This window comes from Flavobacterium sp. WC2509 (assembly GCF_052683105.1).
The window spans coordinates 3,921,657-4,152,342 of record NZ_JBQZFG010000001.1 but is presented as its reverse complement, the minus strand read 5'-3'; the positions used below and the strand labels follow the sequence as shown (position 1 = coordinate 4,152,342).

Below are 230,686 nucleotides of genomic sequence, written 5' to 3'. Positions count from 1 at the left end.
TTATCAGATGTAAGACAAGCTGGAGCAACAGGAATTGTATCAGCATTACACCATATTCCTAACGGTGAAATATGGACAATCGATGAAATCAATCAAAGAAAGCAAACTATTGAGAGCGCTGGATTGACTTGGAGTGTAGTGGAAAGTATTCCTGTACATGAAAATATAAAAACACGCTCAGGAAATTACCTTATTTACATTGAAAATTACAAAAAAAGTATCGAGAATTTAGCTAAATGTGGAATCGGTATTGTATGTTACAACTTTATGCCTGTTTTAGATTGGACAAGAACCGATTTAGAATTTGAAGTAGAGGATGGATCTAAAGCCCTACGTTTTGATGTGATTGCTTTTGCTGCTTTCGAACTATATCTATTAAAACGCCCAGGAGCTGTAGACACTTATCCAGCAGCTATACAATCAGAGGCAAAAATCTATTTAGAAAAACTTTCTGAGTCAGAACAAAAAACTTTGGTAAAAAATATTATCGCAGGATTACCTGGTGCAGAGGAAGGATATACATTGGAGCAATTCCAAACCATTTTAAATACATATGCTGCTATTGATGCTCCAAAATTAAGAGAAAATTTAGTTTCTTTTCTAAAAGAAATTATTCCAGTTGCCGCTCAAAATAATGTTATGATGTGTATTCATCCTGACGATCCACCTTACCCTATTTTAGGATTACCAAGAGTTGTAAGTACTGAAGATGATTATGCTCATTTATTTTCTGAAGTTCCACATATTTCAAACGGAATTACTTTTTGTACAGGTTCATTAGGTGTGAGAGCTGATAATGATTTAGTACAAATATTTAAGCGTTTTGCCGATAGAGTACATTTTTTACACCTAAGAAGTACAAAACGTGACGAAATAGGAAACTTTTACGAAGCTAATCACTTAGAAGGAGACGTAGATATGTTTGGAGTTATCAAAGAAGTTATAGCCGAGGAAAACAGACGTAAAGCTGAAGGAAGAAAAGATGCTTTAATTCCGATGCGCCCAGATCACGGTCATCAAATGCTGGATGATTTGAAGAAAAAAACAAACCCTGGATATTCTGGAATTGGCCGTTTAAGAGGTCTAGCCGAATTACGCGGATTGGAAATGGGAATTGCAAAAAGTTTATAATAAACTATAATCCACCTTCACATTTTTGCAAAACAGAATTGTGCAAGGTGGATTTTTTTTTCAATAGTCTATCAATTGATAAGAAATATAAATTTTCTAATCACAATTACTATCTTTTACTATTTAGCTGCATTATAACGACAGCAAACTTCATTAATACTTCAAGCTGACTCACAATTAAGCTTTTCGATTCTAATATTTTTCATTTTTATACAACTCAGGCTTTTCAATAATTATTGGAATGAACGATGCAATACTTTTTCTTTAAATTGCATACCCTGTTTCTGAATTCCCATTTTAATTATTACATAATCGATTTTACTTAAAGATACAAACCAATCAGGTCATAGAATAGCGTAATCTAACTTTGAGTCTTACAATCAAGCCTAATGCTCTCTATAAGGAACTAAAACACTTTTAAGGACATTTCATTACCTTATTCAACTCATGGCAACAAATAAAGACACATCCTGTTAATCTGCTTTAAATTAAGCTATTTTTTGTTTTGTGGAAATGGTTTTTTATTGTGGACAAAATGGTTGCATTTGCAAAAGAAATCGTTTTTTACTTTCGTTTATTTTAGTGTAAAATTCACCTAACTAGCTTCAATAGTTTTTCGAATGCATAGCAATAAGCTCGATTTCAATTTTCATGTTCGTAGTTTGCTCATTTTATGGTCAAGGATTTGATAAATTTGTGCAAACTATGTGCAAACTTTTATACTAAAAGGACACTTTTAAAGAAAGTGTATAAAACAGAAAAGCCCCAATTAAGGGGCTTTTTGTGAACGCAGAAGGATTCGAACCTTCGACCGCCTGCTTAGAAGGCAGGTGCTCTATCCAGCTGAGCTATGCGTCCATTTGTTTTAAAACTTATAGAAAAGTTTCAGTCGGGGTGGCAGGATTCGAACCTGCGGCCTCCTGCTCCCAAAGCAGGCGCGATAACCGAGCTACGCTACACCCCGAAAAACAGTACAAATATTATTTTATGAATACCTTAATTAAGATTTAAATCTTGCTAAGATTCTTAAAATAAAAAATGCGGAGGGACAGGGACTCGAACCCTGGCACCGATCACTCGATGACAGTTTAGCAAACTGCTCCATTACCACTCTGGCACCCCTCCAAAACCTTAGGAAACGTGTCCTGTTTTGCGGTTGCAAACTTAAGACATGTTTACGTTTCTCACAACTATTTCAACACTTTTTTTTTATTTTTTTTAGCATTTAACCAAAAAGAGTTCACAATCAAAGATATAGCAACCAACAAAAAAACAGCATAACGAAGCTATTTTACTTCTCTAACAATATAACTAAAGATTATCTCTGTTTTTTAGAATATACATTTTACAAATTAATATAAGATAGCATAAAAACAAACTTAAAAACAGCTTCATTAAATATGTTTTAATTTATTAATATTATAAAAAAGGCTAAATTTGCTATACAAATCAACATAATAATAAAGATGAATAAAAGAGTTGTTATCGTTTCTGCTGTTAGAACACCAATTGGTAGTTTTATGGGAGGATTATCTACAGTAACTGCACCACAATTAGGAGCAACAGCCATAAAAGGAGCTTTAAACAAAATACAATTAGACCCAAACTTAGTTGACGAAGTTTTTATAGGCAACGTAATTCAAGCCGGGGTAGGTCAAGCTCCAGCTCGCCAAGCTGCGATTTACGCAGGATTATCGACAGAAGTAGCATGTACCACCGTAAACAAAGTTTGCGCCTCAGGAATGAAAGCTATCATGCTAGGAGCTCAAGCTATACAATGTGGAGATGCAGAGATTGTCGTTGCTGGCGGAATGGAAAACATGAGTTTAATTCCTCATTATATGCATTTGAGAAGCGGTACTAAATTTGGACCAAGCACTATGCAAGACGGATTACAAAAAGACGGACTAACAGACGCTTATGACAACAATGCGATGGGAGTTTCTGCCGATCTTTGTGCTACAGAATACAAAATTAGCAGAGAAGACCAAGATCAATTCGCTATTCAATCATACGAACGCTCAACAAAAGCATGGAGCGAAGGCAAATTCGACAATGAGATAGTCCCTGTTACAATTCCACAAAGAAGAGGAGAACCAATTCTTTTTTCTAAAGATGAAGAGTACACTAATGTTTCCTTAGAAAAAATACCAACCTTAAATCCTGTATTCACAAAAGATGGAACTGTAACTGCCGCAAATGCATCTACAATTAATGATGGTGCAGCAGCTATTGTATTAATGAGTGAAGAAAAAGCCATTTTATTAGGTCTAAAACCATTGGCTTACATAAAAGGATATGCTGATGCCGCCCAAGAACCTAAATGGTTTACAACGAGTCCTGCAAAAGCACTCCCAAAAGCATTAGCAAAAGCCAATTTAACATTAGACGAAATTGACTTTTTTGAATTCAATGAAGCATTTTCAGTGGTTGGATTAGCCAATTCGAAAATACTTGGACTAGATAATTCAAAAGTAAATATCAATGGAGGAGCGGTCTCGTTAGGCCATCCACTAGGTTGTTCAGGAACACGCATAATTGTTACTTTATTAAATGTTCTCGAACAAAATAATGCCAGATATGGAGCAGCTGCCATTTGTAACGGAGGCGGTGGAGCATCTGCTTTAGTTATTGAAAGAAACATTTAATAAATATTCCTTTTTAAATAAAAATAAAATAATTAAATAAATACGAATCGAAAATCACTATTTTTACGTACTTTTTGATTCGTATTTATTTTTAATCTAATTTATATAAATGTTCGGAATTTGTAATTTAGCCATGATTCCACTTCGTGCTGAAGCCAGTGATAGAAGCGAAATTGTTTCTCAAGTCTTATTTGGAGAACATTTTGAAGTTTTAGAACAACAAAAGCAATGGTCTCATATCAAAACGCAATACGACCAATACGAAGGCTGGATAGACACCAAACAATTTCAAATAATCACAGAATCAAACTACACACAACTTTCATCAGATGCTATAATTCTGAATGCAGATTTGATTGAATATATCTTAGCACCATCTAATTTATTAATTCCAATTCCACTTGGAGCATCTTTATCATTCTTGAACCATCCAGAGATGAATCCACTTCCTTTTGATTTTGAAGGAACAAAAATAAGCGGTATAAAGCCAAAGAATAATCTTCTTAATTCAGCCTTTATGTATTTGAATGCTCCATATTTATGGGGAGGAAAAACACCTTTTGGAATAGATTGTTCCGGTTTTACACAAATGGTATACAAACTTAACGGTTACAAATTACTAAGAGATGCATCCCAACAAGCAACACAAGGAGAGGCTTTAAGTTTTATTGAAGAAAGCGAACCAGGTGATTTGGCGTTTTTTGACAATGACGAAGGCAACATCACTCACGTAGGAATCATAATGGAAAACAACTATATCATTCACGCCAGTGGCAAAGTTCGAATTGATCGTTTAGACCACTTAGGAATCTACAATGCCGAAAGCAACAAACATACCCATAAACTTAGAGTGATTAAAAAAATAATCTAAAAAAAGAGAGAGAATCATTCTTATATCATTTTGATATTTTTCGTTTAAATAAGGCAACTTTTAAAACCAACAATATCAAAATTATAAAGCTCAAAATTTTATGCAAAAAAAATCCTGCTCTGATTAATTCAGGCAGGATTTTTTACATTTTAAAAGAACTATTTCATTTTCGCTTTCAAAGCTTTATATTGTGGCATCATTTCAAGAGCACTATAAACATTCAATAATGTCTTTGACACATCTTTATTAGCAGGATCTAACTCAACTGCTTTTTCTAAATAAGGAATAGTACTTTTAAACAAATCTTCTCTTTTCTTTTTTAAAGCATTATATTTCTTAGTGTCTTCAGCAGAAGTGCCTAATTTATTCATTTTATCAATGATAGCTTTTTCATCTTCCAACTTCATGGCCGCCAAATTAATATAAGCATTGACATATTTTGGATCTATCTCAATAGCTCTCTTGTAATACTTTTCAGCATCAACATAATTTTTAGCATTTGCATTTATAACCCCTAAATTAAAAACCAAAGATACATCATTTGGATTTTTCTCTAATACTTGAGTAATCAATTTTTGATAAGTAACCATATCTTTAGTTTCAAGATACAAATTAGCCTCTGTTAATATCAAAGAAGCATCATCAGGATTAGCGATCCTAGCCTCAGAAACAGCTTTTTTAGCTTCATCAATCTGACCTTTGCTAACATAAATCAAAGTGATATTTTTATAAATCTCACCTCTTTTAGAAGGAACACTTTCAGATCTTGGTTTTTCATGCGTCCCTAACTTAATCATCTTATCTCTTTCAGCAGCTGTATTATAAACGTCTTCTTTACCATTCACTTTACTTACTGCATAATAATAAGTTGCTTTTCCTGAAAAATTTAATTTCTTTAATTCTTCATATAATTTAAGAGCCTTATCATATTCTTTTGCTCCCACATAAGTTGATGCCGCATAGTATAAATTTATAGTGTCTTTTTTCTCTAATAAATAAGCTTCATAAAGCTTTTGAGCACCTTCGGCATTCTTATTAACTTTGGTATCCTCTATTGCTGAGTTAATCAACCTTCCTTTAACCCCAAAAATTGAATTTGCAGCTTGTGTTGAATATTTTATTTTCCCAGAAGCCTTCTCAACCTCAATCAGGTCTTGATAAGTCTTTGCCGCTATCTGCAAATTTTTCTCTGTATCTACATTTTTTTTGATTAAGTCAAAATACGCATTCCCTTTTAGAAACAAAAACTGCGCTTTATCAGCATCATTAGCTATTAAACTTTCAGCTCCTGTTAAAATTGTTATCGCTTCATTAGACTTCCCTTCTTTTAATGCTTTTTCAGCAGCTGTAAGTTCTTTCTTTTGAGCAAAACCAGCTACTGATAAAAATAATGCTGACGCAATTATTACATATCTATTTTTCATATTAATCTATTTTATATTTAATTATTTACTATTTAATTAAGCTTCATCATCATTATCCTCTTCATCCGCATCGTCTTCCTCAATTTCTTCTTCAGAATCATCTTCGTCATCATCTTCAACTACACCATCATCTTCTAGAATTTCAAGTACCGGTTTCACCCTTTCAATACCTTCTACTTCAATAACATTTCCATCTTCATCAACAACAACTTCTTCAACGTCATCTTTCATTACTTTCGTAACAGCTGCAATCGAATCTTTTCCTTTCAGATTAATCAATTTAACTCCCTGAGTAGCACGTCCCATAACACGTAAATCTTCAATAGCCATTCTGATTGTTAATCCTGATTTATTAATAATCATCAAATCATCAGCATCGGTTACAGCACTAATAGAAATCAACTTTCCAGTTTTCTCGGTAATATTCAAAGTTTTAACTCCTTTACCTCCACGATTTGTAATTCTATACACATCTTCGCCATCTTCATCAACTAATTTGGTACGTTTACCATATCCGTTTTCTGTAACAACTAAAATTTGCGAATCATTGATATCATTTTTATCTACAGTAACCATACCAATTACTTCATCAGTATCATCTTTCAAAGTAATTCCACGAACTCCAGAAGCTGTTCTTCCCATTGGACGTGTTTTAGTTTCTTCAAAGCGAACTAATTTTCCAGATTTCACCGCCAAAATAATTTGACTTTCACCATTAGTTAATTTTGCTTCTAATAATTCATCACCTTCTTTAATAGTAATAGCAGCAACACCATTTACTCTAGGTTTAGAATATTTCTCTAGAGACGTTTTCTTAACCTGACCTTGTTTAGTCACCATTACAAGGTTATGACTGTTGATATAGTCTTTATCTTTCAAGTCCTGAGTACAAATGAATGCTTTTACCTTATCATCACTTTCAATGTTGACTAAGTTTTGGATCGCTCTACCTTTAGCGGTTTTACTTCCTTCTGGAATTTCATAAACACGCATCCAGAAACATTTTCCTTTTTGAGTAAAGAACATCATATATTGATGATTAGTCGCTACAAACATGTGCTCTAAGAAATCCTGATCTCTTGTTCCTGCACTTTTTTGACCAACCCCTCCTCTATTCTGTGTTTTGTACTCCGTTAGATTTGTACGTTTGATATAACCCGCGTGTGAAATTGTAATAACTACATTCTCATCGGCAATTAAATCTTCGATACTTACATCTCCACCAGAATACTCAATTTGTGAACGACGTTCATCACCATATTTCTCACGAATCTCTTCAAGCTCTTCTTTGATTAAAGCAGTTCTTAAATCTACATCCGCTAATAAAGCTTTCAAATGTTCGATTAACTTCATCAATTCCTCGTACTCAGCTCTTAACTTGTCTTGCTCCAGACCAGTTAACTGACGTAAACGCATTTCTACAATAGCACGCGCTTGAATATCAGATAATTTAAATCTTTCGATTAATTTTTCACGAGCTTCTTCGGTATTTTTAGAACCTCTAATTAACGCAATTACTTCATCGATATTATCAGAAGCAATAATTAAACCTTCTAAAATATGCGCTCTTTCTTCAGCTTTACGTAATTCAAATTGAGTTCTACGAACCACAACATCATGACGGTGCTCAATAAAATAATGAATCATATCTTTTAGATTCAACATTTGTGGGCGACCTTTTACTAATGCAATATTGTTTACACTAAAAGAAGATTGTAATTGAGTATATTTATATAAGGTATTCAAAACCACATTTGGTGTTGCATCACGTTTTAAGATATAAACGATACGCATACCATTTCTATCCGATTCATCACGAATATTAGCAATACCATCAATTTTTTTCTCGTTTACCAAATCCGCCGTACGTTTGATCATATCGGCTTTATTCACTTGGTACGGAATTTCAGTAACGATGATAGATTCTCTTCCATCCACTTCTTCAAAACCAACTTTCGCACGCATTACAATACGCCCTCTACCAGTTTTAAAAGCTTCTCGAACCCCTTCATAACCATATATTATACCTCCAGTAGGAAAATCTGGAGCTTTGATATGAGTCATCAATTCATCTATTTCAATATCATTATTATCAAGATACGCTAACGTACCATTGATAACTTCAGTTAAATTATGAGGAGGCATATTAGTAGCCATACCTACTGCAATTCCGGTAGCTCCATTAATTAACAAAGTAGGAACTCTAGTTGGCATTACTTTTGGCTCATACAAAGTATCATCAAAGTTCAATTGAAAATCAACTGTTTCTTTTTCGATATCAGCCATGATTTCTTCCGAAATCTTTCTCATTCTAGCCTCAGTATAACGCATTGCTGCTGGACTATCACCATCTACAGATCCAAAGTTACCTTGTCCATCAACTAATAAATAACGCATACTCCATTCTTGAGCCATACGCACCATTGCATCATATACCGAAGTATCTCCGTGAGGGTGATATTTTCCTAAAACTTCCCCGACTATTCTAGCGGATTTTTTGTGGGCAGATCTTGAAGTTACTCCTAAATCATACATTCCATAAAGTACTCTTCGATGTACTGGTTTCAATCCATCTCTTACATCAGGAAGTGCTCTTGAGACAATTACCGACATCGAATAATCGATGTAAGCTGATTTCATTTCATCTTCAATGTTAATTGGAATTAACTTTTCTCCGTCAGACATAAATATATACTTAAATTAAAATTATTTTGTATTAAAAAATCCCGCTAATATAACCTTTCTCAATGTTTTTCAAACCATAAATAAACATAAATTTACTAGATTTATTAACAAATTATTATTGCCATTTAGTTAATAAATTAAGTTGTTTTTAGCGCTTTATTCTTCATTTTTTTTGTCAATTAGCAGTAATAGATTTATTAAGGAATGATTTTTGCTTTTAATCATCATGTTTACTAAATTTACATTAACAATATTTAATATTATGGATGATAATTTTTCACCTAGAGTAAAAGACGTTATTACTTATAGCAAAGAAGAGGCTTTGCGCCTTGGGCATGACTTTATAGGTACTGAACATTTGATGCTTGGCATTCTGAGGGATGGTAATGGTAAAGCTATACACATCCTGAACAACCTCTCTATAGATCTTCAGCATTTACGGAGAAAGGTTGAGATCCTAAGCCCAGCTAGCCCTAGCATTGATGTCAATGTAGAAAAGAAAAATTTACATCTGACCCGTCAAGCTGAACGAGCGTTGAAAACGACTTTTTTAGAAGCAAAAGTCTTTCAAAGCTCCTCTATTAGCACAGCACATTTACTGTTGTGTATCTTAAGAAATGAGAACGATCCAACAACCAAGCTATTGAATAAACTCAAAATTGATTATGACGTAGCTAAAGAACAATACATCAATATGACTCCAAACGAAGAAGAATTTTTAGAAAACTTGCCAAAAAACGAATCATATAATGATGATTCAGGACAAGATGACAGTCTCAAAGAAGGTGGTTTTAATAATCCAGCCAATAAATCTAATAAAAAATCTAAAACCCCAGTTCTTGATAACTTTGGGAGAGATTTAACAGAAATGGCAGAGGACGGAAAACTGGATCCTGTAGTTGGACGTGAAAAAGAAATAGAACGTGTTTCTCAAATTTTGAGTCGACGCAAAAAAAACAACCCACTATTAATAGGAGAACCTGGTGTGGGTAAATCAGCTATTGCTGAAGGTCTTGCTTTGCGTATTATTCAAAAGAAAGTTTCTCGTATATTATTCAACAAACGTGTAGTAACTCTTGATTTAGCCAGTTTAGTTGCTGGCACTAAATATAGAGGTCAGTTTGAAGAACGCATGAAAGCAGTAATGAATGAGTTAGAAAAAAACGACGACATTATTCTTTTTATTGATGAAATTCACACTATTGTTGGTGCAGGCGGAGCTACTGGCTCGCTTGATGCTTCAAATATGTTCAAACCTGCTCTATCAAGAGGAGAAATTCAATGTATTGGCGCCACCACTTTGGATGAATACAGACAATATATTGAGAAAGACGGAGCACTCGAAAGACGTTTCCAAAAAGTAATTGTTGAACCAACTTCTGTTGAGGAAACGATTGCAATTTTGAACAATATTAAAAACAAATATGAAGACCATCATAATGTAATTTACACAGATGAAGCTATTGAGGCTTGTGTTAAATTAACGAATCGATACATGTCTGAACGTTTCTTACCAGACAAAGCTATTGACGCATTGGATGAAGCTGGATCTCGAGTTCACATCACCAATATTGACGTTCCTAAACAAATATTAGATTTAGAACGCCAACTGGAAGAAGTTCGCGAATTAAAAAACTTGGTTGTTAAAAAACAAAAATATGAAGAAGCAGCCAAACTTCGTGATGATGAGAAAAAGATAGAAAAAGATTTAGCCATAGCACAAGAGCAATGGGAAGAAGATTCTAAAAGCAATAGAATTGTTGTTACCGAAGATAATGTAGCTGATGTTGTTTCGATGATGACTGGTATTCCAGTGAATAGAATTGCACAAACAGAAAGTAATAAATTAGCCAAATTACCTCAATTAATACAGGACAAAGTAATTGGACAAAATGAAGCTGTATTAAAAATTGCAAGATCCATCCAAAGAAATCGTGCCGGATTGAAAGATCCTAACAAACCAATTGGTTCCTTTATTTTCTTAGGTCAAACTGGGGTTGGAAAAACACAATTAGCCAAAGTTCTTGCAAAAGAATTATTTGATTCTGAAGATGCATTGGTACGAATTGACATGAGTGAATACATGGAGAAATTTGCGATCTCTAGATTAGTTGGAGCGCCTCCGGGATATGTAGGATACGAAGAAGGTGGACAATTAACTGAAAAAGTACGTAGAAAACCTTATTGTGTTGTATTGCTTGATGAGATAGAAAAAGCACATCCAGATGTTTTCAATATGATGTTGCAAGTACTTGACGATGGCTTTTTGACAGATAGTCTAGGTCGCAAAATCGACTTTAAGAACACCATTATCATTATGACTTCTAATGTAGGAGCTCGTCAGTTGAAAGATTTTGGGCAAGGTGTTGGATTTGGTACTGCTGCCAAAGTTGCTCAAGCAGATGATAATTCGAAAAGCATTATCGAAAATGCTTTAAAGAAAACTTTTGCTCCTGAATTTTTAAATAGAATTGACGATGTAATTGTATTTAACACTTTAGAAAAAGAAGATATCAATTTGATTATCGAAATTGAGTTGAAAAAACTATACAGTCGTGTTAATGAATTGGGATATCAACTAAAATTGTCAGACGAAGCCAAAGCATTTATTGCTGATAAAGGATTCGACAAACAGTTTGGAGCAAGACCTTTAAAAAGAGCCATTCAGAAATACGTTGAAGATGCTTTAGCAGAGGAAATTATCACTTCTAAAATCACATCTGGTGACGAAATATTTATGGATATTGAAGAAGGTTCTCAAGAGTTAACTATAAAAGTTCACAAAGCAGAAGAACCTACAAATCAATAATTTAAAACAAAAACACACCTAACAAACCCGTTACGTTTTAATAACATAACGGGTTTATTCTTTATAGGATATTATCGTATTTTTTAAAAACAAATATTTACATTTGATATAAACAAAAAAGAACAACCAAAATTAATTTATGGTACAAAATAAAGTCATACTGGGTAGCGAAGAATGGTGCTCATTTCCAGAATTAGGAATTCCTACAATTAAAGCTCGTGTCGATTCTGGAGCCAAAACATCTGCTTTGCATGCTATTAATATTGCTCCATTTATAAAAAACGATGCTAATTGGGTAAAGTTTGACATTAATCCAATTCAAAATAACATTAAAACAGTTATTCATTGTGAAGCTCCTTTGGTTGGGAAACGTATTGTAAAAAGCTCCAGTGGATTTAGAGAACATCGCTATGTAATCCAAACCAGTATTTCTATTGGAGAGACCAAATGGCCTATAGAAATGACGCTTACCAATAGAGATTCAATGGGTTTCAGAATGCTTTTAGGAAGAGAAGCCATGAGCGGAAGAATCCTTGTTGATCCTGAACAAAAATACCTTTTAGGACAGCCAACTGCTGAAAGCCTAAAAGAATTATATGTAAACTCAGAAAAAGCAAGCTCTGGTTTACGAATTGGCCTTTTGGCCAGTAATCCTGAATTATACAGCAATAAAAGAATTATGGAGGCTGGCGAAATGAGAGGTCATGAAATGCATTTTTTAAACATCAAAGAATGCTACATGAAACTGGACGCAAAAACTCCCGAAATTCATTATCGTGGCGGAAAAATATTAAATCAATTTGACGCCATCATTCCTAGAATCCGCCCAAGTATTACCTTTTATGGTTGTGCTTTAACCCGCCAATTTGAAGCTTTAAAAGTATTTTCTTTAAATTCGTCCACCGCTATTACGCAATCTAGAGATAAATTATACTCTTTGCAATTATTACTTAATCATGGTGTTGATATTCCAACTACAGGATTTGCCAATTCCCCATTGGATACTGATAATTTAATTAAAATGGTAGGAGGTTCACCTCTTATTGTCAAATTATTAGAAGGAACTCAAGGAAAAGGAGTTGTATTGGCAGAAACTAAGAAAGCAGCTGAGAGCGTAATTAATGCTTTCAAAAGCTTAAATGCTAATATACTGGTTCAGGAATTCATTAAAGAAGCCAATGGAAAAGACATTAGATGTTTTGTAATTGATGGTAAAGTGGTTGCTGCGATTCAAAGAGAAGCTATGCCAGGAGAGTTCAGAGCAAACATACATTTGGGAGGAACCGCTTCAGTTATTAAAGTTACCGCTGAAGAGAAAAGAATTGCCATAAAAGCAGCAAAAGCCATGGATCTAAAAGTAGCTGGCGTTGATATTATTCGTTCTTCAAAAGGACCTTTATTACTCGAAGTAAACTCTTCGCCAGGACTTGAAGGAATCGAAGGCGCCACCAATAAAGATATCGCTGGAGAAATGATCAAAGCAATTGAGAAGAACTTTAAGATTAAATAGATTTTTTAGGAAGTAGAATAAAGAGCAAAGAATATAGAAATTTGATTGAATAATTTTCAATACTAAAAAATGAATCCTTACCTAGATATCATCGTTCGTAGTACTGCCGTGTATTTATTTATGATTATTGCACTACGCATTTTTGGCAAAAAAGAGTTATCTCAACTCAATACTGCCGATGTGATTTTAATTTTACTAATTAGCAATTCGGTGCAAAATGCAATGGTAGGAAACAACACAACATTACTGGGAGGTTTGGCCGCCGCAACGATTCTTTTTATAATTAATTTCATCCTGAAAAAATTATTATTTAAATATAAAAAGTTCAATGCTTTTATGCTTGAAAAACCTGAAATTCTGATTCATAACGGAACTTTAGATTTCAAAGCCTTAAGCAAAGTAAACATCACTTCGGAGGAATTAAAAGAAGCAATGAGAGAACACGGTGTAGAATATTTTAAAGACGTAAAAATGGCCATGCTTGAAATCGATGGAAATATTAGCATTATTACCGGTGACCAGACTCTAAAACAAACCCATTACAAGCGCAGAAAAAATCATAAAAACTTAATACAAGGAAGCTAGAGAAATAGATTACAGTATTCAGATAGCAGAATTAGAATTCAGTAATAGTGTATCATAAGGTTAAATAAGAGTTTATCAACTCACTTAAATCTTACCCTAGTAAATTAGCCCTTCTTTGAAAGATTTATAAAAACCTTACATTATTCACCTAGCCCCGATTGCTTCGCCAGTTCACTTCGCTCGTGTGAAGTGAAAATCCTTTTGTGCTGGGGTTCAGCACAAAAGATTGCAACGGAAAGCGGGAGAACTGTTGATGATCACCAAAAATCTCTGCTCCTAAAAAAATCAAACATTCATTTTAAGGCATAAAAAAACCATTCGGATTGCGAATGGTTTTTTCATATAATTTGGAATTATTTTATAAAAATAAAGCTAAAAAATAATATACTAATGAAGCCAGGATTGCTGTGATAGGAATGGTTAATATCCAAGCCCAAATAAGACTTACGGTAACTCCCCAACGTACAGCTGAAATCCTTTTTGTTAAACCTACTCCAATAATAGAACCTGTTATCGTGTGAGTTGTACTTACTGGTATTTTTAAATGTTCAGTAAAATATAAGGTTAATGCTCCAGCAGTTTCGGCAGCAACTCCTTCAAACGAAGTTACCTTGGTAATTTTAGAACCCATTGTTTTTACAATTTTCCAACCACCACTTAACGTTCCAGCTGCAATAGCAGAATAACACGCTAAAGGTATCCAAGCAGGCATTGCTCCTTTTATTCCTTTGTCATCGTCTGGAAGAACTACTTGTAACCAATCTGGCAAGCTAAGTTGTGCAGCACCTGTAGTATGAATATAAACCGTAACAGCCGCAGCAATAATCCCCATTACTTTTTGAGAATCGTTACCCCCGTGACCTAAACTAAAAGCAGCTGAAGATACTAATTGCATCTTTTTAAGTGCAGCATCTGCTTGATTTAAATTTAAACTACTAAATATCAAACAAAAAAGACTTACAGTTAATACGATAAATGCAACTAAAAACCATTTAATATTATGAGAATCAAAAGCTACACTCCAAAAATGAGAATCAAAACGTGGTTTTTCTATATCTTCAAAAAATACCATTTGATTTTTAACGAACCAAATTGTAAGGATCATTAATGCTACTGTAAAAATCTTAGGATAAATGCTTTTACGAGATGCGTTTAATAACCAAATCGAGATCAAATATGACATGAATGCACCAACAACAGGAGCCAGAACAATAAATGCAATAATAATAAGAACTCCCGAAGGCATTCCTCCATCTTTCCCTGCTTTGTACCAACTTACGATATCATACCAATATTGTATTTTACCATCTTCGGCCACATAACCTGAAAAACCGTGTACTGCAATGGCATGAGCTAAAGCTGCACCTGCAAAACCCCCGATTAATGTATGTGAAGAACTGGAAGGAATTCCAAGCCACCATGTCAATAAATTCCATACAATTGCAGCAAGAACCCCTGCAAGTATAACAACAAGATTGATGTCCATGGTATGAGCAGTTTTGGCAACCGTATCGGCTACTCCAAAACCAAAAACCCAATAGGCCAGAAAGTTAAAAAAGGCTGCCCAAAGAACCGCTTGAAAAGGCGACAAAACCTTGGTTGCCACAACTGTAGCTATAGCATTGGCGGCATCATGGAAACCATTGATGTAATCAAAAATTAATGCTAGAACTATAATAACTAATAGTAAAGTCATATCAATATCTTCAGAATGAATAGGTTAAATTAAGAATGTTTTACAGTAATAGATTCTAAAACACTAGCTACACTCTTACATTTATCAGTTGCTGATTCCAATACTGACAATACTTCTTTATATTTAATGATATTTTTGGCGTCTGTTTCGTTTTCGAAAATTTCAAAAACTGCTTTGTTATAAACCATGTCTGATTTATTTTCCAACTTATTGATTTTAGCACAAGCGTTGGTAATCGTTTTCATATTATTCAAGTTTCTCAACTCTTTTACCGCTTCGTCTATATGCTGACAGGCTTCTAAATTGATTTCTGTCATTTTACGAATTGATTTTGTGATTTTATCCACTTGATACAAACGCATTCTTGAAGCCGCACCATGAAGATAATCGGCTACATAATCAATTGAGGTAATCAAAGAATGAATATCTTCTCTGTCAAAAGGAGTAATAAAATTTCTACTCAATTCTAAATTAGTTTGACGAGTAATATCCTCTCCTTTTTGTTCTAGCTCATCTATTTTGATAAAAATATTTTCTCTTTCTTTCACAGGAAGATTTACAGCTTCGTGCAAATTTGAAGCTAATTCAATTAAATTACTAGATGCTTCTTCGAAAAGCGGAAAGAACTTTTTGTCTTTAGGAACTAAAAATTGAAAAACACTATTTAATGTCATTTTGTTTGAGTTTAATGTAGTGCAAAATTACTTCATTATTCAAGCCTAATGTTAAGCCATTGTTAATAAATCGTTCTCAATTTGGAAACTATTTAGAAACATTACCGTTTTTTCAATATCATAATGTAAAATTCTATCTTCTTTTACCAAAGAAACTTCCTCCCTGTAAGATTTTAAAAACATTTCTATAAAATCACTTGACTGCAAAGGTCTGCGATACTCAATCGCCTGTGAAGCATTCATCAATTCGACAGCTAAAATACGTTCTAAATTATCCATTACACGTAAACATTTTGTAGCACCATTAGCCCCCATACTCACATGATCTTCCTGTCCGTTACTAGAAACAATACTATCTACGCTTGATGGAGTTGCCAACTGTTTGTTTTGACTAGCAATACTAGCAGCTGTATATTGAGGAATCATAAAACCAGAATTCAATCCTGGATTATCAACCAAAAATGCAGGCAGATTACGCAATCCCGAAATCAACTGATAGGTTCTGCGTTCAGAAATACTACCCAATTCTGCCAAAGCAATAGCCATAAAATCTAAAGCTAAAGCCAAAGGCTGACCATGAAAATTACCTCCAGAGATAATCTGATCGCTTTCTACAAATATATTAGGGTTATCTGTCACCGAATTAATTTCGGTTTTGAATACTTTTTTCACATAATCAAAAGCATCTTTTGAAGCTCCATGTACTTGCGGAATACAACGGAAAGAATACGGATCTTGAACATGAGTTTTAGGCTGTTCGATGATCTCACTTCCTTCTAAAAACTCTTTTACTCTTTTTGCGGTCGCAATTTGACCGTTATGAGGTCGTATATAATGTATCAACTCATCAAAAGGTTCTATCCTACCATCAAAGCCTTCTAAAGAAATAGTTCCAATTAAATCTGCCAAAAAAGAAAACTTAGTCGCTTTCATTAAAATATGAGCTCCGTAAGCATTCATAAACTGAGTTCCATTTAACAATGCCAAGCCTTCTTTCGATTGCAAAATTATTGGTTCCCACCCAAAATGAGTTAAAACTTCACTCGATTTTACTTTTCTTCCTTCAAACCAAACTTCTCCTTCACCTAATAAAGGTAATGCCAAATGTGCTAAAGGAGCCAAATCCCCAGACGCACCTAAAGATCCTTGCGTATAGATTATTGGCAAAATATCATTATTATAGAAATCAACCAATCGCTCCACTGTTTGCAATTGAATTCCAGAATGACCGTAACTCAACGATTGAATCTTGAGTAGTAACATTAATTTTACAATCTCGTTTGGCACTTCTTCACCAGTACCACAAGAGTGCGATTTCACTAAATTTTCTTGAAGTTTTGAAAGGTTTTCATTTGAAATTTTCACATTGCAAAGTGAACCGAAACCTGTATTAATACCATAAATAGGCTCAGAATGAGAAGCCATTTTGGCATCCAAAAAATCTCTGCATTTTTGAATATTATTTTTAGCCGCGTCCGAAAGAGCTATCAATTTATTATTAGAAATAATCTCCTGCAAGACTTCGAAAGAAAGTAAATCAGTACTTATATAATGCGTATTCTCCATTTCATTTTAATTTAAAGCATCAAAATTCAACAAATCAATATTAAAAAGCAATTTTTTATAACAATGATTTAAAAATTATTATAAACACCTCAAATCAAATGACCTTACCAAAACGTTAAAAAGTCAACAAGCCTGAAATACTGGAACCATATTTAACTCAATGGCCTAACCTGAAGATTAATTCCTGCCTCAGCTAAAACTGTTTTAACATCAATCATCGCTTCTGTACGGACTTGACCTGCAAGAGATAAATCTGCCACCCATAACAAAGTTTTTATGTTAATGGTGTATTCTCCAAAATCTTGTATAATGATTGCAGGTTTGGGCAATTCTAAAATCTTTTCGTTCGTCGCTAATTTTTCTCCAATAAGTTTACGTACTATTTCTACATCAGTAGAGTATGGTACTCCAATGATGAACTCTATTCGTTTGCTTCTATCCTGCATTGTCCAATTAATTAAATGTTGCGACAATAGATCACCGTTGGGCACAATAATATCAGAACCCTCTGCGCTGTGTATTTTACTAGAACGCACACCAATTTCTTTAACCACACCAGATTTATTGCCAATTTCAATTTGATCACCAATTTGAATAGGGCGCTCAAAGGCTATAATTACACCTGAAACCAAATTGTTGACAATATTTTGCAAACCAAAACCAATACCAACACCCAAAGCACCAAGCATAATCGAAAGCTTATCAATTGGAATACCAGCTGCAGCAACAGCAATAAAAAAACCAATCGTCCAGATTGCTAAACGAATCAGTAACATCATCGAATTTAGCCCACTCCTTTTTCCTGTAAGTGCAGCTTCTTCACTAAAGAAAAAACTAATAAAACTTGAAATTACAGATGAAAGCCAAAGGATAAATATAAATATCGCAATGCTTAAAAAAGTAAATTTATAACTACCAATGCTTCTTTCTGCATTAAAAAAATCAGCACAAAAATTAGTCAACAAATCATATAGAGTAATATTTCTAGCTAAAGAAATTAAAAACACAACTGAAGCCAATAACCATAAATACTTAACAACACGATGTTGACGCTCTTTAAAATTAATAAAATTTGAAAATCGACTGGACTGATAAGCTTCTGTTTGCAAATAGATAGCTTCAATAATTATAGTACAAAATACCTTTAAACTGATCCCTAAAACCAAACATTGCACGGCACTAACACCAAATATTTTAGCAAGTGATAATCGTCCTGTTAAATTAAATAGTAATGACAAAATGACTTGTACAATGGTAAAAACAACCAAAACCTTAGTTGCTGGAGAAGATTCTACCTCAATCAGCAAGTGGGTTCTATTTCGAATAATTTTAATACATAAAGTTAATAATAAGATCCCTGCAACAAACAAAGCCCAACGTTCACCAAATGCCGAATCTAGTAAAACATCATCTATTGCATAAAAAAACCAGATTACAAATAAAGAAAACCATATAACCTTAGCTTGCTCAGTCAAAAAAGGCAAAAGTAAAAAGCAAAGTAAAACAAGTCTAAAAATTTCAAAAGTATGCAAAAGTGACATCGGAGGATTACCAAAAAGAAAAGTCACATAACTAAAGAAACCGAATGCAGAACCAATGATTACACTTTTCTTCAAAAATTTTAATTGACCCAAAATTGATTCCGAATCTTCTAGTTTTTTAATTCTGCGCTTATTTGAAAGCATCCATGCTGTTATACCTGTAAATAATAAAAGGCTTAAAAAAATAATATTTATTTTATTACTCAAATAAATCATCAAAATCTTTCCAGAACGCTCTAAAGATTTTATAACAATATCAAAATAGGAACTTTCATATTGCTTTATATTTGCTTCCAAAAGAGGAGATTCTTCTTGCGTCCACATATTTATCTTTTTTGAAATGGATAAATAAACCATATCCGAAGATAAATCTTGGGTTTCAAATAAATTAATCGAAACACGGCTACGTAATAAATTTAGCTTAGCCAGCACTTTTTTCTGCGATTTATTTAGTTCATTAGCCTCCGTTAGCACATCCGTCAATTGTGATTGCAGTGCCGAATCTTGTACCTGCACCTTCAACTCCTGATCTGCTAAAATTTTCTTTAGTTTCTCATTACTTTTAGCTAGTTGATCACAATAACCAGAAACAAGCGTCTTATAAGAATTCAAATTATCTGATATTTCACCCAATAAGATAACTGTACTATTAAGGCTGCGCAAATTCTTTTTTTGCCCATTCTTTTCAAATCGTTTCTTAAATCCCTTTATCTTTTTTTCAATATCTGGCAAAGCTTTTTCAATAACAGAAACATCGTAACCTCTTTCAAGCAAAAAATGGCTTCTATCTATGGTAAAATTATAAGTTTCAATTTTACCAATTAATTCTGGCACTTGACTCTCATCTAACGCTGTCATCTCAACAGTTTTAGACTCGTGCTTAAGCTGCGCAACTACTTTTGGAGAAACCATAAATACGATTGTGCAAAGAAAAATTTTGATGCTATTCTTTAAAAGATCTCTTAAAAACATATAATTGAAGTATATAAATTTGATTAATTTTAAAACTATTGAATAAATAAAACTATAGAAAATACAAACTTAATAATTTAAAAATTGATATTCTTTTTTACATTTCATTAAGAAGAATAGAATAATTCAACATATAACCATGAAAGCTTTTTATTACTTATTTAATACTTCTAAATAAATTATAAAGTCCCAAAAAAATCAATTGAGACATAACCTTTATTTGCAAATTCTTATTAATATAAACTTATAAAACTTAAATATAAAAAAAATGCTCATTTAGTAATATTGGCACTTTACAGGTAAAATATCTCTCTATTTTAACGTCGATCAACTTCAAAAAACCTCTGATTTAAAATTCAAAACAAACATAATCTCAATAAATAAACAGATAAATTACATAATATTAAATACAGACATCAATTTAAAATAAATTATTAAACTATTCACAAAAACGAACCTGAAAGCTTTGTTTTTTCATAAAAAACAGTACTTTTGAAAAATCAAAATGAAGAAATTTAACAGCACATATCATCCTTCGATAACAACTCAAATTTGGGTTTCACTTGCTGTTACAACTACATCTACTACAACTACTACCCCTTAGGGGTATCATTTTACATATAATCCAGTTGCTATACTTTTTTCTTTAAAGAAAGAGAGTCATGGGTGTATAGAAACCATTTTGCAATCAAAATAAAAAATACAAAAATCGCTGATTTTCAAATAGTAATCATTAAAAATCACGATTAAAATTTACATAAAACAAATACAAACTTCTTATGAGAGTATTAAAATTTGGCGGTACTTCGGTAGCCAATGCAGTAAACATAAAACTAGTATTAGACATCGTCCTTAATAAAGCACAAGAAGAAAAACTTGTTGTTGTGGTATCCGCTTTAAGTAAAGTAACCGATTTATTACATGCTGCCGCTTCCAAAGCCGCTTCGAATGATGAAAGCTTTAAAGAAATTGTAAATGAAATCGAGAAAAAACATTTAGAAACACTTAAACAACTTATTCCTGTTAGCGAACAAAGCGGTTTATTAAGTCATATTAAAAGAATCATCAATCATCTGGAAACATTGCTAGATGGCTGTTTTCTTTTGGGAGAATTATCGCCAAGAACTTTAGATACCATCCTAAGTTTTGGAGAATTATTATCTTCTTATATCATTGCTGAAGCTTTAAAACAAAAATTAAAAAACAGCAGTTATAAAGACAGTCGTGAATTGATTAAAACTAACAATCAATTCGGAAAAGCTGCCGTAAATTTTGAAACTAGCAACCAACTTATTACTGATTACTTTAAGTCAGATGCAGCACAGGTAACTGTTATGCCTGGATTTATTGCTATGTCAATAGATGGAATCAACACTACTTTAGGTCGTGGAGGTTCGGATTATACTGCTGCTATTATTGCAGGAGCTATGAATGCAAGTGAATTGGAAATTTGGACAGATGTTAACGGAATGTTTACTGCCAATCCAAAAATTGTAAAACAAGCGCAGCCAATTGCCACAATATCATATCAAGAAGCGATGGAATTGTCTCATTTTGGTGCCAAAGTATTGTATCCACCAACAATCCAGCCAGTTTTAAGAAAAAGCATTCCAATTATAATCAAAAACACTTTTGAGCCACAAGCCGAAGGAACTTTGATTTCAAATTCAATTACCCAACAAACAAACCCTGTAAAAGGAATCACTCATATCGATAACATTACTTTAATCACTCTGGAAGGTTCTGGAATGGTTGGTGTTGCTGGTACTTCGAAAAGATTATTTGAAGTATTATCGAATGAAGGAATCAGTGTAATTTTTATTACTCAAGCTTCATCAGAACATTCAATTTGCATAGGTATTTCAAATTCAGATGCAGAAACTGCTGAAAACGCTATCAATAAAGCATTCCAAATAGAAATCGCACAAAACAAAATCGATCCTTGTATTGTTGAACAAAACCTTTGTATTATTGCTTTGGTGGGTGAAAACATGAAAAATCACCAAGGATTAAGTGGTAGAATGTTTAGTACTTTAGGAAAAAACAACGTTAATATTCGTGCCATTGCTCAAGGAGCTTCTGAAAGAAACATTTCGGTAGTTATTAACGAAAGAGACGTTAAAAAAGCACTGAATACTTTACACGAAAACTTCTTTGAAGAAAACACTAAACAATTAAACTTATTTGTAATGGGTGTTGGAAATGTGGGTGAAAAATTCATCGAGCAAATCCACCAACAAAAGAAATTCCTAAAAGAAAATCTAAAAATAAACCTAAGAGTTATTGCGGTTTCTAATTCCAGAAAAATGCATTTTGACGAAGATGGAATTTCTTTGAAAGAATGGCAATCACTTCTAGAAAAAGGAGAATCTGCTAACAAAGAAGAATTTATTTCAAAAGTAAAAGCACTTAATTTACGTAACAGTATTTTTGTTGATATTACTGCCAATGAAGAAGTTTCTAAAACATACGAGCAATATTTAAAACAAAACGTTGCCGTAGTGACTTGTAACAAAATTGCTTGTTCATCAGCTTATGACAATTATAAAAAACTAAAAGGTTTATCGCGTCAATTCAATGCGCCTTTCCTTTTTGAAACAAATGTTGGAGCCGGTTTGCCAATTATTGATACAGTAAAAAACCTTATCGCTTCTGGTGATAAAGTACACAAAATACAAGCTGTTTTGTCAGGAAGTCTAAACTTTATTTTCAATAATTTTGATGAAAATAATACTTTTCATGACGTTGTAAAAGAAGCTGGAGTTCAAGGTTTTACAGAACCAGACCCAAAAATAGATTTAAGTGGAATTGACGTAGCCAGAAAGATCCTTATTTTGATTCGTGAAAGCGGTTACCAAATGGAAATTGAAGACATTGAAAACAAATCTTTCCTTCCTGCAGCATGTATGGGTACAACAAATAATGATGCTTTTTTCGCTTCATTAAAAGAACACGCAAGACATTTCGAAGCCATTTTAGCCGAAGCCAATCAAAAAGAAAGCCGACTAAAATTTGTTGCTCAATTTGAAAATGGAAAAGCAAGCGTAGGTTTACAATTCATTCCAAAAGATCACCCATTCTACAATCTGGAAGGAAAAGACAATATTGTTTTATTCTACACTGATCGTTATGTTGATCAGCCATTATTGATAAAAGGCGCTGGTGCAGGAGCTGCAGTTACAGCATCTGGAATTTTTGCTGATGTAATTAGAATAGGAAATGTGTAGAGACGTTGCACTGCAACGTCTCTATTGTATCAACATATCTGTAAAGACGTTGCAGTGCAACGTCTCTACGTAATAAAATAAAAAATGACTGAAATAAAACTATTTTGTCCTGCTACCATCGCGAATCTTTCGTGTGGTTTTGATGTACTCGGACTTTGTTTAGCAACTGCGGGCGATGAAATGATTGTTCGAAAATCGGATGTAAAAGGAGTTCGTATTACTAAAATTGTGGGTGCTAATTTGCCATTAGAAACCGAAAACAATGTTGCTGGTGTTGCCGCTTTAGCGATGTTGGAAGAAGTAGAAACCGAATTTGGTTTTGAAATCGAAATCTACAAACACATCAAAGCAGGAAGTGGAATTGGTAGTAGTGCCGCAAGCTCTGCTGGTGCAGTTTTTGGTATCAACGAATTATTAGGACGACCTTTCACAAGAAAAGAATTGGTAAAATTTGCTATGCAAGGCGAGAAATTAGCCAGCGGGAACGCTCATGCCGATAATGTTGCCCCTGCCCTTTTGGGTGGTTTTACATTGGTAAGAAGCTCCAATCCTTTAGATATTATCAAAATTGACAGTCCATCAGAATTATACGCAACTGTAGTTCATCCTCAAATTGAGTTGAAAACATCAGATGCCCGTTCGGTATTGAAACAAACCGTTTCTCTAAAAAGCGCGATTACCCAATGGGGAAATGTTGGCGGATTAGTAGCGGGGCTTTACACTCAGGACTACGAATTAATTGGTCGTTCTCTGCACGATGAAATCATCGAACCTATTCGTTCTATGCTGATTCCTGGTTTTGATTTAATCAAGCAAACAGCTTATGAAAATGGAGCTTTAGGCTCAGGTATTTCGGGTTCAGGACCTTCTATTTTTGCTTTAAGCAAAGGAAAAGAAAATGCCGAAAAAATCGCCAAAGCCATGAGTGCTGTTTACGAAGAAATGAATTTACCTTATGAAATTCACGTTTCCAAAGTGAATGACGAAGGAATGAAAATAATTTAAGAATTATGATTAACGATTTTTGATTTCTGATATAACTTCTGTTTCGGAAATCTTAAATCAAAAATCGTTAATCTACAATCAAAAATCACAATGAAATATTACAGCTTAAACCATAATGCCCCAAACGTTTCTTTTCAAGAAGCGGTAATACAAGGGCTTGCAACCGATAAAGGTTTGTATTTCCCAGAAACTATCACGCCATTAGCTCCAAGTTTTTTTGAGGCTATCGAAAATTTATCTCATGAAGAAATCGCTTTTGAAGCTATCAAACAATTTGTGGGAGACGAAATCCCAGCCGAAACTTTAAAACAAATCATCGCCGAAACTTTATGCTTTGATTTCCCTTTAGTTGAAGTTGAAAACGGAATCTACTCTCTTGAGTTATTCCATGGCCCAACTATGGCTTTCAAAGATGTGGGAGCTAGATTTATGTCGCGTTGTTTGGCGTATTTTAACAGAGACAGCAAAAACAGTAAAAATACCGTTCTTGTAGCAACTTCTGGAGATACGGGAGGAGCCGTTGCCAGCGGTTTTCTTGGTGTAAACGGTGTCGATGTTGTTATTCTTTATCCTTCGGGAAAAGTGAGTGACATTCAGGAAAAACAGTTAACTACTCTAGGACAAAACATAAGAGCCCTTGAAGTTGACGGTGTTTTTGATGATTGCCAGGACATGGTTAAAAAAGCGTTTCTAGATAAAGATTTAGAGCACATACACCTGACTTCTGCCAATTCTATTAATATTGCGCGCTGGTTACCGCAAATGTTTTACTTTTTCTTTGCTTACAAAGCATTAAAAAGTCAAAACAAACCATTAGTTTTCTCTTGTCCAAGTGGAAACTTCGGAAATATTTGTGCTGGTATCATAGCCAAAAAACTAGGATTGCCAATTGAGCATTTCGTAGCTTCAACTAACGTAAATGATACTGTTCCTAGATTCCTTGCTAACGGAATTTACGATCCAAAACCATCTATCGCAACGATTTCGAATGCTATGGATGTAGGAAATCCAAGTAACTTCGTTCGTATTCAGGAGATGTACCAAAATGATTTGGAGCAGTTCAAAAAAGATTTCACGTCATACACTTTTACTGATGCTGAAACTTTGGTAGCATTAAAAGCCATCTATAACGACAGAGGCTATATCGCCGAACCTCACGGAGCTGTTGGGTATTTAGGATTGAAAAAAGAATTACTAAACATACCAAACGCGATTGGTGTTTTCTTGGAAACTGCTCATCCTATCAAGTTTTTGGACGTAGTAGAACCAGCTTTAGGCGTTACTTTACCTCTACCAACACAAATTGAAAGTGTGATGAACAAAGAGAAAGTAAGCACCAAAATCAAGACATACGAAGAATTAAAAGCTTTCTTAGGATAGCCCATTCATACCAATACACACAAAAACGGCTGAGATTTATTTCAGTCGTTTTTTTTTGGAGCTAATCCTGCTGTCCGCTGTATCTGTGTGCCTGAACCCTAGGCACACAGGATGACGCTCCCATCAGGGCTATGACAGCATCAGGGTTTCAAGAAATAAGGTTAAAAATTATAGTATTTCTTGTTCAAATTTTAAAAGGTTGTTATTCAAGATGAAAATTTTAAAATTGGTTAGATAAAAACTTATATTTGAAATAAAAAAACGACATAAACTTTCGTTAATCAACTCTAATTAGATCTATGAACGAAAATTTATTGGGTACAGACCAGTTCTGAGCAAATAAAATTGACCAAAGTAAAAAAAACGAATGAGAAAAGATTCAGAAAAGAAGTTATTAGCTCTGGGATTTGACACAGAATTAATTGATAAAATTAATAGTAAATCTTTAGGTATTACTGGATTAAAAGGACAAAGCAAATCTGCTTTAATCAAAAATGATTTTACTGAGAAAGAGGCTGAATTAATTATTTCAAAAACCAATCGTAAAAATATTGATATTGAAACTATAAATTTAATTCTTGAAAAAAGCGGTGAAGTTTGTTGTTTCTGCAAGGATGGCAACAATTCAAGACCATTTCAAATTCATCATATTGAAGAGTACCATATTAACCAAAATAATGATGAGCAAAATTTAGTTCTAGTTTGTCCAAATCATCATGTAAATATTCATAAAACAAATATTGATACTGAAAACCAAAAACTAAAAAAACGATCTTGGGAAAATCTTTGGCAGATAGCTACAAAATATAATGAAAAAGGAATATCATTTCCATTCGCATATATAAATTATATAGATTACAAAAGAAAAGGAAGCATTTCTGATATTTTTAAATTTGGATCACCTATTCCTTCTGTGTGTGTAATTTTATGCAAAAATCCAGTTGCATATGAAGCAAGTGATTTATTGAAGTCCGAAAACAAGCTGATTATTGCTGGTTCATCGGGTAGCGGAAAAACAACTCTGGCATATGGTATTGCTGGAATTAACACATCTCACAAAACATATACATATACAGTTGGTTCTACAACTACAACAGAAGATTGTTTTCATATACTACTCTTTTTATCTGAAGCTATTTCCAAAATAATATTAATAATTGATGATGCAAATACAAAACTTAATTCTGAACAAATTGAAAATATACTCAATGCTAGTGATAAAGACAAGTTAATAATTATTGTTAATACTAGAAATGATTTCAAAGGAAATGGCAACATAGAACAGCATTTTCAAAAATCTGTCCAGTATATCAACTGGAATAAATATCAACAATTTGTTAAAACATCAATTTTACTGCATGAAAATGAGGTAATAGCTTATTTAAGAGAAAACAATTTAGATGAGTTCAATGAAAACCCAATAGGTTTTACCGAATTTGCAACACCTCTCAACCGCGTACTAGAATCGTACTCAAAAACATCTGATAGCGTTTGGCAATTTATTTATTTATTAGGTGGAGGTCTTAAGCTAGTAAAATCACTAAAGGAAGAATTACAAAATACAGGCAGATTTGATATTATATTCCTTTATATATGTATTAAGCAAATATCGGAGGTTGAAAAAGGAGTTTCTATTACGGATATTTTCTCTCTCTATAATGAAAATGAGATATTAAAAAAAGGAGGACCTCCAGAAAACGATTGGCTCAAAGAACAACTGGAATTTCTTTGTGCTAAACGAATTTTAAAAAATGAAAGAGGTAGGTATAAGTCAATTCATAGGCAATATGCAATTAAATATATTGAAAAATTCTTTTTAGATTCACCAGAAGAATGCTATAAATTATTTGATTCGATCTTTAATGACTATACAAAGGTTAAAGAAATTGCAATATTATGGTCGTGGTTTAGAAATACGAAATTAAATATTTATCTCAAAGAATGGTATAAGTCAAAAAACACAAACTGGGATAAACTTATTGAAGCAGCTTGTAAACATGATCTCGAAACAGTGGGAATATTAGCTTATCAAATGCATTCGAAAGCACTTGGCTCTAATAATAATTTTGTTAAAAATGCTTTTATTTATAGAGCGGACGAAATTGCTAAATTAATTAATAGATTTGAAGACAATACATTATATAATTTCTATAATTTATCAACAACTCTACGGTATCATTGCAGTGAAATCATTAAACCAATATTAGATCTTATAGATAAAGGCGCATTTGTATCTCATCTAAAACAAGCAAAAATTTATAATTTTAGATCTATAGATTCACTTTTTTATAATATCTCTGAGTTTTATCCAAATTGGATTATTGATTTGTCTAATAATTTTGTTTTTGATGATTTTAAACCAATACTTGAAGAAGCAAAAAGTGGTGATATTGATAGTATATCAGAAACTATTTCTTTTTTACGCAGATATATACTTGATTTTAAAAGAAGTGATTTTAAATACTGTGTTAAGTTAATTCGGAGTTCTTTATTGAATTGTAGTTTGGAGACCTTAAATTATCCAATTATGCCTCATAATGGTTTATTTGAAATAACTTTATTCAACGAAGATTTAAAAGACATTTTATCAGCATTAAACATTTCTCAATTTGCAAATGATTTTACAACTCTTTCACCTAGGCATTGGAAAAAACTCCTTTCACTTTCAATGCTATCGGTTAATACCGATTCAACAGTTATAAGGGATATCATTGAAAATATAGATGAAAACTCATTATGTAACAATATAGAGAAATACTATTTTGAAAGCATGTACGAATTTAGGGTTTTGATACATCAATTATGCTATGGAAGTGAAGAAAAGAAAAGAGTTTTTGCATTAAAATTAATGCCTTTTATTGAAAAATTATATAATCAATTAGATGCATCAGCTAGTGATCAAGATATCTTACAAGCATATAACAGATTAGATAAAAGTTTAGCTGAAGAAATAGCTATAAAATATAAACGAACTTTACCTGATAGAATTTATGAAATATCTGAAAGAGATGAAAAACTTTTAAAAGAAATTGAAAATCTAGAAAAAGAAGGAGAAGATTATGATTTATGGTCAAATAGATTAACAATTGAGAACAATACCTGTGAATAGGAAAGCTCACGAGCGTGACGCTCGCGCTAGCAACTGAGAAAAAATTTTTTTTTTGCCAAACAAAAAAATTTAATCTAAAAAATATTAAATTTAACTCTCTAAAAAAGAACATCATGGCAAATAATAAAGTGACACTTCACAGAGTTTTTACGGCAGCTCCTGAAAAAATTTACAAAGCTTTCACAGATGCGGATGCAATGGCGTCTTGGTTACCGCCTTATGGTTTTGTTTGCAAAGTGCATAGTATGGATTTCCAAATTGGAGGAAAACACAAAATGTCGTTTACCAATTTTACAACGGGTAATAGTCACTCCTTTGGTGGCGAATATTTAGAAATTATACCTAATGAACGATTAAAATACTCAGACGTATTCGACGATCCAAACTTACCGGGACAAATGATTACAACAATCGAACTGCGGAAAGTACTGTGCGGTACAGAACTTTTTGCTACACAGGAAGGAATACCAGATGCAATTCCGACTGAGATGTGTTATTTAGGCTGGCAGGAATCGCTAGACAAATTAAAACGTTTGGTAGAACCGAATATTCCGGATGCTTAACTTAGTAAAACAAAATAGTAAAAAACCTATTGTGTGTAATTATTTTTAACACATAGAAACATAGAATTTTTAGTGTTTGAAAAGAGATTGATAAACGTTTTACTTTTCACAGAGACAAGCTATGTGAAAATACTCCTATTTCTATTCATTCTTTAAACATTTGTTTTAAATCTATGTACCTATGTGATTAATTTTTTTGCTTAAGCAGAATTACACTCAACCGAAATTAAAAATTAAAAAAATGGCAAAACAAATTTTCATCAATTTAGCAGTAACTGATCTTCAAAAATCTATGGACTTTTATACTGCATTAGGTTTTACAAACAATCCTCAATTTTCGGATGACAGTGGAAAATGTATGGTTTGGTGTGAAAACATTTTTGTAATGCTTTTGACGCACGAAAAGTTTTCAAACTTTGCAACCAAACCTATAGCAGACACCAAATCAAGCGTGGCAGGACTTTTTTCATTATCGACTGACAGTCTTGATGAAGTGAATAGCATTGTGACAAATGGACTAAACGCTGGTGGAACAGAGCCAAGCGAAATGAAAGATTATGGTTTTATGCAACAGCGTACAATCGAAGATTTTGACGGACACACTTGGGAAATTTTCTATATGGATATTTCAAAATTTCCAACAGCATAGCAAAAGCAATAATAACAAATTACATTTCGCTAACTACAAAATAACAAGCCGTTATCTTGTAGTTAGCGAAAGTGTAAAAAAATAAGATTCAAAAGAATAAATCATGATAAACGTAATTGTAAGTTATCAGGTAAAACCTGAATTTGTAGAAGAAAACAAATTGAATATCGAAATTTTTTTGAAAAGTTTTGAAACTCTAAATAATGAAAAATTTAACTATAGTGTTTTCCTAAATAATGATGGAGTTACGTTTACACATATTTCAAACTATATAGACGAAGATATCCAGAAAGAAGTTCTAAGTAATTTGTCTTTTTTGGAGTTTCAAAAAAAACGAGACGAAAGTGGATTAAATAATTCACATAAAGTTCAAATTTTAGAATATATAGGATCAACAAATAAAATTCTATAAACACGACACTTTCTGATAAAACATTCAAAAATTATTTCAAAATCAGATAAAATATACGCGTTTTCATTACTAAATTTCTTCATCAACGTATAGACCGCGTAAGGGATTGCGGCGATATCCTTTATTTTTTTTCTTTAAAAAAATAAAGATAAAGCCAAAAGCCCGACCTCAAAGCAACCAATAATATCTCGAAAAACTGAATAGTGTGCTTTGAGGTTACGCCCAAATTATACAAACTTTCTTCATTACACCTATTTCTTCTCCAAAATACATCACATAATTTTACAACACTTATTGGTAATTATATAATTATTAAGGGATGCCATGACACTAATTTTATATCCAAATATAAAAACTTAAAATCATGGGAAAGCAAATGTATCATTATGCTACAGTTTCGAAAGCATTAAACGAATTAAAAGAAAAGGGCTTTACAGTAGATTTTAATATTCAAGAGTCAAAAATTATAAATAATCCGAATGATTTTGAAATTGTACATATTTACCGCTATGAAGGAGAAACTGACCCTGGAGATGAAGCCACTGTGTTTGGAATAAAATCAATCACGGGCGAAAAAGGGGTTTATGTTGCAGGGTTATCAGCTTTTGCAGACAAGAGTGCTGCAATGGTTTTAAATGATTTGGCCATCAAAGGAAAAAATAACCCTAATCAAATTTAATTTATTTGCAATGGAACGCTTGCAATCCAAACTTGAAAAAATAGGGCGAGATTCAAAAATCACCGCAAAATCTATAGGGTTACGTTATGCAATAAATACTAATGCAGGATATTATCGTCAAAGAAAAAATGATGATTTTATTTTTATAGACCAAAGTAAAAAAGTAATTCGCAATAAACAGATACTCGAGAGAATAAAAAAATTAGCAATTCCTCCAGCATGGGAAAGTGTCTGGATTTCTCCCTATGAAAATGGGCATTTACAAGCTACAGGCGTTGATACCAAAGGAAGAAAACAATATCGGTATCATTCGCAATGGAATAAAATAAGAAATCAATCAAAATTTTATAAACTGCGCAGCTTTGCCGATGCTTTACCTGTGATACGAAAACAAGTTGATAAAGATTTAAATCGAAATGGGCTTCCTTATGAAAAAGTAGTAGCATTGGTCATCAAATTAATAGAATTAACGAACATCCGAATTGGTAACGAAGCTTATAAAAAGCTATACGGATCTTTCGGTATCACTACGTTACAAGACAAACATGTTCGTTTTCAGAATGCTAAAATCTATTTTAATTTTATTGGGAAGAAAGGCATATCACATAAAATTAGCCTTGAAAGTAAAAAACTAGCTAATCTCGTAAAAAAATGCAAAGATATTCCCGGTCAGGATTTATTTCAATATTATGATGATGGAAGTCACCACACTATTGGTTCTGCAGATATTAATAATTATCTCAAAGAAATAAGTCAAGAAAATTTTACTGCCAAAGATTATCGCGCTTGGGCGGGAACCGTAAATGCGTTAACTGCTTTTCAAAAATTAGAGCCAGCTGAAAATCAGACGGATTGCAAACATAAAATTATTGAAGTATTGGATGAAGTCGCTTCTAAATTAGGAAATACACGAACCGTTTGTAAAAAATATTATGTGCATCCAACTGTAATTGCGTCATTTGAGAAAGGAACTATTTGGAAATATAAAACCAATTCAAATAATAGCCACTTGCGTCCTGAGGAAAATGCACTGACTGAATTGTTACAAAACGAAACTATAGCAGAAGTTTTTTGTTAGTATGAATTTTGAAAAAAATATTCTAATGGTGACTGGTATTGCCTTAATCTGAACAACCGGACTTCATTTTTCGTCATTTGTGAAATTTTCTCTCAATCTCATTTCCTACCTTTGCAAAAAAATAAAAGAAATGAATTGGATTATTTTAATTATAGCTGGATTATTTGAGGTAGCCTTTGCCTTCTGTTTAGGAAAAGCAAAAGAAACTACTGGAAACGAAATGTATTTATGGTATGTCGGTTTTCTGGTTGCCCTCAGTGTCAGTATGATTCTTTTAGTCAAAGCTACTCAAACTTTACCTATCGGAACGGCTTATGCTGTTTGGACAGGAATTGGAGCTGTAGGTACCGTTCTAGTGGGAATTCTTGTGTTTAAAGAGCCTGCAACATTTCTGCGAATACTTTTCATCATCACTTTAATAGGTTCTATTATTGGATTAAAAGCAGTGTCCCATTAATAATTTAATAGACAATAAATAATCGGTATGATTGAAGCTTTATGCCATTGAATACTTATAGATTTCTTTAGTTTTGAAAATTCTAATGTAAATTAAATATGTACTCGCATATCAAATTTACGTCTAATAATAGTCTTTTGATAATACACAATTCACTTTAAGTTTAAGTATTCCCCATTCCTTTGCAGGGAACTTAAAACTAACTAGAATGAAAAAAATTATCTTACCAATGTTGTTTTTGGCAACATTGATTTCTTGTGACAATAATGACAAATCAGAAACAGAGCAAGCAGCTGCTTCAACAGTTGTATTAAGCAACCAATCCGTAACACCGGTATTACTAAAAAAACAAGCTGGATTTGAAAATCTGGAATTGTATTCTCTTTTAACTTCAGATGATGTTTTACCAGAAAGTCCTAGCTATGTTTTTGGTGGTTCTGCAGACGGTTCTGGTTTATTAAAAAACAGCGATGGTACTTTTACTTTTTTGGTTAACAATGAAGACAACTTTGCAGTTTCAAGAATTACTTTAGATAAAACATTTAAACCTGTAAAAGGAGAATATTTATTAAATTCAAATGGTGGAACTTGGAGATTATGTGGTGCTACTATGGCAACAGTTGCTGAACACGGTTTTGGTCCTTTGTATTTAACTTGTGGTGAATCTGGTGAAGAATCTCGTACTCACGGAGTAAATCCTTATGCCAATATTGGTGGTGCATCGGTAACCAAAGAATTATCAGGATTGGGTAGATTAAGTGCTGAAAATGCGTTGCCTTTACGTAAAGATGCTTATGCTGGAAAAACTGTTATTGTTATTGGTGATGATGATTCTGGAACCTATGGCGGGCAAGTTTTTATGTACGTTTCAAATACAGTAGGTGATTTAGAAAATGGTTCGTTGTATATGATGAAAAGAAATGACGACAACCAAAAAGAAAAAGATATGGTTACAGGAAAAACGTACCCTGTTACGTTTGTAAAAATTGACAATCATACTACTTTGACAGGTGCACAAATTAATGCTGCGGTAAATACATTAAAAGCTATTAAATTTGGAAGAGTTGAAGATTTAGATTACCGTAAAGGTGGAAATGATGCCGATCGTGAGCTTTATTTCAACGTAACTGGACAAGCAGTTTCTGGAACAAATGCTGATGCTTCAAGAACTAAATACGGTAGAGTTTACAAATTGAATTTAGACAAAGCAAATCCATTAATTGGTAATCTTGAAGTTATTCTTGACGGTGATGATCGTACAGGAATTGCTGGAAAATTTCAAGATCCAGATAATATCTGTGTAACCAAAAACTATGTTTACGTACAAGAAGATGCGAATGGATATGGTGATGAAACACACGATGCTTATATTTATCAATACAATATTGCTACAAAACAACTAAAAGTAGTAGTTGAATTGGATCACCGTCGTACTGCAACTGATGCAGCCAAATATAACGTAGGTGGAACATCTGCTTTTGGTGCTTGGGAATATGGTGCATTAATCGATGTTTCTGAGCAATTAGGAATCGAAGATACTTTTATGTTAAGTGTTCAGCCTCATACTTGGACTGGAACTAAATACAAAGGTGTTGATGGCGGTACACTTCGTACTTCTGAGCAACAAGCAAGTCAAATTGTAGTTATCAAAGGATTAGCTAGATAATTTACAGCATTAACACACAAAATCCACGGTTCTATTACAGAATCGTGGTTTTGTTTTTTACAATCAAGTCTCATTAAAATGAAAAAATTTTTCTTTATCCCAATATTTTTATTCTTGCTATCTTGTTCTAATTTAGATACTACTGTAGAACAGGCAAACAATTTATTCAAAAGCGATATTGCTACTCTAAAAGAAGAAGTTGACCAACTAGAACTTGTTGTTCAGAACGACGCTTCTGCGAAACAAATTCAACAGCAGTTTTTAAAATCACACGAAGCTTACAAAAAAGTGGAGATTTTAAGTGAATACTATTTCCCAACAGTTTCCAAAGCCATCAATGGTCCCGCATTAGATGAATATGAAATCGATGAAGGTTTAACGGTTCCACCCGAAGGATTTCAAGTCATAGAAGAATTTATTTTCCCAACATTTAATAAAAAAAGTAAAGCAGAACTTTTAAGACAATTAGGCATTCTTAAAGCCAATTTGAATCGATTAGAACTCGTTTCGCAAACAAATACTTTAACTGATTCTCATATTTTTGATGCAATTCGATTGGAAGTTTTTAGAATTGTTACTTTGGGAATTACAGGTTTTGATTCACCTATTGCACAAAATTCACTTCCCGAAACTTCTGCTTCTCTCGAAAGCATTGCTTCCTATTGCAAAAATTATGCGTCTAAATATGAAACTAAGGAGTTACAAACTTCATTAACAATAATAGAAAAAGGAAAAAAATACCTACAACAACATTCTGATTTTAATGCTTTTGACAGAGCTTATTTCATTAAAGAAATTACCAATCCATTGAGCAAAAACTTATATCAGGCTCAGATAAAATTACATATTCCATTTCTGAAAGAAGTAAGAGGTCTTAAAGCAACAGCCCAAACACTTTTTGAAAAAGATGTTTTTGATGCAGAAGCATTCTCTGGATTTCCAGATTATAAAACCACTCCCGAAAAAATAAAATTAGGGAAAGAACTATTTAATGATCCAATTTTATCTGGAAATAATACCCGCTCTTGCGCTTCCTGTCATCATAAAGACAAATCCTTTACAGATGGTTTAGAAAAAGCTAAAACTCTAGACGGAAAATCTTTACTCAAAAGAAATACACCTACGTTGTCTAATATTGCTTTTCAGCGTGCTTTCTTTTATGACTCACGAGTAAGTTATATTGAAGATCAAGCGGTAGCAGTTATTTCTAATGAAAATGAAATGCACGGTTCTTTAGAAAAGTCAGCTAAAGATTTAAAGAAAAATAAAGAATATACAGCCAAATTCAAAACCGCATTTCCTAACAATGAAATTGATGCTTTTACGATAAAAAATGCCTTAGGATCTTACATTCGGTCGTTGAGTTCTTATGATTCTAAATTTGATGGCTATATGCGTAACGAAGTTTCATTTACCGCGGAAGAAAAAGCAGGTTTCAACTTATTTGCGGGCAAAGCCAAATGTGCCACTTGCCATTTTATTCCGTTAACCAATGGAACAGTTCCTCCTAATTTCACCAAATCAGAAAGCGAAGTGCTTGGCGTGCCTAATAAATACAATCAATTGGATTCTGATTTAGGTAAATTTGAATTGACGAAAGCGTTGATTCATAAAAACTCTTTCAAAACACCAACCATACGAAACATAACATTGACCGCACCGTATATGCACAATGGCGTTTTTAAAACCCTAGAAGAAGTTATTGATTTTTATAATGAAGGTGGCGGAAAAGGTTTAGGCTTTTCGTTAGAAAATCAAACTTTGCCCGAAGACAAATTGAATTTGACCGATTTGGAAAAAAAACAACTTATTGCGTTTATGAAAACCTTAACCGATACGGAACCTTCAAAAAAGAAATCGTAAGGAATCAATCATAAAAAAACATTTGTCATTACTAAAATAAGTTTCTTACTTTAGACGATAAAAATTTTTAATAATGAATACGAATAAACTGCTACTTCTGATACTTTTTTTCTCAACTTTAATGAGAGGTCAAAATACTGATTCTGCTGATTTTGAAAATCTGAACCGTTCAAAACAATGGCAATTACAGTTTAATGATTCCTTTACCAAAGATTGGCAGTCCAAATGGTTTTTGGATGGACTTCACGCCGATATTAAAAATACAAAAGAAGGAATGCTTTTTAGCGGTGGAAATGTCGAAAATGATGACGCCTACAATGCGGTATTATGGACAAAGGAATCATTTAAAGGAGATGTAAAAATCCAATATAATTATACAAAAACAGATAACAAAACGATCTGGGCTACTATTTTATATCTTCAGGCGACTGGGATTGGTATTGCTCCTTATGTCGAAGATATATCGCAATGGAATAATTTAAGAGAAATTCCTGCGATGAAAACGTATTACAACAATATGAAAGCGCTACACATTAGCTATGCTTCATACGATAATAAAAATACAGATATAAAAAACGATTACATTAGAGTACGAAAGTATCCCGTAATTGCTGGTCAAAACTTTAATACCACAACTGAGATTCCTAATGCTAGTTTTGAAACAGGACTTTTTAATCCTAATGAAACCTACAAAATAACGATTATCAAAACCAATCAAAAACTTTATTTTAAAGTCGTTGGGAAAAATATTTCAAAACTATTTTCTTGGGATTTAACCAATTCCCCAGGTATAGTTGAAGGCAGAATTGGTTTAAGACACATGCATACTAGATCAGCACTGTATAAAGATTTTTCAGTATTTACAAAGAAATAGAAAAGGCGTTAACTATTTTGGGAAATAATCGAGATATCAAATATTCGCTTTTAAAACTTTTATTTGCAATATATTCAAAGTCTAAAAAATGGCACAAGGATACCACGGATAAAATGGATTTCGCACTGTTTTCAATTGATTTTTTTTACAAACAAAATAAAAAAATCCGTTCTAATCTGTTTTATCCGCGGCATCCGCGGCTAATTAAAACGTTTAGCAGATAACAAAGTATGTTTGTTTTTTAAAGCGAATGCCTAGTAAAAATCTTTTTTTATAAAACCAATTCTTCAAATAAATGCTGAACCGTTTTATCCAAATCATCACAAAAACCACAATGAGGTCTGGAAGTTTGTATAGCCGAACTTCGTATAGCAGTTAACCAACGAAAACGCGACGGAATATCAAATTCGCCAATAGGCCCTCCTGCCCTTCCACCCTGCGCAATTTTTTGAAAAGATTCTAAATTTAGCTCAAGTTGTTCGAAATCAAAATCATCAGAAAGCATTAATAATTTTGCTTCATTCACAGCATAGAGCATTTTTATGAATTTGGCTCTTTTGCAAAACAGAATAACGCCTACGTTTAGGAATTCTTCACGTTCTACCCTTGGCACCACGCGAATAACGGCATACTCATATAAGTTTTTCTCTTGCATTTTGGGCTTCATTTATAAAAATTTCTGAATGATTCAATCTAGTCCACAAAAACTGAAAATATACAGCTCTAATTTCTTCAGGAGTTTGCTCAGTATCTTCCCAATGGAGCCAATCTTCAGGTATGTAATTGACAATATCCTGTAATATTTCTTTGGTAAGTAAATTTTTGAAAGCTACATCAGTTTCTTTTAGCAAACTAGCTTGAGGTAACAAAACATGGTCTTTTATCAATGCAAAAGGACTTTTGGCGTGTGTCTCCCAAGTATTCCAAGAATGATGAAAATAAAGTGATGCGCCATGATCGATTAACCATAATTCTTTGTGCCAAATAAGCATATTAGTATTTCGAAATGTACGATCAACATTGGTTATAAAAGCGTCTAACCAAACGATTTTAGAAGCCAAATCCGCAGGCAGTTTTGTTACAACCGGATCAAAAGTTATAGCTCCAGACAAAAAATGTAAAGCCAAATTCAATCCTTGACTGCCTTGCAATAAATCCTGAATTTCCTCATCACCTTCGGTGCGTCCAAAAGCTTCATCAAGATTAGCAAATACCAATTCTGGCATTTTTAGATTCAGAACTCTTGCAATTTCTCCTCCTATTAATTCCGCAATCAAGGCTTTCACCCCATGTCCAGCTCCTCTAAATTTTAAAACATATTTAAAATCATCATCAGCTTCGGCCAAAGCAGGCAGCGAACCACCTTCACGTAAAGGTGAAATGTAGCGCGTTACATTTACAGTTCTTAATTCAAGTGGTTTTTTCATAGCACAGTTTTACGAACTACAAACTTACAAATTTCTTTAAAGCCACTAAGATTCTAAGAAACTAAGATTTTAAAGATTTAATTAGAGTGTTCAGTCCATTAAACAATTTAAACCTAAAACGATTAAACTTTTAAACGATTAAACTTTTCTTAAAAAACTTATATTTGTAATTCATACACTTCTAAATATTTTTTATGAAATATAAAATTGCTGTCTTCAATCAATATTCCTTTTTGGCTTTAGTACTACTTTTTAGTACGACTACATTTGCACAAAAATTAGAAAAATTCTTCCCTTCCAAAGATTTAACCTCAGTTGGAGTTTACTATTACCCTGAACATTGGGATCCGTCTCAATGGGAGCGTGATTTTCAAAATATGGAAAAAATGGGTTTTGAATTTACTCATTTTGGAGAATTTGCTTGGGCACAATTAGAACCTGAAGAAGGTAAATATGATTTCAAATGGTTGGACAAATCATTGGAACTGGCAGCAAAATACCACCTCAAAGTTATAATGTGTACTTCTACCGCTACGCCTCCTGTATGGCTCGTTCGCAAACACCCAGATGTACTTATTACCAATGAAAATGGCACCAAATTGGACCATGGAACGCGTCAACATGCTAGTTTTTCCAGTAACTATTACCGAGCTTATTCGATGAAAATGATTGCCGAATTGGCCAAAAGATATGGCAATGACAAACGTATTATGGGTTGGCAACTCGATAATGAACCGCGTCGTGCGCTAGATTACGGACAAGATACTCAACAGCGATTTCGTGATTGGTTAAAAGAAAAATACAAAACTATTGACGCGGTTAACGAAGCTTGGGGAAACAATTTCTGGAGTGGAACGTACAGCAGTTTTGACCAAATCAATATTCCGTTGCATGCGGTATGGGGAATGAACCTACATGCACAACTCGATCATTACCGTTTTGGCGATAATGAAACAGCTTCCTTTTTAGACGAACAAGCCAAAGAAATTCGCAAATTTTCAAGTCCAAATCAATGGATCACTTCCAATTATATTCCGATGTATGACATGGGTTATGTTGGGATGAGTAAAGAACTGGATTTTGTCAGCTATACCCGATATATGGTTTATGGTAGCGATCTTGGCATTGGCCCAAAAGGCTATCGCGTGGGCGATTATTCCCGTATTCCATTTGCTAATGATTTTTTCCGTCCGATGAAAGGAGCTTATGGTGTGATGGAATTACAACCAGGACAAGTGAACTGGGGAAGTATTAATCCTCAGCCATTACCTGGAGCAATGCGTTTGTGGCTATGGCATGTTTTTGCCGGCGGAAGCAAATTTACCTGTACCTACCGCTATCGTGCGCCTTTATATGGTTACGAGCAATTTCACTACGGAATTGTTGGAACCGATGGTATTACTCCAACCACAGGAGGAGTAGAATTTAGTCAGTTTATCAAAGACATTAATATGCTTCGCAAAAAATACGATGCGAAAGCGCAATTACCAAAAGCGTATTTACAACGTAAAACTGGAATTTTATTCAATGCGGATAATGTGATGGGAATCGAATTGAACAAGCAAACCAACCAATGGAACACGATAGATCATTTTACAAAATACTACAAGGCTGTAAAATCGTTTGGTGCTCCGGTAGATTTTGTTCGTGACACTACTAATTTTTCAAATTATCCTGTTTTAATCGTTCCTGCCTATCAAATGATTGACCAACAAATGATTGATAAATTGACTGCTTATGCACAAAATGGAGGAAACTTGGTTTTGAGTTGTCGTTCTGGAATTCAAAATCGTAAAGGACATCTTTGGGAAGCAAAATTTTATCAACCCATGTGGAAATTGATTGGTTCTGAAATCGAATCTTATGATTTATTGATGCCACAATCTCCAGATAAAATCAAATTCGGCGATCAGGAATTTGTCTGGACGAGTTGGGGTGATTTATTAAAGCCTAATAAAGGGACAGAAGTTTGGGGAACTTTTCAAGGTGATTTCTATGCTGGAACTCCTGCTGTTATTTCTCATAAACTGGGTAAAGGAACAGTAACGTATGTTGGTGTTGATTCTAAAAAAGGAGATCTTGAAAAACAAGTATTGACAAAACTATACCAACAACAAAACATTCCAATTGAAAATTATCCTGAGGGTGTAATGGTAGAATACCGAGATGGTTTTGGAATTGCAGTAAATTATTCTGATAAAGTCTATGAAATGAAAATCCCTGCAAATGCTGAAATTATCATTGGGACACCATCAATGAAAACTGCGGATGTATTGGTTTGGAAATATAAAAATTAATAATTTTAAAAACATGGCTCTTCAATTGTGAAGAGCCATGTTTATTAAACTACCATAACTCTCCCTGCAGATTATATAAATTATGATATGCAAATTTCGAAGTCAACGACAATAATTTTGAAGCGGAACAAAAAAAGAACTACTTTTGATAGTATCAAATGATAGTATCAATGAAACCTCCTTATGACATAACCCCGAAAATTCTAAAACTAATATCTTCAATTTCAGAAAAAATTGGAGAAGTAAATGCTAATTATCTTAGCAAACAATCTCCTCAACTCCGCAAACAGAATAGAATCAAAACAATTCATTCATCTTTACAAATTGAAGGGAATACATTAACTGAAGAACAAATTACAGCGTTAATTGAAAACAAAAGAGTAATTGGTCCTGAAAAAGATGTGTTAGAAGTTTTAAATGCTATTAAAGTTTATGAAAAATTAGAGAAGTATAATTTTTCATCAGACAAAAGTTTTCTAAAAGCACATCTTCAATTAATGAATGGATTAATAGAAAATGCTGGAAAATATAGAAAACAAGGAGTTGGAATAGTCAAAGGAACAAAGGTTGAACACATCGCGCCACCATTCGAAAATATACCTTTCTTAATGAAAGATCTATTTGATTATCTAAAAGATACCGAAGAATTAACATTAATAAAAAGCTGTGTGTTTCATTACGAAATGGAATTTATTCACCCATTTTTGGATGGAAATGGTCGAATGGGAAGACTCTGGCAAACCTTAATTCTAATGGCTGAATATCCTGTTTTTGAATTTTTGCCATTCGAAACATTAATTAGCAAAACCCAAAATGAATATTATAAATCGTTAGCATTAAGTGATAAATCCGGAAAGTCAACGTACTTTATTGAATATATGCTTGAAGTTATTGATAAATCATTGGAAAACTTACTTAGTTACAACAATAGAATTTTAAAAGATATTGATCGGTTAGAATATTTTTTAAAACTTGGTACCAAAGAGTTTAGTCGAAAAGACTATATGAATATATTTAAAGATATATCCTCAGCGACAGCAAGCAGAGATTTAAAAAAAGGAATAGAAATGAATCTGTTTGAGAGTATTGGAAATTTTAATAAAACGAAATATACAGTAAAATATAATGAAACATAAAAAATCATTTCCCAAATTGCCTTTGCTCTATTGGCTCAAATAAAAAATTAGAATCTTTAAATTCTAATGTTCCTTTCACATAAAATGGTATAGTCATATAAGTCGAAACCAATCCCGTTCCCTGTTTTAATTTTTGATTACTCTCGACTAAAACAAAAGGAGCTCTTTTTATATCACCGCCATAAGACCTATAACAAAAGTCTCCTCTTAAAGTATCGCCATGACGATTGCCCCGAACGGCTCCAGAATCTTTCCCCAAAAGACCGTATCGGACTTCATATTCTCCATAAAAAGTATTTGGTGTAAATACTAATGACAAGAAAGCTGTTGAATCCCCTTTTGAAGCTTTGTAAAATTTTTTAAAGGTTTTGTTTTCCCTTTTGTTGCAGCTGTGCAGTAAAAAAATCACAGCCACTATAAAAAACATTTTTTTCATTATACCTTTTTTTGTTCCCATTTCTCTCGAATACAATTGACAGCGCAAATATAAAATATCAATAAATACCCTTCCTCTTTTTTTATAGTTTTCGATGAAACTTCCATTCCAAATCTAAATTGAAGAATGATTTTTTTTGAGAAAAATTAAAAAATTAAAAGCAGAAAATCATGTCGCAATAAAAATTTGAATTTTATTAATTTAAAAATAAAAATAGACACCTAAATTCACAGGGGTGATCCTGAAAAGCAATTCATTATTTTAAAAACACCCCCTTTAAAAAAAGGGTTACTCCCCTCGAATCAATGCTTTTTCAAGCCATTCCTTTTTCATAGAATTAATTGCCAAAATTTTCAAAAAACCTTGATTTTACTGGCTCTATAACCTAAATTTGAATCAATGAAAACAGCACACAAAATAGTACTTTATTCACTTTGTTTATTGATTACCCTCTCGTGGGGAATAAACTGTGCTGCTAACATTATTAAGACAACTAACGAAAAAAACATACAAGATCGAAAAGAAACACTGCCTGGAGGCGAATCGGATGAAGAAGACAAAATATTTGAATTAGTATACGAGTTTTTACCGTCTTATAATATTCCTTTCCTAGCTACAACTACAACAGAACTAAACTTTAGTAAAGTGGCAACTTTACCACAGTCAGTGTTTTTAGATCTATCGAATCCCCCTCCCGAATTTTATTTATTTGCTTAAGATTAACTTCTAGAACCAATTGGGTTCTAAAATTCTTTATACAATTAAATTTAAATTCAAAACTATATGAAAACGATATTCACACTTGCACTTGCTTTATTTACTTCTTTAATTTTTGCTGATTCTCATATTATTGTAAAACAAAATGGAGAAAAAATAGAAGTAAATTATGTTACAACCAAAAACAACACGGTTTTTTATTCGCTTCCAGGAAGTAGTACTGTAAACGAAATAAGCCTTTTTGCAATTGATAAAGTAATTGACAAAAAAACAAACAGTGTAGTTATTGATAACCACAAAGTGGATGTTTCAGGAAAAACAGGATATAAAAATGTCCAACTTCTAAACAATGATCAAACGCAAGGTTTACATAAAGGAGTGGTATTAACAACCACAATACACAAACCAAAAGGACAAACAAAATCAGATTGGATTGCAGATGCTACTACTACATTAAAAAAACGAGCAGCAAAACAAGGTTTTCCTTTTGTGGTGATTACCAATCAAACCGATTCAACATTAGAAGCTGTAGCATACAACTATTAAACAGTAATTTTAAAAGTACTATTTCAAAGAAACAAGTTAATTCTTGTCTCTTTTTTGCTTAATATCACACAATATTTTCTGCAGAAAGAAACAATTAAACGATTAAACGCTTAAACAATTTTAAGACTCCAAATTCAAATATGCCTTACCAATATAAGCAATACAATCCGAGGCAATAAAAGACTGATAACCTGTTTCGGGCAAAGCAATATCGGCAGTTAGTCCATGCAAATACACACCAAGAATTGCGGCATCACAAGGTTTATAAGATTGTGCCAAAAGACTGGTAATTATTCCTGTCAAAACATCGCCACTTCCGGCTGTTGCCAAAGCTTGGTTTCCGGTAGTATTAAGATAAATAGTTTCGCCATCTATAATGTAAGTTGGTGCGCCTTTCATAACAATAATTACTTGATTCATTATTGAAAAAACAGTCGCTTTGAAAAATTTCTCTTCTTCCGAATGCCATTTCCCAATCAATCGTTCGAGTTCTTTTGGATGTGGAGTCAAAATGGTTTTTGGCGGAACCAATGCCATCCAAGAAGGATTATGCGACAAAATATTCAAAGCATCGGCATCAATAACTAATGGAGCAATCGTATTCGATAAAAAATTATGAAACGCTTTTTGAGTTTCCTTTTTTTGTCCCATTCCAGGGCCAATACCAATAGCTGTAGGTTCTAGATCAAAACGAATATCCGAAAGATCTAACTCGTGTTCATCAGTAATCACCATCACTTCTGGAATAGCAACCTGAACAATTTCATAACCACATTGTGGCACAAAAGCTGTCACTAACCCACAACCCGTTTTGAGTGCCGCCTTGCTCGATAAGCAAACAGCGCCAATCTTGCCATAACTTCCGCCAATGATTAAAGCGTGTCCCTGCAAGCCTTTATGAGTATGCTTGGTAATGGGTTTATACCGTTTTAGGATTTCCATTCTATCAATGGAAATTGGAGCGTTCTTAATATTCATTTTTCTATTAAAAGTACAAAATTTCAATGGAATGACGAGAGGTATTAACAGTTGTCCGTAAACTCCAAAACGCTAACCCACAAGTAAACGAGGAAATTTCGCAAATAAAAAAATTGGAAAGTTAATTTTTGAAAAAATGAGTTATATTTGGGCGGAAACACGCTACTTAGTTACGCATATCTACCTATTTTAATGTTATATGCGCTATGTTGTAGCGAGTGTATAAGAGTTGGCAGTAATTTTACCGCAAAATAGAAAATTCATAATAATTAATTGTAAAGATTTAAAGAATGAAACCAAGAGTTTTTGTAAGTTCAACATATTTTGATTTAAAGCATGTTCGTGAAAGGATTGAAAGATTTATCGAAAATTATGGTTTCGAACCAGTTTTATTTGAGAGTGATAATGTAATTTTTGAGCATAACAAACCTCTTGACTTATCATGCTATAATGAAGTTAAGCTATGTCATATGATGATTCTAATAATCGGAGGTAGATATGGTTCAGTAATATCGGGAGATAACTTAAAGGAAAAAAAAGAATCTTATGATAATGATTATATTTCAATTACAAGAAAAGAATTTGAAACAGCTTCAAAAATGAATATCCCGGTATTTATTTTTATTGAAAAAAATGTATATGCCGAATATCATACTTATAATAAGAATAAAAAATTCTTTGATACTCAAATGAATTCCTCAACTGAAAAAATATTTTCATTTGCTCATGTTGATGATGTCAATGTATTCAAGTTTATAAATTCTGTAGAAAGAATTGCTCTTAAAACATTTGAAAAAATAGAAGATATAGAAAACTATTTACAAAATCAAATAGCTGGAATGCTATATTTATATTTACAAAAACTTCAAGATAATATTAATGAGGAAAAAATTCTTGATTCAGTCTCCGAACTTAAGAGTATATCGAAACGCATGAACGAAATGATAATTGCTGTTGGAAAAAATGTAATTCAAGATAATTCATTTGAAAATGTACTTTTCGATCAAAATAAAATCCTCATTGAATTTTATATAGAACAATTTATAGATAATATTAGCTTTAAAAATAGTTATGAAATTTCAACTGAAAAGGCAGAAAAAATTTATGAGCTTTCATTAAAAACATTATTTAATTACGAAAAGTTTAATTTAGTAAATCTTGAAAAAGATTGGAGTAAAAAATGGGAATTAAGAGAACAAATAGTTTCTGAATTTCAAGAAGAATTGTATAAAATTGATGAAAAACTTCAATTAGACCAATTTAATTATTATAAAACACAAGAAAATTATTTTAAAAAGATTCATCCTTTAATTATAAATCAACCTAATTTGATTCAATATTTTAAATCAAAATTTAGTGAAGAAATAAAAGATAAAATAGATGAATTACCATTCTAATTAAAAAAACTACTGCAACAGCCCTTACAAGAGATTTGGGCATTTGGCTTAATTTAAAAATGGTTTTGTACTTGGGAAATTTGTGTATAATCGAAAAATCTATCATCTTTAATCCCCAACCTCGCCAAGCGCCAGAACGTTATAGGTCATTTTAACGGACGACCAATAGAAATACTGATGAACGAAAAAGAATTGGTAGATAGCAAAAATGCAATCATATTACTTTCAGATGGACATCCATTTAAAGTAAGCGACTTGACATTTGGATGTGACAAGAAAAATATTTTTTTTTTGTTTCAGGTTGGGTAGAGAGTTATGAACTAAAAAACAGAGTCTTAAGTAAATTAAGTGAAACAAAGCAGTTATTCTCGAAAATGCTCGCTGTATCAACTGACTTAAAAAAAATTACCGAAAACCGAAACGTGGAATATTCTCTTTGTCACAACTATGGAATGGGTAGTCTTGAATTTTGCAGACAAAAAAACGGTAATATCGAATGGACAACTAAAATAAATGACAATTAAAAGTTATGTGTAATAATTGTTTTGAAAAAGAATATTATTCATTTCCATCAGAAAAATATTGGTTAGACTTTGACTTGGAGTTGACCAAAAAGTTAGGCTCTAACAAAATGATGAATGAGGAATTTAAGCCTGACGGTAAAAGAGACAAAGATGATGGAGAATACATTTATGAATGCTTGACTTGTAAACAAAAATGGAAACTAAAAGACCCTGATTATTCATTTAGAGGATATTTTTTAAAGACAAAATAAAAAGAAACACGTGCAGAAAATAAAACAAGATTACAGACAATTTTTAAGTAATAACTTCAAAGGTCTTAGACTTGGAAAGCCTTTGTTTTATAATTGGAAGATAGGACTTCGATTCGATTTGCAAGTTGACAGTACAGACACAGACGACTATTTTCAAGAAGTAACCAGACGAGCTTCGACAATTTTTCAATCTGCTTTTGAAGACTCTGACCAAGTATTTTTAGTTTTTATGGACTATAAATACAAACGAAGAAAAATCAGATTCTCAAACTTTACATTCAAACAAATCGAGAATCTCATAAAATCAGAAGTTAGTTACTCAAAAGAAAAGCGTCTTTATGAACCTAATGATAAATTTGACATTAGAAATATTGCAATTCTTAAGACAGCTACGCATAAAATAAACTATAAAAGTATTTTAACCGCAATTGGACATTCGGATTTTTTTCCAAGACAACCAAGACTTGACGAGAATGGTGCGCTGACGGCCAAAGAAGTTTATTTCATCAATATTGACAAGGAACTTATTTTTCATATGTATGACGACAGAGGGCTTGACATTATATCAGCTGACATAGAAGCAATAAGACCAATTTATAAGAAACATAACGATTGGGTACTTGATTATGACAGAAAAAAGATTGATAAACAATTTGAATAAAAAAACGTCCTATAACAACTACAACGGATTTGGGCAATTGGCTTAATTGCAAAATAATTTTGTTTTTTAGGTGATTTAACAAATCCAAATAATGGGCTTAATTTAACCCAAACCCTCGGAGCTCCTACCAAAACCATACGACCTCCTATCAAAAGCATAGGAGCTCCTACCTAAACTATACGAGCTCCTACCTAAACCATAGGAGAACCTACCAAAACCATATGACCTCCTATCAAAACCATAGGAGCTCCTACCTAAACTGTAGGAGCTCCTATTAAAATCATACAAGCTCCTACCTAAACCGTAGGAGCTCCTATCAAAACTATAGGAGAACTTTCAACAAAAAATGCCAGCCCAAAAATAGGCTGGCATTTTAATAATAAATCAAACAGTAATGTTACAAATCAGCTGGTATCTCAGTTTCGGTTTTATGTGCGAAACGTTTATTCCATTGGTCAACATCAGCCATAGCGAGATCAAGCGAACCCTCATTCCCTCTCGATACCTGTAAGTTTATGGTATAACGATCTACAAGAGTCATTACATCTGTAGCAGCCGCTAACTGAATTTCTTCGATAGTTTCCATAGCCTGCATAAGTGCCATTTTGTTAGATTCAAGATTACTGTAATAATCCAAAAGCCCTGAAAGTTCTGTAGGAACATCGGCACGACTCAATGAATTCGGAAATTGATTCGCAATTCTAGAAATCAGGCGAGCATACCCTTCTCTACCTTCAGCCATTGAGCGTGTTCCTTTTTTTTCTTCATCGGTCAAATTAATTTTGTAAGGATTTAAAGGGCTTAATGCATTAGTAACAGCAGCAGTAAAAGCAGTAAGAACTGTTTGAGCGGGAATTGTGTTAATCAATTTTGACATAAAAAATATTTTTTTGGTTTATAATAATCGAAAAATAAGCCAATTTTCTTACATATTATTCTTGCTTTAAATCATTAACAATATTTTAACAAGATAAATTAATCAGAAAATAAATAAAACATCCGTTGGAGAAAAAAATTTTAGAAAATTCATTAACAATACTAATTGTATTGCGTAATAGATTTATATCCAAATTTGAAAAACAAATACTTATACAACATTGATAATCAGATATATTTAGCAATTGCATAAGAAATTTGTATTAACTTTATAAAGAAATTTTACAAACAATTTAAACATTCTTAACTATGAAAAAATTAAATGCTATTTGGGTTATGATGATCGTTTGCGTAATAAGCACAACATCTATATTTGGGCAATCAGACTCTAAAAAGGAAAAAATTATAGCTGACAGTAATACTTCAAAAGCTGAGTTCATTAAAACCGATCCTCTTATGAAAACAATTTTCGACAATGCTTATGGCTATGTCATCTTCCCAAATGTTGGAAAAGGAGGAATAGGCGTTGGTGGAGCTGCCGGTAACGGAGTCGTATACGAAAAAAACGCGTTGATCGGTACGGCAAAGCTGTCTCAGTTGAGCATTGGTTTTCAAGCTGGAGGACAAGCCTATCGTGAGATAATATTTTTTGAGTCAAAATCTGCATTAGACCGCTTTAGAGATAGTAAGTTTGAGTTTTCAGCTCAAGTATCTGCAGTAGCTGCAAAGGCGGGCGCTTCAGGGAATGCTAAATATGCTAACGGTGTTATGGTGTTTACTATGCAAAAAGGCGGGCTTATGTATGAAGCTTCCGTTGGTGGTCAAAAGTTTAAATACACTAAATCATAATACTCATTTTGTTAGTGTAACAAATAAGATATGATGGATTTATAAAAATCCAAAACAATAAAAAACTAAAGCTATGATCTTAAAATGTCATAGCTTTTTTTATTTCTTCCGAAGAAATCTTTAATTTTTGAGTACTGAAAACTCCCGTTCCTCAAAGTATTCCCGCCTTTTGTGCTTTTTTAACTGCTTTTAAAAACTATAAACGCACTAAAAATCTCCTTACTTTTTTCGTTAATTTCATTAGAATGATATGTGTTTCAATAATCAAAAAGAAGCCACAAAATGACAAACCATTTATTTTATAATTTTTCCTATCATTTGAATTGCAGAGTAAATTAACAAAAACAACTACCAATCTAACAATCATAAAGGTTAACAGCCATTACTTTGCCATTAAATACAAAAAAAATCCCTTTGGGTTAGAAATCTCCGAATATTTATAAGACCTTTGCAGGCTTTTTAGAAATAATAAATTGATCATCAACCGATGAAGAAGAAAATAGAAATTTTAGCGCCTGCAAAAGATTTAATACACGGAATGGCAGCCATTAACAGTGGTGCCGATGCTGTATATATAGGTGCGCCACAATTTGGTGCCCGTTCTAATGCGACAAATTCCATTGAGGATGTGGCCGCTTTGGTTCAATATGCGCATTTATTCCATGCACAGGTTTTTGTTGTTATCAATACCATTTTGTATGATAATGAAATTGAAACCTGTCGCCAAATGATTTGGAAATTGTACGATGCCGGCGTAGATGCGCTTATTGTACAAGACATGGCTATTATGGAAATGGACTTACCTCCTATCGTATTGCACGCCAGTACACAAGCTAACAACCGTGATGCCGACAAAATTAAATTCCTGAAAGATGCCGGAATGAAACGTGTGGTTTTGGCTCGTGAATTGAACCTACATCAAATCAAAGAAATTAGTGACGCTTCGGATGTGGAACTAGAATTTTTTGTAACTGGTGCTTTGTGTGTGTCTTTCAGCGGAAACTGTTATATGAGTGTTGCCAATGGCGAACGTTCTGCCAATAGAGGTTCTTGCGCACAAAACTGTCGTTTACCTTATAACTTAATCGATGGTCATGGTGATACTTTAATCAAAAATAGTCACTTGCTTTCTATCAAAGATTTTGATGTATCGGATCAAATTCCAAACTTAGTAGAAGCTGGAGTTATTTCGTTTAAAATTGAAGGTCGTTTGAAAGACATTGTTTATGTCAAAAATAACGTTTCGTATTTAAGACAAAAACTAGATTCTTTTTTAGAAGGAAGCGACAAATACACCAAAGCTTCTTCTGGAAAATGCACGTATCTTTTTGATTCGGCTTTGAATAAAAGTTTCAACCGTGGTTATACTGACTATTTTGTCAACGAAAGATATCAGTCCATTGGTTCTTGGGAAAGCCCAAAATCAAAAGGGCAATATATTGGTAAATTACTTAAAACTATTGGTGGTGCTTACGAAATTGAAAATGGAGAATTATTAAATAATGGTGATGGACTTTGTTTCATCAACGAAAATAATGAAGCCGAAGGAATTTATGTGAACAAAGCCGAAAATGGTTTGGCTTATCCAAATGTGCTGAAAGAAATCAAAGAAGGTACTTTTATTTACCGAAATAATGATGCAGCTTTCATCAAAATTGTAGAAAGAGAAGATAGTGCTGTTCGTAAAATAGCAACGACTTTATTGTTGACCGAAAACGAAAATGGTTTTGAATTAATTGCAACTGATGAAGATGGTTATGTAAGCACCGTTCAATTAAATCATACTAAAGAACAAACAAAAAACAATCTTTCGATAGAAGATAACATCAAAACGCAATTGGCAAAAACAGGTTTTACGCCTTATACTGCCGATGAAATTAATGTAATGTTCACGCAAAACTGGTTCTTACCTATTTCAAAAATAAACGAAATGAGAAGAACAGTTTATGAGCAATTATCAGAAATTCGTTTAGCAAATTACAAACGCGAAGAACACCAATTAGTAAAAACATCACATCCTTATCCGGAAACTAAATTGGATTTTATGTACAATGTTTCTAATAAAAAAGCGCGTCAATTCTACGAACGTCATGGAGTTACCGAAATCGAAAAGGCCTTTGAATTACAATGGGATCCCGGAAAATCTCGTGTAATGACTACCAAATATTGTATTAAATACGAATTGGAAAAATGTCCAATTCACCAAAAAGATATAGTAGGTACTAAACTGAAAGAGCCATTGGTATTGAAACAAGGAGAATTAGAATACAAACTAAAATTCAATTGCAAACCTTGCGAAATGGAAATTTGGGAAAAAGATGCCGAATTTGAAATTGAAGAAGATTAACTTCTAATTTTTAAAATATTTATAAAAAGCTGCAAAGATGAAGGAAACTTTACTTTGCAGCTTTATTTTTTCTCGCAGAGACGCAAAGACGCAAATTTAAAAACCGCTTTCTTTGCGTCTCTGCGCCTTTGCGAGATTAACATTAAAAAAACTGACAAAACCTTCTAAAAAGATAAAACACTTAAAACCAAATCAGTAAATCATTTTTTCCTTAACTTTATAAATCAAAAAAAGATTCAACTTATATTAATTTTTTTAAATAAGATAAAATGAAAAAAGTATTGTTCCTAACTGGTGATTTCACCGAAGATTATGAAACTATGGTTCCGTTCCAAATGCTGGAAATGATTGGTTATACTGTTCATACCGTTTGTCCCAACAAGAAAAAAGGAGATACAATAAAAACTGCAATTCATGATTTTGAAGGAGATCAAACTTATACCGAAAAACCAGGACATAACTTCGCATTGAATTATAGTTTTGACGACATAAAAGTGAATGATTATGATGGATTAGTTATCGCTGGAGGACGAGCACCCGAATATTTACGATTACACGAAAAGATAATTGAAATCGTACAACATTTTTTTGCTACCAATAAACCAGTAGCAGCTATTTGCCATGGCATCCAGATTTTAACTGCTGCTAATGTAGTGAAAGGTCGAAAATTGACTGCTTACCCAGCTGTAGGCCCAGAAGTAACTTTAGCAGGAGGCGAATTCCAGTCGATACCAGTCGATGGTGCATTTGTGGATGGAAATTTGGTTACCTCCCCTGCTTGGCCTGCACATCCAAGTTTTATTAGAGAGTTTTTAAAAATTATGGGAACCAAAATTGAAATTTAAAAGCAATAAAAAACAAATTCCATAGCTTACATAAATTCAAATACCAAAGCCCAAAAACTACAACTACAGCTAATTTTGCTGTAGTTTTTTTTATCTTTGAATGGTAGAAACTAATAGCAAAATCAATTGCAATATAGTTCAATGCTATTTTTGTCAAATCGAGCGCAGTCGAGATTCAATAGTGGTTCTCGACTGCGCTCGAACTGACAAATTGAACAATTTTACAAACATAATCATAGAACAAAATACCCAATTTAAACAATCCTAATGATTACAACAGCAAGTCTAGAAGACGTAACTGCCTTAGAAAAATTAATTAATTCTGCCTATCGTGGAGAAACCTCTAAACAAGGATGGACAACCGAAGCTAACTTATTACAAGGTGAAAGAATTACTATAAATGAATTATCTGAAATAATTAGAAATAAAGAAAATACCATTCTTAAATTTACTGATAATAATACAATTATTGGCTGTGTATTACTTGTAAATAAAGGCAATAAACTGTACCTCGGAATGCTTACCGTTTCGCCCGAATTACAAAATAGCGGAATTGGAAAAAAATTACTGCAACAAGCAGAAAAACACGCTTTGACATTGGGATTACCTAAAATTGTAATGACCGTAATTTCGATTCGGGAAGAATTAATTGCTTGGTACAACCGTCATGGTTTTATTGATACTGGTGCTAGAGAACCTTTTCCGCTCAACAATACCGATGCAGTTATTTCTCAACAACCTTTGGAATTTGTTATATTAGAAAAAAAAGTTTCTTAAAGAGTACACAATAACTGACTATTTCATAATTTACATACTCAACATCATTTCAATATTATAAAAGAGATTATTGAAAGTAAAAATTGAAGTAATAAAGGAATAAAAGGAACTGTTTTTTTAGATAAAGAATCAATAGAAATAAATAACTTTATATTTCTGATTTTTAAAATAGTTACATTATTAAAAAATCATCCGAGAGGAAATTGATTGGATTTCAAATAAAACATCCTGCCTAAGGGAATGTCATTAAGTCAAAAGATTTTAGATTGATGATTAACGATTGTAGATTTCAGATTTGGTGTGACTAAATAATAGATTGTAGATTTCTCGAGGCTTTTAAATCTGAAGTCAAAAATCGCTAATCAAAAATCAGCAATCATTTCTTCAATTAACCCTTAACTTAATAACATTGTGGGTTACGCCCAAAAACTGATAAAATTTCAAATAAACTATTCAAAAGAGCTTTGATTTTATACATTTTTCAATATTTATAGTTTTTGCCAAGCAAAATAAAAGCCATAAATTAGCACTTTAATATTTATATAAAAATACAATGAAAAATACTGCCTTAACGCACATACATGAGGGTTTGGGAGCGAAAATGCTACCGTTTGCTGGATACAATATGCCTATTCTTTATGAAGGGGTAAATGCAGAACACGAAACGGTTCGAAATGCAGTAGGTGTTTTTGATGTGTCACACATGGGAGAATTTATACTTTCTGGACCAAATGCTTTAGCATTGATTCAAAAAGTAACTTCGAATGACGCGTCAACTTTGACAATTGGAAGAGCTCAATATTCTTGTTTACCTAATAATGATGGCGGAATAGTAGATGATTTAATTGTCTATAAAATGAAAGAAGAACAGTATTTACTTGTAGTGAATGCTTCAAATATTGACAAAGACTGGGATTGGATTTCGGCTCACAATGATTTAGGGGTTGAGATGAGAAACTTGTCTGATGATTATTCTTTACTTGCAATTCAAGGGCCTAAAGCAGTTGAAGCTATGCAGTCTTTATCGTCTATAGATTTATCTGCAATTGCTTATTATCATTTTGAAGTTGCTGATTTTGCTGGTTTTCCAGAGGTAATTATTTCTGCAACTGGTTATACAGGTTCTGGTGGATTTGAAATCTATTGTAAGAATTCGGAAGTTGAGGCTATTTGGAATAAAGTTTTTGAGGCAGGAGCTTCGTACGGAATCAAACCGATTGGTTTGGCTGCAAGAGATACTTTGCGTTTGGAAATGGGATTCTGTTTATACGGTAACGACATCAACGATACTACATCACCACTTGAAGCTGGATTGGGATGGATTACTAAATTCACTAAAGAATTTACAAATTCGGAGAACCTGAAAAAACAAAAAGAAACAGGCGTAACAAAAAAATTAGTAGCTTTTGAAATGCAAGAGCGCTCTGTTCCAAGACACGATTATGAAATTGTTGATGCTTCGGGTGCTGTAATCGGAATTGTAACTTCGGGAACTATGTCACCATCGATGAATAAAGGAATTGGATTAGGGTATGTTGCTACTTCAAATAGTGCTGTAGATAGCGATATCTTTATCCGAATTAGAAAAAATGATGTTCCTGCCAAAGTGGTAAAACTTCCTTTTTATAAAAAATAATTCACTTGGTTTAATATAGAGACTAAGATTCTATGACATAAAATTTCTTAGTCTTTAAAAACTTAGAATTAAACACTATGTCACTTAAGATGTGTAAATAAAAAGCTTATGAAAAAAATTATATTTGTTTTACTGTTTTCTTCATTTCCTCTATTTGCGCAAAATAGTGATGCAAATTGTGATATTTTATTAAAAATAAACACATTACTTCAAAAAGAACATTTTAGTCCAAAGCCGGTAAACGACAGTTTATCGGCTTATCTTTTTGATGAATTATTAAACGAATTAGATCCATCAAGAAGCATTTTTTTAAAATCGCAGGCAGATTCACTTTCTAATAAATACAGACTTCAATTGGACAATCTTATATTAAAGAAAGATTGTTCTTTTTTAACCGATATCAAAAAAGAATATCACAAGTCACTCCTAAGAAATAAAGCACTATTAGAGAAGCTAAACAAGGAAACAATCGATTACGGCATAAAAGATACTATTCGAGTAAAAAAACAAAATTTTAATTTCTATCTAAAAGTAAACGAAGTTGAAAAAGCTTTGAACAAAAGAATACGATACGAAGTTTTTAGTGATATCTCTGAAAAAAGCAACAATTTAGATTCACTGAAAACAAACTTCAATTCAATGAAGATTAAGTCTGAAAAAGAAGTTATTGAAAATGAATTATGTAAAATCAATATTTCACTTACTGATAGCAAACTTTTTGAAGACAATTTTTACAATATCTTTTGTGAATATTTTGACCCTCATACCAATTATTTTAGCAACGATACTAAGTCTAGTTTTATATCCACTTTATCCAAAGAAAAACTATCACTAGGATTAGAAGTTAGTTTAAATAAAAAAAACGAAATAATTATAACCGAAATTGACCCGAACGGTCCAGCTTTTAAAACGAGTAAAATCAAACAGGGAGACCAAATAATAGCCATATCCAACAACAAAGAAACACTCGAAGTTTCCTGTGCCTCATTAGAATCTATAGCGACACTAATGACATCCGAATTGAATACAAACCTTACTTTAACGATTAAAAACAATTCAGGTAAAATCTTCAAAGTAAGTATCGAAAAACAAGTTTTAAAAGATGATGAAAATACTGTATACAGTTTTATAGTTAATAAAGATATCAAAGTAGGCTATATCAAAATACCTAGTTTTTATTCTGATTTTGAAGATGATAACAACAAAGGATGCGCACAAGATGTAGCCAAAGAAACCGTCAAATTAATGGAAGATAATGTCAGTGGAATAGTTCTTGATTTAACTGACAACGGAGGCGGATCTATGGAAGAAGCAGTAAAATTAGCAGGACTTTTTATTGATTACGGTCCAATTTCTATAGTAGCAAATAACAAAAAACAATTGTCTGTGATAAACGACCCTTACAAAGGAGTTATTTACAGAGGACCAATTATCATTATCATTAATGGAAACTCTGCTTCTGCAAGTGAGTTTTTTGCTTCCATCATGCAAGATTACAATAGAGCAGTTTTGATCGGAAGTACCACTTTAGGAAAAGCCACAATGCAAACTATTATACCTTTAGAAAAAAATGATGATCAACATTTTGTAAAACTAACGATTAGTAAATTTTACAGAATTACCGGAAAGAGTCACCAAGCCATTGGCGTTTTTCCAGATATATCTATTCCTACCATTTATCAAGATGTTTTCCAAAAAGAAAGCGGATTTCCAACAGCTTTAAAAAATGATACTTTAAAATCAAGAATTCGTTTTACTCCTTATGTTAGTGATAAATTAATTCAGTTCTTAGCAGAAAAAAGTAAAGAAAGAATCGCAAAAGACCCTTATTTCAATTCAATTATAGCACTCAACACCAAAATTGACAGCGTAATAAAAAAATCAAATTTAGAAATACCAATGACTTTAGATGCTATTTATAAAAGCCTAAATAGCGTGAATAGCTTATCGGAGGAAATCAATAATTTCTCTACAAATAGCCTAAATTTAGACGTATCCAATTCGGAATATAATAAATCCTTGCTTCAAATTTTCCCATCGCTTATTGAATACAATAAGATACAGCTTGACAACTTAAAATCTAATCATTATCTCGATGAAGCAATAGCTATCATATCCGACTATAAAACATTAAAAAAAACTAATTAGCAAAATTTACAAAAAGATTTTTCCATTGTTTTGGAAAAATAAGGAATAGCTGTATTTTTGTATTTCAAAATAAAATAATAAATGGGAAGAGCATTTGAATTCCGAAAAGGTAGAAAAATGAAACGCTGGTCTGCAATGGCCAAAGCCTTTACCAGAATTGGTAAAGACATTGTAATGGCAGTAAAAGAAGGAGGTCCAAATCCTGAAGCCAATTCAAGATTAAGAGCTGTTATTCAAAATGCTAAGGCTGCCAACATGCCAAAAGACAATGTTGAAAGAGCCATAAAAAAAGCAACTGATAAAGACACCGCTAATTATAAAGAAGTACTATTTGAAGGCTATGCCCCTCATGGTATTGCCCTTTTGATTGAAACTGCTACAGATAATAACAATAGAACAGTTGCTAACGTTAGAAGTTATTTTAACAAATGCAATGGAACTATGGGAACTCAAGGTTCTGTAGAATTTATGTTTGATCATACTTGCAACTTTAGAATTCCAAAAGAAGGTATTGATCCTGAAGAATTAGAATTAGAGCTAATTGATTTTGGTGCAGAAGAAGTTTTTGAAGACGAAGATGGTATCTTGATTTACGCTCCGTTTGGAAGCTTTGGAACCATTCAAAAAGAATTGGAAAACCGAAAATTAGACATATTATCTTCTGGTTTTGAAAGAATTCCACAAATCACAAAAAAGTTAACAGAAGCTGAAATGGCAGATGTTGAAAAATTGATCGAAAAAATGGAAGAAGATGATGACGTGATGAACGTATATCATACTATGGAAGAATAATTTTTTCGGCTAAAAATAAAAAAAACTCTAGATCTCTAGAGTTTTTTTTTGCTTTCTAAATTTCAAACTAAACTAATTAGCCGTTAACTTTTTAGCTGTAGCACTATTTTGGGAATCAATAACTTTTAATAAATAAGTTCCTTCAGGCAGTTTTGTGATATCAATTTCATTTTTATCAACACTCAACACTTTTAAACCTTCCGAAGAATAAATTTCAGACTTTCTATTTATTGTTTCCAAAGGCATAGATAATATTACAGTAGATTTTATTGGAGTTGATGATTTTGCAACTAATTTTTCATTACCTTTTTTCACTGTTCCTTTAGCAGTAACTACAGAAACCGTATCATTATTTGGAGTGGTTACTGAATCACTTTCGTATATTTCAAGAACTTCTTCTGCTGTCAAAGCTACATCATAAATTTTCAAATCATCTATATCTGCATCCATACTAATCGCAGACCCCATTTTACCAATACCAAAAACTACAGCCGATGTTAATTTTCTAGGGGTTATTGATGATTTAATTAATTCACCATTTCTATAGATTTTCGAAGTAAGTCCATCATAAGTAATCGTGTAATTATACCAAGTACCAGAAGTAATTGTTGTTGTCACAATAACATCATTAGAAGGCCCCCAGCCAGCAAAATTTAAATCCGACTTTGAAGTTGTTGTACCTTGTTGCAACAAACCAAAATATTGCGCATTTGTTAAAGAACCATAACCCCAAATATAATTAGCAGTAGCAACATCATTATATTTTACCCAAATAGATACTGTCCTTTGAGAATTAGAAAGTGGTAAATTAGGTATAGTTGCCTCAAGTGCACTATTTGTTACACGCAAAGCACTATTAACAACACCCGCTCTGTCTTTTACATATTTAGCATCACCAAAAAACAAAATTGTTTTGGCAGTATTGCTAAGAGTTCCATTAAAATTAAATTCTTGAATTGCTGTCTGAGCATTAACTTGAGAAGAAAATACAAACACTGCAAAGAGTATAATTTTTTTCATAAATGCAGGTTTTAAATTTGCAGAAAAAGATATTGCGATCTCTTATATCAAATTTAATACTACATTATTATACGAACCTAAATATTCCGACAAACTGTTAAAATACTCGTTTAATCCATCCAAAAAGAATATTTAAAATAAAAAATACTCAACAAAAACTACCATTTTTACTAGTTAATTAAGAAATAACCATCAATTCAACCATTTTAATAACAAATCACAAATTAAAAAACTTATTAGTAATCTTACAAACAGATAAAAAAATCAACACATGAAAAAAATCGACTAAAAACATAATAAACACTGACAACTCACAGACTCAATTTTAATCAAAAAAAAAGCTCCAGATTTACATCTGGAGCTTTTCATATATTTAAGAAAATATATTATTTTATAAATTCTATTTTCTGTACTTCTTCTTCATTAATACTATCAAAAAATCCTTGATCATTCATCCAATCATCACTAAATACTTTACTCATATAACGAGAACCATGATCAGGAAAAATAGCAACAACTTTACTATTTTCGTCAAATTCTCCTTCTTCAGCATATTGTTTGATGGCTTGCATCACAGCTCCAGAAGTATAACCAACAAATAAACCTTCTTTTCTAGTAATCTCTCTTGCAGAGTGAGCACTTTCTTCGTCAGAAACTTTAATGAACTTATCAATAATATCAAAATCTGTAGCCGATGGAATTAAATTTTTACCTAATCCTTCAATTCTGTAAGGATAAATCTCATCGTTATCGAACTCTTTAGTTTCATGGTATTTTTTCAAAACTGATCCAAAAGCATCAACACCAAGTATTCTTACATTAGGGTTTTGTTCTTTAAGATATTTTGCAGTTCCCGAAATAGTTCCTCCAGTTCCGCTACAAGCAACAAGATGTGTTATATTTCCGTTAGTTTGTTTCCAAATTTCTGGTCCTGTTGTTTTGTAATGTGCATCAATATTTAACTGATTAAAGTATTGATTAATATAAATGGATCCTTTTGTTTCCTCATGAAGTCGCTTAGCTACATTGTAATAAGAACGTTCATCATCTGCAGAAACATGAGCGGGACAAACATAAACTTTGGCTCCCAAGCTCCTTAACATATCAATCTTATCTTTTGAAGATTTTGAGCTCACAGCCAGAATACAATTGTACCCTTTGATGATACTTACCATTGCTAAACTAAATCCTGTATTACCAGAAGTTGTTTCAATGATGGTATCGCCAGGAGACAAAATTCCTCTTTTTTCAGCTTCTTCAATAATATATAAAGCAATTCTGTCTTTAGATGAATGCCCCGGATTAAAAGACTCTACTTTTGCATAGAAATTGCCCTTTAAATTCTCGGTTACACTATTTAGCTTAACAAGTGGTGTATTACCTATTAATTCTAAAATATTATTATAAGCATTTATTTCTTCTTTCATAAAAAAATAGTTTATCTGAGAGCGCTTTTGAATTTACCCCGATATATTGCAAATCTAACAAAAAAAATTTAATTAGTTTTTAATTTTCTCTAAATCTAATAAAAAACTGTACTCTTTGGCTAATTCTTTAAGTGCTTCAAAGCGACCTGAAGCTCCTCCGTGTCCTGCATCCATATTTGTATCTAAAAAAAGAAGATTTTCATCCGTTTTTAGCGTCCGTAATTTTGCAACCCATTTAGCTGGTTCCCAGTATTGTACCTGAGAATCATGCAAACCTGTAGATACATACATATTTGGGTATTTTTGGAAAGTTACATTATCATAAGGCGAATAAGACAACATGTAATCATAATATTTTCGAACATTAGGATTACCCCATTCATCATATTCTCCTGTCGTTAGCGGAATAGTATCATCCAACATCGTAGTTATAACATCCACAAATGGCACTTGAGCAATAACTCCATTGTATAATTCAGGCGCGTCATTAACAATAACTCCCATTAATAAACCTCCAGCAGAACCACCTTCGGCATATAAATGTTGTGGAGAAGTATACTTTTCGGAGATTAAAAATTTAGAACAATCTATAAAATCGGTAAATGTATTTTTCTTTTTCAATAACTTTCCGTCTTCATACCATTGCCTTCCTAAATCTTCTCCTCCACGAATATGAGCAATTGCAAATGCAAAACCTCTATCCAAAAGCGTTAAAACAGTTGAAGAAAAACTAGCATCCATAGAATGTCCATAAGAACCATAAGCATACTGAAGCAACGGATTATTACCATCTTTCTTTAATCCTTTCTTATAAACTATCGAAATTGGAATTTTAACACCATCTGATGCCGTTGCCCAAACTCTTTCTTCTGTATAATTATCTTTATTAAACTTCCCTCCAAGAACTTCTTGCTCTTTTAAGATTACTTTAGTTTTAGTCACCATATTGAAATCAATAACCGATTTTGGTGTCGTCATAGACTGATATCCATAACGCAACACATCAGTATCAAAATCAACATTGGAAGCCGTATAAGCCGTATACGTTTCACTTTCAAAAGGAAGATAATACTCCCCTTCTCCATTCCAAGGCATAATTCGAATTTTATTCAAGCCATTTTCACGCTCTTCCAAAACCAAAAAATTCTTAAAAATCTCAATATCTTCTAAAAGGACATCACTTCTATGCGCAATTACTTCTTTCCAATTGGCTTTTGAAGTAGCATTTACAGACGTTTTCATTAATTTAAAATTCTCTGCTTTATCTTTATTCGTCAAAATGTAAAAACTATCTTCATAATGACTAATGCTATATTCTAATCCTCTAACCCTTTTCTGAAAAACTTTAAATTCACCATCTGGAGTATCAGCGTCAAGAATTTGATATTCTGTTGTCAAAGTACTTCCCGATTCTATAGCTAAATATTTTTGAGACTTCGATTTTGCAATTTCTACATCAAACGTATCGTCTTTTTCAAAATAAATCAAAACATCATCTGTTTGTTTTGAACCTAATTTATGTTTAAAAATTTTATCCGAACGCAAAGTCACATCATCTTGATCTGAATAAAAAATAGTTTTATTATCATTAGCCCAAACTGCGCTTCCGGTAACATTTTCTATTATGTCTTCTAGAATTTCATTGGTTTCGAGATTTTTTATTTGAATAGTATAAATGCGCCTCCCTACAATATCATAGCTAAAAAGAGCCATTTTATTATCTGGACTAACACTCAAAGCTCCCAATTGAAAGTAAGGCTTATCCATTGCCATTCTGTTACAATCGAATAGAATTTCTTCTTTTGCCGAAAGGCTTCCTTTTTTTCTAGAATAAATAGGATAATCTTGACCTTTTTCAAAACGAGTGATATAATAGTAGCCTTGGTACAAATAAGGAACTGATTCATCATCTTCCTTTATTCTGCTTTTCATTTCTTCGAAAAGAGCCGCTTGAAAATCTTTAGTATGAGCTGTTTTTTCTTGATAGTAGGCATTTTCTTGATTCAAATAATCAATAACTTCTGGATTCTCACGATTGTTTAACCAAAAATAATTATCAACTCTAACCTCATTAAATTTCTTTAATTTCTTCGGAATTACTTTAGCGACTGGAGCTGTATTGTTTTCAGGCATTGTTTTTCGAGTAGATTTAGTATTTAAAAACGCAAAAATAAAGCAAAGTGATTCTAAAACGAACCGGTTTTTTAACTTATTTAACATAACTAAAAAGCAAAATTCGTAATTTTGCTTTTCAATAATTTAAAAATCACCAAAATGGATTTAATGGGAATGATGGGTAAACTTAGAGAAACCCAACAAAAAATTGAAGATACGAAAAAACGTTTAGACACCGTACTAATTGACGAACAAAGTAGTGATAATTTATTAAAAGTTACTTTGACTGCCAATACCAAAATTAAATCAATCACTATTGATGATTCATTATTGGAAGACAAAGAACAACTAGAAGATTATTTGATTTTAGTTTTGAATAAAGCGATTGAAAAAGCATCAAACGTAAATCAAACTGAATTGGATGCCGTTACCAAAATGGACATGCCAATGATTCCAGGGATGGAAGATATGTTTAAATAAATATTTTTGTTTCAAGTTTAAAAAAGTTTCAAGTTTCAAGTTCCACACTGAAACTTGAAACTTAAAACTTGAAACCTTTTAAAGAACAACCTTCTTTAACGTCTCTAAAACATACGTATGCATTACTTCTTTGTAATCAAGATGCGTAACAATTCTAAGTTTCCCATGCCCTAGAGAACTAATCAAAATATTTTTCTCTTTCAGTTTTTCGATAAGCAGTTTTTCACTTAACCCTTCTCGAACCGAAAAAATCAAAATATTAGTTTCTACTGGTTCGATTTTTCCAACCCAAGGCAATCTTAGTAATACTTCGGCAATTTCTCTGGCTCTTCTATGATCATCTACCAATTTCGCAATATTATTATCCAAAGCAAAATTTCCTGCCGCAGCTAAATATCCCACTTGACGCATTGCTCCGCCTAATATTTTTCGAATTCGTAAAGCCCTATGAATTGTTGCTTTATTCCCCAAAAGAACAGAACCAATTGGTGCTCCCAAACCTTTAGACAAACACACCGAAATCGTATCAAACAAAGCTCCAAATTCTCTTGGATGTTGCTTTTTGGCAACCACAGCATTCCAAATTCGGGCTCCGTCTAAGTGAAACTTCAAATTATTAGCAACGCAAACTGCTTTTATTTTCTTTAATTCATTCAAATCATAACAAGCACCGCCTCCTTTATTTGTTGTATTTTCTATACAAACCAAACTCGTAAGCGGACTGTGATAAAACTCAGGATCATTAATAGCTCCTGCCACTTGCTCTGCAGTAATCATTCCTCGATCTCCATCCAGCAAACAACAGGAAACACCGCTGTTAAACGAAACTCCACCTCCTTCATAATGATACACATGTGCATATTTGTCAGCAATTAATTGTTCACCAGGTTGGGTATGCAATTTAATCGCCGTTTGATTTGCCATAGTCCCCGATGGAAAAAAAAGCCCCGCTTCCATACCAAACATCCCTGCCAATCTCGCCTCAAGAGCAATAACCGTTGGGTCTTGTTTGTACACGTCATCCCCTACTTGGGCATTAAACATGTATTGCAACATTTCAACCGATGGCTTGGTAATTGTATCGCTAATCAAATTTATTTCCATAATCTAAAAACTATATCCTATTTTTGTAAACTCAAAAATTGTAAAATTATTGGGAGCTATTCCTGCTATCCGTTACAAACGAAGTTCACTGAACTCCGATGTAAATAGATACTAAGTGAAGTAATCTTTTCTATTTTTAAAGAAAAAATAGAAAAGGATTTTCACTTTTATCAGGGCTAAAAAACGGCTAACCTAATAATTTTCGATACAAAATTACTATAAATTTATGACAACTACCGAACAAATTAAAGGTATTGTGGAGCGCCTTGGTGCGTTGAGGAGGTATCTTTGACGTCGATGCCAAACTTATCGAAATAGCCAACGAAGAAGAAAAGACTTTTGCTCCCGACTTTTGGAACAACGCCAAAGAAGCCGAAATTATTGTGAAAAATCTTAGAGGTAAAAAGAAATGGATTGAAGATTACAACAAAGCTATTGACATGACAGACGAGTTGCAACTTGCCTATGAATTTTACAAAGAAGGAGAGTTAACTCCCGAAGAACTAGATCATCAATACGATTCAACTCAAGCACATATTGAAGCTATAGAATTCAAAAATATGCTTTCAGAAGAAGGTGATTCTTTGAGTGCAGTGCTTCAAATTACTGCTGGAGCTGGTGGCACCGAAAGTTGCGATTGGGCTTCTATGCTGATGCGAATGTATATGATGTGGGCTGAGAAATCGGGATACAAATTACGGGAACTGAATTATCAGGAAGGTGAAGCAGCAGGTATAAAAACGGTAACATTAGAGATTGAAGGTGATTTTGCTTTTGGTTATCTGAAAGGTGAAAACGGAGTACATCGATTGGTTCGAATCTCTCCTTTTGATAGCAATGCCAAACGACACACCTCATTTGCTTCTGTTTATGTTTACCCATTAGTTGATGATACAATTGAAATTGATATCAATCCTGCTGATATCGAAATCATCACTTCGCGTTCCAGTGGTGCTGGAGGTCAAAACGTAAATAAGGTAGAAACCAAAGTACAATTGACTCACAAGCCAACAGGTATCCAGATACAATGTTCAGAAACGCGTTCACAACACGACAATAGAAATCGTGCCATGCAAATGTTACGTTCTCAATTATATGAAATTGAGCTTAAAAAACAACAAGAGCAACGTTCTGATATTGAAGCTGGAAAAATGAAAATAGAATGGGGATCGCAAATACGCAATTACGTAATGCAACCTTATAAACTAGTCAAAGACGTTCGAACAGGACAAGAAACCAGCGACGTAGACAGCGTAATGAACGGAAACATTGATGGCTTCCTAAAAGCATATTTGATGATGATGGGACAACGCGAAGAAGAATAAACTACATTCTTTTACAAATTAAAATCAACCCGACAAGTTAAAAAACTGTCGGGTTTTTTATTTAAATATTACAGCCATTCAATTAAAGAAATTCCAACTCCAACTGTTGTTTGTAAATGATTATAATCTATCAAAGATTCTCCATAACCATGAGAAACTTGCAAATAAGCTTTTAGATTATTTTTAATTGGATATGACCAAGAAAGTTCAGCATTACCTCTGGGTGAAGCATTAAAATTCATATTATAACCTCCAATAAAGGAAACGACATGTCCATTTTTTGCATAAATAACATTCAAATCAGCGCGTCCAGTATAATCGGATATATCTGGATTATCCTCGCCGTTATCTGACAAACCGTACCATGATCTCAAATAAACAGTCCAGTTTTTACGTTCTAAACCTGCATGAAGAATAAATCTATTCAAACTTCTTGAAAAAGGATCGCTTTTCCCATTCGATTGATGATTAAATGCTATTCCAACCATTCGGGTATTAAAACCCAAAACTTTAAATTTTACTGGGAAATTCAAAATAACCTCAGGTTCATAATTTATTTCTCTAAAAGGACGTGAAAGATCCTGATTATAGACTTGCCAAAATGATTTTTGAGTATAAGCAACCCATAAATCAGCACTATTCCACAAAAAACTCTGTATTACTTTAGTCTTAAAACTCAATTGAAATTTAAGTTCAATATTATCATACGGTAAACCTTCTGGAACTATATACTCAGGGCTATTATTCTCGGAATGAGGCTGATCGTTGGGATTGCTAGAATACTTACCTAGTAAAATATAAATAGGCTTGTAAGGCGTTAACAAAAAAGTACTTCTTACAGCAGTACTATCTAATTCCCAGCGCTGAGACAGATTTTTGGGTTTAGTTTTATTATCATTCAAAGCCTGAATCTGAGCATTTACCGTAAAAGACAATAACAGCAAAAAGAAAGATAATTTTATTACTACTTTCATATATCTATAATTTGATTTTCATCAACAAATATATCTTTCTTGCAATCGGAAAAAATTACAGCTTTACACTTGATATTTATATAATTATCATTTTAAATTTAAAAAACACCTTAATGTTTTACAACAAGTATAAAGAGTAGAAAAACTATTAAATAACGCTTTATCAACATAATTATAACAGCTTAAAACTCCATTTCAGAAACTTTTTTCTCTAAATTTGATACAACAACCTTCTAAATAACAAAAGATGAGTAAGAATTTGCCTGAACAATACAAACATCCTTATACTTTTAATAAAAAATACCAAAAATCGGCTGTCTATTTCTCAATGGAATTTGCTATTGATCAATGTCTTAAAATTTATTCTGGAGGATTAGGCTTTTTAGCTGGATCACACATGCGCTCTGCTTATGATTTGAAACAAAATTTAATCGGAATCGGAATCTTATGGAAAAAAGGATATTATGACCAATTCTTAAACGAAGACCTTTCTATGGGAACTCTTTTTAGAGAAAAAAATTATAGTTTTCTGGAAGACACCAACATCAAGTTTACAATAAAAATTGATAATCATGATGTTTGGATTAAAGCTTATTTTTTGAAACCAGAAATTTTTGGAACAGTTCCAATGTTTTTCCTTTCGACCGATGTACCCGAAAACGATTATCTGGCCAAATCAACTACTTTTAGATTATACGATTCTGATCCAAGTGCCAAAATTGCACAAACTATGGTATTGGGATTAGGTGGTGCCAAATTACTAGATGCTTTAGACTACGAACCAGATATTTATCATTTAAATGAAGCTCATGCCGTTTCTTCAATTTTTCATTTATACAACAAATACAAAAGCGTTGAAAAAGTAAGAGAAAAAATGGTTTTTACTACTCATACTCCTGAAGAAGCTGGAAATGAAAAACATGATATTTATTTATTAGAAAAACTAAGCTTTTTTGATGGCATTCCATTAGAAAAGGTCCGAGAAATAACTGGAATCCAAGACAACACTTTCAACCATTCCCTTGTTGCTTTACGATTAAGTCACAAAGCAAATGGTGTTTCAAAACTGCATGGGGAAGTTTCCCGAGACATGTGGAAAAATGCCACAGGTATTTGCCCTATAACTCACATTACCAATGCCCAAAATAAAAAATACTGGGCAGACCCCTGGCTAGATGATGCACATTCAAGTAAAGATAGAGAAGAATTAATTAGTCGTAAAAAGAGATTAAAAACCAGACTTTTTGAAGTTGTTGCCGATCAAACTGGAAAAATATTTGATCCAAATGTACTAACGATCGTTTGGGCAAGACGATTTGCTGGTTACAAAAGACCAGATTTAATTACTCGGGATTATGAAAAATTCAAAAGCTTAATGACGGACAGCAAAAAACCAATCCAAATTATATTTGCTGGAAAACCATATCCAACTGATTACGGAGCCATTCATAATTTTGATACTCTTTTGCAAATCAGTAAAGATTTTAAAAACATGGCGGTGCTTATTGGTCATGAATTAAAATTATCTCATCAGTTAAAAAAAGGCGCTGATATTTGGTTAAACAATCCTAGAGTAACCAGAGAAGCTTCTGGAACCTCAGGAATGACAGCCGCAATGAATGGCGCAATTAATTTTTCCACCAATGATGGATGGGTTCGTGAATTCAAAGATTTAAATAAAACTAAAAATTCTTTTGTATTACCGATAGTAGATCACAATTTACCAATCTATCAACAAGATCAAATGGACTTGGATAATTTATACCGAATGCTTGATGAAGAAATACTTCCTTTATACTATGACGATTCAGAAAGATGGTGGGATTTAGTTGAAACCAGTATGAAACAAATTGTTCCCTTTTTTGATTCCGCCAGAATGGTAGATGAATATTATATGAAAATGTATAATTAAAGTTTTCAATAGCAATGATAGTTTCAATTTTGAATTAAAATTAAAAATTATAACAAAACCTCGTTATTTATAAAATTGCGAGGTTTTTATTTTTATATAATCTGAAAGTAGATTAAATTGCTAAAAATCTAAAATCAAGAATACAAATCGAATGTTTTCACTCGTTTTCGTAAATTAGCGATCATTACATACATTACACTTTACACCTATGGATTTAAACTTCAATAAAAACGAAGACCACAATAAACTTTTACTGTCTGAACTCAGACAAAAATTTGCTAAAGTCAAACTTGGAGGAGGCGAAAAACGAATCGAAAAATTGCATGCGGAAGGAAAAATGACCGCACGGGAACGCATTGATTATTTATTAGACGAAAATGCAAAATCTATTGAAATTGGAGCTTTTGTTGGTAAAAAAATGTACGTAGAACACGGTGGCTGTCCATCAGGAGGGGTAATCGTAAAAATAGGATATATTAAAGGAAAACAATGTATTGTTGTTGCCAATGATGCTACTGTAAAAGCGGGAGCTTGGTTTCCGATTACAGCTAAGAAAAACCTAAGAGCTCAGGAAATCGCTATTGAAAATCGTTTGCCAATTATCTATTTGGTTGATAGTGCTGGAGTTTATTTGCCTTTGCAAGATGAAATTTTCCCTGACAAAGAACATTTTGGGCGCATTTTTAGAAACAATGCGATAATGAGCAGCATGGGAATTACTCAAATAGCTGCCGTCATGGGTAGTTGTGTTGCCGGAGGTGCTTATCTTCCAATTATGAGTGATGAAGCTTTAATTGTAGACAAAACAGGAAGTATTTTTTTAGCAGGAAGTTATTTAGTTAAAGCTGCTATTGGAGAAACTATCGATAATGAAACTTTAGGCGGAGCAACAACACATTGCGAGATTTCGGGTGTAACAGATTATAAAGCCAAAGACGATAAAGATGCTTTAGATAAAATAAAAAATATAGTCGATAAAATTGGGGATTTTGATAAAGCGGGATACAACCGCATTAAAGCAGAAAAACCAGCTTTGGACGAAAAAGAAATCTACGGTATTTTGCCACAAGCAAGAAACGAACAATACGACATGATGGAAATCATCAATCGATTAGTTGATAATTCGGAATTTGAAGCTTACAAAGATGGGTACGGACAATCTCTAATTACGGGTTATGCCCGAATTGACGGTTGGGCTGTGGGAATAGTTGCCAACCAAAGAAAAGTTGTTAAAACAGCCAAAGGAGAAATGCAATTTGGTGGTGTTATTTATTCTGATTCTGCGGATAAAGCAACTCGTTTTATTGCCAATTGCAATCAAAAGAAAATTCCTTTAGTATTTGTACAAGACGTAACCGGGTTTATGGTTGGTTCAAAATCTGAACATGGCGGAATTATAAAAGATGGTGCCAAAATGGTGAATGCGGTTTCTAATTCGGTAGTACCTAAATTTACTGTTATTGTTGGAAATTCTTATGGTGCTGGAAATTATGCTATGTGTGGTAAAGCATTTGACCCTCGATTAATATTTGCCTGGCCAAGTGCCGAATTAGCTGTAATGGGCGGAACACAAGCGGCAAAAGTACTAGCTCAAATTGAAGCATCTTCATTAAAAAGCAAAGGAGAAGCTATAGACGAAGCGAAGGAAGCTGAACTATTTTCTAAAATTAAAGCGCGTTACGACGAACAAGTTTCTCCTTATTATGCAGCAGCTCGTTTATGGACAGACGCTATTATCGACCCCCTAGAAACCAGAACTTGGATATCTATGGGAATCGAAGCTGCCAACCACGCTCCTATCGAAAAACAATTTAATTTGGGAGTAATTCAAGTTTAAAACACAAATTAAATTATTTTTTTGACCGCAAGAAGCGCAAAGAATAATATTACAACTATTTATAAAACGCCAAGTTCGCTAAGTTTTTGCGAACTTGGCGTAATCCTTTATTTACCTTACGGTTAAACATCTTCAAAACAGAAAAAACATATTATTAAAAACAAAGCATTAAAAAAATACAATAACCAATTTAAGCCCTATTTTTTTTCACATATCACTAATTATTAGTACCTTAGTGTATTAATTTAAACACGAAGAGATATGAACAATGTAAAAAGCTTAAATAAGTGGGCCAATTCACACACTTATTTACCAGTAGATTTACTCAGAATGGCACTTGGAGTTTTTTTATTTATGAAAGGTGTTTATTTTGTTTCTAACGTACAATATTTAGTTGATTTATTATCACCTATCGATAAATTCGACAAATTCGGAGGTGGTATGTTTTTGGTTCATTACATAGCTCCAGCTCATATGATTGGAGGCATTTTAATTTTCTTTGGATTATTAACCCGTTGGGCTATTATAGCACAATTACCCATTTTAATCTGTGCCATTATTATTAATTTTATGGGACACATGCATCAACAAAATTTATTACTAGCAGTTGTAACACTCGGAATATGTATCTTTTTTGCAATTTATGGCAGTGGAAAGAATTCCGCAGATTATTATTTTAAAATGGAAAAATGATTTATACCAAAATCTAAAAAAAAAAGAGAGAGAATATTATTTTATCCTCTCTCTTTTTTATTCAACTTAAATTTTCTATTAAACAGCTAATTTTTTACTTTCTTCCCTCATAAACTTTCCTGTAGCCGTCTCTTTGAACTTAGGAATAAAAACAACCTCTTTTGGTTTTTCATATTTATCCAAACTATCAAAAATAGAACTGTCGATATTCATTTTGTCGCCTTCAACATAAAGAATCACTTTTTCGCCCAAAATTTCATCTTGCTCTCCACCGATAAAATAACGCCTTGGGATCAATGTAGACAGCTTACTCTCTACTTGCTCAGGCAAAATTTTAATCCCTCCACTATTTATTATGTTATCAAAACGACCTAGCCAAACAAATTGTTTATCTGAAATTATTTTTACGATATCATTTGTAACAATTTTTTCATCTCTAATATTCTTAGCTACAATCTCCAAACATTGATCCTCATTTACAGAAACCGTTACGTTTGGCAACGTTGTGAAGGCTTCTTGCCCAATTTTCTTAGCTGCTATATGAGTGATTGTCTCTGTCATACCATAAGTCTCATAAATTTCAATTGGTAATTTAAGCAATTCCTGCTCCAACGACTTATGCACTTTAACACCTCCAATAATTAGCTTTTTAATATTCTTTAATTTGCTAATAGAGCTTTTTGCCTGAAGTGGCACCATTGCAGCAAAATCATATTTTTCATCATTATATTCTAAAGGATGAGAATTTGGAGCGACAAAATCCATATCCAAACCTAAAACAAAAGCACGTATAAACATCATTTTACCTGCGACAAATCTAGCCGGTAAACAATGCAACACTCTATTTCCTGGTTCTAATCCAAAAAAATCACCCGTCGCAATTGCTGATTGTACCATAGCTTCTTTTTCAATCCTGATAGCCTTTGGTTCTCCAGTAGTACCAGAAGTATACATATCAACATAGGGTTTATCATCAAACCAATCCAATATAAAATCTCCAACAGATTGTTCAAAATCCGCACCTTCTTTTATAAAGCTATACGCGATTCTACATAGATCTTCTCTTGTCAAATGATAACCATTTATTTTAAATTGGTGATGTACATTTTTGTATGTTAATGAACTCATAATTATATTGTTATTTATCTGTTAGTTTATAAATCAAACCCTTTCAGTCATTTTTTTGATCCACCCTGACCACTTGTATTTATACCCAAATATAACTAAAAGTATGGGATAAATTACTATAACTGGGAAGATAATATCTATCCCAGCCTCAGGTTCTGATATATCACTAAAAATGGAATACGTTTGAAAAGCAGACCAGTCAGATGTGACCAACAAAGCCCCAATTAAATTATTAGCAGCATGAAATCCTAAAGCTAATTCCATTCCGTCATCCATTAATGTCATTATTCCTAATAGTAATCCTGTTCCGATATAATATACCATAATAATATTTCCAAGCTTGGAAACTTCTGGGTTGGACAAATGCAATAATCCAAAAATACTTGACGTAAGCAATAATGGTAACCATTTATTCTTAAACAAATTAGCAAAACCTTGCATTAGATATCCTCTAAAAATCAATTCTTCAACACTTGTTTGTATTGGGATTAATAAAGTACCTATTATGAATAATATTAAAAAAGGGATGGGCTGAAAATTAATTTTGAAATCGGATGGATTTAAATAATAAGTAATTAATGTCGATACAATAGTAAATATTGCCCATAATGAAAAAGAAAACAATACTCTGTTCCAATCCATTTTCTTTCTGGCAGTAATAATAGATTTTAAAGTTTGATGATGCAAAAAACGAACCACAAAATAAATACCACCTAAAGCTACTACATAAGAAATAAGCAAAAGAAATAGATTTAAATTGGGTTCAAAAAAGTGTAATAATTCTGTATCTGTTGTAGGATACGTTTTTCCTTTAAAAGTAGTTTGAAATAAAATCATAGCTAACATAGGCAGCTGTCCCAAAAATGAAGCTCCAAAAATAATTAGCAATCCAAAAAGATACTTCCAAAACTTATTATTTTCATTTATTGCTTGTTCTATAAACATCTATTATTTTTTTTTTATAAATATACTTCAAATGGCATTTCAAACCTTATTTTTGTCGAAACTAAAATAGGTCTTTTTATTCTTAATTAGATCCGAATCTTATCCAAAAATGATACAAATTTACCATAACCAACGTTGCGGAAAATCAAGAAATTGTCTGCTAGTACTACAAGAATCAAATAAGGAGTTCGAAATCATTAATTATCTCAATACTCCTCCAACAGCTGATGAGTTAACATCAATATTAAAAAAACTAAAATTCACTCCAATTGAATTGATTCGACAAAAAGAAAAAATTTGGATAGAGAATTATAAAGGTAAGACACTAACAGATAATCAAGTTATTCAAGCAATGGTCGAAAATCCAATTCTTATCGAAAGACCTATTGTTGTCAAAGATAACGAAGCCATTATTGGAAGAGATTTAGACCTGGTCTCCCCTTTTCTTTAAACATTAACATAAGTTTAAGAACGGCTGATTTAAACTATTTTCGCATTTCTCTGTCTTATTCAAAAATCTTACTATAATTACTGATGAAAAAAATCAATCTTACCCTAGTTCTATTATTTCTATTTATAGGACTATCTAATTTTGCTCAACAAGGCCCTCCTACATTTAGCAAAATCAAAGTGACTGGAAAAATTGTAGACAAAAAGACTAACCAGCCTTTAGAATATGCTACAATCACATTAAAAAATCAAAAAAATCCAAAAGCAATTTCTGGAGGGATCACCAATAATAAAGGTGAATATGAAGCCGATGTTATTCCTGGAGTTTACGATATTACTGTCGAATTTATTTCGTTTAAAAACGTCGAAATCAAAGGTAAAAGCATAACCGAAAAAACTACATTAGCAACAATTGCACTCGAAGACGATGCTTCGCAATTAAACGAAGTAGTTGTACGTACCGAAAAATCATCAGTAGAGATTAAACTTGATAAAAAAGTATACAACGTTGGTCAGGATATGATGGTAAAAGGCGGAACTGTAAGTGATGTTCTTGACAATGTCCCTTCAGTTTCTGTTGATACTGAAGGAAATGTAAGTTTAAGAGGAAGCGATAACATCCGAATTTTAATTGATGGAAGACCATCTTATGCAGTAAATATTGCTGAAGCATTAAGACAACTTCCTGCTGATGCCATTGATAAAGTTGAAGTTATTACCAATCCATCTGCAAGATATGATGCCGAAGGTGGTTCTGGAATAATCAATATCATTCTTAAAAAAGGTAAAAACCAAGGTTTAAATGGAACTTTTATAGCTTCTACAGGTATTCCTGAGACTTATGGTTTAAGTGCGAATGTGAATTATAAAACCGAAAAATTAAACTACTTCACTACTGCGGGTTACAATCACAGAACAAATAAAGGTGGCGGTAAAACCAATTCACAATATTTCAATAACGATGGTTCTGTTAAAAACTATTTAGATGAAACACGTGATACCGAGAGAACCAATGACGGTTTTAACGGAAGAGCTGGCCTTGAGTGGACTGTCGCTCCAAATACCTATTGGACAAATGCTATCAATTATGAAAAATATACAGGGGACACTAATGATTTAATCAACTATAACAATTATGATGCCTCTCATATTTTTACAAAAACATCTTATCGTTTGAACACAGGAGATACAGGGAGTGAAAATGTTTCATATACATCTAATTTGATTAAAAATTTCAATGACAAAGGGCATAAACTTACAGTTGATGGTTCTATTTCAAGAAATACGGATGATAGCCAAAGTATTATTACGGGTTCTGATAACTTTAACAACACCTTAAATAATCAAGTTCAAAAACAAGCACAAATACAAGCTGATTATGTTCTTCCACTAGGAGAAGGAAGTCAGTTTGAAGCTGGATATAAAGGTAGTTTTGGTGATTTAAATAGCGAATATTATGTAACTGATAATACTGGAGCAAAAGATGAAAATTTATCAAACACATTAGAATATAAAGAAAACATCAACGCACTTTATACTCAATATGGTTTCAAAGCAAATAAATTTTCCTATTTATTCGGCTTACGTTGGGAGGATACTAACATTCATGTGAACTTATTAGATACAAACGATTTCAATACTAAAAAGTATAACAACCTGTTTCCAAGTGCTTTTATTAGTTATGAAGTTTCAGATCAAAGTAATATTACCACAAGTTACAGCAAACGTTTAACAAGACCAAGAGGTCGTTTTATGAATCCAGCTGTAAACTATTCAAGCAACGTTAATATTTTTCAAGGAAATCCAGACCTAGATCCTTCTTTGACAGATAAATTTGATTTTGGATATATCAAGCGTTGGGACAAGGTAACCTTTAGTACATCTGCTTATTTTGAAAACACAAAAGATGTTTTCAGCTTTGTGAGATCTCCTAATGGTAACGTTGTAACTCCTGATGGTGAGGTAGTAACTCCTATGCCTGGTGAGGTAATTGAAGGTAGTATTCCTGTAATTAAAAGTCAACCAATTAACTTAGGAAAAGAACAAAAATATGGTTTTGAGTTTACTTTAAACTACACCCCATTCAAAATATGGAGAATAAACAGTAATTTCAATTTCTATAATGTAAAAACAACTGGAGAACACAGCTACACTGACACAACAGGTAAGCTTGTAGTGCAAAATCTTGACAACCAAGCAACAACTTGGTTCGCAAGAGTTAATTCAAAACTAACATTGCCATACAAAATCGACTGGCAATTGAATGCAACCTACAATGGTGAACAAAAAACAGCTCAAGGGAAGAACCTAGATCAGTTTAGTATGAACACTGCTTTCAGTAAAGATTTACTAAAAGACAAAGCAACACTAGCATTTAATATCAGTGATATTTTCAATACGAGAATTATGAGATCTTACACTTATCTTGACAATCAAATATCGTATGGTGAAATGCAGTTCCGTAAACGTCAATTCAATTTATCGTTTACCTATCGTTTCAACAAAGCTAAAAACGAAAGAGAAAAGAACGCACAACCTAAAAATGAAGGTGGTGGAGATGGTGGCGGAGATTTCCCTGGATAATCTTCAACATGATATAATAAAAAAAGGATTCGTAATTACGAATCCTTTTTTATTTTAAAGTAGAAATAAGACTAAGCTTGTTCCTCTTTTTGTTTTGCTCTCTTTTCTTTAAACATTTCCCAAGTTGCTCCACTTACCCAGTAAGATACGAAACCAACTAAAAAGAACATTAACCAAAATCCCATTGTTAGGATGGTTAAGAAAAGTAAAAAGCCTAAATACTGTTGAAATTCAAACATGTTTTCCGGAATTTTTGAATGTAGCGACAAATGTATGATTTAAATCTTTTAAAGTCAATAAAATCAGTAAAAACTATGAGTTTATAGCTGAATTATTTTTTAAACTCAAAATTTGAAATGAATAACAGCACTTTACATTATTCGAATTAAAAAATATCAGTATAACACTTTACCAATACACTATTATTTTCTTTTATTAAAAATATAAAAAAGACAACATTAAAACGCCTTCGCATTATCAATACACTAAAACACCAACTTATTTTACACCTAAAATTATCATATTACCATTTATTCAAATAAAAATAATTAATATCTCATAAATTAATAATTATCTTTGTTAAATATAAAAATAGAATTTTATGGAAGAATGCATCTCCGTTTTTGATATGTTAAAAATTGGTGTCGGACCATCGAGTTCGCATACCCTTGGACCATGGCGTGCAGCTGAACGTTTCTTAAACGAATTGAGAAGTGAATATGACATCAATACCATAAACCGAGTAAAAGTCGATTTATACGGTTCACTTTCCTTAACTGGAAAAGGACATGCAACCGATTTAGCCATTATGCTTGGACTAAGCGGCCAAGATCCTGAATATATCCCAATTCAAAATATTGACGGAATCATCAAATCGATTGAAGCTAAAAATGAAATCCATTTGGGGAACCAAATCCATATTCCTTTTTATATTCTCCAAGACATTGTTTTCAATAAAAACTTCCTTCCTTTTCATGCCAATGGATTAACTTTTACGGCCTACTTCAATGATGGAACAGAATACTGTTCCACTTTTTACTCCATAGGAGGAGGATTTGTAGTCAAAGAAGAACGGGAAAATGCTCAAAACAAAATAGCCATAAAATGTGCTTTTCCTTTTCCAATTAATAAAGCCAACGAACTTTTGGCGTATTGCACAAAAGAAAATAAATCAATCTCGGAAATCGTTTACGATAACGAAAAATCCATGCGTCCCGAGGCAGAAATTCATCATGAGTTAATGCGCATTTGGAATACCATGTTGGAATGCATGTATATTGGCTGTCATTCCGAAGGGATTCTTCCCGGTGGTTTGCATGTACGAAGACGCGCTTTTGACATGCATCAAAATCTGATTGGTTTATCCAATTATTCTAATCCGCAAGAATGGCTAGAAGAAATTAGAAAAACTGAAGTTAAATTTAGACAAATTCTAAAATGGGTTAGCTGTTTTGCATTGGCAGTAAACGAAGTAAATGCTGCTTTAGGTCGAGTTGTAACTGCTCCAACCAATGGTAGTTCAGGAGTAATCCCAGCCGTTTTAATGTATTATTTGGTTATCGAAAACCATCAAGCTGGAGAAAAAGAAATCAAACAATTTCTAATGGTTGCTGGTGAAATAGGCAGTATTTTCAAGAAAGGATCAACCATCTCTGCCGCAATGGGAGGATGCCAAGCCGAAATAGGCGTTTCGAGCGCTATGGCTGCTGCTGCCTTATGCGAATTGATGGGTGGAACTCCTGACCAAGTATTAATGGCTGCCGAAATCGCCATGGAACATCACTTGGGACTAACCTGTGACCCTATTGGTGGTTTGGTACAAATTCCGTGTATCGAAAGAAATACTATGGGAGCCATAAAAGCCATTAACGCCGCCGAACTCGCCCTGGAAACCGATGCCAAAAATGCAAAAGTATCACTCGATAAAGTAATCGACACCATGTGGCAAACAGCTAAAGACATGAACTCAAAATACAAAGAAACCTCCGAAGGAGGTCTGGCAATTGCTGTGAATATGGCGGATTGTTAACTCAATGAAATAATTAGTCAATTAGAAAATGAGATAATTCATTAATGTGGTAATTGACTAGCTAGACAATTGGTGACTTTTTAATTTGAAAATTTGTCCCCTGCATTTCTAAAATTCAATTTTCTACTAGTTCAATCGACTAATTATCTCATTTTCTAATTGACAAATTATCTAATTAACCATCTTTCTCTCCAATTCTAATTTAGTAATAGGATGATAGACCGTAGGGATTTCTTCAATAACAACATCGCTTTTATCTAACCCAAAGGCACGCGTATCAGACAAAGACATGTTTTTCAACATATAATAAGAGTTCAACAAAAGTCCGTCTCTTACTGAAAACTCATTTTCAACCGATAAAAACTTTTCAATAATCACAAATTTAAAATCGGGTTCAGAATTGTATTTTGTTGAACCATCGGAACGAATATGCAGATTCAGTTCTTTATTGTCAACAAGATTTTGAACTATTCGTTTAAAATACAACTCAACTTTTGGCTGAATTCTAAAACCAATATTCAAGACAATCTTAATTACTTTATCATCTAGTAATTCAATAACTTCATAATTCAAATCAAAAGGAGAATTGACTCTGTTGATATGGAAAAACCAATACACGTCGGCTCTTTTTGGCTTTTTAGAAAAAATAGATTTCAATATTTTGTCTTCAATTTCATAATTTCTGTCCGCTTTTGACAAATAAATTAAATGAGTAGAGTACTTCGGAATTGTATCATCATTGCTCAATTCCTGAAACTTTTCTGTGTATTCGGTCAAATTGGTAAATTTTACAAATCGATTATTAATTTTTCGAGAAAAGTACCAAACGTACATTGTCATAAATATAAATAGCTCAAAAAACAAAAACATCCAACGCTCTTTGATTTTTACAATATTGGCAATGAAAAATGCAATTTCAATAACCACAAAAACAGTTATGATTACACCAATAAGAATTCTGTTTAGTTTTTTGATATAAATCAAATAATAATTTAAGAGTACTGTAGTCATCAGCATAGCAATGGTAATCGAAAATCCATAAGCAGCTTCCATATTTGAAGAAGTCCTGAAATACAAAACCATCAAGATACAGCCCACCCATAAAATAGTATTCACCGATGGAATATAAATTTGCCCTTTCAAATTGGTTGGGTTTTTCATAGTTACTCGAGGCCAAAAATTAAGGGAAACCGCTTCATTAATCAAAGTAAATGAACCACTTATCAATGCCTGAGAAGCAATAATCGCCGCAAAAGTCGAAATGACAACACCCGAAAATAAAAACCAATGAGGCATAATGGTGTAAAAAGGATTTCTACCTTCAAGGAAAGGATGACTTTGATTCATTAACCAAGAAGCTTGCCCTAAATAATTTACGACCAATGCAATTTTTACAAAAATCCAAGTGATTCTAATATTACTTTTTCCACAATGCCCCAAGTCCGAATACAAAGCTTCGGCTCCTGTGGTACAAAGAAAAACAGCGCCTAACAGCCAAAATCCATGAGGATATTCGACTAATAATTCATAAGCATACAAAGGATTTAATGCTGTCAAAATTGCCGGATGTTCCAAAATTTGGACAAATCCCAATACAAAAAGCATTGAAAACCAAACCACCATCGCTGGCCCAAAAAAGAAGCCTACTTTTTGAGTACCAAAGCGCTGAAAAAAGAAAAGTCCAGACAAGATTACTATAACAATTGGCAAAATTGGAATACCTGGAACTACATCTCCCAAACCCTCAACTGCTGAAGCCACAGAAATTGGAGGCGTAATAATTCCATCTGCCAAAAGCGTTGTTGCCCCCAAAATAGTTGGAATTACTAATTTTCCTTTTCCAAATCGTTTGACTAATGCATAAAGCGAGAACACCCCACCTTCTCCATGATTATCTGCCGAAAGTGTCATCAACACATATTTAAAAGTCGTTTGAAAAGTAAGCGTCCAAAAGATGCACGAAATCCCTCCATAAACCAGTAATTTTGATATTTCTCTTTGCCCAATAATGGCTTTCATAACATATAACGGACTGGTTCCAATATCTCCGTAAATAATTCCAAGCGCCACCAAAAGTGATGCTGCTGTTACTTTTTGAATCGTTGATTTATTCATTTTGTTTTAATTTTTATTCTATTTAATTCATTAATTTTTGAACATAGAAAGTCCTATACGATGTGTACAAAACACTCCATATTACATTCTTATTTTGACTATTTAATTGATTTTAACTGGTATTAAATCGGTATCCCACACCGGATTCTGTGATGATGAACTTAGGACGGTTGGGGTCTTCTTCTATTTTTTTTCGAAGTTGTGCAACAAAGACACGTAAGTATTGTGTTTGGTCTGCATAACTGTTTCCCCAAACCTGTTTGAGTAAATATTGATGGGTTAATACTCGTCCCTCATTTTTTATAAAAATAGAAAGCAAATTGTACTCAGTCGTTGTGAGTTTCAGAATTTCACTATTCAGTCTCACAATTCTAGAAGCCAAATCAATTGAAACAGCACCAAACTCAATTATCGGTTCTTTTTCATCGGTAATCGAATTTCGCAAAGCAGTCCGAATTCTAGCTAGTAATTCCTGTGTGCGAAACGGTTTGGTCAAATAATCATTTGCTCCGTTATCAAGTGCTTTTACAATTTCATCTTCGGCACTTTTTACCGTTAAAATTATGATTGGGTTACTGTACCATTCTCGTAATCGTTTCAAAACAACTTGTCCATCTTCATCAGGCAGACCCAAATCAAGAATGACCAAATCGGGCTGATGATTGGCCACCATAGACAATCCTTCTTTTGCATTGACAGCAAAAATTGTTCTGTAATTATTAGAATCCAACGTGATTTCAAGTAGTTTTCTAATTTGAATTTCATCATCAATAACCAATATTTGAGCGCTATTATTCATTTGAAATATCTTTAGTATTCATTGTTAAAGTTTGAAAACTAAGCGTAAAAACGGAACCGCCTTCTTCCCTATTTTCAAGTTGTACTTTTCCGTGTTGTGCTTCTACAAAGCCTTTCACAATTGATAAACCAAGTCCTGTTCCGCCTGTTTTTGAATTATGAAGTCGATAAAATTTATCAAATACTTTATCAATTTCATTTTCCGGAAAACCAATACCATCATCGGTAATCGTAATTACACATGGACATTTTTTATCGGGATTGTATTCAAAATCGACATCGGCATTATAAGAAACTTTAATCTCTATTTTGGCCCCTTTCGGCGTGTATTGCGAAGCATTAAAAACCAAATTAAAAATAATCTGTTGCATCAAACCATAGTCCAATTTGAAAAGAGGCAAATTTTCGTCTGTTTTTACGACTACTTTATGAAACTGTAAATCCTCTTTTAGATGATCCAAAACATTATAAACCAACTCTTCCAAATCACACCAATCCATTTTGGGCTCAATAACCCCCGACTCCAATCGGGACATATTTAGTAAATTTTCTACTTGGTGATTCAAACGCAAAGAAGCTTTCTCAATCTCAGCATATAAATTTTCTTTATTTTCTTCCGAAATAGAAACTGATTTACTTTGAATGGTATCAATCGCTCCCATAATAGTTGAAATTGGTGTTCTCAATTCATGAGATAAGGAATCGAGTAAAGCATTATAAAGCTTCATCGTATTTATTCTAACCTCTTTGACTTGCAAAACCTTTTCGGCTCTTCTGATTTTATGGGTCAAAACCGCATTTACCAAAGCAATGATGAAGAATAAAAACAATAATAATGAATCTTCCGCATTGCTAATGTGTAATGTATAGTAAGGCTGAATGAATAAAAAATTCAATATTAACGCACTCAAAACGGCACTTAGCAATAATGGTAAAATCGCCAAAAACATCGACAACACCGAAACCACAACCAATAAAAGATAACCGACTATTTTATAGTCTAAATAGTCCCTGACAAACAAACACAATGTAGCGACTGTACCTACTGATAAAACACTTATCAAATATTGATTTTTGATTTTTATCTGATTCAAAATACTATTCATAATCTTCGCATTTATTTGATAAGACAAAGTTATGTCTAATCATGTAAGTATTTTATAATATAACGAAGCAGGATATAAAGATTTTATAAAGATTCTTTCTGGTTTCAATTCTAATGAAAACTAGACTAAAAGTCAAGTTTGTTTCAGCTATCCATTATAAGAATTCTTCAAAACAGCTCGTTAAATTACTAATATCACAATTTGACCTATCTTGAATATCATATTCTTCACGAAAATTCAATTTAAAAAAATTCTATTTATTACTTTTGTTCTCTCAAAAACAAAATCAATCCCGAAGTTTCGGAATTAAAACATATATACAATGTCTGCAATAAAAAAAGATTACAAAAGAATTACCACTAAGTCTTTAATCGACATGAAATCTAATGGTGAAAAAATCTCAATGCTTACGGCCTATGATTATACCATGGCCAAAATTGTAGATACTGCTGGAATTGATGTAATTCTTGTTGGAGATTCAGCTTCAAATGTTATGGCGGGTCACGAAACGACTTTACCAATTACTTTGGATCAAATGATATACCATGCTTCTTCAGTGGTTAGAGCTGTCGAAAGAGCTTTAGTAGTGGTTGATTTACCCTTTGGAAGTTATCAATCTGATTCTAAAGAAGCGTTGCGTTCTTCTATCAGAATTATGAAAGAAAGTGGCGGACATGCCGTGAAATTAGAAGGTGGTAAAGAAATCAGGGAATCTATAAAAAAGATCTTAAATGCAGGAATTCCAGTTATGGGACATTTAGGCTTAACACCTCAGTCTATTTATAAATTTGGTACTTATACTGTTCGTGCCAAAGAAGAGCAAGAAGCCGAAAAATTAATTGAAGACGCCATATTACTGGAAAAATTAGGCTGCTTTGCAATTGTTATCGAAAAAGTTCCTGCAAATTTAGCCGAAAAAGTAGCTAAAAGCATCTCGATTCCAGTTATAGGAATTGGCGCTGGTGGTGGTGTTGATGGACAAGTATTGGTAATTCACGATATGCTGGGTATGAATAATGAATTTAGTCCTCGTTTCTTGAGACGTTACATGAATTTATACGAAGGAATGACTTCAGCAATCAGTCAATATGTGGAAGATGTAAAATCGAAAGACTTTCCAAACGAGAAAGAGCAATATTAGTATAGATTATTCGATAATTAGATAGTTAGATTATTCTATATTTGGTTAAAAAAATATACATGCATAGATTTAAGGATTTAGAAATATGGAAACAAAGCAGAAAGTTTTGTTCTGAAATCTATTTAGTCACTACAAATTTTCCAGAATCAGAAAAATTTGGTTTAACAAATCAACTTCGTCGTGCTTCGGTTTCAGTTCCTTCAAATATAGCGGAAGGTTGTTCTAGAAGTAGTAATAAAGATTTTTCTAGATTCCTTGAAATTGCTATTGGCTCTATTTATGAAATTGAAACACAGTTATTAATTGCATTAGATTTAGGCTATATAAATCAAATAAAACTAGATGAATTGTCTATGACTATTGACCGGATAACTAAAATGACATCCAAATTTCGCTCAACTTTGAAATAATTTTTCATTTTCAAAAAATCGAATAATCCAACAATCTAAAAATCTTTCCTTTTGAAAATAATTTCAAATAAAAATAATCTCCAAATCCTGCACGAAGACAATCATTTAATCGTGGTCAATAAGCGTGTAGGTGATATTGTGCAAGGCGACAAAACAGGTGATAAACCATTAAGCGATGTTGTAAAAGAATATATCAAAGATAAATACAATAAACCTGGAGAAGTCTTTCTTGGCGTTGTTCATCGATTAGACAGGCCTACTACTGGAATTGTAGTTTTTGCCCGTACTAGCAAAGCGTTGACTCGAATGAATGAATTATTCAGTAACAGGGAAACTAAAAAAACATATTGGGCGGTTGTCAAAAATAGACCTACAAAAAACGAAGACACACTCGTTCATTACATCAAAAGAAACGAGAAAAACAATACTTCAAAAGCTCATCTTAAAGAAGTTCCAGAAAGTAAAATGGCGAGTTTGGAGTATAAAATCATCAAAGAACTTGATAATTATTTCGGGCTCGAAATTCAACTACATACAGGCAGACACCACCAAATACGAGCACAACTTTCTGCAATTGGTTCTCCAATAAAGGGAGATTTAAAATATGGTTTTGACCGAAGCAATCCAGACGGTGGTATTCATTTACATGCCAGAAAACTGAGTTTCATACATCCGGTTTCTAAAGAAAACATTACAATTATTGCTCCTACTCCAGAAGATGTTATTTGGAAAGCCATTTAATTTTTTGATAATAAAAAGATTATATTTTGAATTTTAGATTTAACTTGCACTTATATAACGATTTAAATATTTTTTCGCTATGAGTTACAAATTAAATATTAGTACCCGAAAAGATGCTTTAATAAAATTAATGAATGTAATAATTAAACATGAAAATGAAATTATACAAGCATTATATCAGGATTTCAAAAAACCTCCTTTTGAATCTGTTGCTACCGAAACCGGCTATACTATTTCAGAATTAAAAGACACCATAAGAAATATTGAAAAATGGGCCAAAATTAAAAAAGTAGGACCATCACTACTTAATTTCCCATCGACAGATTATATAGTAAAAGAACCATACGGTAAAGTTTTAATAATAGCTCCCTGGAATTATCCTTTTCAATTAGCTATTTGTCCTTTGATAGCAGCTGTTGCAGCTGGCAATCAAGTAACGTTAAAACCATCCGAATTAACACCAAAAACATCGGCTATAATTTTAAAAATTGTAGAAGAAGCTTTCCAACACCAACATGTAAAAGTTGTTGAAGGTGGTGCAGAAGCCTCTCAAAAATTACTAGCCCAACGTTGGGATTACATTTTCTTTACGGGAAGTGTCGCAGTAGGCAAAATCGTTGCGAAAGCGGCAGCAGAACACCTAACCCCTATAACGCTTGAATTAGGAGGAAAAAACCCTTGTATTATTGACGAAACTGCCAATTTAAAACTTGCTGCCAAAAGAATAGTTTGGGGAAAATTCTTGAATGCTGGTCAAACCTGTATTGCCCCAGATTATATACTTATACAGGAAGGAATGAAAAGTCATTTTGTTGATTTTATGAAAAATGAAATCACAAAAGCATTTGGCGAAAATCCAAAAGAATCTCCCGACTTTGCTAGAATTGTGAACGAAAAAAACTGGCATCGCTTAGTAAGTATGATGGAAACTAAGAAAGTAATCATGGGGGGAGAAACCGATGTTGAAGATTGTTATATTGCTCCAACTTTAATAGAAGAAAACAATATTGATAGCGCAATCATGCAAGAGGAAATTTTTGGTCCTTTGTTGCCTATTATAACCTATAAAGAAGAAAAAGAGATAACTAAAATAATTTCAAAATACGAAAAACCTCTAGCGTTATATGTCTTTTCAGATGATAAAAAATTTGCTCGGAAAACAATTTTGAATTATTCTTTCGGTGGAGGCTGCGTTAACGATACGCTAATTCATTTTACCAATAAAAAACTTCCTTTTGGCGGGGTTGGTCATAGCGGAATTGGAGCTTATCATGGTCAATTGAGTTTTGATATTTTCTCCCATCATAAAGGAATTGTAAAAAAAGGAAATTGGTTGGACTTAAATTTTAGATACGCTCCTTACACTAATAATAAAATTAGTACTCTAAAAAAAATATTAAACTGGCTCTAATTATAAACATTGCGCCACAAAAAGCACAGAGAAACATCTTACTTTTAAAATTAAAAAAAACAGTAATTTTACAACTGAAATAAAAACAATAATACCCGTAAATTGTGGTATTTAGTAAAAAGAATCAATAGTAAGTCATCCACATTATATTTTATTAAAAAGACTGTACTAACAAACAAGTAAACTCACAATAAATGAATCAAACTTTACAAAGACTACTCGATATTGAAAAAAATGGATACCAAATAGATTTTGGTAATGTATTTGAACATGCATTTGAGAATTACAAAAAAATTGCTTTGTATGCTGGATTAGTAATTCTTATTTTTATTTTTTCATTTTTTATTTTCACTACCATTTCTTTAGTATCATTTTTGGATCTTACAACACTCACCAAAGAGTTATCTCCAGAAAAATTAAAAATAGAAAATCTCAGTCAGTCAGAACTATTAGTTATAGGAGGAATTTCGCTAGTTTTCAGTTGTTTATTTAGCCCATTTCAAGCTGCATTCTTAAAAATGGCACATCATGGAGATAGAGATGAAGAATTTACAATTTCTTCTTTATTCTCTTACTATAAAATGCCTTATTTGAAAGAAATTATAATTTCAACTTTTTTAATTTCGACAATTAGTTTTTCACTAACTACATTGTTGTCAAACGTAAAACTTGAAATTCTTGGCACTATCATTACATATTTCATTTCATTTACAACAATACTTACTATTCCGCTAATTATATTCGGTAATTTAAATGCAGTTAACGCTATAAAACACAGTATACTGATTGTTTTAAAACAGCCTTTTATTTTATTAGGATTAATGATTATTGCAATAATTGGTGCATTTGTAGGCATTATGGCATGTTGTATTGGTTTCTTATTTACAATGCCTTTTATTTATTCTATGAATTACGCCATCTATTGTGCTATTATAGGAATAGATAATACTGTTGAAAACGATTAATCATAAATTTTAATAATAAACAAAGCATTATATTGTAAACACAAAAGACATTTAATTAAATAGTTACCCCCCCTGAGACTATGCTATTATGTTTTAAAATATTATTTTTTTTCAACTTCAACTCTTCTTTATCAAGTTCAGTTTGTATTCCTATGGCGTTAAACCTGGTACAAATTGTATCGATAAATATTACTAATAGAAATAGTATTTTAATTGTATTGTTCTTTATTTTGCTAATTGCGATATTTTATTCAAATCTCAAAATAAATTCTTCTTTAAAAAAAATAGATAATCTTCCAACTAAAGAATCGGAGAAAAGAGAATACCAGCTTTATTTATTGTGCCTTGGATTAGCACTTCCCTTGACAGAGATTGTTTTTGAATTGTTTAAAGTTAGACCCACAAGTTTAATAATCTACAATTTCATTATTGGATTTATCCTTTTACTTTCATTTTTAATAAGTCAAAAATCAAAATATTTATTCAACCGAATTAGTAGCCTCTTTACGTTCTTGTTTTACATCTATTTTATTTCAATAGCCTACAATATAGTTTCCCTAGCAAATGATTCCATACCTACTTATACATTCATTTTAGCTTTTTTCTTTTCCTATATTATCATCAAGCCAATACAAAAATATTGGATTTTTTGTGGATGTGTTTTTTCATACTTAATACTAATACTTGTTTTAGATTTAGTCCCTTTCAACAAAGTAATTATACTTATCAATTTCTCGATAATGGTATTTATAATAAATCATATTAGATATATCTCATTATATAAAATACAGGAAAAAGTCAATTTTACTAATGAAATTGTAAACAAAGGAAACTCATTAACTATAGCTACAAACCGACTAGGAGAAGTAACCTTTTGTAGTGACAATATAACAACCATTTTGGGGTATACAGCTGAAGAAGTAATGGGATTTGGCTTTTGGGAGCTTACCGAAGATCCGGAATTCATTGGTATAGATTATCATGAAAATTTTATAGACAATCGTTTATACATTAGAAAATTAAAATGTAAAAACGGAGAGTATAAATTCATTCAATGGATTGATAAAAAGTTCAACAACAACTCTATCATAGGTATTGGACAGGACATTACCAATGAAATAAAGATAAGAAAACAATATGAAACCTTAATTCAAACTGCTGTTGATATTATTTTTGAAGCAGATGCAAAAGGTAAATTTACTTTTATCAATGATTATGCAATAAAGGCTTTAGGTTTTTCTAAAGAGGAATTTTTAACCAAAGACTTCTCTTCATTAATTAGAAAAGATTACAATGCCAATACTATGAGTTTTTACCAAAACATACTTGACATTGAAGAAAATTTTATGACTCTTGAATTTCCAATTATCAAAAAAAATGGTGATGAAATGTGGGTGTCACAAAATGTTTTTGTTCGAAGAAATAGTTTTGGTGAAATTGACGGATACTCTGGAATTGCAAGGGATATTACTCTTTTGAAAAACATTGAAAATGAAAAAACAAAAAGACAATATAAAATAGAAGAATACAGCAAAATACTAAAAAGCATAGCTGTTTTAAATTATACAAATATTGATGATTTTAAACAAACGATTACTAATATCCTTGAAGTTTCCTCGGTTGCATTAGGCATACATAGAGCTGGTTATTGGATATACAACAATGATAAGATGCATTGTGATATGCTTTATGATCCTAAAAAAACTGAATTTGAAAATGAATTTAAATTTTATAAAAATGAAAATCTAGATTATTTCGAAAAGATAGAAAACAAACTTCAGGTAGTTTTATCAGATGCCAGATTATATTATGCAGACAATGAGACAAACACAAACTATTTTTATAAAAACGACATATACTCCATACTCGATACCCCAGTTGTTACTGATGGCGAGCTAAAAGCGATCCTTTGCTTTGAATCAACAGAACAGATTAAAAATTGGGATAATGAAGATATTAATTTTGCAAAATCTATCTCAGATTTAATTGTAATTGCATTGACCTCGCAGATGCGACTAGAAATAGAACAAAAATTGGCTTACAAAAGCCAATTGCTTTTAACAATTAATGAAAATACGAATCAATTTTTACTAGAAAAAAGTACCAGTAAATTAATCAAAGGAATTATCAATGAACTAGGTAAAGTCACAAAATCAGGACGCATCTCATTTTTTAAAAAAGATCCAAAAACCAATTTTTTTGATCAAAAATGCATGTGGACAAATGAGTTGCAAGGATTTGATTCAGTACTTCCTGCGCTACAAAATATTTCATTTGCTAAATTTGATAATAATCTAAAAGATTTACCCCCATCAGAATTTTTCGAAAGCATTATCGATAAAATGAAAAACGAGAATGTCAAATTACATTTAAGTATGTTAAATCCTACTTCAATGTTATTGCTTCCTGTTTTTATTAAAAATGAATTTGATGCTTTTTTTGCATTTGACAACTCAATCGATGGACGGATTTGGAGTCCTGATGAAATTTCAATTTTGCAATTATTAGTAAAAAATATCTCCTCCTCTATTGAGCGTAACATAAATGAATCTATTATTGAAGAAAGCGAAGAACGTTTTAGATTATTAGCAAATAACATTCCTGGTACCGTATATTTATCTAATTATGATGAAAAATACACAAAAATATATCTCAACGATGAAATTGAAAAGCTAACAGGCTATCCTAAATCTGATTTTTTAGAGAATAAAAGATTCTTGATAGATTTAGTTTTTGATGAAGATTTAGATGATTTATTACTAAAGAATAAAATTGCTTTAAAAGAAAAAAAACCATTACATATTATCTATAGAATTACACATAAAAATGGCTCTCTAGTTTGGGTAGAAGAATTTGGCGATTCGATAGTAAAAAACGGCAAAATTGCCTTCATGGAAGGAATACTTATCGATATTACCGAAAAGAAAAAGAATGAATCTATTTTAAAAGAAAAAGAATTAGCCCAAGCAGCAAACAAAGCGAAATCCGACTTTCTAGCAAACATGAGTCATGAAATACGAACCCCTTTAAATGGTATCATCGGTTATACAGACTTGCTGATGAATTCCAAGCTCGAAGCAACACAAATACAATACATGAATACCATTAATCAATCGGCTAATATTTTATTAGAAGTAGTTAATGACATACTCGATTTTTCTAAAATTGAATCAGGTAAACTAGAACTTAATATTGAAAAATACAAAATCGAGGACATTATTCAACAAATAAAAGAACTGATAAATTATCAGGCACAATCAAAAAATTTAGGACTAAACTTCATTATTGATGATGACGTTCCAAAATACATTTGGATTGATTATATTCGTTTAAAACAAATCCTCATCAATCTTTTAACAAATGCCATAAAGTTTACTCATACTGGTAACATTGGCCTACGCATTTCAGTATTAGAAGCCAATAAAAGCCATACTTTTTTGAGATTCACAGTAACAGACACTGGAATTGGTATTCGAAAAAGCAATCAAAAAATTATTTTCCAAGCTTTTTCACAAGAAGACAGTTCAACAACCAAAAAATTTGGAGGAACTGGATTAGGATTAACAATTTCAAATCAATTGCTTGGTCTAATGAATAGCAAATTGCAAATTAACAGCCAGTATAATGTTGGAAGTACATTTTACTTTGATATTAAATTAAAAAGCAGCAATAAACTAAAACAAGACAAATTAATTAATGATATAAAAGTAATAGAAAATCGCATCCTTGAATTTGAAAATGAAGAACCCAAAATACTAATTGTTGAGGATAACAAAATCAATATGCTTTTGACTAAAACACTAATCAAACAAATTATACCAAAGAGTATTATTTATGAATCTAGTGATGGTGAAAAAGCATTAGAACAAGTTTTAGAAATATACCCCGATATCATTTTCATGGACATTCAAATGCCATTGATTAATGGATATGAAGCCACAAAAAAAATCAGACAAATAAAACAATTAGAAAACATTATCATTATTGCGCTTACTGCAGGAACTATTTTAGGAGAAAAAGAAAAATGTATAATAGCTGGTATGAATGATTATGTTCCAAAACCAATTATAAAGAAAACTCTCGAAGATATTTTAGAAAAATGGTTAAAAGTAAAAAGCAGTAGCTTATAAAAAAACAGATTACAGTTTTATATTACGACTAAAAAAATTCTCAAAACAATAAAACTCTTTAGTTATGAAATGGATTGGAAGAAGACAAAGTGAAAATGTAGAAGACCGTAGAGGAATGTCCTCTGGAGGTAAAACTGTTCTAGGAGGTGGAGTAATTGGGATTATTATTTTACTTGTCAATGCTTTTGGCGGCGAAAATGCTCAAATAATTACTCCTGTATTAGAACAATTCAACCAACAACAAACTACACAAACCGAAAGTAGACCATTGACCGAAAAGGAAAAAGTGGAAGGAGAATTTGTAAAAACACTCATGGCTGACAATGAAGATGTTTGGACAAAAATATTTCAAGAAAACAATTTAACTTTTGAAGCACCAAAGCTTATACTTTTTAGCGGTCAAGTGCAAACGGCTTGTGGAGGTGCCAGTTCAGCATCTGGTCCTTTTTATTGTCCCGGAGACAAAACTATTTATATGGACATGACCTTTTTTGACGAACTTAGAACCAAATTTGGAGCCGAAGGAGGTGATTTTGCAGTTGCTTATGTTATGGCACATGAATTTGGGCATCACATACAAACCTTATTAGGAACATCACAAAAAGTACGTCAATTACAAGAAAATCGAAATGAAACCGAAGGCAATAAATTATCAGTTGCCCAAGAATTACAAGCCGATTTTTATGCTGGTCTTTGGACACATTATAATGAAAAACAAAACCACATGCTAGAAGCTGGAGATATTGAAGAAGCGCTGAGTGCAGCAAATGCTGTTGGTGATGATGCTATTCAGAAAAAAATGCAAGGACAAGTTGTACCTGATTCTTTTACTCATGGCACATCACAACAAAGAATGTATTGGTTTAATCGTGGTTTTGAAAGTGGTGATATTAAAAAAGGAGATACTTTTTCGGAGGTGGATTAATCAAAATGAAAAGCTTTTTGCCTAAAATTATTTCGATAACACGCAAAAACTCTACTATATTAACTTAAAAAATATAGTGGAGTTTTTTTATCTTCTTCTTAAAACATCTGGTGCCATAGCACCATAAGCATATAATCTCAAAATATCTTGGTCATTATCATCGCTTTTTCCAATATCTATAGAAAAACAATAATCATCTCCAGGTAAAGTTTTGTTTTTTAAGTTTATATAAAAGAACTCTTTTGATTGCATTTTTGTTTCACAATTCTTTTGACTTATTTTATATTCATATACAGTTATATCATTTGGATTACTAGAGTCACTTCTCTCTTCGCAAATATGATTATTTTTAAAAATCCAAATTACTCCAGAAGGTTTTTCCTGATCCCCGTCATTTTCTTCACTTAAATCAAATTCTGATAACTCCCATTTCCCAATTAGTTTCTTTTCTAAGCTTAAACTAATTTCTGAAGTATCAAATGAATTATCTTTAGAAACAGTATCTAAAACCTTATTTGTTAATGTATCTTCCGATATTGTAGTTAGTTTTTTCTTAACACTATTAATGTTGTTGTTTTCTACTTTATTATTACATGACAATATTAAGAAAAGTGTTGAAGCGTAAATTATTATTTTCATTATATATGATTAAATTTTATTATTTACTAAAATTTATATTTATCCCAACCACCCATCGCGATCCAAACTTCTATATTGAATCGCTTCGGCAATATGTCCGGAAACAACCTGAGGCGCATCATCCAAATCAGCAATCGTCCTGGCAACTTTCAAGATTCTGTCATAAGCTCGAGCCGAAAGATTTAACCGTTCCATAGCCGTTTTTAATAATTGTTTAGAATCATCATCAAGAGCACAATATTCCCGAATGTGTTTGGTATTCATTTGGGCATTGTAATGAATATGATCCATTTCTTCAAATCGTTTGGATTGAATTTCACGGGCTGAAGTTACTCTTTTTCGAATATTAATACTGCTTTCTGCTTTTCGGTCGTCCGATAATTTTTCGAAAGGAACTGGAGTCACTTCAATATGAATGTCAATTCTGTCTAATAAAGGTCCTGAAATTTTACTCAAATACCGTTGCATTTCGTGAGGTGAAGAGGTTTGAGGAGAATCTGGATCATTAAAAAAACCACTTGGACTCGGATTCATACTAGCCACCAACATAAAAGACGAAGGATAAGTTACCGTAAATTTGGCTCTAGAAATCGTTACTTCACGATCTTCCAATGGCTGACGCATAACTTCGAGAATATCTCGTTTAAATTCGGGTAGCTCATCTAAAAACAAAACCCCATTATGCGCCATTGAAATTTCGCCAGGTTGCGGATAACTTCCCCCGCCAACAAGTGCCGCGCCAGAAATGGTATGATGTGGACTTCGAAACGGGCGCTGATTCATCAATCCTACTTCTTTCAACTTTCCTGCAACACTGTGGATCTTCGTTGTTTCCAAAGCTTCTCGTAAAGTCATTGGCGGCAAAATACTAGGCAATCTTTTGGCCAGCATCGTTTTTCCAGCTCCAGGAGGTCCTATGAGAATTATATTATGCCCTCCAGCCGCTGCAATTTCCATGCAACGCTTTATACTATCTTGTCCTTTTACATCACTAAAATCAAATTCAGGAAAATCCAATGTTTGACTAAACTCGGCTCTGGTGTCAATAATGGTTGGTTCTAATGCCCCTTTTCCTTCCAAAAAATCAATCACTTCTTGTACATTCGAAACTCCATACACATTAAGTCCAGAAACTATAGCCGCCTCTTTAACATTTTGTATTGGTAAAAAGAAACCTTTAAAACCCTCTTCTTTTGCCTTTATCGCAATTGGCAAAGCTCCACGAATGGGTTGCAAACTTCCATCTAGAGACAACTCCCCCATGATGATATATTGTTCGTAGATATCCGTTTTTATTTGTGAAGAAGCAACCAAAACACCGATTGCCAAAGTTAAATCATAGGCCGAACCTTCTTTTCGCAAATCGGCTGGCGCCATATTGATAATGATTTTTTTACCTGGCATTTCGTAGCCATTATTTTTTAAGGCTGCAGCTATTCGATAACTACTTTCTTTTATCGCATTGTCTGGCAAACCTACCAAATGATAGCCAATTCCTTTATCCATATTCACCTCTACAATGATTGTCGTTGCCTCTACCCCAAAAACGGCGCTTCCGTAAACTTTGATTAACATAATAAAATAGTTTTTCTAAATGTAAATATTATTTTACTTTAAAACAATTAAAATTAACCAAATTCTTACTTTTTTAAAAATATTAAAATCAAAAACTTCATAATTCACTACTGTTCAATTAAATAAAATCGCACAACAACTAAAAAAAGTTGATCCATACTTGATAACAACGTAATGATAATCATTACAAATTTAGACGCTACTCTAAAACCCTTTTCTCAACCAACAAATACTTTTACATTCAAATATTAATCCTTACTTTTGAACCTCACAAAAAAAACAAATAATATGGCGACTATAACATTAGGAGGAAATCCAGTGCATACTTCAGGTGAATTACCAAAAATTGGTTCAAAATTAGCTGATTTTAAATTAGTTAAAAATGATTTATCAATTGCAGATTTAAGCACTTTTGCAGGTAAAAAATTGGTTTTAAATATTTTTCCAAGTATCGATACTGGAACTTGCGCTACCTCTGTTAGAAAATTCAACGAAAGTGCTAGCAACTTAGCAAACACTACAGTTTTATGTATTTCAAGAGATTTACCATTCGCACAAAAACGTTTTTGTGGTGCTGAAGGTCTTGAAAATGTTGTAAACTTATCTGATTTTCAAGAAGGTACTTTTGGAAAAAATAATGGTTTAGAAATTGTTGATGGTCCATTAACTGGTTTACACTCTCGCGTTATTATCGTTGTTGACGAAAACGGAGTGGTTACACATACTGAACAAGTTGGTGAAATTGCAAACGAACCTAATTACGAAGCTGCTTTAGCTGCTCTTTAAATTTATATGGAATTTCAAAAAGACAATACTTTCGTTAAGGGTCGCCTTAAGAGTGTCACATTTGCTGTAAAAGGAGCTCTAAAATTAATTACAACCGAGCACAGTATAATGGTGCAGTTTTCAATCGGCATCTTAATAACTATTCTTGGTTTTTATCTTAATATAACTAAAACAGAATGGCTTTTTCAGACCTTGGCTATTGGATTTGTAATGAGTATCGAAGGATTGAATACTGCTGTAGAAAAAATTGCTGATTTTATTCACCCAAATTACCACGAAAGAATTGGATTTATAAAAGATATTGCTGCTGGTGCAGTGATGTTTTCTGCAATTACAGCAATCATAATCGGATTAATTATATATGTACCCTACTTTTTATAGAAACTAGTTTAACCAAAGAATGGCAAAAAAAATAAAACCTACAGCTCCAAATAATAAACCAGATTCAGAATCTGTAGAAAAAAAAACTTGGGGAATCAGTAAACAACACCAAATTGTATTGGGTTGTTTACTGGTTTTATTTTCAGTTGCATTGTTAGTTGCCTTTGTTTCTTTTTTCATCTACGGACAAATAGACCAAAGTGCTGTTTCTGAATTAACGAATCGCAAAGAAATTGTTCAAAACTGGCTCGGAAAATTTGGTGCCTTTCTTGCCGACTTAATTATTTACCAAGGTTTTGGTATTGCTTCATTTCTGTTTGTACGTTTGTTTTTCCTTACTGGAATGTATTTAGTTTTAAATCTTTCGATCAAAAAGCTAAAAGGCATTTGGTTTTGGGATTTATTCGTCATTATCATCCTATCGATTTTATTTGGTTTTTTTGCAACTTCAGTACCCGAATTGGGAGGAACTATCGGCTATGAACTCAATTTACTAATACAGGATTACATTGGAAAAACAGGAACGTTATTAACTCTTATTTTCGGTTTAATTATTTATTTGATTTTCAAAATGCAAATGTCTCCTGAAAAGGTACAGTCGTTTTTTGAGAGTACTAAAAAAGAAATTAAAGAAGATATCGCTATCCGTCCTGTGCCCTCTTCAAATGATCCTAGTTATAACTTAGAAGAGTTTGCTGTTGAAGAGCCAAAAGAGGAAGAAGAAGAATTATTAGACAATATCCATTTAAAAACAACTGGTTCACAATTTGAAATTAACAAAGAGGCATTAAAACCTACTATTTCAAGTTCTTCAGAAATTAATTTAGAGCCAACACTCAAACCACTACCATTGGAGATTTCTCCAAAAGCAGAACCCGTAAAAGAAGAAGCTTTTGTAATCGAAAAAGCCGTTGAAGAAGATATTATTGAAGATAATTTAGCCTCTCGCCTAGTATCCGACTTTGGATTATTCGATCCTACTTTGGATTTATCCAATTATAAATACCCAACTATTGATTTATTAAAGGAATATTCGACAGGTGGAATTACTATCAATCAAGAAGAACTTGAAGAGAACAAAAACAAAATTGTGGAAACGCTTCGCAATTATAAAATAGAAATTGCACAAATAAAAGCGACAGTTGGTCCATCGGTTACTTTATATGAAATCGTACCCGAAGCAGGAATCCGAATTTCTAAAATCAAGAGTTTAGAAGATGATATTGCCTTGTCACTTTCGGCATTAGGAATTCGTATCATCGCTCCTATTCCAGGAAAAGGAACTATTGGTATTGAGGTTCCAAACAAGAACCCTACAATGGTTTCGATGAAAAGTGTGATTGGTTCTGCTAAATTTCAAGAAGCTGAAATGGAGTTACCAATCGCTTTAGGAAAAACTATTTCGAATGAAACTTTTGTTGTCGATTTAGCAAAAATGCCTCACTTATTGATGGCAGGTGCAACAGGGCAAGGAAAATCGGTTGGATTGAATGCCGTGATTACTTCGTTGCTTTACAAAAAACATCCTGCAGAAATTAAATTTGTGATGGTCGATCCTAAAAAAGTCGAACTAACACTTTTTAATAAAATTGAAAGACATTATTTGGCCAAACTTCCAGATACTGATGATGCTATTATTACCGATAATGCAAAAGTGGTAAACACGTTGAATTCTCTTTGTGTTGAAATGGACAACCGTTATAATCTTTTGAAAGATGCAATGGTTCGAAACATAAAAGAATACAACGAAAAATTCAAGTCTCGAAAGTTGAATCCTGAAAATGGACATCGATTTTTACCTTATATTATATTAGTAGTCGATGAGTTTGCCGATTTGATTATGACAGCTGGAAAAGAAGTTGAAATGCCTATTGCACGATTAGCACAATTAGCCAGAGCAATTGGTATTCACTTGATTATAGCTACGCAAAGACCATCGGTAAACGTAATTACTGGTTTAATTAAAGCCAATTTTCCTGCGAGAATTGCATTTAGAGTTTCTTCTAAAATTGACTCGAGAACCATTCTTGATACCCAGGGAGCAGATCAATTAATTGGTCGTGGAGATCTATTGTATTCAAATGGGAATGATGTTGTAAGGGTGCAATGTGCTTTTGTAGACACCCCTGAAGTTGAAAAAATTGTAGATTTTATAGGTTCACAAAAAGCGTATGCAACTGCTTATTTACTTCCTGAATTTGTTGGAGAAGATGGTGGCGTAAATTTGGAAATGGACATTTCTGAAAGAGATACTTTGTTTAGAGAAGCTGCCGAAGTGATTGTAAATGCACAACAAGGATCGGCTTCTTTATTGCAACGAAAACTAAAACTGGGTTATAACAGAGCTGGTCGACTTATTGATCAACTAGAAGCTGCTGGAATTGTAGGCCCTTTTGAAGGAAGTAAGGCTCGAAGTGTGAATATTCAGGATTTGACAGGACTAGATCAATTTTTTAATAATGAAAGTTAGATTTCCGGATTTTGACTATTGGATTTTTAGATTATTAGACTTTTGGACTCCAATATTAGAAATTTAGCTTTTTTTTAATGCTTTTCCCTTTTAAGCTTTTTACTTTTGCTCCAAATTTTTAGTTACACGAATCCGCGTGAGGGATAGAAGCTAGCTACCAAAGTAGCGCGTATAGCCCGACTCTATTTAGAGAAGGGGCTAATGACCGCAAACAAAATAAGCCCCTTTTCTAAATAGAGTCACGCCCAAAGAATTACGAAACACACTAAAATAGTATTTAGAATACCTAAAACACAAAACAAATGGCAATACAAAACAAAATAAGAATGAAGGCAGTTTTAGGATTTTTATTCCTCTTTTTCATTGGATTATCAACACAGGCGCAAGATAAAAAAGCAAAGGATTTACTAGATAAAGTAACTGCCAAAGTAAAAAGTTATGACAATATTACTATTGATTTTAAATATTCGCTGAATAATGCGAAAGAGAATATTAATCAGGATAGTAGAGGTTCAGTGGTGATGAAAGGGAATCAATATGTTTTGAATTTTATGGGAATCACTAAACTTTTTGATGGTAAAAAAACCTATACTATTGTTCCTGAAGATGAAGAAGTAACAATTTCGACACTAAATGAGAAAGACGATTCAGCTATTACGCCTTCGAAAATGTTGACTTTTTTTAATAAAGGATATAATTGTTCGATGGATATTGTTCAGAATGTAAGTGGTAAAAAAATACAATACGTAAAACTAGTTCCTACTAACACCAAAGATCAAAGAAAAGAGATTTTGGTTGGTATTGACACTAAAACTAATAATATCTACAATGTAATTGAAGTTGCCAAAAAAGGAACAAAAACGACATTGACAGTGAATTCTTTTAAAACAAATCAAGCATTGCCAAAAAATCAATTTACCTTTGTCGCGAGTAAATACTCCAATTATACGATCACAAAATTAGACTAATTATTAGGTGAAAATTCTAGATAAATACTTATTAAAAACATTCCTCGGGACATTTGCTACGGTATTTGTTATCCTTTTTTTCGTATTCATACTTCAAACGGTTTGGTTATTTATTGCTGAATTAGCTGGTAAAGACCTGGACTTTGTAATGGTTATTAAATTCCTGGCTTTTTCGATGCCTCGAATTGTGCCTTTGGTATTACCACTTTCTATATTATTGGCTTCGATAATGTCTTTCGGAAGTTTATCCGAACATTATGAATTTGCTGCTATGAAATCTTCTGGTATTTCGCTGCAAAGAGCTATGAGGACTTTGACCATTGCCATTGCAATATTGAGTATTATTGCTTTTTTGTTTGCCAATAATGTGATTCCGTATGCCGAATTTAGGTTTGTTAATTTCAGAAAAAACATTGCTCAAGCCAAACCTGCTCTAGCTATCACCGAAGGACAATTTAGCGATATTGGCTTGTACAATATTAAGGTGAATAAAAAATCTGGCGAAAATGGAAATCATTTAACGGGTATTACTATTCATGAAAAATCTGTAAATGGCGACGGAAGTAAAACAGTAATTCGTGCCACAAACGGAGAATTAATTAGTAATGAAAATACAAACCTACTGCAATTAGTATTGAATGATGGTAACTATTATCAAGATATACTGGCTAAAACGTATGAAGATCGTGAAAAAATGCCATTCGCAAAGAGTTCGTTTAAAAAGTATCGCATTAATATAGATTTATCAAAACTAAACAAAGTAGATACGCAAGACGAATCGGTTTCGAATACAAATAACATGCTTAACGTTAGTGATTTGAAATACACTTTAGACTCCTTAAACAAAAATAGAGATACTGAAATCATTAATTTTTCTGAAAACAGCGGAAACAAAATTACTTCTGTAGGTACTAATACTGCACCAGTTATAAAAAAGAAAAAAACCTTGACAAAAAATTTGTTATCACTTTTTAACAATGAAGAAAAAGGTAAAGTTTTAAATGCCGCAAACACCAATGCACAAAATATGTTGTATTCTATTGATGCTACTAAAAATGAACTAGACCTAAAAAAGAAAAACATAAACAAACATATATTATCACTATACGACAAGTTTGTAATTGTATACGCCTGTTTCTTAATGTTTTTTATTGGAGCTCCACTAGGAGCTATTATCCGAAAAGGAGGAGTTGGTTTGCCAATCGTATTTGCGGTATTAATCTTTATATCCTTTCACTTCATCAATACTTTTGGTAAAAGAATTTCACAAGAGGATGGATTAACACCTTTCTTAGGTTCTTGGATGTCTTCGATGATTCTAACCCCTTTGGCTATTTTATTAACATATCGTGCTACAAATGATATTGGTCTAATCAATTTAGACGTACTGCTAACTCCGATTCAAAAAGGGTTTCAAAAAATAATTCAAAAAATAATTCCATCTCAAAATAAAGAATAACATGTCTGTTACAAAAATACAACTCAACACTATAGAAGAAGCCATTGAGGACATTCGTCAAGGTAAAATAATTATTGTAGTTGATGATGAAGATCGTGAAAATGAAGGTGATTTTTTGGCTGCTGCCGATAAAGTAACTCCCGAAATGATCAACTTTATGGCTACACATGGTCGTGGTCTAATATGCGCTCCATTAACGGAAAGTCGTTGTAAAGAATTGGGGTTGCATGTAATGGTACATAATAACACTGATCCTATGGAAACTGCTTTTACAGTTTCGGTAGATTTAAGAGGCAAAGGAGTAACAACAGGAATCTCTGCCGCAGATAGAGCAAAAACAGTACTATCATTGGTAGATCCAAGTACGAAGCCACATGATTTGGCACGTCCAGGGCATATTTTCCCTTTGATTGCTAAGCAAGGAGGTGTTTTGAGAAGAACAGGACATACAGAAGCTGCTATTGATTTTGCTCGATTGGCAGGCTTTAAACCCGCTGGTGTGATTGTCGAAATCATGAATGAAGATGGTTCTATGGCTCGATTACCACAATTAGCCAAAGTAGCGAAGAAATTCAACTTAAAATTAGTTTCTATTGAAGCATTGGTTGCTTATAGAATGCAACACGATAGTTTAATCATCAAAAAAGAAGATTTTGACATCAATACTCGTTTTGGAACTTTTCGTTTAAGAGCCTACGAGCAAATCACAAACAAACAAATTCACATCGCACTAACCAAAGGGACTTGGAATCTTGGTGAACCTATATTGACAAGAATCCATTCTTCACAGGTAAATAATGACTTATTAGGAACATTGACTAATAATGTTGATCAACAATTGGATGATATGTTTCGAATCATTAATGAAAATGGTAAAGGTGCTGTAATTTTTATTAATCAAGATATGTCGGCTGTCAATTTATTAAATAGAGTTGTCGAATTAAAAGCACTTCAAGCTGATGGAACAATGAAAGCTCCAAAAGTTGTTATTGACACCAAAGATTATGGAATTGGGGCTCAAATATTGCATGATATTGACATTTCAAAAATTCGTCTGGTATCCAATACTGAGCAAAGCAAAAGAGTAGGAATGATAGGTTATGGTCTGGAAATTACAGAATATGTAAAGTATTAGTAAGTTTTTAAAAAGTTTTTAAAACAAAACGACAAACTAACTCACGCAGAACAAAAGACTTAAGTTGGTCGTTAAAAAAAGTGTTTATTTTTTTTATAAAAAATGTTTTGCCATCTAGAAAAACTAACTATATTTGCACTCGCAATCAGAAAATGATTGCGACATACTGGAGAAATGGCAGAGCGGTCGAATGCGGCAGTCTTGAAAACTGTTGACTGTAACAGGTCCGGGGGTTCGAATCCCTCTTTCTCCGCGAGCTGAGAAGCAAATAATTTCAAAAAACCCACTAAATTCAATAATTTAGTGGGTTTTTACATTTCTAGAATAATCTAATTATTCATAAAGATCAGTACATCATTTTTTGTTTCAAATTTTGTTCTGTTTTAAATTCTCCCGAGTTTTTGATTATATTCTCTTTTGGTTCCTGTTTTTTTTCACCCCAAAGAACCGCAATAAATTTTACAGTGTTATTTAAAAAACTGTTTTTTGAAATTTCTACATTCACAATTCCTGTCGTTTTTATCAACACTCCACTTTTCTCTTCTTTACCACAATTCGTAATGATGTTGTTTTGAAAAACTAGGTTTCCACCAATTGTAGACTCATCATAACCACCACGATAATAATCTAAAATACTATTTTGAACATTATCAATTTTAGAATTCGTGATATACACAAACTCGGCATTGTATTCTCCTAAATCATCGTTTTCTTCCGCCAATATTAACCCTCTTTTACAGTTTTTAATAACGGTATTGTCTATTGAAACCGTATCTGCAAAAGAATTTTTATAGGCTTTTAAAACACAATCAAAATCACTTATTTCAGTATTTTTTATCTTTAAATTATAAGCAGAAAACATTTCTTTCTCCTTAGTTGCAAAAGCATGTTGTCCATTTGCCCCCTTGAGAATAATATTTTCCAAAATTAAATTCCCTTTAGGTTCCATCAAGAAAGCAGGATTATTGGCTTGGCCTGAATAATGTATTATTGCTCTTGTCTTTTCGTTCTTGGACTTAAGTGTGATTTTCTTGTCAATTATCAAAGATGATGCAATCTCATAAACTCCTTTTTTTAATTCGATTGTAGTTCCAGATTTCGCTTGAGCCAATGCTACAGTCAATTCCTTTTCTGAACCTACTTGTATTGTTTTTGATGTTTCTTTTAGTGGTTCAGTTGAAAACCAATGCGCACCATATACTTTTTTGTTAATTATTCCTTTGCTTTTATCTACTGGCAAGACAATTGCTCCTGCTCCATTTGACGCTACTCTGCTATTTAAAAAAACATCTTGTTTTATATTCTCAAATTCAAATCCGGCATATAATTCTTTTTCGTCAATTGTAGGTACATAAAGCCAATCAGACACCTTAGTCACTGTAAGCTGCTTTGTTTTTATTCCTTCGTTTTTAATATCACTTTTATTAATGCTGTTGATGATATTATTTTTAAACAAAATGCCATCTACTTTGTCGTATGCTTTTATTGGAAACTCATCTTTAGCATTATAAATAACATTATTCGCTACAATCATTCTTTCAGGTCTGGCAGAACGTATTTCCTGCGCCGGCAAAACATCACTTTTATCCATATTGGCTCCCACACTAAACTGCCAAGGAGTCTTGCAATCGACAAAAGTATTATAAGCCACAACCACGTCCGTCACTTGATTGTAGCGGTTTTGCGGTGATTTTGGAACGCCATTCATTACAGCCAAAGCACTTCTAAATTCTTTGCCTTTAATTTTATAAAAATAATTATTGGTAACCAAGTGTCCCGTATTGATAACCCGAATTCCTCCCATAAATTCAGAACTATCATCTCCAATAAATAGATTTCCGTCGATGGTACAATAATTTCCATGTCTTAAGACCAAAGACCCCTCACATTTATAAAAAATGTTATTTCTATACTCGTTATTATTGGATTTGTTCGAAATAATCTCCACTTCGCCGTCGCAACGTTCAAAAAGATTATTAGCAACATTTGTATAAGATGGAACCATTGATGTGTTGCTGTCCCCTATTTGCAGGGTTTCGCCATGAGGACCTCCTTTTCTTGGCCTTGGACCAAAATAATTGTTGGTAATTTGATGGTAGTTATTAATGTGTTCATTCCCTTCCAATCCAACAAAAACAGTTGGACCCGAATTGGATTTTCCCGTAATAGAGCAATGATTCAATTGGTTATGCCTTCCCCAAAACTCTATCCAATGATCCTTTTCATTTCTGTTAAGCTGCGTGAAATTTTCGATAACACAATCCGATACTTTACAGTTATTGGCAATGTTTTCTGAATCGATATGAAAATCAATAACCGATTTCGAAGGAGTGTGACCATTTTTAAAATAAAGCCCTCTTACTTCCAAATACACTCCCCCTATTTTCAAATCAGAAAGTCCTTCAATAAACACTTTTCCGGCTGTTTCCGCACGTAAAACTATTGGAGCGTCTTTAGTTCCTTTTCCATAAAATTTAATTTGGATATCTTTCCAAACCCCATTGCTCAGAATAATTTCGTCTCCAGCAACGGCATTTTTGATAGCGGTTTTTAACTCTTCCTGGTTCTTTACTTTAATACCGCTACCGCTTTCCTTTTTTCCAAAGGAAAATAACATAAAGACAACAACAAAAAACAACAAATTTCTCATCAATACAATTTTTAAAAATTATTAAAACAAAGCAAGTATTCCATCAACATAACATCCAAAAAATGCAATTACAAACCATCGGTTCTGAAAGGCGGAGTTGCAAGCCCGTCTTTGTTATAGAGCATTACTTTTCCCGGAGCGTCATTCCATAAATACCGAACTTCTTTTGGCTCGGAAACTTTATCGCTGCTTAATTTTATAGTTTTCATGTCATTTTGCAAAGTAGCGTTTGCGGTGTAGAATTTATTATCGCTACCAGCAATCATAAAACCGCTAATCCCTGATTTAAGAGTTTCGGCAGCAAATGTTCCATTTTTGAAAGTAACCATTATTGTATTCCCTTCAATTTTCTGTTTTTCAAAAACAGGAGCCGAAGCACTCAATTCTTTTTTACCATAAGCTAGATTTCCTGCAATAGTTGCCATTCTTTTTCCAACAATCTGTTTATGAATTGGATGAATGTTGTCATCAGTACCCACATCAATCAGAACTGCCATTCCGGTATTTTTCAATTCCAATGCTTTGGCTTGTGATTCGCGAAGTGTAACCCAACTGTTATTTTGACCTGCATAATTGGGCAATTGGGCAAAAATAAAAGTGAAATCCGACTTCCATTTTTTTCTCCAATCTGTAATCATGTCTTTAAATAAATCAGCATATTCAACAGCATTCTTCGAATTTGATTCTGCTTGATACCAAATGACACCCTTGATTTTAATTCCCAAAAACGGTGCAACCATTCCATTATATAAAGAGGTCGGATATAAATTAGGATGCTGTCTTACGGGCACTTCTTCGATATTTTTGGTTCCAATTTCATATTTCCAATCTCCGGCCAAAGAAATCTTTTGCGAAGCGGTTTGTAGATACAGCGCTTCTTTTGCACTTCGGAAACCACCAATATCTCCACTATTTTTTACACGAATGGTAATTGTATTTTTACCGACTGATAACGCAGTATTGGAGATTTTATAAAAGCGATCCAAGTCTTTTATTTTACTTTCTCCAACAATTTTCCCATTGATGTAAGTGACATCTTCATTATCAACGCGGCCAATGCTTAAGAGTAATTCTTTACCGGACAAATCTCCCTGGGTTAATTCAAAAGTTTTGGAAACCCAAACAATTCCATCGCTTGGTGCTATTTTTGCAGTTTCCCATAAAGTTGGAACACTTAAATTTTTCCACGATGATGTGTCATAGGAATTGTCGAACCATCTTTCTTGCATTCCAATATCCAATTTATCCGCTCTCTCCTCCCAGTTCTTAAAATCTTTATTGTAGTTCTTAGTTAGATCCGAAAAATTGATATTTTTCATTTCTGCAATTACCTTTTTTGCAGACTCATGTTTTCCCATAACATCCTCGCTCATCCAAGCCTCAATGTTGGTACCGCCCCATGAAGAATTTATCAATCCAATTGGAACATTATATTCTTGATACAGTTCTCTTCCAAAAAAATAAGCAACAGCCGAAAATCCTTCAGCATTTTCGGGAGAGCAAGTTTCCCATTGTCCTTTCTCAATATCTTTTTGCGGCAAGCCAGCCATAGTTCTTGAAACTTGCAACAGTTTGATTTTTTCATAATTCGCTTTCGAAAGTTCTTCTTTTCCGTTTAAAGCATCTTCCAATTTCCAGCCCATATTGGATTGTCCGGAACAAAACCAAACATCTCCAATATAAATGTCTTCCAAAGTAATTGTATTGTCTTCTACAATTATTATTTTATACGGACCTCCTGCTTTTTGTCCTTTAAAATCAACAGTCCACTCACCATTTGCATTAGCTTTGGCTTCTATATTCTTGTTGTTAAAGTTAATTTTTACAGTTTTGCCGGCATCAGCCCAACCATAAATTGTGATTGGAGCATCACGCTGCAAAACCATATGGCTTGAAAAAAATTTGGGTACAGATACTTTTGCAAAAGTGAAACCTGAAGAAAGCAGTAAAAGAAAAGAAATTAGATATTTCATGACTGATAAAAAATTAAAAGTGTTAAACCAAAACCCAAAACATTAAATTGATTCATCGTTTTTGAACCAATCCAAAAAAAACAAAGCCTGCATCAAAAAAAACTTTAAATTAAACAAGTGTTTTATTGCTGCAGGCTTTTAGCTTGTAATGCATTAATGATTAAAAATCAATTAGGAATTTTTATATAATCCAAATTCAATTATATACCTAAAGCCTGACCTCCACCTATTTGGATAGTTTCAGCTGTTAAGAAGGATGCCTCATCACTTACTAAGAATGCTACAACATTAGCTACCTCTTCTGCCTCACCTAATCTACCCAACAAAATTGTATTTTTCCAAGAAGCAAAAACTTCAGGTTTAGTCGCTTTAATTTGTGCGTGAAAAGGAGTGTCTATTGTACCAGGAGAAACTGCATTTACTCTAATTCCGTATTCAGCTAAATCTTTAGCTAAAGCTCTTGTGATAGATTGCACGCCGCCTTTAGAGGTTGCGTAAATACCAGCTCCAGGACCAGCACCATTCCATGCTGCATTTGATGTATAGTTTATGATAGAAGCTTTTTCTCCTTTTTTAAGAAAAGGTATAGCGGCTCTTGAAGCAAAAAATACTGAATCAAGATTCAAACCCATAACGAATTTATATTCCTCTGTTGTCATTTCTTCAAACCTAGCTCTAATACCTATACCACCAGCATTATTTATCAGAGCATCTATTTTTCCGTATTTTTCTCCAATTTTATTGATATTAGTCGTAACTGCTACATCATTTGTTACATCAAAACTATAATACTCTGCTGTAACACCTTCTGCAGCAAGTTCTGCTACTCTTTGAGCTCCCGCTTCATCGTCTATACCGTTTAAAACGACTGTATATCCATCTTTACCTAATCTTTTTGCTACTGCGAAACCAATTCCTCCAGTTGCACCAGTTATTACTGCTACTTTACCCATTTTATTTAATTTAATTTTTTATAATATTATTTTTATATTTATTTAATCTGTTCAATTTTACCTACAGTCAAAAATACTGAAGCCAATGATAATGGCACTAAGGCAGCAAGCAATCCAAAAAGGAAAGTCCAACTTGCAATTTGACCTGCAAATAATATGGCCAAAATAGTTCCCAATACAGCAGCAGCTCCGCCTAAACCTGCTAATGAACCTACCGATTTTCCACAATGCAAATCACTAGGCAAAGTTTGAATGTTAACTATTGTAAATTGAAAACCTCCAAGTACAAAAGCCATTAATACTACTGCCATTATAGCATTTACAGCCATTACAGATGCAATTATTGCAGGAACGATAATACAACCTCCTACAAATATGGCTGTCTTTCTAGCCTTATCAACTGTAGCTCCTTTTCGTATTAAATGTCCAGAGAACCATCCACCAGCAATACTACCTAACATTGCACCTAAATAAGGAACCCAAGCAGAAAATGCTAATTCTTTGATATTAAGTCCGAACTCTTCAACTAAGTACATTGGAAGAAATGTCACGAACATCCACCAAATTGGATCAAGAAAGAACCGACCTAATATTACTGAGTAATTTTTTTTATTAGATAATAATTCACTCCAAGACTTTGCAACCTCATTTGTTACTTTCGATTCCGGTTGGTTACTCAAAATATACTCACGCTCTTCATCTGTAATCCATTTGTGTTCTTTTGGTCCCTTTTTATTAATGATTAACCATGGAATTATCCATAAGACACCTAATGAACCAACAACAACAAATGTAAGTTTCCAACCAAGTGAAATATATAACGATAAAATTATGATTGGTGCAATAATAGAACCTATTGATGCAGCCGCTCCAAATAGACCCTGAGCAAAAGCTCGTTCATTTTGAGGAAACCATTCTGCATTACTTTTAGTTGTTCCAGGCCACGGTCCAGCTTCCCCTAAACCAAGCATCATTCTGAATCCAGTTAAGGTAACTTTTCCTTGAGCCAACGAAGTAAGTGCATCAGCCAAACCCCAAACTAGCACTGAAGTTGCAAAACCTTTTCGTGTTCCAATTTTATCATATAATTTACCTGAAAAAAGTTGACTAAATCCATAAGCAATCATAAAAAAAATGGTTATGATTCCCAATTGATCCTTAGCTTGCTTTGAGGCAACTTCTGGAGAAGCGTCTTTATCTACAATTCCTAATTCGTATGCAATCCCCTGACGATTTACAACAATTTGCTTATCATTTTTGAAAGTTATTAATGCCGCTTTTTGAATAATTTCATCACCACTTTTTGAAAGAAGGCGGTAGGTATTATTTTCTGCTATAAACTGAGCTTGATTTTCATTTTGCCCAGCATCTATTTTAGCTACAAGTTTGTACTCTATATTGGCAACCCACATATAATTTAATGTACCTCTATCAAGATAATTTATTATAGTTATGAGCATTATTAATCCAATAATCCACCACCTTAATCCTTTTACTTTCATTGTATTATATTTTATTTTGAGCTGTTTTTTTTTATTTAAAAATGAACGTAACATTCCCTGTACCTGTATTTTTAAATAAGGTAAATATGATTCTTAAAATCTAAAAAATATTAATTTAGGGGATAATAGAGCTATAAAAAAACACGGAAATTGTTTTCTAATTTATCCCCTTGCTGTATTATTCAATGTTATAACAATACTGATATAGTGCTTTAAAATGCTCTTTCATTTTTTGTTTTGCCAATTGCGGGTTTTGAGCTATAATCGCCTCATAAATATCCGTATGTTCTTTAATCCCTATTGTGGCTAGATTGTCATCGCATACATGGTATTTTCCAAAATTGGTGATAATCTCCGGAGTTATAATTAACATCAAATTATTTATAGTCGCATTCCCACTGGCTTTTGCAATGGCTAAATGAAAAAGCAAGTCTTCCTGCACTGCATCTTCCCCGTTTAATACTTTTGTAGTATAAGCTTCTAAAGCCGCCTTAATCTTTCTTAAATCATCATCCGTTCTCCTTAGCGCAGCTAGCCTAACTGTTTTAAGTTCTAATAAAATTCTTGTTTCAACCAGAGATTTAAAATTGAAATCCTCCAATTCTAAAATATCGTCTATTATTCCGTTCATAGCGATTACCCCAATATTCGCAACAAAAGTACCGCTTTGTGGAATTGATTTCAGAATGCCATAGTATTCTAATCGCTGTATTGCTTCCCGAACACTGCTCCTACTTACTCCAAATTTTTCGGATAACATTCTCTCCGACGGCAATTTATCATCTGGCTCCAAATTTTTGAAATTGATATAATCCTTAATTTTTGAAATTATACTATTCATAGCCTCGGCGTGGTCTTTTTTAACGTGTACTTCTAATTTCATAAACTTATAATTTTAAATAAAATTTGGTTAACCAGATTGGTTTTTGCGAATTTACAAAAAAAAATAACATAAAAACATAATATAATTCATATAGAAAGCTATCTAAAAAACAATTTTATTTTGGTTTCAAAAACTGGTTTACCAATTTGGATAACCAAATGTACTTTCTTTTTTTAATTAAAAAAAATTAAATCATATTTTTTTTAAAATTTTTCACTATCTCTCATTTTTATAATATTTGATTTAATTAATTCCTAAAAAAGAATATATGTAATGGTCAAAATTGAACATCCTATTTTCGCTAAAATTATTCAGTATAAATTCAATTTTAATTTGAGCTTTTGGAATGATTTAAAAGCGTCAAAATCTAATCGTTACAATTTTAATTTTCGCCAAAATAATTTCCATAAGATCTAACTCATAAGTTAAAATCAGCTGGGTTATAAAAGTTAATTCAAATTATAACCCAACTGCGTAAGTACTCTAATATAGTGGGTTTTGAACCAACAAACCTTTGCTTGAATTTATTTCTGATTGTGGTAAAGGCAGCAATAAGTCTTTCGTAGCGGTAAAAGTATTTGAATAGGCACTCAATACAGTATTCGCAACACCAAAACGAATCAAATCATACAAACGTTGATTTTCAAATGCAAATTCAACTCTTCTTTGATCAAGCAACATTGTTTTAGTAATGGACGTACTGACAACAGGCGTAACAAAAGACCGGTTTCGAACTTTGTCGTATGCCGCAATTGCCGAAGCATCATTAGTTGAAGCAGCTGTTCCCATAACAGCCTCTACATACAGTAAAAGAACATCGGCCATTCTCAATACAATCCAGTCATTACCGGCCTGAGCAGCAACTATGGAATTTTTCGTGAATTTGTTGTTTTGACCATATGATGTACTCGTTGCAGGAACGGTCGTAAGGAGATTGGTTGTAAATCTAAGATCTGTCGTAGAATTTGCAGTCAAAAAAGTTCTTAAATTAGCAGTAGCATAATCCAATGCATTACCAGAAATAGTCATCTCAATTGAAAAATCCTGACTTTCAAATCTACTATCATTTACATAAGGAATAGCAAATAATATTTCATTGTTACCTTCTGTATAAAACACAGATTTGTATGCTTCCAATGTAGGAGGCGACAGGGTTTGCAATGCATATTTATTTGAACTAGTATCATTAATCAAAGTAGTTAAAAGAGGCAAGGCTGCCGAATATTTAAACTGTGTTAAATAAACCTTTGCCAACAATCCTTGGGCAGCTCCTTTAGTCGCACGACCAAATGTAGTTGCTGTTCTTAGTGGTAATCCTGCAATCGCTGCAGTAAAATCAGCTTCAATTAAAGCATAAATATCGGCAACTGGTTTTTTAGCGAAATAGGCTGTTTCTGCTGGAGTCACTAATTTATCAATCAATGGAACTTCACCATAAGCACGTACTAAATTAAAATACGCCAATGCTCTGGAAAATTTGGCTTCTGCAATATAATTTACCTTTTTAGCAGCATCCTTCATCACATCAATATGTGCTAAAACTGTATTGGCTCTAAAAATAACATTGTAGTTTGCAGTATAATACCCTGCTGATACTGAATTAGTAGGATCAACATTAAATGTTTCTAATTGTTGATACTCCCCTTCGTGGATTCTAGAAATTGCATTATCAGAACGCATTTCAGTTAAAGTAAACTCTCTCTTAGGAATCGCTTGTAATCCGTCATAAACTCCAAGAACTAAACCTAAAATATCATTATCTGTTTTATAAAATTCTTCTTCATAAGTACTGGATATAGGCTTCAAATCTAAATCATCTTTTGTACAAGAAGTTAATACTCCTAAAAGTAACAAGCTTGCGAAAGTTGTATATTTTATTTTTTTCATAATTCTAAATTTAAAATTGAACATTTAATCCAAATGAAATTGTTTTGGAGATTGGAGCTGCACCAACTTGATACCCATTTGTCAACGGAGAAGTTGATCCTGGAAAAATACCCTCAGGATTATAACCCGTATAATCTTTGGCCATAATGTACATCAAATTTTGAGCGGCAAAATAAAATCTCAATTTAGACAAGCCAAATTTATCGACAATGTCTTTAGAAAAAGTGTATCCTAAATTGATGTTTCTCAAAGCTATATAAGAAGCATCCTGAACATCATCACTGGTAAAAATTCTTTGTTGTACTAGAGCACCATCAGGAAAAGCTGTTTGAGCTGGTGTAAGTCCATTAGCAGGAGCAGGAGATGTAGTCGTAGCAAAATCCTGATAAACATTAAACTCATTATTCATATACTGTGAATCAAGAGTTCTAACTTCTGCGCCGTGAGATCCTTGGAACATAAAACTTAAATCCAGATTTTTATATTTGAAGTTGTTCGTTAAACTCCACACAAAATCAGGATAAGGATTACCTAGAATAGTTCTGTCATCGGTGGTAATTTTTCCATCACCATTAATATCATCTACATAAACATCTTGAGGCTGACCGCTTATTGGGTACATTGGATTAACAATATATTTTGGATCAATTTCTTTAGTTTTCACATAACCATAGTAAGAGGAAATTGGGTGTCCTTCAAGTGCAATCCATTCCGCAGCACGTTTAGGATCAACAACACTGACTAAACCATCGTTCCCTTCAAAATCGATTAAAGTATTTTCATTGTGTGACAACAAAGCAGAAGATGTCCAAGAAAAATTCTTGTTTTTTATATTAGTGGAACGCAATTCCAATTCGAACCCTTTGTTTTGTACTTCACCAGCATTGGTCAAATAAGTTGAAAAACCCGTAACTGACGAAGTAGGTAAATTCAATAATAAATCTTGGTTTGTCCTTTGATAATAATCGAAAGAGAATCCGAATGCACCACCATAAAAAGCAGCGTCGATACCAGGATTGAATTCTACTAATTTTTCCCATTTTAGGTCATCATTAGCAAGATTTGAAACTGTGTATCCTGTTGCTCCTGTAGTTGCAAAACCAGTTCCAGTAGCATTAATTACAGCTTGACTAGCGTATTCATCTATTCCTGCATTGTTACCTGTTGTACCATAACTCGCTCTTACTTTTAAGTCAGTAATAACTTTGCTATCTGAAAGAAATTTTTCGTTTGAAAGCCTCCAACCAACAGATGCTGCTGGAAAATAACCAAACTTGTTGTTTGAACCAAATTTTGAACTACCATCAGCTCTAATACTCAAAGACAATAAGAATCTATCATCATAGGCATAATTTGCTCTAGATAAATATGAAATTAATCGATCCGCTTTTTGAGTAGTAAATCCACCATTATTAGAAACATTAGTTGGACTAATAGTTTTAATCAAATCATTTGTATAACCTGTTCCTAAAAGGGAGAGTGTTTCAGTAGCAAAATCTTCATACGTATAGGCCGCTACAACAGAAACATCGTGTTTGCCAAATGTTCTATGATAATCAAACAAACTTTCAAATGCTATATGGGTAGTAGTTACTGTTCCATACGAAGAGGATGCATTTGAAGCTGCAGTTACTGAAAATGCTTTAGGTGAAGCAAAATTAACATTCTTAATCAAACGGTAATCGCCCCCAATAGTTTGTTTGAAACTAAAGTGATTATTAAAATTATATTTTAAATAAGTACTCCCATACATTTTGGTTTGAAATACACGGTTCTCCCTCTCAACCACGTTAGCGTATGGATTTCCATCATTCGTGACAGTTATTGAAGTTGTTCCTGTACCTGGAGTATTTGTTGCAAGGTTATAATTGGTAAAAAATCTCTCTTCTGCATAATCCCCTATTTTAATGTCGTTTGCAGTAATAAAAGAAGGATTTACATATTTGATAGAATTTTCATCCAGATAAATGGGCAGCCAAGATTGTTGACGAATGTAATTGATATTACCCGTACCCGCAGCAAACAAACGCTGATTCGTATATGATGGATTCAACATAACTCCATATTCCGTTTTACCAGACTTTGTATCTAAATTAACCGCAAAGTTGTATTTTTTGAAATCATCAGTCAATTGAACTCCTTCATCATTATTGTAACCCAAAGAAGCCCTGAATTTTGTATTGGCAGAACCTCCACTTATAGATAAATTATGATCCGTGATCATACCTCCATTATACATAACTTCCTCCCAGTTGGTATGAGTCCCCATACGCTTAATCATTTCCATTTGAGGAGTTAGAACGCCATTGTTTTGTGCCAAAACACGTTCCGACCACTTTGCTGGACTTGACATTATGTTCTGACTTGGCACATATTTATACCCTGTAAAAGTATTGTATGAAAATATGGCATTACCCTCTTTACCTTTTTTATTGGTAATCATTACCACACCATAAGCCCCTCTCGACCCATAAATAGAAGCCGAAGAGGCATCCTTTAAAATCTCGATGGATTCAACGTTATTCATATCCAAACTTCCTAAAAAGTCGGCATCATTTCCTAGTACGACACCATCAACCACAATTAATGGACTACCCGAAAAAGACACAGAACCTTGCCCTCTTACTTTTATGGTAGGTGCTCCTCCAGCCGTAGGATTCGTTTGTAAAATAGTCACCCCTGCAACCTGGCCATTCAAAGCATCATCGACACGAGAAGTAGGTATTTGGTCTAAAGTTTTATTAGTCACTTTTGAAATGGAACCAGTCAAGTTTTTCTTTTTCTGCGTTCCATAACCAATTACAACTACCTGTTCTAATTGATTCTCAATACTGGTCAAAACTACATCCAACGTTTTTTGATTGGTAATGGTGACTACCTGATTGTTGAATCCAATAAAACTAAACTGGATTTTATCACCGGTTTCAACTGAAATAGAATACTTGCCATCTATGTCGGTTGTAGTTCCTCCTTTGGAATTAACGATAACATTTGTCCCTGGAATTGGCGCCTTGTCTGACACCGAAATTACTTTACCCGTTAATGTATATCTGCTTTGAGAAAAAGCCACTACATTAAACAATAAAGCTGTCAACAGCAAAAGTTTAATTTTTAATTTCATAGTTTAGTTAATTTAGTTAATTGTTTTTTCCAGTCAACCGAATTGGTTAACCAATTTAGCTGACAGAGTATAATTCATTTTGCATTAAAAAAAATTAAACTCTAAAAATTTTAAAATTTTTCAATACGCCCCATTTTATAGTGTTTCCTTTAATTAAAATCAAAAAAAAGAATAACAAATACCACATTACCAATCTAAAAACTGAGAATGGGAGGGATAAAAAATTTGTATTATTATTGCTTAATGATTTTATAATTCATTTGCTTTCCATCTAGGTTAACCCTTAGAAAATAAATCCCTGAAGACTGCTTTTCAAGATTTAATTGAACCTTTCCCGACACTACAGGATAAATTCCTTTTTCAACAAGCTGGCCGTGACTATTAAATAATTCTACCGCTATTTCATTTTGCGAAAAAGGAAGAGTTAATTCCAAGTACCCTTTTGTAGGATTTGGATAAAGCAAGACTCCAGAAGAAGCAGTTGGTGTAATAACAGAAAGATTTCCTTCTGGAGAATTTGGACCCACATCATTAATTGTAACTGGAAAATAAGTAACAAGATCAGCACTGAAATTATCCGCACCAGCATTGCTGATTGAAGATCTTGACTGGCCATCAATATCCAAGTTCACATTTAAAGAAGGAACCGCATCTGCAATAACTGGAGAAGTATTTGTTGCTTTCCAGATAGAACCACTTAAAGATAGGTTCGGATTTTGAACTAAAACTTGATCAGCTGTAAACGCAGGACCACCAGTAACTAGCTGTGCAGTTCCTGTAGGATACATTATATTATTAGCCCATGTAATTGCTCCCTGCTGATCTGCAAAATATTTGACTAAATTATTTTGCGATCCAACCACTATATTATTGGCTATTGTAATATCTGCCAACTTTTTATTATACGAACCATCCGCCCTTGTATACCCCAGCTCAATTCCGTACGTATTATTCACCAATGTATTGTATGCAAGAGTGATACGCTCAGGTCTGTAATGCAAACTAGGGTCGGTACTCTGACCAGTAATCACGTCTCCTTGAGTCAATGCAATTGGCGCATCCCAAATCGTACCCTGCAAACCTTCAAAATAATTATTCACAATAACATGGTCTGTCCCATACACCCTTATACCTCCTGTATGAATCGGTTGTGGTGTTGTTGGTGGAGTTGTTTGTGGGTTTGGTACGTACACTGCATCAGCCTTTCCTCCTCCAAAGAAATAATTACCTTCTACTCGAGTTCTGGCGCCCTGGCGAAGTGTTAAACTTCCAATACTTCTATTAAATGTATTATATCGAACCAGGTTATCATTCGATTTCACGGAAACAATTTCTGGATCACCATCGCAATCTTCAAACAAATTAAATTCAACGGTTGTATAACCACTGGAATTACACAACTGACTATTTCCTATTCTGATGGATTCTTTTTCATTTTCGGCTCTTGGAGAGTTATTGTAAAAATAGTTATGGTCAATTCTATCATGATGAGATTGATAATTTTCAGTTCTGGCTTGATTATAAGTCCCATCCATTGTGATAAAATTCCCCATAGTCAATTTGTTTTTAAAGATATTGTGGTCTATTCTATTATGATGACTTAACATTTGAAAAGTATAGTCATCAAAAGTCCCCACAACCACAATCCAGCTTATCTTTACCGCAGCCGTTGCAGTTTGTTCAAAAACATTCTTTGTAATTCGAACATTATTGGATGCCTCCAATTTTATCAAAGTACTGTTGCCTGTGCAATTAAACACAAAACCTTCAAAATTAATATAAGCTGATTTTTTAATTCCAAAATTAGAATTTCCAGTTAAAACAACCCCTCCAACCGTTTCTGCCTTAATCGTAATCGGATTTTGTGCAGTCCCAATTTTGCTAATAGACGTAATAAAATCAGGGTATGTACCATTTTTAACAATAATCGTGCTACCTGGAACGGCTGCACTTACTGCGGTCTTAAAGGCAGCAAGAGTTGTAACTGTTTGTGAATGCATATTCAAACTAAAAACTGATACTGCCGCTATTGTAAAAATGAATTTAAAATTCATAATCCTAAAAAAGGCATTCTGTTTAATAAGAGTAATTATTTTCATGTTTAAAAAATTAAAGATTTTACAAAACTTTTTTTTGGTAATCCAAATTGGTAAACCAAATTGGATTACCAAATATAATGTAAATTTTACAACTTTCAATCTTTTTTACAAGAAATTATTATGCAAAAAAAACACCCAATATCGCTCTTTTACAAAAGATTAATATCGAGTGTTTCTTACTAAAAAACTAAAACCAAATTTTATATATCCTAGTAACCAGGATTTTGAGGAATTACAATATGCGAATTCGTATCTATCTCATATTGAGGAATAGGCAACAACATATGATCTGAATTTGCATTCGCTTGAAGATCTGCCAAACTTAAATTTGGAGCGGGATAATTTTTATAATGCAAAGGATACATTACTGCAAAATGACTACTCATGATTTGTTCAACTTTCAAAGTTGTTGTAGTTGTATTAAATCTCAACAAATCAAAAAATCTTTGATTTTCAAATGCTAATTCCCATCTTCTTTCATTTGCTAATGCTTTTTCATAAACAGCTACCGTTGCAGTTGTAGGCAACGCTGTAAGCCCTGCTCTTACATGCACTTGATTGATTAATCCCATACTTGCTGTAGAATTTCCATTAGCTTCCGCCAACATCAACAACACATCTGAATAACGAATAACAGGCCAATCATTTTCTGCATCATTAACAACTGCTACCGTAGAAATGTATTTTTTAACATACAATACTGCTTTTGATCCTGTTCCAAAGGTTCCAATATTAACTGCTTTTCTCTGGTCAGTGGCAGCATACGAAGTATTCAATTCACCTGCAGGAGTATTATACCCCTTACCATCTCCATTTATGACTGCTTTTCCACTATTTAATGGCGCAAATAAATTAGGAATTGAATTTCCCATGCCTAAACCACCTGCTTTAAAACGAATAGCAAAAAGAATTTCTTTGTTCATTTCATTGGTAGTAGAAAATACATTGGCATATGAACCTTCCAAACCATAACCACTATTAGCAATAACATCGTTTAACAAAACAGCCGCTTCTGCTTTTTTATTTAAGGTAAGATATACTTTGGCCAACAACGCTTCTGAGCTCCATTTGTTAGCAATTCCAAGATCAGAAGGCGGTGTAGTAGCATTAAATTTAGCACTAACTCCATTAGCTGATGCATTCACCAAATCAGCTACAATCAATTTGTAGATATCTGCTACAGAAGAACGGTTCATTTTTTTTGCTTCGTCGGGTGTTATGTCTTCGTGCACTAAAAATACCCCACCATACAAACGCACTAAATTAAAATAAGAATAGGCTCTTAAGAAACAAGCTTCTGCAGCTAAACTTTTACGCTCTGCTTCAGTAACTGGAACCACTGTGTCTTCATACTCAATTACACCCGTAGTTGGATTATAATTTGCTTTAAGAGCATTCAAAACAAGATTGGTACCTCTTATATTGTTATAAGTATTCAACCAATAGTTATAAATTCCTTGATGGGAACTTTCAGGATAAAACTCATCCAAATAACTCAAATCATTATTCACGGTTGAAGTAGTATTAGCAACCCCCATTATGGAGTTATCACTACGCAATTCCGACATCTTCCATTCCTCGAGTAAAGGTTTTTGAAGCCCACTATAACATCCCATCAATGCAGTTCTAATCTCTCCATAATTAGAATAGTAGTCTGATCTTGCGTTATTAGATTCCGGCTCTAAATCGATGACGTCATTACATCCATATAAACCTCCAAAAAGGAGAATCATCATATATTTTAATGCTTTCATAATCAAGTTTGTTTTAAATTAAAAATTAAGATCTATTCCAATGATTACTGTTTTAGGAATCGGAAAAGCACCTCTTTGGTATCCGCTAATTAAAGAACTCGCATAAGGTCCGTTATTAGAACGCCCTTCTGGATTGATTCCTCTATACCCTTTAGCTGAATTAAAGTACATGTTTTGTCCCGATGCATATAAACGTAAAGAACTTAACCCTATTTGTTTTGCCATATATTCAGGAAAATTATATCCTAAGCTAACCTCTCTAAGTGCAAAGTAAGAAGCATCCTCCACCACATAATCCGTAAGCATCCAGTTGAATCCATTCAATTCGTAAGGCGTTTTTCCATCTCCAGGATACATTTCGCTTAACCAACGATTTGTGTTGTAGTTTGTGTTACGCTGTTTAGTCTCATTGTAGTTTGGATCTCCATTAACTAACTCCCCACCTTGCACACCTTGAAAAGTAAAACTAAAATCAACCGCTTTGTAAGTAAAGACATTCGTAATTCCCCACGTAAAATCTGGGTACGGATTTCCAGTTACAGTTCTGTCATCGTTATCAAGAACATTGTCTCCATTTGTATCTACCAATTTTAGTCCACCTGGAATAAATAAATTTGGCAACGAACTTGTTAAACCACCAGCTTTAGCTTGATCAATTTGTGATTGCGAAAGCCATACCCCATCTGTCTTAAAACCATAGAATTGAACCAATGGATCTCCCACTTTATTTTGATACACTTCTGTACGCTCTCCTTGATTTCTCAAATAAGCTTCATCCCCTAACTCTCTAACCTTATTTTCCGTATGAGATAAATTGGCAGAAGTCGTCCACTTGAAATCTTTTGTTTTAATATTCGTAGTTGATAATTCAAACTCAATTCCTTTATTATTTAAACTTCCGATATTATTCCAATACAAAGGAACTCCTGTAAATGCCATATTGGCTTGTTGCAACAATAGCTCATTAGTTTTCGACTGATAAACATCAACAGAAAGATTAAACCTGTTTTTAAGTATAGAAAGATCCATTCCAAAGTTGGCTTGGTTTGTAGTTTCCCATGTGATGTCCGGATTAGCTAGAATTCCTGTTGTCGGTGTCTGTCCAGATACGGCAGAACCAGATCCCTCACCTAATGAATAGTTTGCAGAAGTCAATAAATCAACATATCCAAATTCTACAATTCTATTATTACCAGACACACCATAACTTGCTCTAAAAGTAAGTTTACTAAGCCAATCTGCTTTGCTCAAGAATTCTTCTTTTGAAACAACCCAACCTACAGAAGCGGCTGGAAAATATCCCCATTTATTACCCGCACCAAAGTATGAACTACCATCTGCACGGAAACTGGCAGACAATAAATACTTACCCGCATAAGAATAATTAATTCTTCCCAAATATGACAACAAACCGATTGGAGTCTCATAACTAAAAGTACCATTTTTATCAAACTGCAAAGCATTATTTAGAGTATGTATCTTATCACTCGGAAAAGACAGACCTGTGGTTTGTATATTGCTCTTTTGTGTTTTCTGAACAGTAAATCCAGCTAAAGCATCCAAAGAGTGCTGTCCAAATGACTTTTTATAATTCAACGTGTTTTCAGACAACAAATCAATATAAGTATTATTAATGTAAACAGCTTTATTTACAACTCCATCTCCTGTTGCATCTCTATCTGCCCATTCCTGTCTTTTGGCATAATTCATATACACACTTCCCATAGTTTTAAAATCCAGACCTGGAAGTATATTAAAAACTAGGTTTGCACTACCTTGGAATCTATATTCGTCAGTAGTAATTTCCTGGCTAAGAAGAGAACCCATAGGATTATTTTGTGCCGAGTTAAATGGACTTGCAACCGTTGGCGCCCACATAGTTCCATCTGGCATAATTCCAGAGTAAGTCAAATTATTAAAATGTCTTGGATGTGCATAATCTCCTGCTTTTACACCAGACCATAGACTATTTTGACGTACAAATGCCGCTGTTGTCTCATTGTGATAAATAGGGAGAAAACTTGGATAACGTATAAAATTTGTAAAATTCTCAGAAGGAGATTCTTTTGTTTGAAAAGATGGATTCAAATTAACCGAAAGTTTGACTTTTTTACTCAAATCAATATCCAACTTAGAACGGAAATTATATTTTTCGAAATTACTTTTAATCATAACTCCTTCGTCTCCAGTGTAACCTCCCGATAAAAAATAACGAACCTTACTGGTACCTCCTGTGGCACTCAACTGAATATTTCTAAATTCCCCAGTTTGCAATACCTCATCCTGGTAATCAATACCTTTACCTCCCAACATATCTTGTTCTACAACATAAGTGGCTCTGTTGTTGGCTGTAATTGTATTGTTCGCTTGATTCACACTAGGATCCGTTAATTTTAAATCGCGTTCGGCAAACAAACGTTCTACATATTCCGTAGAAGACATAACAGGATACTTACTGTAAGCTTGTTTAAATCCACTTGAATATTTAAGAGAATATTTAACCTTATCCGATTTACCGCTTTTAGTAGTAATCAATATAACACCACTTGCCCCACGAGAACCATAAATAGCAGCAGAAGCAGCATCTTTAAGAACATCAACAGATTCTACATCGGCCATGTTTAAAGAGGACAATCCATCTGGAACAGGCTGTCCGTCAATAACAATAAGCGGACTTGCACCTGCATTTACAGAACTAACTCCTCTAATAGTTATTTGAGTATCAGATCCTGCCTCTGATGAAGTATTTTGAATCTGAACCCCTGCAATTTTTCCTTGCAATGCCTGGTCTAGCCTTGATACTGCAATTTCATCCAGTTTTTCGTCTTTAAATTTTGATACAGCACCAGTAACATGGGATCTTTTTTGGGTACCGTACCCAATAACAACTACCTCATCAAGAGCATTTGTCGACTCTTTTAAAGTGATATCTATTGTTTTGTTTTTTCCCACCACAACAATTTGAGGTTCGAAACCTATAAAGGAAAACTTCACACTTGATTTAGAACTTTTGACATCTATAGTATATTTCCCTTCTATATCTGTCGATACTGCTTTTTCATCAAAGGTGATTGTAACGTTCGGTATTGGCATTCCTTTTTCATCTATCACAGTACCTGAAATTTTTAGCTTATCAGTCTGTGCATATATAATTGAAGTGAAAATTAGGAGAAACAGTAAGATTGGTTTATTCATAATTTATTCATTTAATATTAATTTGGTTTCTAGTTAATCGTATTTTTAATTCTGTTTAGAATTGGATAAAATCATTTTTTTCTCATTGAATCTCGTTATTGTTTTTTTTTTGTAAATAATTATTTTTAGTTCTATTTAATGGTTGTGATCAAAAAAGTGTCTCAAAAAATGATAGTATGAATTAGTATCAAATACTTTAATAATCTGCTTTTTTAACGATTCAAAATTAAAATTCGCTCACAAACAATAATCCTGAAATTGGGTAAAATTGTCCAATATTTAGATAATATCACCTTTATCTGCCTGTAATTCAAGGTCAAAAACTTCATTTGTAAAAAACGCAATCTAATCAGCTCAAAAAACTTTCAGTTGAATCGATTTTCAGTTTTCAAATAAAATTTCACAACCTGAATTTGGTTTTATTTAAATCTGGTTAACCAATTTGGTTATCCAAATATAATACTTATTTTCGAATAAAAAACAAATACTATATTTTTTTGGGGTATTTTTTAAACAATAAAAATTAAAAGAGATTAAAATAAAATAAATAATAATTTACCTTAATAATGATCTGCAGTTCCAAAGGAAAAAACTTATAATAAATTTGTTTTTAAAAAATTCCTTTGAAGCAGTTTTAGAAATTTTAGCGAGTTAAATGCATTTTATTTTTTTAGCATTTTAATCGCTTTCGTCTCAATGCTATTTTTCAAAAATGAAACGAAATACAATCCTGAACTTAAATGAGAAAGATCTAAATTTCTGGATACAATTTTTTGTGAGACAATTAATTCTCCATTAGTATTGAAGATGTGGATGCTGTCATACTCCTGCATAATTTCTTCAGGAAGTTTTAAATTATCGACAACTGGATTAGGAAACAAAACAACATCTTCAATATTCGAAGTGAAGTCATCGGTAGCCAAAGTTCCTTCTGATATGCTAAAATCTGAGAAACGGATAGAATCATCTCGCAAACTGGCATCATTAAGCAAGCTTCTATATATTCCCCATTTTGGACGAATAAAACTGTTGTCTACCCCGCCTACTCCTAATCGAATGGTGGAAATATTTGGATTGCTATAACTTAGCACCGTAACTCCATTATCAACTCTCTTAATAGTAATGGAATAGGTACCCGATGTGGCTATTTTTATGGTTTCAATTGCCTCCATCCAAATGCCTTCAAACAAGGACATATCTACATTTTTATACTTATTTGTACTTAAAGAGCTCTCTTTAACATAATTAAGTTCTAATTTATTGGGCGTCCCTTTTCTGAGTGTTAATGTAAAAATAGGATCATCATCGTCCCCACCCACCGCTTTAACCTGGTGAATGTGTGTAAAATTAGCTGAAGGCTGAAAACCAGCAGGTATTTTAAACCTCCATTTATAAGTAACGGTTTCTCCCAGAGTACCTTTCAAATTATCTGGTGACGATTCATAGGTTTTAATTTCAACTCGTTGTCGATCAAAATTTATGCAGCGATCATTATCTGGTGTTACATGGATATAAAATTCAAAAACATTTTTGTTCAATTCTGTATCAAACACTTCAGCTATATGACGCCCGAACGCACTATGCACACATTCTGGATCTTCCACAACATTATAACCTGGTGCCAAAACACTATTGATTAATTCATAAGTATTTCCTGGACCGTCAGCATTCAAAGTGATTTGTGCTTTAGACGAAAATGGATTTCCAATTAAAATTAAAACGATCCATATGTAAAAGCGAGAAAAAGTAAGATTCTGATTTACTCCTATAATTTCCATCACAATTATTTATTGGAAACGGCTCCTTCAGTTATAGAAAAATCTGCAAACCGAACGGATTCATCTCTTAATTCTTCGGGATTTTTCAGGCTGCGGTAAATACCCCATTTTGGTCTAATAAAATTATTGTCAGGTCTGATAGTCATAATATTTGCATTACTATATGAAAGTACTACTGTTCCGTCATCGATTTTTTTTATGGTCATAGAATAAGTACCATTAGCACCAACTTTAATTACTTCTGTAATTTCGACCCATGTATTTTCAAAATCCGATAAATTGGCACTAGCTAAGATATTTACATTGTCATGAACCAAATTCATTTTATTAGTCTTCCCTTTTTTAGCTGATAAACTAAAAATAGGAATGCTTTCAGATCCGCCTACTGCTTTAATTTGGTGCAAATGGGTAAAATTGGTGGAGGGCTGAAATCCAGTAGGCAGTTTAAATTTCCATTTATAAGTAATTGTTTCACCCAAGGCACCTTTCAAATTATCTGGTGAAGATTCAAAGGTTTTAATTTCAACTCTTTGACGATCAAAATTTTCGCAACGGTCGTTATCCGGAGTAACGTGAATGTAAAATTTAAAGACATTTTCTTTTAAATCAGAATCCCAAATTTCTGTGATATGACGACCAAAATCAGCATGAGCACATTCTGGATTTTCTACAGCATCGTACCCAGGAGCAAACACACTATTAATTAATTCATAAGTATCTCCTAGTCCATCTGCCTTTAATGTAACTTGGGCAAATCCCGAAAAAGAAGTTGCCAAAAACAGTATTGCCAAAGTAACTTTTGTATTATTCTGTATTTTCATTTTATTAATTTTTAGAGCAAAAATTACTACTATTGATATTATTCTAATTTTTAATTAAAAAAATTAATGCCTTTAAGAAATTCAATGATTGATTTATTAATGTCGTTGTTCATTTCTTTATCAAATTTGCCATGTCCCCCGCCTGGAACGGTGATAAATTGCGATTTGACACCTAGTTTTTGAAGCCTCTTGTATAAATCTACCGACTGTTGATAAGGAACAGTTGGATCCGCATCACCATGAACTATGAAAATCGGTGGACTGTTTTTGGTCACATACGAAATAGGTGAAACTGACTTAATAAAAGCCTCGTCTTTCGCATTATCTCCCAGCCATAATTTAGGAGAAGAGCTTTTATGCTCAGGGCCATAAGTCCAATCCCAAACATCCATAATACCATATTTATCAATGATGGCAGCAACTTTTATATTTTCAACTCCGGGACAATTGGTATCAAAACGATGATCATTAGCTAATAATCCGCCCATCAAAGCAAGATGACCACCAGCGCTTCCGCCCATAATCACGATCTTGTTCGGGTCTATATTAAGTTCTTTTGCATTTTTTATTAAATAAATCAACATACAACGGGTATCCTCGATAGCTGCGGGCGCTTTGGCCTGACCAGACAAACGGTATTCCATATTCGCTACTGCAAAACCAGCTTTAAAATAAGGATTAAAACCACCTTGAGACTCTTTCGTACCTGATTTCCAACCACCACCATGTATATTGATAATAACTGGAGTTGGTTTGGGAGCATTTGGATTAAGATACAAATCCGTTCTACCGTCCCAGCCTTTTACTTTAGTATAAACCACGTCGAGTTTAGCAACATAACCCGTTGGAATTGCAACCGGCTTTGTCGTCACAGTATCTTTTGTTTGCGCAAAAGAAGATAGAGACAGCATTGCTGCCATAACAGGTATTAGAATTCTTTTTTTCAATTTTAATGTTTTTTGAGTTAATGACTATTGTTATTGAAAATTTATGCGATATCATTTTAATTAAAAAATACCGCATAAACTATTCTATTCAAATGTTTTCTTTACTGGACAATCAGTTTTTTTGTCTCTGATTTTCCATCTTCGGTAATTTTCAGAAGATAACCTCCTTTACCAAGACTTGATACATTGATTGCTCCAGAAGTCGTTTGGGTTTGGAACACTTTTTGTCCCAAAATATTATAAATAGCAACTTCTTTTTCACTGTTATTCGCAGAACTGATATTCAATGTCCCGTTTGAAACTGGATTTGGATATACTTTTAATTGTGCTATTTCAGATTTAGACAATCCCAAAGTTGAAGCACCTCCTACGACCTCGCCCCAGTTATTAGCTCCTCTTATTTCATCTATGATCATATATGGAGTTGTTGCAGCACTATTTTTGTTAAGGCGTAATCTATCTGGTTTGATACTTCCAGTTCTAACTCCAGAAACTACCTGATCCGCTGGCTCTGTTGAAGAAATTGTTGGATTTATCCACATTTTCGCCACTTTATTGTCTATATCATATTTTGTTACCACCACGATTTCATCTCCAATAGTGAATACCGTAGGACTCCAAACAACATCTGCATCAACAGCAACAGTATTGGATGCGCCAATTCCTAAGCGAAATTTATCAGTATCCGTACTATTATCTCTTCTGATAAACACTGAACCAGCATAAGAAGTTGAACTTGTTCCCGTATTAAAGAATGCAAAACTAAAAAAGAAAGATGGAGCGGGTCCACTTGCCGTTGAAGTTCCAGAAGTTATATATGACGGAGTCGCAACAGTTCCCGTCATAAGACTAGTCACTTTCATCACAAATGAAGAATATAGTGAACCCGATTGTGGAGCTGGCGCAAAAGCCAATTGAGGATCATCTCCAGCCCTACTTATGGCCAAAGCTTCACCCGCAGCAGTTGGTAAACCATTATTTCCCCATACTGGTGATGTCGCTATCAAAGCATCATTCGTAACTGTTGATGTAGAAGCATTAGTCCAGTCTCCTTGTCCTATAACATTAGTGCCTGCTATGTAATTAAATCCTTCATATAAAGGCAGTGTTCTTTGCCCATAAGAAAGAGAAAAGGCCATTAAAATTGATAATTGTAAAATTCTTTTCATAATAGTGGTTTTTTAATTTGTGAAATAGTTTTGCAAATAATTTAAAATCTCCAAAATTGTTATTTTATTTTGGAGAACCAAACTGGTTTACCAATTTGGTTCTCCAAATGTATTATTTATTTCTGAAATAAAAAACAAATAATATAATTTGTTACGAACTTTTTTAAACATAATACATAAATGAACGATTCAAATTTAAGATGTAACACAATAATGAATGTCCAAAAATGGGATCCCAATAGTCCACTCATGAAATAATAAACCGATAATCATTCAAAAGTTTTAGTATCGTTAGTAAATCTTCGAACAAACTAATTCTATTTATAAAAGCAAAACCCTGCTCGAATCATCGAACAGGGTTTACTAAAAAAAGATCGTCCTTTAAACCAAATTAGAGGTTAGGATTATCTTGAGAATTTATTTTGAATACACCAAAGGAAATAGAAATTGTAAAATCGTTATATGAAGTCAAAAAAACTTTCTCTTAAAATCGCATGAACTTAAAAAGCCAATTGGTTAAAAGGAAGCATATACGACTTTACATCCACCTTTTTTGCCAAAGTATCATAATCCGAATTGGAATATTCATTTGAGGCGGTCTTCAAAATTCTGACAGTTTCATCAAAACCTATATTATGAATCTGCTCATATTCCCATTTCTTTTTCGAATCTATATAAGGTAGCAACCAATCCAAAGCAGCTTTAATACTTTTACCCTCCTTGGTTTGATAATGCCAAAGATCTATTTGGCAGTTTTCGGCTAAGCGGGCGGCAATAAAATAACCCTCCAAATTCATATTGGTATAATTCCAGGATTTTGTTCTTGCCAATTCGAAAGGCTGGCTTCCATCTGGTTTTAATTGACTTTCTAATCTATTTTTAAAAGTTTCAATTTCAGCTAAAGCAATTTCAGCACGATTTGTAAAAATTCCATACGAAATTACCTGAACACTGTAATGAGTTCCATGATTGTTATGTTCATCGGCTTCGTCTTTTCCTATTGGACTTTCAGTGAGCCAGGTCAAATAGTCTGAAAACCATTTTTTTAGTGCCAAATGATCGTCTTTAGACCAGCTATTTGAATTTTGAATCAAAATCGCAGCATCAATTACACGAAATAATCCTCTGGTTTCGATCAAACCTATACCTCTACCCGTATTTAACCCTGGAATAGCCTGACCAAAATTAAGATTTGGATTTTGTTTTGTTTCTGCATTTAAAAACCAAGTTTTAATTACTTCTGAAGCCCATTCTGCATATTTATCTTTCTTCGTAAAATAATAGGCCAAAGCCAAAGTTTCAGCATCATCTTCTACCAGATCCATTTCCTGAGAGTCACTAATTTTATAGTATTCCGGATTACGCAATCCGTCTTTTCTAATATATGGCAATCCATCAGGTTTGGTCGGATCTGGCCACCAATACGGACCTGTGCTCATATAATCGTGCTTATCTCCACTTGCAGGAACTTGGCTTTTATGCATAACCGAATATAATTTTTTCGCCTTTACTATCTTATCAGCTTGACGCAAAAGACTTTGGAGTGCTGCTGTTTTTTCGGTATCATTTTTAACTAGTAGTTGAGAGTTCTTTTGTAAAACTGCTCCTTCCAAAACAATAGTTTTTGGAAAATCATTTGAGGTTTCCTTTATAGTTTGTGCGGAAACACTAGAAAAGAGTAAAAGAAATGCGATGTATTTTATATTTTTCATCTTGATAATTTATATTTTTTTGAATTTTAAATATTCCCCTTTAAAATTTTGATTTAAAATGGTCATTTCAATTGAATCTCCATTTGTGTTTGGAATAACTTCAATAGCAGCCTTTCCGTTTGACATTCTAATCGATTCACTTCCTGTTGGTGTACCTTGATTTTTTAAAGTCTGACCACCCGATAAACATTGGAAATAAACACGATCTTCATAATCCAGACAACGAAGATTGTTTTTATCTACGGCAATTGCAGTTACCAGATAGTTTCCGTTTTGCAATTTTTCTGAAGATAGAACAAGTCCTACAGCTGCTTCATTCTTTGTAAAACGATAATTAACTTCAATTGTATCGGTTACTTTTTTGCCATCGTTTGCTGTTCCAACAGCTATAAAGGTATTTTTTCCTTCTGTGAAATTCACGTCCCAAGTCAAACCCGAAGCTGGATAACTTTGTGTGTTTCGGTTTTTTATACCTAAGGAAACTCCGTTATGAAAGAATTCCACTTTAGGACAATTACTGAAAACATTTAGTACACGAGAGGTGTTTTTTGGACCCTGACGCTCAGTCCAAGTATGGGATTCAATATAAGCAAAAGGTTTGTCACTCCAGTAACTTTTAAATACATAATAAGCATCTTTTAGGTTTCCGTTTCTATCCACCAATCCCTTTTGGTTCATATAAGGAATATCATCTTCTGGCCGTAAAGGTGTTCCAAAATCTTTAAAAGCCCATTGGATGTTACCCACAAATGTTGGGTCATTTTCAGAAATATGCAAATGCCAGTCAAATAAATCAACAATATAATTTTCGCTCCAATCTCCAATTTGCGCAATATTGGCCACTTTAGTTTGAACGATGGCTTCTTCCCAACCTTCCGATTTTATAAGACCTTCGCCTGTAATTGGGTTTTCAGAGTGACGCCCAACATGACTATCTCCGCCATATTCGGCATGGATGAAATGCTTGTAATCTAATTTATATTTATCGATTGCCTTTTTATAACTTTTATAGCTTCCAGAATACCAGCCTGACCAAATAGAAGGCGAAAACACATCTACGATTTTTGAGCCTTCTTCGTATTTTCGAATAGCTGTTTTTCTATTTGGATCTAATTTATGTGCAATAGTATTTAATTCTGTTAAGAAAACATTCGTTTTTTCAATATTATCACCATCAGGAAAATCGGGAAGCCAATTCATTTCGTTCCCCAAAGACCATATAATAATTGAAGGGTGATTGTAATTTTGATTGATCATTTCGGAAAGTAAATTTTTGGTATTGGTTTGCCAAACTTCATTTCCAATCCCGCCACGACACCAAGGTAACTCATCCCAAACCAATAAACCCAACTCATCACAGGCTTTATAAATTTCTGGATCTTGTGGGTAATGTGCCAGTCGAACAAAATTGGCACCCATTTCTTTTATGGATTCCATATCTTTTCGATGTTGTTCGTTTGACATTGCTGCTCCTACCCCTGCGTGTTCTTCATGACGATGTGTTCCGCGAATCAAAACTCGTTTTCCGTTCAGGTAAAATGGTCCGTTATCTTTAAATTCAAACCATCGAAAACCTACTCTGTCGTCAATTTTGTCGATTGTTTTTCCGTTTTCCAATAATGAAACACTAACAGAGTATAAATTTGGAGCATTAATATCCCACAATTGTGGATTTTTAATTTCGTCGAATTCTATTGTTGTTTGTTCTCCCGATACATTTCCCTTTTTGGTAGCAACTACTTTTCCTTTGGGATTCGTCAATTGTGCCAAATAAGAAAATCCAGCAGAACCTTTATCGTTTTTAACCGAAGCAACAACCACTAAAGAAGCTGATTTCTCTGAAACTTTTGGTGTTGTAACTTTAATATTCTCAATGTGATTCTTTGCCATTGACAGTAACCAAACATCTCTTGTAATTCCGCCATAAATAAAGAAATCACTTTTCTGGGATGGAATTATTTCAATGTTGTAACTATTGTCAACACGAACTAAAACTTCGTTATTTCCTGCATTTATATATTTTGTAATATCAAAAGTAAAACCGACATAGCCTCCAATATGTTTCCCAGCTTCTTTTCCGTTCACATATACAGTAGTGGTAATATTGCTCCCTTCAAAATATAATTTATACTCTTTATTCCCATCAATAATAGGAATAACAAGGTTCTTTTTATACCAGCTCGCCATTCTTCGGTAACCAGGATTATTATCCGTGGCGTCTTGACTGTTCCAGCTATGAGGCAGTTTTATTCCAACCCAGTTACTAGCATTTACTATTTCGGATAGATTTTTAGCATCATTTTCTAAATAATTCCAATCGGAATTGATATTAATTTTGCTTCTCTCTAAATTTTCCATTTTCTGCGCATTTATGGCACCAAAGCCAACAATAATATAAAGCACAAATACATGTACCAAGTTATAAAGATTGATTTTCATAAAATTAAAGTGCTTTTTTTCTAATTATGGCTTCCAAAAAGTAGTAGTCTCCGTATATGATTGGTTCGTCTATTTCGTCGTTTTTAGGCAAATGTCCTGTACTATGATCTAATATAAAAGGACCTTTTACAGTCTCATTCAAAAGATATTTATCTGAACTCAGACTATGAATCACTTTATTTGAATAATTTAAATACATCTCATCTTTTGTGTATTTATACAGTTCAACTAAAGCAGAAGCCATTACAGCAGCAGCAGAAGCATCTCTTGGGGCATTTGGAATACTCGTGTCATTAAAATCCCAATACGGAATTCCATCTTCGGGCATATTTTTATGATTTATAAAATACTTGGCGGTAGCCTCAGCCTGTTTGAGATAAGCTGCATCTTTGGTGTAACGATAACACATAGTAAAGCCATACACAGCCCAGGATTGACCTCTAGCCCACGAAGAATCATCTTTAAAACCTTGAAAAGTTATTTTATTTTTAGCTACTCCAGTAATCGTGTCGTATACAACAACATGATAAGTACTACCATCTTTTCTAAAATGATTTTTTAGAGTCGTGTTGGCATGCTGAATGGCTATCTTTTTATATTTAGCATCACCTGAAAATTTGGAAGCCTCAAAAAGCAGTTCCAAGTTCATCATATTATCAATGATTACAGGAAATTCCCAAATATCCTTGTTGAAATCCCAAGACCTGATAGAACCCACTTTTTTATTAAATCGGGTGATTAGCGTTTCAGCACTTTTAATGACTACAGCTTTATATTTTGGATTGTTTTCTACTTCCAGTCCTTTTCCAAAGCTGCAAAAAATCTTAAATCCAACGTCGTGGCTATGATTATTTAATTTTTCTTTTTCCATAAAGGCATTCCAAACTGCCGCTCTTTCCTTGAATCTGGAATCACCAGTAAGCTGGTATATCTGCCAAAGGTTCCCCACAAAAAAACCACTGGTCCAATCTTTTGAAGGTACTTTTTTTACAACACCCGTCTTTAAAGACATACTACGCGGAAATCCTAAAGAATCAATTGGATAGTCCAGAAGACTCTGGTATCGTTTTTCAAGAAGAGCATTAACATCTTGAGTTTTTGAATGATTTTGAGCATTAACAGTAGTTTTACAAGCCATTGAAAGCATTGCAAAAACGAACATGACAACTAAATATTTGTTTTTAACCATAACTGTTTAAATAAAGCGATTACCAATAATATTTGAATACTAAATTTAGGAGTTCCATGTTCCTAATTAATCTAAATAAATAATAAATAGGCCCAGGCCGATAATAAGCGACACTAAAAACGACGACACTATTGTAATTTTAATTTTATACCATTTCATATTGCAAATGTAGAAATGAAGCAAGTTCCAAAAATTCAAAAAAGGGTATTCAAAAATCCAAAATGGATGCAATTTCCCCAGTAAAACAAGGGTTTCTGTTTAATTCTGGGAATCTTCAGAAAATTTGTCTGCATATTGAGATGGGGTTTCTCCATATCTCTTTTGGAAACATTTACTAAAGTATTTCGGGTTATTAAAACCTACTTTATAACTTATTTGAGAAACATTCATTTTGTTTTGTTCCAATAATTGAGCTGCACGTTTCATCCTTACCTCATTAATAAATTCATTTGGAGTGAAGTTTGTCCAAGCTTTTATTTTGGTAAATAACATCGTTCTGCTTACTCCAAGTTCAGAACTGAAAAATGGAATATCAAACTGCTCGTTGGCTATATTGTCTTCTACCAGTTTAAAAGCCTTTTTAAGCAACTGTTCATCCAAAGAAGAAACGGTAATTTCTGCTGGAGCAAAAGTATTATCGCTAGAAAATTTAGCTTTCAATCGTTGAGTGGAATCCAAAAGGTTTTTGATTCTCAATTTAAATTCCTTTAGATTGAAAGGCTTGCTTATATAATCGTCGGCGCCGTTTTCCAATCCTTCTATTTTATAAATCAAAGAAGATCTTGAAGTAAGCAGAATAACCGGAATATGACTGGTTTTTAAATTTTCCTTGACTTTGGCACAGAGTTCAGTCCCTACCATTTCTGGCATAATAACATCACTTATTATTAAATCCGGAACATATTCAAGTGCTTTTTTAAGTCCTTTTTTCCCATTTTCTGCTTCAATAATGTTGTATTCTTTCTTCAAAAGATTTTTCATGAAGGAACGTAAAACCTTATGATCTTCCACAATAAGGATAGTGAGTTTATCCTCGTGAACTATTAAATCATTGACATCATCATCCTGAATAATTTCTGAATTTTCTAATTGAGCTGTGTATTGGCTAACATCATCACTGATTTTAAAATCCACTAAAATTTCTTTTTCAGAAAGATGCTCTTTTCCTAGCGGAAGGGTCACTTTAAAAACAACTCCTCGTGTATCTTTATTTCTCACGTCAATATTTCCGTGGTGAAGTTCAACAATATTTTTGGCTATGGAAAGACCTATTCCAGTACCTTTATTATAATTGATTTCTACATTTTTATGTGTTGGAATTTCGAAAAACAAATCAAAAATTTTATCAATATTTTCTTCAGCGATTCCAACTCCTGAATCCTCCACTTCAATTACAATATTATTTTCCTCTTTTTTAATATGAATTGAAATCACACCTCCTTTTGGTGTATATCTAAAGGCATTCGAAATCAAATTATAGAATACGCGTTCTAATTTATAACGGTCATAATAGACTAAAATTTCGTCATTCAACGTGTTAAAAGTATAGGTATAGTTTCCGTCTTTTGCATACTCGGTAAAGGACAGGAATATTTCATTCAGGAATTTTACAATATTTCCTTCGGCAGATTCCAGTATGAATTGATTATTTTCAAATTTTCTGAAATCCATCAATCTATTAATCAGGCTTAAAAGATGATTGGCACTACTTTCTATCACCAATAATTTTTTATACATCTCATTGCTACCATTATAGTTCGAAAGAATCTGTTGTAATGGCCCCAAAATCAGCGTTAAAGGCGTTCTAAACTCATGTGAAATATTGGTAAAAAACTGTAGTTTGGCACTAGTGTTTTCTTTATTTATTTCACCCTCCATATATTCCAATTCCAATTCTTGTTTCAGGTTTTCCTTGGACTTTATGATCCATATCAATCCGTAAAATGCAGACCCTATTACCAAAAAATAAAACAAAAAAGCCCACCAACTTCTCCACGGAGCTGGTTCTACAATAATTTCTAATGTAGTTGACGTTTTGTTCCAAACCCCATCATTGTTGGCTCCTTTAACTTCAAACAAATAGGTTCCGGGTTTTTGAATCGTATAAACTGCTTCAGTGTTTGTTGTCGCAGTCCAATTGTTTTCCAAACCAACCAATCGGTACAAATATTGATTACTTGTAGAATTGATAAAATTTGGTATTGCAAAATTTATCGAAATATTAGCTTTGTCATAACTCAGTGTCAGTGATTTGGTGTAAGTAATACTTTTTTCCAAAATATCCTGATCGTCATTTACATTAACCGATTCATTTTTAATCTTAAAATTAGTCAGAATAACTTGTGGAGAATAGCTATTTAAAGCGATGTGATTGGAGTCAAAGTACGAAGCTCCCAAAGGCCCTCCAAAATAGAATTTATTAGAATCCAGCTGTAAGAATGCATTATCATTAAATTCATTGCTGACTAGACCGTCTTTTTGATCATAAACAATCATCGAATTTTTCGAATAATTGTATTTAATAATTCCATAATTCGAACTCAGCCACAAATTATTTTTAGAATCCTCTGAAATAGAATGGATCGATGTTATTGTCGAATTTCCTATGCTGATATGAATATTAGTAAAGCTTTTTCCATTAAACAAATAGAGTCCTTTAGCTTTGGTTCCAACCCATATTCTATTTTTTTTATCCTGAAATAATGAAAGAATATCATCTCCAGAAAGCACTTTGTTGTCAAAGAAAAAATGTTTAATCTGATAATTATTGTTATCTAGATCATCTAAATTAATGAGATTCAGACCGCTTTGGGTACCAATCCAAATGTTATCATTTTTATCGACCAAAAGTGTTCTAATCCTATTGTTCGATAAAAAATTATCCGAATAATTATCATTGCCAATAACCTGATACGTCTTATTTGAAATATTGTAGCGTATCAAACCTTTGCCAAAAGTTCCCAACCATAAAATATCGTTATTTCTCCCTTTTTTGATAACATATACACCAGTTTCTCTGAGTAATTTTCTCAGATCGGGTGCAATATTGTCATTAATAAATTTTCTGGAATGTGTATCATACGCTTCCAATCCCTCCGAAAAAGTACCAATCCAAAGTATTCCCTTGTCAGAAAGAAACATTGACTTAATGCTATTCCTGGATAATTCGCTGCTATTCTTTGCGGCAAGATAACTGGTAGTTTCGGTTTTGTGGTCAAGAATGGTAATTCCTCCACCTTCTGTACCAAAATAAATATTTTTATCCTTATCGGCTACTATCGAACTGATGACATCAAAACTTAGGGATTTCTTTCCTGAGTCCTGGTTCAAATTTGTAAAATTGGTATTGGAAATATCCCAAATATTGACGCCATTATAATAAGTTCCAATCCAAACGGATCCCTTTTTATCTGTAAAAACAGATTTTATTTTGGTTATGTTTGTTTTTTTATCCGGATTATTAAATATTTTTTGGGTTGTTCCGTCCTTTTGCATTACACTAACTCCGTTGTAAGCGCCAATCCACAATGTCCCTTTTTTGTCTATATCTATTGACCTAACATCGACATCAATACCATTCTGCATTCCATTTGCTAAAAGCGAAATAAGTTTTTTAGAAACAGCATCGTATTTATAAATTCCGCTGGTTTTAGTACCAATCCACAAATTACCAGTTACATCTTCTTTGATACTTTGAACAAAAAGCGCCTCGCCATTCTCAGGGCTGTTAAACTGTTGAAATAAAAACACACCCTTTTTTCTACTTATTAATTTGCACAACCCTTTTGCCGTTCCAATCCAAACAGCGCCGCTTTTGGTTTTCAAAATACTCAAAACAAAATTATTAGGTAAACTAGATGAGTTTTGGCTCGAATTAAAAACAGAAGTGAATTTTCTTGTGCTTTTATTGTAAATACTCAATCCGCGAGAAGTTCCTATCCAAATTTCATTGTTTATTTCCTTGATATCCCAAACCGTATTATTGCACAATGAATTATAATTGCTGGTATGAAAAAATTGTTTAAATGAGTTTTTTACAGGATCATAACAGTTAAGACCATTATACGTTCCAACCCACATATTCCCAGATTTATCCTCTTCTATCGACAGAATATCATTGTTACTTATCGAAGTAGAATCTTTTGAATCATTACGATAAATGGTAAACCTGCTGCCGTCATATTTATTCAAACCATCTCTGGTTCCAAACCACATTTGTCCAATAGCATCCTGACGAATAGCAATTACTGAACTTTGCGAAAGACCATCAACGGTAGATAAATTGCTTAGCCGATAGGTATTCGTTTGGGAAGAAACACCAATGGCTAATAATAAAAAAGACAGAAAAAAAAGGGTTTGTTTCATTCTAATATTTCATCAGTAAATAATTCGCCAATGTGAATAATCTATATTAATTCTAAGAGTTAAAGGAAGTAAAAAGATTTAAAATTCATGCTAAACAACACAACTATTTATCTATTTACCACTCTCTTTCAGTAATTTATTTCAATCGCTTCTTTAATTGATACTCATATAAAGAAGGTTCTTTTGGAATAGGTTTATTCAAAAATTCAACATAAGCGTCAGGACCATATTCTAATTTAAAATTTTGATTTCCGTGAACACCTATTATTCTTGCAAATGGACCATCATTCATACCATTCAGAACTATGGGTTTTGAGGAATCAAACTTTCCTTCAACAGTGACATTAATATTCCAAAAAGTGGTAAAAGCACCATGAGAAGGTTTCCAGTAATCCGCTCCGCCAGCCAAAAATAAAGGATAGCTGTTATCTCCCTTTGGAGTAATATGAACCTTTACATTATCAAACAAATTTTGATGATTGGCACCCGCATGCTGATCTAAATTGGCATTCGTAAAAATTTCGCAGTTTTGGTACACATCTTTAGTCGAAAAGGTGTTAAAACTAAGTGGATGAACCGCATTATTATAGATTTTAAGATTTTGGACCAGTACATTATGAACACCTCCCATTGCAACAGTATAGTGGGCAATATTGTTTCCATCTGTAACAATATCTGCAATGGTTACATTTGCAATTTCTTCGGTTAGGATCCCGCTTTCAGCATTATGGATTACAACATCAGTTACCCAACTATTGTATATTCTGGTCAAAAACAGGGCGTTGTATCCCTGCTCCACATGGTGGGCAACCCTCGGTGTATCAGGGAAAGTAAATCTAAGATGTTCAATCCCTACTTCAGACAAATGTTTCCATTCGACAAGTTGTGCTTGATAATTTGGTTTTATTTCCAATAATAAAGGCGTTTTGATTGTAACCTTATTATTAGTAATTTTTACGATTTCCACTTGTTGTCTTACGATCGGCAAAGTTGGAAATTTCCAATGATGAGAACCAGGTTTTACGTTTGAATTATTGTATAAAGCTTTAATTATTTCTCCGTTTTCCCCATCTTTATTGAATAATTCCAATTCGACTACATCTCCAACTTTTAAACCATTAACATCCGAAACTGTAAAAGTATTTTCTCCTCTTTTACCACTTAAAACTTTAGCCAATACATTTAATTTAGGATCGTATTTTTCCAGATATGATTTTACTCTTTCATTGGGAACCTGTGTCCAAATAAAGCCTCCAGACCAAGCATATTGTGAAAAAGGCAAGTCGATATTATTTTCTTTTTCCCGCTGTCTTTTATCAAAAGTGGTCAGGTATTCCCTCAATTCCGTTAATGATTCTGGATTTTTTAAATACATCATCGGCCTTGGACAAAAGATTTCAGTTCCATTTTCTCCAGATCCTGCTCCCCTAAGCACAAAATTACTGCGTTCGATATATAAAATATCGCTCAAAATGATTCGGCCAGCAGGCAATTGCAAAACCACATTCCCTTTGATAGCACTTGCCGCTTTTATTGCTTTAATCAGATTTTTGGAATCATCCAATCCATCATTTGCAATAACTCCATAATCAGTCGCATTTATAATTTGCGTTTCAATTTCGGGAATTTTTACTTCTCCAAAATGATATCCCGCATAACTGAAATCAGGCAGGTAATTTTGAGCAATACTTTCTTTGTTCGTAATTATTCGAGGTAATTCCTGTGAAAACAGAATATGAGACAACAATAGAATTGTCACAAAAAAGATATAAGTTACAACACTCTGATCGAAGAATTCGTTGTTTTTATTAGATGGGGACATATAATTAGATTTTATTCTTCAAATGTAAAATAAGAGGGTGATCTAAAAATCCAAAAAAGGGTAGTAAAACATACAAATAGTTGAATAATAGCACTCTCAATTGAATAAAATAGCCACAGATTAAAAGAATTTTCACTAATAATCCATGGCAAATATTTTTAGAAGCTAAAAACTACATCACTAATGAGAAGTTTCTAAAGCGTATATCTTAACCTTAGCGTAGGTATTTGGTTCCGTCGATTGAAAATAATTTCCCGCTTTGAAATAATTTTCAAACACTCCCCATTTTTTCATATTGATATCATTATAAACTAACGATTCAGTTCCGTTAAGAATAACTTCCATTCTACCTTGAGAAACTTTAATTTCTAGAGTAAATTTGTCAAAATTCACTTTTTCTTTAAAATCTCTACCTTCATCATCTCCCCAGGCCTTAACATCTAATATTTCTTTATCAGTGGCATTTGGATTTTTAAGAACCTTAGTTTTGACTCTAATCTTTCCATTTTCCCAATAAATTTTTAATACCGGCGGTGCATTGTTGTCTTTTTGCCCGATTAAATTTCGCTGTTCTTCGGATAATCTTCCATGAATTTGCGCAATGATAACTTTGCTATACTTCCCATTTTGATCTTTCGACACATCAGCCATTGCATACGTCCCTTTAAATACTCCTCCTTTGGCAAAAGTCCAATTCAGATTCTTATTACCCGGCTCCATAACTTCTCTTAATTCGGATCTTGAAAAATGACTATTGGCTGTAGTTGATCCTGATGGAAAGGCATAAAAAACAATCGATTTATCCTTTTCATCATTATACATATATTTTTTAAGCACTGGATTATTGGCAAAATCCAATATTTCCGGATATCCAACATCAATGGGCTGGCCTGGTTTGTTTGGATTTTCCTCAGGAACAGTAACACTCCAATGCGATAAATCTATTGCTGCTGTTTTCGTTTTGTCTTTACCTGTATCTTGACCATAACATACCCAAGAAAATGCCGTAAAGACTGCGATTTTTGAAAAACTTATACTCATTATAATTTTAAAAAAAGTGGTGACAATTTGTTTGTACTAAAAAAGGATTAAACCTTCATAAAATCTTCACGAATGGGACTGAAAACATCAATAAGAACACCGTCTTCCAAACAAATGGCTCCGTGTAACACATGAGGCGGAATATAAAAACAATCGCCACCTTTCAAAATCTTGGTTTCCTCCCCAATAGTCATTTCAAATTGACCGCTGACAACATAAGTTACTTGTGCATGATAATGTTCGTGCATTGGACCTATTCCTCCTTTTTCAAATGATACATTTACGAGCATAATAGTATCATCATACCCCATTATTTTTCGTTTTACTCCCTCTCCAACTACTTCCCACGGAATTTCATCTCCTAATAAAAATTCTTTACTTGCTCCAAAACTTTGCATACTGTTTTTATTTAATTGTTGTTTTATAATATGGACCTACCCAATTGTAGTTTTTGTTATTGATTTGCAAACGATGCTTTTGATTTGCAATGTTGTTTTTTGTTGCCAAAACAAAGAGAGTGACCACTCCCGATTTGCTTTTAATTTCCACTCCAATATAATTTGGATCTTCATAAACCACATTTAATGAAGCGATATTGCTTGAGGAATTGGTTGCTAATTCAGTAACCTTATTGTAGTTTCCATGTGTTTCGAGAACAGAAACAAAAGTGGCTTTTTGGGTATTCTTTTTTCTGAAAATAATACCCGGTTCTTTTCTCAAATTAAAATTGGGATCGTTTGCCCCAATTCTCACAAAGAAAACCTCATCATTGGGCTGAGTAACCGAAGTCAGTGTGTAAAAACTTCCTTCGTTCAGCCAGGAAATCTTAGAATTAGCTGCAGTTAAAATAGCAGAACTTTCTTTCCATAAATGTTGATAGCCATTTGCTTTTCCAAAAGGTTCTAACGTTTTTGGAGTTTCATAAGCAAAATTGGCCGACATGAATTGCCCCAAATAATAGAACGGTAAATCATATTGATTGGCCGTTTTTGAATCCAATTGAATGATATCCAGTAAAAATGGCTTTTCAAAACCTTCTTCCTGGATTAAAGCCATTGTTCTTTGCATGGTTGTTCCTGGATAGGCATTATTTTCATTGGCACTTATAATTTGAACTTTAGGATTGGAAACATCAAACAGGTATTTCTCTGAAGCAAATTTGCTCCCCGTTTCAAAGTCTCCGCCAAAGTGGGAAGTTTCATTTTGAATAATCGTATTGTGCGCTATGGTTTGTTTGGCCCAAGTCGTGTTTTCCTTCAAATAATTACCGCCACCTTTTTGTTCAATATTCACAAATCTTGCCAATCCGTAATCCTGCAGAACATCGGTGCCGTTGTTATAATATGAAAAAGAAAGCTTGTCGTAATGTCCGTGACTCAATCCTTGGGAAGCGTATTTCATCACCAAAGTCAATTCATCTTCGTTTGTTTTATTTCTGATAATGGCAACTCCTCCCTGTTTTCCATCAGCGCCATCGGATAAATCGATGGATTTTTTTTCAAATGGTTTTTGCAAATTATTCTTAATTCCAAGTGCCACCGCCATACCTGAATTACCCAACTGAACACGTCCTTGTTTTTCGGCAATTGACAATAAAGAAGGATCTTTTCCTCCATACAAATAGGCAATGTCCACCGCCGAAACCAGTTCTCTGGAATAATAAGACATTCCTTTTTGACCATCATTCAACGGAAAAAACTCTCCTTCTGAATTCGTTAAATTCAATAAAGCATATACGGACTTTATCAGTATTCCTTTTTTATATTCGAATATTTTCAAATCGGGTTTGCTGTTTTGGAGTGCCTGCGCAAAAATCAAAAAAGGATACATAGCATACCTTTGGTAATAAGGCCCTTCCGTATAATAACCATCGGGAGAAAAAGGCTCATCAACATTGCCGAAAAAACCTGTTTTTTGCCCTTCTTTTTTAATTAATCCGCCATCATTGTCCTTCATTCCCGCAGGCAAACCATCATTCTTTAAACCATTTAAGGCGCGATCCAACAAAACCTCATCATTCATCACCAAACCTATCATCCCAACGGCAACATTACCCCATGTACTGTGATTATGAACCCTGTTAAAAAACTGCGGGGAACCGATCGATATGAAATCGGCAAAAGGTTTAAACAAGTCATTTTCGATTTTGGCACGGTCTGCTGGGCTAATAAAATCATATACACAATCATAAGCCTGGCTCACGTATACTAACCAATTCGCATCATTTAAAGCTTGCCAAAAAATCTTTCCTCTCGCATAAGAACGCTCTTGCGGATGCAAAGGCAAAGTAGGATACAGTTTGGCATAGGCCAATAACATATCTCGAACATAAATGGCATATTTTTCATCTCCCAATAATTGATACAAAACACCTGCTCTCTCCAAAATGAGGAAATTTCTTTTATGACGTTCATGGGTGTACCCTCCCGAAAAATCCTTTGGCACAGGAATATCAATACCCAAAGCAATTTCGGCATCAACTTCTTTTTTCACATCTGCCAAAGAAGCATCAAAAAGAGGTACTTTCCCCAGTTGCGACCTGATTTCTCGAACTCCTTCCTTAGTCAAAACCAAACTTGGATGTACTTGCGATTCTACATTAAAGTGTAAAAAAGTAAAAACTATAATTAGTACTATTCGTGTTTTATTTATTATGCTCATAATTTATTTTATAATTCCTTCTTGTCAAATGATTCTCCCCAATTTTAATTTCCATTTTCTTTATATTTTATTGTAAAAAATTCTAACTGACTTTTTATTGTTCAAAAATAAATATTGGTTAACCAATTTGGTTCTCCAAATATATTGTTTATTATTAATACAAAAAATAAAAAGAGACATTTTTTATTTTTTACTGAAAGAATATAAAATAGTAACTGTTTACCAAATTAAAAAAACTTTAATTTTCATATAATTAAAATACCTTCACTACTAGAGACAATATCCAATGGCGTGACTCTAAATACTGAAATATACTTAACTTTTAGCTACTTCATTAAATACTGCTAACATTATTAAAACAATAACACAATGAAAATTAATCATTTGTGAGTTATTAATAAAAATATAAAGACACTTACCCTATAAATATTTTTTTATATTAAAAAAGGGCTTATATTTGCACTCGCAAACAGCAAATGATTACGACATACTGGAGAAATGGCAGAGCGGTCGAATGCGGCAGTCTTGAAAACTGTTGACTGTAACAGGTCCGGGGGTTCGAATCCCTCTTTCTCCGCCAGTATTTAAAACCCGAAACGAAAGTTTCGGGTTTTTTGTTATTTACTATCCATCCCTATTTCGTGTAACTGGTTACTACTTCGGGATCAAGTACAAAAGGTCGAAATACAAAACACTTTCTGAAACATTTTTATCTTCATGAATTTTATGTGTTTAGAAATAAAAAACTATTTTTACAGTCATGAAATGGATTGCTATTATATTATCAATTTATCTAATTACCCTTTCGAGTATGCCTTGTGCGGATTTGGAAGTAAATAGCAGCGTACACAAAACAGCTCAGTTTTCATCTGAAGAAAATCATTCTCATGACAAACAAAATGATTTATGTTCACCATTTTGTACCTGCAATTGTTGTGGGGCACAAGTTTTAAGTTATCAAGCCAATATTGTTTTTGGTTTATCAACTATTCCTGCAGTAATCATAAAAGCTTTACCTACTTATAAGTCAATTTTATACTCCAATTTCTTCGGAAGTATTTGGCAGCCGCCTCAAATAGCATAATGATGCCCGAGTAATTTCGGGTTAGAAAGTTGTGACCTTATCACAAATAATGGCAAATATTCTATTTGCTGATTTCTAATTCATTACTATTATTTCAATGTTAGACAAAATCATACAATTCAGTATAAAGAATAAATTCATTATACTTTTGTTTACCCTCGTGCTTATAGCCTGGGGAAGTTATTCTCTTAAAAATTTACCACTAGATGCTTTACCAGATGTCACTAATAATCAAGTGCAGATTATTACTACTGCACCAACATTGGCAAGCCAGGAAGTAGAACAATTAATTACCTATCCGTTAGAACAATCTTTAAAAACCATTCCAAAAGTAATAGAACTTAGGAGTATTTCTCGTTTCGGATTATCAGTAGTAACCGTTGTTTTTAAAGACGATATTGACATTTATTGGGCAAGAGAGCAAATATTTCAACGTTTAAAGCAAGCCGAAGAAAATATTCCTAAATATGCGGGATCCCCAGAATTAGCGCCTATTTCAACTGGTCTTGGAGAAATATACCAATATGATGTATATGCCAAAAAAGGCTATGAAGATAAATACGATGCTGTAAAATTACGAACCATTCAGGATTGGATTATCATTCCACAGTTACAAGGTATTGAAGGTGTGGCCGAAATAAGCAGTTGGGGTGGTAAATTAAAACAATACGAAGTTGCTGTTAATCCTAATAAGCTGAATAGTTTAGGCGTAACCATTACTGATATTTTTGATGCTTTAGAAAAAAACAATCAAAATACAGGCGGTGCTTATATTGAAAAAGACCAATATGCCTATTTCATACGTGGGGTTGGTATGGCAAATGGTGTCAAAGATTTAGAGAATGTTGTAGTTAGCAATAAAAATGGTTCTCCTATTTTAGTTCGAAATGTAGCCGAAGTCCGAGAAGGAGTATCATTGCGCTATGGTGCTTCTACCAAAGATGGAAAAGGTGAAATAGTCTGTGGATTAGCCTTAATGCTAAAAGGAGAAAATTCAAGCGCAGTTGTTGATAGAATCAAAGAGAAAATGATTCAAATCAACAAAAGCCTGCCTGAAGGCGTTGTTGCCGATGCCTTTATTGACAGAGGAAAATTAGTAGATAACGCCATTGGTACAGTTACAAAAAACTTACTCGAAGGAGCTTTAATCGTAATTTTTGTATTGATTTTATTCCTGGGAAATCTTCGTGCAGGATTAATTGTCGCTTCTGTAATTCCGCTGGCAATGCTTTTTGCCGTAATCCTAATGAATTATTTTGGAGTAAGCGGCAATCTAATGAGTTTAGGAGCTATCGACTTTGGAATTATAGTCGATGGAGCTGTAATCATTGTCGAAGCCACAATGCACCATTTACAAAAACTCAAAAGACAAAAAGATTTAACTCAATCCGAAATGGACAGTGAGGTATATCAATCGGCTTCCAAAATTAGAAACAGTGCCGCTTTCGGCGAAATCATTATCTTAATTGTGTATTTACCAATCCTGGCGTTAGTTGGGACAGAAGGTAAAATGTTTAAGCCAATGGCTATGACTGTAGGCTTTGCCGTAATTGGAGCCTTTATTTTGTCATTGACTTATGTGCCAATGATGAGTGCACTGTTCTTATCCAAAAACACCGAGCACAAATCAAACTTTAGTGATAGGATGATGACATGGTTTGAACAAATATACAGTCTGTTTTTAGAAAAAGCACTGCGTTTTAAAAAAGCAGTTTTGGCTATTTCATTAGGTTTATTTGTATTCGCAGTAGTTGTTTTTCAAAATATGGGAGGTGAATTTATTCCAACCATCGAAGAAGGAGATCTAGCCATAAATGTTACTATTATGACAGGAAGTTCCCTTTCTCAAATGATAAAAACAACGACGGAATACCAAAAAATTCTAAAAGCAAAATTTCCGGAAATAAAAACTGTGGTGGCAAAAATCGGAAGTGGTGAAATTCCAACCGATCCAATGCCAATTGAAAGCGGCGATTTAATTATTGTACTAAAAGACAAAAGTGAATGGAAAGGAGATTATGACAATTGGGAAGATTTAGCCAATGCGATGAAACAAGAAATGGAAGCGATTCCGGGTGCTACTATCGAAATCTCCCAACCCATTCAAATGCGTTTCAATGAATTAATGACAGGAAGCCGAAGTGATATAGCTATTAAAATATTCGGGGATGATTTAGAGATTTTGGATACCAAAGCAGCAGAATTGATTTCGAAAATAAAAAACGTTGAAGGCATTGGCGATTTAAAGGCTGATAAAGTAACAGGCTTACCGCAAATTACTGTAAAATACGATTACAATAAAATTGCCTTATATGGTTTGAATATTACAGATATTAACCAAATCATCCGTTCTTCATTTGCAGGAGAAAGTGCAGGTAAAATCTATGAAGAAAGCAAACGATTTGATGTCGTGGTACGAATGGATAATGCCAATCGAACAGATATTACCGATGTGAGTAATTTATTTATTCCGTTACCAAACGGACAGCAAGTACCACTATCGCAAGTAGCAACGGTTTCTTATGAGCAAGGTCCAGTTCAGGTTTCCCGTGAAGATGGTAAACGAAGAATTACTGTTGGATTAAACGTTCGTGGTCGAGACATTAAAAGCGTTGTAGAGGAAATTCAACAAAAATTAGACAAAGATTTCAAACTTCCGGCAGGCTATTATGTTACTTATGGCGGTCAATTTGAAAACCTGATTGAAGCAACCAAAAGACTGTCGGTAGCATTACCTATTGCATTAGCATTAATAATGGTTCTGCTCTATTTTACTTTCAATAGTATGAAACAAGCGGGATTAATATTTACCGCAATTCCGCTGTCTGCTATTGGTGGTGTTTTTGCCCTGTGGATGCGGGGAATGCCTTTTAGTATTTCAGCAGGAATTGGATTTATAGCCTTATTTGGAATTGCAGTATTAAACGGAATTGTATTAATCTCTTATTTCAATCAACTCAAAGCTGAAGGAATAACCGATCCTTTACAAAGGGTTTTAATGGGTACAAAAACACGTTTACGTCCCGTTTTAATGACTGCTGCTGTAGCCTCTTTAGGATTTATGCCAATGGCCTTATCAACAAGCGGTGGCGCTGAAGTTCAAAAACCATTGGCAACTGTGGTAATTGGCGGGTTATTATCGGCCACATTATTGACATTGATTGTTTTGCCAATTTTGTATTTATTGTTGGAAAGTAAATTTAACCGCAAAGAGCGCTAGGATTTACGCAAAGGACACAAAGAAAAATTTGAAGAAAATGAAAAAATTTTTATACAATTTAAGAAAAATAAACTTTGCGAACTTCGCGCTTCTTTTGCGGACTTTGCGATTAATTACGTTGTTATTGCTAAGTACAACAACATTTGCACAAACTAAAATATCGTTGCAAAAAGCAATCGAAATGGCAAAAACCAATAACATTGATTTAAAAATTGCCGATAAAGAAATTGAAAAACAAACGGTTCTCAAAAAGACAGCATTTCAAGCTGACCCTTTGCAAGTACAATACCAAGGAGGGCAATTCAATAGTGCCGATTATGATCACAATGTTTCGATTCAGCAGTATTTCCCGATTGGAAAAATTACCAAAGCGAATCGTCAATTACAGGAAGAATTGGTCAAACTAGCCGAAAAACGAAAAGCGTTATCTGAATATGAAATTGAAAAAGCAGTAACAATTGCCTATTATCAATATTTGTATGGTGTTTCTATTCAAAAACTAAACATGGACTTATTAGCAATATATTCAAAATTTCTAAAGAATGCGGAACTGCGTTTTCAAACAGGCGAAAGCGGGAAAATCGAAGTCATCAGTGCCAAAGCAAAATCAAAAGAAATTGAAACACAACAAGCGCAACTCGAATTTGATTTGGCTATTTATAAAAAGCAGTTGCAGTTTTTTGTTCAAACGGAAGATGATATTGTGCCAGATACCACGACTCCACTGCAGTATTCAATACAAACGAATGAAAACCAGTCAAAAGTTGAAACGTTAGTAACAGATTATTATACACAACAAATTTCGGTGCATCAAAAAGAAGCAAATACGTTTAAAGCCATGAGAACGCCAAAATTAGGAATAGGATATTTTGGTCAGACAATAGACACTAAATCCTATTTTCAGGGATTTACCGCTGGTCTACAAATCCCCTTATTTGGCGGTGTAAATACTGCCAGAGCAGAAGCTTCATCCATTAGTATATCTCAAACGCAATTAGAATTAGATAAAAATAAATTGGCTTTAAAATTGAAAATGCAGGAATTGAAAAATGATTTCGATAAACAGCAAAAAGCCTTAGACTATTATCAAAAGGAAGGTTTGCAATATGCAGAAGAAATTATTACCACGGCTCAAAAGAGTTATGCCAATGGCGATATGAGTTATTGGTCCTACATCAGTTTTTTGAATCAGGCTATTGATATTAAAAAACAAAATGCCGAGGCTACCCACGCCTACAATCAAAGTGCCATTCAATTGCAATTCCCATCCATCTCTAACAAATAAATTTTCTCAAAATGAAGAATTTAATACTAAATACAATTTTAAATATCAAGATTAAAACCACACTTTTAGTGCTTGTTTCTTGCCTCTTGCTTCTAACTTCTTGTGGCGAAAAGAAAACCGAGGAAGCAAGTCACGAAGAAGAAAAATCAGAAAATGAAGTGGCATTAACGACAGTACAATTTAAAACGGTTGGTATTCAAACAGGTTCTGTGGAAAACAGGAACCTTAATTTGGTGATAAAAGCCAATGGTTACACGACAGTTCCTCCACAAAACAAGGCTAATATTTCAACTTTAATTGGAGGAACAGTAAAAGATATTTTAGTTCTGGAAGGTACGTTTGTAAACAAAGGAAAAGTATTGGCAACCATTCAAAATCTGGAGGTAGTTGAAATGCAGGAAGATTATAATTCGGCTATTGCCAATATCGAATACCTGCAATTAGAATACAATCGCCAAAAAACATTAAGCGACGAAGAGGTAAATCCGAGAAAAGTGCTTCAGGAAGTAAAAGCAAAATTAGCTGTAGAAAGAGCGAGAGCAAAAGGGGCAAAAAGCAAATTAGAAGCCTTGCATATGAGTACAGGTGGGTCAAGTCTGGTACCAATAGTTTCGCCAATATCAGGTTATGTTGGAAAAATCAGTATTGCCAAAGGAGCATTTGCAGAAACTGGAACAATCCTTTTTGAAGTAGTTGATAATAGTCAGATACACTTGGATTTGAATGTGTATGAAAAAGATTTGGGAGCTATTTCTGTGGGGCAGACTATTGATTTTATTTTGACAAATCAAGGTAACAAATCTATCAAAGGAAAAATATTTGGCATTAATAAAGCATTTTCAAACGAAAGCAAAACCGTTGCTGTTCACGCCAAAATAGATCCCGCAGATTCCAAAGATTTAATTTCCGGGATGTATGTTTCGGCCAATATCAATATTACAAATGCAACTGTTCCTGCATTGCCAAAAGATGCTATTGTTAGAAACGGAGATAAATATTTTGTTTTTATTCAAGAAGACCATGCTACAACCAAAAAAGCAGAAGCTCACGAACATAAAGAAGACGAAAACCATTCTGAAAAAGCTAGTGGCGAAGAAGCAGGACACAACGAAATTCATTTCAAGGCAATAGAAGTTGTACCAGGAACTACCGATTTAGGTTATACAGAAGTAAAATTTGTTTCAGCAATCCCTGCCGATGCAAAAATTGTAATCAAAGGGGCTTTTTATTTGCTTTCTGCTATGAAAGGCGGCGGAGAACACGAACATTAATTGAAATAATTATGAAACACGAACATCAACACGATGCAAACGGTAAAGAGATTGGTTGCACAGTAGACGAAAAAACAAAATCGAAAAATAATAATCAATCAGGATGCTGTTCTGCACATAATGAAACAGAAAGTCATTCGGATGAAGATGGCCACGACCATGACCATTCAGGCGGGAACCAAACAATGTTTCAAATGTTTTTGCCAGCCGTTATAAGTTTTGCATTATTACTTATTGCGATTGGTTTTGACAATTATTTTCCACAAACCTGGTTCACCGGCTGGGTGCGAATAGCGTGGTACATTGTCGCTTATGTTCCTGTTGGATTTCCTGTACTCAAAGAAGCCGTTGAAAGCATTCGCAAAGGCGAAATATTTTCAGAATTTCTCTTAATGTGCATTGCGACCATCGGAGCATTTGCTATTGGCGAATATCCCGAGGGTGTTGCTGTTATGCTGTTTTATGCGATTGGCGAAGTATTTCAGACACTGGCAGTTCAACGGGCAAAATCCAATATCAAATTATTATTAGACCAACGACCAGATGAAGCAACTGTTTTGAAAGATGGAAATCCAACAATCAAAAAAGCATCAGAAATAACCATTGGCGAAATCATCCAACTCAAATCGGGCGAAAAATTAGCATTAGACGGAACACTTTTGACGGATACTGCCACATTCAATACAGCTGCATTAACCGGAGAAAGCAAGCCCGACACCAAATTGAAAGGCGAAACTGTTCTGGCAGGAATGATCAACCTAAATACCATTGCACAAGTCGAAGTTACAACAGCTTACACCGACAGTAAACTATCAAAAATTCTGGAAATGGTACAAGAGGCAACAGCCAAAAAAGCACCAACCGAATTATTTATTCGAAAATTTGCTAAAATCTATACTCCTATTGTAGTCTATCTGGCAATTGCAATTTGTGTGTTACCAATGTTTTTTGTTGATAATTATGTCTTTAGAGACTGGCTGTACCGGGCATTAGTTTTCTTGGTTATTTCCTGTCCTTGTGCATTAGTAATCTCGATACCGCTGGGATATTTTGGCGGAATTGGCGCTTCAAGTAAAAATGGAATCCTATTCAAAGGTTCTAGTTTTCTCGATATCATGGCATCCATTCAGGTGGTTGTTATGGATAAAACTGGAACGCTGACCAAAGGTGTTTTCAATGTTCAAAAAGTCGTAGCTGTGGGTATTTCCGAAGATGATTTGGTAAAATTCACAGCGGCACTCGAAACCAAATCAACGCATCCTGTTGGAACGGCAATCATAGAATATGCGAAAGGAAAAGAAAAAAATGTTACTGTAACCGATGTTGAAGAAATTGCAGGACACGGATTAAAAGGAAAAACTAATGGCAACGAAATCCTTGCAGGAAACGTAAAATTGATGAAGAAATTCAATATCAGTTATGATGCTGAAATAGATAATACTCCATTCACAATTATCGTTATTGCTATCAACCAAAAATATGCTGGATACTTTCTAATTGCGGATGAAATCAAAGAAGATGCGAAACAAGCCATCGAAAGTTTACATAAAATAAACATCAAAACGGTAATGCTTTCAGGAGATAAACAAGCCGTTGTTGATGCTGTTGCTAAAGAATTGAATATCGATCAAGCGTATGGCGATCTGCTGCCTGAAAACAAAGTCGAAAAAGTCGAGGAATTAAAATCTCAAAATTTAAAAATTGCTTTTGTTGGCGATGGTGTAAACGATGCGCCAGTAGTTGCCCTTGCTGATGCAGGCATTGCAATGGGAGGTTTAGGGAGTGATGCAACGATTGAAACGGCTGATATTGTTATTCAAAACGACCAGCCTTATAAAATATACACCGCCATAAACATTGGTAAAAAAACAAAGCAAATTGTCTGGCAGAATATTGGTTTGGCATTTACTGTAAAAGCGGTTGTTTTGGTACTTGGTGCTGGAGGATTAGCCACAATGTGGGAGGCTGTTTTTGCAGATGTCGGTGTTGCATTATTGGCAATCTTAAATGCAGTCCGGATTCAGAAGATGAAGTTTTAGAGTAAATAATTGCTTAAAATTAATACTAACACAATGCCTTAATGTTCTTGGTTGTTCTTGATTTTATTAAATTATGCAAAAAAATAATTCGTAAACAGGTTCTTAAATAGGCACTGCATCAGGTTTTGCCTGATAATGATGCAGATCAAAATTATTTTCTTTCTATATAGCTTAGTCAAAAAACTACTTTAAGAGAACAAATTACAAAGGATTACTCTTTGTTTCCCACTTGATATGATTTAGGGCCCTCTCCAAAATATTTTTTAAAAATTCTAGAAAAATAAACAGGATCGTTGAATCCACAAATTACACTTATCTCCCCAATGGTATAATTAGTACTTTTTAATAATAATGCGGCTTTTTTCATTTGGATGGTATTGATGAATTCATGCGGTGTTTCCCCCGTAATTCCCTTTATTTTTTTATAGAAATTAGTCCTGCTTATTCCCATATTTAAGATAATGAAATCGACATTAAAATAAGATTCTCCAATACTCTTTTCAACTAACTGCATCACTTTTTCGAGAAATAGTTTGTCTTCGTCAGTATTTGTCAATATATCCAAAGACAATTCGGGATTTTTGCTTAAAGTTTGAATTATTAGGTTTCTTTGGGTGATGAGCGCATCAATTCTTAATTTTAAATAACTGAAATTAAAAGGTTTGGTAATATAGTCATCAGCACCGCTTCCAATGCCTTCCATTTTTTTATTTTCGGATGAATTTGCCGTTAAAAGAATAATTGGTATATGGCAGGTATTAAAATTTTCTTTTAATGCTTGAACCGTTCCTATCCCATCCAATAATGGCATCATCAGGTCGCAAACAATAACGTCTGGTAGTTCTTTTACCGCCATAGCTACTCCTTCCTGTCCATTTATGGCACTAATAACGTTAAAAAACGGCTTAAATTTATTAAACAAGTAGTCTCTCATTTCATCATTGTCATCAATAATCAATATCGAATATCTTGGCTTTTTTGAGGTATTCTTTACTTCATTATCTAATAAATTTTCTGATACTGATTCACTAAAATTACTTTCTTCCACTTGTATTTCACTTATGTTAAAATCTGCCTCAGAATACTCATTTTGGGTAATTGGTATAGTTATCGTAAAACAGGTACCTGTGTCTAAAGCACTTTCTACTTCAATGGAACCATTATGAAAATTTACCAACTCTTTTACATAAGACAAACCTAGTCCCGAGCTGTTCTCACTTTTACCAAAACGTTCAAACAGTGTTTTTTGGTCCTCTATTGAAATACCGACACCTTCATCGATAATTTTTATTTTTATAGAATCTCCTTTTTTTGTCAGCTCTAATGAAATCTCGATTGACTTTTCTACAGGGGTAAATTTAATGGCATTGGACAGCAAATTATACAACACTTTTTTCATTATTCCTGCATCAAGATATCCCAATATTTCCTTTTCAACCGCACTGAATCTTAAATCTATTTTTTCTTTATTTGCTAATGGTACAAACTGGGAGTGAATGTTTTTTATAAATTCAACAATGTCCACTTTGGCTAATGAAAGTTTCATTTTCTCTTCCTTTATTTTTCTGAAATCAAGAATCTGCTCGATTAAATTGGATAAATAAGAGGCGCTTTTTTGGATTTGCTTTGCTATTAATTTGGTTTCTTTGGCCACTTTCACATCATCCAATATATCTTGCAGATGACACAAAATTAAAGTCAACGGTGTTTTAAACTCATGCGAAATATTGGTATAATACATTAATTTTTTCTCATTTAGCCTGTCCGTAAACAACACTTCCTGTTTTGCTGAAATTTGTTTTTTATAGAGGTGCAAAAAGCCAAAAAAGATTGAACCCAAAAACAGGAATATTATAAAGTAGCCTAAACAAGATTTAAAAAACGGAGGCTTAATGTTGATTTTAAATTTGAGTATTTTGTCCAATTCTACATCATCGCTATTTGTTGCCTTCAACATAAAGGTATATTCTCCGGGAGGCAAATTTTGGTAAATGGCCGTATTGCTTGTCAATGGAACACTCCAATTCTCGTCGAAATTGTCCAGTTTATACGAAAACTGTATTTTTTCTGGATTCTTGAAATCTAAGACTGAAAAATCAAGTCTAATCGTATTTTGTAAATACGATAGCTCAATACCTTCTTCATACTCTATGCTTTTATTGATTATGCTCGATTTTCGCGGCAATTCTTCATTACCATTTATAAAAATTTTTGACAAGACTATTGGGTAGTTCGTTTTGTCTTTAGTGATGCTCTTGGGGTTAAAAGTTAAAAAACCTTTATTATGTCCAAAAAACAAATTCCCGTTTGATAATTTACTTGCGCATCCTTCACTGAAATAATTTAATCCATATTCTTTTTCGATAAAAAAATTCTCAAACTTTCCTGTTTTTGGGTAATACTTATTAATTCCTAAACTAGTGCTAATCCAGATGTTTTTTTCCGAATCTTCCTGTATTCCGAAAACCTTATTCGTTGACAGACCATCTGAGACACTAAGAATTTTCCAAACAAAATTCTTGTCCTTAAGGTTTTTATAACTAAGAACATTTATTCCGCCTCCCAAAGTAGATACATAAATATTTTTATCTGATGCCTGAAAAATATGATCCACATCATTAAAACTCAATGATGATATTTCCTTTCCTACATGTTCAATAGAAATAAACTTTTTGCCGGCTAAATTTAGTTGATTTGCCGGTAATAGATTCAATCCAAAAGAAGTACCTATCCATAAGTTACCATCATGGTCAAAATATAAACATCGAACATATTTGCTTATTAACTGATTTGGAAGTTTTCCTTGTTCGAAGGAAATGATCTTTATGTTTGTAAACGGGTTTGACAAAACTGCTAATCCATTACCATGGGATCCAATCCAGTAGTTATTACTTTTATCTTGTTTAATGGAATAAACATTGTTTAGAGCCGGTACTTCTTTAACGTCAATAAATACGATTTCTAATTTGCTTGGCGGTGTGCTTGAGATATTTTTTAAAACAAATAATCCTTTGCCTTTAGTACCCACCCATAAGTTATCTGCATGATCCACAAATAAACTATAAACGTTGATATTTCTAAGTTTATCCTTTATTGCTGCAGAAAGGTCATCGGGAAACGTATATTTCAATTTGTAATTTTGGTAACCAAATATTTTGCCTCCTTTAGTCCCCACCCAAAGATTTCCCTTTTTATCTTCCGCTGAAGAGCGGACTTCATTTTCATATATATTGCCTGGCTTTATAACCGGCTGATGCCAAATGAATTTTTCTTTTGCTAAATTAATTTTGTTAACCCCGCCATACATAGTGCTCACCCATAAATTTTTTGAAGCATCCTCAAAAAGGGACAACACTATATCTGAGGAAAGACTTCCTACTTTATCATCATTGGATTTATAATTTATAAAATAATTCTTAGCCCTGTCATACAAAAATAAGCCTCCGCCACGTACTCCAATCCAAAGATTTTTATTGCTATCCTCCAATATTCTTAAATTATCAGATTCTCCTAGAAAAGCTCTTTCATTTCCTTTAAGGTTATAAAACTCGATTTTTTTTGTTAAACTGGAGTATTTGAATATACCTCTGGTATTTCTGGCCAATAACCAAGTGTTATTGAATGAATCATTAAAAAAACTATGAAACCCATTGAACTTATCATCGTATACAGCTGTAGCAGTATTCTTTACTATATTAAATTGAAATACAACACCATCTGATCCTAAAAGTAACTCGTTGGAGTTTGGTTTGCTTATCCGTACAATAGGTCTGCTATTTATCTCTTTGTTTAATTTTTCAATCCAATTGAATATATTGGACTGATTTGAATACTTCACAACTCCACGGGATTTAGTTCCAAACCAACTCTCATCTTTGAATGTGTAAAAACTAATAAAATCAGTATCCTTGAAATAGGTTTGGGGACTTTTATATCCATTCGAGGCATTCACTTTTACCAAACCGGCTTTAGTCCCCACCCAAATATTTTTAAATTTATCTTCAAAAAGAAAACGGATTTTATTTTTAAATCCATTTTCTTTATTAAAGATTTCGGCTTTTAAATCTACATTGTTGCCTAAATATTTGATTCTAGCAAAACCCTTGTCTCCCCAAACCCAAATATCTCCATTAGAAACAATTTTAAAATCATTTATGTCAATTTTTTCCTTCAGAATTTGTCTGTTTATATTGATGACTTCATCGGTAATTACATTAACTCGCTGCATGCTTAAATTATCCGCCCAAGTCCAGATAAATCCTTTTTTGTCTTCGGCTATATTAACCATACGAGTATTGGTCAAACAAGTCGTATCTCCAGGTATTGACAAATAGTTTTTAAAATTCTTTCCATCATATCTGCTCAATCCATTCAATGTTCCAAACCAAAGGTAACCATGGTGATCCTGAATTACTGACCTTACAGAATTATCCGGCAGGCCATTTTTTATATCCAGTTTTTTAATTTGGATATCCTGAGAACATACCGTTAATTGAATTAAAAAACAAAAAAAACATATTAACTGTTTCATATATAGAAAATATTTAAATGTTGGAACCCCGATAAATCGGGAGGTATACTCAAAATTATCTTTATTAGTATTTGTGCCTGAAAATCAAGGTGATTTCATATACCTAAAATATTTGTCAGCGATCAAATTATGGCAACACCATTTTTATTAATAGATATAATATTTTCAAATTTATTTAATCATTGTTTTATTACTGTCCTGTTCTATCTGCTAGCTAAAAAAGAAATATTTTAATACAGGTCAAAAATCAGCGAAATTGAGGTGTTTTTTTAACTCATGCGTTTATCTTGTATTTGTAGTACAACTTTTTGTTACCTCTACGTCAATATCATTTTTCCAACTTCAATTTTTCGTTTTTAAAAAATTCTGACAAAACGTAAATATTACCGTCAATTCATAAATTGAGCAGCCACAAATTACGGTTTTGGATCCTTAATTTTAAATACCATCATTTGTAATTATCGATGGATTTTTTTCCATCTCTTAAAAAACTATTGATTTTAATTCATTTCAAATAAATCATTCAAAACAAATTAAATACCAATACTTTACAATATTGGCAAGAAAAACAAAAAAGCATTTTTATATTGCTATTATAACCAAAATGTACATTTTTCACAATTAGTAAGTACATATTTTATCATTAAAAAAAAAATATTCCTATTTATTTGCATTGCTAACATTTTATTAACTAACCAAAAACCAAACAAAAAGTATGCGGAGATGAAATTTTACTAGTCCTTATAAATTATGCTCATAAATAAACAAAAAACATAAAATAATCGAGCACAAATCGAATGAAACAGAATTACAATACTAAAAACATTAATCCATTTACTATGAAAAAAATTACTCTATTTATTTTAACGTTACTTCCAAGCCTGATGTTTTCGCAGGTTATTTTACAAGATGAATTTGAATCTGCCACCGATGTAACAGCTGGTTCGTCAATTTTCGGATTTGCCTCTTCAGCTACTAATACAGTTGCTCCTGGTACGCGTGTTTTAGACGTGAATGCAACGGGGAATTTCTATAGAAGACAATGGATGAATGAAACAAACACAGCAGCTGATTTTGCCAAAATTTTTGATACAGATGGGACTACAGATGGAGTTCTCAGAACTGCTGGTTCTGGAACAGTCGCTGTTATGGATATTACTAATCCAAGTCTAACAGTAGGAACGCCATATACCAAACCCACTAAATTGAAAATGACGGCTACTTTTGATTGTGGCGCTTTAACAACTAATGGCGACGCTGGCAGAGGAGTTTTGGTAGGGTATTATAAGTCGCTTTATGTTACTACTGCTTTTACATCCACTAGTATTACAGACGCCAATAATGGTATTGCATACAATACTACTGATGGGAATTTAATGAAAGGTACTGGTTACAATCCTGGGCTAGATTTTTTTGGATTTATTATTAATATAAACAATGGTCAAATCAATTTATGGAATGGTCAATCTTCTAAGGCTACAACTACAAATGCAAATCAAGCATATAAAGGCACATGGTCTGGTGGAACTTCTAAACATACTATTTCTTATGTTGTAGATACTGTTACTGGAGCTCTTACTGATTTTGTTTTTGATGGAGACAGTTCCTATGATGCTTGGACTGCGGCTCAATTTCCGACGGCGACTTTTCCTCAATTTACAAATACTAATACTAATCTTGTTGGTTTAGGGTCTATATCGTCTGCTTCAACAGGTAATGCTAATTTTTATTCATTCAAACTAGAAAGTACAGCTACATTAAAAGTCGATGCAGTAACGTTTAACAAAAACAGTGTTGAGCTATATAAAAACAATGGAACCTTGTATGTAAACACAGGAGCAACCACTATTAACAATATCCAAGTATTTGATATTCAAGGAAGACTAGTTGTGGAACAAAAAAATGTAAACGGCAATAGCACTGCCATTAAAGACCTGAAAGCAAACCATCAAGCCTTAATTGTAAAAGTAACTTCTCAAGACAACAAGGTTGTAACCAAGAAAATACTTAATTAGGATACTATTTACAGAAGTAAAATTTTGTTTCGATTGAAAATCTAGCGCATGGGAATTATTAAAAAAAGATTATTAAACAGTAATTTTTTAAAATTAAAATAGTACAACGTTAGCATTCAATAAAAACCTAGAGAGACTTATATTTTCCAAAGGATAATAAAAGGCTCTCTGGGTTTATTTTATAATCCCACCCAAAACACTAACCTTCTAAAAAACAATTATTTAAATAATTTATTAACATGAAAAAGCAAATATTTTTTGAGTCCAAGCCTTTTCTTTTACGGAAGATGCTTTTTCGACTTACCATTTTTACCGTTTTTAGTTTTTTGACAACACAGTTTTCTTTTGCCCAGACATGGCCTATTTTAGGCAATGAGCAAGCTATTTCTTCTGTTGCTTCCTCTTACACCAGTATTGCTGTAGTGAATAATGGAGTTGATTATACTCCTTACGTAGCTTATACCGAAAGTGGAGTGCCAAAAGTGAAGAAGCGTTTGAATGATGGTTCTTGGGTACCGGTTGGTGCAAATCTTGGCACTAACGCTACTTTTACACAAATTTATGCCGATCCGATTGGTAATTTATATGTTGCCTATATTGATGGGAGTAGTACCGGTAATTCTAAATTAGCAATTCAGAAGTATGATTTTGTGAATAACATTTGGAGTCCTTTAAATCCTGCGGATAACAACACCCTTTATGTTTCTACAGGAAACGTAAATCAGGCAAACTCTAGCTTTAAGGGGGTGCGTTTCTCCATTGCTTTTGATTCTTTTAATACGCTTTATGTAGCGTTTACGGATGCTGGATTAATTCCTTATGTTAAAAAATTCAATTCGGATACAGCTGCATGGGAAACCGTAGGCTCTGGTCCCGCAGCTAGTGGTTTGGCCGCATTGCCAAGTCTAGCAATTGATTCAACCGACAAGCCTTGGTTATTGTACACTAGGTTAACAGGTACTGGTGACGCTAATGGTACTTTGGCACTTTTTAGCTTTAATGGCACTTCTTGGACTGAAAGTGTAAATCCAACTCCAATTGGCGGTATACGCCAAAGCTGTATCGCAAATAATGGCAAGGACAAACTTTGTATTGCTATGTTTGACACTGGCAATAGTAACAAAACAACTATCGTTTACTTTGATAAAACAACAGGTTGGAGCGGTAAATCAAATCTTTCTACAAGAGACGGAGAAACAATTAGTCTTATCAATGATACCGAAGGCAATGTATATTGTTCTTATATTGATAAATACGACAGCAGTGCCTATGCACAAGTTGTCAGAGTGCATAAATTAGCAGCGGGCAACACTTCCTGGTCTCTATCTGAATTACGTAATTCTCCCATTACACGCGGTATCGATGAGCCAACAGCTAATGTTTCTATTGCCATTGGAAGCGCACCATATCCCTATCTTGTCTATATAAAGGCAAATTCACTCAGTGTAAAAACACCTATTGTACGTAGTTATGTTCCAGCACCACCTCCCGCAGTGCTAACTACTAACGCTGTAACTAATATTACTACTACTACTGCCATATCAGGGGGTAATATAACTTCGGATGGTGGACAAACCATAACTGAAAGAGGAGTTGCATATAGTAACAGCAATGCAAATCCTACTACTGCGGACTCCAAAGTTGCAGATATAGCAGGAGGCGTAGGTAATTTCTCCGTAACACTTTCTGGACTTAGTCCGGGAACATTTTATTATGCAAGAGCATATGCTATTAACAGCGGCGGACCCTCTTATGGCAGTACCATCAGGCTAAGTACATCACAAGTGGCGGATGCTTTAGTGACAACTCCTAAACAAGTAGAATTCTTGAATAGAGGACTTGTAGCTATCCAAAAAAGTTCCAGTTCTGTATATTTGAGTTGGCGTTTGCTTGGTAACGATCCTCAAAGCATTGCATTCAACGTCTATCGTAATGGAATAAAAGTTAATTCTTCTCCAATTACAACTTCAACCAATTATCTAGATAACACTACTTTACAAAACAACAATTATAGTATTACCACGATTATTAACGGAGTTGAAAGTCAACAAATCACTCCCGTAACAGTGTGGCCACTGAATACTTTTATTTACCCTGGTAATAGTGCCCCTCTCAAAAACAACAAATTATCCGTTCCTATCCAAATCCCTCCAGATGGAACGCTGCCTGATGGGAGAACCTATTCCTATACCGCTAACGATGCCTCTGTGGGTGATGTTGATGGTGATGGTACGTACGAAATTATTTTAAAATGGGAACCTACTATTAAAAATGACAATGCAGGTGGTTATAGTGGGAAACAAATTTTTGATTGTTACAAATTAGACGGTACCCGATTATGGCGTATTGACCTAGGAATTAACGTAAATTCCGGACCTCATTACAACCAATTCATGGTGTATGACTTTGATGGGGACGGTAAAGCCGAAATTATTTTAAAAACTGCAGATGGTACAATTGATGGTGCAGGGAATGTTATTGGTAATTCTTCTGTTGATTATCGCAGTACTTCCGGATTTGTTCAAAATGGACCTGAATTCCTAACCGTTTTTAATGGGTTGACAGGAGCCGCTATGTCAACGATAAACTATCAACCCTCCCGCGACAACACCTCTGATTGGGGAGACAGTTACGGTAACCGTCAGGATCGATTCGTGTCTGCTGTTGCCTACCTTGACGGTGCTAGACCAAGCTTAATCGTTGGTCGTGGTTACTATAATAGATTGGTTCGTGCAGCCTACAACTGGAGAGATGGACAACTGACAATGCTATGGAAGTTTGACAGTAAAGACCCCGCTCACCCTGAATACAATTCGTATTCAAGTCAAGGAAACCACCAAATGACCATTGGTGACGTAGACGGTGATGGAAAAGATGAAGTAATTAATGGCTCGAGTACCATTAACGATGATGGAAAACCACTATGGACTTATGGCATGGGACATGGAGATGCCCTAAATATGACCGATATGGATCTAGATCGTCCAGGACAAGAAATTTGGATTAATCTGGAATCCCCAAGCAATTACACTCCTCTAGGACTTAGACAATACGATGCTAAAACAGGAAAGACCAATTGGGGAATTGCTACAGGCACTGATGACGTAGGTCGTTCTATGGCCGCAGATATCGATCCTAATTACAGAGGTTATGAAATGTGGGGCTCATCAGGAGGCAACGTTTGGGATTCAAAAGGCAATTCAATTAGCACTAGTGTACCAACATACAACTTTGGAATTTGGTGGGATGGTGACTTAGGTCGTGAATTAGCTGACAAAAACATCATTGACAAATGGAATCCTACAACCAAAAGCTCTGGACGTTTATTTACTATTTATCAAACTTACCCTGTCACATCAAACAACGATACTAAATCTACTCCTTGCTTACAAGCAGATATTTTAGGGGATTGGAGAGAAGAAACTATACTTCGTAAAAGTGATAATACAGAGCTAGTTATTTTTACTACAGATACTCCTACAACATATCGCATCCCAACATTAATGCATGATCCGCAATATCGCGTAGCAGTTGCCTGGCAAAACTCAGGTTACAATCAACCACCAAATCCAAGCTTTTATATTGGGTATGATATGGCTACTGATCCTACAACAGGAAATGTTATAACACCTACGCCTAATATTTATGTAGTAAATGCCAGTGTTAATAGTTTAGGTTTATCAAATAATGGAGAGCTGTCATCATCTGCAGTAAAGATCTATCCTAATCCAACTTCTGGTTTGTTTTCATTACAATTAGAAGGTTTAGAATCCGGGAAAGCAAACGTAAAGATTATTGGTTTGAATGGACAGACTATTAAACAACGTGATGTTTTATTAACAGGGAAAAGTCAAACGGTTTTGTTTGATATCTCTGCTGAGGCAACCGGAGTGTATTTGATACAAGTTACTTCTAAAGAAGGTGTAACCACACAAAAAATCATATTGCAAAAATAAAAACATAAAGAATAGCAAGGCGGCTCGTTCATCAGTGGGACGAGCCGCCTTTTTTAGAAAAAATAAATGAAATATATTTTAGTTTTTGTATTGGTATATTTTACACCATCATTCATGAAGTCTGGGAAACTATTAGCAGATATTAGTAAGAGACTTTATCTTCAAGGCAAAGTTACTGAACGGACGATTGACTAAATATTTCAATTTAAAACTAATCAAACAAGTAAAAATAAATTATTAATTAAACCTCAACCCACAATTACGACAATGCAGTGCTAGAGGTCGGTTTTTAAACTAAACAAAAATGTTGCAAAAAGTTTTTATTACAAAATATGCTTTCACAACTGGAATTATAGAATGTGAAATGTATGTAAATATGGAAACAAAAAGTTGCTATGGCAAACTTTCTAGATTTGATTTTAATACTGGATTTTATGGAAGTGATTTTCACTTAACAAAAGATGATGCTATTAAAGATTGTATAAAAAGAAAAGAAAAAAAGATTATAAATTTAGAAAAACAACTTCTTAAAATTAAGAAGTTGTCTTTCTAAACTGACAGCTAACCCACGGATTAAACTAATATTTTTTTAACTAAGAATTTTATTTCAAAAGGAATATAAAAAAGTGTCCTTGAATATTAAGAGTAAAACATTTTCCTTGTAAAAGCCATTAGAAAAAAGAGTTGAATCAGTATAACAAAAATTAAACAGTGTATCAATTAGAAGTTCAGCAAACATTCAGCTAAAAAAATCCGAATATAACCTAACCAATAAATGAACTGCCTAACAAGTTAAATTAAGGATTTTCACAAATAATTACTTATTTACTCAAATTAATATTTAGGAGAGAAATTGAAAAGCTTACTGCAGTTTTAATTAACCCCGACATAAACATTATCTCATATGCATTTTTTTAAAAGACTTTATTTGCTCATTTCTCTATGCTTCTCTTTAAGTACAGTCATGGCTGCTAATCCACTCCCTGCACGAAATCTGGTTATCCCCAAAAGCAGCATTACCTCAACCACTATTACCCTTTTATGGAACAAGCCTCAAGTTTATGAAGATGTAACTGAATACCAAATTTTTAAAGATGGTAAGCTAGTCGGCACATCTGTCAAAACCAACTTTACCGTTGAAGCTCTTTTGCCGGGAAAAAAATACTCTTTTTACGTAAAGGCAAAAGCTAAGAATGACCAGCTCTCAGAAGACAGCAACAAATTAAATGCTGCAACAAAACAAGCCGGAAAGATATTTAACATATTGGATTATGGTGCCATTGGCGATGGAAAATCAAAAAACACGAAAGCTATCCAAAAAGCTATTGATGTTTGCACCAATGAAGGAACGGTTTATATACCAGCTGGTAAATTTGTCACCGGTGCTTTATTTCTTAAAAGCAATATGACTTTATTGATTGCAGAAGGGGGAATACTAAAAGGAAGTACGGATACCGAAGACTATCTTCCTTTAAATCTGAACAGATTTGAAGGCTGGGAAATGGAAACATTTGCCAGTTTGCTCAATGCAGGAAAATTAGATCGGTCGGGCAAATATAATATTGTCAATTTGAGTATTCGCGGAAAAGGCACAATCAGCGGCGGGGGGCATAAACTGCGTGACGCTATGATAACGAAGCGCGGCAAGCGCGGACGCGGCAGATTGATTTGTATCATGAATGGACAGAACATTGATGTACAAGGATTGAACCTTGAAGAATCGCAGTGTTGGAACTTGCATTATATTTATTCAAATCAGGTTACAATGCATGACCTGACAATTACGAGCCACGGTGCAAATGCCGACGGCATAGACCCAGATTCTTCTACCGATTCTTATATATTTAATTGTACAATTGCAACCGACGATGACTGCATTGCCATAAAATCAGGTAAAAACCCTGAAGGCAATTTAGTTAACAAACCCACTGAGCGATTACGCATTACAGACTGTACGCTTGTTAGAGGTGCCGCATTTGCAATCGGAAGTGAATTATCAGGCGGCATAAGCGACATCTTTATACAAGATTGTAAAATTGGCCCCCTAGTGAATGGTTTTCAAGTAAAAACAACCAAAGATCGCGGAGGTTATGTAAAAAATATTGTAATGCGGGATTGCAGCATACAGAGAATAAAATTGGTCACCAATGTCAATTACAATAACGACGGAGCCGCTGCATCAGAATTAAGTTGGTTTAAGGATATCGAATTTACTAATTTAGATATGAGCGGTGCTAAACAGAATGAAACCACTATAGACATAAATGGCTTTCCTGATGAACAACACTATACCCGCAATGTGTCTTTCCAGAATATTACGCTTCCAGAAGGAGCAAAAATCAAAGTTAAAAACTGCGAAGATGTAATCTTTAAAAATGTTCAAGGCATCAATGGAGCAAAACCGGAGTATTTAATAAGCGACTCGAAAAAAGTTGAGAATTAAAGTTATACCAAATCTATCGTTTGATTGAACAATTTTTCAAAATAGCTAAGCGCTATTCAATTTGGAGAATACAGCTTATGGCAGAATAGGAATTGCGTATTACCTCATGGCAAAAGCTTGTGAAATAGAAATGATGGAATGTCGATTGATGGAAGAAAATGGTAGAACAAATTTTATAACCAAACGTTTTGATAGACAAGATGGCGACACCAAACACCAAGCCAGAACTTACGACTTGGTTTTCAATTTATTAAACCTGAATTAATAACTGCATTTAAGAAGTACTTCTTCCACTTCCCTCCTATTCGACAATACTTTTACCCATCAAATCCTGTAATCTCTAGGTCTTTTAGTTTATAAAAAAACCGCATAAAAAAATTATGCGGTTTTGCTTTTGACTCTATTTATTTTACTAAATACTTCTTTTTAATTTCCTTTTTCACTTTTTGGTCGATTCCAAATTCAGCCAATAACATTTTATCAATACTACCGTATTTTTTAATGATGCTGTTCCAAGCTGCTTCAAGATAAGGCTGTTTTACTCCCATTAATTTAGCCATTCTTTCTTCTGGGATTCCATAAGCTTTATATTTTGATAAATCTGTTTTTGAAATTGCTTCATTAGATCTTAAATAATCTTTCATAATTTCTTCATCAGAAACATCTAAAATATGCAACAATAATGATGAAGCAACTCCTGTTCTATCTTTACCAGCAGTACAGTGAAACAAAACAACAGTATTCTTTTTTGAAACCTCATCAAAGAAAGGTTTAAAATCTTTGATGCTTTCTGCAAATCCGTTATTGGCAACAACCATTAGCGAATCAACTTTATTTTCATTGAACTTTGGCGACATCATAATTTTCATAAAATTACCCATTTCTTTTTCATTTATCGAACCAATTTTTGCTCTTGTAGTTTCAATTTTTTGTCCCGATGGAATATAATCAGGGTCTTTTTGTATCTCGCTATCATTTCTAAAATCGACAATAGTTGTAATATTTAAAGAATCAAATATTTTAATATCATTGTCTGTTAGTTTAGAGAAATTACCTGATCTAAAAATAATATCATCTTTGATTTTTTTACCTTCTTTATTTTGGATTCCCGAAAGCGATCTAAAATTCGGGCTTTTTTCTATGTTCATGTTTTTTTGTGCCTGAGATTGAAAAGCAATCATTAAAACGGCAATTGAAGTTAAAATTCTTGTTTGTGTTTTCATTTTTATTTTTTTTTAAATGTTTGAGATAATAAATTATTGTCTTTGTGCAAACCTAAAAATCGATTGACAAGACTTATTTGATATTTAATTTTTGATGTTTTAAAAGAATAAAACGGTTCCTATAAGAATTGATATTTAACAACTAATTGACCGTTTGCAAAAGAATATCATGGCAAATTTTATTTGACGGTAAAATTAAAGCGCGGCGATTATCATAAAGTTACCAAAAGATTAAACTAGTATATTGTAGTTGTATATCAGACAGAAGAATTTAAAGTAATTGCTATTTTTTAGATACGACAACCCTCCCTTTGGAGCTAATTATACTATATTTACCATTTAAACGGAAGATTTTATTATGGAAGATTTTTTAATTGGTATTGGAAAAAGACTAAAAGAAATTAGAAAGAAAAACGCCTTAACAATAAACGAGGTTGCAAACAGAGCTGGTGTCAGTAATGGATTAATTTCTAGAATTGAAAATGGCAGAACAATTCCATCTTTACCAGTCTTGATTGAATTAATACAATCTTTAAACACTGATATAAGTTATTTTTTTGAGGGCGTTGAGAACACTAAGAATGCCAAATACATTCATATTAAAAAAGAAGACTATCAAAAAATAGAAAAAGAAGACCGAACGGAAACAAAAGGTTTTAACTACTTTCATATTTTTAGCAAAAGCATAAATTCTATTGGTTTTGAAGCCGTTATACTGGAAGTTGAACCTGACAGCAAACGTGATAAAGTTATTACAGACGCATGGGAATTCAAATATGTCATCAAAGGAAGCATCACTTATATTATTGATGATGTAGAAGTAATTGTAAACGAAGGCGATTCTTTATGTTTTAACGGAAGGCTTTCCCACGTTCCCGAAAACAGAACTAAAGAAAATTGTGTGATGCTGGTGCTTTACTTCTATTCTGAAAGCAATAGCTAAAAAAGGTTACCTCAAAAACAGAGATAACCTTATTCAAAAAATATAAAAACAAAATGAAATTCCTTTAGTTTTAATTCAAAACACTATATAAGGACGCAAGTGAATCCAATATATAATCTGGTTTTGCTTCTTCAAGTTGCGATCTGGTTTGTGCTCCTGACAAAACACCAATTGTAATGCCGCATTTAGCATTTTTGCCTTCTTCAATATCTATTTCAGAATCTCCCGCTTTTAACACTTTAGAAGCATCTGTAATACCAAACAATTCCATTGCTTTTACAATCATTTCTGGAGAAGGACGACCAATTATCACATCACTGGCCGTAATTAAAGCGTCATAGTGTACGTCTTTTTCCCACTTCAATTTATCCAATAATGTATTAGCAACCTGACTACTATATCCTGTATTTAAAACTACTTTTATACCATCATTTTTAAGCTTTTGAAAAATCTCTTCTACACCTTCAATAGGAGAAACTTTAGCAGATAGATATTGTTCATCCAGGATTTCTTTGAAATATTCAAATATTGATTCCGCTTTATTTTTGTCGGTACTATTCAAATGTTTCAAAATATCATTAATGGCTTGAAACTTTTCCTTTCCAGCTCCAATTCTCAAAACCATTTCTAGAGAAACATCAATTCCGAATTTATTAATGGCTTTATGCAGTGATTTATAAACTATGTTTTGCTCGTCTATTGTTGTTCCTGCCATATCAAAAACAACCATTTCAATTTTATTACTTTTCATTTTCTATTGTATTTAGTTTTTTATTTACACACAATTTGCATGTTTATTGGACATTTAAATCCTTTTGTTTTAGTACTTTTTGATTTTAAATATTGTAAATCTTATCGATATTATGTTTGGCAAATCCTGCGCTTCCAGTCATTCCTTTGCCTCCAATTCCAGTTATGATATGAATATTTTCATCAACCGTATGTTCAAAAATGTCTTTGGTTTTGCATTGTGAATACATTCCGAACCACCTGTTCTGGATTTCGTAAGTTGGTAAATCAATTATTTTTTTTGCTTCTTCAATCATAAAATTATCAATATCCATATTTAAGTCAAATCCTAGTGAATCAATTTCTTTTGCAGGTGCGTATTCGTGTGAATCTCCAAGAATTACTGAACCGTCCAAAGCTTGTTTGAATAAAATATGAACTCCATATTTCTTCTCAAAACTATTCGGATTCTCTTTTGCTTTAATTTCCTGAAACGATTTACATTCTTCAAAAGCCTCATATCTTCTAATCGTTAATCCTGTTAGAATTGAGCCATCCAACTTATAATTATTTTGCGGTTTGGTTTGTAACATTTGAAGTTTGGAAACAATCAAATCACTGTTGTTATAAATTTCTGGATACAGTATTTTGAAATCACTTCCGTTACAAATAATGATTTTGGAAGCTTTGTATTCTAGTCCTGCCGAAGTTGTTGCTACTACTTCCCCATTTCTATTTTCAGTATTTACAACTGTAGTATTTGTAAACAAATCAAGACTTAAATTTGCAATCATATATTGATGCAGTTTATGAATCATCGTTGCTGGTTCGACAGTTACTTCTTGCGGAAAGAACAATCCACCTGTGCAATAATCTGAACGCAAACCATCATACTTTGCTAAACATTGTTCTTTCGTAAGCAAATTTGACTCATAATCATTCGAAATATTAATCTGATGCAACTCTTCTATTAATTGCATTTCTTCTTCGTTTGAAGCCAAATAAATAGTCCCGTTCTGACGAAGATTAATATCAAACTGCGACTGAATATCTTTATATATAGTTAGACTTTCTTTTCCGAAATTTTGCCACTTTCTGTCCATTCCCGAAGGGACAACCTGACCAAAATTTCTAACAGTTGCTCCTTCTGGTTTGCTGTTTTTTTCCAGAATGGCAACAGACATTCCTTTTTGTAAGGCGTGATAAGCATGGAAAGTCCCCAGTACTCCCGAACCAATTATGATTAAATCATATTTTTTATTCATCATATTCAATTTATATTTTTATCATTTTTTAAGGAAAGGCAATTACTTGTTCTTTTTTTTTATTGTGAACACGCTTATTGAAATACCACATCGAAAGCATAGCAAGCAGTAATAATAATGCCGCCGATTGTAGATTTAGCCATATAAAAAAATGACTCCATGTTTGTTTAAAACCTATTACTTCCTTAAGCAAAAGCACAATAACGCTACCCAAATATCCAAGAGCATCAGCGATATAAAACAAGAAACCTACATTGCCTTTGAACTTCATAATTGCCACTAATCTTTCAAACACAAGACAATGAAAAAGTATGTAAGGTAAATAAACCCCTATTCCAGTGGTAATCATCCACATTACAGGCGATACGAGTCCGGCATTAAATAATAATGTAAAAACAATTATTACTATTGCTCCACCCGAAGTAAGCCACATACCTGCACTAAATGCTTTTTTGTTGTTTCGTATCATTATACCTGCCGCCGCAATCCCAAGTACAGTTATAGCAACCGGAATTTCTGTAAGAGTCACTATTTGCGGAGAACCAGAATATCCTTTCTCAGTCCAAAATTCAACCATAAAATTGTCCCTAAAATCCCTAACCACAGTCAGAATAACATAGATACCCACCAAAGCAAAATACCCTACTCCATTATCTTTTATAAAATCTTTGCGCTCTTTATGATACATTGGCACTCTCTCAGACCTTGCTTTTAGATCACTTTCATCTGGCTCTTTGTTTTTACTAAGAACCCATACGGATAAAAGGAACAATGGAAAAAACAATAATCCTGTATAAAATGGCATATTGTATTCGTCTGCATTAAAATTTTTCATTAATACCAATCCCGCTGTTTTTACTAGTCCCGTTGAGAAAATAAATGTGGCACTCAAGGCTGCTGCTAACATTTCTGTATTTTTTCTCCCTTCGATATAAGAAAAGATAATTCCAAAAACCATCCCTAAAGGCAAGCCATTTAAAAACAGTGCTACTATTTTCCATTTCCCTGGAACAACTGCAAATAAGGCAAGCATAAGTAAACCAAAAGAAATAGAACCGATAAGCCATTTTGCCCTTTTAGATTTTGGCATTTCAGAAATAACCTTGATACCTACAAATTTTGATATCATATATCCAAAAACCTGACTTATTACAAATACAGTTTTGGCATCTAACCCATAACCAAAAGAGAGCGAAAGGTACTGTCCTGCCAAAAATGATTTGCGCACCGCATACATTCCAGTATAACATACAAAAACTGAAATCAGAATTGCAAAGGTGGATATTTTTTTACTATTTGTAAATTTTTTATTTTCTTTAGACATACCTGTGATATTAATTTTAAGCAAAAATAAAGCACTAGTCAAACATAAATATTACGTAAATGTAAAATAATGGTTAATAAAGTTTACAAATAGTAAATATTTTTTCATATTAATAAAAAACAAAGTAATTTTGAACAAAGCCAGTAATAACAATAAAAACAGCACTTTAAAAACCTTTAAACCTAAGTCAAATACAAACTAAAATTAATTTTAAAGTAAATAAATAGATCTACAAGAATTGATCTTCGACAGAAAAAACATTTCGAAATAAATAATTACAAATAGTAAACAAATTAAAAAACAATGACAAGTAAAGCAACAGCAATGATTTTTACCTCAGAAGGCAAACCATTTGAAAAACAAGAAGTAATTTTAAACGACATAAACTCCAATGAAGTTATCGTTCGCATAGTCTATACAACGATATGCACCAGTGACCTTCATACCTTTACAGGAAGACGATCCACACCTTGTCCTTGCGTTTTAGGACATGAGATTATTGGAGAAATTATTAGCAAAGGTCAAAATATAAATAAAGATTATAATGGTCACCTGCTAAAGATAGGAGATTTAGTTACCTGGTGTGTATATGCATTTGATGCTAATGGAAAAATGGCAAAAAAAGGAATACCCCAAAAATCGGAAGACCTATATAAATACGGTCATCATAAATTTATTCCTGAGGACGGTTTAAATGGAGGATTTGCCACACATTGCGTGCTAAAAAAAGGAACTGCAATTTTTAAGCTTCCCGATTTTTTAAGCCATAAACAATCTGCACCAATTAATTGTACGCATGCTACCATGGCAGGAGCCATACGTATAGCCGGTTATCTAGAAAATAAGAATGTCATGATTACCGGAACCGGAATGTTAGGTCTTTCTGCTTGTGCGATGGCTAAGGAAAGTGGTGCCAAGAATGTATTTGCTCTAGATATTAATCCTGAACGTCTGGCATATGCCAAAAAATTTGGAGCAAATAAATTCATTGACGCTAAATTATCAACTAGTGAGATAAAATCGCTTCTTTCAAAAAATGAAATTGATGTAATAATAGACACTACTGGAATTCCATCTGTAATGGAAACTGGGCTTGAAATCCTAACTATTGGCGGTACTGCCGTTTGGATAGGAGCTGTTTTTAGCCAGCCAGCCACTCAGGTGAATGCTGAAATGATAATCCGAAATCTTTTAACGATAAAAGGGCTTCATAATTATACTCCAAACGATCTGGGTTATGCTGTTGATTTTGTAAGCAAAAATCATTCTAAATATCCTTTTGAGGAACTTGTTGGAGAAGAATTTCCTTTGGAAGATCTAACCGAAGCTTTTGAAATAGCTAAATCAGGAAAACATTATCGCGTAGGGATTAAACAATAAACTCCAAATTTTTAAAAGCTAATAAAAAAGCCAGAATCTTATTTAGATTCTGGCTTTTTTATATATCAATAATCGTAAGAGATTCGGAATTTATTTTTACTGATTTCAAATCCAGATTAAACCTCTAATTCATTTATAAAAAAAAGAGAAGAACAATGCTCTTCTCTTTCTTTATCAATTATTTGGTCAACCAAGCATCTTTTAAAGGATCATCTACGCCTCCAAATTGATTTTGTACAGCTTGCTGATAGTTTAATGTATTGTAGGCAGACTCCGTTGCCATATACATCCATCTGCGTGGCAAAACACCATTTGCTGTACCAATTCCAGCTCCTCCGCTCAACAATGCCGGTACTCCTGTACGACGATAGTTATAAAAAGCTTCCCATCCGGAATTGTTAAACATAGCCATGTATTTTTGCGTTAAGATTTGATTCAATCCTGTTGCATTATCTCCTGCATAAGCCACATTCGTTAAGAACTGAGCAATATTAACTGTAGCAGTTCCCCATGTATCACCTTGCTTAAGACTTTTAGGATTAATTTTAATATTAGTAGAGCTGATTGGGAAATTGATAGTAACCGTTTGCCCCTCGCTCAATCCATAAGTAGCTAGCGATGCATTAATTCCTTTCAAATACCAACTGCTGGCATTTTGACCAGTTACCCATCCTCTGTTGATAGCTTCAGCAATATTAAAACACATTTCCGAATAACCAATAAATATAAAAGGCTCTGCATTTGCACCCGTTTGAGAAACATAATAACGGTTGTAATTTGCAAAAGAATACAAACCATTATCAGAATTGGTCAGCAAAACTGCCTGTGACAAATTAGGATTAGAACCTTTGTAAGCAGAAAAATCACTTACTGGTTTTCCCGCAGTTATTTCGGCAGGTGCCGGAGTAGAAGTAACAAAAATTCTAGGATCTTTGTTTTGTGATCCAATGGTTAAATAGGTACCACCCGGATTTGAAAAATTATTATAAGCATTTAATTGCAAGGAATAAATAGGATACCTGTTTACGGCATTATAAACATACACCATATTATCACTATTCCCTTCCATTATTGGGTATTGCGATGGGTTGTTAATTATGTTGGCAAACTTTTGAACTATCTGTAAATCGGGATTATCCTGCGCCCTTTTGCTTAAGCTAACTAAAACACGCAAAGTATACGTATTAATCAATTTTTGCCATTGTAGATAAGTAAAGTTAAAAACATCACCACCAGTATCTACTTTTGTTGAAGCCAAGCTTGGTGTCGTTGCAATTAAGTTTTTCATCAAGCCATTAGCATTATCAAGCATCACTAATGCATTTTTATAAACATCATGCTGGCTGTCATAAACTGGTGTCAAGTTATTTGAATCTCCAGCTTTCGAAAACGGAATATCCCCCACTCTTTGCGATAGCCAAATACCAGAATACGCTTTATAAAATTGTGATAATGCAAAGTAAACATTGGTATTATTACCAGATTGTTTAACAGCTTGTTTCTCCAAGCTTAATGCGTATTTTAAAATATCATAACTATCACTGGTATTACCATAATTGTAATTATTATTAAATCTATAATATTGGTAATTAGATATATTGTACTGTACACCACCAGCAGATAAAGCCCAAGGTTGCTCATCAGTTCGGATCATTGTTGCTGTTAAATGATTTAACAGTAATGTTCTAGGAATAATTGCATCTTCATTTGCAACGTTTGGGTTATCAATTAAATCGCCTTCTTGGCAAGAAAACAAACCTAAACAACTGATGCCTACTAAACTATAAACTATGTTTCTTAATTTCATGGAAATAGAAAGATTAAAAAGTTAAATTAATATTGAAACCATAACGGCGAACAGTCGGACTAGAAAGGTCACTGCCTGCGCTACCACCAACCAAAGCTCTGTCAGAAGCATTGTAACCCGACGCATATTGATCCAAATCGATATCTTTACGCGCTGCGAAATACAATAAGTTTCTGCCCACCAAAGAGAAAGTTGCTTTTTTGATGAATGAATTGGCTAACAATCTTGAAGGAAGACTGTATCCAAACGAAAGTTCACGAAGTTTTGCATAAGAGCGGTCAATCATATAATATTCATCCGCATTAGCACCTATACCACTAGAAATGTAGCTTTGTACAGATACTGGTAAATCATTTTGAGCAAAAGTTAAATCATTTAAATTGTCAATTTGTCCATCGGTAAAATGAGGTGTACCCGATGTAATTTTAACTCCAGGACCAACATAAGATGGTGTTGCAGCTTTAGTACCATTAGCAGTACTATTCCATTCAGCTAAACGTGCTGCACCGAAATCGCCTGTAGCAGTTTCTAGGTCTGTACCTCCATTCATAGCATGATAATAAACGAAGTCATACATTTTTCCACCTATACGACCATCAAACTGAAGACTTAAACTGAAATCTTTATATTTAAAAGTATTAGTTATACCAAAAGAGAAATCTGGATTAGCATGTCCCAAAAAGCCGTTATTTGCAATACCTCCTGGTGACTGTAAAGGCAATCCTCCACTTCCGTTTACGATATTCCCACTGCCATCTCTAACAAATTTGGTTCCATAAATAGCATCAAGTCTATCTCCAACTACAAAATTATGTCCGTTTTGCTGTAAGTACTGCTGATCGCCATAGATTTCCTTAAGTGTTTCTTTATAAGTTGAATAATTTAGATTAACATCCCAATTTAAACCATCTCTGCTTTTTAACACTGATCCCATCAATTCAAGTTCTACACCTTGTTTAAATGTAGTTACTCCATTAATCAACTGATTGTTTGATCCTGTTGCATTTGAAACTGGCAATTGAAAAATATTAGGACCATTAGTTGTCATGAAAAATGTAGCATTTAAACCTAATCTATTAGAGAAAAATTTCACATCGAATCCTGTCTCAATCGATTCTACGTTAAAAGGTTTTATGTTATCATTAGCAATCGTATTGGATAAAGTAATTGAAGGCGTTCCGTTATAAAAAGTACCAGAAGCCACTGGTGATTCGTTTACATAAGTTGGTCCGTTGTACGGTGAATAATTTTCTGTTCCATAACCCAATAACCCAAATACTGGTTTGCTATTCCAACCCGTACCTAATGCTGTAGAATTTAATGCATTATAAGAAGTACCAATTGTTGTAGCTGTCAACCCTCCTTTTACGTCCGCATAAGAAGCACGTACTTTCAAGAATGAAACAAACTCAGGTAATTTTACAAAATCTGAAATGGCAGAACTTAATGCAAACGAAGGATAGAAATACGTATTGTTCCCCTTTGGTAAAGTCGACAGATTATCTACACGGTTAGTGGTATTAAAATTGAAATATTTTTTATATCCAATATCGAATGAGTAAAAACCACTATACACCTGCATTTTAGAAGCAAAATCGTAGCTATACGGTTTAGCCGCTGAATTGTTCATATTATAAACTCCTGGAAGAGATAACCCTTGAGTTGTTGCCCAAGAAGAATCATAAGAAAAAGAGCGTTGGTTTCCTCCTACTAATGCACTTATGTCCCAATTGCTGAATTTGTGTTTGTAGTTTAAGATTAAATCGGTGTTATTCTCCATCAATGTTCTTTCATCACGTCTATAATCTCCATACCAGCCAAAGCTATACCAAGGTAAATACAAATTTAAGTTAGCCGAAGCTGGAACATCTTCTGTATTAAGTTGATTGTAAGTATTTATAGATTGTGTCAATGATAGATTTAAATCATCATTAAAATCATAAATAGCTTTTAAAGACCCGTAAGCATCGGTTTTATGTCTTCCTTTTAACCATTCGTTAGCCATAAAATAGGCGTTGTTCAACCTTCCGTATTCTGGTGCGTATTGAGTTAAACCTGGTACACCTTGTGGTCCTTTATAATAATCTTTTAAATCATTGATATCATAATCGGCAGAACCATAAACCTTAAACATATATATATAACTGTTAGGACTATATTGTACGTCTGGCACGTTTGGTGAATACTGCAAACTTAAATTCATATCTGCTTCCACTCTTAATTTTGGACTAATATCGTATCCGAAATTAATTTTAAAATTATCTAAGTTTAACTTTGTATTAGGGAAAATTCCTTTTTGGTACGTGTGCCCGTATGAAGCTCGAATATTGTATTTGTCGCCGCTTGCAGAAAGAGCAAGACTATTCGTGCTCACAACACCGTTTTGTACAAACTTATCAAAGTTATCAGCCCCACGATTTAACCAAGGCGTTTTTTGTCTAATACCTGTTGTTGCGTCATAAGGACTATCATATTGTTGTGTTTCGAAGCCACTATTAAAACGAGGTCCCCATTCTGGTAAACGCTGCTTATTGTCGTATAACACATTCCCATAACTGTATTGGTAATTACTACCTCGACCATATTCGGTTTGACTTTCCGGCAATACAATAAATCCTTTGTCCAATTCGGTTGTACTGTTATAATCTACCTGCCAGCCCTTACTTGCCTTTGTTCCTTTTTTTGTGGTAATTATAATTGCACCGTTAATTCCTCTAGAACCATATAATGCAGCTGCATTTGGTCCTTTAAGTACAGTATAGGTTTCAACATCGTCTGCATTAAAATTATACGAATCCGAGTTTACCGGTTGTCCGTCTACAACATACAGAACATCTTTACTACCGCGCAACACCACTGTTGGTGCACCAAAAAACTCAGAACTAGCACCAATTTGCAGACCAGCAACCTTTCCAGCCAGCGAATTTATTGGGTTCGCATCACGTCCTAGAGTAAGATCATCTCCTTTAATCTGTGATTGAGAATAACCCAGTTTTTTCACTTCTTTTTTAACTCCTAGAGCAGTTACCACTACTTCTGTTAATATTTCCTGTTCAGGAATCATGTTAATATCTAATTCAACCTGATCAATCAATACTACTTTTTGAGATTTATATCCCAAAAATTTAAATAAAAGTGATTGACCGCTTTTCGCATTTATCGAAAATTTCCCATCTAAATCAGTAACAACACTATTATTAGAACCAACAACTTCAACACTTACTTGTAGCATTGGCTGTTTAATTTCATCTGTTACGCGCCCCTTAAATAAAGTTTGAGCAAAGACAGTGTTGCATCCAAGTACGAAAAAAAACAATAGCCCTTTTCCTAATTTTTTTAAGTTCATTTTCTTTTCTTTTTTAAGTTCATTTTTATTCCTTTTTAAATTCATTTTCTTTTTTTTTTAAAGTGATGTAGCAGCATTCATTTCTTTTATTGTAAAAAAAGTGAAACAAGGTTAAAATTTTAGATAATTAAAAAGGAAGCAATTTTATCAAACAGATTACCGAATCTAATCTTACTGCTCTATAATTATCAATTTTCTAATCTTAATTCAAATTATTAGTATTAGTAAATTATTTGATGCAAAAATGATTAAATTTTTATTATTAGTAAACTTTTTAGTTTTAAGAAATCCTTAACATGATATTAATCTTAGGTAATTAAATCATTAAGAGACGATGTACAGAACCTATTTATAGATGTTTTGAAAGGAAGTTTTTATTAAATACAAAAAAACACCACTTGTAAAAGTTTACAAATAGTAATATTTCAAAATAAAAGAGATAAACCAGGGAGAAATCATTTTAGCAGAAAGCTAACTAAGAATAATATCTTGTTTTCGAAAAATAAGATATTGCCTTTTTTCATAAAGCTATAGATATAGATAGTTTATAAAAACAACTTACAAAAGATTATTAAGCTATAGTAATTAAAAACAAAATCATACAAACAAATATACCGAATGGTATATTTTAATTATATTTGTATTAAAATAACACTATTTGATGATGTCAAAAGCAGAACATACCAAACAATTCATAATTGAAAAAACAGCTCCTATATTCAATGCTAAAGGATATACAGGTACTTCAATGAACGACATAACGGAAGCCACTGGTCTGACTAAAGGCAGCATTTATGGGAATTTTAAAAATAAAGATGAAGTAGCTTTAGAAGTATTTGATTATAACTACAATCAAATAGTTACTCATTTAAGGAAACAAATTGAAGTCCGCTCGAATATGATTGATCGATTACTTGTGTATCCTGAAACCTATAGAATCTTTTTAGAACTTCCGATATTAAAAGCGGGATGTCCTATATTAAATACTTCTACTGAAGCAGATGATACACATCCATTATTAAGAAATAAAGCTATTACAGCGCTTAAATTCTGGAAAAAAGCAATTGAAAAATCAATACAAACTGGTATTGAAAGAAATGAGATTAAGGCTTCTACAAATGCAAATGAATTTTCATTTATTTTAATGTCTCTCATAGAAGGTGCCGTAATGCAAGCTAAAGTTACAGGTAGTCCAGAAGTTCTAAAAATTACAATGGATTTTTTAGAAAAAATGATAAATGATTTAAGAGCCTAAAAAAATTTGAACAACAATATACCAATCGGTATATTTTATAAGTAATAAATCAACAAAATATGAAATACGTTTTAATAATTCACGAAGTGGAAGATTACACCGCTTGGAAAAAAATATTTGACAGTGCTTCTCAAATTAGAAAAGAAGCGGGTGAAATATCCTATCAAGTGCTTAAATACGAGAAAGACCCCAATAAGATTGTTCATTTTTCTGTTTGGTCTTCACTTGAACAAGCAAAAGATTTTTTTCAATCTCCAAAGCTTATTAAAATCAGAGCTGACGCTGGAGTAAAATCACCTGACTTTATTTATTTGGAACAACTCGAAACTGGAATATTATAATCTAAATTTTATATACTATGGACATCCCTTATTTAGAAAGTGTAAAAAAGCAATTTGAGTATTACAAAATGCTAGGCGACAAAACTATTGATCAAATACCAGATGATAAACTATTTTGGCAATACAATGATGAAAGCAATAGTATAGCTATTATCGTAAAACATTTAAGTGGAAATATGTTATCTCGTTGGACCCAATTTTTGAGTTCAGACGGAGAAAAAGAATGGAGGCACCGAGATGAAGAATTTGAGAATGACATTAAAACCAAAACCGAACTCATTCAAAAATGGAATGACGGTTGGAATTGCCTCTTTGACGCATTAAATTCCTTGCAAGAAAATGATTTTTCAAGAACAATCTATATCCGAAATCAAGGTCATTCTGTCACGGAAGCTATCAATAGACAATTGGCACATTACCCCTATCATGTGGGACAAATGGTATTTATTGGTAAAATGATTTGCAACGAAAAATGGATTTCACTTTCTATTCCAAAAGGGAATTCAAACAGTTATAATGCTGAAAAATTTTCTAAAGAAAAACACAACGAACACTTTACCGAAGAGTATTTAAAAAAACTAAATAAAGATGAATAAGAACGAAATAATAATCAATCTTAATACGGCACATTTAACCTTTTGGGAGACGGCAATTCATTTGCCAAATGCGAATATTTCTAAAAATGATAAATGGTCGGTGACTCAAAATGTAGAACACATTACCTTAACTTTATCAAGAGTCACTAATTATCTATCACTTCCAAAATCAAATATTGAATCTAATTTTGGTTTGTCAAAAAGAGAATCTAATACCTACGAAGAATTTATAAAAAACTTTCAGAATGTTATAGCAAATGGTATAACAACAACGACACCATTTATTCCTGAATCAAACCTGGAGACTGATAGTAAGGAATCAGTAAATCAAGGCAAAAAAATACTGGAAGCTTTTATTTCAAGTTTACAAAATTGGTCAGAAGACGAATTAGAAAAATACAATTGTCCACATCCTGTTTTAGGAAAAATAACAGCCAGAGAAATACTTTATTTTACTATTTATCACGTACAGCATCACAATGAAATAATTATAAAAAATTATGCAAAATGAACTTAAAAAAACAGAAGCTTACCTAATAGAAAACACTTCAACAACCGATTTAGATTTAATCTATTCCTTTTTTGAAGAAGCAATTACTTATATAAAAAAGAATAATTATGTTGGTTGGACTACTTATGATAAAAATTGTATCAAACAGGACATTAGCAAGAAACTGCAATTTAAAATTAAAATAGAAAATGATATTCTTTGCATTTTTAGTATCTGCTTTAGTGATGCACTAATTTGGAGAAAAATGGAAAAAGGCGATGCCATTTATTTACATCGAATTGTTGTTAATCCAAAATTAAAAGGTCAAAAACAATTTGAAAAAATACTGAAATGGGTTATCGAATTGGCTAACAAAAAAGAATTGAAATATGTCCGAATGGACACTTGGGCTGACAATTCAAATATCATTGAATATTATAAAAGCTATGGATTTCAATTTATAGAAAATTATACAACTCTAAATACCCCAGAGTTACCTGTTCAACATCGAAACCTAAAAGTAGCATTATTAGAAATGAAATTGTAACCTCTCTCCATAGTCTCCCGACTCGGAGTTTTTTTTATAGATTTGTCTCGTCCTAAAACAAGTTGACCTATTACTATGAATTTCTCGATTGCATTATATAGTCGGGGTTTTCATTTTATAAAATAAAAAAACAGGCAGCTCTAATATGGAGCTGCCTGCTTTATAAAAATATATTTATGCTTACTTTTTTAGAATCTTACCACTAAAAACAACCTTATTGTTTTCTGTTAAAGTATAAAAATAAATTCCCGATTGTAAATGTGTTACCGGAATTACTGTTGTACTTATATCTTGAGAACTAGTAATATCTCTAGAATTCCCTATTAAATGACCGCTTAAATCATAAAATTTTAATTTCAGATTTTTATCTGTTTTACTTTTTACTGCGACATTTACAATATCGGTTGCAGGATTAGGATATGCTTTTACAAAAAATCCGTTTTTTACTTCAAAATCAATTGTTGACAAAGTACCCGCTTTTAATTCAAAACGCGCAATTACAGGTCCGTGATCAGAAGTTGTAGTAGTATAATTGGTAATGTCAGTACGAGGATCATAAACTGCAATAGAATTAGCTATATATTGATCTGATAATTCATTTGAAATAATAATATGGTCTAAAAATCCACCAGAACTTAAAAAACTATAGGCTCCGGCATTACTAATACCTAATGTAAGTGCATTGTATTTACTGGTATCCGTAACAAAAGATTCATAAGAGGAAGAATTTCCTGCAATAACAGATGTTTTTACATCATCATTATAATCTCCTAAAATTACCAAATTCGAATTTGGATAATAAACATCTAAACTGTCTTTTAATAATTGTGCATCATATTTACGCATATTATATTTGGATATATCTGTTCCGCTATTAGCGCGTGCATGAAGATCTACTAAATTAACCAGCTTTTTAACTCCCCCAAGATTTGTCTCTATTTGTACCATGTATGGTAAACGCCCTGATGCAAAAAAGCTTGCTCCATTACCTCCAGGATAATTAGGTAATGTTTTAGTTCCAGCGCGAACTCCATCATATAAATCCTTAAATAGTACGCGAGTGTTTTTTACTGTTGCAGTTTGTGTATTGTAAAGTACCACTAATTTTTGCGGAGGAAAATTTGGATCTAGTGGTTCAAAAGAATAAGACCAGGAAGTCGAAACTGTTTTATCGAAAGTTTTTCCGTTGATGCTAATCTTTTGTATTAATTGATCTATTGCCGGTTCATCCGAAACTTCCTGAACTACATACACATCGGCATTTAATTTGTTCATTACTTTCGCTACATTGTCAATTTGAAGAGCATCATCGGTAGGACCAAATTCTACTCCGTCCGTACCTTTTACATCGCTACCAAAAAACTCTAAATTGTACGTTACAATATCAAAAGTATCTGCTTTTGGTAATGAAGATCCCGTTAAAGAACCGATTGATTTATTTAAACCAGTTCCTGTCACTGTTAATACACCTGAAATACTTAATACTTTTACAGAAGGAGTGAATCGTACATAAATTGTTTTTCCAGCTGCTGCGTCGGTTGCAGCAACTACAACAGTCGATAAAAAGGTAATATTATCTAAAGACACCTGATAATCTGTGGGAGCTTTAATAGTGATATCATTATAACCATCAGCCTTTAAAACGAAAGACTGACTAGTAGAAATCGTATTTGCATTCACATCACCAAAATCTAAATTAGGATTTGCAGCTACATAACCAGACTCATTTGTAATTTCAACGTCATCCAAAGACCATTCTGCAGCAAAATTTGTTCCTCCAGCCGTTGTTTCATAAACCCATGCCAAATACGTATGACTTGTTTTGTAAGCTCCTAAGTTTATGTATTGCGATCGTACATATGTACCAGTTGTAGTCGGGAAATCACCTTGAATTTCTGTCCATGTAGCAGTAGTTGGATTACTTTTTCCGTCGTAATCGGTAGAAACCATTAATTTTAAATCTGTTCCCGCATAGAATTTACGAGAATAAAAAGATAACAACGGAAATTGTCCAAAATTATCCAAACGTAATTTAGGCGAAATCAACCAGTCTTTACTAGCTCCAGTATCTGAATAACCATTCATTAGTACTGCTCCAGTTCCTGAATTTACGTTTCTGGCAACTGTTGTATTTGCCCAATAATTTACAGTACCAGCAATATTATATTGTGTCCATCCACTATTCGTTAAAACATTTACATCGTTGAAACCTTGCACATACGGGTTAATTCCGATTCCGGATAAAGCGATATTTTTTGTTACCGCTCCTGTAGATTCATTTGTAATTTGTCCCGAAAAACTACCAATTGCAGTTGGAGTGAATCGCACATAAACTGTTGGAGTTGCATTAGAAGCAAAATCAGCCACAGTATATGTAAGTGTAGAAATAAAATTACTATTATCTTTAGAAATTGTAAAATTTGCAGGTGCAGTTACTACCACATCATTCGTAAGATTAGAAGCCTGAATTTGGTAACTTAAATTTTCTGAACTATAATTTGCTTCTGAAAATCCCAAATCAAGGGAAGCAAGTGTTGTCGTTAAAGAAGGAATTGCGACATTGGATGTCGTAACATCTATTTTATTAACTATGGATTGTATATTACTATAAGGATCTTCTGAAATAGAAAAAACTGAATATGCAGTATTAAGTGCTAAACCACTAAAGGTTTTTACATAAACCTGAGACTTATCGATAATATCCAAAAAACCAGATTGTAAAGCAGCAGCGCCATTTGCATCAAGACCCGCTTTTATCTGAGCAGCGCTTGGAGTTGCACTTCCAGAAGCCAATAACACATAATAAGTCTTTGCTGTTTCATCTAATTTGTTAGAAAAATCAAAGCTTCCTGAAAGTACATTATCTACTTTTGGATAACCTACAGCACTTACCGGAGCCACAACATCACTTCGAACATCAATATTATCGATTGCAAAAGAAGGACGAGAACCTGCTCCAGAAGCTAATCTTGAAATCCATCTAATTTGAACAATAGGTTGGTTCTCACATTCTGTCGGCAAAGTAATTTTTATTGTTTGTAGATTTTGAGGATCCGTAACGGCAGTGATTTGTTTTACATTATTATTAGAATAAGCAGTAGATAATATGGAAGTAAAAGAAGCAGTAGTACCAACTCTATATTGCAAAACCATTTCATTAATACGCGTATTAGTGGTAGTTGGCGGTACATCATAAGGGTTACGAATAGTCATTGCATCGTACTGAACTTGTATAGCTGTTTTGCCAACACTATTAAAAGCCAATACTAACGTTTGATCAAGGGATCCTGTATTTAAAAACCCTATTTTTTGATCATAGTTATAAATACCCCCTGTAGTGATATTTGCTTTACCATTTGCCACAATTGGTTTGTCTGTAGCTCCAGTTCCGCTTGTATTAAAAGCTGATCCAGGTGTTGTGCTTGCATTCCAACCCACAAGTCCATCGGGATAAGTCGTTATCGCTGGAATTAATGTAGAAAAATCCTGTGTGTAAGGTAACAACTGGGGGGTTGGAGATGTTTGCGCAAAAAGATTTGAGCAACAATAAAAAAAACTTAAAAAAGCGATGAAATGGTGCAGGGAGTAAATGTTTTTCATAGGATTTAAGAATTGAGATTTTAGAACTCAAATTTAGGCCCTTTAAAGTTAAGCGAATATTACAAAACCATGAACTTATGCCATTTAGATTAAACAATAGTCTGATTTATTTCGAATTATTTTCATAACAATTAGACTAATTTATAAATCTAATTTTGCTTTTTTACATATTATAAATTCAGAAAAGTATATCTGTAAAAGAAAGTGAAGCTGAACTTATGAAATATTTTCCTGATCTTCTGATATTCAATTCCATTCTTTAAGTTCGGTATCTCCTAATCGAAAATCTATTCAGTAAATAAACGTGTAGAAAGCCCTTTAATTGCTTGTTTGGAACCGGGTTCGATTTCCAGCGATTCCACAAATTCATTAAAACAAAATAAAAAGCCTGTAAATTTAAGGCTTTACGGACTTTTTTGTTTTTTTCGACATTTTATTTCGCAGAATAAAAGCCGTAGCAAATGGTCGTTGTTGCATTTTTATTTTTCAAAATAAGCGCTTAGGCCTAAAGCTAATACCTTCAACTCAATAGTAGTATTTGATAATTTAAAAAAGACTTCGCTTCGTTAGCTACTTCCTCCCTATTTTCAATTTTAGTTATGTTTACCACCTTGGCTAAATAGTTCGTTTAAGCTTTTCCATTTTATTATATAGGCTCTATAAGCGATAAACGATTGTGCTAAATTTGAGCTCCCATTTAATTAAAAATACAGTTAGGCTTTTCATACACTACCCATACACTATCCATGCCTTTGATATGCTTTATCTATACTGAAAAAAAAGACCTTATTTAGTCTCTTTTGCTTTTATAATAAAATTTAGCAATGCTATTTTTTTAATAGTTTCTCTAAATATTCTACTTTATCTTTTTCAGCCAGAATCAAACGCTCGTAAAGTTTTTTATTTTCATCGTACGATTCGACTAATTTATCTATAGGATTGAATGTACAATTAGTTGCAAAAATACTTCCTGTTGTCACAACGTTGTCATGAAAGCTATTGAAATAATTAATTACACCTTCATCACTATAACTTTTAATTGCTTCGGCAGAAACACCTAATACTTCAGCAATTGCCTGCAATTTTTCTTCCTCAACTGTTTCGCTTCCTTCAATATTAGAAACAGATTGCTGGCTCACTCCTATTGCGTTAGCCAATGCTTCTTGTTTCATACCTCTCAGTTCCCTGATACGACTGATATTTCTACCTATGTGTTTTGATTTTGTTGCTGTGTTCATAGTTCAAAGATATTTAAAATTATTTTCTAAAAATAGTTTTGGTAAAAAACAAGCTTGCTTTAGTGAGATATAATTTCAAATAGTTCGATACCGCACAATCAATTGCTTACTTGCTGTGTATAAAGCAAAAATACAATTTTTCAGATAAATACTAACTAAAAAAACAAAAATATGAAAGCAATTGGCTACTCAGGATCACAGACAATCAGCGCCATTATTGTTGAAAGTATCAGCACTAGCGGAATTTATTGTTTTGGAGAAAAAAAGCAGATTCAGGCCGTCCAAAACCCATTTTGGGAATCGGCTCCCAAACAAGTGGAACATACCCATTTTTATCTGTTGGTTTTACCAACGAAAACAAAATTAATGCAGCAGCTGACCTTAATTATATCTTAAAGACCAAAACGGAAGGTCGTTTCACGGTAACTTTACTGCTTCATAAAGCAACATCATTTCGTCATTTAACGTCTCACAGATTGTACTTCTTTTATGAAGTGTTAACCAAATCCTAAATGGATTATGAGCATGTGACTGTTCCGCCAAACATCGCATTTGACGGTATTACAAAATGCAAATTGGATTCCATTCCTTCACATTAGAAAAACAGAAATACAATTGCAAAAACTTTTTTAGAAAGCGAAAACCAAATTGACGGGATTAATACTGAACTCATTCAGAAATCGATATTACATATTATACTGTAGAGCAAATTGGAATTTGAAATACTCATAATCGTCAAGATTAAATACATAATCTCCCATTAAATAATAAAAATAGACAAATCCAAAAGTAAAAAAGACAAAACTGAAAGTCTTAAATATAATAAAAATATAAGTTTGCTGTAACATATTGTATCTAAAAAACAATGAGTTACACTATTTATAACCTTTAAATTTTTATTATGAAAAAAAGATTACTCCTTTTGATCGTTGCTGTATTATCATCAGCGACTTATGTTAATGCCCAAATTACATTACCTAAAACTTGGGTATTTGCTAACACTACAGATTGGCCTACTAGCAGTACTTATTATGCTATTGACCGAACTATACAAGAGCTTAATTTAGTTGCTACAGACCAAACTGTCACTACTCCTACAAACCCTATAATGATAACCAGATCTGTATCTTTTTCTGATTCATTTACAGGAACCAGAGCATATAGACTCAATGGTTCTTCTCAAAAAGCAGATCAAACTGCTATGTCAGCTACAGATTTTTTGCCTACATTTCGTTATTTATCTTTTACCGTTAGCGGGCCATTTACAATAAAAATATGGTTTACATCTGGCGCTGGAAGTGGGCGTATCATTAGAGTTAGTGACGGAACAACAGCGTTAGCTCCTGACATGTCTACTGCTAATTCAACCGATTCCAAAATATTTACAGCTAATGGAAATTATAACGGAAAAGTTTATATTTCTTGCCCTAATCCAATTGCTTCAAGCGCTGGTTTAGATATATTCAAAATAGAAGTAACGACACAAACATTAGGTACTGATGATTTTAAAACAGACAACGCAACAAACGTTTACTCTAAAGGAAAGCAAGTTTTTATCTCAAATATCAAATCAACGACAAAGGTTGATGTATATAGTATTTCGGGAGCGTTAGTTAAATCATTGCAAACAGAATCAGACACTTCCTTTAACTTAAATTCAGGTGTTTATATTGCAAAAGTAAAATCCTCAGAAGGCGAAAAAGCAGTCAAAATACTGTTGGAATAAAAAACCAAGACTATAATTGATTAAAAAATAGCCTGATTAATTTCAGGTTATTTTTTACAAAATACTTTCTCATTCATCAAAAAAGTTTTTTGAAATTCTAAAGCAAATCTATTTTTTGGATATGGAAAAAATACACTTCCAAAAAGTATTCAAAATCAATGCAGTATCAAAATTTGGAATTCACTACAATCAAAAATAGTGCATTAAATATCAAGTTTACACAATTTCAAAAGATTTAAAATAAAAACTGAAAGGGAGTTTTCGAACTCATATCTAATTTCGCTTTATCGAAACGATAGATAAATATAAATAGAAGTATAAAATATTAAATTATGAAAAAAACCTTTTTCCTATTTTCAGCTATTTTGGCCGTTACTGTGAGCAGTGTTGCCAAACCAAAACCAGTTGATCCATCATCAATTTGGTTTAAAAAAACAACAGAGGTAATTAATATTCAATTAAGCAAAGCGGCTAAAACCTATAAACCTGGTAAAAATCCACGCTCTGTCAATCCTGACGGAACTGTTCGATTAGCTGGAATAACCGATTGGACCACCGGTTTTTTCCCGGGAAGTCTTTGGTATGGATATGAGCTTACTGGTGACAAAGCATTAGCTGAACAAGCAAAAAAATTCACCCTTGCTCTTGATTCTATCCGAAACATAAAAAACACCCACGACCTTGGTTTTATGCTATACTGCTCCTATGGAAATGCATACCGAATCACAGGTGATAAAATTTATCTTCCTGCATTACAAGATGGTGCGGCAAACCTATATGCCCGTTTTAGCCCTACAGTTGGAACGATCCGTTCTTGGGATTTTTCATGGTGGCACTATCCAGTAATTATTGATAATATGATGAATTTAGAATATCTATATTGGAGTGCAATTCAGTTTAACAAACCTGAATACACCAATGCAGCCAGTACACATGCGCTAACGACCATGAAAAATCATTTTAGAAAAGATTACAGCTCTTACCACGTAGTAGATTATGACCCAAAAACGGGTAAAGTATTGCGTAAAGCAACTCATCAGGGTCTGACAGATGAATCAGCTTGGGCTCGTGGACAAGCATGGGGATTATACGGTTACACTATGTGTTATGCAAATACCAAAAATCATAAGTTTTTAGAACAAGCAGAACATATTGCTTCTTTTATCATGAATCATCCTCGTATGCCTAAAGATAAAATACCAGTTTGGGATTTTGATGTACACAATGCATTAGATACTGACGAACGCGCTCCTAGAGATGCTTCGGCTGCTGCAGTTATAGCATCTGCTTTACTAGATTTGAGTACACAAGTAAAAGACGGAAAAAAATATGCCGATTATGCCGAAGATATATTGAAATCGTTATCATCTGATGCTTATTTAGCCAAACCAGGAGAAAACAATTATTTTCTGTTAAAACATAGTGTTGGTGCTTTTTTATACAACTCAGAAATTGACACTCCGCTTGATTATGCTGATTATTATTACTTGGAGGCTTTAAAAAAATATGCTTCTATCAAAAAAATTGATTCTTTAAAAAAATCATAATTCAATAATAAGCCATGAAAATTAAAAACATATTCAGTTTTATTTTTATCCTGCTTCTTGCGCAAAATATTTTTGCGCAAGAAGCTAAAATTAATCAGTCAAGTTTTGACTTTATTAATTTAAATGAAATTGGTTTGGAAAAAGTAAAAAACTTGGTTGCTTCAGCAAAATATAATGAAGCCGCAACTGAACTTTTACGATTTTATTGCAACCGCACCAATGTTAGGCATTTGGATTTTAATATTGATGATGCAGCAAAATTTCATGGCAAAAAAGTAAACGATAATACACTAGAGCTAGCCAACAATATTTTGTTGCACAAATTTAAACCACACAAAGGGTATCCTGCTTACGATTATGGTACCGATATCAACTGGCAATATCGCCCAGTACAAGATCAACTGTTGACTACCTTTTTACACAGAACCTCATTTTGGGAACCTTTAGGAATTGTATATCTCAGCACTGGCGACGAAAAATATGCCAAAGAATGGGTATTTGAAGTACGCGATTGGATTAAGAAAAACAAACAAGGTGCTTATCCTGATGATAAAAACTTTGCTTGGAAAGCCTTTGTAGTTTCTTTTAGACTCAATAATTGGTCGGCTTATTTTAATATGTTCGTTAATTCGCCCAATTTCACACCTGCTTTTTTGATGGAATTTTTAAATTCCTATAATGAACAGGCTAATTATGTAATGAATAATTATACTGATGTAGGTAACCATCGATTATACGAAGCACTTCATATGATGTATGCAGGAAGCGCCTTTCCTGAAATGAAAGAAGCTACAAGCTGGCGCAAAAGTGGTATCGATGTTTTAAACGAAGAAATTAAAAAGCAAATACTGCCAGATGGTGTACAGTTTGAGTTATCGCCTTCATACCATATTGGCACTATTAAAATATTTCTGGATGCATTGCAAATTGCCCAATTAAACGGTGCAGAAAAAGAGTTTCCAGTAAGTTACCGCAATCTTGTCGAAAAAATGGCATTGGCTGTAGGTAACTATTCATTTCCTGATTATACGTTTCCATTGTATGGTAATTCCTTTTTGACGAATAAAAGTGTAATGCTTAAAAATTATCAGTCGTGGGCAAAAGTTTTCCCTGAAAACAAAATAATTCAATATTATGCTACTGATGGTACATCGGGCAAACAGCCAGATTACCTGTCGAGTAGCTTGCCTTCTGCTGGATTTTATGCATTTAGAAACGGGTGGAATACAAAATCAACTGTAATGCAGATTAAAGCTGGACCACCAGCCGAATTTCACTCCCATCCTGACAATGGTAATTTTGTACTTTGGGTAAAAGGACGTGATTTTACACCTGATTCCGGAAGTTTTATATATGCTAATGTAGGTAATCAGGAAAACTCAAAAAGAGACTGGTATCGCTCTACCAAAGCACATCAAACTTTGACTCTCGATAATAAAAACATTGAAAACAATGCACAATTACAAAAATGGGAAACCACTCCTAATTTAGACATCCTTTGCTATAAAAATCCTAGCTACAAAGATTTAAGTCACCAGCGTACATTTTTATTCATAGATAAAACTTTTTTTATAATTATTGATAGAGCAATTGGAACTGCAAAAGGGAATTTAGGTATTCATTACAATTTGAAAGAAGACAGTAAAGCTACCGCCAATACTAACAACAACAGTATTAATACCAACTATGCAGATGGTAACAACCTTTTGATACAAGTATTAAATAAAGATAAAGTAAGTATCAAAGAAGAATCCGGTTTTGTTTCTTATGAATATCAAAAAGAAACAGCCCGTCCCGCTTTTGTTTTCGAAAAACCTAAAAACGACAACAATACCCAAAGCTTTATTTCTATACTTTATCCTTATGAAGGCAACACACCGCCAGTCATAAAAATTATAGAAAACAACAATAATGATATTGCAACTGGTAAAATAGATATTACACTAAATATTAATGGAAAACCTACTGTTGTGAAACAAGATTTTAGTAACTAAAAAAAGTTGAACAACCCAAGTAATTAGAAAAACATAACACCTTAAAAAGTTCCATTATATTGTAAATAATAAGCTAGCTCTAATTCGTAATAAATAATAGTACACTAATAACATAAGGCTAAAAACTAACGATTATGAATTTCAAACAAATTTTTCTACTTTGTGTAGCCATTTTTGCAACTGCTATAGGTCATGCACAAGTCGTTACCAATACTGTATTTACTGCTGACTATGAAAATGGAACTACGAATTCTGGTAACTCAGGTATTGATCCAACACACGCCACAGCAGCCGATGCCATATCTATGGTACAACCTGGTGCTACTGGTGCCTACGCAATAGGACACACCATAAAATTTGGAAATCCTGCTTATATTTCCGACGGTTATTACCGTAGCGAATCTTCTACTATAGATGCTTACCAATATTTTCCTGGCGAAGAGCGCCGATATGAAGTAAGTATCAAAATGCAGGATTGGCCTGCATGGACTACTACAGACCCGCTTTACGGAATTGTTTTATTCCAGCTTAAAATGAGTGATGGTGTGGGAGAACCATTAAGGGTAATAGCCCAACGAAATCAAATTCAAAGCCGACGTGATATACGCGATGCCAATGGTCAATCAGTAAGAATTACTGGAAGTTTGGTAGATAATTACAGACCATCTGTAAACCAGTGGATGCACTTTCGAATTGATGTAAAATGGGCTACTGATGCTACCGGTTATATAAAATTATATGCAAAACTACCTACCGATACAGATTACGTCCTTAAAGAAGAACAAAACAACATTGTTACTTTCGTTGGCGACCCTGCTGTGGGCAATATTGGCTATTTAAAATGGGGAGTATATACCCAAGAAGGGAACCCAGGAGCCGTATTAGAGAACAGTAATCTTGTTTTTACAGCTCACCATGATAACATAAAGGTATATGAACTTAACCATGCCAGTATTCCAAAATTACTTTGGAGCAATCCTATTAGTAATGCTAGCGGGAATAGTACGATAAATTTTACTAGCCCCATTACTACTGGTAACACAACCAATACTTATATTGAAAATGACGGCTCTACCGTGCCCAACTTTTTTTATTCCGGGGCTCCTTTAATTCCTAGCAACTTATCCAATAGAGTAACATTAAACGGTTGGACTGCAGGTCTACCAACAACCCCATCTCCGTTAGACCTTAATCAATACTTTGAATTTAAAATAGCTCCAAAATCTGGATACCGCATTAATTTTGCAAACTTTCAGTTTACCAGTCGCCACGGAAACACAACAAGTCCTCTTACTTATGTGATGCGTTCTAGCAAAGATAACTTTACTTCAAATATTGCTCCACCTGTTACCCTAATTCTTACAGCCAACGATATTAACCAAGCAGTCGCCAGAACTGCTGATTTATCAACCTTACAGGATATAGATTCCCCAATTACAATACGCATGTACTGGTATGGCAATACCGCTGGTACAACTAACCGAGATGTAGGTATTAACGATTTTGCTTTTAATGGAAATATTGTTCTAAAACCTATTACATTAGATGTCAAAACACATTCATTAACAAATGAATTAAACGTAATTGTAACTCCTAATCCAACCAAAACAGTGTTCAAAATAAACATTACTGGAAATTCTTCGCAAACTGTTTTTGTTGATGTGTTTGATATCTTAGGAAGAAGTGTCAGTTCTATAAAAACAAATGCTGACCAAACGATAACAATAGGTAATGACCTAATTCCAGGAATTTACCTTGCTAAAATAACTCAGGATAAGAAAACAAAAACAATGAAGTTAATCAAACAATAACGTCATATTTGATAAACAATAAACAATCTCATTTAATGAAAAATAATAACTAATAGTAGTAACCATGATGAATTTAAAAAAAACAACTTTATTGATTTTACTGCTACTATTAGCAGGTTTATCTAATGCACAAGAGTCTTTGATTAACGAAAAAAGTTTTGAAAACATCAACCTTTCCTACCCTGGTCTGGAAAAAGTAAAAGAACTTTATAATTCAAACAAGTACGACGAAGCGGCTAGAGAACTCGTAACCTATTACCGTAATCGAAAAAGCATTAAACAACCCGATTTTAACGTTGGTGATGAAGCTCGATTTAGAGGGGTCAATATCGGAAAAAGCAATCAGGAAAAGGCAGACAATGCGTTGCTGCACAAATTTCAGCCCCATAAAGGATATGGTTTTTTTAATTATGGAGCAGACATTAACTGGGAATATTGGCCAGTAAAAGATAACGAAGTACGTTGGCAACTACACCGTGTTACTTGGTGGCAATCTATGGGAATGGCATATCGCAGCAGTGGTGATGAGAAATATGCCAAAGAATGGATTTTCCAATTCAGAGATTGGACCAAAAAAAATGCTTTGGGTTTATCTAAAGAAAATGATCGCTATGCTTGGCGTCCATTGGAAGTTTCTGAGCGTACGCAAAGTCTGCCTGGCACCTTCAATTTGTTTGTTGTCTCACCTAATTTTACTCCAGCCTTTTTATTAGAGTTTTTAACCCTTTTTAACCAACAGGTAAATTATATAACCGCCAATTATAGCAAAGAAGGTAATCATTTATTATTTGAAGCACAACGCGTTTTGAGTGCAGGCGCTTCTTTTCCTGAACTTAAACAGGCCGGAAATTGGCGTAAAAGCGGTATCGAAATTTTGAATCGCGAAATAAAATTACAAGTCTTTGCCGATGGAATACAATGGGAACTTTCGCCAACCTATCATGTAGCTACTATTGAAATTTTCATGAAAGCCTATAACTCGGCTAAAATGGCAGGTGTCGCAAATGAGTTTCCGGAAAGCTATGTAAAAACCATCGAAAATATGGCAGAGGGAGCAGCAAAAATTTCTTTTCCTGATTATAACAACCCTATGTTTGGCGATTCATGGCTTGTCACTAAAGAGGCACGAATGAAACAATTTCAAAATTGGGCAAAACTATTTCCAGATAATCAAATGCTAAAATACTTTGCTACTGATGGCAAAGAAGGTGCTACAAATTACTTGTCAAGTGCACTGCCAAATGCTGGTTTTTATACCTTCAGAAACGGATGGAATAATAAATCGACTGTGATGATTGTTAAAGCGGGACCACCAGCAGAATTTCATGCCCAACCCGATAACGGAACATTTGAACTTTGGGTCAAAGGACGCAATTTTACACCCGATACAGGCTGTTACATTTACAGCGGTGATGCCGAAGTTACCAAAATGAGAGATTGGTACCGTCAGACAAGAGTACATTCTACCCTTACCCTTGACAACCAGAATATGGTAATTACGAAAGCACAACAAAACAAATGGGAAGCAGGAAAAAATTTGGATATTTTAACTTACACCAACCCTAGTTATACTGATTTAAACCACCAACGCACTATCCTTTTCATCGATCAAAAATACTTTTTAATCATTGATAAAGCCATTGGAAAAGCTACGGGTAATTTGGGAGTTCATTTTCAATTAAGAGAAGACAGCAAACCTGTTTTTGACAAAACAAAAAATAGCGTCAATACCACTTACGCGGACGGAAACAACCTTTTAATACAATCATTAAACACAGACAAAGTATCTCTTAACGAAGAAGAAGGAAAAGTATCTTATGTGTATGCAAAAGAAATAGCCCGACCTGCATTTGTTTTCGAAAAAGCTAAAAACGATGATAAAACACAACAATTTATCAGCGTGGTTTATCCGTACGATGGTGATAAAGCTCCAGAAATTAGCATTAATGAAAACAAAGGCAACGACTTTGAAAAAGGAATCATCAACTTGACTTTGACCATTGATGGTAAAAAAAGCGAAGTAAAATCAAATTTGAAGTAAACAAATAATAGCAATTATAACTCGTTGAGTGTAATTCATAAAGTTTTCATTAAACACATAGGAACATAGACTTCATTGAAAAAAGAATAACAAAAAGAAATATATTTCTTTCACATAGAGTACTATGTGTGCTTCTAATAAGTGAAACGCCTCTTTTTTGAACTTACAAAATCTATGTCCCTATGTGTTTAAAATAATTGTACCCAACTGTTAATTATAAAATAATATACTCATGAGTTTAAAAAAAATAGCCAGTATTATTTTAGTTTGCTTTTTGCATTTAACGTATGCAAAAACCAAGCTTCCTATTGATAAGAATAGTTTTGATATTATTAATTTAAACTATCCCGGTCTTGAAAAGGTAAAAAATGCAGTCGAAGCAAAAAAATACGACGAAGCGGCCAACGCTTTGCTACAGTATTATCGAATTAAAATCGGCTCGAAAGAACCTGATTTCAGTAATTTAGAAATTCAGGTGGATCCTAAAGGTCCGCTTGATGCCAAAACTCAAGAAATTGTTGACAATGCCATGTTGCATCGTTTCAAAACCCAAGAAGCCTATGGTTTCTTTGATTTTGGAAAAGATATTGACTGGAAGCTTTGGCCGATAAAAGATAATGAAGTTCGCTGGCAACTACACCGGGTAAAATGGTGGTTATCCATGGCTTTGGCCTACAAAACAAGTAAAAATGAGGCATACGCCAAAGAATGGGTTTTCCAATTTAACGATTGGGCAACAAAAAATCCTTTAGGTTTATCCGAAGATAATGATAAATATGCCTGGCGACCATTGGAAATATCAGATAGAATACAAAACCTGGTACCCACGGTAAGTATTTTTATCAATTCCCCAAATTTTACACCAGCTTTTTTGATGGCTTTTTTAAAAAGTTACCATCAACAAACCGACTATTTAGCTGACCACTACGCAGCGGACGGCAATCATCGTTTATTCGAAGCGCAGCGTACCTTGTTTGCCGGAGCTTCTTTTCCAGAATTTAACGATGCCCAAAAATGGCGCAAAAGCGGTATTGACGTATTAAACACTGAAATCAAAAAACAGGTTTATCCAGATGGTGTCCAGTTTGAACTGTCTCCTGTTTATCATGCAGCAACTATCGACATCTTTACTAAAGCATACAAAGGAGCTCAAAAAGCTGGCATCGAAAATGAATTCCCTGCAAGCTACAAACAAACCGTAGAAAAAATGGCGATGGCTTTCATCAACATTACTTTCCCTAATTACAATCAGCCTATGTTTGGCGATTCATGGCAGGCAAAGAAAGAATTCAGACAAAATCAGTTTAGTAATTGGTCAACTATTTTTCCGAAGAATAAATTCATCCAATATTTTGCCACCGATGGAAAACAAGGAGAAAAACCAAATTGGTTTTCAAATGCGTTAAGTACAGCTGGTTTTTACACCTTCAGAAACGGATGGGACGAAAAATCAACCATAATGGTGCTTAAAGCCAGCCCTCCAGGTGAATTTCACGCCCAACCCGATAACGGAACTTTCGAACTTTGGGTAAAAGGACGCAATTTTACTCCTGATACAGGTTGCTTCGTGTATAGTGGTGATGCTGAAATCATGAAAAAAAGAGATTGGTACCGCCAGACAAGAGTACATTCTACCCTTACTTTGGACAACCAGAATATGGTAATTACGAAAGCCCAACAAAACAAATGGGAAACGGGTAAGAACTTGGACATATTAACCTACACAAATCCAAGTTATACTGATTTAAACCACCAACGCACAGTACTTTTTATTGATCAAAAATATTTTTTAATCATTGATAAAGTCATTGGTAAAGCCACAGGAAATTTGGGAGTTCATTTTCAATTAAAAGAAGACAGCAAACCTGTTTTTGACAAAACAAAAAACAGCGTCAATACTACTTACACTGACGGAAACAACCTTTTAATACAATCATTAAACACAGACAAAGTTTCCCTTAACGAAGAAGAAGGAAAAGTATCTTATGCTTATGCAAAAGAAATAGCCCGACCTGCTTTTGTTTTCGAAAAATCTAAAAACGATGATAAAACACAACAATTTATAAGCATAGTATATCCATACGATGGTAATAAAGCTCCAGAAATTACAATTAAACCAAATGCTGGCAACGATTTTGAAAAAGGAATTATAAACCTTAGTGTTACAATTGACGGTAAAAAGGGTGAAATAAAAAGCAGTCTGAACTAAAACTATCTTCTTATACAAATCAAGACGTCTAAAAGCAATTTTAGGCGTTTTTTTATGCCTTTAAAGTTCTTTATTTAGTTGGATTTTTATCTCTGAAATTTTATTAAGATGGAAGAAATAATACCAATTAGAAATATAGAGGAGTCTAATTATTTTTGTCAAATCTGGTGCAGTCGAGATTCAATAATGGTTCTCGACTGCGAACTGACAATAAGACTATTTTATATTTCTAAATAGTATAAAATCAATTAAATGGTATTATACTTATAAAAATCAGTTTTAAAAACAGTAGCATATTCGAAGAAATTTTTATTTTTTTTACTCCGAAAACGTTTTAGTAACGAAATTCAATACTTTAGTATTCGGCGAACATTTAAAAAATAAAGAGAATTCCTTATATCTAATCTCAAACAATAAAATTTGAAGTTTGAAAGCATAAATTACAGCTAAAAAATGTACTTAATTTAACATTATCGTTTATTTTTTTAACCTTTCATAAAGCTTATTCCAATTAAATAAAATCAATAGTCACGGTACTTTCCTCCTTCCCTACTTCACAAAAAACGCTAAAAAATCCTTATCTTTACTAGTAGTTTAGGTAATTGAAAGGACGTTTAATCAAAATCAATAGTATTTTGGACGCATTCAAAACTGGTGTAAATAGTTGATTTCTATATTTGTTATTATTAAATCAATTTTTAACCCAACTAAACCAAAGAAAAATGAACCGAATACCACAAAATCTTTTTTTATTTATTAGACCCAAAATTCCGCAGCGACTTTCAGAGGTTAATTAATTGTTATAATTGCAGCAACCTAGAAAAATCAAACAGTACTCAATAGAGAAAACTATATAAACCAAAAGTCGACACAAAATTGCTACAGAAGTAATTCAAAATTCGATAACGTTTCAATATCTAGAGATAAAAATCTTTTGAAGTACAACAAAAAACAGCAGCTATTTTATATTAAAAAACTAAGTACCAACTCAAATAACATCAATTAGGAATAAAGGTGAAATTTATTCCAGTTAAAACAAAAATTATGAAAAGGACTATATTTTTATTTTTGTTGCTTACAACTTGCAGTCTTATCTATGCACAAGATAATATTACTGTAAATGGTATTGTAACTGATGGGCAGAGCTTGCCTATGCCTGGAGCAATTGTTTCAGAAAAAGGGACAAACAATAGTACCGTTACCTCAATGGATGGTATTTATAAAATCAAGGTAAAATCCAATGCTACTTTAGTATTCTCTTTTTTAGGTTCAAAAACTACTGAACTAAAAGTGAATAATAGAACGACAATAAACACTAAATTAATAGATGAATTAAACAATCTAAACGAAGTTGTAGTAGTGGGTTATGGTACAAAATCCAGAAAAGATCTTACCGGAGCTATATCTTCTGTCAAAGGAGAAGAACTAGCCAAAGTACCCGTACAAAACGTAGCGCAAGCTTTGCAAGGACGAATTGCAGGTATGCAGGTCAATATGAATGACGGAACACCGGGATCTGATCCTTCAATTAAAATAAGAGGTGGAATGTCTATCACGCAAAGCAACGAACCTTTGTATGTTATTGATGGTGTACCACAAACCGGAGGATTAGGATTTTTAGATCCTATGGATATAGAATCTATAGATGTACTAAAAGATGCTTCTTCAACGTCTATTTATGGTGCTCAAGGTGGAAATGGAGTAATTTTAGTTACCACAAAACAACCAAAATCTGGAAAAGTAACAATTAGTTACGATACTTATGGAGGTATTAAACAGATGACTTCTGAAATCCCAGTAATGGATCCTTATGAATTTGTTCAATTATCCTATGAGAGATCAGCAAGTGACCCTGTAAAATTGGCTTCATTTACAAAAAATTATGGCGCTTTTGATCAGCTAGAATCGCTTTATGCTAACAGACCTGGTAAAAATTGGCAAAAAGAAGTTTTTGGAAAGCCTGTAGTGACTCAATATCATAAATTAAGTATTAGCGGAGGAGAAAATGAAACTAAATTTAACATTTTCTATTCTCTTAATGATGATGAAGGTGTCATGGTAGGAAGTGGTTCAAGAAAGAACATCACTAAATTATCGATAAACCATAACGTAAGTAAAAAGTTTTCGATTAATGGTATTTTTAATTACTCTAATCAAAAAATTACGGGATTAGGTACAACCGAAGGCGGAAATCCAAGATTAAGTATGTTGCAATCGCTATTGCGTTACCGCCCGGTAAATGGGTTAGTAGGATCGGATGATGATCTTGAATATCTAACAATAGACCCATTCGATACTGGTCTTTCATTACAAAGTCCACTAGTTACTATTGAAAATCAACAAAGAGAGTCCGTTAAAAAGGCTATCAATGCAAGTTTACAACTTCAATATAACTTTACTCCTAAATTAGTGTATAGAGGATTAGTTAGTTTTACTGATAACAATACTAAAAACAAATATTTTAATGACAGTGAAGGTATTGACGCTATCAGAAGTGGTGGTGCTAATGGAGGAATTAGTGAAGTTAGTACAAGCCGCTTCAATTACAACAATACCCTTACCTATAGTAATACATTCAATAAAAAACACAAATTTGACGCTACTGCTGGTCAAGAATATATTTATAATTATTCAGAATCACAATCTGTTAGTGCTACTAATTTTCCTGTTGTAAATTTAGGCTGGGATAGATTAGACTTAGGAACTGTTCCCGGAATTCCAACATCACTTGCTGAAGATGATAAAATACTGTCTTTTTTCGCAAGATCAAATTACTCCTACAAAAATAGATATTTGCTATCAGCAAGTATACGAGCTGATGGTTCATCTAAATTCGGAACAGAGAACAAATGGGGTTATTTCCCGGCAGCGTCTGCAGCATGGAGAGTAATAAATGAGGAATTTATGAAAAGTGCACCTGTATTTTCTGACCTGAAACTTCGTGTCAGTTATGGTCAGGCAGGAAATAATAGAATAGCCAATTATGCTGCATTGGGTATTTTTAATTCAGGATCTTATCCTTTAAACAATCAAACTGTTTCTGCTGCTTTTCAAAAAAATATTCCTAACCCAAATTTGAAATGGGAATCAACTCAATCTACCAATCTAGGTTTAGATTTAGGTTTTTTCAAGCAAAGGATCGCACTTACTACAGAATTGTATGATAATCGTTCGGTAGATTTACTATATAACACTCGTATTCCAGCCAATGCAGGTTTTACAAATCAATTCCAAAATATTGGTTCTACCTCTAGTCGTGGTCTCGAATTTACTTTAAACACAGTAAATATTAAAAAGTCTGATTTTAATTGGAACACTAGCTTTAACATATCGTTTAATAAAACTAAGGTTCTTAGTCTAAGTGAAGGTGAAACTTCATTATTAACCAATAGTTATGCACCTAATGTAAACGACTACATTTTACAAGTAGGAAAACCAGTAGGAATCATGTACGGTTATGTAAGCGATGGTTTGTATCAGGTAAGTGATTTTGATTATAATGCAACATCTGGTGCCTATACTTTAAAATCAGACGTAGTTAAAGATAATATTGTAGTACAGCCAGGATATATAAAACTTAAAGATATTAGTGGTCCAAACGGAGTTCCAGACGGAATAATAAGCGATTTAGACAGAACTCCAATAGGAAATACAAACCCTAAATTTTTTGGTGGTTTAAATAATAGTTTTACTTATAAAGGAATCGATTTCAGTATATTTCTTAATTTTAGTGTAGGCAATGATGTCTATAATGCTAATGTATTAAACAATGCAAATCTTAATCAAGAAAACTTAAATACATTGGCAATATTTGCTGACCGATGGACAACCATCGATGCCGCTGGGCAAAAAGTTACTGATCCAACTCAATTAGCAGCTCTAAACGCAGGAAAAACGAATCCAGTATACAACGGAAACACTACAGGTCGTTTGTATAGCGATATTATCGAAGATGGTTCTTTTTTACGTATCAATAACATTAATTTAGGATATACTATACCTAAAAAATGGCTAGAAAAGACAAAAATATCAAATTTGAGATTTTACTTGACCCTTTATAATTTATATGTATTTACCAAATATTCGGGTTATGATCCTGAAGTGAGTGTAATCAATAATGCCCTAACTCCTGGAGTTGATTTTAGTGCTTACCCAAGATCTAGATCTTTTATTACAGGTTTAAATATTTCACTATAATTTAAAAATTAAAGAAAATGAAAAATAAAATATTTTCCCTAAAAACATTTTTAGCCGTAGGTGTAGCTTCTCTCCTGCTCCCTCTTAGTTCTTGTGATAACGAGATTGAAACAGCCCCATATACTTATTTCACGTCAGATACCTTTTTCTCAAATATGGATGAAGCTTATATGGCAACATTAGGTGTATACCAAGTCATGTCATTACAAGCTACCTATGGCTGGAATATTCCACAAGTTTTTGATGCTGATACTGATATTATCCAAATTAGTGGTGATACTGATGTTGATTGGAGAACAATACCACATTACAAAGGTATTTCTCAAACGGTAACTTTTTACACAGTATGGAGTCAATTCTATGCTGGCATAGATAGAGCAAACGTGGTAATTGAAAGAATACCAAAAATGGAGCTCTATTCGACTGGTACCGAAAGTCAAAAAACCGAATTAAATAGAATGGTTGGAGAAGCCAAATTTTTACGCGGTTTTTACTATTCTGAATTAGTGCGTTTATGGGGAGATGTTCCCTTTAAGACTAAAAGTTCACAATTTGGGGATAATTTTAAAGGAGGTCTTGTAGATCGCTATGAAATATATGCACAAATTATAAAAGATATGCAGGAAGCATCCCTAGTATTACCCGAAGCGACACCAAAAGACGAACGTATCAATAAATGGGGTGCAAAAGCTATGTTAGCCAGAATCGAGCTATTTGCTGGAGGGTATTCATTAAGAGCAGATGGAATCATAAAACGTCCTGACAATTACAAGGATTATTATGTATTAGCACAAAAAGAAATTAATGAAATCATGGCTAGTAATCCTTACAAATTAAACCCATCTTATTCTAAAGTATTTAAAAACCAGTGTCAACATATTTTAGAACCTACCGAAAACATTTTTCAAGTTGCTTTTTATAATTCTGCAGCAGGAACAACATTAGATAATACTTCTTGGTCAGGTTATTTCAATGCACCAGCTGCACCTTCTGCTACTGATAGTTTCTATGGTAGTACAGCAGCTAGATGTCTAGTTCCTAAACCTTTTTATACGAGTTTTGCGGCAGGAGATCAACGTCGAGATTTCTCAATAGCAACTTATGTCTTTGATGCTCTTGGAAACAAGCTTGCACGTACAACAACTACCCAAGACCAAGCATGGACAACTGCCAAATGGAGCAGAGAATACCAAACCAATTCTGTTCTAGAAAGAATTAGTACTAACATCAATTGGGTAATTATGCGTTATTCTGATTTATTATTAATGCGTGCTGAAGTCGAAAATGAATTAAATGAGGGACCAAATGCAATCGCTTATGACGCTATAAATCAAGTAAGAAGAAGAGGTTTTGGTACAGATATACCAGGCAGTAGAATAGCTATTACTTTAGGAAATAAAGGTACAGGATATACAGCTGTTGCCAATGTTATTATGCAAATTACTGGTGGTGGTGGTACTGATGCTGCGGCAGGTGTAGTCACTCTTGCAAGTGGTGGTATTGGTACCATTACAATGCTACGCTCTGGTGATGGTTATACTTCTGCACCAACAGTAACATTTACCACTACAGATGGAAAAGGTTCTGGAGCCACTGCAACAGCTACACTCTTAGCAAAACCTACGGCTGCACAAGTTAATCTTGCTGGATTAGACAAAGCGAATTTTCTTAAAGCAATACAACAAGAAAGAGCTTGGGAACTTTCTGGAGAAGGAATGCGTAGAGCTGATTTAATTAGATGGGGAATTTTAGCAGATAAGATAACTGAAACGAAAAATGCAGTTAAACTAATACGAGCTACCTATCCTTATCCTGCTTTTGACTACTTTACTAAAAACAAACACGAATTGTATCCTTTTCCAACTAACGAAACCGATGTAAACAAAGGTATTACAAGACAAAATCCTAATTATTAAACAACTAAAATCTTAGGAGTTCGTTTATTTAAAACTATTAAAAATTTTCATTATAAAATATAAAACTAAAATCATGAAGAAGAAAGCATTAGTATTTACTATGATATTGATCAGTACGATTACATTTTCACAGACTAAACCAAAAAGCACAAAAGAACTAAGAGATTCTATTTTTACAGTAATGAAACTTTCTGACGAAAACAGACAAAAAATGTTTGACCTGATAGCAGAAAACGGTAATGGCCAGAAAGCTATTAAACAAGATCTGAAGCTTACATTTACGAAAAAAGATGAAAAAATGGAGGCTTGGAAAAAAGAAATTACTGCAAAAGAAAAAGAAATTTTAACACCTGAACAATTTCAAATTTGGCGTGATTTCGGAAAATATTTAAGTAGCAGACCAAAGCAGTAATCCTCATCATTGAAATTAAAGAACAATCAAAAGTTGAATACTAAATTATTCAACTGAATAAGAATGCAGAGCCAAAAGCTCTGCATTTTTTTAATCAAAAATCTCAAAAGACAGTTATTAAACTGAGTTCGATTATTGCAGGTTTTCTTTTTTGGATAATAGCAAAAAGGCTAAAAGTTGTCTCTTAGCCCAATGTTATTAAGTTAAGCTTTGTATTTTCTCGCTAAGTCGCAAAGACGCAAAGTTTAGGACTGATTTCTTTGCGACTTAGCGGCTTTGCGAGAGCTATATTTTAAAAAAAACTTAGCATGAAATCTTTAACTTAATGACATTGCTCTTAGCCAAGATAGAAGAGAAATCCTTATGGCCTGGTGTCCGAACGATAAGTATAGTAAACGATACTGTTATTTTTCATCAAACTTAAAATTTATCAAATGAAAAGAAATAATTTCTTAGTGGGGGTGATATTACTAATTTGGTTTGTAATATCATTTGTAACCAATATACTAGGGCCTTTAATGCCTATTATTATTCAAACGTATAAGTTAAGCCTGACTATGGCTGCCTTCCTCCCCTTCTCTTTTTTCCTCGCCTATGGCATCATGTCTATTCCCGCTGGCGTTTTAATTGAAAAAACAGGTGAAAAAACCGCAATGCTCATTGCTTTCTCACTCAATCTTGTCGGAGCTTTGGCTTTTGCCTTTAATCCACAATATGATGTGGCACTAGCTTCTTTATTTATTATTGGTATGGGTATGGCCATGTTACAGGTAATCATTAATCCGCTGATGCGAACAGCAGGCGGAGAAGAACATTTTGCCTTCTTTTCGGTATTGGCACAGCTGATATTTGGCCTCGCCTCTTTTATAAGCCCATTTGTTTTTTCTTATTTAATGAAAGAACTGTCCGTACAAGGCGAACAAAGCAACATGCTTACCGAAGTTCTTGCATCGCTGGTAAAAGGTAATTTATCATGGACTGCTTTGTACTGGCTTTTTAGTCTTATTTTTTTAGTCGTATTGGTATTGTTACTAATAATAAAAATACCGGTAGTTCAATTGAATGAAGATGAAAAATCCGGTGCCATGAGTGCTTATGTTGAGTTATCCAAAAAGCGGGAAGTATGGCTGTTCTTTTTTGGAATAGTAGCATACGTAGGCACAGAGCAATCTTTGGCAAACTGGATGTCTGAATTTTTAAGGGTATATCATGGCGTCGATCCTAATATTGGCGGCGCCAGTGCAATAGCTGCTTTTTGGGGATTAATGACACTCGGCTGCCTGCTGGGTCTGGCCGTATTAAAACTATGGGACTCAAAAGTGGTATTAAGAACAGCTTGTATCACTTCCATGATACTGTTATCTATGGCGCTGTTTGGAAACAAGGAAATGTCATTATGGGCTTTTCCGGCTGCGGGATTTGCCATTTCGGTTATGTTTTCCATTATTTTTTCATTGGCTTTAAATTCGGTAATTAAAAACCATGGTTCTTTTTCCGGTATATTATGTTCCGGTATTTTTGGCGGCGCATTGGTACCGCTTATTGTAGGTTCACTGGGAGATTGGATTGGTCTGCGTTATGCGCTGCTGTTTTTATATAGTACACTTAGTTATATCTTATTTATGTCTTATTATGCCAAACCCATAATTACAAACAAAGTGTTGAAATTGAAAGAAGTTTTTGGAATGCAATAATATTTGACACTTAAATGCAGAGCAAAAAAGCACTGCATTTTTTTTAAAAGCCAACAATAACCCACAAACACCTAAAAATTCTCATCGTTTGAATGAATTTTAACCAAATTCGATAGGTTTTTGGTAAAAACCTAATTTAATCCACATACGAATATCTTTATTTAGCAGTACGAATTCTACATACTCTATTTATGATTGCAAAAACGAAACATCCACTAATTAATGAAGAGATGGCCATTAGAAAAAAACATTTACTCTTTCAAAAAGAACAAAAAGAGTCAAAAACAATACTATTAAACCCTGTATTATGATAACTAGCAATAACATTCAAACGCCACAATCCTTTGCTATCGGAATTGATATTGGAGGCACTTCGCTTAAATGCGGAGTTGTTAATCAATCAGGAGAAATACAATTTTCGTTTTTGGTGCCACTCAAAGAGTCAAAAACCGAAGATGAAATCACAAGCCAAATTGTTATTGCCATTCTTCAATGTGCCGATAAAATTAACGGACCTATTCTAGGTGTCGGAATTGGTTTTCCCGGGGTTATTGATAATGATACCATTATTGGCGGTGGCGATAATTTACCTGATTTTGAACAATTGGAACTGGGTAAAACTTTAAAACTATTAACTGGTTTCAATATTGTAATGGATAATGATGCCAACTTAATGGGGCTTGGCGAATTAATCTACGGTGCTGCCAAAGATTGTACTGACGCCATTTTTCTAACCGTAGGTACCGGAATTGGTGGTGCTATTATGATTAACCAAAAACTACATGGAGGTTACAAAAATCGTGGTGCCGAATTAGGTCATATCATTATTCAACAGAATGGACTAGCCTGCAGCTGTGGCGGACGTGGCTGTTTGGAAGCCTATGCATCGGTTACGGCACTTATCGATCACTATCAATCATTAAATAAATCTTCGTCAGAAGAAATTGACGGTCGCTACATTATAGAAAAATACCTCTCAGGTGAAGTTCATGCCATCGAGACAATGGAACGTCATTTCGATTATTTGGCTGCCGGTATTGCCAGTTTTGTAAATGTCTTTAGCCCACAAAAAGTGGTTATTGGTGGAGGAATTAGCGAATCAGGGCAATTTTATATTGATGAATTAACGCGTAGAACACAGAGCTTGGCAATGCCAGTTTCGTTAGCCAACACCACAATTGTGGCTGCCAATTTAGGCAACAAGGCCGGTTTATTGGGTTGTTGTGCCAATGTTTTTCAAAAATTTAAAGCATTGGATTATGCAATAAAATAATACTCTGGCAAAAAACAACAGCTGATATCCGTAATCCATTAGTTCAAACTGCAAGTAATTACAGCTATAATTAGTATTAAACAAAGGCTTTAACTAAATTTAATACCATTTTGCACAAATTTAAAACCTCTTTAAAATATTGATGGCTAAATTCGTTTGTGTTTTAAAAGTTTTTAAATCAAAAAAAAATAATCTATTACTAAATATTAGTTAGATATGATATTTAAAAAAAACATATTGCTTTTATGCCTGTTGGGAGTAATCAATACTCCATTGATGAGTTTTGCCCAAACTGCTACTCGCCCCAACATTCTGATCATAATGACCGATCAGCAAACTGCAGATGCTATGAGCATTGCCGGCAACAAAGATTTGCACACCCCAGCAATAGATAAGTTAGCGAAAAACGGAGTTCGTTTTACCAAAGCGTATTGCGCCCAACCTTTATGTACGCCTTCACGAACAGCTATATTTAGCGGAAAAATGCCTTTTGAAACTGGTTTTATTGGTAATGCTACAGAGAAAGATGGGCAATGGCCGAATGATTTATTGATGATGGGAAAGATTTTCCAAAACGGAGGTTACAAAACGGGTTATGTGGGCAAATGGCATTTACCTGTTCCTACTACCAAGAAAAGTCAACACGGTTTTGAATTTATCGAAAACACAAATTTTCTGGATTATAATGATGCAGCGACACCTTCTTTCTGTGCCCGTTTTATCAAAGAAAATAAAAACGCTCCTTTTTTATTGGTAGCTTCTTTTTTGAATCCGCATGATATTTGCGAATGGGCTCGAGACGAAGATTTAAAAATGGATGTTTTGGAAAAAGCACCTCCGGCAGATCAATGTCCACCCCTGCCTGCCAACTGGGAAATCCCTGCTTACGAACCTAAAATTGTTCGTGATCAGCAAAAAACAGTTGGTTTACGCACCTACCCTTCTGTAAATTACACACCCGAAAAATGGCGTCAATACCGTTGGGCTTATAACCGCTTAGTCGAAAAAGTAGATACCTATATCGAAATGGTTATGGGATCACTTAAAAAATATGGTATCGAAAAAAACACCATCATTATTTTCACTGCCGATCACGGTGATGGTTATGCAGGACACAGTTGGAACCAAAAACAAATCCTATACGAAGAGGCAGCAAAAATTCCTTTTATCATTTCGAAAATGGACGGTTCTATAGCTCCACGTACCGACGATATGTTGGTTTGTAATGGTATTGATATAATTCCAACCATTTGTGGCTTTACTGGAGTACCAAAACCAGCCTATTTAAAAGGAATTGATCTCAGCAAAAAAATAGCTGATCCTTCTTTGAACTTACGTGATACCTTGGTCATTGAAACCGATTTTGCAGATAACGAAGAACTGTTAGGCATTAGCGGACGCGCCGTAATCACCAAAGATTTTAAATACATCGTTTACAACAAAGGTGAAATTAAGGAACAGTTATTCGATTTAACTAAAGACCCGGGAGAAATCACCAATTTGGCGGTAAATAAATCATACAAAAAACAACTCATCGATATGCGCAATTACTTAAAACAATGGTGCAAAAAGAACGGGGACAATTTCATTTCAGGATTATAATCGGTCTAAAAGAATAAAATTATCATGATCAAGAAAACAATATTTGCATTATCGCTATCAATTATAGGTCTTTGTGCTTTCGGGCAACAACAGTCCGCAACCATTAAATTGACGGAAGAAAAACTTCACGGGCGTGTGCGTGAATGGCCTTATCCTGTTAACGGTGTTACTGTACCGACCAATGCGCCTGCTTTGTTATGGCCTGCGACCAACGGTAAAAATATGGTAAAATCAATGGAAACGGGCAGCGAAGTTCCCGAAGACCCAAACATTGGTAATGTACGTTACAAAGTAATGTTGGCCAGCGATAAAAATTTCAAAACCAATTTGATTAGCAGTGGCCTGCAAAGTTGGGCTGTTTATCCATTACATCAAGCATTAAAACCAGGGAAATGGTATTGGAAATACGGTTATGCACTTAAAGGCAGTAATCAATGGACTTGGTCACCAATTTATGATTTTGTGGTTGATTCAAAAAATGCCGGAGAAAAAGTATCGCCTCCTGTCAGTGAAGTTATCAAACGTAACGAAGGTCCACATCCGCGCCTGTGGAATATGACGCAAATTGGTGAAGATTTTTATCGCAACAATCTGGAAAACCCAGAGGCTAAAAAATTCATTGCTTTTTGCGAAAAATCGATGCTAGAGCCTTTGCCTGTTGAAAAACCACGACGCATTATTGATACCGTTGGCAAAAACGCCTTAGAAAAAAAGATAATTGTAGAAAGAATGTACCACGGTTTTGGCGATATGGTGGGTACACCGGTACATAATTTGGTCATCGCTTATCAATTAACGAAAGACAAACGCTTTATTTTGGATGCCAAACGCAGAGCGCTCAATATTCTTAAAATGGATCCTAACGGATTAGCCACTCGTGATGATTTTACAAGTGGTGCTGTTTTGGAAGCTTTGGGTTGGTTTTACGATGCGGCTTATGATTTATTATCTTCAGAAGAAAAAGAAGAGTTCAAAAAAGTAATCACTTTTAGAGCTAAACGCATTTACAACCACTTGCCTAATCGTTTCGAACTGCATGTAAGCGATAATCACGTGTGGCAATTTACCCTGCGTAATTTGGCTATCGCCAGTATTGCAACCGTAAATGAAATACCTGAAGCCAAAGAATGGCTTACGTATATGTACGAAGTTTGGTCGGCACGTTTCCCTGTTTTGGGCACGACTGATGGCGGCTGGCATGAAGGGAATGGCTATTTTAGGGTCAATTTTAAATCTAATATTTATCTTTCACAACTGTTTGGTGATTTTACCGGGGTAGATTATTTCAAATTACCATGGATGCAGAACACTCCGCTATACATGGTGTACACGCATCCAGTAAACTCAGCATCAACAGCGATTGGCGATATGTGGGAGAATATCCCTACCGTAGTAAAAGGCGAGGCAATTTATGCAGATGCATTGACCTACAGGATAGACAATCCTTACCTTAACTGGTATGTAGATGAAATTAAAAAAACGAATCCGACCTATTTTAATGGAACCGATGATTATTTGTTATTCCGTTTGCTAAACGCCAATCCTAATAAGAAATCAATCATTACATCCCTTGATCAATTGCCAAAATCCAGAAAATTTGGCGATGTAGGAGTGGTTGCCATGCACGAAGATTTGGAGCATGCCAATAAAAGTTTGAGTAGTTATTTGTTCAGCAGTCCGTTTGGTTCTTCGGGTCACGGTCACGCTTCGCAAAATGCATTTACCATCAATTATAAAGGAAAAGTACTCTTTGGCGGAACTGGTTATTACAGCAATTTTAGTGACAAACACAACCTTTTGTATTACCGTTCCTCTAAAGCTTATAATACGATTTTGGCCGATAGTTTGAACCAAAAAATTGGTGAAGAAGGTTACGGATGGATTCCGAGAGCTATTTCGGGGCAACGCATTCAATATGCTTTGGGAGATGCGAGCAATGCCTATGGTGAAATTAAAAGTGATTTCTGGCTGGACAGATTCAAACAAATCAATGTTATACCGAACAAAGCAAACGGTTATGGAGATTCTGGCGTAACTTTATACCGCAGACATATGCTGCAATTGGAAGGCGGATATATTGTTCTTTATGATGAATTGGAAGCCAATAAAGCCGTAAAATGGACGACTCAATTTCATTGTCCGTATTATACGATTGAAGGAGAAAATTCGGCGAATGCCAAAGAACAAAACTTCATTGTAAAAACAGATTTAGGAAATGTAAATGCAAGTGTTTTTGCTAATAGTCCGCTGAAAATGGCGGTTCATAATAAATTTTACGAAGCTGCGGTAAATTGGAACAAAGTAACCAATGATGAAGGCGAGATTAAAGATTTTAAAGACCAATGGCACGCTGGAATCACTTCTGAAGCCAAACAAAAATTCCGATTTTTAACTATTATTCAGGTAAAAGACGGGAAAACCGAAATCATTAAAACAATTTCAAATAATAATGGTTTAGCCCATTTACAAGTCGGAAATTGGGAGATTAAAGTACAATTAGACGGTGAAAAACCTGCCGCATTACAAGTTGACGACAAAGCAGCAAAATCATTATTCAGCTACGGAAATTTACCAATTCAATTTGAAGGAAAAGCCTATACTCCAAAAATTATCGGAAGCTCTATAGTATTAGAAATGAATGGCACTAAAGTAAACAAACAGGAAGTTATAGACGAATTGCCAGATGTAGCCAAATATGACAGAGATTAAAACGGACAAAATCCATAAATCATAACATCGTTGTCTCTTTGTCCCAAATTGCCTATCTTGTTGTAAATAATTTTAATGAGAAAGAAATGTTTCACAAAGGAAAAATAAGCGTAGAAAAAACAAATATAATTTACACTGCCATGAGAAAAAAGATTGCTTTTATTGCACTGTTTTGTCTTGCTCTTTTTGCAAATAAGAGTCATGCTCAAATGCAGGATCGCTATTTCCGTAACATTTCTGTAGATAAAGGTTTGTCGCAAAGTAGCGTTTTTGCTATCCGCCAAGATACATTGGGTTTCATCTGGATTGGAACTCAGGATGGTTTAAATCGTTATGATAGTAAAGGTTTTAAAGTATATCGCCCAATAAAAAATGTAAAAAACAGCTTGCAATCCTACTCCATCCGAAGCCTTTTTATAGATCATAAAGGACAATTATGGGTGGGTGGCAGTCAAGGAATCAGTGTTTATAATTATGATACGGACAGTTTTTTAAATTACCAACTTCCTCGTAGCCTCGGTGAATGGTACATCTCTTCAATAACAGAAGATGCTAGTCACCAAATCTGGATTACATCAATTGTTGGTGATGTTTTTGTTCTTGCTCCAAAAGCCGAAAAATTTACTACCGTTAAATTTAATGCTTCTTCGCATGAAATTAAAAACATTTCCTATATCGGGCTTTGGCAAAAACAAATTCTTTTAGGTACTGATGTTGGTCTTTTTAAACTAAAACCAAATTCACATCAGTTGATAAAAATTGATTTAGGTGCAAAAAAACCTAATATCAATGATGTTTACACGGAAGGCAAAAAAATGTGGATTGCCACCGAAGGAAATGGTCTAATTCTCTATAATACTGAAAACGGACAAACCAATACGCTCTTACATAATGCGGTTACAAATAGTATAGCCGATAACAACATCAGATGTATAGGAAAAGATACCGAAGGAAATATTTGGCTCGGCACCTTTAGAGGTCTTAGTATTTTGAATCCAAACACCAATTATTTTACGAATTATTACCATCAAATATCACAAGCCTACACCATCAGTCAAAATTCGGTGCGTTGTTTCTTTAAGGATAAGCAAAACGGAATTTGGCTGGGGACTTATTATGGTGGTATTAACTACTATCACAAGAATGATATCAAATTTAATCTGCTAAGCCAAAACTCAGGAAAACCTTCTTTGAATGATGAAGTTATTGGAGTTATAAAACAAGATAACAAAGGCAATTTTTGGATTGGAAGTAATGACAAAGGAGTAAATTATTGGAATAAAGATGCCAATACCATCCGCTATTTTTCCAACAGCGAAAATAGCACTAATAGTTTAAGTTCCAATAACATCAAAGCTATCGAATTTGATGACAACGGAAATGTACTGATTGGAACTCATATTGGAGGGTTAAATCTTCTCAACCCGAACAGTGGTGCTGTACAGCGTTTTCTTCATGATGAAAATAACCCAAGCAGCATCGCTAGCGACTTAGTCTATAGTCTCCTAAAAGATTATAAAGGGCGTATTTGGGTTGGTACCAAATCTGGTTTGGATCAGTTCCATCCGGAAACCAAATCTTTTACACATTTTCACTTAGATAAAGCGGGCAAACGTCCCACTTCTGACGATATCACCTATCTTTTTGAGGATAGCAAACATCGCATCTGGATTGGAACTACTAATGGTGTAACCCTATTTTATCCTGATAACCTTTTATTTGGAGACATAGGACGCGGAAAACGAAGCGATGATATTATCAATTGTATTACCGAAGATCAAAAACACAGAATCTGGATTGGTACCAGACAAGGATTACGGCTATATGATGAATCGCAGGAATCCTTTATCAGTTTAAAAACCAGAAAAGATTTTGCCAAGGAAACGATTTACGGGGTACTACCTGATAATGATGGAAACCTTTGGATTTCAACAAATAGCGGATTAATCAAATTCAATCCTGATAAAGATTTCGTTCAGAAATTTGATGAAAGTGACGGCTTACAGAACAAGCAGTTTAATGATTATGCGTTTTGCAAAGCCAAAGATGGTATGATGCTTTTTGGTGGCATCAAAGGCATTTCTTATTTCTATCCTTCAAAAATTAAACAACAGCCATTGCCTCTAAAACTTAGTTTTACGGCATTAGAAGTTTTAAACAAAACGGTAACCGTTGGAGATGACACAAACATTCTGGAAGAACATATCGATCAAAACAATGAATTGGAAATTGGTCCCGAATACAAACAGTTCAGCATTTTCTTCAATACATTCAATTACATTTCTTCCAATCGAACTTACTATTATTACAAATTAGACGGAATCGATAAGGATTGGCAACGTACCGATGAATTGAAAGTCAGTTACAGCAATTTGCCGGCGGGAAATTACAATTTCCAAATCAAGGCAATTGGTCCTAATGGCGAAATGAGTCCCATTCGAAGCTTAGATATTGACATTCTGCCACCTTGGTACAAAACAATCTGGTTTTCGTTATTACTACTAACAATCATTGGTACTGCAGTATACATTGGTTTTAGAATTATAAATGAAAGAATAAAAGCCGTTCAGCAATTAAAATTAGAACGTATTGACAAAGAAAGAGTGAGTTATATTAATCAGGTAAAAATGGACTTTTTTACCAATGTTTCCCATGAATTGCGTACGCCATTAACTTTGATTTTAGCTCCGCTCGAAGAATTATTGAAACTACCTTTTTCGGATAAAATAACTAAAAAGAAACACGAACTGATGTTTATCAATGCCAAAAGGCTTTACAATCTAGTTGACCAATTATTCGAGTTTCGAAAAACGGAAATGGGAACGCGTCAGCTTAAAGTTGGACAAGGAGATATTGTACGTTTTACCCGCGAAATTTTTGAGTCATTCAAACCACTTTCAGAAAAAAATGGTATTCATTATACTTTTAATTCTTCTGAGGAACAGCTCCTTTTTTATTTTGATAAAGATGCCATGGAGAAAATTTTGTTCAATCTTTTATCAAATGCATTCAAATACACTAAAACGGGTCAAACTATAAACATTGAACTTCTTAGTAAAAATGATACCGTAGAAATCAAAGTTGCCGATACAGGCGTTGGAATTAGCCAAGAAGATTTATCTAAAGTTTTTGACCGTTTTTATCAGGTTAATAATCGCGAAATGAATCTAGGCTCAGGCGTTGGTCTGGCTTTTACCAAAAGTTTGGTCGAACTCCATCACGGTAATATAACAGTCGAAAGTATCAAGGAAAAGGGAAGCATCTTTACAATATCAATCCCTACTTCTGATATAAAATATAAAAACGATCAGCATGCCGAAGAATCTGCTTATGAACTGTCTATCATATCTGACAATCAACTCGAAACAGACGATTCATTTTTACATGAAGAAAATGAAATAATCGAAAGAGATCAGCCTATCAAACTGCTTATTGTAGATGACAACAAAGAGATTTTAGATTATCTACAGGATTATTTCAGCAAAATATATGAAGTCACTACCGCCAATGATGGTCGAATGGCTTTGGATCTTTTGGAAATTCAGCCATTTGACATGATTATCAGCGATGTGATGATGCCGGAATTGGACGGTCTGCATTTTTGCAAAAAAGTAAAACAGAACATCAATACCTCGCACATTCCGTTTATGCTTTTGACGGCAAGAACCGAAACCAGTCAACAAATAAAAGGACTAGAAATGGGTGCCGATGATTATATCACAAAACCGTTTTCGACCCCTTTATTGGCTACTAAAATCACAAATTTGTTGCGTTCTAGAAAACGATTAAAAGAGTATTATTCAATAGGCAAAGAAATGGTTCCTGAGAATATTGCTTTTAATGCACTTGACGAAGAATTTCTAAAACAGGCGATTCATATTGTAGAAGATCATCTGGCTGATTCTGAATTTTCAGTTGATGTATTCAGTAAACAAATAGGAATGAGTCGTTCCAATCTGTATTTAAAATTGAAAGCGATCACTGGTGAATCGGCGATGGATTTTATAAAAAGAATCCGATTCAAAAAAGCGGTTGAACTGATGCAGAGCAAACGATACACCATTGCGCAGGTTACCTACATGTGTGGTTTTAACTCTCCATCTTATTTTTCGACAGCATTCAAACAGCATTACGGTTGTATGCCAAGTGAATATTTAGCCAAATTAGAAGAACCAAAAGACCAATAGACACAACACCTAACTATATAATGCAAAAGGAAAAAAATTAAACAAAATAAGAACTCACACCACATTTACGAATTATAATAACACCTATGAAAATAATTAAATCGCTCTTTTTACTTGCTTTCGCTTTGCCATTAACGGCTATTGCGCAAACTAAAACAACAGTTACAATTCAGAATAATTCGGCTTTAGACCGAAAAGAAACTCTAGTAGCTATTAATTGGAAAAACGTACTTGCCTCCTACCCGCAAATAGACACGACCAATTTTATTGTAATCAATAACAATACAAAAAAACAAGTTCCTTATCAGTTGGAACACCAAGGGAATTCTGCTGTTCAAAACTTGTTAGTTCAAGTAGATATTAAAGCAAAAACATCTCTTACTCTTTCTGTTCAAAAAGGAAAACCAGAAGTCTTTGCTCCCAAAACCTATGCGCGTTATGTACCAGAACGTATGGATGATTTTGCGTGGGAAAATGACAAAATTGCCTTTCGTGCTTACGGTAAAGCATTAGAAAAAACAGAAGGAGATGCGTATGGCTATGATGTGTGGGTAAAAAGAACCGATAAATTAGTCCTGAACGATCGCTATAAACGCAATGACTATCATACAGACAACGGAGATGGATTGGATTATTATCATGTTGGTTATACACTGGGCGCTGGAAATATGGCTCCTTATGTAAAAGATACTATTCGTTATTCTGGAAATTATCATCAATGGAAAATTTTAGATAATGGCCCTTTACGCTCTACTTTTCAATTAACTTTTGATACCTGGAATGCGGGCGGAATAAAAGTAAAAGCTACAAAAACGATTTCTATAGACGCTGGTTCGCAACTCAATCGTATCGAAAACACCTATACATTCGAAGACAAAAATCCTCTTCCCGTTGTTGTCGGTATCATCAGACGAGAAAAAGCTGGAGTTATTTCATTGAACGAACAACAAGGTATTATAGGATATTGGGAACCCACTTTTGACAAAGACGGAACTACAGCCGTTGGCTCAATAGTAACAAATCCGGTAAGTACTATGTGGGTTAATAAAGACCAAATACTGGCAAAAACCACAGTCAAAAATAACGAACCTATTGTTTATTACAGCGGTGCTGCTTGGGACAAAGCGGGGAAAATAACTAATTCAAAACAATGGTTTGACTACTTGAACCATTTTTATCAGGAAGTCAAAAATCCTTTGATTGTATCTGTAAAATAAACAGAGTCTTCTAAAAAAGCAACTCTTTCCCAATTTCATTAAAAAGGCGATTAAATCTATTCTGATTTAATCGCCTTTTGATTTAATGGTATGTTTTTTTACCCGAAATCTATTAATGTTTTTTTTCTAGTCCATGTTTTATTGAAATTACAGCTGGATTTAGCGTGATTACATTAAGTTAAGTAATGTCAAAATAAATAGCACGCAGATTTTGCTGATTTTTGCAGAAAAAAATCTGCCGAATCTGCAAAATCTGCGTGAACCAATTTGCATCTTCCTTTTAAAAATGGAATAAAACCCATTTCTATTGATTCTTTACAAAAAAGAATAATCGAACTCAGTTTTTTTCTAAAACTACGCTTCTATCCTTTTGAAGCACTATTTTTTTAAAATTCACAAAACAAATGATAAGATACCAATAAGTAAACGACTACTATAAAACAGTAGCCTAACTATCCATTTATAAGCTTTAAATAGAACCTTTACACAAATTCGAAAGTTTAATGGCAAATATTGAAATACCATTTTAGAATTCAGAATTAAATTCGCCATAGCAAACTAATAAAAAACTAAAACAATTAAAAAATGTCAATTAACTTATTTGATTTAACTGGAAAAACAGCACTAATTACAGGAGGAGTACATGGTTTAGGAATGGCTATGGCCAAAGGACTAGGACACGCAGGTGCAAAAATCGTAGTAAACGATCTTTCACAAGAATCTCTAGATAAAGCTGTAGCTGAATACAAATCGGTTGGAATTGAAGCTTACGGATATGTCTTTAATGTAACCGATGAGAAAGCTGTGATTGCTGCTATAGCACAAATTGAAGCAGAAGTTGCTCCTATCGATATCTTAATAAACAACGCAGGAATTATCAAAAGAACGCCTATTATCGAAATGGAAGTCGAAGATTTTACAGCAGTAATAAATGTAGATTTAATTAGCCCGTTTATTGTTTCTAAAAATGTTGCCAAAGGAATGATTCAACGTGGTGGTGGAAAAATCATCAACATTTGTTCTATGATGAGCGAATTAGGAAGAGATTCTGTAAGTGCCTATGCTTCGGCAAAAGGAGGACTGAAAATGCTAACCAAAAGTATGGCTACCGAATGGGCAAAATTCAACATACAAACTAACGGAATTGGTCCTGGTTATTTCGCTACGAGCCAAACCGCACCTATTAGAGTAGACGGACACCCATTTAATGATTTCATTATTGGCAGAACACCAGCTGGTCGTTGGGGTGATCCAGAAGATTTACAAGGAGCTGCCATTTTTTTAAGTTCAAAAGCAAGTGATTTTGTAAACGGACATATTGTTTATGTCGATGGAGGAATATTAGCAACTATCGGTAAACCATCCAACGAAGATTAATACTACTACCCGCTTTTATGAATAATTCTATTTAACTACAACCTTAATTTCCAACAAAAAACTGTAATAATAAAAACTTATGTCAAAAATTGAAAGTGTAATCCTCGATAATCAAAGAAGCAGCACTTTGATTCCTATGGTAATTTTAACCGCATTATTTTTTATCTTAGGATTTGTTACCTGGCTGAATGGACCTCTAATTCCATTTTTTGAATTGGCCTGCGAATTGACTTCTTCTCAAGCTTATTTTGTAACTTTTGCCTTTTACATCGCCTATTTTGTGATGGCGATTCCGTCATCATGGGTAATCGAAAAAGTAGGTTATAAAAACGGTGTTTCGCTAAGTTTAGTAATAATAGCGATTGGTGCGTTTATGTTTTATCCCGCAGCCGAAAACCGTACATTTCTTCTATTTCTGGTAGCACTTTTTATTATGGGCACTGGTTTAGCAATTTTGCAAACGGCCGCAAATCCATATGTAGTTGTAATTGGCCCAAGGGAAAGCGCCGCAGCCAGAATAAGTGTTTTAGGTATTGCAAATAAATTGGCAGGATTCATAGCTCCATTAGTATTGACGGCTTTAGTATTATCCAATATGCAGGATTACACCGCCGAGAAAATTGCAGCTCTTGATAGTATTGCCAAATCTCAGGCATTGGATTCTCTTGCGTTACAATTGCAAACTCCCTACATATATATGGGATGCATCATCCTTATTTTAGCTTTTTTGGTAAAACTATCTCCACTTCCTGAAATTGAATTAGACGAAGAAGGAAATGTGATGCACATGAGTATTTTTAAACAAATAACAAATGCTTTTCAATTTCCTCAATTGGTCTTAGGAGTAATTACATTAATGTTATATCTCTCTGCCGAAGTTTTAGCAGGAGATTCTATCGGTGGATTTGGAAAACAATTAGGGGTGTATGGCGAAGATGGTAATTTTTTTCTAAAACTAACTTCATTCACCATGACAGCGATGGTAATTGGTTATATTTTAGGAATTGTACTAATACCTAAATATGTTTCGCAAGTTTTAGCTTTAAAGGTTTCTGGTATTTTAGGCTTAATTCTAGTGTTGTTAATTGTATTCATTTCTCCAAGCATAACCATTCAGTTGCCTGGAATTCCAGCTTTGCCATTAGTTATTATTCTTGTTGCCTGTATGGGACTTTCAAATGCGCTTTGTTGGCCTGCCATTTGGCCGCTTGCATTGCAGGATCTAGGCGGATATACCAAAATAGCCAGTGCTATCCTGATTATGGGGATTATTGGAGGAGCTATTTTTCCGCTAATTTATGGCTCTTTGGCAGAAGCAATCAACTTAGCAAATGAAGCAAACGGAATAGCAAAAACAGCAAAAAGCGGTAATCAAATAGCTTATTTAATATTACTACCAACTTACCTAATGATTATATTTTATGCTTTTAAAGGACATAAATACAGAAGTTGGTCAAAAAAATAATTCAGAGAAAAAGATTAAAATAAATTAAAACACAATGAAAAGTACGATAGACAAAGCAACAGGATTTGAAAAAAGATTCGAAAATATTAATACAGTCGTTTTTCAAAATTCAACTGAAGCATCAAAAGCAGTTGCCCAACAAATAGCTGCACTTATCAAATCAAAACAAGAAAACAACGAATCCTGCATATTGGGATTGGCAACGGGATCTTCTCCAAAAGGATTGTATGCCGAATTAGTTCGTTTACACAAAGAAGAAGGATTGAGTTTTAAAAATGTAATTTCTTTCAATTTGGATGAATATTACCCGATGGAACCAGATTCCATAAACAGCTACGTTCGATTTATGAAAGAATTGCTGTTTAATCAGGTTGATATCCTTCCTGAGAACATTCATGTTCCCGATGGAACTTTGTCAAAAGAAGAAATTGCCGATTATTGTGCCGATTATGAAGCTAAAATTGAAGCTCTGGGAGGTATCGATTTACAGATTCTAGGAATTGGAGGTAACGGACATATCGGATTCAATGAATCAGGTTCATTACAGAATTCCAAAACAAGATTAGTAGCATTGGATCATATCACGAGAGTGGCAGCAAGCGGCGATTTCTCAGGATTGAGCAATACTCCAAGAACAGCAATCACGCTTGGAGTAAAAAAAATAATGGAAGCCAAACAGGTGATTCTGATGGCTTGGGGAGAAGGAAAATCAAACATCATCAAAGCTTCTGTTGAAGGTACGGTGACGAATCAGATACCAGCTTCCTTTTTGCAGGAACACAAAAATGCCGTTTTTGTTTTGGACAAAGAAGCTTCGTCAAAACTAACAAGAATCAACACTCCTTGGTTGGTTGAAAAAATCGTTTGGACTGATAAACTAATCCGTAAAGCGGTATTGGGTCTGGCACTTCATTTAAAGAAACCAATTTTAATGCTTACCGATGCTGATTATATCGAAAATGGAATGAGCGATTTGTTGGCTAATTCAGGACCTGCTTACGATATCAACATTAAAATTTTCAATAAATTACAAAATACAATTACTGGTTGGCCAGGAGGAAAACCCAACTCGGATGATTCCAACAGACCCGAAAGAGCAGAACCAGCGAGAAAACGAGTGCTGATTTTCAGTCCACACCCTGATGATGACATTATCAGTATGGGAGGTACTTTCATGAGACTGCAACAACAGGGGCATGAAGTGCATGTAGCTTACCAAACTTCAGGAAACATTGCAGTGGCAGATGATGAAGCGTTACGTTTTGCTAATTTCGTTCTTGATTATAATGAAAAATTCGGTATAAAAAGCGTTGAAGCAGACACCATTTACAAAAAGGCTGAAACCTTTCTTAAAAACAAAAAAGCCAGCGAAATAGATATTCCAGAAGTAAGATACATAAAAGGATTAATAAGAAAAGGAGAAGCACGCGCTACCAGTCATTTTGTTGGTTTGCCAGACGAACAGATCCATTTTATGGAACTTCCTTTCTATGAGACTGGTACTATTGAAAAAAATCCTATTGGTCAGGAAGATATTCAATTGACGATGGATTTAATAGAAAAAATCAAACCACATCAAATCTACGCTGCAGGAGATTTGGCAGATCCGCACGGAACACACAAAGTATGTCTGGATGCTATTTTTGAGGCTGTAAAAGCATTAAAACCAAAACCTTTTATGAATGATTGCTGGGTTTGGTTGTACAGAGGAGCATGGCAGGAATGGGGAATCGACGAAGTTGAAATGGCGGTACCAATGAGTCCTGATCAGGTTTTGGCAAAACGTCACGGAATTTTTAAACATCAATCTCAAAAAGACGGTGTTGTTTTTCAAGGGACAGATGCAAGGGAATTTTGGCAAAGAGCCGAAGACAGAAACAGTGAAACGGCAATGTTTTATAGACAACTAGGTCTTGCTACTTATGCGGCGATGGAAGCTTTTGTAAGATGGGAATATTAATAAAAGTTAAGATCCTATTACCGATTCGATTGTAGTACACTTAGTTCACAAAAAAGGGAAGGTATTTAAAACACCTTCCCTTTTTATATAAATTCCAATCGTTCGAATATGCAAATAGACTTTGTGTGGATAGCGCATTCTATGATAAAAAACAAGCTGCAGGAAACTAATTTTTTTTCACTACAATATAAATTTACAAAAATGAAATACATATTGTTCTTATTCATACAAGGTTTTTCCTATATTGGAATAAGTTTTTTCCTTTACAAATTACACCAATGTTATTCTGAAAAAATCAAAAAAAATAAGGATAATTCAATTCAAACCAAAGAAAGTCTTGCTAGGAGTAAAATGTCGCTGTATTTTTCAATTTTTCTCTTAGTTATGTTTGCGATTGACTCTTTTCGGGAGGCGATTCAATTATTAATAAAATAAAAAAATCACCTTATGTTTTTAAATTCCGATCGCTCAAATATGCAAATAGCCTTTGCTTGGATAGCGCAGAATTGAATTCTATGCCCGCTCCAATGAGTTATAATACTAGTACAATTTAGTAGTATAAATTATTTCTTTTAAATACAAAAAAGCAATATTGTTTTATGAATATAGTTTTTTGACTTGTTTGCATGCTCAGCTTTGTGGGCACAGAATGCAATTCTGCACTATCGGGCTATTTATTGAAATGAATAGACCATCTTACGACGCTAAACCAATTTTACAACGAAATAGTACATTTATAATGCATAATCTAACGGAACTAAAAGATGATTGTATTGGTTAAAAATCACAGTTCTTCTAGAAAAATGGTATTAAAGAATACATTTCCTTAACAATCTTGAAGGTGAGAAGTATATAAAATTAATAAAAAAACATTAGGCTTGTCCAAAATATAGTTTTTATAATTTCTTAAAAACAGGATATAATAGCAATAACTATTACAATATCATCGGTATAAATATGGTAGTTATAAAAGAAGATTGGAATATTTATCGAGTTCATTTTTAAGGTAATTATATTAGTACACTTTACGAATGCTTTTCGACATGTACAAATGAAGCTACACAAATTGCCTTTTATGAAAACCAAATTCACAAATTTCAACATTAAAGAAACATGTAAATAAGTGAGGTGTAAGTACTCATTGCAAACGAACACCCAATGCCATTAAGTAAAAAAAGTTCTTTTTATTGATACTTTGTTGTGTATCAATAAAAGAACTTTTCAATCATTAATTCTACTTTAGAATAGTTGTCTCGCCAGTTTTTACATTAATTTTCCATGGTGTCGGCTCTGGCAACCAAAGTTTTCCTTCTTCTATTTCTAAAGGCATCCACAGGTAACGTGAATCCCATTGTGTATCTGGTTTCCAAATATCACCTGTAAATAATACTGTAGTTTTCTTGGAGCCAACCACTTTTATCAACATAGATGATTGTGAGCCGTACGTCTTCGTTTCCACGGGAGCAATATCTTTAAATTCTGTCCAAGGTCCTTCAAGTGAAGTTGCAGTTGCATATTTGTTTGGATTGGGTTTCCATCCAGTCAATCCAGAGCCTAAGCAATAATACAAACCGTTGTAATTGACGATTGCACCTCCTTCGATACGCGCTTTTATAAGTGACATATTTTTTTCAACATCCATATAATCATCAGAAAGTTTAGCTATACGAAAACCACCGCTTGGACGATCCTCAAAAATGATATACGCTGTACCATCATCGTCAATAAATTGACCAATATCACGACTTTCAAATCCCAAAGGACGAAAACGTTTCACATACCTGAACGGACCAGTTGGACTATCGCTCACCGCTATTCCCATATTAGCCAGTTTATAATTAACATCAATATGCAGGTACATTACATATTTCTTTGTCTTTAGGTTAAAATAAACCTTTGGTCTTTCTAACACCCATTTTGAAGAAAGAGAATCGGGAGCAGCCATTTTCAAGACATTACCGTTAAATTTCCAGTTTGTTAAATCTTTGGATGAATAACAGCTTACATAGCGATATTGAGGATCAAGATCTTTTGCCCGACTTTCACCATACCAGTAATAGGTGTTTTTAATTTTGGTAATTCCACCACCATGAGCCTGTATGTGATTCCCATCGGTATCTGGCCAAAGTTCTCCCGGACGAATTACTTCTTGCTTTTGTGCCAATACACTTGTGGATAGAGTCACTAAAAAAAGTGTGAGAAAGAGGGCTTGTTTTTTGAATAAACTAGTTTTCATCTTTTATAAAATATTTATCGAGTTATATATTTAAAAACATTTTTATAAAGAATCTTTTTAACCATAAAGTACACAAAGAGTTTTACAAAGCTTTTGTTTGAAAATAATATTTTTTCCTTTTTTAAATTTTAAAACACCTATTTTGATCGTTTCACAAGCAATACTTTATCGATAATACCTGAAGGAACTAAACGATCTTTAGCTGACGCAATTTCAGGATAAGAAAAAGTAAAACGTTTCTCTTGAGGTAGTGATGCATCCCCCACCATTCGATTATTTAATGAATTTACAACCTGAATTTCAAGTGTATTTTCACCTTTCTTAATATATTCTGTTATATCTGCTTCCCATGGACTACACCAAACGGTAGAAACAGCTGTGCCATTAATTAAGACTCGGGCAATAGAGCCCAATTGTGGAAAACGTAGCAATACTTGTTCACCCGAAACAGCTTTATCTAATTGAATGCTTTTTTTATACACTGCAGTTCCAGAATAGTATTTGATTCGTTCATCAGTATTTTGTGTCCAGTCTGTTAAGTTATTAAAAGTAACTTCGCCAGGGCCACCCCATTTTGAATCAAAAGATACTTTCCATTCTCCTTCTATAGGTGAAGCTTTTTCTTCTTGCCCATTCAATTTAGTTGAAAGTGAAGATGAGACCTCATTAGTAACAACAATGAAGCCGGATTCGTTAGACTGTAAAACAATATTTAGTAGGAGGCCATCTTTACCAGAAGCTGCAACGGGAAGAATATATTGCTGACCAGTTGTCGGATCCCAATATTCAGCAGTAGTAGCAGTGGTGCGTAAACGAATGGCATCCTTAAAAACTTTTTTGCTATGATTGTTAAAAAAGTAGATATCCGTATCTCCTAAATTACGATGTGCAAAATATACCTTATCGGTAACTGTATTCCCGCTTTTAAATCCAGCATCTGGTTGAATACCTTGTTTTGCCAATACTTCGGCTAGGGGCATTCCCCAATATACTTTACCTTTTCCAAATATTTTAATTCCCGCTTCTTCTTTTCCCCAAAGTTGATTTACCAAATCCTGATATTCTTTTGCAAAAGCTGCATCATTTAAAGAGCCTGATTTGCTAGGGCGTGAACCATAAACAGGAACACCATCCTTTGCTAATTTTGCAATCTGGCGTAAAGCAGCTAATGAAATATCAGCCTTCGGTTCAAGTATCAGTATCTGATAGCTCACCCCATCAGGAAGTACAATACGACCATCTTTTGCTGACATTCGATTAAGTAATCCTTCTTCGGTAGTTACATCAAAATCATATCCTTCTGGAATTTCCGGCAAGCGATTCGCTAGCAATTTTACTGGTGCATTTTCTCCCAAATAAATACACAAATCAGCCACTGATTTTCCATTACGCATCAATCCTGCGCATCTTGCCTGATAATCCCAAAATGGACGGCTATAGTTCCAATAGGTATTGTTTCTGTTTAGTACATATTGTCTACCTCCACCGGTACTTCCTGGAATTTTGTCTAACCAAGGCTGATAAGCCGAAGCACAAACAACAAATTCCTGTGAACCAAAAGCATAAGCATAATCAGCCACATTCTTTGCATCTGCCAATGACTGGCTAAATCTCAGATCGGTGAAAGCTTCTGCCGAGGCAATTGGCTTTCCATAGATATGAGCTGCAGATGAAGTTTCCTTAACATCATAACTACCATGAGTTTGGTATGCCCAGAATTCACCTTGAGGTTTTTCTACACGGCCTTTAGCTCTAAAGTTATCCGCTGAAATCGTAAGTCCGTTACCTACTGCTTGTCCTGTAAAAACTACTCCAGCTTGTCGGCATAAACTATCTAATGTACCAAAATATTCATCAGAAACCAGATCGGAAAGGGTAAGTCGCATGTCATAAAGAAAACCGTCAGTTTCTTCTTTTGAGCCAACAATATAGCCAGCTAAAGCAGGAAGATATTTGTGAATATCATAGCCGCGTCGCTCTTTAAATTTCGTTTCATATCCTGGTGTCCAGTTTTGGGAACCAGCTTCGTGGCTATCCATATGCAGGCCAGTTAACGGAATCCCAACTTTTTTTAAAGAATCGGACATTACTTTAAAATAACTGTTCCATTGTAATTTAGTCGCTTCAGCCGAAAGTTTATCGCTCTCCAATCCAATTAAATTCGCACGACCATGTTTCGTTTTTACTCCAATCGGTACACGAATGAAACGCATAATAACCCATTTTCCGGAAGGAACTTTCCAATCCAGTTGTCCATTTTTATCCATTTTAGCAGTCAGATCCACTATCTTTTTAGGATCAATAGATTCGGATTTAGAATAATTGGGGGTTAAGTCTTTCTCAATATATTCGGAGTTTAGCCCTGCTTTTTCTTCCCATTGATCCGTTTTTGCCTGTGCTGAAAGAACCACACTACCAAAGGGCATGTCCTGTCCAGCATCTTTTGGGTTATTCCAGTCATGCAAATTAAGTCGGAAATATTTTCCTTTAACAGGTACAAAAGAGATTGTTCTTTGGTTCCAAGTCGGAGACTCATACATAGGTTTCAAATCACAAACTTTGGTATAGGTTATACCATCTTCAGAAACCTCTAACTGTCCTAAATCGGGTTGTTTTACATAGCCATATCCATAAAAGTCTTCAGAAGAAGGGCCCGGCATGTTCATAGCTCCTGTTCTTGATTTACCCCTTGCGCGAACACGATAGGTAATACTGCGCGCCGTAAAAAATTTATTGAATTCAAAATTAATATATACCGAAGCTCCTGCTGATTGGGAAGGAATACTAATTAGTTTATTATCCTTTGGAAATACTACTGTATTAACATTCAATTGTGTAATATTGCTAGATAATTTAGGAAGCTGGTTCAGGCTTGTTTCCCAGTTTCCTTCAGGAACAGGAAATGCCAAAACAGCCACATCGCGTACAATTCCCGATTTGCTTTTAATGATAGGAAGTTTGGCATTAAAGTGTTGGCCTCCTTTGATCAATGTATCGGTGGCGTCAAGACGCTGCATACTTAAATCTTCTGTAATCCAAGGACCACCGGAAACATATCCGTTGGACAAATGTGTTTCAAATGTTAATCCCAACCGTTTTGCTTCTGAAGCTGCAAATCGGAACATACCCCACCATATTGGTGAGAAAGCAGCTAAAGCATGCTCTCCTTTACCATGTTGTTGGTCATAATAAACCACTCCGCCAACACCTTCGCGCTTAAATGCCTCCAAATCGGCAGTAATTCCTTCTTTAGTTGTTTCTGTTTCACCATGAAACCACCAAAGTTTTGTACGAGCAGAATCCGACCCTTGAGCAAATTCACTTCTAATCTGTTTTAATGAAGTTTGGCCAGTTTGGGCAAAACTAGGCAAGCTACAAAATACTGTAATACATATTAATACAGTACCATAAAATGGTTTTGTCATCTATTTATTTTTTTAATATCAATTCGATTTTATTACTAACTGTCAAGGAGAAAAATTAATTTTCTTTGATTTCTTTGCGAATTATAGTCTCTCCACTTACCCCCGTAATCGTTAGTCCCGAAAGAGCCACATTATTAGCATATTTAATAGTGAACCCTTTTTGTGCTTTAATATTACAATTTTCAAATTGCACTCCCTGAATAGGACTTCCTTCCAATCCGCTCATGTTACCCACCACATCTGTCGTACCAGAAACATTAATAATTTTAACATTACGCACAATAGGCAAGGCTCTAGTTGCTGGCTTGGAGTCAATCATACGCCATGCCATATCAAATTCGAATGCCTTACGGGTATTATTGAGTTTGATGTTTCGGTAAGTGATATTTTCGACCACACCTCCACGACTGGGCTGCGTTTTAAACCTTATAGGAGCCCAGTTTTGAGAGTCTACCAAACAATTCCTAATTTCAACATTGCGGATACCTCCCGACATTTCGCTACCGATGGCAACACCACCATGTCCATACGCAAAATGACTTTTTTCAATTAAAATGTCTTCAGCTGGGCGGTTAACACGCCAACCATCCTCATCCCTACCCGATTTAATCGAAATGCAATCATCGTTTACATCTATAAATGTACCTGTAACATGAATTTTATTACTAGAATCGATATCAATCCCATCCGAACTTGGAATATTATGCGCAGACCTAATATTTAGGTTTTCTATTTCTACATCTGTGCTATACAATACAAAAAGCCCCCATGAAGCTTGGTTACGTAGATTAAGATCTTTAATTGTAATTTTATCACAATTCTGGATACTCATTAAACGGGGCCTGGGCAAAAGAGCAGTTAGACTTATGCGGGGGCCTCCCGCTGGTTGTTGCTTAACAAGTTCAAGACCTCGTTGTGTCCAAGCTTCACCCGAACCGTCAATAGTTCCTTCTCCACTTATTTCAATTTTTTGCAGATCAATAGCATTAATTAAAGCTGCAATCCAATTTTTTTCTACTCCTTCCCAGCGCGTGGCTACCTCCGGATAGTCTTCTGATGCAGTAGATCCTTTGAGTTTTCCATTCTTTTCTACAAGCAGGTTTACACCTTTTTTCAAGAAGATAGCACCGCTTGTAAACACGCCCTTAGGAATGACAACTGTACCTCCACCATCAGCACTACATTGATTAATGCAGTTTTGTATCTCTTTTGTATTTAAAGTAATACTATCACCTTTAGCTCCAAATTCAGTTATTAAATAACGTTTAGCGGAAGTTGAATTTTGAGTAGTACTAGTTAAAGTGATAGCCATTACAGCTGCTGACAATAAGATCAGGATTTTTTTCATTACAATTGTTATTTTGGTGATGTTAGGTTAACAATAGATTAAAGATGATAAAAATTACCATCTTTAATCAACAATTTCCAAAGACCTCAATGTACAGACTCAACCTTTTTCACAGTAGGATATGCATCAGTCAACACCTTCGCTTCACCTTTAGTGATTGGCAGAATCACACCATGTTTGGGTAGTGGGGTAGGAAAATTGATTGGAACAACTTCCCACTTCGGGTTCTCAAAACTTTTGGTTCGTAAAGCTACGTAGGTTTTATTCGGTTTCCACTTCTCCATCCATAAATAGTAATAATCACCATTAACATCACTAGGATTCGATTTGAATACTAAAGGTGCTTCGGTTTCGGGTAATCCAGCCTTGGCACCAATACAATAATCGACTGTCTCCCACTGATTGCGGGGAGCTCGGAGATTCGTTGATCGCTCCTCTACGATGTCGTGGCAATTGTTATGTGCTTTATCTATTGACTTAGTAAAGCGATAATAATAATCACCTACCTTTTTCACAGTAGAGTCAATACGCCACTCATCGGCCTGCCAGATTTGAGCTTCAGTAAAAGTCATAAAGTCTCTTGTCGTGGCATACATTGGAGTGTAATAACTATTATTGTCAAGCTTCGAAGTCCAAAAGACTACGTAGGCTCCAATTGAATCGTCCCAAACAGCTTCGGGAGCATATGTGTTCTGTACATTAGGAGGAGAAACCAAAACATCCCTCTGCGCTGACCAATTTACTAAATCGTGAGACTCCCAAACCTGAATATAACGTTTACGATCAGGTCCTTTATCTTTACTGAACCACTTGAGGTCAGTAGCCATCAAATAGAACGTGTCACCATCTGGTGAACGCACAATATATGGATCTCGCAAACCAGTTGTTCCTAATATTGAAGAAAATACAGGTTTCCCATTGTTGAGTTCCTGCCAATCCAGCACATTATTCCCTTTCGAAAGGCTGAAATGAATCTTCTCCTCAGTGAAAGTAAAATGTACAAAAAGGTATGCCTGATTAACAGCTTTCTTAAATGCTTTTACAACATGAACAGTTATATCTTTATAAGCTGTTGCTTCTCCTTTCTTAATTGTTGCATGTAAAACAACTTCTGCATCTCGCCTTTTCGGTCGGTTAAGTTCTCCGCTTGCCGTAACAATTTTCTCATTATTAGAAGACCAAGTCACTGTAGTACCGTTGATACTATTAGGCAACGTCAAATTGCCGTAAGCAGCTTCAGCATTAACAATATTTAGTTCAGTTACTGCCATTTTCACAACAGATAGATTATCGGCTGGCGATTCCTGTGCTAGAATTGGTACTGCAAAAAGCAGTACCAATTTTACCAATATTATTTTTTTTAGTCTTATGTTTAATAAGGTCATTTTTATTTAATTCGTTTTAAATTGTGTGTTTTTTAATAATTTTAAAACACACAATTTAATTATCTTTTGGAGCATCTGCTCTTTGAACTAATCCACCTGCACCAGCTAAACCAGCCTTAAATTTTGGCCAAATCTGATCCATATCTACAGGACGGAATTCAATGATGTCAAACCAAGCTTGACCACCATCGGTCACTGCATTAAAGGTAATTTTGTGTCTGCCTGTTATTGCTATATCTACAATACCAACTAGTCTAGAATATATAGAAGTATTGACAAATGGATACATTGGACGCTTATAGCCTTGTGACTCTAGAACTTTGTCCGTAACATAGCTAGTACCAGAGATAGGATTAGCAGCCTCTTGAAGATTTATAGTTCGCGACATTTGCACTCCATCAAAAAAAGTTTTTACTTGAGAGGAAGCTTTAGAATTTTGACGATAAGAAACCCAAATTTTATAACGTCCCTTGATAATTATTGGAGTAGTAAGTGTAACATTTTGTTGCCCTCCAACGGGTTTAAAACGAAAAACTTCCAGTTGATCACCATTCCAAGTAGTGGTATTAGGTGTCCATAACATCTTCATTGTTTGATCACCTTCCCAAGTAAGGTTAACAAAAGGTGCAACATAACCAAATTGTACAGCACCCGGTTTTCTATAGCTATTAGTATTTATTACAAATTCCGGTTGATCACAGGCATCAAAATACACTGGCATTGGAACTCGTTTTTTCATTTGCAAGTTTTTATCTAAATAATGCAATACTCCATTTGAACAAGTAGCATCACTTGGACTTCTTACAATAGCAACACCTTCTTCAAATACTCCATCAAATACATCCTGATTTAAATGTATAGTCCCTTTAATTAATTTAGAACTAATAATCTCAAGAGGTACTTTAGTTTCAAATGTAGCAGTAGTAGCAAAATCGGCTTGGTAATTTAATTTAGGTACAATATGGTATTGTACAAATAAATTTAAACTATCCGCAGGATTTAGTGGATCATGTAAATGACTATATCTTAGTTTTAAATTATCTAAGGTATTTAATTTAATTATTGTATTTGTCCCAGGTATCTTCCATGTAGTATTTTCAAACACCTCATTTGCTTGGGCTAATACTGTTAAATAACTACCTACTTTATTACTATCATAAGTAATAGGTTGATTTAATTTATCATACCATCCAGTAGCTTTTAAAATTTCGGTAAATAAGGATAAATTAGGATCTGTTTCAATGGTTTGTGTCAAGGTTCTATCGGCAACTCTTAATACTTTATCAATAATATGAATCACTCCATTACCTGCCTCTATATTCCCTGCTAAAACATTTGATGTTTTATTGACAGTCGAATAGGAAACTCCATTGATGTTCGCTGCTCCAGTTATTAAATATTGCCCATACATACTTGGTACTACTATCTTACCATCAGTAAAAGAAGTTGTACCAATTTTCTTTTCTAAAATATGAAGTTTAACTAAATTTTGTAAATCTTTCAATGGCACTTGACTTAATGAGCTAGCGCCTACATCTGTCAAATATTGCTTTATTGCATCATTAGTTGGGAGAAACAAAGTATATGTACCGTAAGTATTCATAAAAGATGAATAATTAGTAATATCCAGAATTTCTAAAAACATGGAATAATCTGGATTGGCTCTTAAATAATCAGTTATATTAAGAGTTTGATCGGTTCTTTCTTTTATGTTTTCCTGAGTACAGTTTTGAAACACTAAAGCTATCAGAAAAACTAAAGTAAGTTTCAACAGGTTAGGTAATCTTAATAATGTTTTCATGGTTTATTTTTATTTATAAAATGTTTTTCGCACCAGTGTTTAATTAGTATCGTTCATTAAGTAAATTGTGGTACTAAAACATTTAAATTTTATTTTACTGTTAAGGTCTTCTCAATTCCTTTCAATCCTGAAGCTGTAACTTTCAATTTTACGGTTCCTGCTTTTTGTCCTGAACGTAAAATAGCCATCGCAAAACCTTTGTAAAGGTTCTTTTTGTTGCCGTCAAATAAATCATCGCTTAAATGATCACCATTATCCACAGCAATTATACTTGCTGTTCCATTTACATCAAAAGTTACTTCTCCAGATGCAGTTGGTACTTTACGTCCTTTACTGTCAACAGCATATACTTTTACATATTGTAGATCCATACCATCTGCTTTCCAATTTGCATTTTCAGTTTCTAATACTAATGCAACCGCTTCTCCTGTTGTCTCTAATTCATGGCGAGCTACTTCTTTTCCTCCTTTTCTAGCGATTGCTGTAATTTTACCAGCTGTATATGGAACATCTTTCCAATAAATAGTATTGCGTTTTTTTACTTCAGTACTATTTTTTTGTACCCCAATAGATTTTCCATTCACCAATAATTCTACTTCATCAGCATTGGTATAGGTGTACAAATTATATTTACTTCCTTCTGTACGATTCCAATGTGCCGAAATAACTTTTTGTCCCACTAACTGATCATTCCACATCTTCGATTCCCCTTCGCTGTCTACCACACCGATATAAACCAAGGGTTCGTCTTTGAAAATACTTTTTGTTAGCCATGCTTGTGGAAAAGGCTCCATTGAATGATTGAAAAATGAATAATTCCAACCTTTTCTAGGCCAACCTTGAGATTCACCCCAATATTCGATTCCACCCCAATAAGCCAATCCAACCATTTTATCTCTGTCCATTCCAAAGTAAGGTGCTGCCAACTCATTCGTTACAGCTTCACTTTGATAAATAATCATATCAGGTGCATGCTTTAGATACTCTTGGTAATCCTCCCAAGTATAATTGAAACTGGCAACATCAGTTACTGTTGCCAATTCAGGAGGAACTATATTACTTTGAATTTTGAAATCTGGATCAGCTTTAATAATACCTCCAGCACGGGCAGGATACATAGCAACTGTGGTCTTGCGGGTTGGATCGTAACGTTTTGCTACCACATCCATAATTCGATAGGTGGTTACCCCCCAATCAGTTGTTGGCCAATTCCATCTTTCTTCCTGAAATTGTAATTCATTTCCAAAACTCCACATAATAACCGAAGGATGATTTCGGTCACGCTTAATCCATTCTTTTATATTGTTGTACCATATATCATTCCATGGAGTACTTCCCGCCCAAGCAGTTTGACTACCCCATTTGTCGTATAATTCATCTACAACTAAAATCCCTTTTTCATCAGCAAGATCAAAAAATGACTCTGAATAAGGATTGTGTGAAGTACGTATGTGATTAAAACCAAAGGCTTTTAATTGATCCATCATTCTGGCAATCGCCGTTTTATGAGCAGCTACACCAACAGCTCCCAAATCATCATGATTGGCAACCCCTTTAAGAAAGACCTTTTTTCCATTCAATTTTAATCCAAATTCTTTGGAGAACTCAATGGTACGAATTCCAAATTTTTTAGTGATTTTATCAATTACTTTACCATTTAATATCAATACAACTTCGGCAGAATAAAGATTAGGCGTTTCGCAAGACCAAAGCTGAGGATTAACGATATTAACCTTTGGCAATGGAACTTCAACTTCACCAAGATTTGACTTTTTAGGAGCCATCGTTTTAGTTTCGCCTACTTGTTTTCCATCTGGAGAAAAAATCTTTGTAATGATCTCTAAGTCATATTCTTTCTTTTTAATTCCAGCCACTTCCACTTGTACACTAACCTCAGCATTTTTATCAGAAATATTTGGGGTTGTTATAAAAATACCATGACGTGCAATAGAAACTGGATCTTTTACTACCAAATGCACATCGCGAAACAATCCGCCCCCTGTATACCAACGGGAACCACCCTCAGTAGTTGCCCGTACGGCAACTACATTGTCAGCGTCATATTTTATAACATTAGAAATATCTGCATCAAAACCAAGATAACCATAACCTGTGCCACCAATTTTCTTTCCGTTTACCCAAACTTCACCTGATAGCATAATACCTTCAAAATCTATTACTATCTGTTTACCAGTCCATTTTGGATCTACTTTGAATGTTTTACGATACCAGCCAACACCTAATGTTTTAAATCCACGTCCTTTATTAGCTGTTTTATCCCAGGGTTGATCAAACTGAAAATCATGTGGCAAATCTAGCTTGCGCCAGTCACTGTCATTGAAAGTTAGATCTTGTGCATTCTTGATTTCACCAG

At 33.7% G+C, this 230,686-nt stretch carries 152 protein-coding genes and 5 tRNA genes (2 of these 157 only partly in view); 93 read left to right on the top strand and 64 right to left on the bottom strand.

The window, feature by feature from the left end:
* On the top strand, positions 1 to 1,131 hold the 3' portion of the coding sequence (uxuA, locus tag ACUN3A_RS17165) for a mannonate dehydratase (protein WP_445552508.1). It extends 45 nt beyond the left edge of the window; 1,131 of the gene's 1,176 nt are visible here — the last part of the coding sequence; its start codon lies off the left edge, out of view; its stop codon occupies positions 1,129 to 1,131.
* Between the two features lie 784 nt (positions 1,132 to 1,915).
* Here the strand turns inward: uxuA and ACUN3A_RS17160 are convergent.
* The 3 genes from ACUN3A_RS17160 to ACUN3A_RS17150 all read right to left on the bottom strand — a co-directional run bounded on the left by ACUN3A_RS17160 (position 1,916) and on the right by ACUN3A_RS17150 (position 2,256).
* Positions 1,916 to 1,989 (bottom strand) — tRNA-Arg (locus ACUN3A_RS17160).
* Positions 1,990 to 2,020: 31 nt separating this feature from the next.
* Positions 2,021 to 2,095, bottom strand: a tRNA-Pro gene (locus ACUN3A_RS17155).
* A gap of 77 nt (positions 2,096 to 2,172) precedes the next feature.
* Positions 2,173 to 2,256, bottom strand: a tRNA-Ser gene (locus ACUN3A_RS17150).
* 341 nt (positions 2,257 to 2,597) lie between these two features.
* Here ACUN3A_RS17150 and ACUN3A_RS17145 point away from each other — a divergent pair.
* On the top strand, positions 2,598 to 3,779 hold the full coding sequence (locus ACUN3A_RS17145) for an acetyl-CoA C-acyltransferase (RefSeq protein WP_445552507.1): 1,182 nt from the start codon (positions 2,598 to 2,600) through the stop codon (positions 3,777 to 3,779).
* A gap of 109 nt (positions 3,780 to 3,888) precedes the next feature.
* Positions 3,889 to 4,650: a C40 family peptidase gene (locus tag ACUN3A_RS17140; RefSeq protein WP_445552506.1), complete on the top strand. Its 762-nt coding sequence runs from the start codon at positions 3,889 to 3,891 to the stop codon at positions 4,648 to 4,650.
* Between the two features lie 158 nt (positions 4,651 to 4,808).
* Here ACUN3A_RS17140 and ACUN3A_RS17135 read toward each other — a convergent pair whose 3' ends face one another.
* Positions 4,809 to 6,074, bottom strand: coding sequence for a tetratricopeptide repeat protein (locus ACUN3A_RS17135; RefSeq protein WP_445552505.1), 1,266 nt, complete (start codon positions 6,072 to 6,074; stop codon positions 4,809 to 4,811).
* 36 nt (positions 6,075 to 6,110) lie between these two features.
* On the bottom strand, positions 6,111 to 8,759 hold the full coding sequence (gene gyrA, locus ACUN3A_RS17130; RefSeq protein WP_445552504.1) for a DNA gyrase subunit A: 2,649 nt from the start codon (positions 8,757 to 8,759) through the stop codon (positions 6,111 to 6,113).
* Between the two features lie 262 nt (positions 8,760 to 9,021).
* On the opposite strand from gyrA, the gene ACUN3A_RS17125 reads away from it, so the two are divergent.
* The 3 genes from ACUN3A_RS17125 (at position 9,022) to ACUN3A_RS17115 (ending at position 13,663) form a co-directional block, all read left to right on the top strand.
* Positions 9,022 to 11,568: an ATP-dependent Clp protease ATP-binding subunit gene (locus ACUN3A_RS17125; RefSeq protein WP_445552503.1), complete on the top strand. Its 2,547-nt coding sequence runs from the start codon at positions 9,022 to 9,024 to the stop codon at positions 11,566 to 11,568.
* A gap of 139 nt (positions 11,569 to 11,707) precedes the next feature.
* Positions 11,708 to 13,078 carry a 30S ribosomal protein S6--L-glutamate ligase gene (gene rimK / locus ACUN3A_RS17120; RefSeq protein WP_445552502.1) on the top strand — a complete coding sequence of 457 codons (1,371 nt, stop codon included), beginning with the start codon at positions 11,708 to 11,710 and terminating at the stop codon, positions 13,076 to 13,078.
* A 69-nt stretch (positions 13,079 to 13,147) separates the two neighbouring features.
* Complete coding sequence (locus tag ACUN3A_RS17115) at positions 13,148 to 13,663, top strand: DUF421 domain-containing protein (RefSeq protein ID WP_445552501.1); 516 nt, start codon at positions 13,148 to 13,150, stop codon at positions 13,661 to 13,663.
* Positions 13,664 to 14,021: 358 nt separating this feature from the next.
* Here ACUN3A_RS17115 and ACUN3A_RS17110 read toward each other — a convergent pair whose 3' ends face one another.
* From ACUN3A_RS17110 to ACUN3A_RS17095, 4 genes are all read right to left on the bottom strand, one after another.
* Positions 14,022 to 15,359, bottom strand: coding sequence for an anion permease (locus ACUN3A_RS17110; protein ID WP_445552500.1), 1,338 nt, complete (start codon positions 15,357 to 15,359; stop codon positions 14,022 to 14,024).
* A gap of 29 nt (positions 15,360 to 15,388) precedes the next feature.
* Positions 15,389 to 16,033, bottom strand: coding sequence for a DUF47 domain-containing protein (locus ACUN3A_RS17105; RefSeq protein ID WP_445552499.1), 645 nt, complete (start codon positions 16,031 to 16,033; stop codon positions 15,389 to 15,391).
* A gap of 51 nt (positions 16,034 to 16,084) precedes the next feature.
* Complete coding sequence (gene hutH, locus ACUN3A_RS17100) at positions 16,085 to 17,599, bottom strand: histidine ammonia-lyase (protein ID WP_445552498.1); 1,515 nt, start codon at positions 17,597 to 17,599, stop codon at positions 16,085 to 16,087.
* A gap of 152 nt (positions 17,600 to 17,751) precedes the next feature.
* The gene (locus tag ACUN3A_RS17095; protein ID WP_445552497.1) at positions 17,752 to 20,112 is read right to left on the bottom strand and encodes a mechanosensitive ion channel domain-containing protein; all 2,361 of its coding nucleotides are present in this window, start codon (positions 20,110 to 20,112) and stop codon (positions 17,752 to 17,754) included.
* Between the two features lie 779 nt (positions 20,113 to 20,891).
* Between ACUN3A_RS17095 and thrA the strand changes: the two genes are divergently transcribed.
* The 13 genes from thrA (at position 20,892) to ACUN3A_RS17030 (ending at position 37,074) form a co-directional block, all read left to right on the top strand.
* On the top strand, positions 20,892 to 23,339 hold the full coding sequence (thrA, locus tag ACUN3A_RS17090) for a bifunctional aspartate kinase/homoserine dehydrogenase I (RefSeq protein ID WP_445552496.1): 2,448 nt from the start codon (positions 20,892 to 20,894) through the stop codon (positions 23,337 to 23,339).
* An 84-nt stretch (positions 23,340 to 23,423) separates the two neighbouring features.
* Positions 23,424 to 24,344 (top strand): homoserine kinase, encoded by a 921-nt coding sequence (locus ACUN3A_RS17085; RefSeq protein WP_445552495.1) that lies wholly within the window; start codon positions 23,424 to 23,426, stop codon positions 24,342 to 24,344.
* Positions 24,345 to 24,434: 90 nt separating this feature from the next.
* Positions 24,435 to 25,724 carry a threonine synthase gene (gene thrC, locus ACUN3A_RS17080; RefSeq protein ID WP_445552494.1) on the top strand — a complete coding sequence of 430 codons (1,290 nt, stop codon included), beginning with the start codon at positions 24,435 to 24,437 and terminating at the stop codon, positions 25,722 to 25,724.
* 367 nt (positions 25,725 to 26,091) lie between these two features.
* The gene (locus ACUN3A_RS17075; RefSeq protein ID WP_445552493.1) at positions 26,092 to 28,833 is read left to right on the top strand and encodes a hypothetical protein; all 2,742 of its coding nucleotides are present in this window, start codon (positions 26,092 to 26,094) and stop codon (positions 28,831 to 28,833) included.
* A 113-nt stretch (positions 28,834 to 28,946) separates the two neighbouring features.
* Positions 28,947 to 29,396, top strand: a complete 450-nt coding sequence (locus ACUN3A_RS17070; RefSeq protein ID WP_445552492.1) for an SRPBCC family protein — start codon at positions 28,947 to 28,949, stop codon at positions 29,394 to 29,396.
* Positions 29,397 to 29,637: 241 nt separating this feature from the next.
* Positions 29,638 to 30,045, top strand: coding sequence for a VOC family protein (locus tag ACUN3A_RS17065; protein ID WP_445552491.1), 408 nt, complete (start codon positions 29,638 to 29,640; stop codon positions 30,043 to 30,045).
* Positions 30,046 to 30,148: 103 nt separating this feature from the next.
* Positions 30,149 to 30,457, top strand: coding sequence for a hypothetical protein (locus ACUN3A_RS17060; protein ID WP_445552490.1), 309 nt, complete (start codon positions 30,149 to 30,151; stop codon positions 30,455 to 30,457).
* A 364-nt stretch (positions 30,458 to 30,821) separates the two neighbouring features.
* Positions 30,822 to 31,136, top strand: a complete 315-nt coding sequence (locus tag ACUN3A_RS17055; RefSeq protein ID WP_445552489.1) for a hypothetical protein — start codon at positions 30,822 to 30,824, stop codon at positions 31,134 to 31,136.
* A 10-nt stretch (positions 31,137 to 31,146) separates the two neighbouring features.
* Complete coding sequence (locus ACUN3A_RS17050) at positions 31,147 to 32,214, top strand: DNA topoisomerase IB (protein ID WP_445552488.1); 1,068 nt, start codon at positions 31,147 to 31,149, stop codon at positions 32,212 to 32,214.
* Between the two features lie 130 nt (positions 32,215 to 32,344).
* A complete protein-coding gene (locus tag ACUN3A_RS17045; protein WP_445552487.1) occupies positions 32,345 to 32,671 on the top strand; it encodes a DMT family transporter in 327 nt (108 codons plus the stop codon).
* A gap of 208 nt (positions 32,672 to 32,879) precedes the next feature.
* Entirely contained in the window at positions 32,880 to 34,337 is a 1,458-nt protein-coding gene (locus ACUN3A_RS17040; protein ID WP_445552486.1) for a hypothetical protein, read from the top strand.
* A gap of 78 nt (positions 34,338 to 34,415) precedes the next feature.
* On the top strand, positions 34,416 to 36,200 hold the full coding sequence (locus ACUN3A_RS17035) for a cytochrome-c peroxidase (RefSeq protein ID WP_445552485.1): 1,785 nt from the start codon (positions 34,416 to 34,418) through the stop codon (positions 36,198 to 36,200).
* A gap of 73 nt (positions 36,201 to 36,273) precedes the next feature.
* The gene (locus tag ACUN3A_RS17030) at positions 36,274 to 37,074 is read left to right on the top strand and encodes a DUF1961 family protein (protein WP_445552484.1); all 801 of its coding nucleotides are present in this window, start codon (positions 36,274 to 36,276) and stop codon (positions 37,072 to 37,074) included.
* 271 nt (positions 37,075 to 37,345) lie between these two features.
* Here the strand turns inward: ACUN3A_RS17030 and ACUN3A_RS17025 are convergent, their stop codons facing one another.
* A complete protein-coding gene (locus ACUN3A_RS17025; protein WP_445552483.1) occupies positions 37,346 to 37,729 on the bottom strand; it encodes a DUF3037 domain-containing protein in 384 nt (127 codons plus the stop codon).
* On the bottom strand, positions 37,707 to 38,501 hold the full coding sequence (locus tag ACUN3A_RS17020; protein WP_445552482.1) for a HipA family kinase: 795 nt from the start codon (positions 38,499 to 38,501) through the stop codon (positions 37,707 to 37,709). Before ACUN3A_RS17020 ends, ACUN3A_RS17025 begins: the two co-directional genes overlap by 23 nt.
* Positions 38,502 to 38,695: 194 nt before the next feature.
* Here ACUN3A_RS17020 and ACUN3A_RS17015 point away from each other — a divergent pair, with 194 nt between their 5' ends.
* Entirely contained in the window at positions 38,696 to 40,798 is a 2,103-nt protein-coding gene (locus ACUN3A_RS17015) for a beta-galactosidase (RefSeq protein ID WP_445552481.1), read from the top strand.
* 170 nt (positions 40,799 to 40,968) lie between these two features.
* Positions 40,969 to 41,934 (top strand): Fic family protein, encoded by a 966-nt coding sequence (locus ACUN3A_RS17010; protein ID WP_445552480.1) that lies wholly within the window; start codon positions 40,969 to 40,971, stop codon positions 41,932 to 41,934.
* Between the two features lie 4 nt (positions 41,935 to 41,938).
* On the opposite strand, the gene ACUN3A_RS17005 is transcribed toward ACUN3A_RS17010, so the two are convergent.
* Positions 41,939 to 42,370, bottom strand: coding sequence for a hypothetical protein (locus tag ACUN3A_RS17005; RefSeq protein ID WP_445552479.1), 432 nt, complete (start codon positions 42,368 to 42,370; stop codon positions 41,939 to 41,941).
* Between the two features lie 399 nt (positions 42,371 to 42,769).
* On the opposite strand from ACUN3A_RS17005, the gene ACUN3A_RS17000 reads away from it, so the two are divergent.
* Entirely contained in the window at positions 42,770 to 43,087 is a 318-nt protein-coding gene (locus tag ACUN3A_RS17000) for a hypothetical protein (RefSeq protein ID WP_445552478.1), read from the top strand.
* 66 nt (positions 43,088 to 43,153) lie between these two features.
* On the top strand, positions 43,154 to 43,633 hold the full coding sequence (locus ACUN3A_RS16995; RefSeq protein WP_445552477.1) for a hypothetical protein: 480 nt from the start codon (positions 43,154 to 43,156) through the stop codon (positions 43,631 to 43,633).
* Between the two features lie 120 nt (positions 43,634 to 43,753).
* On the opposite strand, the gene ACUN3A_RS16990 is transcribed toward ACUN3A_RS16995, so the two are convergent.
* Positions 43,754 to 44,611 (bottom strand): NAD(P)H-hydrate dehydratase, encoded by an 858-nt coding sequence (locus tag ACUN3A_RS16990; RefSeq protein WP_445552476.1) that lies wholly within the window; start codon positions 44,609 to 44,611, stop codon positions 43,754 to 43,756.
* Between the two features lie 290 nt (positions 44,612 to 44,901).
* Between ACUN3A_RS16990 and ACUN3A_RS16985 the strand changes: the two genes are divergently transcribed.
* From ACUN3A_RS16985 to ACUN3A_RS16970, 4 genes are all read left to right on the top strand, one after another.
* Positions 44,902 to 46,008 carry a DUF4062 domain-containing protein gene (locus tag ACUN3A_RS16985; protein ID WP_445552475.1) on the top strand — a complete coding sequence of 369 codons (1,107 nt, stop codon included), beginning with the start codon at positions 44,902 to 44,904 and terminating at the stop codon, positions 46,006 to 46,008.
* Between the two features lie 177 nt (positions 46,009 to 46,185).
* Positions 46,186 to 46,317 carry a hypothetical protein gene (locus tag ACUN3A_RS16980; RefSeq protein WP_445552474.1) on the top strand — a complete coding sequence of 44 codons (132 nt, stop codon included), beginning with the start codon at positions 46,186 to 46,188 and terminating at the stop codon, positions 46,315 to 46,317.
* Positions 46,318 to 46,537: 220 nt separating this feature from the next.
* Positions 46,538 to 46,783 carry a hypothetical protein gene (locus ACUN3A_RS16975; protein ID WP_445552473.1) on the top strand — a complete coding sequence of 82 codons (246 nt, stop codon included), beginning with the start codon at positions 46,538 to 46,540 and terminating at the stop codon, positions 46,781 to 46,783.
* A gap of 10 nt (positions 46,784 to 46,793) precedes the next feature.
* Positions 46,794 to 47,444, top strand: coding sequence for a DUF3885 domain-containing protein (locus tag ACUN3A_RS16970; RefSeq protein WP_445552472.1), 651 nt, complete (start codon positions 46,794 to 46,796; stop codon positions 47,442 to 47,444).
* A gap of 397 nt (positions 47,445 to 47,841) precedes the next feature.
* On the opposite strand, the gene ACUN3A_RS16965 is transcribed toward ACUN3A_RS16970, so the two are convergent.
* Positions 47,842 to 48,321, bottom strand: coding sequence for a hypothetical protein (locus ACUN3A_RS16965; protein ID WP_445552471.1), 480 nt, complete (start codon positions 48,319 to 48,321; stop codon positions 47,842 to 47,844).
* A gap of 308 nt (positions 48,322 to 48,629) precedes the next feature.
* Between ACUN3A_RS16965 and ACUN3A_RS16960 the strand changes: the two genes are divergently transcribed.
* The 7 genes from ACUN3A_RS16960 to ACUN3A_RS16930 all read left to right on the top strand — a co-directional run bounded on the left by ACUN3A_RS16960 (position 48,630) and on the right by ACUN3A_RS16930 (position 57,714).
* Positions 48,630 to 49,169, top strand: a complete 540-nt coding sequence (locus ACUN3A_RS16960; protein ID WP_445552470.1) for a lipid-binding SYLF domain-containing protein — start codon at positions 48,630 to 48,632, stop codon at positions 49,167 to 49,169.
* A 487-nt stretch (positions 49,170 to 49,656) separates the two neighbouring features.
* Positions 49,657 to 51,516, top strand: coding sequence for a peptidase U32 family protein (locus tag ACUN3A_RS16955; RefSeq protein ID WP_445552469.1), 1,860 nt, complete (start codon positions 49,657 to 49,659; stop codon positions 51,514 to 51,516).
* Between the two features lie 269 nt (positions 51,517 to 51,785).
* Positions 51,786 to 52,361: a DJ-1/PfpI family protein gene (locus ACUN3A_RS16950; RefSeq protein WP_445552468.1), complete on the top strand. Its 576-nt coding sequence runs from the start codon at positions 51,786 to 51,788 to the stop codon at positions 52,359 to 52,361.
* 267 nt (positions 52,362 to 52,628) lie between these two features.
* Positions 52,629 to 53,138: a GNAT family N-acetyltransferase gene (locus ACUN3A_RS16945; protein ID WP_445552467.1), complete on the top strand. Its 510-nt coding sequence runs from the start codon at positions 52,629 to 52,631 to the stop codon at positions 53,136 to 53,138.
* A gap of 553 nt (positions 53,139 to 53,691) precedes the next feature.
* Complete coding sequence (gene gcvT, locus ACUN3A_RS16940) at positions 53,692 to 54,774, top strand: glycine cleavage system aminomethyltransferase GcvT (RefSeq protein WP_445552466.1); 1,083 nt, start codon at positions 53,692 to 53,694, stop codon at positions 54,772 to 54,774.
* 108 nt (positions 54,775 to 54,882) lie between these two features.
* On the top strand, positions 54,883 to 56,922 hold the full coding sequence (locus ACUN3A_RS16935) for a S41 family peptidase (protein WP_445552465.1): 2,040 nt from the start codon (positions 54,883 to 54,885) through the stop codon (positions 56,920 to 56,922).
* Positions 56,923 to 57,003: 81 nt separating this feature from the next.
* On the top strand, positions 57,004 to 57,714 hold the full coding sequence (locus ACUN3A_RS16930; RefSeq protein ID WP_445552464.1) for a YebC/PmpR family DNA-binding transcriptional regulator: 711 nt from the start codon (positions 57,004 to 57,006) through the stop codon (positions 57,712 to 57,714).
* Between the two features lie 72 nt (positions 57,715 to 57,786).
* Here ACUN3A_RS16930 and ACUN3A_RS16925 read toward each other — a convergent pair whose 3' ends face one another.
* The 3 genes from ACUN3A_RS16925 to ACUN3A_RS16915 all read right to left on the bottom strand — a co-directional run bounded on the left by ACUN3A_RS16925 (position 57,787) and on the right by ACUN3A_RS16915 (position 62,294).
* Positions 57,787 to 58,734, bottom strand: a complete 948-nt coding sequence (locus ACUN3A_RS16925) for a LamG domain-containing protein (protein ID WP_445552463.1) — start codon at positions 58,732 to 58,734, stop codon at positions 57,787 to 57,789.
* 386 nt (positions 58,735 to 59,120) lie between these two features.
* The gene (locus tag ACUN3A_RS16920) at positions 59,121 to 60,161 is read right to left on the bottom strand and encodes a PLP-dependent cysteine synthase family protein (RefSeq protein ID WP_445552462.1); all 1,041 of its coding nucleotides are present in this window, start codon (positions 60,159 to 60,161) and stop codon (positions 59,121 to 59,123) included.
* A 72-nt stretch (positions 60,162 to 60,233) separates the two neighbouring features.
* The gene (locus ACUN3A_RS16915; protein WP_445552461.1) at positions 60,234 to 62,294 is read right to left on the bottom strand and encodes a S9 family peptidase; all 2,061 of its coding nucleotides are present in this window, start codon (positions 62,292 to 62,294) and stop codon (positions 60,234 to 60,236) included.
* A 141-nt stretch (positions 62,295 to 62,435) separates the two neighbouring features.
* On the opposite strand from ACUN3A_RS16915, the gene ACUN3A_RS16910 reads away from it, so the two are divergent.
* The gene (locus tag ACUN3A_RS16910; RefSeq protein ID WP_445552460.1) at positions 62,436 to 62,756 is read left to right on the top strand and encodes a YbaB/EbfC family nucleoid-associated protein; all 321 of its coding nucleotides are present in this window, start codon (positions 62,436 to 62,438) and stop codon (positions 62,754 to 62,756) included.
* A 78-nt stretch (positions 62,757 to 62,834) separates the two neighbouring features.
* On the opposite strand, the gene ACUN3A_RS16905 is transcribed toward ACUN3A_RS16910, so the two are convergent.
* Complete coding sequence (locus tag ACUN3A_RS16905; RefSeq protein WP_445552459.1) at positions 62,835 to 63,860, bottom strand: threonine aldolase family protein; 1,026 nt, start codon at positions 63,858 to 63,860, stop codon at positions 62,835 to 62,837.
* Between the two features lie 226 nt (positions 63,861 to 64,086).
* On the opposite strand from ACUN3A_RS16905, the gene prfB reads away from it, so the two are divergent.
* Positions 64,087 to 65,185 (top strand): peptide chain release factor 2 gene (prfB, locus tag ACUN3A_RS16900; protein WP_445552458.1). Its coding sequence is split into 2 segments (ribosomal slippage): positions 64,087 to 64,149 and positions 64,151 to 65,185, totalling 1,098 coding nucleotides; the frame shifts between segments, so codons are not numbered across the junction.
* Positions 65,186 to 65,253: 68 nt separating this feature from the next.
* Here the strand turns inward: prfB and ACUN3A_RS16895 are convergent.
* Positions 65,254 to 66,159: a phospholipase A gene (locus ACUN3A_RS16895; protein WP_445552457.1), complete on the bottom strand. Its 906-nt coding sequence runs from the start codon at positions 66,157 to 66,159 to the stop codon at positions 65,254 to 65,256.
* Positions 66,160 to 66,406: 247 nt separating this feature from the next.
* Between ACUN3A_RS16895 and glgP the strand changes: the two genes are divergently transcribed.
* From glgP to ACUN3A_RS16880, 3 genes are all read left to right on the top strand, one after another.
* Positions 66,407 to 68,071 (top strand): alpha-glucan family phosphorylase, encoded by a 1,665-nt coding sequence (gene glgP, locus ACUN3A_RS16890; protein ID WP_445552456.1) that lies wholly within the window; start codon positions 66,407 to 66,409, stop codon positions 68,069 to 68,071.
* A 208-nt stretch (positions 68,072 to 68,279) separates the two neighbouring features.
* Positions 68,280 to 69,908 carry an acyl-CoA carboxylase subunit beta gene (locus tag ACUN3A_RS16885; RefSeq protein ID WP_445552455.1) on the top strand — a complete coding sequence of 543 codons (1,629 nt, stop codon included), beginning with the start codon at positions 68,280 to 68,282 and terminating at the stop codon, positions 69,906 to 69,908.
* Between the two features lie 261 nt (positions 69,909 to 70,169).
* Complete coding sequence (locus ACUN3A_RS16880) at positions 70,170 to 70,601, top strand: DoxX family protein (protein WP_445552454.1); 432 nt, start codon at positions 70,170 to 70,172, stop codon at positions 70,599 to 70,601.
* 78 nt (positions 70,602 to 70,679) lie between these two features.
* On the opposite strand, the gene ACUN3A_RS16875 is transcribed toward ACUN3A_RS16880, so the two are convergent.
* Positions 70,680 to 71,729: an AMP-binding protein gene (locus tag ACUN3A_RS16875; RefSeq protein WP_445552453.1), complete on the bottom strand. Its 1,050-nt coding sequence runs from the start codon at positions 71,727 to 71,729 to the stop codon at positions 70,680 to 70,682.
* A 33-nt stretch (positions 71,730 to 71,762) separates the two neighbouring features.
* Positions 71,763 to 72,674 carry a lysostaphin resistance A-like protein gene (locus ACUN3A_RS16870; RefSeq protein WP_445552452.1) on the bottom strand — a complete coding sequence of 304 codons (912 nt, stop codon included), beginning with the start codon at positions 72,672 to 72,674 and terminating at the stop codon, positions 71,763 to 71,765.
* Between the two features lie 109 nt (positions 72,675 to 72,783).
* Here ACUN3A_RS16870 and ACUN3A_RS16865 point away from each other — a divergent pair, with 109 nt between their 5' ends.
* Together ACUN3A_RS16865 and ACUN3A_RS16860 are read left to right on the top strand one after the other, a co-directional pair.
* The gene (locus ACUN3A_RS16865; RefSeq protein ID WP_445552451.1) at positions 72,784 to 73,125 is read left to right on the top strand and encodes an arsenate reductase family protein; all 342 of its coding nucleotides are present in this window, start codon (positions 72,784 to 72,786) and stop codon (positions 73,123 to 73,125) included.
* An 83-nt stretch (positions 73,126 to 73,208) separates the two neighbouring features.
* The gene (locus ACUN3A_RS16860; RefSeq protein ID WP_445552450.1) at positions 73,209 to 75,707 is read left to right on the top strand and encodes a TonB-dependent receptor domain-containing protein; all 2,499 of its coding nucleotides are present in this window, start codon (positions 73,209 to 73,211) and stop codon (positions 75,705 to 75,707) included.
* A gap of 71 nt (positions 75,708 to 75,778) precedes the next feature.
* Here ACUN3A_RS16860 and ACUN3A_RS16855 read toward each other — a convergent pair whose 3' ends face one another.
* A complete protein-coding gene (locus tag ACUN3A_RS16855; protein WP_445552449.1) occupies positions 75,779 to 75,946 on the bottom strand; it encodes a hypothetical protein in 168 nt (55 codons plus the stop codon).
* A gap of 362 nt (positions 75,947 to 76,308) precedes the next feature.
* Between ACUN3A_RS16855 and ACUN3A_RS16850 the strand changes: the two genes are divergently transcribed.
* On the top strand, positions 76,309 to 77,736 hold the full coding sequence (locus ACUN3A_RS16850; RefSeq protein ID WP_445552448.1) for an L-serine ammonia-lyase: 1,428 nt from the start codon (positions 76,309 to 76,311) through the stop codon (positions 77,734 to 77,736).
* Between the two features lie 171 nt (positions 77,737 to 77,907).
* Here the strand turns inward: ACUN3A_RS16850 and ACUN3A_RS16845 are convergent, their stop codons facing one another.
* The 3 genes from ACUN3A_RS16845 to ACUN3A_RS16835 all read right to left on the bottom strand — a co-directional run bounded on the left by ACUN3A_RS16845 (position 77,908) and on the right by ACUN3A_RS16835 (position 81,755).
* Complete coding sequence (locus tag ACUN3A_RS16845) at positions 77,908 to 79,851, bottom strand: KUP/HAK/KT family potassium transporter (protein WP_445552447.1); 1,944 nt, start codon at positions 79,849 to 79,851, stop codon at positions 77,908 to 77,910.
* 112 nt (positions 79,852 to 79,963) lie between these two features.
* Positions 79,964 to 80,650, bottom strand: coding sequence for a response regulator (locus ACUN3A_RS16840; RefSeq protein ID WP_445552446.1), 687 nt, complete (start codon positions 80,648 to 80,650; stop codon positions 79,964 to 79,966).
* Positions 80,643 to 81,755: a sensor histidine kinase gene (locus ACUN3A_RS16835; RefSeq protein ID WP_445552445.1), complete on the bottom strand. Its 1,113-nt coding sequence runs from the start codon at positions 81,753 to 81,755 to the stop codon at positions 80,643 to 80,645. Before ACUN3A_RS16835 ends, ACUN3A_RS16840 begins: the two co-directional genes overlap by 8 nt.
* Before the next feature lie 322 nt (positions 81,756 to 82,077).
* Between ACUN3A_RS16835 and panB the strand changes: the two genes are divergently transcribed.
* The 7 genes from panB to ypfJ all read left to right on the top strand — a co-directional run bounded on the left by panB (position 82,078) and on the right by ypfJ (position 91,478).
* Positions 82,078 to 82,896 carry a 3-methyl-2-oxobutanoate hydroxymethyltransferase gene (panB, locus tag ACUN3A_RS16830; RefSeq protein ID WP_445552444.1) on the top strand — a complete coding sequence of 273 codons (819 nt, stop codon included), beginning with the start codon at positions 82,078 to 82,080 and terminating at the stop codon, positions 82,894 to 82,896.
* Positions 82,897 to 82,955: 59 nt separating this feature from the next.
* Positions 82,956 to 83,306 carry a four helix bundle protein gene (locus ACUN3A_RS16825; RefSeq protein WP_445552443.1) on the top strand — a complete coding sequence of 117 codons (351 nt, stop codon included), beginning with the start codon at positions 82,956 to 82,958 and terminating at the stop codon, positions 83,304 to 83,306.
* 51 nt (positions 83,307 to 83,357) lie between these two features.
* Positions 83,358 to 84,047, top strand: coding sequence for an RluA family pseudouridine synthase (locus tag ACUN3A_RS16820; RefSeq protein ID WP_445552442.1), 690 nt, complete (start codon positions 83,358 to 83,360; stop codon positions 84,045 to 84,047).
* A gap of 79 nt (positions 84,048 to 84,126) precedes the next feature.
* Positions 84,127 to 85,458, top strand: coding sequence for an aldehyde dehydrogenase (locus ACUN3A_RS16815; RefSeq protein ID WP_445552441.1), 1,332 nt, complete (start codon positions 84,127 to 84,129; stop codon positions 85,456 to 85,458).
* Positions 85,459 to 85,652: 194 nt separating this feature from the next.
* A complete protein-coding gene (locus tag ACUN3A_RS16810; RefSeq protein ID WP_445552440.1) occupies positions 85,653 to 86,423 on the top strand; it encodes a hypothetical protein in 771 nt (256 codons plus the stop codon).
* 740 nt (positions 86,424 to 87,163) lie between these two features.
* Positions 87,164 to 90,553, top strand: coding sequence for a PAS domain S-box protein (locus ACUN3A_RS16805; RefSeq protein WP_445552439.1), 3,390 nt, complete (start codon positions 87,164 to 87,166; stop codon positions 90,551 to 90,553).
* A 64-nt stretch (positions 90,554 to 90,617) separates the two neighbouring features.
* A complete protein-coding gene (ypfJ, locus tag ACUN3A_RS16800; RefSeq protein WP_445552438.1) occupies positions 90,618 to 91,478 on the top strand; it encodes a KPN_02809 family neutral zinc metallopeptidase in 861 nt (286 codons plus the stop codon).
* An 87-nt stretch (positions 91,479 to 91,565) separates the two neighbouring features.
* Here ypfJ and ACUN3A_RS16795 read toward each other — a convergent pair whose 3' ends face one another.
* Positions 91,566 to 92,117, bottom strand: a complete 552-nt coding sequence (locus ACUN3A_RS16795; protein ID WP_445552437.1) for a hypothetical protein — start codon at positions 92,115 to 92,117, stop codon at positions 91,566 to 91,568.
* Between the two features lie 39 nt (positions 92,118 to 92,156).
* Positions 92,157 to 93,692: a YifB family Mg chelatase-like AAA ATPase gene (locus tag ACUN3A_RS16790; RefSeq protein ID WP_445552436.1), complete on the bottom strand. Its 1,536-nt coding sequence runs from the start codon at positions 93,690 to 93,692 to the stop codon at positions 92,157 to 92,159.
* Positions 93,693 to 93,980: 288 nt separating this feature from the next.
* Between ACUN3A_RS16790 and tpx the strand changes: the two genes are divergently transcribed.
* The 7 genes from tpx to ACUN3A_RS16755 all read left to right on the top strand — a co-directional run bounded on the left by tpx (position 93,981) and on the right by ACUN3A_RS16755 (position 101,144).
* Entirely contained in the window at positions 93,981 to 94,478 is a 498-nt protein-coding gene (gene tpx, locus ACUN3A_RS16785) for a thiol peroxidase (protein WP_445552435.1), read from the top strand.
* A gap of 6 nt (positions 94,479 to 94,484) precedes the next feature.
* The gene (locus ACUN3A_RS16780) at positions 94,485 to 94,859 is read left to right on the top strand and encodes a diacylglycerol kinase family protein (protein WP_445552434.1); all 375 of its coding nucleotides are present in this window, start codon (positions 94,485 to 94,487) and stop codon (positions 94,857 to 94,859) included.
* Between the two features lie 19 nt (positions 94,860 to 94,878).
* On the top strand, positions 94,879 to 97,329 hold the full coding sequence (locus ACUN3A_RS16775; protein WP_445552433.1) for a DNA translocase FtsK: 2,451 nt from the start codon (positions 94,879 to 94,881) through the stop codon (positions 97,327 to 97,329).
* Positions 97,330 to 97,655: 326 nt separating this feature from the next.
* A complete protein-coding gene (locus ACUN3A_RS16770; protein WP_445552847.1) occupies positions 97,656 to 98,297 on the top strand; it encodes a LolA family protein in 642 nt (213 codons plus the stop codon).
* A gap of 7 nt (positions 98,298 to 98,304) precedes the next feature.
* Positions 98,305 to 99,756 (top strand): LptF/LptG family permease, encoded by a 1,452-nt coding sequence (locus tag ACUN3A_RS16765; RefSeq protein WP_445552432.1) that lies wholly within the window; start codon positions 98,305 to 98,307, stop codon positions 99,754 to 99,756.
* Position 99,757: 1 nt separating this feature from the next.
* Positions 99,758 to 100,891 (top strand): 3,4-dihydroxy-2-butanone-4-phosphate synthase, encoded by a 1,134-nt coding sequence (gene ribB / locus ACUN3A_RS16760; RefSeq protein WP_445552431.1) that lies wholly within the window; start codon positions 99,758 to 99,760, stop codon positions 100,889 to 100,891.
* 168 nt (positions 100,892 to 101,059) lie between these two features.
* Positions 101,060 to 101,144: transfer RNA gene (locus ACUN3A_RS16755), tRNA-Ser, on the top strand.
* Positions 101,145 to 101,237: 93 nt separating this feature from the next.
* On the opposite strand, the gene ACUN3A_RS16750 is transcribed toward ACUN3A_RS16755, so the two are convergent.
* The 22 genes from ACUN3A_RS16750 to ACUN3A_RS16645 form a co-directional block, all read right to left on the bottom strand.
* Positions 101,238 to 103,541 carry a chondroitinase-B domain-containing protein gene (locus tag ACUN3A_RS16750; RefSeq protein ID WP_445552430.1) on the bottom strand — a complete coding sequence of 768 codons (2,304 nt, stop codon included), beginning with the start codon at positions 103,539 to 103,541 and terminating at the stop codon, positions 101,238 to 101,240.
* Positions 103,542 to 103,609: 68 nt separating this feature from the next.
* Positions 103,610 to 105,514 (bottom strand): sialate O-acetylesterase, encoded by a 1,905-nt coding sequence (locus ACUN3A_RS16745; RefSeq protein WP_445552429.1) that lies wholly within the window; start codon positions 105,512 to 105,514, stop codon positions 103,610 to 103,612.
* A gap of 200 nt (positions 105,515 to 105,714) precedes the next feature.
* On the bottom strand, positions 105,715 to 106,467 hold the full coding sequence (locus ACUN3A_RS16740) for an SDR family NAD(P)-dependent oxidoreductase (RefSeq protein WP_445552428.1): 753 nt from the start codon (positions 106,465 to 106,467) through the stop codon (positions 105,715 to 105,717).
* A 38-nt stretch (positions 106,468 to 106,505) separates the two neighbouring features.
* Positions 106,506 to 107,969, bottom strand: coding sequence for an MFS transporter (locus tag ACUN3A_RS16735; RefSeq protein ID WP_445552427.1), 1,464 nt, complete (start codon positions 107,967 to 107,969; stop codon positions 106,506 to 106,508).
* A 178-nt stretch (positions 107,970 to 108,147) separates the two neighbouring features.
* The gene (locus tag ACUN3A_RS16730) at positions 108,148 to 108,852 is read right to left on the bottom strand and encodes a FadR/GntR family transcriptional regulator (RefSeq protein WP_445552426.1); all 705 of its coding nucleotides are present in this window, start codon (positions 108,850 to 108,852) and stop codon (positions 108,148 to 108,150) included.
* A 483-nt stretch (positions 108,853 to 109,335) separates the two neighbouring features.
* Positions 109,336 to 110,739 carry a RagB/SusD family nutrient uptake outer membrane protein gene (locus ACUN3A_RS16725; RefSeq protein WP_445552425.1) on the bottom strand — a complete coding sequence of 468 codons (1,404 nt, stop codon included), beginning with the start codon at positions 110,737 to 110,739 and terminating at the stop codon, positions 109,336 to 109,338.
* A 10-nt stretch (positions 110,740 to 110,749) separates the two neighbouring features.
* Positions 110,750 to 113,860, bottom strand: coding sequence for a SusC/RagA family TonB-linked outer membrane protein (locus tag ACUN3A_RS16720; RefSeq protein WP_445552424.1), 3,111 nt, complete (start codon positions 113,858 to 113,860; stop codon positions 110,750 to 110,752).
* Between the two features lie 233 nt (positions 113,861 to 114,093).
* Positions 114,094 to 115,959, bottom strand: a complete 1,866-nt coding sequence (locus ACUN3A_RS16715; protein ID WP_445552423.1) for a chondroitinase-B domain-containing protein — start codon at positions 115,957 to 115,959, stop codon at positions 114,094 to 114,096.
* A 209-nt stretch (positions 115,960 to 116,168) separates the two neighbouring features.
* Positions 116,169 to 117,713 (bottom strand): RagB/SusD family nutrient uptake outer membrane protein, encoded by a 1,545-nt coding sequence (locus ACUN3A_RS16710; protein ID WP_445552422.1) that lies wholly within the window; start codon positions 117,711 to 117,713, stop codon positions 116,169 to 116,171.
* Between the two features lie 18 nt (positions 117,714 to 117,731).
* Positions 117,732 to 120,908 carry a SusC/RagA family TonB-linked outer membrane protein gene (locus ACUN3A_RS16705; protein WP_445552421.1) on the bottom strand — a complete coding sequence of 1,059 codons (3,177 nt, stop codon included), beginning with the start codon at positions 120,906 to 120,908 and terminating at the stop codon, positions 117,732 to 117,734.
* Positions 120,909 to 121,570: 662 nt separating this feature from the next.
* Positions 121,571 to 122,686: a T9SS type A sorting domain-containing protein gene (locus ACUN3A_RS16700; protein ID WP_445552420.1), complete on the bottom strand. Its 1,116-nt coding sequence runs from the start codon at positions 122,684 to 122,686 to the stop codon at positions 121,571 to 121,573.
* Positions 122,687 to 122,691: 5 nt separating this feature from the next.
* Positions 122,692 to 123,507 carry a T9SS type A sorting domain-containing protein gene (locus ACUN3A_RS16695; RefSeq protein WP_445552419.1) on the bottom strand — a complete coding sequence of 272 codons (816 nt, stop codon included), beginning with the start codon at positions 123,505 to 123,507 and terminating at the stop codon, positions 122,692 to 122,694.
* Between the two features lie 50 nt (positions 123,508 to 123,557).
* Complete coding sequence (locus ACUN3A_RS16690; protein ID WP_445552418.1) at positions 123,558 to 124,454, bottom strand: alpha/beta hydrolase fold domain-containing protein; 897 nt, start codon at positions 124,452 to 124,454, stop codon at positions 123,558 to 123,560.
* Between the two features lie 101 nt (positions 124,455 to 124,555).
* On the bottom strand, positions 124,556 to 125,623 hold the full coding sequence (locus ACUN3A_RS16685) for a T9SS type A sorting domain-containing protein (protein ID WP_445552417.1): 1,068 nt from the start codon (positions 125,621 to 125,623) through the stop codon (positions 124,556 to 124,558).
* A 500-nt stretch (positions 125,624 to 126,123) separates the two neighbouring features.
* A complete protein-coding gene (locus ACUN3A_RS16680) occupies positions 126,124 to 127,335 on the bottom strand; it encodes an alginate lyase family protein (RefSeq protein WP_445552416.1) in 1,212 nt (403 codons plus the stop codon).
* 9 nt (positions 127,336 to 127,344) lie between these two features.
* Positions 127,345 to 129,774, bottom strand: a complete 2,430-nt coding sequence (locus tag ACUN3A_RS16675) for a glycoside hydrolase family 2 protein (protein WP_445552415.1) — start codon at positions 129,772 to 129,774, stop codon at positions 127,345 to 127,347.
* A gap of 4 nt (positions 129,775 to 129,778) precedes the next feature.
* Positions 129,779 to 130,936, bottom strand: coding sequence for a glycoside hydrolase family 88 protein (locus tag ACUN3A_RS16670; protein WP_445552414.1), 1,158 nt, complete (start codon positions 130,934 to 130,936; stop codon positions 129,779 to 129,781).
* A gap of 285 nt (positions 130,937 to 131,221) precedes the next feature.
* Complete coding sequence (locus ACUN3A_RS16665; RefSeq protein WP_445552413.1) at positions 131,222 to 135,328, bottom strand: two-component regulator propeller domain-containing protein; 4,107 nt, start codon at positions 135,326 to 135,328, stop codon at positions 131,222 to 131,224.
* A gap of 136 nt (positions 135,329 to 135,464) precedes the next feature.
* Complete coding sequence (locus ACUN3A_RS16660; RefSeq protein ID WP_445552412.1) at positions 135,465 to 137,150, bottom strand: DUF4955 domain-containing protein; 1,686 nt, start codon at positions 137,148 to 137,150, stop codon at positions 135,465 to 135,467.
* Positions 137,151 to 137,330: 180 nt separating this feature from the next.
* Positions 137,331 to 138,191 (bottom strand): polysaccharide lyase family 7 protein, encoded by an 861-nt coding sequence (locus ACUN3A_RS16655; RefSeq protein ID WP_445552411.1) that lies wholly within the window; start codon positions 138,189 to 138,191, stop codon positions 137,331 to 137,333.
* A gap of 47 nt (positions 138,192 to 138,238) precedes the next feature.
* Positions 138,239 to 138,589, bottom strand: a complete 351-nt coding sequence (locus ACUN3A_RS16650; protein ID WP_445552410.1) for a cupin domain-containing protein — start codon at positions 138,587 to 138,589, stop codon at positions 138,239 to 138,241.
* A 7-nt stretch (positions 138,590 to 138,596) separates the two neighbouring features.
* Positions 138,597 to 140,852, bottom strand: coding sequence for an alginate lyase family protein (locus tag ACUN3A_RS16645; RefSeq protein WP_445552409.1), 2,256 nt, complete (start codon positions 140,850 to 140,852; stop codon positions 138,597 to 138,599).
* 492 nt (positions 140,853 to 141,344) lie between these two features.
* Between ACUN3A_RS16645 and ACUN3A_RS16640 the strand changes: the two genes are divergently transcribed.
* The 6 genes from ACUN3A_RS16640 to ACUN3A_RS16615 all read left to right on the top strand — a co-directional run bounded on the left by ACUN3A_RS16640 (position 141,345) and on the right by ACUN3A_RS16615 (position 149,751).
* Positions 141,345 to 141,432, top strand: a tRNA-Ser gene (locus tag ACUN3A_RS16640).
* 180 nt (positions 141,433 to 141,612) lie between these two features.
* On the top strand, positions 141,613 to 141,936 hold the full coding sequence (locus tag ACUN3A_RS16635; protein WP_445552408.1) for a DUF6660 family protein: 324 nt from the start codon (positions 141,613 to 141,615) through the stop codon (positions 141,934 to 141,936).
* A 97-nt stretch (positions 141,937 to 142,033) separates the two neighbouring features.
* Positions 142,034 to 145,156 carry an efflux RND transporter permease subunit gene (locus tag ACUN3A_RS16630; protein ID WP_445552407.1) on the top strand — a complete coding sequence of 1,041 codons (3,123 nt, stop codon included), beginning with the start codon at positions 142,034 to 142,036 and terminating at the stop codon, positions 145,154 to 145,156.
* Between the two features lie 181 nt (positions 145,157 to 145,337).
* Positions 145,338 to 146,441, top strand: a complete 1,104-nt coding sequence (locus ACUN3A_RS16625) for a TolC family protein (RefSeq protein WP_445552406.1) — start codon at positions 145,338 to 145,340, stop codon at positions 146,439 to 146,441.
* 11 nt (positions 146,442 to 146,452) lie between these two features.
* A complete protein-coding gene (locus tag ACUN3A_RS16620; protein ID WP_445552405.1) occupies positions 146,453 to 147,712 on the top strand; it encodes an efflux RND transporter periplasmic adaptor subunit in 1,260 nt (419 codons plus the stop codon).
* Positions 147,713 to 147,723: 11 nt separating this feature from the next.
* A complete protein-coding gene (locus tag ACUN3A_RS16615) occupies positions 147,724 to 149,751 on the top strand; it encodes a heavy metal translocating P-type ATPase (protein ID WP_445552404.1) in 2,028 nt (675 codons plus the stop codon).
* Positions 149,752 to 149,962: 211 nt separating this feature from the next.
* On the opposite strand, the gene ACUN3A_RS16610 is transcribed toward ACUN3A_RS16615, so the two are convergent.
* Positions 149,963 to 154,282 (bottom strand): hybrid sensor histidine kinase/response regulator transcription factor, encoded by a 4,320-nt coding sequence (locus ACUN3A_RS16610; protein WP_445552403.1) that lies wholly within the window; start codon positions 154,280 to 154,282, stop codon positions 149,963 to 149,965.
* A gap of 839 nt (positions 154,283 to 155,121) precedes the next feature.
* On the opposite strand from ACUN3A_RS16610, the gene ACUN3A_RS16605 reads away from it, so the two are divergent.
* The 5 genes from ACUN3A_RS16605 (at position 155,122) to ACUN3A_RS16585 (ending at position 162,961) form a co-directional block, all read left to right on the top strand.
* Positions 155,122 to 156,297, top strand: a complete 1,176-nt coding sequence (locus tag ACUN3A_RS16605; RefSeq protein WP_445552402.1) for a T9SS sorting signal type C domain-containing protein — start codon at positions 155,122 to 155,124, stop codon at positions 156,295 to 156,297.
* A 239-nt stretch (positions 156,298 to 156,536) separates the two neighbouring features.
* Positions 156,537 to 160,253: a rhamnogalacturonan lyase family protein gene (locus ACUN3A_RS16600; RefSeq protein WP_445552401.1), complete on the top strand. Its 3,717-nt coding sequence runs from the start codon at positions 156,537 to 156,539 to the stop codon at positions 160,251 to 160,253.
* Positions 160,254 to 160,557: 304 nt separating this feature from the next.
* A complete protein-coding gene (locus tag ACUN3A_RS16595; protein WP_445552400.1) occupies positions 160,558 to 160,806 on the top strand; it encodes a hypothetical protein in 249 nt (82 codons plus the stop codon).
* Between the two features lie 411 nt (positions 160,807 to 161,217).
* On the top strand, positions 161,218 to 162,696 hold the full coding sequence (locus tag ACUN3A_RS16590; protein WP_445552399.1) for a glycosyl hydrolase family 28 protein: 1,479 nt from the start codon (positions 161,218 to 161,220) through the stop codon (positions 162,694 to 162,696).
* A gap of 61 nt (positions 162,697 to 162,757) precedes the next feature.
* Entirely contained in the window at positions 162,758 to 162,961 is a 204-nt protein-coding gene (locus ACUN3A_RS16585; protein WP_445552398.1) for a HipA domain-containing protein, read from the top strand.
* A 139-nt stretch (positions 162,962 to 163,100) separates the two neighbouring features.
* On the opposite strand, the gene ACUN3A_RS16580 is transcribed toward ACUN3A_RS16585, so the two are convergent.
* Positions 163,101 to 163,919, bottom strand: coding sequence for a tyrosine-protein phosphatase (locus tag ACUN3A_RS16580; protein ID WP_445552397.1), 819 nt, complete (start codon positions 163,917 to 163,919; stop codon positions 163,101 to 163,103).
* Positions 163,920 to 164,277: 358 nt separating this feature from the next.
* On the opposite strand from ACUN3A_RS16580, the gene ACUN3A_RS16575 reads away from it, so the two are divergent.
* Complete coding sequence (locus tag ACUN3A_RS16575) at positions 164,278 to 164,862, top strand: helix-turn-helix domain-containing protein (protein ID WP_445552396.1); 585 nt, start codon at positions 164,278 to 164,280, stop codon at positions 164,860 to 164,862.
* A 70-nt stretch (positions 164,863 to 164,932) separates the two neighbouring features.
* Here ACUN3A_RS16575 and ACUN3A_RS16570 read toward each other — a convergent pair whose 3' ends face one another.
* From ACUN3A_RS16570 to ACUN3A_RS16560, 3 genes are all read right to left on the bottom strand, one after another.
* A complete protein-coding gene (locus ACUN3A_RS16570; protein WP_445552395.1) occupies positions 164,933 to 165,613 on the bottom strand; it encodes a phosphonatase-like hydrolase in 681 nt (226 codons plus the stop codon).
* An 85-nt stretch (positions 165,614 to 165,698) separates the two neighbouring features.
* Complete coding sequence (locus ACUN3A_RS16565; RefSeq protein WP_445552846.1) at positions 165,699 to 166,856, bottom strand: TIGR03364 family FAD-dependent oxidoreductase; 1,158 nt, start codon at positions 166,854 to 166,856, stop codon at positions 165,699 to 165,701.
* 28 nt (positions 166,857 to 166,884) lie between these two features.
* A complete protein-coding gene (locus tag ACUN3A_RS16560; RefSeq protein WP_445552394.1) occupies positions 166,885 to 168,180 on the bottom strand; it encodes a DUF5690 family protein in 1,296 nt (431 codons plus the stop codon).
* Between the two features lie 303 nt (positions 168,181 to 168,483).
* On the opposite strand from ACUN3A_RS16560, the gene ACUN3A_RS16555 reads away from it, so the two are divergent.
* Positions 168,484 to 169,560 (top strand): zinc-binding dehydrogenase, encoded by a 1,077-nt coding sequence (locus ACUN3A_RS16555; RefSeq protein WP_445552393.1) that lies wholly within the window; start codon positions 168,484 to 168,486, stop codon positions 169,558 to 169,560.
* A gap of 178 nt (positions 169,561 to 169,738) precedes the next feature.
* On the opposite strand, the gene ACUN3A_RS16550 is transcribed toward ACUN3A_RS16555, so the two are convergent.
* Positions 169,739 to 171,367, bottom strand: a complete 1,629-nt coding sequence (locus ACUN3A_RS16550) for a SusD/RagB family nutrient-binding outer membrane lipoprotein (RefSeq protein WP_445552392.1) — start codon at positions 171,365 to 171,367, stop codon at positions 169,739 to 169,741.
* A 13-nt stretch (positions 171,368 to 171,380) separates the two neighbouring features.
* Positions 171,381 to 174,713 (bottom strand): SusC/RagA family TonB-linked outer membrane protein, encoded by a 3,333-nt coding sequence (locus ACUN3A_RS16545; protein ID WP_445552391.1) that lies wholly within the window; start codon positions 174,711 to 174,713, stop codon positions 171,381 to 171,383.
* Between the two features lie 664 nt (positions 174,714 to 175,377).
* On the opposite strand from ACUN3A_RS16545, the gene ACUN3A_RS16540 reads away from it, so the two are divergent.
* The 5 genes from ACUN3A_RS16540 to ACUN3A_RS16520 are packed head-to-tail and all read left to right on the top strand — an operon-like array spanning position 175,378 to position 177,942.
* Positions 175,378 to 175,968: a TetR/AcrR family transcriptional regulator gene (locus tag ACUN3A_RS16540; RefSeq protein WP_445552845.1), complete on the top strand. Its 591-nt coding sequence runs from the start codon at positions 175,378 to 175,380 to the stop codon at positions 175,966 to 175,968.
* 59 nt (positions 175,969 to 176,027) lie between these two features.
* Positions 176,028 to 176,309 carry an antibiotic biosynthesis monooxygenase gene (locus tag ACUN3A_RS16535; RefSeq protein WP_445552390.1) on the top strand — a complete coding sequence of 94 codons (282 nt, stop codon included), beginning with the start codon at positions 176,028 to 176,030 and terminating at the stop codon, positions 176,307 to 176,309.
* 17 nt (positions 176,310 to 176,326) lie between these two features.
* Positions 176,327 to 176,905 carry a DUF1572 domain-containing protein gene (locus ACUN3A_RS16530; protein ID WP_445552389.1) on the top strand — a complete coding sequence of 193 codons (579 nt, stop codon included), beginning with the start codon at positions 176,327 to 176,329 and terminating at the stop codon, positions 176,903 to 176,905.
* Entirely contained in the window at positions 176,898 to 177,416 is a 519-nt protein-coding gene (locus ACUN3A_RS16525) for a DinB family protein (RefSeq protein WP_445552388.1), read from the top strand. The genes ACUN3A_RS16530 and ACUN3A_RS16525 overlap by 8 nt, the downstream gene beginning before the upstream one ends.
* Complete coding sequence (locus ACUN3A_RS16520; protein ID WP_445552387.1) at positions 177,406 to 177,942, top strand: GNAT family N-acetyltransferase; 537 nt, start codon at positions 177,406 to 177,408, stop codon at positions 177,940 to 177,942. Before ACUN3A_RS16525 ends, ACUN3A_RS16520 begins: the two co-directional genes overlap by 11 nt.
* Positions 177,943 to 178,122: 180 nt before the next feature.
* Here ACUN3A_RS16520 and ACUN3A_RS16515 read toward each other — a convergent pair whose 3' ends face one another.
* Both ACUN3A_RS16515 and ACUN3A_RS16510 read right to left on the bottom strand, forming a co-directional pair.
* Positions 178,123 to 181,446 (bottom strand): choice-of-anchor J domain-containing protein, encoded by a 3,324-nt coding sequence (locus ACUN3A_RS16515; protein WP_445552386.1) that lies wholly within the window; start codon positions 181,444 to 181,446, stop codon positions 178,123 to 178,125.
* Between the two features lie 923 nt (positions 181,447 to 182,369).
* Positions 182,370 to 182,780 carry a helix-turn-helix domain-containing protein gene (locus ACUN3A_RS16510; protein WP_445552385.1) on the bottom strand — a complete coding sequence of 137 codons (411 nt, stop codon included), beginning with the start codon at positions 182,778 to 182,780 and terminating at the stop codon, positions 182,370 to 182,372.
* Between the two features lie 171 nt (positions 182,781 to 182,951).
* Here ACUN3A_RS16510 and ACUN3A_RS16505 point away from each other — a divergent pair, with 171 nt between their 5' ends.
* From ACUN3A_RS16505 to nagB, 19 genes are all read left to right on the top strand, one after another.
* The gene (locus ACUN3A_RS16505) at positions 182,952 to 183,176 is read left to right on the top strand and encodes a hypothetical protein (RefSeq protein ID WP_445552384.1); all 225 of its coding nucleotides are present in this window, start codon (positions 182,952 to 182,954) and stop codon (positions 183,174 to 183,176) included.
* A gap of 505 nt (positions 183,177 to 183,681) precedes the next feature.
* Positions 183,682 to 184,506, top strand: coding sequence for a T9SS type A sorting domain-containing protein (locus tag ACUN3A_RS16500; protein WP_445552383.1), 825 nt, complete (start codon positions 183,682 to 183,684; stop codon positions 184,504 to 184,506).
* Positions 184,507 to 184,838: 332 nt separating this feature from the next.
* Positions 184,839 to 186,053: a glycoside hydrolase family 88 protein gene (locus tag ACUN3A_RS16495; protein ID WP_445552382.1), complete on the top strand. Its 1,215-nt coding sequence runs from the start codon at positions 184,839 to 184,841 to the stop codon at positions 186,051 to 186,053.
* Positions 186,054 to 186,067: 14 nt separating this feature from the next.
* Positions 186,068 to 188,047, top strand: a complete 1,980-nt coding sequence (gene hepC / locus ACUN3A_RS16490) for a heparin-sulfate lyase HepC (protein ID WP_445552381.1) — start codon at positions 186,068 to 186,070, stop codon at positions 188,045 to 188,047.
* Positions 188,048 to 188,181: 134 nt separating this feature from the next.
* Entirely contained in the window at positions 188,182 to 189,858 is a 1,677-nt protein-coding gene (locus ACUN3A_RS16485; protein ID WP_445552380.1) for a heparin lyase I family protein, read from the top strand.
* Positions 189,859 to 189,922: 64 nt separating this feature from the next.
* On the top strand, positions 189,923 to 191,899 hold the full coding sequence (hepC, locus tag ACUN3A_RS16480) for a heparin-sulfate lyase HepC (RefSeq protein ID WP_445552379.1): 1,977 nt from the start codon (positions 189,923 to 189,925) through the stop codon (positions 191,897 to 191,899).
* A 232-nt stretch (positions 191,900 to 192,131) separates the two neighbouring features.
* Positions 192,132 to 194,108, top strand: a complete 1,977-nt coding sequence (hepC, locus tag ACUN3A_RS16475; RefSeq protein ID WP_445552378.1) for a heparin-sulfate lyase HepC — start codon at positions 192,132 to 192,134, stop codon at positions 194,106 to 194,108.
* A 1,044-nt stretch (positions 194,109 to 195,152) separates the two neighbouring features.
* Positions 195,153 to 198,305: a SusC/RagA family TonB-linked outer membrane protein gene (locus ACUN3A_RS16470; protein ID WP_445552377.1), complete on the top strand. Its 3,153-nt coding sequence runs from the start codon at positions 195,153 to 195,155 to the stop codon at positions 198,303 to 198,305.
* Between the two features lie 17 nt (positions 198,306 to 198,322).
* Complete coding sequence (locus ACUN3A_RS16465; protein WP_445552376.1) at positions 198,323 to 200,221, top strand: RagB/SusD family nutrient uptake outer membrane protein; 1,899 nt, start codon at positions 198,323 to 198,325, stop codon at positions 200,219 to 200,221.
* Between the two features lie 73 nt (positions 200,222 to 200,294).
* A complete protein-coding gene (locus tag ACUN3A_RS16460; RefSeq protein ID WP_445552375.1) occupies positions 200,295 to 200,633 on the top strand; it encodes a hypothetical protein in 339 nt (112 codons plus the stop codon).
* Between the two features lie 434 nt (positions 200,634 to 201,067).
* Positions 201,068 to 202,327 (top strand): MFS transporter, encoded by a 1,260-nt coding sequence (locus tag ACUN3A_RS16455; protein WP_445552374.1) that lies wholly within the window; start codon positions 201,068 to 201,070, stop codon positions 202,325 to 202,327.
* 307 nt (positions 202,328 to 202,634) lie between these two features.
* Positions 202,635 to 203,600: an ROK family protein gene (locus ACUN3A_RS16450; RefSeq protein ID WP_445552373.1), complete on the top strand. Its 966-nt coding sequence runs from the start codon at positions 202,635 to 202,637 to the stop codon at positions 203,598 to 203,600.
* 216 nt (positions 203,601 to 203,816) lie between these two features.
* Positions 203,817 to 205,202: a sulfatase family protein gene (locus ACUN3A_RS16445; RefSeq protein ID WP_445552372.1), complete on the top strand. Its 1,386-nt coding sequence runs from the start codon at positions 203,817 to 203,819 to the stop codon at positions 205,200 to 205,202.
* Between the two features lie 24 nt (positions 205,203 to 205,226).
* Positions 205,227 to 207,911 carry a DUF4962 domain-containing protein gene (locus tag ACUN3A_RS16440; RefSeq protein WP_445552371.1) on the top strand — a complete coding sequence of 895 codons (2,685 nt, stop codon included), beginning with the start codon at positions 205,227 to 205,229 and terminating at the stop codon, positions 207,909 to 207,911.
* 140 nt (positions 207,912 to 208,051) lie between these two features.
* A complete protein-coding gene (locus ACUN3A_RS16435; RefSeq protein ID WP_445552370.1) occupies positions 208,052 to 212,098 on the top strand; it encodes a two-component regulator propeller domain-containing protein in 4,047 nt (1,348 codons plus the stop codon).
* Between the two features lie 86 nt (positions 212,099 to 212,184).
* Entirely contained in the window at positions 212,185 to 213,315 is a 1,131-nt protein-coding gene (locus ACUN3A_RS16430; protein ID WP_445552369.1) for a DUF4861 family protein, read from the top strand.
* 585 nt (positions 213,316 to 213,900) lie between these two features.
* A complete protein-coding gene (locus tag ACUN3A_RS16425) occupies positions 213,901 to 214,692 on the top strand; it encodes a gluconate 5-dehydrogenase (RefSeq protein WP_445552368.1) in 792 nt (263 codons plus the stop codon).
* A gap of 79 nt (positions 214,693 to 214,771) precedes the next feature.
* Positions 214,772 to 216,157 (top strand): sugar MFS transporter, encoded by a 1,386-nt coding sequence (locus ACUN3A_RS16420; protein WP_445552367.1) that lies wholly within the window; start codon positions 214,772 to 214,774, stop codon positions 216,155 to 216,157.
* A 34-nt stretch (positions 216,158 to 216,191) separates the two neighbouring features.
* Entirely contained in the window at positions 216,192 to 218,117 is a 1,926-nt protein-coding gene (gene nagB, locus ACUN3A_RS16415) for a glucosamine-6-phosphate deaminase (protein WP_445552366.1), read from the top strand.
* A 1,234-nt stretch (positions 218,118 to 219,351) separates the two neighbouring features.
* On the opposite strand, the gene ACUN3A_RS16410 is transcribed toward nagB, so the two are convergent.
* From ACUN3A_RS16410 to ACUN3A_RS16385, 6 genes are all read right to left on the bottom strand, one after another.
* Positions 219,352 to 220,353 (bottom strand): family 43 glycosylhydrolase, encoded by a 1,002-nt coding sequence (locus ACUN3A_RS16410; RefSeq protein WP_445552365.1) that lies wholly within the window; start codon positions 220,351 to 220,353, stop codon positions 219,352 to 219,354.
* Between the two features lie 137 nt (positions 220,354 to 220,490).
* A complete protein-coding gene (locus ACUN3A_RS16405) occupies positions 220,491 to 223,778 on the bottom strand; it encodes a glycosyl hydrolase (protein ID WP_445552364.1) in 3,288 nt (1,095 codons plus the stop codon).
* 55 nt (positions 223,779 to 223,833) lie between these two features.
* Positions 223,834 to 225,126 carry a glycoside hydrolase family 28 protein gene (locus ACUN3A_RS16400; protein WP_445552363.1) on the bottom strand — a complete coding sequence of 431 codons (1,293 nt, stop codon included), beginning with the start codon at positions 225,124 to 225,126 and terminating at the stop codon, positions 223,834 to 223,836.
* An 86-nt stretch (positions 225,127 to 225,212) separates the two neighbouring features.
* Positions 225,213 to 226,511: an immunoglobulin-like domain-containing protein gene (locus tag ACUN3A_RS16395; protein ID WP_445552362.1), complete on the bottom strand. Its 1,299-nt coding sequence runs from the start codon at positions 226,509 to 226,511 to the stop codon at positions 225,213 to 225,215.
* Between the two features lie 55 nt (positions 226,512 to 226,566).
* Positions 226,567 to 228,312: a fasciclin domain-containing protein gene (locus ACUN3A_RS16390; protein WP_445552361.1), complete on the bottom strand. Its 1,746-nt coding sequence runs from the start codon at positions 228,310 to 228,312 to the stop codon at positions 226,567 to 226,569.
* A gap of 89 nt (positions 228,313 to 228,401) precedes the next feature.
* Positions 228,402 to 230,686 carry the 3' portion of a glycoside hydrolase family 2 TIM barrel-domain containing protein gene (locus ACUN3A_RS16385; protein WP_445552360.1) on the bottom strand. 109 nt of this gene lie beyond the right edge of the window, so 2,285 of the gene's 2,394 nt are visible here — the last part of the coding sequence; its start codon lies beyond the right edge, outside the window — the gene reads right to left on this strand; its stop codon occupies positions 228,402 to 228,404.

What these genes read in the sequence shown, in the direction of transcription:
- ACUN3A_RS16420 (WP_445552367.1), top strand. Translation starts at nt 214,772, where the DNA reads ATGTCAAAAATTGAAAGTGTAATCCTCGATAATCAAAGAAGCAGCACT.
- ACUN3A_RS17055 (WP_445552489.1), top strand. Translation starts at nt 30,822, where the DNA reads ATGGGAAAGCAAATGTATCATTATGCTACAGTTTCGAAAGCATTAAAC.
- ACUN3A_RS16870 (WP_445552452.1), bottom strand. Translation starts at nt 72,674, where the DNA reads ATGTTTATAGAACAAGCAATAAATGAAAATAATAAGTTTTGGAAGTAT.
- ACUN3A_RS16835 (WP_445552445.1), bottom strand. Translation starts at nt 81,755, where the DNA reads ATGAATAGTATTTTGAATCAGATAAAAATCAAAAATCAATATTTGATA.
- ACUN3A_RS16860 (WP_445552450.1), top strand. Translation starts at nt 73,209, where the DNA reads ATGAAAAAAATCAATCTTACCCTAGTTCTATTATTTCTATTTATAGGA.
- ACUN3A_RS16750 (WP_445552430.1), bottom strand. Translation starts at nt 103,541, where the DNA reads ATGAGAAATTTGTTGTTTTTTGTTGTTGTCTTTATGTTATTTTCCTTT.
- ACUN3A_RS16630 (WP_445552407.1), top strand. Translation starts at nt 142,034, where the DNA reads ATGTTAGACAAAATCATACAATTCAGTATAAAGAATAAATTCATTATA.
- ACUN3A_RS16735 (WP_445552427.1), bottom strand. Translation starts at nt 107,969, where the DNA reads ATGAAAGTAAAAGGATTAAGGTGGTGGATTATTGGATTAATAATGCTC.
- ACUN3A_RS17095 (WP_445552497.1), bottom strand. Translation starts at nt 20,112, where the DNA reads ATGTTTTTAAGAGATCTTTTAAAGAATAGCATCAAAATTTTTCTTTGC.
- ACUN3A_RS16550 (WP_445552392.1), bottom strand. Translation starts at nt 171,367, where the DNA reads ATGAAATTAAGAAACATAGTTTATAGTTTAGTAGGCATCAGTTGTTTA.
- ACUN3A_RS16505 (WP_445552384.1), top strand. Translation starts at nt 182,952, where the DNA reads ATGAAAGCAATTGGCTACTCAGGATCACAGACAATCAGCGCCATTATT.
- tpx (WP_445552435.1), top strand. Translation starts at nt 93,981, where the DNA reads ATGGCGACTATAACATTAGGAGGAAATCCAGTGCATACTTCAGGTGAA.
- ACUN3A_RS16655 (WP_445552411.1), bottom strand. Translation starts at nt 138,191, where the DNA reads ATGAGTATAAGTTTTTCAAAAATCGCAGTCTTTACGGCATTTTCTTGG.
- ACUN3A_RS17035 (WP_445552485.1), top strand. Translation starts at nt 34,416, where the DNA reads ATGAAAAAATTTTTCTTTATCCCAATATTTTTATTCTTGCTATCTTGT.
- rimK (WP_445552502.1), top strand. Translation starts at nt 11,708, where the DNA reads ATGGTACAAAATAAAGTCATACTGGGTAGCGAAGAATGGTGCTCATTT.
- ACUN3A_RS16530 (WP_445552389.1), top strand. Translation starts at nt 176,327, where the DNA reads ATGGACATCCCTTATTTAGAAAGTGTAAAAAAGCAATTTGAGTATTAC.
- ACUN3A_RS16985 (WP_445552475.1), top strand. Translation starts at nt 44,902, where the DNA reads ATGAAACCAAGAGTTTTTGTAAGTTCAACATATTTTGATTTAAAGCAT.
- ACUN3A_RS16995 (WP_445552477.1), top strand. Translation starts at nt 43,154, where the DNA reads ATGAAAACGATATTCACACTTGCACTTGCTTTATTTACTTCTTTAATT.
- ACUN3A_RS16795 (WP_445552437.1), bottom strand. Translation starts at nt 92,117, where the DNA reads ATGAAAATAATAATTTACGCTTCAACACTTTTCTTAATATTGTCATGT.
- ACUN3A_RS16925 (WP_445552463.1), bottom strand. Translation starts at nt 58,734, where the DNA reads ATGAAAAAAATTATACTCTTTGCAGTGTTTGTATTTTCTTCTCAAGTT.
- ACUN3A_RS16625 (WP_445552406.1), top strand. Translation starts at nt 145,338, where the DNA reads ATGGCAAAAACCAATAACATTGATTTAAAAATTGCCGATAAAGAAATT.
- ACUN3A_RS16910 (WP_445552460.1), top strand. Translation starts at nt 62,436, where the DNA reads ATGGATTTAATGGGAATGATGGGTAAACTTAGAGAAACCCAACAAAAA.
- ACUN3A_RS17140 (WP_445552506.1), top strand. Translation starts at nt 3,889, where the DNA reads ATGTTCGGAATTTGTAATTTAGCCATGATTCCACTTCGTGCTGAAGCC.
- ACUN3A_RS16635 (WP_445552408.1), top strand. Translation starts at nt 141,613, where the DNA reads ATGAAATGGATTGCTATTATATTATCAATTTATCTAATTACCCTTTCG.
- ACUN3A_RS16660 (WP_445552412.1), bottom strand. Translation starts at nt 137,150, where the DNA reads ATGTCCCCATCTAATAAAAACAACGAATTCTTCGATCAGAGTGTTGTA.
- ACUN3A_RS16920 (WP_445552462.1), bottom strand. Translation starts at nt 60,161, where the DNA reads ATGAAAGAAGAAATAAATGCTTATAATAATATTTTAGAATTAATAGGT.
- ACUN3A_RS16935 (WP_445552465.1), top strand. Translation starts at nt 54,883, where the DNA reads ATGAAAAAAATTATATTTGTTTTACTGTTTTCTTCATTTCCTCTATTT.
- ACUN3A_RS16520 (WP_445552387.1), top strand. Translation starts at nt 177,406, where the DNA reads ATGCAAAATGAACTTAAAAAAACAGAAGCTTACCTAATAGAAAACACT.
- ACUN3A_RS16540 (WP_445552845.1), top strand. Translation starts at nt 175,378, where the DNA reads ATGTCAAAAGCAGAACATACCAAACAATTCATAATTGAAAAAACAGCT.
- nagB (WP_445552366.1), top strand. Translation starts at nt 216,192, where the DNA reads ATGAAAAGTACGATAGACAAAGCAACAGGATTTGAAAAAAGATTCGAA.
- ACUN3A_RS16695 (WP_445552419.1), bottom strand. Translation starts at nt 123,507, where the DNA reads ATGAAAATACAGAATAATACAAAAGTTACTTTGGCAATACTGTTTTTG.
- ACUN3A_RS16945 (WP_445552467.1), top strand. Translation starts at nt 52,629, where the DNA reads ATGATTACAACAGCAAGTCTAGAAGACGTAACTGCCTTAGAAAAATTA.
- ACUN3A_RS17070 (WP_445552492.1), top strand. Translation starts at nt 28,947, where the DNA reads ATGGCAAATAATAAAGTGACACTTCACAGAGTTTTTACGGCAGCTCCT.
- ACUN3A_RS16405 (WP_445552364.1), bottom strand. Translation starts at nt 223,778, where the DNA reads ATGACAAAACCATTTTATGGTACTGTATTAATATGTATTACAGTATTT.
- ACUN3A_RS17015 (WP_445552481.1), top strand. Translation starts at nt 38,696, where the DNA reads ATGAAATATAAAATTGCTGTCTTCAATCAATATTCCTTTTTGGCTTTA.
- ACUN3A_RS16960 (WP_445552470.1), top strand. Translation starts at nt 48,630, where the DNA reads ATGAAAAAATTAAATGCTATTTGGGTTATGATGATCGTTTGCGTAATA.
- ACUN3A_RS16460 (WP_445552375.1), top strand. Translation starts at nt 200,295, where the DNA reads ATGAAGAAGAAAGCATTAGTATTTACTATGATATTGATCAGTACGATT.
- ACUN3A_RS17030 (WP_445552484.1), top strand. Translation starts at nt 36,274, where the DNA reads ATGAATACGAATAAACTGCTACTTCTGATACTTTTTTTCTCAACTTTA.
- ACUN3A_RS16815 (WP_445552441.1), top strand. Translation starts at nt 84,127, where the DNA reads ATGAGTTACAAATTAAATATTAGTACCCGAAAAGATGCTTTAATAAAA.
- ACUN3A_RS16560 (WP_445552394.1), bottom strand. Translation starts at nt 168,180, where the DNA reads ATGTCTAAAGAAAATAAAAAATTTACAAATAGTAAAAAAATATCCACC.
- ACUN3A_RS17075 (WP_445552493.1), top strand. Translation starts at nt 26,092, where the DNA reads ATGAGAAAAGATTCAGAAAAGAAGTTATTAGCTCTGGGATTTGACACA.
- ACUN3A_RS16730 (WP_445552426.1), bottom strand. Translation starts at nt 108,852, where the DNA reads ATGAAATTAGAAGTACACGTTAAAAAAGACCACGCCGAGGCTATGAAT.
- ACUN3A_RS16595 (WP_445552400.1), top strand. Translation starts at nt 160,558, where the DNA reads ATGTTGCAAAAAGTTTTTATTACAAAATATGCTTTCACAACTGGAATT.
- hepC (WP_445552381.1), top strand. Translation starts at nt 186,068, where the DNA reads ATGAAAATTAAAAACATATTCAGTTTTATTTTTATCCTGCTTCTTGCG.
- ACUN3A_RS16965 (WP_445552471.1), bottom strand. Translation starts at nt 48,321, where the DNA reads ATGTCAAAATTGATTAACACAATTCCCGCTCAAACAGTTCTTACTGCT.
- ACUN3A_RS16950 (WP_445552468.1), top strand. Translation starts at nt 51,786, where the DNA reads ATGAAAAAAGTATTGTTCCTAACTGGTGATTTCACCGAAGATTATGAA.
- ACUN3A_RS16555 (WP_445552393.1), top strand. Translation starts at nt 168,484, where the DNA reads ATGACAAGTAAAGCAACAGCAATGATTTTTACCTCAGAAGGCAAACCA.
- ACUN3A_RS17085 (WP_445552495.1), top strand. Translation starts at nt 23,424, where the DNA reads ATGACTGAAATAAAACTATTTTGTCCTGCTACCATCGCGAATCTTTCG.
- ACUN3A_RS16885 (WP_445552455.1), top strand. Translation starts at nt 68,280, where the DNA reads ATGGATTTAAACTTCAATAAAAACGAAGACCACAATAAACTTTTACTG.
- ACUN3A_RS16865 (WP_445552451.1), top strand. Translation starts at nt 72,784, where the DNA reads ATGATACAAATTTACCATAACCAACGTTGCGGAAAATCAAGAAATTGT.
- ACUN3A_RS17050 (WP_445552488.1), top strand. Translation starts at nt 31,147, where the DNA reads ATGGAACGCTTGCAATCCAAACTTGAAAAAATAGGGCGAGATTCAAAA.
- ACUN3A_RS16680 (WP_445552416.1), bottom strand. Translation starts at nt 127,335, where the DNA reads ATGAAAAATATAAAATACATCGCATTTCTTTTACTCTTTTCTAGTGTT.
- panB (WP_445552444.1), top strand. Translation starts at nt 82,078, where the DNA reads ATGTCTGCAATAAAAAAAGATTACAAAAGAATTACCACTAAGTCTTTA.
- ACUN3A_RS17005 (WP_445552479.1), bottom strand. Translation starts at nt 42,370, where the DNA reads ATGAAAAAAATGTTTTTTATAGTGGCTGTGATTTTTTTACTGCACAGC.
- ACUN3A_RS16790 (WP_445552436.1), bottom strand. Translation starts at nt 93,692, where the DNA reads ATGTTAATCAAAGTTTACGGAAGCGCCGTTTTTGGGGTAGAGGCAACG.
- ACUN3A_RS16875 (WP_445552453.1), bottom strand. Translation starts at nt 71,729, where the DNA reads ATGAGTTCATTAACATACAAAAATGTACATCACCAATTTAAAATAAAT.
- ACUN3A_RS16740 (WP_445552428.1), bottom strand. Translation starts at nt 106,467, where the DNA reads ATGGGTAAAGTAGCAGTAATAACTGGTGCAACTGGAGGAATTGGTTTC.
- ypfJ (WP_445552438.1), top strand. Translation starts at nt 90,618, where the DNA reads ATGAAATGGATTGGAAGAAGACAAAGTGAAAATGTAGAAGACCGTAGA.
- ACUN3A_RS16580 (WP_445552397.1), bottom strand. Translation starts at nt 163,919, where the DNA reads ATGAAAACACAAACAAGAATTTTAACTTCAATTGCCGTTTTAATGATT.
- ACUN3A_RS16725 (WP_445552425.1), bottom strand. Translation starts at nt 110,739, where the DNA reads ATGAAAAAAATAAAATATACAACTTTCGCAAGCTTGTTACTTTTAGGA.
- ACUN3A_RS16905 (WP_445552459.1), bottom strand. Translation starts at nt 63,860, where the DNA reads ATGGAAATAAATTTGATTAGCGATACAATTACCAAGCCATCGGTTGAA.
- ACUN3A_RS17105 (WP_445552499.1), bottom strand. Translation starts at nt 16,033, where the DNA reads ATGACATTAAATAGTGTTTTTCAATTTTTAGTTCCTAAAGACAAAAAG.
- ACUN3A_RS16400 (WP_445552363.1), bottom strand. Translation starts at nt 225,126, where the DNA reads ATGAAAAAAATCCTGATCTTATTGTCAGCAGCTGTAATGGCTATCACT.
- ACUN3A_RS16670 (WP_445552414.1), bottom strand. Translation starts at nt 130,936, where the DNA reads ATGTTCGTTTTTGCAATGCTTTCAATGGCTTGTAAAACTACTGTTAAT.
- ACUN3A_RS16855 (WP_445552449.1), bottom strand. Translation starts at nt 75,946, where the DNA reads ATGTTTGAATTTCAACAGTATTTAGGCTTTTTACTTTTCTTAACCATC.
- ACUN3A_RS16465 (WP_445552376.1), top strand. Translation starts at nt 198,323, where the DNA reads ATGAAAAATAAAATATTTTCCCTAAAAACATTTTTAGCCGTAGGTGTA.
- hutH (WP_445552498.1), bottom strand. Translation starts at nt 17,599, where the DNA reads ATGGAGAATACGCATTATATAAGTACTGATTTACTTTCTTTCGAAGTC.
- ACUN3A_RS16495 (WP_445552382.1), top strand. Translation starts at nt 184,839, where the DNA reads ATGAAAAAAACCTTTTTCCTATTTTCAGCTATTTTGGCCGTTACTGTG.
- ACUN3A_RS16525 (WP_445552388.1), top strand. Translation starts at nt 176,898, where the DNA reads ATGAATAAGAACGAAATAATAATCAATCTTAATACGGCACATTTAACC.
- ACUN3A_RS16430 (WP_445552369.1), top strand. Translation starts at nt 212,185, where the DNA reads ATGAAAATAATTAAATCGCTCTTTTTACTTGCTTTCGCTTTGCCATTA.
- ACUN3A_RS16710 (WP_445552422.1), bottom strand. Translation starts at nt 117,713, where the DNA reads ATGAAAGCATTAAAATATATGATGATTCTCCTTTTTGGAGGTTTATAT.
- ACUN3A_RS16570 (WP_445552395.1), bottom strand. Translation starts at nt 165,613, where the DNA reads ATGAAAAGTAATAAAATTGAAATGGTTGTTTTTGATATGGCAGGAACA.
- thrA (WP_445552496.1), top strand. Translation starts at nt 20,892, where the DNA reads ATGAGAGTATTAAAATTTGGCGGTACTTCGGTAGCCAATGCAGTAAAC.
- ACUN3A_RS16955 (WP_445552469.1), top strand. Translation starts at nt 49,657, where the DNA reads ATGAAGAAGAAAATAGAAATTTTAGCGCCTGCAAAAGATTTAATACAC.
- ACUN3A_RS16435 (WP_445552370.1), top strand. Translation starts at nt 208,052, where the DNA reads ATGAGAAAAAAGATTGCTTTTATTGCACTGTTTTGTCTTGCTCTTTTT.
- ACUN3A_RS16895 (WP_445552457.1), bottom strand. Translation starts at nt 66,159, where the DNA reads ATGAAAGTAGTAATAAAATTATCTTTCTTTTTGCTGTTATTGTCTTTT.
- ACUN3A_RS17020 (WP_445552482.1), bottom strand. Translation starts at nt 38,501, where the DNA reads ATGAAAAAACCACTTGAATTAAGAACTGTAAATGTAACGCGCTACATT.
- ACUN3A_RS16805 (WP_445552439.1), top strand. Translation starts at nt 87,164, where the DNA reads ATGGTATTTATAATAAATCATATTAGATATATCTCATTATATAAAATA.
- gyrA (WP_445552504.1), bottom strand. Translation starts at nt 8,759, where the DNA reads ATGTCTGACGGAGAAAAGTTAATTCCAATTAACATTGAAGATGAAATG.
- ACUN3A_RS16470 (WP_445552377.1), top strand. Translation starts at nt 195,153, where the DNA reads ATGAAAAGGACTATATTTTTATTTTTGTTGCTTACAACTTGCAGTCTT.
- ACUN3A_RS16410 (WP_445552365.1), bottom strand. Translation starts at nt 220,353, where the DNA reads ATGAAAACTAGTTTATTCAAAAAACAAGCCCTCTTTCTCACACTTTTT.
- ribB (WP_445552431.1), top strand. Translation starts at nt 99,758, where the DNA reads ATGTCTGTTACAAAAATACAACTCAACACTATAGAAGAAGCCATTGAG.
- ACUN3A_RS16610 (WP_445552403.1), bottom strand. Translation starts at nt 154,282, where the DNA reads ATGAAACAGTTAATATGTTTTTTTTGTTTTTTAATTCAATTAACGGTA.
- ACUN3A_RS16650 (WP_445552410.1), bottom strand. Translation starts at nt 138,589, where the DNA reads ATGCAAAGTTTTGGAGCAAGTAAAGAATTTTTATTAGGAGATGAAATT.
- ACUN3A_RS17125 (WP_445552503.1), top strand. Translation starts at nt 9,022, where the DNA reads ATGGATGATAATTTTTCACCTAGAGTAAAAGACGTTATTACTTATAGC.
- ACUN3A_RS16665 (WP_445552413.1), bottom strand. Translation starts at nt 135,328, where the DNA reads ATGAAACAAACCCTTTTTTTTCTGTCTTTTTTATTATTAGCCATTGGT.
- ACUN3A_RS16445 (WP_445552372.1), top strand. Translation starts at nt 203,817, where the DNA reads ATGATATTTAAAAAAAACATATTGCTTTTATGCCTGTTGGGAGTAATC.
- ACUN3A_RS16780 (WP_445552434.1), top strand. Translation starts at nt 94,485, where the DNA reads ATGGAATTTCAAAAAGACAATACTTTCGTTAAGGGTCGCCTTAAGAGT.
- ACUN3A_RS16825 (WP_445552443.1), top strand. Translation starts at nt 82,956, where the DNA reads ATGCATAGATTTAAGGATTTAGAAATATGGAAACAAAGCAGAAAGTTT.
- ACUN3A_RS17060 (WP_445552490.1), top strand. Translation starts at nt 30,149, where the DNA reads ATGATAAACGTAATTGTAAGTTATCAGGTAAAACCTGAATTTGTAGAA.
- ACUN3A_RS16485 (WP_445552380.1), top strand. Translation starts at nt 188,182, where the DNA reads ATGAATTTCAAACAAATTTTTCTACTTTGTGTAGCCATTTTTGCAACT.
- ACUN3A_RS16775 (WP_445552433.1), top strand. Translation starts at nt 94,879, where the DNA reads ATGGCAAAAAAAATAAAACCTACAGCTCCAAATAATAAACCAGATTCA.
- ACUN3A_RS16450 (WP_445552373.1), top strand. Translation starts at nt 202,635, where the DNA reads ATGATAACTAGCAATAACATTCAAACGCCACAATCCTTTGCTATCGGA.
- ACUN3A_RS17110 (WP_445552500.1), bottom strand. Translation starts at nt 15,359, where the DNA reads ATGACTTTACTATTAGTTATTATAGTTCTAGCATTAATTTTTGATTAC.
- ACUN3A_RS17000 (WP_445552478.1), top strand. Translation starts at nt 42,770, where the DNA reads ATGAAAACAGCACACAAAATAGTACTTTATTCACTTTGTTTATTGATT.
- ACUN3A_RS16810 (WP_445552440.1), top strand. Translation starts at nt 85,653, where the DNA reads ATGAATCAAACTTTACAAAGACTACTCGATATTGAAAAAAATGGATAC.
- ACUN3A_RS17145 (WP_445552507.1), top strand. Translation starts at nt 2,598, where the DNA reads ATGAATAAAAGAGTTGTTATCGTTTCTGCTGTTAGAACACCAATTGGT.
- ACUN3A_RS16455 (WP_445552374.1), top strand. Translation starts at nt 201,068, where the DNA reads ATGAAAAGAAATAATTTCTTAGTGGGGGTGATATTACTAATTTGGTTT.
- ACUN3A_RS16590 (WP_445552399.1), top strand. Translation starts at nt 161,218, where the DNA reads ATGGCTGCTAATCCACTCCCTGCACGAAATCTGGTTATCCCCAAAAGC.
- ACUN3A_RS16840 (WP_445552446.1), bottom strand. Translation starts at nt 80,650, where the DNA reads ATGAATAATAGCGCTCAAATATTGGTTATTGATGATGAAATTCAAATT.
- ACUN3A_RS16510 (WP_445552385.1), bottom strand. Translation starts at nt 182,780, where the DNA reads ATGAACACAGCAACAAAATCAAAACACATAGGTAGAAATATCAGTCGT.
- ACUN3A_RS16500 (WP_445552383.1), top strand. Translation starts at nt 183,682, where the DNA reads ATGAAAAAAAGATTACTCCTTTTGATCGTTGCTGTATTATCATCAGCG.
- ACUN3A_RS16535 (WP_445552390.1), top strand. Translation starts at nt 176,028, where the DNA reads ATGAAATACGTTTTAATAATTCACGAAGTGGAAGATTACACCGCTTGG.
- ACUN3A_RS16990 (WP_445552476.1), bottom strand. Translation starts at nt 44,611, where the DNA reads ATGAATATTAAGAACGCTCCAATTTCCATTGATAGAATGGAAATCCTA.
- hepC (WP_445552378.1), top strand. Translation starts at nt 192,132, where the DNA reads ATGAGTTTAAAAAAAATAGCCAGTATTATTTTAGTTTGCTTTTTGCAT.
- ACUN3A_RS16975 (WP_445552473.1), top strand. Translation starts at nt 46,538, where the DNA reads ATGTGTAATAATTGTTTTGAAAAAGAATATTATTCATTTCCATCAGAA.
- ACUN3A_RS16425 (WP_445552368.1), top strand. Translation starts at nt 213,901, where the DNA reads ATGTCAATTAACTTATTTGATTTAACTGGAAAAACAGCACTAATTACA.
- ACUN3A_RS17025 (WP_445552483.1), bottom strand. Translation starts at nt 37,729, where the DNA reads ATGCAAGAGAAAAACTTATATGAGTATGCCGTTATTCGCGTGGTGCCA.
- ACUN3A_RS16440 (WP_445552371.1), top strand. Translation starts at nt 205,227, where the DNA reads ATGATCAAGAAAACAATATTTGCATTATCGCTATCAATTATAGGTCTT.
- gcvT (WP_445552466.1), top strand. Translation starts at nt 53,692, where the DNA reads ATGAAAAATACTGCCTTAACGCACATACATGAGGGTTTGGGAGCGAAA.
- ACUN3A_RS16390 (WP_445552361.1), bottom strand. Translation starts at nt 228,312, where the DNA reads ATGAAAACATTATTAAGATTACCTAACCTGTTGAAACTTACTTTAGTT.
- ACUN3A_RS16720 (WP_445552424.1), bottom strand. Translation starts at nt 113,860, where the DNA reads ATGAAATTAAAAATTAAACTTTTGCTGTTGACAGCTTTATTGTTTAAT.
- ACUN3A_RS16770 (WP_445552847.1), top strand. Translation starts at nt 97,656, where the DNA reads ATGAAGGCAGTTTTAGGATTTTTATTCCTCTTTTTCATTGGATTATCA.
- ACUN3A_RS17135 (WP_445552505.1), bottom strand. Translation starts at nt 6,074, where the DNA reads ATGAAAAATAGATATGTAATAATTGCGTCAGCATTATTTTTATCAGTA.
- ACUN3A_RS16615 (WP_445552404.1), top strand. Translation starts at nt 147,724, where the DNA reads ATGAAACACGAACATCAACACGATGCAAACGGTAAAGAGATTGGTTGC.
- thrC (WP_445552494.1), top strand. Translation starts at nt 24,435, where the DNA reads ATGAAATATTACAGCTTAAACCATAATGCCCCAAACGTTTCTTTTCAA.
- ACUN3A_RS17065 (WP_445552491.1), top strand. Translation starts at nt 29,638, where the DNA reads ATGGCAAAACAAATTTTCATCAATTTAGCAGTAACTGATCTTCAAAAA.
- ACUN3A_RS16685 (WP_445552417.1), bottom strand. Translation starts at nt 125,623, where the DNA reads ATGAAAAGAATTTTACAATTATCAATTTTAATGGCCTTTTCTCTTTCT.
- ACUN3A_RS16645 (WP_445552409.1), bottom strand. Translation starts at nt 140,852, where the DNA reads ATGAGCATAATAAATAAAACACGAATAGTACTAATTATAGTTTTTACT.
- ACUN3A_RS16675 (WP_445552415.1), bottom strand. Translation starts at nt 129,774, where the DNA reads ATGAAAATCAATCTTTATAACTTGGTACATGTATTTGTGCTTTATATT.
- ACUN3A_RS17045 (WP_445552487.1), top strand. Translation starts at nt 32,345, where the DNA reads ATGAATTGGATTATTTTAATTATAGCTGGATTATTTGAGGTAGCCTTT.
- hepC (WP_445552379.1), top strand. Translation starts at nt 189,923, where the DNA reads ATGATGAATTTAAAAAAAACAACTTTATTGATTTTACTGCTACTATTA.
- ACUN3A_RS16620 (WP_445552405.1), top strand. Translation starts at nt 146,453, where the DNA reads ATGAAGAATTTAATACTAAATACAATTTTAAATATCAAGATTAAAACC.
- ACUN3A_RS17040 (WP_445552486.1), top strand. Translation starts at nt 32,880, where the DNA reads ATGAAAAAAATTATCTTACCAATGTTGTTTTTGGCAACATTGATTTCT.
- ACUN3A_RS16850 (WP_445552448.1), top strand. Translation starts at nt 76,309, where the DNA reads ATGGAAGAATGCATCTCCGTTTTTGATATGTTAAAAATTGGTGTCGGA.
- ACUN3A_RS16605 (WP_445552402.1), top strand. Translation starts at nt 155,122, where the DNA reads ATGAAAAAAATTACTCTATTTATTTTAACGTTACTTCCAAGCCTGATG.
- ACUN3A_RS16845 (WP_445552447.1), bottom strand. Translation starts at nt 79,851, where the DNA reads ATGAATAAATCAACGATTCAAAAAGTAACAGCAGCATCACTTTTGGTG.
- ACUN3A_RS16545 (WP_445552391.1), bottom strand. Translation starts at nt 174,713, where the DNA reads ATGAACTTAAAAAAATTAGGAAAAGGGCTATTGTTTTTTTTCGTACTT.
- ACUN3A_RS16715 (WP_445552423.1), bottom strand. Translation starts at nt 115,959, where the DNA reads ATGAAAATAATTACTCTTATTAAACAGAATGCCTTTTTTAGGATTATG.
- ACUN3A_RS16930 (WP_445552464.1), top strand. Translation starts at nt 57,004, where the DNA reads ATGGGAAGAGCATTTGAATTCCGAAAAGGTAGAAAAATGAAACGCTGG.
- ACUN3A_RS16745 (WP_445552429.1), bottom strand. Translation starts at nt 105,514, where the DNA reads ATGAAATATCTAATTTCTTTTCTTTTACTGCTTTCTTCAGGTTTCACT.
- ACUN3A_RS16395 (WP_445552362.1), bottom strand. Translation starts at nt 226,511, where the DNA reads ATGACCTTATTAAACATAAGACTAAAAAAAATAATATTGGTAAAATTG.
- ACUN3A_RS17010 (WP_445552480.1), top strand. Translation starts at nt 40,969, where the DNA reads ATGAAACCTCCTTATGACATAACCCCGAAAATTCTAAAACTAATATCT.
- ACUN3A_RS16565 (WP_445552846.1), bottom strand. Translation starts at nt 166,856, where the DNA reads ATGAATAAAAAATATGATTTAATCATAATTGGTTCGGGAGTACTGGGG.
- ACUN3A_RS16980 (WP_445552474.1), top strand. Translation starts at nt 46,186, where the DNA reads ATGAACGAAAAAGAATTGGTAGATAGCAAAAATGCAATCATATTACTT.
- ACUN3A_RS16575 (WP_445552396.1), top strand. Translation starts at nt 164,278, where the DNA reads ATGGAAGATTTTTTAATTGGTATTGGAAAAAGACTAAAAGAAATTAGA.
- ACUN3A_RS17115 (WP_445552501.1), top strand. Translation starts at nt 13,148, where the DNA reads ATGAATCCTTACCTAGATATCATCGTTCGTAGTACTGCCGTGTATTTA.
- glgP (WP_445552456.1), top strand. Translation starts at nt 66,407, where the DNA reads ATGAGTAAGAATTTGCCTGAACAATACAAACATCCTTATACTTTTAAT.
- ACUN3A_RS16600 (WP_445552401.1), top strand. Translation starts at nt 156,537, where the DNA reads ATGAAAAAGCAAATATTTTTTGAGTCCAAGCCTTTTCTTTTACGGAAG.
- ACUN3A_RS16915 (WP_445552461.1), bottom strand. Translation starts at nt 62,294, where the DNA reads ATGCCTGAAAACAATACAGCTCCAGTCGCTAAAGTAATTCCGAAGAAA.
- ACUN3A_RS16705 (WP_445552421.1), bottom strand. Translation starts at nt 120,908, where the DNA reads ATGAATAAACCAATCTTACTGTTTCTCCTAATTTTCACTTCAATTATA.
- ACUN3A_RS16700 (WP_445552420.1), bottom strand. Translation starts at nt 122,686, where the DNA reads ATGGAAATTATAGGAGTAAATCAGAATCTTACTTTTTCTCGCTTTTAC.
- ACUN3A_RS16880 (WP_445552454.1), top strand. Translation starts at nt 70,170, where the DNA reads ATGAACAATGTAAAAAGCTTAAATAAGTGGGCCAATTCACACACTTAT.